199 protein-coding genes, 2 pseudogenes and 1 riboswitch (1 of these 202 cut by a window edge) are annotated in these 230686 nt (G+C 63.0%); of the genes and pseudogenes, 114 read left to right on the top strand and 87 right to left on the bottom strand.

Features of this window, described 5'->3' with window-relative positions; genetic code table 11:
• The 4 genes from ACODSR_RS02775 to ACODSR_RS02760 all read left to right on the top strand — a co-directional run.
• Nucleotides 1-709 carry the end of an AMP-binding protein gene (locus ACODSR_RS02775; RefSeq protein ID WP_489073534.1) on the top strand. 902 nt of this gene lie to the left of the window's left edge, so the window shows 709 of its 1611 coding nt (coding positions 903-1611); its start codon lies beyond the left edge, outside the window; the stop codon is at nt 707-709.
• 39 nt (nt 710-748) lie between these two features.
• The gene (locus ACODSR_RS02770) at nt 749-2266 is read left to right on the top strand and encodes a beta-ketoacyl synthase N-terminal-like domain-containing protein (RefSeq protein WP_489073532.1); all 1518 of its coding nucleotides are present in this window, start codon (nt 749-751) and stop codon (nt 2264-2266) included.
• 119 nt (nt 2267-2385) lie between these two features.
• Nucleotides 2386-2931 carry a nuclear transport factor 2 family protein gene (locus tag ACODSR_RS02765; RefSeq protein WP_489073530.1) on the top strand — a complete coding sequence of 182 codons (546 nt, stop codon included), beginning with the start codon at nt 2386-2388 and terminating at the stop codon, nt 2929-2931.
• 81 nt (nt 2932-3012) lie between these two features.
• The gene (locus tag ACODSR_RS02760) at nt 3013-3714 is read left to right on the top strand and encodes a hypothetical protein (RefSeq protein WP_489073528.1); all 702 of its coding nucleotides are present in this window, start codon (nt 3013-3015) and stop codon (nt 3712-3714) included.
• Nucleotides 3715-3805: 91 nt separating this feature from the next.
• On the opposite strand, the gene ACODSR_RS02755 is transcribed toward ACODSR_RS02760, so the two are convergent.
• From ACODSR_RS02755 to ACODSR_RS02745, 3 genes are read right to left on the bottom strand one after another with little or no spacing between them, the layout of a single operon-like run.
• On the bottom strand, nt 3806-4204 hold the full coding sequence (locus ACODSR_RS02755; protein WP_489073526.1) for a Zn-ribbon domain-containing OB-fold protein: 399 nt from the start codon (nt 4202-4204) through the stop codon (nt 3806-3808).
• Nucleotides 4201-5379: a thiolase family protein gene (locus ACODSR_RS02750; RefSeq protein WP_489073524.1), complete on the bottom strand. Its 1179-nt coding sequence runs from the start codon at nt 5377-5379 to the stop codon at nt 4201-4203. The genes ACODSR_RS02755 and ACODSR_RS02750 overlap by 4 nt, the downstream gene beginning before the upstream one ends.
• Nucleotides 5376-6506: a CaiB/BaiF CoA transferase family protein gene (locus ACODSR_RS02745; protein ID WP_489073522.1), complete on the bottom strand. Its 1131-nt coding sequence runs from the start codon at nt 6504-6506 to the stop codon at nt 5376-5378. Before ACODSR_RS02745 ends, ACODSR_RS02750 begins: the two co-directional genes overlap by 4 nt.
• Before the next feature lie 104 nt (nt 6507-6610).
• Here ACODSR_RS02745 and ACODSR_RS02740 point away from each other — a divergent pair.
• The 5 genes and pseudogenes from ACODSR_RS02740 to ACODSR_RS02720 form a co-directional block, all read left to right on the top strand.
• Nucleotides 6611-6853: pseudogene (locus ACODSR_RS02740) on the top strand (IS5/IS1182 family transposase); the annotation flags it as partial.
• Nucleotides 6854-7138: 285 nt separating this feature from the next.
• Nucleotides 7139-9634: a TonB-dependent receptor gene (locus tag ACODSR_RS02735; RefSeq protein ID WP_489073521.1), complete on the top strand. Its 2496-nt coding sequence runs from the start codon at nt 7139-7141 to the stop codon at nt 9632-9634.
• Between the two features lie 202 nt (nt 9635-9836).
• Nucleotides 9837-10640, top strand: coding sequence for a nitroreductase (locus ACODSR_RS02730; protein ID WP_224550950.1), 804 nt, complete (start codon nt 9837-9839; stop codon nt 10638-10640).
• Nucleotides 10637-11773 (top strand): 3,4-dihydroxy-2-butanone-4-phosphate synthase, encoded by a 1137-nt coding sequence (gene ribB, locus ACODSR_RS02725; RefSeq protein WP_489073518.1) that lies wholly within the window; start codon nt 10637-10639, stop codon nt 11771-11773. The genes ACODSR_RS02730 and ribB overlap by 4 nt, the downstream gene beginning before the upstream one ends.
• Before the next feature lie 57 nt (nt 11774-11830).
• On the top strand, nt 11831-12847 hold the full coding sequence (locus tag ACODSR_RS02720; protein WP_489073516.1) for an SMP-30/gluconolactonase/LRE family protein: 1017 nt from the start codon (nt 11831-11833) through the stop codon (nt 12845-12847).
• A 318-nt stretch (nt 12848-13165) separates the two neighbouring features.
• Here the strand turns inward: ACODSR_RS02720 and ACODSR_RS02715 are convergent, their stop codons facing one another.
• Entirely contained in the window at nt 13166-13969 is an 804-nt protein-coding gene (locus ACODSR_RS02715) for an enoyl-CoA hydratase/isomerase family protein (protein ID WP_489073514.1), read from the bottom strand.
• Nucleotides 13970-14737: 768 nt separating this feature from the next.
• Here ACODSR_RS02715 and ACODSR_RS02710 point away from each other — a divergent pair.
• From ACODSR_RS02710 to ACODSR_RS02700, 3 genes are all read left to right on the top strand, one after another.
• Nucleotides 14738-15109 carry an EthD domain-containing protein gene (locus ACODSR_RS02710; RefSeq protein WP_489073512.1) on the top strand — a complete coding sequence of 124 codons (372 nt, stop codon included), beginning with the start codon at nt 14738-14740 and terminating at the stop codon, nt 15107-15109.
• Nucleotides 15110-15217: 108 nt separating this feature from the next.
• Nucleotides 15218-15970 carry an SDR family NAD(P)-dependent oxidoreductase gene (locus ACODSR_RS02705; RefSeq protein WP_489073510.1) on the top strand — a complete coding sequence of 251 codons (753 nt, stop codon included), beginning with the start codon at nt 15218-15220 and terminating at the stop codon, nt 15968-15970.
• A gap of 186 nt (nt 15971-16156) precedes the next feature.
• The gene (locus tag ACODSR_RS02700) at nt 16157-17080 is read left to right on the top strand and encodes an NAD-dependent epimerase/dehydratase family protein (RefSeq protein ID WP_489073508.1); all 924 of its coding nucleotides are present in this window, start codon (nt 16157-16159) and stop codon (nt 17078-17080) included.
• Between the two features lie 68 nt (nt 17081-17148).
• Here the strand turns inward: ACODSR_RS02700 and ACODSR_RS02695 are convergent, their stop codons facing one another.
• The 6 genes and pseudogenes from ACODSR_RS02695 to ACODSR_RS02670 form a co-directional block, all read right to left on the bottom strand.
• The gene (locus tag ACODSR_RS02695) at nt 17149-17553 is read right to left on the bottom strand and encodes a transposase (protein WP_489073506.1); all 405 of its coding nucleotides are present in this window, start codon (nt 17551-17553) and stop codon (nt 17149-17151) included.
• Nucleotides 17554-18242: 689 nt separating this feature from the next.
• Complete coding sequence (locus tag ACODSR_RS02690) at nt 18243-20657, bottom strand: membrane-bound PQQ-dependent dehydrogenase, glucose/quinate/shikimate family (protein ID WP_489073504.1); 2415 nt, start codon at nt 20655-20657, stop codon at nt 18243-18245.
• Nucleotides 20658-20763: 106 nt separating this feature from the next.
• Nucleotides 20764-22002: an MFS transporter gene (locus ACODSR_RS02685; RefSeq protein ID WP_489073502.1), complete on the bottom strand. Its 1239-nt coding sequence runs from the start codon at nt 22000-22002 to the stop codon at nt 20764-20766.
• Between the two features lie 264 nt (nt 22003-22266).
• Nucleotides 22267-22606, bottom strand: a pseudogene (locus ACODSR_RS02680) (hypothetical protein); the annotation flags it as partial.
• A 231-nt stretch (nt 22607-22837) separates the two neighbouring features.
• Nucleotides 22838-25210, bottom strand: a complete 2373-nt coding sequence (locus ACODSR_RS02675; RefSeq protein WP_489073500.1) for a TonB-dependent receptor — start codon at nt 25208-25210, stop codon at nt 22838-22840.
• Nucleotides 25207-25338: a hypothetical protein gene (locus ACODSR_RS02670; RefSeq protein ID WP_263499658.1), complete on the bottom strand. Its 132-nt coding sequence runs from the start codon at nt 25336-25338 to the stop codon at nt 25207-25209. Before ACODSR_RS02670 ends, ACODSR_RS02675 begins: the two co-directional genes overlap by 4 nt.
• A gap of 171 nt (nt 25339-25509) precedes the next feature.
• Between ACODSR_RS02670 and ACODSR_RS02665 the strand changes: the two genes are divergently transcribed.
• Nucleotides 25510-26106: a LysR substrate-binding domain-containing protein gene (locus tag ACODSR_RS02665; protein WP_489073497.1), complete on the top strand. Its 597-nt coding sequence runs from the start codon at nt 25510-25512 to the stop codon at nt 26104-26106.
• A gap of 165 nt (nt 26107-26271) precedes the next feature.
• On the opposite strand, the gene egtB is transcribed toward ACODSR_RS02665, so the two are convergent.
• From egtB to ACODSR_RS02620, 9 genes are all read right to left on the bottom strand, one after another.
• Entirely contained in the window at nt 26272-27513 is a 1242-nt protein-coding gene (gene egtB, locus ACODSR_RS02660) for an ergothioneine biosynthesis protein EgtB (RefSeq protein ID WP_489073495.1), read from the bottom strand.
• Nucleotides 27513-28511, bottom strand: coding sequence for an L-histidine N(alpha)-methyltransferase (gene egtD / locus ACODSR_RS02655; protein ID WP_489073493.1), 999 nt, complete (start codon nt 28509-28511; stop codon nt 27513-27515). Before egtD ends, egtB begins: the two co-directional genes overlap by 1 nt.
• Nucleotides 28512-29210: 699 nt before the next feature.
• Entirely contained in the window at nt 29211-30635 is a 1425-nt protein-coding gene (locus ACODSR_RS02650) for an aldehyde dehydrogenase family protein (protein ID WP_489073491.1), read from the bottom strand.
• Between the two features lie 13 nt (nt 30636-30648).
• Nucleotides 30649-31749, bottom strand: a complete 1101-nt coding sequence (locus ACODSR_RS02645) for an NAD(P)-dependent alcohol dehydrogenase (protein ID WP_489073489.1) — start codon at nt 31747-31749, stop codon at nt 30649-30651.
• A 108-nt stretch (nt 31750-31857) separates the two neighbouring features.
• Nucleotides 31858-34326 carry a TonB-dependent receptor gene (locus ACODSR_RS02640; RefSeq protein WP_489073487.1) on the bottom strand — a complete coding sequence of 823 codons (2469 nt, stop codon included), beginning with the start codon at nt 34324-34326 and terminating at the stop codon, nt 31858-31860.
• 57 nt (nt 34327-34383) lie between these two features.
• The gene (locus ACODSR_RS02635; protein WP_489073485.1) at nt 34384-36477 is read right to left on the bottom strand and encodes an acetate--CoA ligase family protein; all 2094 of its coding nucleotides are present in this window, start codon (nt 36475-36477) and stop codon (nt 34384-34386) included.
• The gene (locus ACODSR_RS02630) at nt 36474-37259 is read right to left on the bottom strand and encodes an enoyl-CoA hydratase-related protein (RefSeq protein ID WP_489073483.1); all 786 of its coding nucleotides are present in this window, start codon (nt 37257-37259) and stop codon (nt 36474-36476) included. Before ACODSR_RS02630 ends, ACODSR_RS02635 begins: the two co-directional genes overlap by 4 nt.
• Before the next feature lie 290 nt (nt 37260-37549).
• Nucleotides 37550-38458: a LysR family transcriptional regulator gene (locus ACODSR_RS02625; protein WP_489073481.1), complete on the bottom strand. Its 909-nt coding sequence runs from the start codon at nt 38456-38458 to the stop codon at nt 37550-37552.
• 54 nt (nt 38459-38512) lie between these two features.
• A complete protein-coding gene (locus ACODSR_RS02620) occupies nt 38513-40015 on the bottom strand; it encodes an acetyl-CoA acetyltransferase (protein WP_489073479.1) in 1503 nt (500 codons plus the stop codon).
• A gap of 286 nt (nt 40016-40301) precedes the next feature.
• Here ACODSR_RS02620 and ACODSR_RS02615 point away from each other — a divergent pair, with 286 nt between their 5' ends.
• The 4 genes from ACODSR_RS02615 to ACODSR_RS02600 all read left to right on the top strand — a co-directional run bounded on the left by ACODSR_RS02615 (nt 40302) and on the right by ACODSR_RS02600 (nt 43362).
• Nucleotides 40302-40970, top strand: coding sequence for a TetR/AcrR family transcriptional regulator (locus ACODSR_RS02615; RefSeq protein ID WP_489073477.1), 669 nt, complete (start codon nt 40302-40304; stop codon nt 40968-40970).
• 108 nt (nt 40971-41078) lie between these two features.
• Nucleotides 41079-41894, top strand: coding sequence for a TauD/TfdA dioxygenase family protein (locus ACODSR_RS02610; RefSeq protein ID WP_489073475.1), 816 nt, complete (start codon nt 41079-41081; stop codon nt 41892-41894).
• A 21-nt stretch (nt 41895-41915) separates the two neighbouring features.
• Nucleotides 41916-42776 (top strand): SDR family NAD(P)-dependent oxidoreductase, encoded by an 861-nt coding sequence (locus ACODSR_RS02605; RefSeq protein ID WP_489073473.1) that lies wholly within the window; start codon nt 41916-41918, stop codon nt 42774-42776.
• A gap of 28 nt (nt 42777-42804) precedes the next feature.
• A complete protein-coding gene (locus ACODSR_RS02600; protein ID WP_489073471.1) occupies nt 42805-43362 on the top strand; it encodes a nuclear transport factor 2 family protein in 558 nt (185 codons plus the stop codon).
• A gap of 59 nt (nt 43363-43421) precedes the next feature.
• Here the strand turns inward: ACODSR_RS02600 and ACODSR_RS02595 are convergent, their stop codons facing one another.
• Entirely contained in the window at nt 43422-44234 is an 813-nt protein-coding gene (locus tag ACODSR_RS02595) for a hypothetical protein (RefSeq protein ID WP_489073469.1), read from the bottom strand.
• Nucleotides 44235-44365: 131 nt separating this feature from the next.
• On the opposite strand from ACODSR_RS02595, the gene ACODSR_RS02590 reads away from it, so the two are divergent.
• The 7 genes from ACODSR_RS02590 to ACODSR_RS02560 all read left to right on the top strand — a co-directional run bounded on the left by ACODSR_RS02590 (nt 44366) and on the right by ACODSR_RS02560 (nt 52165).
• The gene (locus ACODSR_RS02590; protein ID WP_489073467.1) at nt 44366-45622 is read left to right on the top strand and encodes a glycosyltransferase; all 1257 of its coding nucleotides are present in this window, start codon (nt 44366-44368) and stop codon (nt 45620-45622) included.
• The gene (locus tag ACODSR_RS02585) at nt 45619-46557 is read left to right on the top strand and encodes a hypothetical protein (protein WP_489073466.1); all 939 of its coding nucleotides are present in this window, start codon (nt 45619-45621) and stop codon (nt 46555-46557) included. The genes ACODSR_RS02590 and ACODSR_RS02585 overlap by 4 nt, the downstream gene beginning before the upstream one ends.
• Nucleotides 46554-47099: a DUF2141 domain-containing protein gene (locus ACODSR_RS02580; RefSeq protein WP_489073464.1), complete on the top strand. Its 546-nt coding sequence runs from the start codon at nt 46554-46556 to the stop codon at nt 47097-47099. Before ACODSR_RS02585 ends, ACODSR_RS02580 begins: the two co-directional genes overlap by 4 nt.
• Nucleotides 47100-47102: 3 nt before the next feature.
• On the top strand, nt 47103-48278 hold the full coding sequence (locus ACODSR_RS02575; RefSeq protein WP_489073462.1) for a glycosyltransferase: 1176 nt from the start codon (nt 47103-47105) through the stop codon (nt 48276-48278).
• 120 nt (nt 48279-48398) lie between these two features.
• The gene (locus ACODSR_RS02570; RefSeq protein WP_489073460.1) at nt 48399-49496 is read left to right on the top strand and encodes an endonuclease/exonuclease/phosphatase family protein; all 1098 of its coding nucleotides are present in this window, start codon (nt 48399-48401) and stop codon (nt 49494-49496) included.
• Entirely contained in the window at nt 49496-50668 is a 1173-nt protein-coding gene (locus tag ACODSR_RS02565) for a TonB-dependent receptor domain-containing protein (protein WP_489073458.1), read from the top strand. Before ACODSR_RS02570 ends, ACODSR_RS02565 begins: the two co-directional genes overlap by 1 nt.
• Nucleotides 50669-50683: 15 nt before the next feature.
• Entirely contained in the window at nt 50684-52165 is a 1482-nt protein-coding gene (locus tag ACODSR_RS02560) for a phospholipid carrier-dependent glycosyltransferase (protein ID WP_489073456.1), read from the top strand.
• A 13-nt stretch (nt 52166-52178) separates the two neighbouring features.
• Here the strand turns inward: ACODSR_RS02560 and ACODSR_RS02555 are convergent, their stop codons facing one another.
• Nucleotides 52179-53078, bottom strand: coding sequence for a LysR family transcriptional regulator ArgP (locus ACODSR_RS02555; protein ID WP_489073454.1), 900 nt, complete (start codon nt 53076-53078; stop codon nt 52179-52181).
• 72 nt (nt 53079-53150) lie between these two features.
• Between ACODSR_RS02555 and ACODSR_RS02550 the strand changes: the two genes are divergently transcribed.
• The 3 genes from ACODSR_RS02550 to ACODSR_RS02540 all read left to right on the top strand — a co-directional run bounded on the left by ACODSR_RS02550 (nt 53151) and on the right by ACODSR_RS02540 (nt 55859).
• Nucleotides 53151-53771 carry a LysE/ArgO family amino acid transporter gene (locus ACODSR_RS02550; protein ID WP_489073452.1) on the top strand — a complete coding sequence of 207 codons (621 nt, stop codon included), beginning with the start codon at nt 53151-53153 and terminating at the stop codon, nt 53769-53771.
• A gap of 78 nt (nt 53772-53849) precedes the next feature.
• The gene (locus ACODSR_RS02545) at nt 53850-54944 is read left to right on the top strand and encodes a prenyltransferase/squalene oxidase repeat-containing protein (protein WP_489073450.1); all 1095 of its coding nucleotides are present in this window, start codon (nt 53850-53852) and stop codon (nt 54942-54944) included.
• Between the two features lie 102 nt (nt 54945-55046).
• The gene (locus ACODSR_RS02540) at nt 55047-55859 is read left to right on the top strand and encodes an SDR family NAD(P)-dependent oxidoreductase (protein ID WP_489073448.1); all 813 of its coding nucleotides are present in this window, start codon (nt 55047-55049) and stop codon (nt 55857-55859) included.
• A 47-nt stretch (nt 55860-55906) separates the two neighbouring features.
• On the opposite strand, the gene ACODSR_RS02535 is transcribed toward ACODSR_RS02540, so the two are convergent.
• The 3 genes from ACODSR_RS02535 to ACODSR_RS02525 form a co-directional block, all read right to left on the bottom strand.
• Nucleotides 55907-56659 carry an SDR family NAD(P)-dependent oxidoreductase gene (locus ACODSR_RS02535; protein ID WP_489073446.1) on the bottom strand — a complete coding sequence of 251 codons (753 nt, stop codon included), beginning with the start codon at nt 56657-56659 and terminating at the stop codon, nt 55907-55909.
• 36 nt (nt 56660-56695) lie between these two features.
• Entirely contained in the window at nt 56696-58258 is a 1563-nt protein-coding gene (locus ACODSR_RS02530) for a cytochrome P450 (RefSeq protein ID WP_489073444.1), read from the bottom strand.
• 362 nt (nt 58259-58620) lie between these two features.
• Complete coding sequence (locus ACODSR_RS02525) at nt 58621-59172, bottom strand: TetR/AcrR family transcriptional regulator (RefSeq protein ID WP_489073442.1); 552 nt, start codon at nt 59170-59172, stop codon at nt 58621-58623.
• A gap of 232 nt (nt 59173-59404) precedes the next feature.
• Between ACODSR_RS02525 and ACODSR_RS02520 the strand changes: the two genes are divergently transcribed.
• Nucleotides 59405-59722, top strand: a complete 318-nt coding sequence (locus ACODSR_RS02520) for a 2Fe-2S iron-sulfur cluster-binding protein (RefSeq protein WP_489073440.1) — start codon at nt 59405-59407, stop codon at nt 59720-59722.
• 15 nt (nt 59723-59737) lie between these two features.
• Here ACODSR_RS02520 and ACODSR_RS02515 read toward each other — a convergent pair whose 3' ends face one another.
• The 5 genes from ACODSR_RS02515 to ACODSR_RS02495 form a co-directional block, all read right to left on the bottom strand.
• Nucleotides 59738-60187, bottom strand: coding sequence for a MarR family winged helix-turn-helix transcriptional regulator (locus ACODSR_RS02515; RefSeq protein ID WP_489073438.1), 450 nt, complete (start codon nt 60185-60187; stop codon nt 59738-59740).
• A 46-nt stretch (nt 60188-60233) separates the two neighbouring features.
• The gene (locus ACODSR_RS02510; RefSeq protein WP_489073436.1) at nt 60234-60551 is read right to left on the bottom strand and encodes a hypothetical protein; all 318 of its coding nucleotides are present in this window, start codon (nt 60549-60551) and stop codon (nt 60234-60236) included.
• Nucleotides 60552-60684: 133 nt separating this feature from the next.
• The gene (locus ACODSR_RS02505; RefSeq protein ID WP_489073434.1) at nt 60685-62223 is read right to left on the bottom strand and encodes a GH39 family glycosyl hydrolase; all 1539 of its coding nucleotides are present in this window, start codon (nt 62221-62223) and stop codon (nt 60685-60687) included.
• Nucleotides 62224-62236: 13 nt separating this feature from the next.
• Complete coding sequence (locus ACODSR_RS02500; protein WP_489073432.1) at nt 62237-64906, bottom strand: glycoside hydrolase family 2 TIM barrel-domain containing protein; 2670 nt, start codon at nt 64904-64906, stop codon at nt 62237-62239.
• A 131-nt stretch (nt 64907-65037) separates the two neighbouring features.
• Nucleotides 65038-67479, bottom strand: a complete 2442-nt coding sequence (locus tag ACODSR_RS02495) for a TonB-dependent receptor (protein WP_489073430.1) — start codon at nt 67477-67479, stop codon at nt 65038-65040.
• A gap of 296 nt (nt 67480-67775) precedes the next feature.
• Here ACODSR_RS02495 and ACODSR_RS02490 point away from each other — a divergent pair, with 296 nt between their 5' ends.
• Entirely contained in the window at nt 67776-71102 is a 3327-nt protein-coding gene (locus tag ACODSR_RS02490) for a glycosyl hydrolase (protein ID WP_489073428.1), read from the top strand.
• Nucleotides 71103-71110: 8 nt separating this feature from the next.
• Here ACODSR_RS02490 and ACODSR_RS02485 read toward each other — a convergent pair whose 3' ends face one another.
• Both ACODSR_RS02485 and ACODSR_RS02480 read right to left on the bottom strand, forming a co-directional pair.
• Complete coding sequence (locus ACODSR_RS02485; protein WP_489073426.1) at nt 71111-72553, bottom strand: alginate export family protein; 1443 nt, start codon at nt 72551-72553, stop codon at nt 71111-71113.
• Nucleotides 72554-72617: 64 nt separating this feature from the next.
• Nucleotides 72618-73964, bottom strand: coding sequence for a dicarboxylate/amino acid:cation symporter (locus ACODSR_RS02480; protein ID WP_489073424.1), 1347 nt, complete (start codon nt 73962-73964; stop codon nt 72618-72620).
• A 212-nt stretch (nt 73965-74176) separates the two neighbouring features.
• On the opposite strand from ACODSR_RS02480, the gene ACODSR_RS02475 reads away from it, so the two are divergent.
• The 21 genes from ACODSR_RS02475 to ACODSR_RS02375 all read left to right on the top strand — a co-directional run bounded on the left by ACODSR_RS02475 (nt 74177) and on the right by ACODSR_RS02375 (nt 98617).
• On the top strand, nt 74177-75946 hold the full coding sequence (locus tag ACODSR_RS02475; RefSeq protein ID WP_489073422.1) for a sensor histidine kinase: 1770 nt from the start codon (nt 74177-74179) through the stop codon (nt 75944-75946).
• Nucleotides 75943-77268 carry a sigma-54-dependent transcriptional regulator gene (locus tag ACODSR_RS02470; RefSeq protein WP_489073420.1) on the top strand — a complete coding sequence of 442 codons (1326 nt, stop codon included), beginning with the start codon at nt 75943-75945 and terminating at the stop codon, nt 77266-77268. The genes ACODSR_RS02475 and ACODSR_RS02470 overlap by 4 nt, the downstream gene beginning before the upstream one ends.
• Nucleotides 77269-77356: 88 nt before the next feature.
• Nucleotides 77357-78493, top strand: coding sequence for a bile acid:sodium symporter family protein (locus tag ACODSR_RS02465; protein ID WP_489073418.1), 1137 nt, complete (start codon nt 77357-77359; stop codon nt 78491-78493).
• Nucleotides 78490-79821 carry an AtzE family amidohydrolase gene (locus ACODSR_RS02460; RefSeq protein WP_489073416.1) on the top strand — a complete coding sequence of 444 codons (1332 nt, stop codon included), beginning with the start codon at nt 78490-78492 and terminating at the stop codon, nt 79819-79821. The genes ACODSR_RS02465 and ACODSR_RS02460 overlap by 4 nt, the downstream gene beginning before the upstream one ends.
• A complete protein-coding gene (locus ACODSR_RS02455; RefSeq protein ID WP_489073414.1) occupies nt 79818-81179 on the top strand; it encodes an NCS2 family permease in 1362 nt (453 codons plus the stop codon). The genes ACODSR_RS02460 and ACODSR_RS02455 overlap by 4 nt, the downstream gene beginning before the upstream one ends.
• Nucleotides 81176-82093, top strand: coding sequence for a 5'-methylthioadenosine/S-adenosylhomocysteine nucleosidase (locus tag ACODSR_RS02450; RefSeq protein WP_489073412.1), 918 nt, complete (start codon nt 81176-81178; stop codon nt 82091-82093). The genes ACODSR_RS02455 and ACODSR_RS02450 overlap by 4 nt, the downstream gene beginning before the upstream one ends.
• Before the next feature lie 4 nt (nt 82094-82097).
• Nucleotides 82098-83681: a gamma-glutamyltransferase family protein gene (locus tag ACODSR_RS02445; RefSeq protein ID WP_489073410.1), complete on the top strand. Its 1584-nt coding sequence runs from the start codon at nt 82098-82100 to the stop codon at nt 83679-83681.
• Nucleotides 83675-84910, top strand: a complete 1236-nt coding sequence (locus ACODSR_RS02440) for an allantoate amidohydrolase (protein ID WP_489073408.1) — start codon at nt 83675-83677, stop codon at nt 84908-84910. Before ACODSR_RS02445 ends, ACODSR_RS02440 begins: the two co-directional genes overlap by 7 nt.
• Nucleotides 84897-86135, top strand: coding sequence for a pyridoxal-phosphate-dependent aminotransferase family protein (locus ACODSR_RS02435; RefSeq protein ID WP_489073406.1), 1239 nt, complete (start codon nt 84897-84899; stop codon nt 86133-86135). The genes ACODSR_RS02440 and ACODSR_RS02435 overlap by 14 nt, the downstream gene beginning before the upstream one ends.
• A gap of 127 nt (nt 86136-86262) precedes the next feature.
• Entirely contained in the window at nt 86263-87138 is an 876-nt protein-coding gene (puuE, locus tag ACODSR_RS02430) for an allantoinase PuuE (protein WP_489073404.1), read from the top strand.
• Nucleotides 87135-87515 carry an oxalurate catabolism protein HpxZ gene (hpxZ, locus tag ACODSR_RS02425; protein ID WP_489073402.1) on the top strand — a complete coding sequence of 127 codons (381 nt, stop codon included), beginning with the start codon at nt 87135-87137 and terminating at the stop codon, nt 87513-87515. The genes puuE and hpxZ overlap by 4 nt, the downstream gene beginning before the upstream one ends.
• Entirely contained in the window at nt 87512-87952 is a 441-nt protein-coding gene (uraD, locus tag ACODSR_RS02420) for a 2-oxo-4-hydroxy-4-carboxy-5-ureidoimidazoline decarboxylase (protein WP_489073400.1), read from the top strand. The genes hpxZ and uraD overlap by 4 nt, the downstream gene beginning before the upstream one ends.
• Before the next feature lie 145 nt (nt 87953-88097).
• The gene (locus tag ACODSR_RS02415; RefSeq protein ID WP_489073398.1) at nt 88098-89519 is read left to right on the top strand and encodes an FAD/NAD(P)-binding protein; all 1422 of its coding nucleotides are present in this window, start codon (nt 88098-88100) and stop codon (nt 89517-89519) included.
• Nucleotides 89519-89848 (top strand): hydroxyisourate hydrolase, encoded by a 330-nt coding sequence (uraH, locus tag ACODSR_RS02410; protein WP_489073396.1) that lies wholly within the window; start codon nt 89519-89521, stop codon nt 89846-89848. The genes ACODSR_RS02415 and uraH overlap by 1 nt, the downstream gene beginning before the upstream one ends.
• 1 nt (nt 89849) lies before the next feature.
• Nucleotides 89850-91277 carry a xanthine dehydrogenase small subunit gene (gene xdhA / locus ACODSR_RS02405; protein ID WP_489073394.1) on the top strand — a complete coding sequence of 476 codons (1428 nt, stop codon included), beginning with the start codon at nt 89850-89852 and terminating at the stop codon, nt 91275-91277.
• Nucleotides 91270-93579, top strand: coding sequence for a xanthine dehydrogenase molybdopterin binding subunit (xdhB, locus tag ACODSR_RS02400; protein WP_489073392.1), 2310 nt, complete (start codon nt 91270-91272; stop codon nt 93577-93579). Before xdhA ends, xdhB begins: the two co-directional genes overlap by 8 nt.
• Nucleotides 93576-94496: a xanthine dehydrogenase accessory protein XdhC gene (gene xdhC / locus ACODSR_RS02395; protein WP_489073390.1), complete on the top strand. Its 921-nt coding sequence runs from the start codon at nt 93576-93578 to the stop codon at nt 94494-94496. Before xdhB ends, xdhC begins: the two co-directional genes overlap by 4 nt.
• On the top strand, nt 94493-95788 hold the full coding sequence (guaD, locus tag ACODSR_RS02390; RefSeq protein WP_489073388.1) for a guanine deaminase: 1296 nt from the start codon (nt 94493-94495) through the stop codon (nt 95786-95788). The genes xdhC and guaD overlap by 4 nt, the downstream gene beginning before the upstream one ends.
• On the top strand, nt 95785-96789 hold the full coding sequence (locus ACODSR_RS02385) for an adenosine deaminase (RefSeq protein ID WP_489073386.1): 1005 nt from the start codon (nt 95785-95787) through the stop codon (nt 96787-96789). Before guaD ends, ACODSR_RS02385 begins: the two co-directional genes overlap by 4 nt.
• Entirely contained in the window at nt 96786-97883 is a 1098-nt protein-coding gene (locus tag ACODSR_RS02380) for a nucleoside hydrolase (protein ID WP_489073384.1), read from the top strand. Before ACODSR_RS02385 ends, ACODSR_RS02380 begins: the two co-directional genes overlap by 4 nt.
• 38 nt (nt 97884-97921) lie before the next feature.
• Nucleotides 97922-98617 carry an HAD family hydrolase gene (locus tag ACODSR_RS02375; protein WP_489073382.1) on the top strand — a complete coding sequence of 232 codons (696 nt, stop codon included), beginning with the start codon at nt 97922-97924 and terminating at the stop codon, nt 98615-98617.
• On the opposite strand, the gene ACODSR_RS02370 is transcribed toward ACODSR_RS02375, so the two are convergent.
• From ACODSR_RS02370 to ACODSR_RS02360, 3 genes are all read right to left on the bottom strand, one after another.
• Nucleotides 98614-99192: an LOG family protein gene (locus tag ACODSR_RS02370; protein ID WP_489006525.1), complete on the bottom strand. Its 579-nt coding sequence runs from the start codon at nt 99190-99192 to the stop codon at nt 98614-98616. The two genes, ACODSR_RS02375 and ACODSR_RS02370, sit on opposite strands and share 4 nt — an antisense overlap.
• The gene (locus tag ACODSR_RS02365) at nt 99192-99722 is read right to left on the bottom strand and encodes a phosphoribosyltransferase (RefSeq protein WP_489073380.1); all 531 of its coding nucleotides are present in this window, start codon (nt 99720-99722) and stop codon (nt 99192-99194) included. Before ACODSR_RS02365 ends, ACODSR_RS02370 begins: the two co-directional genes overlap by 1 nt.
• A gap of 77 nt (nt 99723-99799) precedes the next feature.
• The gene (locus ACODSR_RS02360) at nt 99800-100735 is read right to left on the bottom strand and encodes a LysR family transcriptional regulator (RefSeq protein WP_489073378.1); all 936 of its coding nucleotides are present in this window, start codon (nt 100733-100735) and stop codon (nt 99800-99802) included.
• Between the two features lie 318 nt (nt 100736-101053).
• Between ACODSR_RS02360 and ACODSR_RS02355 the strand changes: the two genes are divergently transcribed.
• The 4 genes from ACODSR_RS02355 to ACODSR_RS02340 all read left to right on the top strand — a co-directional run bounded on the left by ACODSR_RS02355 (nt 101054) and on the right by ACODSR_RS02340 (nt 107409).
• Nucleotides 101054-103525, top strand: a complete 2472-nt coding sequence (locus ACODSR_RS02355; protein WP_489073376.1) for a TonB-dependent siderophore receptor — start codon at nt 101054-101056, stop codon at nt 103523-103525.
• A gap of 65 nt (nt 103526-103590) precedes the next feature.
• Nucleotides 103591-104691, top strand: coding sequence for a purine nucleoside permease (locus ACODSR_RS02350; RefSeq protein ID WP_489073374.1), 1101 nt, complete (start codon nt 103591-103593; stop codon nt 104689-104691).
• Nucleotide 104692: 1 nt separating this feature from the next.
• Nucleotides 104693-106054, top strand: coding sequence for an 8-oxoguanine deaminase (locus ACODSR_RS02345; RefSeq protein ID WP_489073372.1), 1362 nt, complete (start codon nt 104693-104695; stop codon nt 106052-106054).
• Nucleotides 106054-107409, top strand: coding sequence for a uracil-xanthine permease family protein (locus ACODSR_RS02340; protein WP_489073370.1), 1356 nt, complete (start codon nt 106054-106056; stop codon nt 107407-107409). The genes ACODSR_RS02345 and ACODSR_RS02340 overlap by 1 nt, the downstream gene beginning before the upstream one ends.
• Here ACODSR_RS02340 and ACODSR_RS02335 read toward each other — a convergent pair.
• The gene (locus tag ACODSR_RS02335; protein ID WP_489073368.1) at nt 107381-108895 is read right to left on the bottom strand and encodes an adenosine deaminase family protein; all 1515 of its coding nucleotides are present in this window, start codon (nt 108893-108895) and stop codon (nt 107381-107383) included. The genes ACODSR_RS02340 and ACODSR_RS02335 overlap by 29 nt on opposite strands.
• Before the next feature lie 296 nt (nt 108896-109191).
• Here ACODSR_RS02335 and ACODSR_RS02330 point away from each other — a divergent pair, with 296 nt between their 5' ends.
• The 5 genes from ACODSR_RS02330 to ACODSR_RS02310 are packed head-to-tail and all read left to right on the top strand — an operon-like array spanning nt 109192 to nt 115531.
• A complete protein-coding gene (locus ACODSR_RS02330) occupies nt 109192-111612 on the top strand; it encodes a DUF1592 domain-containing protein (protein WP_489073366.1) in 2421 nt (806 codons plus the stop codon).
• 10 nt (nt 111613-111622) lie between these two features.
• Nucleotides 111623-112963 carry a DUF1552 domain-containing protein gene (locus ACODSR_RS02325; protein ID WP_489073364.1) on the top strand — a complete coding sequence of 447 codons (1341 nt, stop codon included), beginning with the start codon at nt 111623-111625 and terminating at the stop codon, nt 112961-112963.
• Nucleotides 112956-114323: an ankyrin repeat domain-containing protein gene (locus tag ACODSR_RS02320; protein ID WP_489073362.1), complete on the top strand. Its 1368-nt coding sequence runs from the start codon at nt 112956-112958 to the stop codon at nt 114321-114323. The genes ACODSR_RS02325 and ACODSR_RS02320 overlap by 8 nt, the downstream gene beginning before the upstream one ends.
• Before the next feature lie 27 nt (nt 114324-114350).
• On the top strand, nt 114351-114848 hold the full coding sequence (locus ACODSR_RS02315) for a c-type cytochrome (protein ID WP_489073360.1): 498 nt from the start codon (nt 114351-114353) through the stop codon (nt 114846-114848).
• Between the two features lie 11 nt (nt 114849-114859).
• Nucleotides 114860-115531, top strand: coding sequence for a cytochrome b/b6 domain-containing protein (locus tag ACODSR_RS02310; RefSeq protein ID WP_489073358.1), 672 nt, complete (start codon nt 114860-114862; stop codon nt 115529-115531).
• 10 nt (nt 115532-115541) lie between these two features.
• On the opposite strand, the gene ACODSR_RS02305 is transcribed toward ACODSR_RS02310, so the two are convergent.
• From ACODSR_RS02305 to ACODSR_RS02295, 3 genes are all read right to left on the bottom strand, one after another.
• Nucleotides 115542-116321: a cyclase family protein gene (locus ACODSR_RS02305; RefSeq protein ID WP_489073356.1), complete on the bottom strand. Its 780-nt coding sequence runs from the start codon at nt 116319-116321 to the stop codon at nt 115542-115544.
• 165 nt (nt 116322-116486) lie between these two features.
• Nucleotides 116487-116735 (bottom strand): hypothetical protein, encoded by a 249-nt coding sequence (locus tag ACODSR_RS02300; protein ID WP_489073354.1) that lies wholly within the window; start codon nt 116733-116735, stop codon nt 116487-116489.
• A 261-nt stretch (nt 116736-116996) separates the two neighbouring features.
• A complete protein-coding gene (locus ACODSR_RS02295) occupies nt 116997-117461 on the bottom strand; it encodes an Lrp/AsnC family transcriptional regulator (protein WP_489073352.1) in 465 nt (154 codons plus the stop codon).
• Between the two features lie 117 nt (nt 117462-117578).
• Between ACODSR_RS02295 and alr the strand changes: the two genes are divergently transcribed.
• Genes alr through ACODSR_RS02280 form a run of 3 tightly spaced genes read left to right on the top strand, consistent with a single transcriptional unit; the run spans nt 117579 to nt 120329 of the window.
• Nucleotides 117579-118712, top strand: coding sequence for an alanine racemase (gene alr / locus ACODSR_RS02290; protein ID WP_489073350.1), 1134 nt, complete (start codon nt 117579-117581; stop codon nt 118710-118712).
• Nucleotides 118709-119965 (top strand): D-amino acid dehydrogenase, encoded by a 1257-nt coding sequence (locus tag ACODSR_RS02285; RefSeq protein ID WP_489073348.1) that lies wholly within the window; start codon nt 118709-118711, stop codon nt 119963-119965. The genes alr and ACODSR_RS02285 overlap by 4 nt, the downstream gene beginning before the upstream one ends.
• A 19-nt stretch (nt 119966-119984) precedes the next feature.
• Nucleotides 119985-120329, top strand: coding sequence for a RidA family protein (locus ACODSR_RS02280; RefSeq protein ID WP_489073346.1), 345 nt, complete (start codon nt 119985-119987; stop codon nt 120327-120329).
• 427 nt (nt 120330-120756) lie between these two features.
• On the opposite strand, the gene ACODSR_RS02275 is transcribed toward ACODSR_RS02280, so the two are convergent.
• Nucleotides 120757-122034, bottom strand: coding sequence for an amidohydrolase family protein (locus ACODSR_RS02275; protein ID WP_489073344.1), 1278 nt, complete (start codon nt 122032-122034; stop codon nt 120757-120759).
• Nucleotides 122027-122854: a helix-turn-helix domain-containing protein gene (locus ACODSR_RS02270; RefSeq protein ID WP_489073342.1), complete on the bottom strand. Its 828-nt coding sequence runs from the start codon at nt 122852-122854 to the stop codon at nt 122027-122029. Before ACODSR_RS02270 ends, ACODSR_RS02275 begins: the two co-directional genes overlap by 8 nt.
• 166 nt (nt 122855-123020) lie before the next feature.
• Here ACODSR_RS02270 and ACODSR_RS02265 point away from each other — a divergent pair, with 166 nt between their 5' ends.
• The gene (locus tag ACODSR_RS02265; RefSeq protein WP_489073340.1) at nt 123021-124025 is read left to right on the top strand and encodes an enoyl-CoA hydratase/isomerase family protein; all 1005 of its coding nucleotides are present in this window, start codon (nt 123021-123023) and stop codon (nt 124023-124025) included.
• Here the strand turns inward: ACODSR_RS02265 and ACODSR_RS02260 are convergent.
• Genes ACODSR_RS02260 through ACODSR_RS02240 form a run of 5 tightly spaced genes read right to left on the bottom strand, consistent with a single transcriptional unit; the run spans nt 123957 to nt 129561 of the window.
• A complete protein-coding gene (locus ACODSR_RS02260) occupies nt 123957-125369 on the bottom strand; it encodes an amidohydrolase family protein (protein ID WP_489073656.1) in 1413 nt (470 codons plus the stop codon). The two genes, ACODSR_RS02265 and ACODSR_RS02260, sit on opposite strands and share 69 nt — an antisense overlap.
• The gene (locus ACODSR_RS02255; RefSeq protein WP_489073338.1) at nt 125363-126514 is read right to left on the bottom strand and encodes a CoA transferase; all 1152 of its coding nucleotides are present in this window, start codon (nt 126512-126514) and stop codon (nt 125363-125365) included. Before ACODSR_RS02255 ends, ACODSR_RS02260 begins: the two co-directional genes overlap by 7 nt.
• A 1-nt stretch (nt 126515) precedes the next feature.
• Entirely contained in the window at nt 126516-128012 is a 1497-nt protein-coding gene (locus ACODSR_RS02250) for a class I adenylate-forming enzyme family protein (RefSeq protein WP_489073336.1), read from the bottom strand.
• Nucleotides 128013-128021: 9 nt separating this feature from the next.
• A complete protein-coding gene (locus tag ACODSR_RS02245) occupies nt 128022-128312 on the bottom strand; it encodes a hypothetical protein (protein WP_489073654.1) in 291 nt (96 codons plus the stop codon).
• Between the two features lie 22 nt (nt 128313-128334).
• On the bottom strand, nt 128335-129561 hold the full coding sequence (locus ACODSR_RS02240) for a CaiB/BaiF CoA transferase family protein (protein WP_489073334.1): 1227 nt from the start codon (nt 129559-129561) through the stop codon (nt 128335-128337).
• 231 nt (nt 129562-129792) lie between these two features.
• Here ACODSR_RS02240 and ACODSR_RS02235 point away from each other — a divergent pair, with 231 nt between their 5' ends.
• Complete coding sequence (locus tag ACODSR_RS02235; RefSeq protein ID WP_489073332.1) at nt 129793-130584, top strand: SDR family oxidoreductase; 792 nt, start codon at nt 129793-129795, stop codon at nt 130582-130584.
• Between the two features lie 169 nt (nt 130585-130753).
• Nucleotides 130754-131059, top strand: a complete 306-nt coding sequence (locus ACODSR_RS02230; RefSeq protein WP_489073330.1) for a hypothetical protein — start codon at nt 130754-130756, stop codon at nt 131057-131059.
• A gap of 60 nt (nt 131060-131119) precedes the next feature.
• On the opposite strand, the gene ACODSR_RS02225 is transcribed toward ACODSR_RS02230, so the two are convergent.
• A complete protein-coding gene (locus tag ACODSR_RS02225; protein ID WP_489073328.1) occupies nt 131120-131668 on the bottom strand; it encodes a MarR family winged helix-turn-helix transcriptional regulator in 549 nt (182 codons plus the stop codon).
• Nucleotides 131661-132917, bottom strand: a complete 1257-nt coding sequence (locus tag ACODSR_RS02220) for an acetyl-CoA C-acetyltransferase (protein ID WP_489073326.1) — start codon at nt 132915-132917, stop codon at nt 131661-131663. The genes ACODSR_RS02225 and ACODSR_RS02220 overlap by 8 nt, the downstream gene beginning before the upstream one ends.
• Before the next feature lie 157 nt (nt 132918-133074).
• Between ACODSR_RS02220 and ACODSR_RS02215 the strand changes: the two genes are divergently transcribed.
• Both ACODSR_RS02215 and ACODSR_RS02210 read left to right on the top strand, forming a co-directional pair.
• Nucleotides 133075-134739: an MFS transporter gene (locus ACODSR_RS02215; RefSeq protein ID WP_489073324.1), complete on the top strand. Its 1665-nt coding sequence runs from the start codon at nt 133075-133077 to the stop codon at nt 134737-134739.
• 18 nt (nt 134740-134757) lie between these two features.
• Nucleotides 134758-135801, top strand: coding sequence for an NAD(P)H-dependent amine dehydrogenase family protein (locus ACODSR_RS02210; protein ID WP_489073322.1), 1044 nt, complete (start codon nt 134758-134760; stop codon nt 135799-135801).
• Here the strand turns inward: ACODSR_RS02210 and ACODSR_RS02205 are convergent.
• Both ACODSR_RS02205 and ACODSR_RS02200 read right to left on the bottom strand, forming a co-directional pair.
• Entirely contained in the window at nt 135795-136655 is an 861-nt protein-coding gene (locus ACODSR_RS02205; RefSeq protein ID WP_489073652.1) for an SDR family NAD(P)-dependent oxidoreductase, read from the bottom strand. The genes ACODSR_RS02210 and ACODSR_RS02205 overlap by 7 nt on opposite strands.
• Complete coding sequence (locus tag ACODSR_RS02200; RefSeq protein WP_489073321.1) at nt 136655-137875, bottom strand: MFS transporter; 1221 nt, start codon at nt 137873-137875, stop codon at nt 136655-136657. Before ACODSR_RS02200 ends, ACODSR_RS02205 begins: the two co-directional genes overlap by 1 nt.
• 222 nt (nt 137876-138097) lie before the next feature.
• Between ACODSR_RS02200 and ACODSR_RS02195 the strand changes: the two genes are divergently transcribed.
• The 6 genes from ACODSR_RS02195 (at nt 138098) to ACODSR_RS02170 (ending at nt 143148) form a co-directional block, all read left to right on the top strand.
• Nucleotides 138098-138853 carry an SDR family oxidoreductase gene (locus ACODSR_RS02195; protein WP_489073320.1) on the top strand — a complete coding sequence of 252 codons (756 nt, stop codon included), beginning with the start codon at nt 138098-138100 and terminating at the stop codon, nt 138851-138853.
• A gap of 34 nt (nt 138854-138887) precedes the next feature.
• Complete coding sequence (locus ACODSR_RS02190; protein ID WP_489073318.1) at nt 138888-140222, top strand: MFS transporter; 1335 nt, start codon at nt 138888-138890, stop codon at nt 140220-140222.
• Nucleotide 140223: 1 nt separating this feature from the next.
• Nucleotides 140224-141060, top strand: a complete 837-nt coding sequence (locus ACODSR_RS02185; protein WP_489073316.1) for an acid phosphatase — start codon at nt 140224-140226, stop codon at nt 141058-141060.
• Nucleotides 141057-141710 carry a carboxymuconolactone decarboxylase family protein gene (locus ACODSR_RS02180; protein WP_489073314.1) on the top strand — a complete coding sequence of 218 codons (654 nt, stop codon included), beginning with the start codon at nt 141057-141059 and terminating at the stop codon, nt 141708-141710. Before ACODSR_RS02185 ends, ACODSR_RS02180 begins: the two co-directional genes overlap by 4 nt.
• Before the next feature lie 107 nt (nt 141711-141817).
• Nucleotides 141818-142048: a biotin/lipoyl-containing protein gene (locus ACODSR_RS02175; RefSeq protein ID WP_489073312.1), complete on the top strand. Its 231-nt coding sequence runs from the start codon at nt 141818-141820 to the stop codon at nt 142046-142048.
• On the top strand, nt 142045-143148 hold the full coding sequence (locus tag ACODSR_RS02170; RefSeq protein WP_489073311.1) for a Gfo/Idh/MocA family protein: 1104 nt from the start codon (nt 142045-142047) through the stop codon (nt 143146-143148). Before ACODSR_RS02175 ends, ACODSR_RS02170 begins: the two co-directional genes overlap by 4 nt.
• Before the next feature lie 89 nt (nt 143149-143237).
• Here ACODSR_RS02170 and ACODSR_RS02165 read toward each other — a convergent pair whose 3' ends face one another.
• The gene (locus ACODSR_RS02165) at nt 143238-144038 is read right to left on the bottom strand and encodes an enoyl-CoA hydratase/isomerase family protein (RefSeq protein WP_489073309.1); all 801 of its coding nucleotides are present in this window, start codon (nt 144036-144038) and stop codon (nt 143238-143240) included.
• A 146-nt stretch (nt 144039-144184) separates the two neighbouring features.
• On the opposite strand from ACODSR_RS02165, the gene ACODSR_RS02160 reads away from it, so the two are divergent.
• Together ACODSR_RS02160 and ACODSR_RS02155 are read left to right on the top strand one after the other, a co-directional pair.
• Nucleotides 144185-145876 carry an FAD-binding protein gene (locus ACODSR_RS02160; RefSeq protein WP_489073307.1) on the top strand — a complete coding sequence of 564 codons (1692 nt, stop codon included), beginning with the start codon at nt 144185-144187 and terminating at the stop codon, nt 145874-145876.
• A 168-nt stretch (nt 145877-146044) separates the two neighbouring features.
• The gene (locus ACODSR_RS02155; RefSeq protein ID WP_006950838.1) at nt 146045-146320 is read left to right on the top strand and encodes an HU family DNA-binding protein; all 276 of its coding nucleotides are present in this window, start codon (nt 146045-146047) and stop codon (nt 146318-146320) included.
• Between the two features lie 107 nt (nt 146321-146427).
• Here ACODSR_RS02155 and ACODSR_RS02150 read toward each other — a convergent pair whose 3' ends face one another.
• Nucleotides 146428-146787, bottom strand: a complete 360-nt coding sequence (locus tag ACODSR_RS02150) for a hypothetical protein (protein WP_489073305.1) — start codon at nt 146785-146787, stop codon at nt 146428-146430.
• 190 nt (nt 146788-146977) lie between these two features.
• Nucleotides 146978-147166 (bottom strand): hypothetical protein, encoded by a 189-nt coding sequence (locus ACODSR_RS02145; RefSeq protein WP_489073666.1) that lies wholly within the window; start codon nt 147164-147166, stop codon nt 146978-146980.
• Between the two features lie 93 nt (nt 147167-147259).
• Between ACODSR_RS02145 and ACODSR_RS02140 the strand changes: the two genes are divergently transcribed.
• The 10 genes from ACODSR_RS02140 (at nt 147260) to ACODSR_RS02095 (ending at nt 160003) form a co-directional block, all read left to right on the top strand.
• On the top strand, nt 147260-149122 hold the full coding sequence (locus ACODSR_RS02140) for a bifunctional sugar phosphate isomerase/epimerase/4-hydroxyphenylpyruvate dioxygenase family protein (RefSeq protein WP_489073303.1): 1863 nt from the start codon (nt 147260-147262) through the stop codon (nt 149120-149122).
• A 28-nt stretch (nt 149123-149150) separates the two neighbouring features.
• Nucleotides 149151-149810 carry a TetR/AcrR family transcriptional regulator gene (locus tag ACODSR_RS02135; RefSeq protein ID WP_489073301.1) on the top strand — a complete coding sequence of 220 codons (660 nt, stop codon included), beginning with the start codon at nt 149151-149153 and terminating at the stop codon, nt 149808-149810.
• Nucleotides 149811-149918: 108 nt separating this feature from the next.
• On the top strand, nt 149919-150929 hold the full coding sequence (locus ACODSR_RS02130) for an alpha/beta hydrolase fold domain-containing protein (protein ID WP_489073299.1): 1011 nt from the start codon (nt 149919-149921) through the stop codon (nt 150927-150929).
• Nucleotides 150929-152551 (top strand): carboxylesterase/lipase family protein, encoded by a 1623-nt coding sequence (locus ACODSR_RS02125; RefSeq protein ID WP_489073298.1) that lies wholly within the window; start codon nt 150929-150931, stop codon nt 152549-152551. Before ACODSR_RS02130 ends, ACODSR_RS02125 begins: the two co-directional genes overlap by 1 nt.
• A gap of 11 nt (nt 152552-152562) precedes the next feature.
• Complete coding sequence (locus tag ACODSR_RS02120) at nt 152563-153096, top strand: DUF3237 domain-containing protein (protein ID WP_489073296.1); 534 nt, start codon at nt 152563-152565, stop codon at nt 153094-153096.
• A complete protein-coding gene (locus tag ACODSR_RS02115) occupies nt 153093-154199 on the top strand; it encodes a hypothetical protein (RefSeq protein WP_489073294.1) in 1107 nt (368 codons plus the stop codon). The genes ACODSR_RS02120 and ACODSR_RS02115 overlap by 4 nt, the downstream gene beginning before the upstream one ends.
• Before the next feature lie 112 nt (nt 154200-154311).
• A complete protein-coding gene (locus ACODSR_RS02110; RefSeq protein ID WP_489073292.1) occupies nt 154312-154770 on the top strand; it encodes a type II 3-dehydroquinate dehydratase in 459 nt (152 codons plus the stop codon).
• Nucleotides 154767-156056, top strand: coding sequence for an MFS transporter (locus ACODSR_RS02105; RefSeq protein WP_489073290.1), 1290 nt, complete (start codon nt 154767-154769; stop codon nt 156054-156056). Before ACODSR_RS02110 ends, ACODSR_RS02105 begins: the two co-directional genes overlap by 4 nt.
• Nucleotides 156057-156138: 82 nt before the next feature.
• Nucleotides 156139-159078 carry a TonB-dependent receptor domain-containing protein gene (locus tag ACODSR_RS02100; protein WP_489073288.1) on the top strand — a complete coding sequence of 980 codons (2940 nt, stop codon included), beginning with the start codon at nt 156139-156141 and terminating at the stop codon, nt 159076-159078.
• 76 nt (nt 159079-159154) lie between these two features.
• Complete coding sequence (locus ACODSR_RS02095; RefSeq protein WP_489073286.1) at nt 159155-160003, top strand: shikimate dehydrogenase; 849 nt, start codon at nt 159155-159157, stop codon at nt 160001-160003.
• A gap of 166 nt (nt 160004-160169) precedes the next feature.
• Here ACODSR_RS02095 and ACODSR_RS02090 read toward each other — a convergent pair whose 3' ends face one another.
• A complete protein-coding gene (locus tag ACODSR_RS02090; RefSeq protein ID WP_489073284.1) occupies nt 160170-162194 on the bottom strand; it encodes a M3 family metallopeptidase in 2025 nt (674 codons plus the stop codon).
• A 552-nt stretch (nt 162195-162746) separates the two neighbouring features.
• Between ACODSR_RS02090 and ACODSR_RS02085 the strand changes: the two genes are divergently transcribed.
• Complete coding sequence (locus ACODSR_RS02085) at nt 162747-162923, top strand: SDR family NAD(P)-dependent oxidoreductase (RefSeq protein ID WP_489073282.1); 177 nt, start codon at nt 162747-162749, stop codon at nt 162921-162923.
• A 13-nt stretch (nt 162924-162936) separates the two neighbouring features.
• Here ACODSR_RS02085 and ACODSR_RS02080 read toward each other — a convergent pair whose 3' ends face one another.
• From ACODSR_RS02080 to ACODSR_RS02050, 7 genes are all read right to left on the bottom strand, one after another.
• Complete coding sequence (locus tag ACODSR_RS02080) at nt 162937-163722, bottom strand: SDR family oxidoreductase (RefSeq protein WP_489073280.1); 786 nt, start codon at nt 163720-163722, stop codon at nt 162937-162939.
• Between the two features lie 22 nt (nt 163723-163744).
• Nucleotides 163745-164551 (bottom strand): NAD(P)-dependent oxidoreductase, encoded by an 807-nt coding sequence (locus ACODSR_RS02075; RefSeq protein WP_489073278.1) that lies wholly within the window; start codon nt 164549-164551, stop codon nt 163745-163747.
• 18 nt (nt 164552-164569) lie between these two features.
• Nucleotides 164570-165328, bottom strand: coding sequence for an SDR family NAD(P)-dependent oxidoreductase (locus ACODSR_RS02070; protein ID WP_489073276.1), 759 nt, complete (start codon nt 165326-165328; stop codon nt 164570-164572).
• Nucleotides 165325-166125, bottom strand: a complete 801-nt coding sequence (locus tag ACODSR_RS02065) for a carboxymuconolactone decarboxylase family protein (RefSeq protein ID WP_489073274.1) — start codon at nt 166123-166125, stop codon at nt 165325-165327. The genes ACODSR_RS02070 and ACODSR_RS02065 overlap by 4 nt, the downstream gene beginning before the upstream one ends.
• Nucleotides 166122-167606, bottom strand: coding sequence for an aldehyde dehydrogenase family protein (locus tag ACODSR_RS02060; protein ID WP_489073272.1), 1485 nt, complete (start codon nt 167604-167606; stop codon nt 166122-166124). The genes ACODSR_RS02065 and ACODSR_RS02060 overlap by 4 nt, the downstream gene beginning before the upstream one ends.
• A 211-nt stretch (nt 167607-167817) precedes the next feature.
• On the bottom strand, nt 167818-168480 hold the full coding sequence (gene tenA, locus ACODSR_RS02055) for a thiaminase II (RefSeq protein WP_489073270.1): 663 nt from the start codon (nt 168478-168480) through the stop codon (nt 167818-167820).
• Between the two features lie 14 nt (nt 168481-168494).
• Complete coding sequence (locus ACODSR_RS02050; protein WP_489073268.1) at nt 168495-170639, bottom strand: TonB-dependent receptor; 2145 nt, start codon at nt 170637-170639, stop codon at nt 168495-168497.
• A riboswitch (TPP riboswitch) is annotated at nt 170630-170757 on the bottom strand. Its footprint overlaps the gene before it by 10 nt.
• 194 nt (nt 170758-170951) lie before the next feature.
• On the opposite strand from ACODSR_RS02050, the gene ACODSR_RS02045 reads away from it, so the two are divergent.
• Nucleotides 170952-172124 carry a carbohydrate porin gene (locus ACODSR_RS02045; protein WP_489073266.1) on the top strand — a complete coding sequence of 391 codons (1173 nt, stop codon included), beginning with the start codon at nt 170952-170954 and terminating at the stop codon, nt 172122-172124.
• 9 nt (nt 172125-172133) lie between these two features.
• Here the strand turns inward: ACODSR_RS02045 and ACODSR_RS02040 are convergent, their stop codons facing one another.
• Nucleotides 172134-173342, bottom strand: coding sequence for an MFS transporter (locus ACODSR_RS02040; protein ID WP_489073264.1), 1209 nt, complete (start codon nt 173340-173342; stop codon nt 172134-172136).
• A 193-nt stretch (nt 173343-173535) separates the two neighbouring features.
• Between ACODSR_RS02040 and ACODSR_RS02035 the strand changes: the two genes are divergently transcribed.
• The 5 genes from ACODSR_RS02035 (at nt 173536) to ACODSR_RS02015 (ending at nt 180270) form a co-directional block, all read left to right on the top strand.
• Entirely contained in the window at nt 173536-175005 is a 1470-nt protein-coding gene (locus tag ACODSR_RS02035) for an aldehyde dehydrogenase (RefSeq protein ID WP_489073262.1), read from the top strand.
• Between the two features lie 2 nt (nt 175006-175007).
• Complete coding sequence (locus tag ACODSR_RS02030; RefSeq protein ID WP_489073260.1) at nt 175008-175418, top strand: hypothetical protein; 411 nt, start codon at nt 175008-175010, stop codon at nt 175416-175418.
• A 148-nt stretch (nt 175419-175566) separates the two neighbouring features.
• Entirely contained in the window at nt 175567-176505 is a 939-nt protein-coding gene (locus ACODSR_RS02025) for an AraC family transcriptional regulator (protein ID WP_489073258.1), read from the top strand.
• Between the two features lie 97 nt (nt 176506-176602).
• On the top strand, nt 176603-179182 hold the full coding sequence (locus tag ACODSR_RS02020; RefSeq protein WP_489073256.1) for a TonB-dependent receptor: 2580 nt from the start codon (nt 176603-176605) through the stop codon (nt 179180-179182).
• A gap of 2 nt (nt 179183-179184) precedes the next feature.
• Nucleotides 179185-180270, top strand: coding sequence for an NAD(P)-dependent alcohol dehydrogenase (locus ACODSR_RS02015; RefSeq protein ID WP_489073254.1), 1086 nt, complete (start codon nt 179185-179187; stop codon nt 180268-180270).
• 3 nt (nt 180271-180273) lie between these two features.
• Here the strand turns inward: ACODSR_RS02015 and ACODSR_RS02010 are convergent, their stop codons facing one another.
• From ACODSR_RS02010 to ACODSR_RS01995, 4 genes are read right to left on the bottom strand one after another with little or no spacing between them, the layout of a single operon-like run.
• Nucleotides 180274-181185 (bottom strand): CmcJ/NvfI family oxidoreductase, encoded by a 912-nt coding sequence (locus ACODSR_RS02010; protein WP_489073252.1) that lies wholly within the window; start codon nt 181183-181185, stop codon nt 180274-180276.
• The gene (locus ACODSR_RS02005) at nt 181185-182621 is read right to left on the bottom strand and encodes an aldehyde dehydrogenase family protein (protein WP_489073250.1); all 1437 of its coding nucleotides are present in this window, start codon (nt 182619-182621) and stop codon (nt 181185-181187) included. The genes ACODSR_RS02010 and ACODSR_RS02005 overlap by 1 nt, the downstream gene beginning before the upstream one ends.
• Before the next feature lie 10 nt (nt 182622-182631).
• The gene (locus tag ACODSR_RS02000) at nt 182632-183462 is read right to left on the bottom strand and encodes a glutathione S-transferase family protein (protein WP_489073248.1); all 831 of its coding nucleotides are present in this window, start codon (nt 183460-183462) and stop codon (nt 182632-182634) included.
• The gene (locus ACODSR_RS01995) at nt 183459-184211 is read right to left on the bottom strand and encodes a glutathione S-transferase family protein (protein WP_489073246.1); all 753 of its coding nucleotides are present in this window, start codon (nt 184209-184211) and stop codon (nt 183459-183461) included. The genes ACODSR_RS02000 and ACODSR_RS01995 overlap by 4 nt, the downstream gene beginning before the upstream one ends.
• 234 nt (nt 184212-184445) lie before the next feature.
• Between ACODSR_RS01995 and ACODSR_RS01990 the strand changes: the two genes are divergently transcribed.
• Both ACODSR_RS01990 and ACODSR_RS01985 read left to right on the top strand, forming a co-directional pair.
• Nucleotides 184446-185114 carry a glutathione S-transferase family protein gene (locus tag ACODSR_RS01990; RefSeq protein ID WP_489073244.1) on the top strand — a complete coding sequence of 223 codons (669 nt, stop codon included), beginning with the start codon at nt 184446-184448 and terminating at the stop codon, nt 185112-185114.
• Nucleotides 185111-185536, top strand: coding sequence for an acyl-CoA thioesterase (locus ACODSR_RS01985; RefSeq protein ID WP_489073242.1), 426 nt, complete (start codon nt 185111-185113; stop codon nt 185534-185536). Before ACODSR_RS01990 ends, ACODSR_RS01985 begins: the two co-directional genes overlap by 4 nt.
• Here ACODSR_RS01985 and ACODSR_RS01980 read toward each other — a convergent pair whose 3' ends face one another.
• Entirely contained in the window at nt 185537-186166 is a 630-nt protein-coding gene (locus tag ACODSR_RS01980; RefSeq protein WP_489073240.1) for a TetR/AcrR family transcriptional regulator, read from the bottom strand. It abuts the gene before it with no gap.
• An 84-nt stretch (nt 186167-186250) separates the two neighbouring features.
• On the opposite strand from ACODSR_RS01980, the gene ACODSR_RS01975 reads away from it, so the two are divergent.
• Genes ACODSR_RS01975 through ACODSR_RS01950 form a run of 6 tightly spaced genes read left to right on the top strand, consistent with a single transcriptional unit; the run spans nt 186251 to nt 192297 of the window.
• A complete protein-coding gene (locus ACODSR_RS01975) occupies nt 186251-187375 on the top strand; it encodes an acyl-CoA dehydrogenase family protein (RefSeq protein WP_489073650.1) in 1125 nt (374 codons plus the stop codon).
• A gap of 10 nt (nt 187376-187385) precedes the next feature.
• Nucleotides 187386-188570, top strand: coding sequence for an acetyl-CoA C-acyltransferase (locus ACODSR_RS01970; protein WP_489073238.1), 1185 nt, complete (start codon nt 187386-187388; stop codon nt 188568-188570).
• 20 nt (nt 188571-188590) lie between these two features.
• Nucleotides 188591-189352: an SDR family NAD(P)-dependent oxidoreductase gene (locus ACODSR_RS01965; protein ID WP_489073236.1), complete on the top strand. Its 762-nt coding sequence runs from the start codon at nt 188591-188593 to the stop codon at nt 189350-189352.
• Nucleotides 189352-190134 carry an enoyl-CoA hydratase/isomerase family protein gene (locus tag ACODSR_RS01960; protein ID WP_489073234.1) on the top strand — a complete coding sequence of 261 codons (783 nt, stop codon included), beginning with the start codon at nt 189352-189354 and terminating at the stop codon, nt 190132-190134. Before ACODSR_RS01965 ends, ACODSR_RS01960 begins: the two co-directional genes overlap by 1 nt.
• A 4-nt stretch (nt 190135-190138) precedes the next feature.
• Nucleotides 190139-191302, top strand: a complete 1164-nt coding sequence (locus tag ACODSR_RS01955) for an acetyl-CoA C-acetyltransferase (protein WP_489073232.1) — start codon at nt 190139-190141, stop codon at nt 191300-191302.
• The gene (locus tag ACODSR_RS01950) at nt 191302-192297 is read left to right on the top strand and encodes an NAD(P)H-dependent flavin oxidoreductase (protein ID WP_489073230.1); all 996 of its coding nucleotides are present in this window, start codon (nt 191302-191304) and stop codon (nt 192295-192297) included. Before ACODSR_RS01955 ends, ACODSR_RS01950 begins: the two co-directional genes overlap by 1 nt.
• A 3-nt stretch (nt 192298-192300) precedes the next feature.
• Here the strand turns inward: ACODSR_RS01950 and ACODSR_RS01945 are convergent, their stop codons facing one another.
• Nucleotides 192301-193908, bottom strand: a complete 1608-nt coding sequence (locus ACODSR_RS01945; RefSeq protein ID WP_489073228.1) for an alpha-amylase family glycosyl hydrolase — start codon at nt 193906-193908, stop codon at nt 192301-192303.
• Between the two features lie 460 nt (nt 193909-194368).
• Between ACODSR_RS01945 and ACODSR_RS01940 the strand changes: the two genes are divergently transcribed.
• Nucleotides 194369-195061: a CDP-alcohol phosphatidyltransferase family protein gene (locus tag ACODSR_RS01940; protein ID WP_489073226.1), complete on the top strand. Its 693-nt coding sequence runs from the start codon at nt 194369-194371 to the stop codon at nt 195059-195061.
• Between the two features lie 272 nt (nt 195062-195333).
• On the opposite strand, the gene ACODSR_RS01935 is transcribed toward ACODSR_RS01940, so the two are convergent.
• Complete coding sequence (locus tag ACODSR_RS01935; protein WP_489073224.1) at nt 195334-196167, bottom strand: helix-turn-helix transcriptional regulator; 834 nt, start codon at nt 196165-196167, stop codon at nt 195334-195336.
• Between the two features lie 118 nt (nt 196168-196285).
• Here ACODSR_RS01935 and ACODSR_RS01930 point away from each other — a divergent pair, with 118 nt between their 5' ends.
• Both ACODSR_RS01930 and ACODSR_RS01925 read left to right on the top strand, forming a co-directional pair.
• Nucleotides 196286-197161: a beta-keto acid cleavage family enzyme gene (locus ACODSR_RS01930; RefSeq protein ID WP_489073222.1), complete on the top strand. Its 876-nt coding sequence runs from the start codon at nt 196286-196288 to the stop codon at nt 197159-197161.
• Nucleotides 197162-197172: 11 nt separating this feature from the next.
• Nucleotides 197173-198111 carry an SDR family NAD(P)-dependent oxidoreductase gene (locus ACODSR_RS01925; protein ID WP_489073220.1) on the top strand — a complete coding sequence of 313 codons (939 nt, stop codon included), beginning with the start codon at nt 197173-197175 and terminating at the stop codon, nt 198109-198111.
• Between the two features lie 225 nt (nt 198112-198336).
• On the opposite strand, the gene ACODSR_RS01920 is transcribed toward ACODSR_RS01925, so the two are convergent.
• The 8 genes from ACODSR_RS01920 to ACODSR_RS01885 all read right to left on the bottom strand — a co-directional run bounded on the left by ACODSR_RS01920 (nt 198337) and on the right by ACODSR_RS01885 (nt 209263).
• The gene (locus ACODSR_RS01920) at nt 198337-199737 is read right to left on the bottom strand and encodes a porin (protein WP_489073218.1); all 1401 of its coding nucleotides are present in this window, start codon (nt 199735-199737) and stop codon (nt 198337-198339) included.
• A gap of 125 nt (nt 199738-199862) precedes the next feature.
• Complete coding sequence (locus ACODSR_RS01915; protein ID WP_489073216.1) at nt 199863-200735, bottom strand: amidohydrolase family protein; 873 nt, start codon at nt 200733-200735, stop codon at nt 199863-199865.
• Complete coding sequence (locus ACODSR_RS01910; RefSeq protein ID WP_489073214.1) at nt 200725-202842, bottom strand: PQQ-dependent dehydrogenase, methanol/ethanol family; 2118 nt, start codon at nt 202840-202842, stop codon at nt 200725-200727. Before ACODSR_RS01910 ends, ACODSR_RS01915 begins: the two co-directional genes overlap by 11 nt.
• A gap of 35 nt (nt 202843-202877) precedes the next feature.
• Nucleotides 202878-204440 (bottom strand): class I adenylate-forming enzyme family protein, encoded by a 1563-nt coding sequence (locus ACODSR_RS01905; RefSeq protein WP_489073212.1) that lies wholly within the window; start codon nt 204438-204440, stop codon nt 202878-202880.
• Nucleotides 204441-204444: 4 nt separating this feature from the next.
• Nucleotides 204445-205194 (bottom strand): glutathione S-transferase family protein, encoded by a 750-nt coding sequence (locus tag ACODSR_RS01900; protein ID WP_489073210.1) that lies wholly within the window; start codon nt 205192-205194, stop codon nt 204445-204447.
• Nucleotides 205191-205958, bottom strand: a complete 768-nt coding sequence (locus ACODSR_RS01895) for a glutathione S-transferase family protein (RefSeq protein WP_489073208.1) — start codon at nt 205956-205958, stop codon at nt 205191-205193. Before ACODSR_RS01895 ends, ACODSR_RS01900 begins: the two co-directional genes overlap by 4 nt.
• Nucleotides 205959-206019: 61 nt before the next feature.
• Nucleotides 206020-208524, bottom strand: coding sequence for a TonB-dependent receptor (locus ACODSR_RS01890; protein ID WP_489073206.1), 2505 nt, complete (start codon nt 208522-208524; stop codon nt 206020-206022).
• Between the two features lie 271 nt (nt 208525-208795).
• Complete coding sequence (locus tag ACODSR_RS01885; protein WP_489073204.1) at nt 208796-209263, bottom strand: Saro_0803 family transcriptional regulator; 468 nt, start codon at nt 209261-209263, stop codon at nt 208796-208798.
• 103 nt (nt 209264-209366) lie between these two features.
• Between ACODSR_RS01885 and ACODSR_RS01880 the strand changes: the two genes are divergently transcribed.
• Nucleotides 209367-210836 carry a lignostilbene-alpha,beta-dioxygenase gene (locus ACODSR_RS01880; protein WP_489073202.1) on the top strand — a complete coding sequence of 490 codons (1470 nt, stop codon included), beginning with the start codon at nt 209367-209369 and terminating at the stop codon, nt 210834-210836.
• Between the two features lie 5 nt (nt 210837-210841).
• Here the strand turns inward: ACODSR_RS01880 and ACODSR_RS01875 are convergent, their stop codons facing one another.
• Genes ACODSR_RS01875 through ACODSR_RS01855 form a run of 5 tightly spaced genes read right to left on the bottom strand, consistent with a single transcriptional unit; the run spans nt 210842 to nt 217153 of the window.
• On the bottom strand, nt 210842-212434 hold the full coding sequence (locus tag ACODSR_RS01875) for an MFS transporter (RefSeq protein ID WP_489073200.1): 1593 nt from the start codon (nt 212432-212434) through the stop codon (nt 210842-210844).
• Nucleotides 212435-212442: 8 nt separating this feature from the next.
• On the bottom strand, nt 212443-213498 hold the full coding sequence (locus ACODSR_RS01870) for an amidohydrolase family protein (RefSeq protein WP_489073198.1): 1056 nt from the start codon (nt 213496-213498) through the stop codon (nt 212443-212445).
• Between the two features lie 3 nt (nt 213499-213501).
• Nucleotides 213502-214929, bottom strand: coding sequence for an NAD-dependent succinate-semialdehyde dehydrogenase (locus ACODSR_RS01865; protein ID WP_489073196.1), 1428 nt, complete (start codon nt 214927-214929; stop codon nt 213502-213504).
• A 5-nt stretch (nt 214930-214934) separates the two neighbouring features.
• Nucleotides 214935-215693, bottom strand: coding sequence for a nuclear transport factor 2 family protein (locus ACODSR_RS01860; protein ID WP_489073194.1), 759 nt, complete (start codon nt 215691-215693; stop codon nt 214935-214937).
• 44 nt (nt 215694-215737) lie between these two features.
• The gene (locus ACODSR_RS01855; RefSeq protein WP_489073192.1) at nt 215738-217153 is read right to left on the bottom strand and encodes an MFS transporter; all 1416 of its coding nucleotides are present in this window, start codon (nt 217151-217153) and stop codon (nt 215738-215740) included.
• A gap of 119 nt (nt 217154-217272) precedes the next feature.
• Here ACODSR_RS01855 and ACODSR_RS01850 point away from each other — a divergent pair, with 119 nt between their 5' ends.
• Nucleotides 217273-218190, top strand: a complete 918-nt coding sequence (locus tag ACODSR_RS01850; RefSeq protein WP_489073190.1) for an SDR family NAD(P)-dependent oxidoreductase — start codon at nt 217273-217275, stop codon at nt 218188-218190.
• Nucleotide 218191: 1 nt separating this feature from the next.
• Here ACODSR_RS01850 and ACODSR_RS01845 read toward each other — a convergent pair whose 3' ends face one another.
• A complete protein-coding gene (locus tag ACODSR_RS01845) occupies nt 218192-218767 on the bottom strand; it encodes a hypothetical protein (RefSeq protein WP_294135723.1) in 576 nt (191 codons plus the stop codon).
• Between the two features lie 133 nt (nt 218768-218900).
• Complete coding sequence (locus ACODSR_RS01840) at nt 218901-219998, bottom strand: alpha/beta hydrolase fold domain-containing protein (RefSeq protein ID WP_489073187.1); 1098 nt, start codon at nt 219996-219998, stop codon at nt 218901-218903.
• Nucleotides 219999-220077: 79 nt separating this feature from the next.
• On the opposite strand from ACODSR_RS01840, the gene ACODSR_RS01835 reads away from it, so the two are divergent.
• Nucleotides 220078-220533, top strand: coding sequence for a MarR family winged helix-turn-helix transcriptional regulator (locus ACODSR_RS01835; protein WP_489073185.1), 456 nt, complete (start codon nt 220078-220080; stop codon nt 220531-220533).
• A 119-nt stretch (nt 220534-220652) separates the two neighbouring features.
• Here the strand turns inward: ACODSR_RS01835 and ACODSR_RS01830 are convergent, their stop codons facing one another.
• Complete coding sequence (locus tag ACODSR_RS01830; protein WP_489073183.1) at nt 220653-221432, bottom strand: SDR family NAD(P)-dependent oxidoreductase; 780 nt, start codon at nt 221430-221432, stop codon at nt 220653-220655.
• A gap of 143 nt (nt 221433-221575) precedes the next feature.
• On the opposite strand from ACODSR_RS01830, the gene ACODSR_RS01825 reads away from it, so the two are divergent.
• Nucleotides 221576-222484 carry an SDR family NAD(P)-dependent oxidoreductase gene (locus ACODSR_RS01825; RefSeq protein ID WP_489073181.1) on the top strand — a complete coding sequence of 303 codons (909 nt, stop codon included), beginning with the start codon at nt 221576-221578 and terminating at the stop codon, nt 222482-222484.
• A 3-nt stretch (nt 222485-222487) separates the two neighbouring features.
• Here ACODSR_RS01825 and ACODSR_RS01820 read toward each other — a convergent pair whose 3' ends face one another.
• Together ACODSR_RS01820 and ACODSR_RS01815 are read right to left on the bottom strand one after the other, a co-directional pair.
• The gene (locus ACODSR_RS01820; RefSeq protein WP_489073648.1) at nt 222488-223762 is read right to left on the bottom strand and encodes an MFS transporter; all 1275 of its coding nucleotides are present in this window, start codon (nt 223760-223762) and stop codon (nt 222488-222490) included.
• A 37-nt stretch (nt 223763-223799) separates the two neighbouring features.
• Nucleotides 223800-224600 (bottom strand): 2-keto-4-pentenoate hydratase, encoded by an 801-nt coding sequence (locus ACODSR_RS01815; protein WP_489073646.1) that lies wholly within the window; start codon nt 224598-224600, stop codon nt 223800-223802.
• Between the two features lie 115 nt (nt 224601-224715).
• On the opposite strand from ACODSR_RS01815, the gene ACODSR_RS01810 reads away from it, so the two are divergent.
• The 7 genes from ACODSR_RS01810 to ACODSR_RS01780 all read left to right on the top strand — a co-directional run bounded on the left by ACODSR_RS01810 (nt 224716) and on the right by ACODSR_RS01780 (nt 230253).
• Nucleotides 224716-225768 carry a LacI family DNA-binding transcriptional regulator gene (locus ACODSR_RS01810; RefSeq protein WP_489006681.1) on the top strand — a complete coding sequence of 351 codons (1053 nt, stop codon included), beginning with the start codon at nt 224716-224718 and terminating at the stop codon, nt 225766-225768.
• A 68-nt stretch (nt 225769-225836) separates the two neighbouring features.
• Entirely contained in the window at nt 225837-226676 is an 840-nt protein-coding gene (gene kduI / locus ACODSR_RS01805) for a 5-dehydro-4-deoxy-D-glucuronate isomerase (protein WP_489073179.1), read from the top strand.
• A gap of 141 nt (nt 226677-226817) precedes the next feature.
• On the top strand, nt 226818-227573 hold the full coding sequence (kduD, locus tag ACODSR_RS01800) for a 2-dehydro-3-deoxy-D-gluconate 5-dehydrogenase KduD (RefSeq protein ID WP_489073177.1): 756 nt from the start codon (nt 226818-226820) through the stop codon (nt 227571-227573).
• A gap of 1 nt (nt 227574) precedes the next feature.
• Entirely contained in the window at nt 227575-229116 is a 1542-nt protein-coding gene (locus tag ACODSR_RS01795) for a carboxylesterase/lipase family protein (protein ID WP_489073175.1), read from the top strand.
• A gap of 296 nt (nt 229117-229412) precedes the next feature.
• On the top strand, nt 229413-229574 hold the full coding sequence (locus tag ACODSR_RS01790; protein WP_489073173.1) for a hypothetical protein: 162 nt from the start codon (nt 229413-229415) through the stop codon (nt 229572-229574).
• A 119-nt stretch (nt 229575-229693) separates the two neighbouring features.
• Nucleotides 229694-229972: a CopG family ribbon-helix-helix protein gene (locus tag ACODSR_RS01785; protein ID WP_489073171.1), complete on the top strand. Its 279-nt coding sequence runs from the start codon at nt 229694-229696 to the stop codon at nt 229970-229972.
• On the top strand, nt 229960-230253 hold the full coding sequence (locus ACODSR_RS01780; RefSeq protein ID WP_489073169.1) for a type II toxin-antitoxin system RelE/ParE family toxin: 294 nt from the start codon (nt 229960-229962) through the stop codon (nt 230251-230253). The genes ACODSR_RS01785 and ACODSR_RS01780 overlap by 13 nt, the downstream gene beginning before the upstream one ends.
• 33 nt (nt 230254-230286) lie before the next feature.
• On the opposite strand, the gene ACODSR_RS01775 is transcribed toward ACODSR_RS01780, so the two are convergent.
• The coding region (locus tag ACODSR_RS01775; RefSeq protein WP_489073167.1) for a hypothetical protein at nt 230287-230686 on the bottom strand (400 nt) is incomplete at its 5' end.

The raw sequence follows: 230686 nt of genomic DNA, 5'->3' as shown, positions 1-230686 counted from the left end.
CAAGCGTATCTGGATGGAGCGCTTTGGCGTCAAGAGCATGAGCACGTTCCAATATGGCCAGACCGAAGGCTGCCGCCTGTCGACCTACAATATCGGTGACCCCGAACCGCCCGAGGGTTCGGCGGGACGCATCGCCAGCCAGTTTGAAGTCATGATCTTCGACGATGAAGACAGGCCGTTGGCGGACGGCCAGATCGGCGAGATCGTGTACCGTCCGCGTGAGCCGCATGTGATGTTCGAGGGTTATTGGCGACGTCCAGAGGAAACCCTTAAAGTGTGGCGCAATATGTGGATGCACACGGGCGACCTCGGCAAGTTGGAAGGGCCCTACCTCTACTTCTGCGACCGCAAGAAGGATTATCTGCGCAGCCGAGGGGAGAACATCTCCAGTTTCGAGGTGGAAAGCACGTTCATCAGCCACCCCGATGTCCTCGAGGTTGCAGTTCATGCCGTTGGCATGAAAGCTGCCGACGACGAGGTCAAGATCACCGCGGTGATGCGCGAAAACTGCGGGACAACTGAAGAGGATCTGTGCCGCTGGTCGATTGATAATCTTCCGCATTTTGCCGTTCCGCGATATGTCGAATTCCGTTCGGAACTGCCCAAGAACCCAACCGGCAAAATCTTGAAGTACAGCCTGCGCGACGAAGGTGTCACCGCTCAGACCTGGGACCGTGAGAGTGCAGGAATCCAAGTCAGACGCCGCTGACGATGCCAGGCGCTTAATCATGACCGATGGAGTGGTGCAATGAACGGCGTTGATCCCAGAACGCCCGTCCTGGTGGGAATCGCACAGCATACTGTGAAGCGCCAGGAACTTCCCGGGCCGGAACCGCTGTCGGCGTGGGAAATCGTCTGCCGGGATGCCATGTCCGATGCAGGGCTAGATGCTCGTACCCTGTCCGAAGTCGATGCCTTGCTCCTCACCGATTGCATGAGCTGGCGGTATGATGATCCCGCGGCACGATTGGCCGAGCGGCTGGGTGCATCGGCGTCGTTCCGCCATATTGGCCCGCCCAGCGGAACTTCCGGCCAGACGTTGGTCAATCTGGCGGCAAATCGGATCAGACGCGGCGAGGCCAGCGTCGCGCTTGTATGCGGCGGCGAAGCGCTCGCTTCATTGAGGGCGTATCGCAAGCAGGGCGAGCAGCCCGCGTGGAGCTTTCCGCATCCGGAAGGACCGGAGTTCGCCTTTGATCTGGACGAGCAACAGCATCCCGGCGAGGCAGCGATCGGCCTGACCGAAGGCGTGGGCGCGGTCTATAATTTCGCGCTGCGGGATATTGCCCGGCGCGCCCATCTGGGTATTGCGCCCGAAGACTATCGGCGGCAGCTGGGTCAGGCACTGGCCGGGATGACCGAGATCGCGGCGGCCAATCCCTCCGCTTGGTTCTCCCAAGCGCGCGAGGAGGATTTCCTGATCGAATCGCGTGCGGAGAACCGCCTTGTGGCTTATCCCTATACAAAGCACATGGTAGCCATGCTCGAGGTGGACATTTCCGCTGCCGTGATGCTTTGCAGCGAAGAATGGGCCGACAGTCACGGGATCGGACAGGAGAGGCGGGTCTATCCGTGGACAAGCTGCTATGCGGAAGATCCTGTCTATCTGGCCGTGCGCCGCAAAATCTGGTGTTCGCCCGCTATGGCGGCGGCCGGCGAGGCCGCGCTTTCGGCCGCAGGCATTACAATCGCGGATGTGAAGTATATCGACCTTTACAGCTGCTTTCCTTCGGCCGTGAACTTTGCGCGTGATGCGCTGGGCATCCCGGACCGGCCCGGAAATCGCATCACTGTCACCGGCGGGCTACCCTATGCCGGTGGACCGGGAAGCAGTTACATGCTTACCTCGATAGCCCGGATGGCCGCTTGCCTGAGAGCGGACCCAGCGGAGTTCGGGATGGTGAGTGGGGTGGGCATGATGATGTCCAACCATGTGTTCGCCACCTACTCGACCACGCCGCCCGGCTCTCATGTGCGACAGCCGGATCAATCGGCGATCCAGGCGGCGGTTGATCGTGAACCGACGTGCGTGATCGATGATGCCTATTCCGGGACAGCCAGGGTCGCGGCCTATACGGTGATGTACGATCGGGATGGCGCGGCGTCGCACGGTGCCGCGATATGTGATTTGCCCAATGATGCCCGATGTCATGTCCAAATCGTCGATCAGGATCTTCTCGCTCTGTTCGAAGATGAAGAGATGGTTGGTCGGAAGGTCGACGTCGTGGCTGGTGATCGCGTCGGCTCGATAGTCCGGGCGCACTGATCCGCGCGTCGAATGACTGGAAAACCAGCATCATGCTGAAGGACGCCAGTACCCAACGCAAGATTTACGACGAGCCTTTGTTTGGTTCAGCGGACACAGGAAAATAACAGGAGAGTATTGTGAACCCGGACCCTATTAAATTGCAGCTTCTGATTGATCGCGAAGAAATACGTGATGCCACGCTGCGTTACTCGCGCGGTCTCGATCGTCACGATACGGAATTGCTCGTCTCGGCCTATCATCCCGACGCGCGAGACGATCATGGCGGCTTTATCGGCAATCGTGAGGATTTCGCGCGCGCGAACAATGCCCTGCATGCCAAGAACTGGGTCCGTCATCAGCACCATATGACGAACCAGATCATCGAAGTGGACGGTGACTCCGCCCATTGCGAGTCCTACATCATCGTCAATCTCGTCAGGGCGGACGGTACTATCGACATGGCTGGAAGCCGCTATGTCGACAGGCTGGAAAAGCGCGACGATGTTTGGGCGATTACCGACCGAGTCTGCGTCCTCGAATGGGCGGGGGAACTCGCCGCTAGCAGCAACATCCCGCCGTTCGATCTGTTCATCCTCGGTCGCTGGGACAAGGACGATATATCCTATGCCCGGCCTTTGGTCGCCGATCGCCCTGTTCGCGATCTCTTCACGCCTAAAGATTGATAGTCGCGAAGCGGATGCCGGGGCGCGCTGAATGGCGACCCCCGGTGCCCGTCATCATCGATAGGAACGGGAGAGGAAATCATGAAATTCGCAACCTTCATTGATGCTCGGGATGCGGACCCACAAGTTTCTTGCGACTGGGTGGCCCAGACGTATCTTCCTTCGCTCCAGGCCAATGCGTCGAGCCTGCGCGGCGCCGTCTATCGGTTGTCACGGCCGTCCCCTGGCACCTTTTTCGACCAGTTTGATGATAGTATCGACGCAAACTTCGGCTGCTTCGATGTGTTGATCGAAAGTTGGTTCAGCTCTGCCGAAGATTTCCGCCGGGAAGTTCTACCTCTGGAGAAGCAACTCGCGCATAAGGGGCTGCGCTATGCAAGTTACCACGTCGTTCCACGCCTGATGCTGGATCCCCGCATTGCAGAAGCAGGACCGAACGGGGCACGGCCGGAAATCACCAGCGTCTGTGCGATCCGGTGGAACCCTGCCATTCCGAAAAAGGACGTATCTCGCCGTTACGAGCGGCACGCCGCCATTGCGCTCCGAGCGCAAACTGCGGTCACGAAATATGAGCAGAACATGGTGGAGGAAGTCATGTCCTGGTCGGAAGGCGTCGTCCCGATGGACGCCTATGCGGATTTTTCCCATGCAACGGTCGAAGCCTGCCGGACGGGTCTTCGTGCGTCGCTTGAGGAGCAACAAGACACGTCCAAATATGTGAATGTCGGTCGTTTCTCCTATTGTGGCGATGCACTGCCTTTGTCGGGCAACGTAACGCGCTAAGCGCCTCCAGCCTGTAAGGATCGCCGCCACTGCTGCTGGTGGTAGCGTGTCGCGGCGATGATGCTTTGGAAATTCAAAAGTCCGTGACGGTTCAGGCAGGACGGAACTGCGGCAATCGAAGGTCGCCCCTGTCCTCGAACATGACCTCCACGGCCATTCCGTTCTTGATCGTCGCGGGGTCGCAATCCAGGATGTTGCTCATCATCGTCGGCCCTTCCTCAAGTTCGACCAGTGCGATGCTGTATGGCGTGCGCGCCGACATCGACTCATAAGGGGCAGTGTGCACGACGGTGTGCGCTCTCACCCGGCCGTGACCGGTGCATTTGATCCACGAAAGATCGGTCGACCAGCATTTGGGACACCAGTTGCTGACGAAGCGAAAACGGTGGCCGCACGGATTGCAACTGCGCAGCCGCAGTTCACCCAGAGCCGTACCGTCCCAGAACAGCTGATTTGTCGGCGAAACGTCAGGGATTGGGCCATTGGTCATAGCGATTGCCCCAGGATCATCGTTGCGTGCTCGTACATCATGCCTCCGTATACATGGACCAGCGCCGTGCGAGCCTTGTCGAGCTGGTTGTCTCCGGCTTGCCCCATGACCTGCCGCGCAGCCTCGACGATCAGCGACATTCCCGATGACTCACCGGTGTGTCCGAACGACATGAGGCCTCCGTTGGTGTTGACCGGAAGGCTGCCGCCCGGATCGATCGCTCCACTGTGCACGAATGCACCCGATCGGCCCTCGTCGCACAAGCCGAGGTTTTCCAGAAGGATCAAAGGTGTGGCCGAAAAAGCATCATAGAGCATGGCCATGTCCAGTTCGTCCCTGCCAAGTCCGGCCTGGCGAAACGCCTCGTCACCGGTCCGGGTGGCCAGCGTGTCGATCAGCCTGTCGCCAGCCGCGCTCAAGGAGTTGTGGCTGTGAGCCTCGCCATAGCCCAGCAGGTACGCCGGCTGTGTCACCATGTCTCGGGCTTTGTCCGCTGTCGTTACCAGGATCGCGCCGCCACCATCACAAGGCACGGAGCAGTCGAGATAATGAAAGGGCTCGGCGATCATGCGCGATTCCAGCACGTCCTCAATCGTGATCGCGCCCTTGGAATGCATCAGCGCGCGGGGATTGCGCAGCGCCCATTGTCGCGCGGAAACCGCAACACGCGCGAGATCCTCGGACGTCGCGCCACGTTCGGTCATGAATCGCGACGCGATAAGCGCGTAAAGTGCCGGGATGAAAGGCCCGTACCCGATCTCGAAATCCGGCTCACTGATCATGCGCGCCATGACTTCCGCTCCGCCGCTTGCGGGTTTGGTAAACTTGCCGGCACCCAGGCACAGCACGCTGTCGGTGAGCCCGGAGCGGATGGCGCTGGCGGCGCGGTTCACCATTATGGCAAAGCTGGCGCCACCGGCGTTCAATGTTTCGGAGAATGACGGCGTCAGCCCGAGTTCGGCCCCGAATTTCTCGTGCGTGTAGATGTCGATTTCACCTACGCCCTGACCCGATGGTACGGTCAGCAAGCCCCCCACATCACTGGGTTTGATGCCCCATTGCTGGATCGCACTGATTGCCAGATGCCTGTATAGATCGTTTGGACCTAGATCGGGGAAACGACCGGGCTTCAATTCGAAGCTGGCGGCAATGGCGACACCCTGATTCATGTTCATCGAGCGTCGTCCTTCAGGGCTGAGCGGCGCGCCTTGGCTTCGGGCAATCCCCACTGGATCATGGCATCGATGCCGTCGCGGTCGATGGGCGCGGGTCCCCACTGGACCGCGGCTGGCGTTGCGGAAAAGCGCGGGGCAGGCGCCGGTTGCACCACCCCGTCAACGTCGATGAAGGTCTTTCGCGCTACGTTGTGGGGATGGTTGGGTGCCTCCTCCATGGACAGCACCGGCGCAAAACAGACGTCCGTGAACTCCATGATCTCGCACCATTCGTCGCGTGACTTGGTTCGCAGCACGTCTTGCAAGGCAGACTTCATTTCGGGCCAGTCCGCTTGCGACATCTGGGGTTTGTCCATTGTTGGACCCGCTCCGGTCTTTTCAAGCAGCAGGGCGTAGAACTGCGGCTCCATCGAACCGATCGAGATCCATTTGCCATCGGCGCACTCATAGACGTCATAGAAGGGTGCCGCGCCATCTAGCAGGTTCGATGCCCGTTCATCCTTCCAGTCGCCCGTCGCGAGCATGCCGTAGAAGATGGACATGAGATATGCTGTTCCATCGGTCATGGCGACATCCACGACTTGCCCCTGTCCGCTGGATCTTGCGTGCAACAATGCGGCCAGAACCCCGCTGATGAGGAACATCGCGCCTCCGCCATAATCCGAAGCCAGATTCAATGGAGGCACGGGCCGCTCCTTGGTGCCGATGGCATGTAACCCACCGGTCAGCGCAAGATAGTTGATGTCGTGTCCGGCCACCGCGGAATAGGGGCCGAACTGCCCCCATCCGGTCATGCGACCGTAAACGAGCCGCGGGTTGCGCGCGAGCGCGACGTCTGGCCCAAGGCCCAGCCGTTCCATGACACCAGGGCGGTTGCCTTCGAAAAGGATGTCAGCATTTTCGATAAGATCGAGGCACAGAGCGATTCCATCAGGCGATTTCAGGTCAACCATGATCGCCCTGCGTCCACGGGCGTCGATCTGGGTCGCCGGGGGGTCGCCAGCGCCAATGCGTTCTATGCGCAGCACGTCGGCACCCAGATCAGACAGGAATGTCCCGGCAAGCGGACCCGGACCGAGTCCAGCAAACTCCAGAACTTTGACTCCTACCAACGGTCCTGTCGCCATAATTCCTGTCCTTGCCTCATGTCCTTTAGTTCAGGTCGCTCTATGGCAAAAGCGTGGCCCCGCCATGGTCCTCTGGTGCAGTGTCGCTTGCCCGTAAAGCTGATGCGGCTGGCGGCTATGCTGGAGACAAACTCAGGGCTGCACTCCGGCGTATCGGCAAATGGACCGTCGCGATCGTCAAGCGATCCGATGTTGCAAAGCGCTTCGTGGTGCGCCCGCGCCGCTGGGTAGTGGCGCGAACACAGGCTTGGCCAAACCGCAAACGCCGCCTTGCCAAGGACTTTGAGCAGGCCATCGCACAAGCAACCGCATCGCTGTTCATTGCCTCTCGCATCGCAAGACCATGAAATATCATCGAATAAATATGAATCAGGCACATCGTCTGACCGGGTGTGTCGAAGGCCCATCCAGTGGAACGCCGTCATGTCGCAATGCAAGGGGTGAAATCGTCAAGCTGTTTTTCGAATCCTTCACCTGCAGAGTGCAGCGGTCACATCAGTAGGCAAGTCTTACAGAAAGATCGATCCTTCTTGTCTTGAAATGATAACAGAAGAAATCCCAGTGACACTCATGGTGTATGAAGATTGACGGTCTAGCGTACAGCCGCGAAGGATCGACGGCGTCAGGTTCACTTGCATTCGATAGGGCCGACGAAGGTTAGATTATGGAAGCTCGCAACATTATCCGCGTGTTTCCTTGTGCTTCAAAAAAAATTTCAAGGGGAGTTTACCATGTCTGGCACCAAAGAACCGTTCACTTTGACGTCGGCTTTGCGTGGAACGAGCGCAATCATAACATGCGTTGGTCTCGTCTCTGTCGCGCCAGCGGCCGCGCAGGGGGGAGGTACGCATGATGCGGTATCTGCCGGAGATATTGTTGTCACCGCGCGCAAGCGCGACGAAACCTCGCTTTCTGTGCCTGTGGTGGTCTCTGCAGTAGGTGGAGCAGAGCTTCAGCAGCGCGGCATCGCGTCGCTCGATGGTCTGGCCACCATCGTGCCGGCGCTGATGATCGGTAGCACCGGCGGGTCGGTTCAGGGCGGCAATGTGGTCATTCGTGGTCTTGCAGGTGCGGACTCAAATCCATTCGCGGACCAGGCAGTTTCATTCAACGTGGATGGCGTCCAGGTTGCGCGCGCCAATATACGCCGCATGGCGGAAATGGACACAGCCCAGATTGAGGTGCTCAAGGGGCCGCAGGCTCTGTTCTTCGGTAAAAACAGCCCCGGCGGCATCATTTCGATCCGCAGCGCCGACCCCACCGCCACATTCCAGGCAAAGGCTTCGCTTGGCTATGAATTCAATGCGCACGAACTGCGGGGCGAAGGATTTGTTTCCGGTCCGCTCACCGACACCCTTGGTGCGCGCCTTGCGATCTATGCATCGGGGATGCGTGGCTGGATGGACAATGAAGCCTCTGGAGCGACCGGCATCTATGCGCCCTACGCTCCCGATAGCAAGCATCTCCCGCGGTCGCGCGATTTCGCGACGCGGGGCACGTTGAAATGGGAACCCAGCGACCGGTTCAATGCGCGATTGAAGGTGTCGTACGCGCGTGTCAACGACACGGGCCTGCTGTCGAGCCAGGAGAAGATCGATTGCCCCGGCGGCGGACCGGCACAGGGCGGCGGTCCGGAGGACTGCAGGCCTAACGGACATATGGCAAGGCTAAACCTTGGCCCGGTGCTGGGTACACTGACTCCCGAATTTGGCAATGGCGAACCCTATTTCCGCCAGCGCCAGGTCCTCGTTTCGCACGAAATGAACTATGATCTGACCGACACGCTGTCGCTGACGTCCGTGACAGGCTATTATTGGTTGAAAGCGAGATATGCCGACGATTTCAATCTGGCATATGACCGCAATGCCGCCCTTGCCGCTACCATAGGCTTTGGGACCAGCGAGTTCACTGAGGAGCTACGCCTCACCAGCGACTTTGACGGCATGGTCAATTTCATGGTCGGTGGCTTTTACCAGAAGGCCAAGACTTATGCCGGGGCCGAGACTTTCATCGGCCTCGTCACGCCGAGGCAGATCAACAATTATTTCCTGCGCCAGAACGGAGAGGCGTTTTCCGTTTTCGGCCAAGCCATGGTCAAGCCCATCGATGTAGTCGAAATCAGCATCGGCGGTCGTTATTCCCATGAGAAGAAGGCGCTGCCGGTTGTCAATTCCGGACTCGGTTTGGGCGAGCCACCTGCGGTGCCGATCAATCCGCTCTTTCCGCGCAAGGATACATGGAACAACTTCTCGCCGGAATTCACGGTCAGCTATCGGCCTACCGACAAGCTCACCGTCTTCGCCTCCTACAAGAAGGGGTTCCTGTCTGGCGGTTTCAACTCGGGCGCTACGAACTTCAACAGCGACCTGCGCTTCGATCAACAGCTGATCAAAGGCTTCGAGGGCGGTATCAAAGCGTCACTCCTCGACGGGATGCTGCGGACCAATTTGTCGGCCTATTCCTACAAGGTCGGGGGCTTGCAGATCACGACGAGCGAAACGACCGACAACGGCAATATCCAGCGCGTCACCAATGCGGGCAAGGTCAGTGTAAAGGGCTTCGAATTCGACGCTACGCTGCGGACCCGCGTGGGCCTTACATTACGGGGCGCAGTCGCCTATAATGACGGCACCTACGACCGCTTCTCGATCGGTTGCTATCGCGGCCAGACGCAGGCGCTGGGATGCAATGCCGGGGCACCGTCCGCAGCGGGCATCTATTCGACGCAGAATCTCGATGGCGCTCGTCTGGTCAAGGCGCCGAAATGGACGGGCTCGGCCGGCGTGGGATACGAAACCACGATCAACGACACGCTGCGCTTCGGCGCCAATGTCGACACCAGCTTCTCGAGCGGCTATTTCTCGGATGCCACGAACAAGCCCGCCAGCTGGCAGGACAATTATGGCATGCTGGATGCGAACATCCGGCTCGCCACCGCTGACGATCGCTACGAAATCGCGCTGATCGGTCGCAATCTGACCGACAAATATTATGTGCAGCGCACGCTCGACTCGCCCCTCGGCGGGTCGGCGCCCGGCGGCTTGACAGGCGTGCTGGCGGACACGCAAGGATCGGTCAATCGCGGTCGGCAGATCATGCTGCGGCTGACGGCTCGCTATGGCGGCTGATGTGATGGGATGGCGGGGCTGGTTGACAGCCCCGCCATCCTATAACCCGCTCTGCTATGTTCGGTGTTTCAAAGTGCAGTGCGCGGGGAGGCAAAAGCCACTTCTTGTCCGCTGATTGCGGAAGGCTGGCTCGCGCACTAACTCTGACCCAAAGAGGCGGCGTTGCGGCCCGGATCATCGAGTGCTGATCGGAGTGGGCAATATGCGGCGTAGTGGATGCAATGCCTCGCTGGACAATGACGGAGTGATTGCGATGGAAAGTGTGAGCCGGGACGTACTTGAGCAGGAAGGCCGGGCGGGGGAGTGGCCCGAAGCGTCGAATGTCCTCGGCGACCTGCTCAAGGCGCGGTTCAGCTGCCGGGGCTACAAACCGGACCAGGTTCCGCGCGTCGTCATCGAACGTATGCTCGGTCTGGCCCAACTCAGCGCCTCCTGGTGCAATTCGCAGCCCTGGCAGACGATCGTCACAGAAGGGGCGGGAACGGAACGGTTCCGCAAGGCGCTGTACGATCATGCGGTCGCCGATCACGCCTCTAACGGCGGCGTTCCCCGCATGCAGCCCGATTTCGACTTTCCCACCGCCTATCGCGGCATATACAAGGATCGCCAGCGCGAAGTTGGCTGGCAGCTTTATGAAAGCGTCGGCGTGACCTATGGCGACCGTGTCGCATCAGGCAAGCAGGCCCTTGAGAATTATCGCTTTTTCGGCGCGCCGCACGTCATGGTGATCACGTCGGAACGGGATTTGGGGCCTTATGGCGCTATCGACTGCGGCCTGTACATGGGATCGATGCTGCTGGCGGCAGAAAGCCTGGGCCTGGGCATCATCCCGCAGGCGGCCCTGGCGACTTACACACCGCTGATGCACGAATATTTCGGCATTCCCGACAGCCGGATGATCGTGATGGGCGCCTCATTCGGTTATCCTGCGCCCGACCATCCCGCCAATAATTTCCGGTCAAAGCGTTCAGCACTGTCCGATGTCGTTCAGTGGGTTGACCAATGAGCGACAAAGACGTGCAGCCAAATGGCGATGACGGGACGTTGGCGCTGTCATCGATCGAGGCGATCGTCGATGACGCTCGCAATGGACGGATGTTCATACTGGTCGATGATGAAGATCGGGAAAATGAGGGCGATCTGATCATCCCGGGGCAGATGGCGACCCCGGACGCCATCAATTTCATGGCCAGATATGGGCGGGGCCTGATCTGCCTTGCGATAACCCGGCAGCGTGCTGAGCAGTTGCAGCTAGCCCTGCAGGCCACAGTCAATGAATCCCACCACGAAACGGCTTTCACCGTTTCGATCGAGGCGCGCGACGGGGTAACCACAGGCATTTCGGCGGCAGACAGGGCGCGCACCATCGCGGTGGCCATTGATGCGGGCAACGGCCATGAGGAAATCGTCTCGCCAGGTCATGTGTTTCCACTGGTTGCGCGGGATGGCGGCGTCCTTGTGCGGGCGGGGCATACAGAGGCGGCGGTCGATATTTCGCGTCTCGCGGGTCTCAATCCCTCTGGGGTCATTTGCGAGATCATGAACGCTGACGGCACCATGGCCCGCCTGCCCGATCTGCTGGCCGTGGCACGCGAACATGGATTGAAAGTGGGCACGATCCGATCTTTGATCGAATATCGCCGTAAACATGACCATCTGGTCGAGCGCCTGGCCGAAACTATGTTCCAGAGCGATTTCGGTGGAGATTGGAAGATTATCTCCTACCGCAACAAGATCAGTGGAGACGAGATTATGGTGCTGCAGAAGGGTAGTATCGACCCTTCGCGCCCCACTCTGGTCCGGATGCATAATCTGAACGTCTTCCAGGACACGCTGGGCGAAAGCGGCAGCCGGTCCGGCCTGCTGGGGCGCTCTATGCGAATGATCGGCGATGAAGGCAGCGGCCTCGTCGTGCTTATCAACCGCTTCACCCCTAATGTACTTTCGCAGGTGCTGCGCATGCGGGGCGGTTCGGGTTCGATCGCGGATCTGGGCAATTTGCGCGATTATGGCATCGGCGCACAGATACTCGCCGAAATTGGCGTCCGCGACATGGTGCTCCTAACTAACTCACATCAGCACCCGGTCGGTATTAGTGGCTATGGCTTGGCCATCGTGGCCGAACGCCCGATCGTTTGAAGGCATCCGCAGAACGGGCAGATCTCCTTGGATGCAGGTAGCTCTGGCCATTCTGACATGCGCGCTGACCGCCTGCCACTCGCCTGCGAAACGAAAAACGCACGGGCAAGAGCCAACTCCACAACGGCCGATCACGCTCTAGTTAAGGGACAGGATGAGATGGACATTGAAATCGTTGCCGAAGGCCTTTCCTTTCCTGAAGGACCTGTCTGGATGAAGGACGGTTCGATCATTCTCGTCGAAACGGGAGCTGGAAAACTGACCCGCATTCTACCCGACGGCTCCAAGGAAACCGTGGCCGAGTGCGGCGGTGGACCTAACGGCATCGCGGTCGGGCCGGATGGCATGCTTTATGTGTGTAATAATGGCGGAATGATCACCTATCAGCAGCATGGGCTGACCCTGACCACCGGCGAATGCCCCGAAGACTATGAAGGCGGCTGGATTGACCGTGTCGATCCGGTCAGCGGCAAGGTTGAACGGCTGTACAGCAGCTGCGACGGTCAGCGCCTTGCCGGTCCCAATGACATTGTGTTCGATTATGAAGGCAATATTTGGTTCAGCGACCTTGGCAAGTATGTCGGCAACGCGACGCTCAATGGCGGCATTTTTTTCGCCAAACCGGATGGATCGTTCATCACACGTGCGGTCGACCGTATCAATGTTAACGGCATCGGGCTCTCGCCTGACCGCAAAACCGTCTATGGTGCGCTATCGTTCGAATCGCTGCTGGTCGGGTTCGACATTGTGGGCGAAGGAAAGCTGGAGCCGATCGCGGGCCTCGGTTCGGGGCATGTGGTCGCGCAATTCGCGGCACGCCAGTTGCTCGATTCCCTGGCGGTGGACGAAGCGGGCCATATCTGTGTCGCGACATGCCTGAACGGCGCCGGGATCGGATCGGTCGATCCGGCGACGGGTGTGGTGACCAATTATCCTTTTCCCGATGTATTGACGACCAACATCTGCTTTGGCGGAGAGGATATGCAGGACGCATGGGTGACGATGTCGACGACCGGAAAGCTCGCGAAGGTCCGTTGGCCCCGTGCAGGATTGAAACTCGCCAACTACGCTTGATAAGTCGGCACCGGCGCATTGCTCGGCGGCGGATCTGCGGCCAGTATGGCATGTGCGCTATTCCGCGCATTTCGAGACAGCCTCTTATGGATATTGAAGTTGGTGCCAGCCTTTCCAAACCACCCGTGGGTAGTTGGAATCTTGGCATATCTGTCAGATGACGCGCGCCATTTCGCGACCGCTGGCTTGTAAAGTGCAAATTTATCGGCAAGGATTTCGTGCGTGTCTTCACCCGTTACGACAGGTTCGCCTGTAACTATCTGTCAGCAATCATACTCGCCACCGCCGTCGCCTTCTGGCTCTGATCGATTCGGAATCCTATCTACCCTTGAAGACCGGTGGCCGCTTATCGAGGGAGGCGCGTGCAGATTCCGCTAGGTCTTCGCTGATGAGGCACGCTTCGATTGCTCTCTCGCAGGCGTCAAGGTTGCGGTCAATTGGGTCTGCTAACAGGTAGTCAATCGCGACCCGAGTTGCGTAGATCGAGAGTGGTGCATTAGCGGCGATGGATTGTGCCAGCGAGATTGTATGGTCTTGCAGTTCGATGGCGGGGACGTGCTCGTCCACAAGGCCAATAGCATAGGCTTCAGCGGCCCCAAACTTGCGACCTGTGTACAGCATCAGCCGTGTGCGCGAAGGACCTATCAACTGTACCAGTCGCTGAAGGCCGGCGACATCATGGGCCAGGCCGCGCTTGGCTATAGGTATCGACAGGCTTGATTCATTCGCTGCAATGCGCAGATTGCATGCCGTGGCGATACTCACTCCGCCCCCCACGCAATGGCCGTGTATCATCGCGATCGTCGGCTTGTGCGCACGTTGTATGCTCTCCACCGCGCGACCGAGCACCGATGCAAAATCCGTGCTGCCTGCTGCACCGCCGCTGCTCACAATCTCATCGAGATCGCCGCCTGCACAAAATGCCTTGTTACCGGCACCCGCGATAATAATGACACGCACCGCCTCATCGGCTGCCAAATGGCTCACACCGTCTGCCAGAGCAACGGCCATTGAAATCGAGAGTGCATTCATACGCTTGGGATTGTCGATCCGAAGCCATCCTATGCTTCCTTCGATAGTGCAGTGGACGGCACGACCGTCATTATCGATAATTGCGCTCATAATAGCTCGCCTTTGACATGATACAGCTACGCTCATCAGGAAATAAAACCGCATCCGCAAATCACGACTCGATGGAACTCATCCTGGTGCCGCTAAAATATTTTCAGCAACCCAAAGTTCGTAGCGAAATGCCAATCGGCGCGCACAATTTCGAGTCAGGACATGGCGGTGGGAAGGAAAGCCGTAAGGTGGTCCCGCCATCTTGGCAAGTTGGTCGACTTGACCATGGCGGTCGTCAAACCAGCTGCAGACCGCAAGTTCGCCCGTGCCGCAACGGTGAGGCGAGCACGCTTCCAATGATCACAGGCCGCTGAAGGGCGAGTGCATAGTGAGCCACGCAGCGCAATGGGCCTGATCGACCGCTTTATTGTGCTGCTGTCCAATTCGATTCAGAGTTTGTCTCGAAATGCGCCTCCGGCGCATCCGCACCGGCCCTCACCCCCACCCGACCTCCCACAGAGTGTATCCTGAATGGGAGGTCGGGTGGGGGTGAGGGCTGGTGCGGCAACCAAAATGCGCTCTTCCGCGCATTTCGAGACGGCCTCTAAGCCACCCATGGTTGACCACTGCTGCATAGCTCCTTGATCTCTTTTGAATGCGTGCTTGAAATGCATGGGAAGGGCGGAGATAATAAGTATCTTCCTCACGCAAGAGTTTGGTGGCGAATGATCGGAATAGGGTAATCCCATTTATCTTCCCATCCAACCACATGCCATGCAGAATTCGCAGGCCTCGCCCACCTAAGCTTAGCACCGAAGGACTTTTGTTATGAAAGCTATCGTTTTACTCAAGCGTCGATCAGACATTACGCATGAACAATTTCGTCATCATTACGAGACAGTTCACGCCGAGCTGGCCCACAAATATTTGGGGCATCTGTTTCTTGACTACCGACGTAACTATCCCAAACTTGTCGAATATGGTGCCCGGTCAAGCGACACTCCCACTGCCTTCCAGAGCCCCTATGACGCCATAACAGAGCTCCGCTATCGCGATCGCGCAGCCTTTGAGGAAGCGCAGCGGATTATGTCCGATCCCGTTATCGGGAAGATTTTCGAGGAAGACGAGAAGAACTTCATGGATCGCGCCGAATTCCGCGTATTCACGTGCGACGAGGTTGTTTCAACGCTTCCTAGCTAAGCCGCATCATCGCGCAGCCTTTTTCTGCCGGTGATCGCGATGTGTCGTTATCGACATCATCATGTGCTTTGGCGGTACACGTAATAAATTTGAAGTGGACGACCAATTATGGGTGCACTGGAGGGCAAGGCCGCGCTGGTGACTGGCGCTTCACGTGGTATTGGCAAGGCGATTGCGAAGCGTCTCGCGCGGGATGGTGCGTTCGTGCTTTGCCATTATAGGCAAGGCCGCGAGGGCGCAGAGGCAACCGTCGCCGAAATCGTTGAGTGCGGTGGCAAAGCGGCGGTGCTCGGTGGTGATGTTCGCGACAGCAGCGAGATCGACAAGCTGTTCGCCGAGGTCGACCATATCCTTGCCGACCGTCCTCTCGACATTCTGGTCAACAATGCCGGCGTTGGAGGAGGCGGTAGCCTCAACGAGGTAAGCGAGGCCTATCTCGACGATCTGCTCGCCACTAACGTGAAAGGAACGTTCCTCGTCACCCAGAAAGCTGTGTCGCGCATCCCTGATGGTGGACGCATCATCAACATCTCATCGATGGTAGGCCTCGCCGCCTATCCAGGTACGATCGCCTATGCGCTTACAAAAGCAGCGGTAAACAGCTTCACCCGTTCGCTCGCCGCCGATCTCGGCAAGAGGGGCGTCACTGTCAACGCTGTCGCGCCCGGTGCCACCGACACCGATTTCATTGCGAAGCTGCTGGAGGACCCCGAACTTACCCGATATTATGCCGCGCAGGCCGCACTCAACCGCATTGGCCAGCCAGACGATATCGCAGCGGTTGTAGCCTTCCTTGCGTCCGACGATGGTCGCTGGGTCACCGGTCAAGTTCTGGAGGCGAGCGGCGGCATGCATATCTGAGTTGCCAAGGATGACTTTCTTGTCGCGGTTGGTCCCGGTCTGATGGTGCATCATCTACGAAAGCAGTAAATATGGGCAATCTTCTACGCGGGTTCGCCCGCAAGATTAGATCGTCTGTTGCGATCCATCATAGTGAATATTCGGGCCGCCGATAATCTATGCGTTGCAATATATTGGAGATAATAGGTGAAGACATTCATATTTGGCGCGAATGGCTATATTGCAAGCAATGTTGCCAGAGAGCTCCAGGAGCATGGTCATGAGGTCGGCGCCTTGGCGCGCAATGCCGAATCGACCGAAGCTCTCAAACAGAAAGGGATCATGCCGATCAGCGGCACGCTGACCGATCTGGATGTGCTTCGCGAGGCTGCGGCATGGTCCGATGCGATTGTGTTTGCGCCGGTGGTTCCGTTTGAGGAGGAAGTCCCGGCGCTTGAGGCTCTGTTGGACGCCTACGAAGGAACGAATAAGGCATTGCTCTACACCTCAGGTACCGGCGTTCTTTCGATCAAGACGCGGATGGGCGAATGGCGGCAAGAGAGCTATTCGGAGGACGATGCTTATGAAGGCCAGCACTGGCTGAAGTTGCGCGTTGAAACGGAGAACATGGTTCGGTGCGCAAGTGAGCGAGGCATCCGGGCCATCGTGATGCGGCCACCGCAGATATGGGGTCGTAACGGCAGCGCTCAAATTCCCGCGATCTTCGAATCCGTCGAGAAGACCGGCAGCGCATGCTATGTTGGCGCCGGACTGAACCTCTACACACATGTGCATGTCGACGATCTGGCGCGCATGTTTAGGCTGGCCATAGATAAGGGTGTTCCCGGTGCGCTCTATCACGCGGTTGCGGGCGAAGTTGCTTGGCGAACGGTCGCCGAAGCCGTCGCAGAGGTGATGCAGTGTTCGACCCGCTCCGTGACTTTCGAAGAAGCCCGCGAAATCTGGGGTATTTATGCAGACCCGTTTTTTGGCGTGAGCAGTCGGTCGCGCGCGGTTCGCAGCCGTCGTGAACTGGGCTGGGAGCCAACTCAGTTTGATCTGATCGAAGACGTTCGTCGGGGTTCTTACAGCCAGAGAGGTCGCGCCGTTGGGATGACACCGGCTACCTAGAGCATCGAGCTTTTAATCGGACGCATATCCTGCGGCCTTGAGGAAGTTCCAGCATTCGTGGGGCGGGTTCAAGGCCCAGATATTGCCGGTGGCCTGGCAGAGGGCATCGATGGTTCTGACACCGGTGCGGCGCAGATGCGCCTTGGGGATGGACCCTTCGACATGCTCAGGACAGGCTTGGCCTTTTCGCTCTTATGGCTGGAGAGATTGTCGAGGATCACGATGTCGCCCGGATTGAGGGTGGGGGCGAGTCGGGTTTCGACATAGGTTTCGGAAGTGGCGCGAGTCATGGGAAAGTCGATGACCCATGGCGCAGCCAAGCCATCACAGCGCAGGCCGGCGATGAAGGTCTGGGTTTTCCAGTGACCGAAGGGAGCGCGCGCCTTGAGGCGCTGGTTGCGTCGAACGCGCCCTCGCAACCGCGTCATCCTGGTCGTGGTTGCCGTCTCGTCGATGAAGACCAGCCGATGCACACGCCAGGTCCGCCGCGCCTGACTGACATCATCGCGTCCGCATGCCGACGCCAGCAGCGTTTTTTGAAGCTATAGCCCGCCTTAAGAAACGCCCGCGACAGTGAGGCGTGATGCGCCTGAACGCCGGTCGTGGCTTCAAGCCTGGCCAATATTCCGGCATGGTGGTGTTCGGCTCGGCATCCACCCATCGGATCACGATCGCCATATGGGCGGGAGCTTGCTCCCGCCGGGCGGACGCCCTGGCCGGGCAGGCGCCGCTGATCCCGTCGCGGCCACGGGCTGCGTGCGCTTCACGGTGCAACTTGGGCTTACCTCAAATGGTGCGAGGCCGGACGGCGCGATTGGCCCGATGCAATGTGATTGGCAATCCGATCCCGAAGATCGGCCGAATAGGCCTTCCCCATGATCCACCTCCAAAAACGGTGAATCATATTCCCGCACCCTTGGGAATCCTCAAATTCCTATTCATGCTCAATGCTCCAGGCTTGGCCTGCGATCGTGCTCGAACGCCACTGGGCATGATTTGCCCTTTATAATTTCGCTCATTGTGCGGTCTGCTCTATCTCGCACTTGGGACTGCTTGGCATAGTATGACCTGCTCCGGAAGGTCTTGCTCCATCTTGACCGCCGCTAAGCGCGAAGAGCACTGTTGTTCTTGGGCCAGGCCGGGCCCAAGAACATTGTCAATGTCACTTCTTTTTTGGCAATGCATAAGCCATGAGATAGTCCGACTGACCGTTTTTCATCTGCGGATGCCCCGATGCGGGGATGATGATGAACTGTCGTCCGCTCCGCTTCGAATAATAGGACATAGGTCCCGAATGACCGCCGGCAGGCAGACGGTCCTGCCAGAGCAGATTGCCGTTACGCATGTCGAAGGCGCGGAACGTCCGCTCCTGCGTTGCAGCGATGAACATCAGGCCGGAGCGCGTGACCAAAGGTCCACCGAGCGCGGGAACGCCCATGCGAAGGGGCAGCATCGATGGAATACCCAATGGGCCGGTGTCGCGGCCCGTTCCAAGAGGCTGACGCCACACGGTCTTGCGCGTCTTTAGATCGACCACCGCAACCTCGCCATAGGGCGGCTGGATGCAGGGTGTGTCCAGCGGCGAAAGGAAACCGCCCGTGCGGGTCGCATAAGGCGTGCCTTCCTGCGGCCAGGCCTTCAGGTTGATCGGAACCGAGCCGGCCAGATAGGATTTCACATTGTCCTTGCGCGCCTCTTCGCGGGTTATCATCTGGTTATACATGGCGAAGTGATTGACGTTGAGCGCCATCAGCTTGCGCTCTGGATCGACCGCGACGCCGGCCCATTCCGACCCGCCCAGATAGCCCGGATATACGATGGTGGGCTTCATCCCGATGGGCGTGAAATCGCCATCATAACGGGCCTGGCGGAACTTGATGCGGCACCACAGTTGGTCGAACGGACTGATGCCCCACATATGGGCCTCGGTCAGCTTTTCGCCGCCGAAACTGGGCATGCCCACCGGGTAGGGTTGCGTGGGCGACAATTTTTCGCCTGGCACCGGGTTCTGCGGAACAGGCACCTCGACCGTTTTGACCAGCGGTTCGCCGGTGCGCCGGTCGAGTACGAAGAATACGCCACGTTTCGTCGGCTGGATCAGCGCCTGCCGCATGCCCTTGCTGGTCGGCAGGTCGATGAGGGTAGCAGGGGACGCGATGTCATAATCCCACACGTCCCGATGGGTCGTCTGATAATGCCAGCGCAACGATCCGGTATCGACATCGATCGCTACGACGGAACTGGTATATTTGTTCATGACGTCGCTACGATGCGCCGCCACATAATCGGGGGTGGCATTGCCCAGCGGCACATAGACCATCCCCAGGTCGGAGTCGCCCGTCAGCGGCGCCCAGGCGTTGGGCGTGCCGAGCGTAAAGGTTTTTCCTGGCGGTGGCAGGCCATGATCATCGGGCCGTCCCATGTCCCATGCCCAGGCAAACTTGCCCGTCACCGCGTCAAAGCCTCGGATGACGCCGGAAGGTTCGAGTGTCGACTGGCCGTCCAGGACGGAGCCGCCGACGATAACCTTGCCACGAACAATCACCGGACCTGAGGTCAGATAATAATAGCCCTTCTTCACTGCGCCCATGGCCTGGGTCATGTCGACTTCGCCGTTGCGCCCGAAGCCGGCGCAGCGCTGGCCGCTGCCGGCGTCGATGGCGAACATCCTGGCATCGCGCGAAAAGCTGATAATGCGTTCGGCGCAGGGGCCGGTGGCATCAGGCACCTTGTAATAGGCAACGCCGCGGCACACACCCATTGCGACCGTCGAGAAATCCAACTTGGGGTCGAACCGCCATTTGATCGCTCCGGTCTCGATGTCGAGCGCGATGACCTGGTTGATGACGTTGCAGGTGTAGAGCGTATCGTTGATCATCAATGGCGTCGCCTGGATAGCCCCGACGACGCCCGCCGGGGGCATGCCCAGACGCGTTTTCCATGCGACCTGCAGATGTGCCACATTGACGGGCGTGATCTGCTCCAGAGCCGAGTAACGGTCGGAACGGCTGCTCCCGTTGGTGAAGGGCCAGATGGATGCTGCGGGTGAGGGGGCCGGGCCGTCCGCGATTTCCAGCGGGCCTTCACGATCCGACAGTGCATAGGCAGCAACGGCCGCTGACAGGATGCCGAGGGCGGCAATGACAGCCCAGCGCCGCCGGCCCGACTGCATGCCGACGCTGCGCGCGCGGGGGCGACGAAGCCGATGTGCGAGCGTGACCAGCGCGCCCAGCAGGACGAAAATGCCCAGGCGGGGGAACAAGGCCCAGCCGTTCAGGCCGACTTCCCAAAGCGCCCAGGCCAGCGTTCCGGCCGCAGTGGCGGCGAAAATCCATGTCCCGGTGGCACTTCCCTTCCAGAAGAACATGCCGGCGGCGACCAGGGCGACGCCGCATAGAAGATAGTAGAAGGATCCGCCCAGCGTCGCCAGCTGAACACCCGGAATGGCGAAACCAAGTCCCGTCAGGATGAGGATGAACCCGACCAGCTTTGATACAAGTGGAGGCCATCTTCTCTTGCGGTCGGTGTGCGGCGCCATCTGCGTCTCTGCCCCGCCGTTGCTCCCACTAGCTGTCATCCATTCTCTCCATCCCGACGCCGCGTGTTATCGCGCTTCGATTGATATGCTTCGTTCGATTTTCCATGGATCGCCCTTTTGGAACGGCCCGCTGGCGGTTGCCCCGTTACGTCATAGCTGGTGTCGCTCGGTTACGCCTGCCCGCTTCGAACACGATCATGACGAACAACAAGCAAGACAATGCCAGAGCAGCTGCGCAGGATGCGAATGGCAAGGCGTAGCTCCTGCTGGTTTCAAACAATAGCGCCGCCAGCGGTGCGAACGCGAAAAGGAACGGCAGCTTGATTGCGTAGCTCAGCCCTATCGCCCGGCTAATGCTAGACACGGGTACGAGCGCACCCAAAGCTGCTCCATGCAATGTCATCATCGGAACCGCGCTCATGCCCATCAGCGCTGCCACCAGATAAAGAGAGGTGCCTTTGACCATCAGCAGCGCGCAGAACAGCAGCATCTGACACAGGCTTGTCAGCACCAGAACCTGAGGGGCGCCGATCCGGTCAGCAAGACGGCCGACTATCAGAACGCCGATAAGGCCCGATGCGGCATGCACTGACAGCAATTTTGAGGCGGTCTGGATCGTCATGCCCTGGCCGACGCCAAACGGAACGATGTGAACGACAAAAACAATGCCGCATCCCGCCATGATGCCGATCGCGATTGAAACCAACCAGAAAGGTCGGCTCCGCAATATGTCGCCGGTGGACATCGGCGCGGCAACGCCGGCGTCGGCTGGTGAGGCCGCATTGGTAACGCCGTTGCCTGTTCGCAGGGTCTGGGAGGGATAGTCGCGCAGGAACAATAGCAGCAACGGGACCAGGACCAGAAAAAACGCTGCGGCCCACATCAGAATGAGGGAACGGCCAAATTGTGGTAATAGCTCGCCCACCAAATAGGGGGTCGTCAATAGGGCCACGGGCAGATTAACGATCGATAATATGGTCGCGCGACCGGTCGTGAACCATCGACTGATCATGGTAAGCGGGCCAATCACCCCGGTAAGAGACATGCCTGTGCCGACAAGAACGAACATCACGAGGCCGATGGGATAGACGGTGATGGTGGCCAAGCCAAAATATCCCACCGCGCTCAACACTGCCCCCAACGCCATCGCATAGCGCACAGGGATACGCTGCATTAGCCCGCCCAGAAAAGGCGCAAGGCCTCCCAAGGCCAGATTGATGAGACTCATGCCCATGCTGGCGCCCGCACGGCTGACACCAAAATGCGATTCGGTGGCGGCGAGCAATGGACCGAAGGAGCCGAACGCGAAGCCAATCGACAGATTTTGCGACAGGAAGCATAGCCCCACTATCAGCCATTTTGTTACCGGCGAGTCTGCGCGCATGCGTCCGAATCCTTGTTCATCATTGTCGAAAGCCTGCGCAACAGGTCAAGGTGCCGCGTAAACATAGTGGGACGGCTGGCACGGGCTATCGCTACACCTGCAATCTTAAATGCCTGTCACGGCATGCTCAGCCGATTCAGCGCTGCGGCGGGCGAAGGCCATGAGGTCTCTATTCGGTGCGTAGCAGGCGTTGCCCGACTCTTCCGCAGCAGACGTCTTTCATGTCGTCGATTGAGATGACGACATACTATTAATCACGCGAATCTAAAGTTCTTCGGATAAAGTCTGCTCGATTTTCTGGCAGAAGCGCTTCACTGAGGCTTGGATTTGGTCCATCGATATGGCTTGGAGTTTTCGTTATGCCGGTCGATAATGGTGAGGATGTTTGCCTCCAGTTGGCCGCTTACACGATGGACGTCGAGTACATCAGGTGCCGCAAATATAGATGTCGGCCTATGCTCTACATGGCTGTGGGTCCGGCGTTAGGGGATGCCCGGCATCATTGACAGCACTGGCTGTTCGCGGTCGAGGTCTGGACCTGACCCTTCTGATCGACGCTAAAGACGATCGCGGGGGTTGATGGCGACAGGTAAAGTGCGAAGATTTATGGTAAGTCGCTCGCCGACCTCGCCAATTATCATTGTCCCTTGCTGGTCTCCTCATTCATTTGAAGGCAGGCTTCGTCGACATGAAGGCCCTTATGCGACCGCTCAATTGCCTGCAACGGAATGCCGCATTTGCCAAAATTGACGGCATCGATGTACATTCCAGTGAACCGTGCCGCTGCAAAAGCGAAGGGGGACGACGGAGCTAACTCCGCCGTCTCCGATCTTTCTCAGCTACCGAATTTGTACGTCGCGCGGATCATGACTTCCCGTCCCCGGCTGATGACAGCAAACTGATCTTCCAGGGGATTGCCCGCTGTGAAGTTACCGGTAAGGGGGACGCCCTGTGAGGTTGCCCAATAATGCTGATCGGTAAGATTGCGACCGATCAGCGCCAGTTCCCAACGATCGTCCTGTGCGCCGATCCTCAAAGTAGCGTCAAGAAGGGCGCGCCGCGGTGAGACGGCGTGGGGCGTAGACTTGGCATCGGTGATTTCACTGCTGGTATAATTCAGATCAGTGGAGAAACCGAGTTTCAGATCGCTGCCGATCGGCGCTTCATAACCCATGCCCAGGGAGCCGCTAAGCTTCGGGGCGTTACGGAGAGTGGTGCCGCCGAGATCCTGTACCGGCGCGCCTCCGCTATTGACCATATCGCATCCCAAGCCCGGCGTTTGTCCGGTATAGCAAGGCGCCAAATATTCATCATATCGACCCCGGTTATAGGCAATCGCACCACGCAGCGTGAAGCCATCGATCGGCGTGCGATAGTTGAAGTCGAATTCGGCACCCTTGACGCTGACCTTGCCGGCATTGCGGATCGTTCCGACGGTGCCGGCAAAGCTCGTGATCTGCAATCCCAGGATGTCATAGCTGTAAGCGGCGAAGTTCACACGCAGGGCTCGATCGAACAGAGCGGCTTTCAACCCCGCTTCAAATCCGCGAACCTTCTGTGGCCCATAATTTATCGGCAAGGATACATCTGCGGAGGAGCCGTTATATCCGCCTGACAGGAAGCCACGCTTGTACGACCCGAAGATGGTGAGATCATTGGTAGGACGATAGGAGAGGGTGACCTCCGGCGAGAAGTCATTGAAGCTGACTTTACCCGGATTGACGGGAATAACCGTTCCGGGGGATACAGTCGGGTTGCCAGTGACGTCAGCGATCAGGAGGGGAAGCCGCTTTTCCTCATGAGAATAGCGTCCACCGCCTGACAATTCGAGCGTCGGCAGGATATCCCAGTTCAGTTGTCCGAAAAACGAATAGGCCTTGCCCTTCTGCTTGAATAAATATTCATTGAACTCGATCGGCGTGACCGGATTGGCGAAGGTATGTGCGCCGGTAGTTGCAAGCGTGTCCTGGTAAAGACCTCCGACCGTGAAATTGACCGGGCCGTCAAAGTCGCTTTGAAGGCGCAATTCTTCCGTGATCTCCCGGTCATAATATGTGATCAGGGAAGGCAGCATCGGAAGGCCCAGCCCGTAATTGACTTCCTGGGTCGCGATTCCTGTCGTGAAATGCGATGATGTCAAATAGTTTATGCGGTAATATCCGGTGACTGATGTCAGCCTCAGTTGATCCGTCAGATCGTAGTTGAGTTCCAATCCACCCAGTTGCTGGTTCACGCGAGTATAAGGCGTTCCATCGCCAAACGCAGGTTCGAATTGGGTGAAGTTGGGCCCAATATTTGCGTGGGAAACCTTGTTGTTCGCACGACATTCATCAACAACGCCGACAAATTGTGGAACGCCACCATAGGGGCAATGAATGTACTGGAAATTATAGGAACTGTCAGCACCACGACCACGGCCATATGTGAATTTAAGCTTTGCACTAAAGCGATCGCTCGGTTCGAACAGCAGCGTCCCGCGCACGCCCCATTCGTGGTTCTTGGGTCCATATTCTCGATTGGGCGACAGCATGTTGCCCTGGGTCTGGAAGGACAGATTCTTGACCCAGCCGCGCATATCGGATGTGTAGAAGGCAATCCTCGCGCCGAGCGTGTCCGTAACCGGTCCTGCAATATACCCTTCCGTCCGCCATTCATGGGCGTTGACTTCGTACCCGACGGATAGCTTGGCCGACAGCGACGCCGTCGGATCGGCCGTCCTCATCGAGATCACGCCGCCGGGGCTGTTCTTGCCAAAGAAAAGTGTCTGCGGACCCTTGAGAACTTCTACCTGAGCGATGTCGAAATTACCGAGCCGCCGGACGGAGGCCTTGGCAACTTGAACACTGTCGATATTGAAGGAAACGGCCTGATCGCCCAGGGGATTGGTATCAGGACCCGCGATGCCGCGCAGCGTGATGGTCCCGCCCTGAACAGTCCCCCCGCCCTCCGCGATGTTCAAAGAGGGAACAAGCCGTGCGATCCCGTCCAGGTTACTGATCCCGCGACGGTTGAGTTCGCCGCCGCTGACGGCGGTGATGACGACCGGCACCGCGATGGCGTTTTCCTCGCGCTTGCGTGCGGTGACGATGATGTCGTCTTCGCCGCGCGTGGTGGCCACCGGAGCCGATTGAGCATAAACTTGGGCCGCAGGCAGCAGGGCCGAAACGGCTACACTCGCCAAGAGCGCGGCGCATGGGCGTTTGTTCATATATCCTCCCCTTTTTCTTCCAATACCGGACCGGCAATCTCGACTGCTGCCAACTCCAGAAGATACAACCTGCGCAACTCGCCGGGGCAAAGCAACAGATCGACCAATAGCTGCGGTGCAAGGCTCATATCTCTTCATGTGAAGACTTGAGTTTTGCAGTGGAGATATATCCCTGACAGGGTGCCATTGATAATTTCTAAGCGTGGGTGCTTGTCGTGGCAGCAGGCCAGACGGCCCGGTCAGTCCGGTTGACACTCGACGGGCATCTGCTGCTCGGTTCCGCCCGCAAGATCCTGCACATGAACGACGAGCTGATCGCGGAACTCACTGAGCCGGGTATCAGGGGTGCCGTTCGGCTGGGCGTGCCGGAAGATTTCGCCACCGCGCATCTGCTGGTCGAGCTGGAAGTCACATGCGACCTGACGCTGAACCTGCTCGACCGCTTCCACGCCGGAGGGTTTGACCTTGTCCTTGTCAAGCGCGAACTGGCGGCTGCGCCTCAGGGTGTGCGTGTATGGCGCGAACCACTGGTGTGGGTGGCCCGCGACCGGGAGGCAATCGATGGGAATGAAGTGGTCCCGCTGGTCGTTTCGCCCGAGCCATGCGTGTATCGCAAGCGTGCAACCGACGCCCTTGATGCAACCGGCAGGACTTGCCGGATTGCATACACCTCAACGAGCCTGGCGGGGGCGCAAGCTGCGGTACGGGCAGGTCTGGGCATTTCGGTTCTACCCAGGAAGATGGTGCCGTCGTTTCTCGTTCCTATAGCAACAGCGCAATGGTTGTCAAAACTGCCGGACACCGAAATTGCCTTGATCGAAGGGCGCGCCATCTCTGACACAGCGCATCTGCTGGCGCAGCATATCGTACAAGCTTTGGAACCAATAACCAATTAGTCAAATTGAGCAGGCGGGAAGGCAACGGTACTGATTTCCTCAGCACGATCGATCCATCCACGGCATTTAGCTGTTAGCTTAGGCTGCCTTGGAGCGAATATAGCACTTAGCTTACGTCCTCCGCCATTGCGAGGCAGCGGCAGTATCTCGATTGGCTTCGCACGATCACTCACCGTCCTCGGCCAGCCGCAATCCCATGAACTGCCAACGATGATGGGGATAGAAGAAGTTGCGATAGCTTGCTCGCATGTGGCCACGCGGAGTTGCGCAACTGCCGCCACGCAACACGCACTGGCCGCTCATGAACTTGCCATTATATTCGCCAATCGCGCCATCGGCGGCGCGAAATCCAGGATATGGCCGATAGGCACTGCCGGTCCATTCCCACACATGGCCGAAAAATGCCGGGCCATTGTCGACCGGACGCGGGCGGATGTCGCCCGGACCGTCCAACAGGTCGCCACCGGTCGGATCGTGCTGCGTGGCCGCCGCTTCCCATTCGGCTTCGGTCGGCAGGCGGGCTCCCGCCCAGGTGGCAAAGGCGTCCGCTTCATAAAAACTGACATGGCAGACTGGGGCAGCCGGATCGACAGGATGGCGACCCGACAGTGTGAAACTGGTCCAGCCATTGGCACCGTCAGCCCAGTAGAGTGGCGCGACGACGCCTTGGGCCTGTCGCCAGGCCCAGCCGTCCGACAGCCACAAGCGGGGATCATCATAGCCGCCGTCTGCCATGAAGGCGAGCCACTCGGCATTCGTGACCTTCCGATCCGCCAATCGGTGGGGATGGAGCAACGCGGTGTGGCGCGGCCCTTCGCAGTCAAATGCGAACGTCCCGCTGTCGGTGGTGCAGGCACCGATCTCGACCAGTCCCTGTTGGCTATCCAGCCAATTTACTGGCGCGGGATCGGCGAGATGTAGCGTGCTTTGACGCGGCCAGACCGCGCATTCCAGAGGGTTGAGGGAAAATGCGTGGAGTATGTCTGTCAGCAGCAATTCCTGATGCTGCTGTTCATGCTGGCAACCCAGATCGACCAGCGCCAGCAGTTCCGGCGAAAGCTGCTCGATCGCGCGATCCATCGCTGCATCCACCACCGCGCGATAGTCGAGAATATCGGCCAGTGAAGGGCGCGAGAGCATACCCCGCGCCGCCCGCGCCATGCGCGCGCCTTCGGTTTCATAATAGCTGTTGAACAGGAACGGCCATTCTGCCCGGTACGGCTGATACCCTGGCACATGGTCGCGCAGGATGAAGGTTTCGAAGAACCAGCTCGTGTGCGCCAGATGCCATTTGGCGGGCGACGCATCGGGCATGGATTGGATCGTGGCATCTGCGTCCGATAGGGGCTGTGCCAGATCCTCAGTCAGTTTGCGAACCGAGGCATAGTGCATCCTGGCAGCACGCATCAGCGCGCTACGCGCAGCAAATGGACGCTGAACAGGGCATCTTGATCAGTCCAGACGTTGACGCTGTCGAACCCGGCCTTGTTGGCCAGCAAGACAAATTCGTCGACGGCATATTTATGCGAATTTTCGACATGAATGGCCGCGCCTTGTTCGAAACCGAAGCGTCGGCCCGCTACCGTGACGATCTGATCGCGCAGGCTGACGAGCGAGATTTCGACATGGCCGGGTTCGCTGACATAGCGAGCGCGGTGCACAAAGGCGCTGGTGTCGAAATCAGCGCCCAGTTCATGGTTGGCGCGATGCAGCAAGTTGAGGCTGAACTGCGCCGTTACGCCCTGCGCATCGTCGTAGGCATCCTCCAGCAATCCTGCGTCTTTCTTGAGGTCGACGCCAATCAGCATCATGCCATCTTGCCCCAGTCGCCTGCTCCAATCACGCAAAAAGGCTTGCGCATCGTCGCGATCGAAGTTGCCGATTGTCGATCCGGGAAAGAAGCAGATGTCCCGCAAACCCCTGCGCGGCGGAAGATCAAGCTTGCCCAAATAGTTGCCGCACACGGCATCGACCGTGATATCGGGATAGCGTGTCCGTACAGATGCTGCCGCCGACGCCAGTGGAACTGGGGATATGTCGATACAGACATAAGCGCGCACCTGCTCTATCGCGTCGAGCAGGATTTCGGCCTTTCCGCCCGATCCCGCGCCCAACTCGATAAAGCGCACCTCCCCGCTGATAGCTTCCGCAATGGCTGTCGCACGGGTCTCCAATATCCACCGCTCGGTTCGCGTCGGATAATATTCCGGCAGTTCGCAAATCCGGTCGAATATCGCCGATCCCGCTGCGTCGTACAGGAACCTGCAGGGTATTGCCCGTTCGGGCTGCGATAGTCCGTCAACTACGGCCCGCAGGAATTCGCTGGTGTCAGATACCGGGGGCTGGGTGTCCGAAACGCGGACAATCCCATCATAATCCATCGCCACGCTCGCCATATCATGCATGTAGATTTCCTGTCGGCTTGAGGCTGCCGGGGTTTAAAGCTTCAGTCAGGCAGACCGATCAAGGATGAGGTCCGCCGCATGGGATCTTCTATTGTATTGCTGTTGTTATGCCACCAGGACCAGTGGACAGCTTGAAAACACAAACGATCCCGACGCTATACCGTTCCCGTTAGTTTTAATGCAAAAATGCCTGGCCCCGTGTGGCATTTTTCGACCGCTTCAAGCGTCAGACTTGCATGCACAAGTCTCGCCATGCATCGGCATGGCATCGTTTTCGAGAAGGCCAGACCCAACCAATTCCCATCCCCGCAAATGATTGGACAGGTCTTGGGCCTAGGTTTCGTGGACAACGGAATAACGGGTTCTTCACGGCGGCGAGATTGTGATTCACGGCCGCTGGGAGGGGGCGGTGCGATGTCTGATTTCTTTTGGCTTTCCGATGCGTAGCGGGAACGGATCGCGCCATTGTTGCCGACCTGATGTGCACGGCATCCACGGGTGGATGATCGTCGGGTATTGAGCAGCATTGTCCATGCGCCCCGTTGCGGCGATCCACCAACAAACCCGCATGGGTCAGCAGGAAGGCACCCGTACAGGTAAATCCGTAGCGCCGCGACTGGCGGGTCTGAACCCGGCGCCACCGTTCGCCGATTTGAAGCAGGATACGCCTTCCTTTTCCCTGCCTACGCAGCGAAACCGTCAGGCAGATGCGGTGCAACGGACGATGACTTGCGGATTGCTATATTCCAGCAGCCCTTCCCGGCCATTTTCCACCCCCAGTCCCGACTGTTTATGTCCGCCAAAGGGCTGGCCAGGCCCTAGATCCTGCACCGTATTGATCCAGACGGTCCCCGCTTCGATCCGGTCCGCGACGGCCTGTGCGGCGTCAAGGTCTGTGCCCCAGACCGATGCCGCCAGCCCATAGGGGCTGTCATTCGCCCGCGCGACCACCTCGTCGACATCGCTGAACTTGAGCAGCGGCAGCACTGGCCCAAAGGCCTCCTCGGCCACCACCCGGCTACCATCGTCGGGATTGTCGGCAATGGCGATCGGGATGAAATATCCCTGTCCTTCCGGGACGTCGCCGCCCAGCAGGAAGCGTGTTCCCGCTGATCGCGCATCGGCCAGCAGAGCGCAGACGCGGTCAAATTGCGGGCGGTTCTGGATCGGACCGATCTGGATGCCCGGTTCCGTGCCGTCGCCGACCTTCACCGTTCTGGCATAGCCGACCATGGCTGTTGCGAAGCGATCGTAGAGGCTTTCATGAATATAGATGCGCTTGGACGCGATGCAGATCTGCCCGGCATTGGCGAAGGCCGCCCAGAACAGCCGGGGAACCACCGCCTCCACGTCCGCGTCGGCCAGGACGATGGCCGGATCATTACCGCCCAGTTCCAGGGTGACGCGCTTGAGATTGCCGGCCGCACTGCGCATGACGGCCTTGCCCGTCGTGGTTGACCCGGTGAAGGCGATCTTGTCGATGCCCGGATGCTCGGTCATCCATGGCCCCAGACTATCGCCGCCGCTGACGACATTGAGGACGCCGGGCGGCAGAATGTCCCGCGCCAGCTCGCCAAGTTTCAGGCTGGTCAGCGGGGTGAAGGGTGATGGCTTGAGGAGCATCACATTGCCGGCCAGCAGGGCCGGCGCGATTTTCCAAATGGCCAGCCCCACCGGAAAATTCCACGGCGCAATGGCCGCGACCACGCCGATCGGGACATGCCGCAGTTCCACTCGCCGCTCTGGCGTGTCCGACAAAATGTCCGGCTCCAGCGCCTGCCCGCTTGTCTCCTGAAGCCAGTAAATGGCCGTGCCGATTTCCATCGCGGCATCAGCAAGCGGCTTTCCCTGTTCATGGGTCAGCAGGCGGGCGAATTCGTCGGCATGGTCGGCCAGCCGGTCACCCAGCGCGCGCAGCAGCGCCTGCCTCTTGGCCAGTCCCACCCCTTTCCAATGGCCAAAGGCCTGGCGGGCCGCAGCGACCGTTTCGTCCAACTGCTCGCGCCCAATATCGGGAACATGGGCGATCACGGCTTCGGTCGCGGGATTGAGCACGGCAAGCGTTGTGGCAGCGCGGGCTGCCCGGCCGTTGATCGTCATGGTGAAGTCGCTGGTAAAATCCATAATCATTACCCCGTTACGGCCGCAGAACCGGCTTCAAGACATGGCCCTGCGCAACAGCCTCAACCGCGCTGTTAATCTCATCCAGCCGGTAGAAGCGGATCAGGCGGTCAAAGGGAAAATGCCCCTGACGCCACAAGGCAATGAGCTGCGGAATGAAAAGATCGGGCAAACTGTCGCCCTCCACTATGCCCCTGATCGTCCGGCCAAGCACGATGCTGTTAATGTCGAGCGATGCTTCAGCGCCCATTGGCGCGGTGCCGACCAGACCGCATGTGCCGGTGACCTTCACGCACTCCACGGCCTGGCGGACGACCTTCGGCACGCCGGTACATTCGATCGCAAAGGCGACGCCCTGATCGTCGGTCAGGGCGCGGATCGCGGCAACAGGGTCGGTTTCAGCGGCGTTAATCGCATCGGTCGCGCCAAGTTCGAGCGCCAGATCGAGGCGGGACTGATTGAGATCGACCGCAATGATCCGCGCGCAGCCAGCAACGCGGGCGCCGAGCACAGCGGCCATGCCGACGGAACCTGCACCGAATATGGCGATGCTGCTGCCGGGTGGTGGCCGAAGCGCGTTGAGCACCGCACCCGCGCCGGTCTGAATGCTGCAACCCAGCGGTCCCATGATGTCGAGCGGAACGTCCGGTGCGATCTTCACCACATTGCGTTCGCTGGCAATGGCATAGCCTGCAAAAGAGGATTGACCAAAAAAGCAGCCGCACAGGTCACCGCCGTCATGCCCGCGCAAGGTGGCGCCGCCGGCAGGACGAATGCCTGCGTAATTGCGCACTGCGAACGCTTGACAATAAGCGGGCCGACCGTCCCTGCAAGCCGCGCACTGACCGCAGGATGCAAATGTCAGGACGACATGGTCCCCCGGCACTACCTTGGTCACAAGCGGCCCCGTCCGTTCCACGACGCCCGATCCTTCATGACCAAGCACGGCCGGTAAAGGATAGGGAACCGTCTGGTCGCGCGCGACCAGGTCGGTGTGACACAGGCCCACGCCGACAATGCGGACCAGCACTTCATCATCTCTGGGCTGATCGATCTGAACCGTCTCCAGCGTGAACGGTCCCCCGGCGCCGCGGACAACCGCTGCTGTTATTTCCACGCGCTCTTCCTCATATCCCTGGACTATCAACCCTGCGGCTTTCATGCCGTCCTGCGCGGTAGGGGGGAGAAGGCCAGGCCGCGGGGCTGGCCTTCTCCCTGCAATATCTCAGAACCGGCCGGTGAACTGAATCTGCACCGTGCGCGGCAGCGCTGCAAAGCCGACCACGTCTGCATGGACGCCGCCCGCCGTGCCGGAGCCGCTGCCGGTGCTGGGGCCATCGGCCATGCCCGACACATAGAAGCGGTTTGTCAGATTCTTGCCGATGACGGCGACTTCCCAGCGATCATCTTCGCTGCCGATCCGAACCCCGGCATCAAGTTGAACATAGGAGCCGATCCGCGAATAGGGATTGCCGAAACCCGATACGATATAGCTGTCGCTATAGCGCGCATCGGCGGATAGCCCGAACTTCAGGTTCGACCCGATCGGGGTTTCATACCGCGTCCCAAGCGAGGCCGTCCATTGCGGGGCGTTCGCGGTCGGCTTGCCGCTTAAATCCTGGAACGGCGCACCCCCCAGAGGATTGTTGCCAGCCGATGGCAAATTGCATCCCTCACTGCTTTTCTGGCCTGAAAAGCAGGGCGCTATGAAATTCTTGTATGTCGCCTTGTTGTAATTGACCGATCCCTGGATCGAAAGGCCATCGATTGCGCGTGGCGCATATTCAAATTCGACCTCGACGCCCTTCGATTGCGCCGCGCCGGCATTATAGGTCTGGAAGGCGAAAATCTGCGAGTTGAAGAAGTCGACCTGAAGATCGGTAAATTTGAACGAATAGAGGCCGACGTTGAAACGCAGCTGCTTGTCCAGAAGTGTCGTTTTCGCACCGACTTCGAACCCCTTGGCCTTTTCCGGCTTGAAGGTGAAATCCTCGATCGGATTGGGGGAGAAGGCGCTGTAGATGCCGCTGTTGGAAAAGCCGCCCGATTTATAGGCGGTCTTGTAGGCGGCATAGACCATCAGGCCTTGCTGCGGTTTCCAGGTCAGCGTCGCTTCGGGCGACCAGTTGTTGAAGCTCTGGTTCGCATTGGCAAAGGTGTTCGGCCTGAACACGCCGGCATAGGCAGCGTTCACATAGGGCTGGACGAAATAGCTGTCCTTGGTCTCGTGGGTGTAGCGGACGCCCCCGGTTGCCTCCAGCGTGTCCACCAGCTTCCACATCACCTGCCCGAAACCGGCCAGCGTTTCGCCCTTGGTTTCACTATTCTTCTGGAAGGTAACGTAGCGGTTTTCCGGTGCCGTCAGCGAATTTTCGACCGCGAAACCGGTCGCCCCCGCCGTCAGCACCCATTGATCGAACACGCGCTTGGTCTTTTGATACAGTCCGCCAACCATCAGGTTGACCGGCCCGTCATAGCTTGTAAGGGCGCGCAATTCGGACGAAACAGCGCGCCACTTCGCATTCTCGGTCGCCCAGGTGCCACGATTGCTCGACTGGAAATCGCAGGCGCAGGCCCAGCTATTTCTGTTTTCCTGATAGTTGGTGACGGACGAGATGGTGACGTCATCCATTTCATAGTTGATCGCGCCCGTCACCGCGAAAGAACGATACCGGTTATAGAGCGATCCATCATCCTTCGCGAAGGGCAGGTTCGCGGCGATGTCGACGGGAATCGCATTCTGGTGCGTGACGAAACCCTCCTTGCAGGGGACGGCCGGGTTGAGCGAACTGGAACCCGTGGCGCAATTAAAGGGGACATAGTTCCAGGACGAATTATTCGTCTCGCTCCGGGTGCCGGACAGTTTGAGCGTCGCGGTCAGCCGCTCGTCGGGCGTCCATTTCAGGGTGACGCGGCCAAGCAGTTCCTTTTCACCCGGCTGGTCGCGCGGGGCGGGCTGGGCGACGTGAGGCGTCAGCGTGCCGGTGGCAATGTCCAGCGTGTTGAGCGTCACCGGATCAGCGACATTCTTGAAATAGCCGCCCCACATTTTCGATCCGCGCACGGCCACGCGAATACCCAGCGTGTCGGACAGCGGACCCGATGCGATCGCTTCGACCTGCGCCTGTTCGGAACGGAATTCATAAGCTGTGCGGACCTTGAACTCCCAGTCTGGCGTCGGGTCGGCGGTCGTGATCGAAACGACGCCGGCGGTCGCGTTCTTGCCGAAAAACAGTGCCTGTGGACCTTTCAGTATCTCCAGCCGTGCGAGGTCGAAAAAGCCCTCGTTGATCACGCGGCCCTGACCATAGTAAACACCATCGACCACCACGGCGACCGACTGTTCGATGCCGATCGATGTTGCCGAGGAGCCGATGCCGCGCAGAGTAAGCGTCGCGCCCGACCCGTTGGAGGCCCGCCCGACCGAGAAGTTCGGCGTCGATGCGGCGACCTTTTCCAGGTTGGTGAGGTCCTTCTGCGCAATCTGCTCGGCCGAGAGGGCGGTCACGGCGACGGGTACGTCCTGCACGCTTTCCGATCGTTTGCGCGCGGTGACGACGATGTCCTGAAGCCCGCCCTGGGATTGATCGGCGCTGGTTGCATCGGCTTCATTCGCCGCGACCGGGCTGGCCAGCACGCAAGCGAGCGCCAATGCACTGCCTGCGAGTGTGAGATTTGAGATTATTCTGTCCATTTTTTACCCCTCCATGATGATATATTATGCAGCCCTGCGCAAAATGGTGCGGGTGCTTTACCCGTCGCTCCAGACCGCAAGGGCGTCCAGCGCCTCGACCCCATCGCTGCGCGCCAGCAGTGGATTGACCTCCAGCGTGACAAGATCAGGGCCAAGCGCCAACGCTGCGTCGCCTATCTTGCAGATTGCGTCCGCCACTGCGGCCAGGTCCGCCGCCGGTGCGCCGCGATAGCCGTCGAGGATGCGTCGGGCGCGCAGCTCGTCGAGCATCGCGCGGGCATCCGCCTGATCAATCGGTAGCAGGCGCAGGCTGGTGTCGGCGAGCAGTTCGATCCACACGCCACCCAGGCCAGCGGCAATCACCGGCCCCCAGGCGGACTGCGCGGTTCCGACGAACAGTTCGATGCCACCAGGCCGCATCGGTGCCACCAGACATCCATCGATCGCTGCATCCGGGTAGGCCGCCCGCGCGGCTGCCATGATCGCGGCAAAGGCGTCCCGAATGGCAATCTCGCTATCCAGGTTCAACCGGACGCCGCCAATATCGCTTTTGTGCTGGATGGCGGACGAAGCGATCTTGAGCACGACGGACCCCCCAATGGCCCGCCATGCCTCGACCGCCTCGTCCGCTGTCGGGGCGCGCCTGACCAGAATGACTGGCGCGCCCTTAGCTTGAAGATAGGCAAGTGTTTCATATTCCGACGCCGGTCGTGCGGCGCTGATGTCCGGTTGTCTGCAAACGTCGGTATCTCGCTTGCCTTGCCTGACGCGCCGTTCCGACCAGCGCTGCGCGGCGGCAAACGCCCGAACCGCAAGGTCAAGGCCGCCGGTGACGGCCGCTATGCCCAACTCCGCCATCAGCTTTTGCGAGAAGGCACCCACTGGCCGGATCGCCTGATTGATCATGATGCCGGGCGTTTTTGACGCTGCGAGGCCTGCCCCGATACAGGTCAGCGCCGTCCGATCGACAAAATCCCCGCCATCGCGCGGCAGGTCATAGACGCAGGCGGTCAGCCCGATCGCCGGATCGGCGGCGAGGATGGTCAATATGCGTTGGAAGAGCGCGGGATCGCGCACCGCAGCGCCCGTCACGTCGAGCGGATTGAAGATCGCGCCATAGTCGGCGATCACCGCCTGCAATGCGGCGCGCGTTTCGTCCGCAAAGGGCGGCAGGGCAAGGCCCGCTGTCTCGGCCGTATCGGCGATGATTTCGCACGCGCCGCCAGAAATGGAGATGATCGCGACGCCGCCCTCGATAGGTCCCGTGTGCACCAGCACCCCCGCCGTCACCACCAATTCCTCGATGGAGGTGACGCGGATGATATTGTCCTGCGCGCATACCGCGTCGAAGATGCGGTCATCGCCGGTGACGGAACCGGTATGCGCCTGTGCCAGCTGGCTGGCGAGTTCGGTGCGTCCGACCTTGAGGACGATCAGCGGCTTGCCCGCTGCCGCTGCCTTGCGGGCGGCAACGCGGAAGGCGGCGGGATCCTTGATCGTCTCGGCAAATACCGCGATGACCCGTGTAGCCTCGTCCCCGGCCAGATAGTCGATCACCCGCGCGGTATCGAGATCGGCCTCATTCCCGGTCGCAATCGCATAGCTGAGGCCAATGCCCTGCTGCTGCGCGAAGTTCGCGATGACATTGGTGGTCGCCCCGCTTTGCGAGACGATGGCCAGATGCCCACTCAGATAATCGTTGCCCACGGGAAAGGGCGAAACCGGAATATGATCGGCATAGTTGATGAAGCCCAGGCTGTTTGGCCCCAGCAACGTCACGCCCCTGTCGCGGGCATAGGCAATCAGCCCCGCCTGCTTCTGGATCCCGTCCGCGCCTGTTTCCGCATAGCCGGAGGACAGGATCAGTGCATGGCGGATGCCCGCTTCCGCGACATCTTCAAGCGCGTCGCGCACCGCATCGGTCGGGACGAAAATATAGGCAATATCCGGCACGGCAGGCAGGTCGCGGCAGGATGTCATCGCCGCGCACCCATGGGCGGGGGTGCCGCGCTTGTTGACCAGCCAGACCTGCCCTTCATAGCCCATCGCGCCGAAATTGCCGTGGATCAGCTGCGACCAGGCCGATTTGTCGGTCGCCCCGACCAGCACGACCGATCGCGGCCGGAAGAATGTGTGGAGATTGCCGCTCACCGGCCGATCCATTGCGGCGCGCGCTTTTCGATGAAGGCGCGGGGGCCTTCCTTGAAATCCTCCGACCGCATCAGCAGGTCCAGCGCGCCCTGCATGGCCAGGATCGACTCCGCTTCGGTCACATCCTGCGTGGCCCGCGCTATTTTCAGGCTTTCGCGCACCGACAGCGGCGCGTTGGCGGCGATCTTGCGGGCATAGTCCAGCGCGGTTCTGAGCACGTCACCGTCCGGCACGACCGCGTTGACCAGGCCCAGCGCATAGGCCCGCGCGGCATCCACCGGCTCGCCCACAGCGATCATCTCCAGGGCGATGGCGCGGGGAATCTGGCGGGGCAGGCGATAGATGCCACCCGCGCCTGCGATCAACCCGCGCTTCACTTCCGGCAGGCCAAGCACCGTATTCTCACCGACAATACGCATGTCGCAGGCCAGCGAAAATTCCAGGCCCCCACCCAGCGCGCTGCCACGTACGGCAACGATCCACGGCTTGTCGCGCCTTGATTCGACAAAGCCCCCAAAACCGCCATCGGGCGTACTCAAATCTGCCGCGCGTCCGGCCGCGACTTCGGCAAGGTCAGCACCCGCGCAAAAAGTTGGCCCCCCACTCGACGTCAGCACCACAACCCGAACCGACGGGTCCGCTTCCGTTTCCTTGACGATGGCGTCGAGCCGCCGTGCCACCGCGCCATTGACGGCGTTGCGCTTTTCGGGACGGTTCAGCGTCACGACGGCAATATGCTCATCGACGCGCTCCAGCAGGACGACGTCGGCTTCATCAAACATAAAGGCACTCCGAAGGGTCAAAGCGTGGCCAGACGCGCCGATGCATTCCCTCCCTCCCCAGTCAGGCGAGAAGGCGCTTCCAGCAAAGCAGGCCGAAATCATGTGCGGGGTCCGGGCAAGCCGCAGCTTGGCGGCAAATCAGTGCAGGGTTGCTTTCATATATGCTCTCCCAATTTCATTTAGCCGTTGCTATCCGCTATGCGGGTCGGCCTTTCTTATTATGCGACGCTAGGGCAACCGGGCCGATCCTGTCTAATATGGATAGAAAGCTTCTTGATAAGAAATCGCTATCAAGCCGCAACCCGCAGGGACTGGGCAGCGAAATTCCACAACGCCGTCACTGCGGGCCGACGGTCGCCGGTGCGACGGACAAGGTTGAGATTGAACGACAGCGAAGGCTCGTCGAGCGCAAGGACGGAGAAATTGTCGGGCATGTGCGGCACGTCGCGCTGCCATTCGCCGATCAGCACGGGTACGCCCGTGCGTTGGCCAAATTGCAGCATGGCCGTCAGGCTCGATTCCGGGAGATAGGTCAGTGATATGCCTGCGGTTTCCAAAATAGGTGCCACGGAATCGTGAAAGGCCGGATTGACGTTGCGGCGAAAGATCGCGACTTTTTCCCCCGCAAAAGCGGACAGGGTCAGGGGCTGGGGCGTCGTTCCGGCACGCTCGACCGGAACAAGCAGCCCTAGCCCATAGCGTCCGAGCACGAGCGCCTCGCTATGTGGATCGACATGCGGACCAACCGTGAAGGCCATGTCGATTTCACCCTCGCCCAGACGCTTGAGTAATTCCAGCGTCCAGGCATTATGGATCTCTATCTCATAGCGCGGATGACGGGCCAGAAAGCCGTCGATAATCGCAGTGCGTGTCGGCATGTCCGCCGAAAAGTCGGGCGCGCCAAGATTGAGATAGACCGCCGCCTGATCGCGGATACGCCGGGCCGTTGCGGTCGCACGCTCTGCCGCCACCAGATAGTCCTGCGCGACCGGCAGGAAGGACTCGGCCTCTGGCGAAACGATGACAGCACGGTTGCGGTTGCGATCGAACAACTGGAAACCCAGTTGCTCCTCCAGTCGCCGGATCTGGACCGAGAGCCATGGCTGTGCAATCCGCAGCCGTTCGGCCGCGCGCGTGAAGGAGCGTTCATTGGCAACCGCCACGAAACACCGAACCAGCCGGATGTCGAGATCGTTCATCGACTCTCTCCCCTTTTTGACCGCGCGCCGTCGGCGCATTTTATGCCGGACACTTTAGCGGCTCCAGACGATCCTGTCCTGCACTCTCACCGCCTGGCCGGATGACCCGACTGGCTGCTTGTCCTCCGCCATCAGGAAGGACAGCATCGCGCCATCGTCATGTGGGACATGCGCCAGGAACCTTGCGCCGTCGGGTGCGCGGGCAACCAGCGTGGCATGGCGCGGTTCGCCGTTGCGGTCGAATGGAATGGTGAAGGTTTCGATGACGCCTTCCCCCTCATAATCTTCCAGCAGGTCCGGCACCGCGCCCCGTCGCCGGTCAGCTTCCGCCTGGACATTATAATCCTGCGGGAACGTGCCTGCTGGCACGGGGCGCCGTGTGAATAGCAGCGAATGGCTGTGCGTGGCATAGCCGCCATTGGCAACGATCAGGCCATGTTCGCCCTCGCTCCGCAGCTTGCGCACCATTTGCGCGGCGGCGTGCATCATGCAGTTGCCGATAGGCCCGCCCCCGAACGTGAGGCCGCCATAGACGCTGGCCGGCCGGTCGAGCGGCCAATCCAGCACCCGGCGCGCCATTTTCGGGATGCAGGGAAAGCAGGAATAGAGTTCGACATGGTCGATATCGCCGGGGGTCAGCGCATTGCGTTCGAGCGCAGCCGTCACGGTTGTTTCCAGACTCGCCGAACGGGCGAAGCTGTCACGCCTCAGGAAATCCTCATCCTCATGCGCGGCAGCGCCAGCCCCCACATAGACGATCCGTTCTTCTGGAACGCCCAGATTCCGTGCCATGGCAAGGCTGGCGACGATCACCGCCGCGCCCATATTAACCGATGCGTTCGCGACCATCAGCTTGGTGTAAGGGAAGCTCACCATGCGGTTGTTCGGATTGACGTCAGCAATATCGTCAGGCGACACCGCCCCGCGCATCCAGGCGTGGGGATTGGTGGCAGCAACGCTCGAAAAGGCCGACCATATCTGCGCTGTTTCGCGCTGCCCCTCGGCCAGGCTCTGCCCCCAGGCGGCGCGTGTTGCGTTCTCGTAGAGCGGATAGACATCGATCGGCGTCAGCAGGCCATATTTGCGCGCCAGCGGCCCGGCCAGTGCCGCCGCGACCTCCGCGACAGAGCTTTTGGGCGGCGTCCGTCCCGCCGCCATATCGGCCTGCGCCCGCTTGGCGGCGGTCCGCAGCGCTTCTGCCCCGACCACGGCTGCCAGCTGGATCTCGCCCCGGCCAATCAGGTTGGCGGCATCATTGATCAATTGCAGCGGGCCGTCGCCGCTGGCCTCGAACGTCTTGACGGCGCGAAGGGGCGGGCGTGGCAGCCGGGCGGCGAGATCGTCCTGTGGGGCAGGATTGGGAAAGGATATCTGGTCCTCCACGCCCAGCCAGTCGAGCCGATCCAGAACCGGCACGCCCAATTCCGCTTCGGCTTCCCGCAACGCTGCCAGCATCAAAGCGATCGAATCCAGTCCTTCGACGTCGATTTCCGGTCGATCGCAAATCTCGCCCACTGCAATCAGCACCGGGATCCGGCGCGCGTCATCCTGTTTCACTCATCTCTCCTTGCTGGTCACTGCCGATCAAACGCGGAGGATCGGAACGTTACCTGCTCTGGTCCGGGCAGTTGGGATGATCTGCAAATTACGGCATGACGAGACGCGCGGCTCCTAGTGTTTTGGGGAGGAACGATGAAGCGTGAATCCTTTAGCGCTGATGACATATGACGGGGATGAAGGGGAGCTTGCATTTGGACCAATTCGCGCTTCAACAGCCCGATCCCGACCTCCCTGATTGGCTCGCACCCCGCCATCGCGTACAGACTTTCCGGCAACGTCAAATATGGGATCGGAATATTTTGCCTTGGCCAAGCGCGTTTCAGAAGATGCCGCTGTGAAGGCGACGCCGCAAAAGCGGCGCTTCGGCACGGATAAATCGGCCACCCGCACCCAGTTGCTCGACGCTGCGCTGGCGCTGATGGTGGAGGAAGGATATGCCGCCGTCAGTGGTCGAAAGGTGGCGGCCAGGGCGGGATTGAACGCCTCGCTCATCCACTATTATTTCCCCACGTCCGATGATCTGCTGGTGGCGGCTTACCGGCGCGGTGCCGAACAGAGCCTCGAACGCCATCAGGCGGCGGCACAGTCGGACGATCCACTGCGCGCCTTATGGACGCTCAGCATCGACCCCAGCCGCACGGCCCTCGCCATGGAGTTTATGGCGCTGGCTAATCATCGCAAGGTCATAGGCGAAGAAATTGCGCGCTATGCCGAACATATCCGCGCTGTCCAGATTGCAGCGATTGAACGCCATCTGGCCAATAGCCCTGCCAACCTTGGGCCATGCACGCCCGCCGCAGCCACTGTCTGTCTGGCCGCGATGGCACGATTGCTGGTGATGGAGGAAGGCGTCGGCATCCTGTCGGGGCATGACGACGCGCGCAAGCTGATGGACTGGCTTCTCACCAGACTCAGCCACCGCCCGGACGATGAATCGCGCGAGAGCGCGTAGCCACCCGCCATTTCTTGACCGCCACTCGTATGTGACGCTAATCATGTGCTTAGCGCCACATACGAGTGGCGGCTCTATGGCTGCCCGGACGGGAGAGATGAGATGCCGATGGCGGAACAGACCGGCTTTAAGGTCAGAAATCTGGCGCCGCGTATCGGCAGTGAAATCGTGACGGACGTGCAGACACTGCTCAGTGGCGCTTGCTCCGCGCACATTCGCGCATTGCTTGAGGAACGGGGCGTGGTGGCCATTCGCGGCCTCAACCTGACGGACGATCAGCAAATCGCCTTTACCAAAACGATCGGCACGATTGTTGAGGAAAAGGCCTTCAAGATCACGATGGACCCTAAGGAAAATCCGGTCGCCGAATATATCAAGGGTGCCTTCTACTGGCATATTGATGGGACGATGGGCGACGTCCCGATCTTCGCATCGCTGATGAGCAGCCGCAAATTATCGGACACGGGCGGCCAGACCGAGTTTTCCAACACCTATGCGGCCTATGACGATTTGCCCGAAGCGGAGAAAGTGGCGCTCGAAAAGCTCAAGGTCGTCCATATGTTCGAAGTGTCGCAGCGCTATGTGCAGCCTGAACCAAGTCATGAGCTGCTGAAAAGCTGGCAGACATTCCAGCCCAACGTCCTGCCGCTCATATGGACCCATCGCTCAGGTCGTAAATCGCTGGTGCTGGGTTCCACGGCTTCGCATGTCGAAGGGATGGACCTTCGCGAAGGCTGGGCGTTGCTGACCCGGCTACGCGATTATGCAACGCAGCCCCAGTTCGTCTATCGCCACGAATGGACGCTCGGCGATCTCGTGATCTGGGACAATACAGGGACCATGCACCGCGCGCTGCCTTACGCCATGGACAGCGGGCGAATGATGCATCGCACCACCCTGGCCGGTGAAGAATCCTTCGCCTGACATGATATCGGGGAACATCTGATGACAGCCCGTCCTGTAGCCGTGGTGACCGGCGCCAGTCGCGGCGCAGGGCGCGGCATCGCCATTGCTTTGGGCAGTCATGGCTGCACGGTCTATGTGACCGGTCGGTCCGAAAAAGCAGGCGATCATCCTCTGCCCGGCACGATCTGGGAAACAGCGGACGCCGTAACGCAAGCCGGGGGCAGGGGTATCGCCGTCCGCGTCGATCATGCCGATGACTCTCAGGTAGAAGCGCTTTTCGCACGCGTTGCTGAGGATGAAGGCCGTCTCGACATCCTCGTCAACAATGCCTGCGCCCTGCATGATGATCTGACCGCTCCCGGCAATTTCTGGGAAAAGCCGCTGGGCATTGCCGAAATGCTCAATGTGGGCCTGCGGAGCGCCTATGTCGCCAGTTTCCATGCGGCTCCTCTGATGGTGGCCCAGCGGCACGGCCTCATCATGTTCACGTCCGCATCGGGCGCTGCCCATTATTCCTTTGGCCCTGCCTATGGCGCGCACAAGGCGGGACTGGACAAGTTCGCGGCGGACATGGCCGTCGATCTCCGGCCCTTCAACGTCGCTGCCCTTTCGATATGGATGGGTGCGCTGCTGACGGATCGCTTGCGCATGGTCATCGCCTCCGACCCGATCAAATATAAGGATCTGGAAGCGGCGACCGAAACGCCCGAATTCACCGGACATGCCATCTGGGCCTTATATTCCGATCCTGCCCTGATGGACATGAGCGGCCAGGCGGTGATCGGGGCTGAGATGGCGGTGAAATATGGCTTTGCCGATCAGGGTGGCCGGCAGCCGCGTTCCTGCCGCGACACGCATCAGGTTGCGCCGCGTCAGCAATATCCGCTCATCTTGCGGTAGCGAAGAATAGCATCGAAGGAGGATCGCCATGGACGATATGCAACTGGCCCAACTGGGTCGTGACGTCGCCTATCTCAAAGACAGGCTGGCGATCCAGGACCTGATCGCACGCCATGCGCGCGGGCATGACCGGCATGACGTCGATCTGCTGACCAGCGCCTATCATGAGGATGGCGTCGATGAACATGGCCATGCCATCAACCCTGGCCCGCTCTACGCCCAGTGGTCGAACGCCGTCCACGCCGCCGGTTCGGATCAGCACCTCCACAATATCACCACCCATCTTTGCGAGATTGATGGCGATGTCGCACATTGCGAAAGCTATGTGATGGTGTCGCTGCTGGATCGTGGCGGAAAGTCCGCGCGGATCATCAATGGCCGCTATATCGATCGGGTCGAACGCCGCAATGGTGAATGGAAAATCGCGCTGCGACGCTCCACCGTCGATACGCTGATCACGGGAGACGCGTCGATCCTCCAGCATCCCAAATTTGTCGAACAGGGCTATACAAAAGGCATGCGCGACAAGAGCGACGTCTCCTATCAACGGCCGCTATCGCTCGATATGCCTGTTACTGTATGGTGATGTGGTCCGGGTTGTAGCCATGCCATCGCGCATTTTACATCGCGAAGCTACCTTGGCGCTTATTCCCGTTGGCCGCCATTCCAGCGGATTTCGCTCGCCGCGATGATCGACTGGCCGCGCATGATCGACCAGAGGCGATGGGGTGTTTTGGGGTCCCAGTCGATCGCCTGGCCTTCTGTGGCTATGGGGATGGTGGCCAGCAACTCCAGCGTCGATCCGGCGCTTGGCAGGCGCATCGCATATAGCTCCGGCCTGTCGTGGCCCGTGACATAAAGTTGCCCGTCCGCGCCCCAGCTCATGCCCGAACAGCTGAATGGCGCAAAGCGCCCCAGCACCTCGGCGGGAAACAGCCAGCCACGCAGTTGCCGGAAATCATCGTCAAGCTGCACCAGCGTCGTATAGCGATGGTCGCGGTCGGCTTCCCTGCCTTTCCCGTCATAATTGGCGAACATCGCCCACCATGTCCCGTCATGCCGATCTAGCGCGGTCAGCGATCCCGGCCCCATGCCCAGGCTGATGCTGCGGACATGGCGCAGGCTTTTGGTATTGAAGATTTCGATGGCGCTGGTCTGCGGCACGGCGGGATAGTTGGACGCAGCGCATATCAGTTCGCGGCCTACCACCGTGCAACTGTTCATATGCGGAAAAAGTCTCCGGTCGCCCTTCCACTGCGCGATGCGGACGCCGTCGCTGATCCGGTATTTGCCGATCCGGTCATTGTCGATGGCATAGATATGGACGCCATCGGACGCGACGCCCTGCCGCGCTTCCTCGGCCGCTATGCGCAAGGTAACCGGCGCGCTGTTCGCAGGCGGCGGCGCGTCGACGCCCTGAAAGGCAAGCAGGAATGGCAGGAGGAGAGGCGTAAGCATGACCGACCTATATCCCGAACTTTGTGACGGGTTCATGATGGGTGCAATCATGACATGCTATTCGTCCAGACTTCATCATTCCGTCACGAATAGTGCATCAGCCTGTTATGAATGTCCGACATGGGCGGGTTATGCAGTGCTTCCGTCAGCCGCTATCGCCAAACGATAGAGCTATCGTCGATAGCAATAGCGAAGGCAGTTCGCCGCCGCATGTCCTGGTCTTTCTTCATGCCCCCGGACCAGGCGGAGTCGAACGCATTGCGCTGCGGCTGATCGCGGGCTGGCGGCGGGCCGGGATGGACGTGCGCCTGATGCTCGGCAATCCGGCAGGGCCGATGCAGCATGACCTGCCGCCCGATTGCGCCACCCAATATCTGCCATCCTGGCCGCTGATCGGTCGCCGTCTGGCTAGCGTCCGCCTCCTGCTCGCGACATTGCGCGCCATTGATGCGGACCGTCCCGACATTCTGTTTTGCGCAGGCAATGTCTATGCGATCGTTGCGGTGCTGCTGAAATTGCGGCTGGGGGGGCGCTGTCCGCTCATTCTGGCCAAGATCAGCAACGACCTGATGCGATCCGATATGCCGGCGATCATGCCGCCCTTCTATCGTCTCTGGCTGCGCATACAGGGCAGGGCGATCGACCATTTCGCTGCTCTCTCCGATCCCATGGCGCAGGAAGTGACGGCGCGGATGCGCGTCGATCCCGCGCGCGTGCATGTCGTCCCCAATCCGGTGCTGGCCCAGGTCGATCTGGATGCTGTTGCGGCACCGCCTTCATCGTCATTGCCGCGACAGGGCAGGCAGTTCGTGGCCGTCGGTCGGCTGGAGCGGCAGAAGGATTATCCGCTCATGCTGCGCGCTTTTGCCACGGGCAGCGGGCCGGACGACAGGCTGACTATCTTCGGGGAAGGCCGCGCGCGCCTTCAGCTGGAACGCTTGGCCGACCGCCTAGGTATCGCGGCGAAAGTGCGTTTCGCCGGGTTCAGCGCAGATATTCGTCGCCAGTTGCCACACCACGATGTGCTGCTGCTCTCGTCCCGCTATGAAGGGCAGCCTGGCGTTCTGGTCGAGGCGCTGGCATGCGGCCTTCCGATCATCGCCACCCGCTGCTGCGCGAGCATGTCCCCCCTGTTGGACGATGGCGCGCTCGGCACGCTGATCGATGACGGCGATGAAGCCGCATTCGCCGATGCCATCCGCACAGCACACCGGGACAGGCAGGACCGCCCGCGCGCCCGCGAAAAGGCGGCGGCGTTCACCATCGAACGCGCCGTCCCCGCCTATCGCGCGCTCTTCCATCACATGCTGGCAACGCCCGCGCACCAGCAGCGCGCCACCCTTGCCAGGCCCCGTTCGCAATCCCCTCTGGAGGCGCAGCTATCATGAGCCATGCCGATGCCCTTTCCCCGCTGATCCATGCGCCGGGCGCAGGCGCGATGCTGGACCCGACCCCGCTCGTGCGGTCCGGCCGCAACTGGACGGCATGGTTCGGCCCGCTCATCTCCTTTGCGATACTGGCGGTCGTGTTCGTTCAGATCGGCTCGTTCGATTTTCACAAGCTCATCGCGATGCTGCCGCGCACCCCGCTTTTCTGGCTGGTGTTCGCCGTGACATACAGCCTGACGCCGCTGTGCGACTGGGTCATCTTCAACCGGCTATGGTCGATCCCGGCCGGTGGCCTGTCGGCCCTGTTCCGCAAGCGGATCAGTAACGAATTGCTGCTCGGCTATGTCGGCGACGTCTATTTCTACGCCTGGGCGCGGCGGCATGTGACGATGGCCGGATCGCCCTTTGGCGCGGTCAAGGATTCAGCGATATTGTCGGGGGTGATGGGCAATATCGTCACGCTGGCGATGCTGCTCTTCACGCTGCCGCTCCTGTCATCGCTGCGGCTGGCGATGGACGGGCGGGCGCTGGGAATATCCCTCACCATCCTTGTGGTGACCTCCTTTGGTCCCATCCTGTTCAGTCGCAAGGTGTTCAGCCTGCCCTGGCCGGAACGGCGGATGGTGGCGGGGGTGCATCTGGCGCGGATCATCGCCAATGTGCTGCTCTATGCGACATTGTGGCACCTGCTGCTGCCCGATGTCGCGTTGAGCTGGTGGTTCATGCTGTCGACGCTGCGGCTGGTCCTGTCCCGCCTGCCGATGGTGCCGAACAAGGATGTGCTGTTCGCAGGCGTGGCCGTATTTCTGGTCGGGCGTGAGCTGGAAATTGCGCAGGTTTTGGCGGTGATCGCCAGCCTGCTGCTCGCCGCGCATCTGCTGGTCGGGCTGATCCTGGGCCTGAGCGGCCTTGTGAAACAGCGGAGGCAGGCATGACTAACCTGACCCTTTGGGCAACCAGCATCATCGCCGCCGCAGCGATGCCGACCATCCCCTCGACCCCTGATCTGGGTAAGGCGGAGGCGCGCTGTCGCCCCGGCGAAAACGGTCCGTCCTTGCTGCTCGACATCGTCGGCCTCAAGGATCGCGAAGGTCGCCTGAAGGCGGAAGTCTATCCCGCCAACGATCAGGACTTTCTTCAGGACGACAATATCCTGATTTCTCAGGGCAAGATTTTCCGCCGGGTCGAGGTGCCAGTCGGACAAGGCTCCGCGCAAAACGGCTATAGCGCGCAAATATGCGTCCGTGTGCCGGGGCCGGGCCGTTATGCGGTCAGCGTGCTGCATGATCGCGACGGCAACCGGAAATTCGGGCTTTCCGTCGATGGCGTCGGTTTTGGCGGCAACCCGAAACTGGGCATGGGCAAACCCAAGGCTGCGTCGGCCACGCTGGTCGTCGGCACCGGCCCTACGCGCGGGCGGATCATCATGAATTATCGCCGGGGATTATTGTCCTTCGGCCCGGTCAAGGCGCTTTAGGCTATGCGGATCGTCGATATATGCGCTTTTTACGCGCCGCAGGGCGGGGGCGTAAAAACCTATGTCCGGCACAAGATGCTGGCAGGGCCTGTGCGCGGCCATGAAGTCATCATTCTTGCCCCCGCCGCGCAGGCGCATGTCGAATATTTCGGCGATCATGGGCGCATCGAATATGTGCCGGGTCGCCGCTTCCCGCTCGACGGGCGCTATCATTATTTCCATGACGAAGCGGCTTTGCATGCCCGGCTGGATGCCCTGCGTCCCGATCTGGTGGAGGCATCGACCCCGTGGGGCAGCGCATCGATGGTCGCCAACTGGCGCGGCGATGTGCCACGCAGCCTGATCATGCACGCCGATCCGCTGGGCAATTACGCCTATCGGTGGTTTCGCAGCCTCGCCAGTCGCGAGCAGATCGACCGCGGGTTCGACTGGTTCTGGCGACATCTGCGGCGTCTGGACGCGCGCTTCGATCATATCGTGTGCGCCAGCGACGAACTGGCGACGCGGCTGGAAAATGGCGGTTTGCGGCATGTCGTCACCAACCGCATGGGGGTGCAACCCGGCATATTCTCGCCCCGGCACCGCGACCCGGATCTGCGGCGACGGCTGCTGCAATGGTGCGACCTGGATGATGACGCGCTGTTGCTGTTCGGCGCGGGCCGTCACGCCCCGGAAAAACGGTGGCCGATGATCATCGAAGCCGTAACCGCCTGCGGCTTCGATCGTCCGGTCGGCCTCGTCATTGCGGGCGATGGGCGCGCGCGCGCCAGCGTGCAACGCGCAGCTGCCGACAACCCGCATGTCCGGCTGATGGCACCGGTCACCGACCGCCATGCCTTCGCCAGCCTGCTCGCCAGCGCCGACGCGCTGGTCCATGGCAGCGAATCCGAAACCTTCTGCATGATCGCGGCAGAGGCGCGGGCCAGCGGCATTCCGATGTTCCTGCCCGACGGCGGGGCGGCGGCGGATCATCTGGTGGCGGGTGCTGGCCATCATTACCGCGCGGCGGACGCATCCAGCCTGGCGGACGCCATTCGCCTGTTCCTGACGCAGGGGTCAGCGGAGCATCTCGCCAACGCCCGCTCAGCCGCCGCCGATACGCGCACGATGGACGCGCATTTCGCCGATCTCTTCACCCTCTATGAAGGGACCAGACGGAGCCTTCCGCTCGCTGCATGACAGTTACTGGTCGGATCAGTGACGCTGCCGCCATGGAACTTTCATCATATTGCAGTGCGGAAGAAACGCCCACGACTCATTGGCGGGCTATGACCGCGCCAGCCATTGGGGGGCATCATCATGTACAAGACTATGCGAGCCATGCTGTTTGCAGGGCTGGTCAGTTTCGTCGCGACCGGATCGACCAGCAGCAGCCTGCCATACCGTCTCGATATGGCGCAGCTATTGCCGGACGGCGGCAATACGACGCTCTCCATGATGACCTATAATATCAAGGGTTTGCCCTGGCCGCTCGCCTTTGATCGGGATGCCGCACTGGCGCGGATCGGCGGGCGTCTGCGCGCCCTGCGGCAACGGGGGCAGCAGCCCCATATCCTGTTGTTGCAGGAAGCCTTCACGCCACAGGCGGCAGAGATTGCGCGCACGTCCGGCTATCGGCACATGACCTTCGGACCGGATCGGCTGATGCGTTCGCGGATCGCGCCTGCAACGGCGGATCAGGCGTTTCTGGATGACGCCCGGTGGGATCGTGGCGAGGCGATGGGGAAGCAGACCGACAGCGGCCTCATCATCCTGTCCGATTATCCTATCGTGCGCGTCCAGCGCCTGGCCTTCCCCGATTTCGCCTGCGCCGGGTTCGATTGCCTCGCCAACAAAGGCGTGGTGATCGCCGACATACAGGTGCCCGGCGAAGAGAAGCCCGTCGCCATCGTCAATATCCACCTCAACGCGCGCAAGGCGTCGGGCGTCTCCGTGGCGCGATCGCTGGCGGCCTATGCGCGGCAGGTCGATCTGACCGCCCGCTTCATCGCCAGCGCCGTCCCGCGCGACCGCACGTTGATGATTGGCGGCGACATGAATATCGGCGGCAATGGCGATCGCACGCGCATTTTCTTCGACAGCTTTTCCCGCCATGGCCTGTCGTTCGTGGCAGCGGGGCAGGGCGGCGCGCAGATCGCCCTGCAACAGGCTGCGATCCCCGCTCCGCAGGCGCGTGACGACCTGATCCACGCGACCCAGCGTCGCAAGGACTGGATCTTCGCGCGCGCCGGGCATGGCACCGCGCTCGTCGTGAAGGGCGCGCATGTGCCGTTCGGGTCGGAGCCTGACGGTCGGCCGCTCTCCGATCATTTCGGCTATGTCATCGCCTATGACCGCCAGCGCCCGCAACTGGCGCTGGCCGATGCCAGCCCTGCGCCGAAAGGCGAGTATCGCTGATGCGCAGCTTGTATCTGCTCGGCCTGGTTGCGCTGGCGCTCCAGGGCGGCACCGCATCGGCGCAGGACATATTCGTCGACCAAAGCATCAGCTTCACATTGAAGCCTGCGATCCGGCGATCGCCCCTGCTGGAGGCGCGCAGGACCAACCCCGATTATGGCTGGATCGGCGCGATCCGCGCGCTGCCCGGTGATGAGCCAGACCATGTCGTGGCCCTGCGCCTCCAGCGCCAGAGCCGCCGGTTCATCGGGGCGCAGGCGGATATTTTACCCGCTATGGGCGCATCAGGCTACGATAACCGCCCGCGCAGTCGCACGCGGATGCTTTCGGTCGAGGATCATTTCGCTCTTTCCGATCAGGTCGCGATGACGCTGGGCTTTGCGGGGCTGAAAGTCAGCAACCGCAATGCCAATGTGACGATCGGCAGTGGTGATGATCGGCTGCGCGCGCGGGACTGGTTCCTGCCCCACGCCGTCGTCCACTACCGACCCACCCCCGCAATCACGCTGTCGATGGACTATAACGAGTCCATGCGCGCCTATGGCGATACCGGCTTTACCGGCCCGCTTGGCCTTTCGCGCCCCGATTTCGAAGCGTTGCGCCGCTCCCTCCGCCCCGAAAAACGCCGGATCGCGTCGATCGGCGGCCAATGGTCGGGCGGGGACATGACGGTCACGACCAGCCTCTATCGCGCCGACATCCGCAACGGCCTGTCCTTTGCCGATCGCGCCTATCTGCCCACCAATATCGGGTCTGCCCGCCTGTTGGGCATCAAGATGATGGCCCGGCATCAGCTGACGCCGCATCTCGACTGGTCCGTCCGCTATCAGCAGGCGGCGGTCGAAACCATGACCGGGCGATCCGTGCAGGAACGGGAAATGGCCCTCGCAGCGGCATGGGCCAGCGGGGCTTGGCGTGTCGCGGCGCAGGCATCGCGCACCGGTCGCGCGGCACTGGCCGCTCTTGGCACCCAGCAATCGCCGCTGCGCGCCGAAGGCAGTATCGAATATACGCCCGTGCAACAGGGTCGCCAGCGATTGCGCTTTGCCGCGCGCTTCATCAATCCCAGCCGCCTTGTCAGCATCGGCCTGTCCGGCCCGACAGCGATGGGCAGCCTCCATGCCGTCGATCAGACCCGCGCCGTCATGTTCAGCGCCGACATGGGCTGGTAAGCATCCGGCCCTCACATGACCAAGGCTGTCCGCATACACCCCCTGTATGTTTTCCTGCTATTGCTGGGCATTGCGGTCTTCCGACCCGTTGACCATGATGAAGGGCAATATGTCGCCGCTGTGGCATTGATGCGATCGGGCCTGCCCTATCGCGATTTCGCCTATCTCCAGACGCCGTTGCAACCCCTGCTTTTCGCCCCACTGGCCTGGCTGTGCGAGGGCTGGCTGTTCCTCGCCCTGCGCGCCGTCAACGCCCTGTGTGCGGCGGGGGCGGCGGCGCTGTTATACCAGACCGTATGTCGGGTGGGAGGGTCTCTGCGCAGCGCCGGGATTGCGGCCATGGCGCTCGTCACCAGCCACGCCTTCCTGTTCGCGGCCACGGTCGCGCGGAACGATGCCCTGCCTTTGCTCCTCCACATGGCCGGTCTAGCGCTGCTCATCGACGCGCTCGGCACGGGACGCCGCCCGCTATTCTTCATGCTCGCCGGGCTTTTGCTGGGCGCGGCGGCTTCTGCGAAGATCAGCTATGGCCTGCCCGCCGCCGCCATAGGCCTGTTCGCGCTGGTCAATATCCAACGGTTCGGCCCGATGAGCGTCCTTGCACTGGCGGCGGGCGGGGTCGCGGGTGGATTGCCGACGCTGATCCTGTGGGCGATCGCGCCGGATGCGGCCTGGTTCGGCATCATCGACTATAGCCTGAAGGCGCCGCTGGAATGGCAGATGCTGAACCAGCGCGCCTATATGGTGGAAACCCCGCTCAGCGCGCTGCGGCTGCTGCGCTTTCTGGCGCAGGGATCGGCGCTGCTTGCGCTTGTCGCGATGGGGGTGTCCATCCTGCGTCGATCCGCAAAAACCTCCATGACGACAGCTCTGCTCGACAGCGTGATCCTCGCTGGCTTGATCGCGGCGTGGCTGCCCCGGCCCATTTATGTGCAATATCTGGTGCCGCTGCTGCCTGCGCTGTTTCTTCGCTTCGGCCTGATGCTGGACGATCCCCGCTGGTCGCGCCCCGCCGCCATTGCGGCCCTGATGCTGTGCATGGCGGCAGGCATGGCCGAAACCGCCATCCGTATCGCCCCGAACATCGCGCGCGCCCACAGTCCGATCCTGTCGGCGACCCATGATGCCCATGCAATAGGGCAAAGCGTGCGCGCCACGGGCATCGCAGGCCCGATCGTCAGCCTGGCCCCGGAACGGGTCGTCGACAGCGGCCTTCCGCTCGATCCGCGCTTTGCCGCCGGTCCCTTCCTGTTCCGCACCCGCGACCTGCTCACCCCGGCGCAGCAGGCCACCTTCCATGTGCTGAACGGCGCAAGCGTCGCGAACGGCCTGACCCGCCATCCCCCAGCCGCGATCGTAACCGGGCAGGAGAGCGCACCGTCCCCCGCCAGTCCGCAGGGGCTCGATTCATCCCTGATCGCCTGGGCACGCGCGCATGACTATCGCGCCACAACGCTGCCGTCAGGGGAGGGGACGCTATATCTCCGGTCGGAATGAGATAGTCACTCGCTCACTCGCTATCCAGATAGCGCCTCGCCGCGTTCCGCACTGCCGCTGTCATGCTGTTCAACGCCTGCGCCTGCAGGCGCGACACCGTCCAATATAGGGGGACCAGCAGCGGGTGTGCCGGCGCCAGTGCGACCAGGCGGCCTGCATCGATATGCGGCTGGGCGAGCAATCGCGGCTGGAGACCCCAGGCCAGACCCGCCATGGCCAGGTCCAGAAACCCCTGTGTCGACGGAATCCAGTGGGTCGGCCCATCCAGATCGACGTCATAAACCTGTCTTAACCAGCGCCCCTGCAACATATCCCGGCGGTTGAAGCGCATCACCGGCGCCATGCTGAGGCTCTGGCCATCTATGCCCGCGCCCAGATGGCGGTCGACAAAGGCCGGACTGGCACAGGCGATATAGGCCAGCGCGCCAAGCGCAACGGTCCGGCATCCCTGCACGGGTTGCGGATCGGATGTGACGACGGCCAGCACGTCGCCCGACCGGATACGCTCCGCCGTATGCGCTTCGTCCTCCAGCGTCAGTTCGATCGACATGCCCGTCTTTTGCGCAAAGCCCGTCATCGCGGCGGGGAACCAGGTCGCCAGGCTGTCTGCATTGACGGCGATGCTGAGCGATGGCGGCACGCTGCGCAGCGTGCCGCTCGTCGGCATGGGCATGGGCGCAATATCCGCTTCCAGCAGCCGGACCTTCTCGAAATGCGCGCATAATTCCCGTCCCCGGTCAGTCGCCGTGCAGGGCTGCCCACGCACGACCAAGACCAGTCCCAGCCGCTCCTCATAACCCCGCACGCGCTGCGACACGGCCGAAGGCGTGATGCCAAGGCTGATCGCCGCCTTCTCGAAACTGCCTTCGCGCACGACAGCGGCCAGCGCCGCGAGGGAGGGGTAATCCAGCATGATGAAGTATTGCTTCATTTAGCTTAGAACAACAAGCTATACTAAATCAGGCGTTATGGCGATAGACCGATCATGACCAGTCCATTCCTCCCCTTCGCCTCAGGCTTTCTGATCTCCGCCGCGCTCATCATGGCGATTGGCGCGCAAAATCTGTTCGTGCTGCGACAGGGATTGAAGCGCGAGCATGTGGGACCGGTCGTCTTGTTCTGCGGCGCCGCCGATGCGCTGCTGATTACCGCTGGCGTTGCAGGCGTGGGCGCATTTCTGGCCGCCGTCCCGCAATTGACCCTGATATTGACGCTCGGCGGCGCGGCCTTTCTGGGCTTTTATGGTATCAAGGCGTTGCAGCGTATGGCCTCGTCCGATGCCATGGCCGTCGTGTCGGGCGACAGCGTCAGCCTGCGCGGCGCGATTGCGGCGACGGCTGGCTTCACCTTCCTCAACCCGCATGTCTATCTCGACACCGTCTTGCTGATGGGCGCGGCCGGATCGGCCCAGCCTGCGGCGTTGCGACCCATTTTCGTGGCAGGCGCGGCCAGCGCCAGCTTCGCCTGGTTCGCCGCGCTCGGCTATGGTGCGCGCCTGCTCGTACCGCTCTTCGCCCGCCCGGCGGCATGGCGCGTGCTGGACGCCATTGTTGGCGTGACGATGCTGTCGCTGGCGGCATCGCTGCTGTGGCGCGCTTTTGGCTGAGGCACCCCTACGTCATACGGCGCATGGCCTGTGCGCACGCCGTCCCTATCCTTCACCCTTGATCATCAGGAGCGTTACATGATGCGTTGGCCGCTACTTGCCTCTGCCGCCCTGCTTGCCATGACGCTGATGTCCCGCGGGGCGGCAGTGCCGACCAAAGCACCCGGCTGGAACAATGAAGCGGCCACCCACTATCTCGAAAGTCGCCTCAGCTGGTGGCGGCAATGGCCCAAGGCGGAGCGCGATCATGGCACGCGCTGCGTATCCTGCCATACATCGCTGCCGCACGTCCTGGCGATGCCCTCACTGCGTGCGCAATCGGGCAAGGCCCAGCGCAGCATTGACGAGATGGCGATGTTCGATGACGTGGTAAAGCGTGTCTATCTGTGGGACGAGGTCGAACCCTTCTATCCCGACCAGACGCGCGGCGTGCCGAAATCGGCCGAATCGCGCGGGGTGGAGGCCGTCCTCAACGCACTGATCCTCGCCACCCGCGATCGCGAGCGCGGCCATCTGGGACCGGATACACGGCAGGCCTTCACCAATATGTGGGCTGTCCAGATGAAGGCCGGGGACCAGAAGGGCGGCTTCAACTGGCTCAATTTCCGGCTCGAACCCTTCGAATCGCCGACCGCCACCTATTGGGGGGCCACGCTTGCAGCCCTCGCGGTCGCTCGCGCGCCGAACGGCTATGGCGATGATCCCGCCGTCGGGCCACAGATCGAGGCGCTGCGTGCCTATCTGCGCACCGGCACGGGCGGTTCGCTCTATTCCCGCGCCCTCATCCTGTGGGCCGACAGCCAGCTGCATGGCGTGCTGGACCCGGACCAGCGCGCCCGGATCGTCGCCGACCTGCTGGCCAGCCAGCAAGCGGATGGCGGCTGGAATCTGCCGGGCCTTGCACCATGGCAGCGGATCGACGGATCGGTCCTGCCGCAGGATAGCGACGGCTATGCCACCGCCCTGGTCGCGCTTGTCCTGCGCGAAGCGGGCGGCCCGTCAAGCGCCACGCCGCTCAAGCGCGCGCAAATCTGGCTGTCTGTGCATCAGGACAAGGATGGTGCCATCCCGGCCAAGTCGATCAACAAGGATCGCCAGCCTGGCACGGACGCCTATCTCTTCATGACCGATGAAGCGACCGGCATGGCCGCACTGGCGATGCGCGTACGCTGAGGCGATAGGCTGCGCCTGTCGCGGCCTCGCCATCTTGCCGAAAGCCTCCATTACATCTATGCGACTATGAATCGCATAACTGCAATGGAAGAGGAAGCGTGAATGGCCATCCCCGACGTGAGCGGACTTTCCCTGTCCGACCTGTATTCCCTGCGCGGCAGGAGCGCGGTCGTGACCGGCGCGGCCTGGGGATTGGGCAAAGCGACCGCGCGCCGTCTGGCCGAAGCCGGGGCGTCGGTGCTGATCGCCGATATTGACGGTGAAGCGGCCACCGCCTGCGCCCAGGAACTGGACGCACAATATGAATCCCGCATCATCGCGGTTCAGATGGACGCAGGCGATCCATCCGCGATCAAGGCGACGGTCGACCTGGCCGTCCGCGAATTTGGCCAGATCGACATCTGGGTCAATAATGCCGGCATCCCCTCCTTCGTGCCTTTGCTCGACCTGGAGGATGCCGACTTCGACCAGGTGATCGCGATCAACCTGAAGGGCGCCTTCATCGGCGCGCGGGAAGCGGCGCGATCCATGATCGGCGCTGAACGGCCCGGCGTGATCGTCAACGTCGCGTCGCTTGCCGGTGTCATGGGCATTTCGGCGGGGCAGGCGGCCTATTGCGCCTCCAAACATGGCGTCGTCGGCCTGACCCGGCAAATGTCGATCGAACTCGCGCCGCACGCTATACGCGTCCTGGGTGTTGCGCCCGGTTTTTCGGTGACCGAAAAGACGATGTTCCTCGCCGAACTGGACGAAGAAGCGCTCAGCCAGATTCCCATCCCCGGCATCGGCGGCAGTCGGCTGGGCCGGGTTGGCGTGGCCGACGACATTGCCCGCGCGATCCTGTTCTGCGCGTCGGACATGGCCTTGTTCATGACCGGCAGCACGCTGTTGCTGGACGGCGGCATCGCGGCCTAGATGTGAAGATGCAGGCGGTGAGACGGCCGCCTGCATCGCGATCCGTCTTAGCCGATGAACATGCCCCCATTCACCGCGAGAACCTGTCCCGTCACATAGCTGGCGCCATCGGACGCCAGATATTCGCAGGCTGCGGCAATATCCTCCGGCGTTCCGGCACGCGGAATCGGGATGTGCTGCGCGATCACCTCCAGCGGCGGGAAGGTGCCAGCGGCAATGCCCTGTTCGGCCATCGGCGTCGCCACGACCGAAGGGGGTATCGTGTTGACGGTAATGCCATGTGCCGCCAGCTCCCGCGCCAGCGACCGCGTCAGGCCGATGACGCCGCTTTTGGCTGCGGCATAATGGGCGCGGTCCATCGCGCCGGATTGCGCCGCCTGCGACGATATGGTGATGATCCGGCCCCATTTGGCGGCCCGCATGTCGGGCAGGGCGGCCTGCACGGTGTGGAACACGCCGGTCAGGTTGATGTCGATCATCCGCTGCCAGATATCGACCGAAATATCGTCAAAGGCGATTCCTTCGGAAATGCCCGCATTGGCGATGACGATCGCGATCGGCCCAAGCTCCGCGCGGATCGCGGCATAGGCGGCATCGATGCTGGCGCGATCGGCGACGTCCACCGTCCGGGCAAATATGGTCGCCCCTTCCTCCCGCAATGCGGTCGACTCGCGCAACAGCGCGGCGCGTTGCAGGTCGAGCATCGCGACTGGATGCCCCTTGCGCGCGAACAACTGGCAAATGCCAAGGCCGATGCCCGATGCGCCGCCGGTTACGACCACGACTTTGTTGTTGGTCATATCTCTCTCCATGTGCCTGCAAAATGCGATCCGACGTCAGATCAGCGCCAGGTCGGCATCCACCGCGTCCAGCGCGTCATCGCTAAACTGTCCGGGGGCAAATTTCTGGACGGACCGCAACGTCATCCCCTTGGCCATCGCCAGCCGCTTGTCCTGGCTCATGCCGGGGAAATGGCGGTCGAGGATGGCGAGACTCGACGGATTGGCCAGCAGGTCGCCAATCTTGGTCTTGGCGGTCGAAAAACCGCTGCGTTCGCCCTGCGGCGCGGCTGCTGGCGGGGCCGTGACCGACGCGGCCTTGTCGACCGTCAGGTCGACCCCCTGTGCAGGCGTCAGCTTGACGTGCAATTCCGACAATCCACGAATGATGAAGCTTGGCTCGAAATCGAGCGTGCGCTGCCCGCGCGGGCCGTGCTTGTCGGCGTCCAGGTCTATGTCGGACGTGTATGCCAGCATCTTTTCCAGGATGATCCGCACTTCAACCCGCGCCAGCGGCGCACCGGCGCAAACATGCTTGCCGCGACCGAATGCCAGATGTTCCTTGATCTTTGGCCGGTCGAGAACAAGATCGGTCGGATTCTCCCACCGCTGCGGATCGCGATTGGCTGCTGAGAGCGCGACCAAAATCTTGGTTCCCGCCGGCACCGCCCGGTCGCCGATCTTCGTGTCCCGGCGCGCCAGACGCGCGGTCTGCTTGGTCGATCCTTCCAGCCGCAGCACTTCTTCCAGAAATTGCGGGATCAATGACGGATCGGCGCGCAGCCGATCCTGCAGGCCCGGCTGATCGGTGATGTAGCGCATGGAATTGCCCAGCAGCTTGGCGCTGGTATCCTGCCCGGCACCGAACAGGAATGTCGCCATCTTGACCAGTTCCAGCATGTCGGGTTCGCTGCCGTCCGGGAAGGTCGAATGGGCGAACTCGGTCAGGATATCCTCCTGCGGGTTCTGGCGGCGATCCTGGATATAATTGGCGAAATAGCCGCCCATCACGACCAGCGGATGGTTGGGCGAACTGAAATCATTTTCGCCCGACTCCAGACTTCCGGGCGGCGGCGCGGCCTCGATCACATCCATGAACATCTGGCGATCGGCTGCGGGTACGCCCAGAAGATCGGCGATCACCAGCGTCACGAACGGCGTCGCGACCTCCTGGATCAGCTCACACCCGCCCTTGGCCGTGATCGTGCGGGCAATTTCGTCGGAATAGGACTGGATGAACGCCTCATTGGCTTTCAGCCGCGATGGCGTGAACAGCTTGTTGAGCAGCGAGCGCATCCTTGTGTGGAGGTCATCATCATAATTGACCAGCAGGTCGCCGCCCAGAAATTGGTCGCGATGCGCCTCCACCTGCGCGGCAATGTCGGACCCTTCAGGGGTGAAGGGCAGGGGGGCAGCCGCACCCTGCAAGCCGATGATCGCCGAGAAATCGGCATTATTCTTCAGCACTTCGAGCGTTTCGTCAAAGCCGGTGACGATCAGATAATCCTTGCCGGGCGGCTGGTAGATGGGGCCACGGGCGCGCACCGCCTCGAAAAAGGAATAGGGGTCCTTCAGGATTTCATAATCCGTGAAATAGTCGCGTTCTTCCAATGGCGTCATGTGCCCACTCCCAGTTTCGACCGTCGATGCGGCCAATCTATGCGATTTATAGTCGCATAAACCGTCGCGCTCCCATGCGTCAAGGCACGACACGAGGCGTCGCGGGGGCGATGGAGCCGGAATTAAAAGCTGTCGTCAGGAAAGCGCTTGGCATCTTGACGGCGCAGTTGTGACGATCTATGCGATACATAGTCGCTTAGATGATCCGGCCCGCGCCGTGACGCTCAGCGCAAGAGTTTTGATTGCGCGGTCCTCCCCAAGAGTACGTGCATGACTGCCGCGCGCCTTTTGATGCTTTTCATCAAAGGCGCGCGGGCCTTATCGGACCCTCGATAATCGACCTAAGCTGACGCGTTGAGCGATTAGTCGCCCGCGCGCGGACGTCGCGGCGCGATCACCGCCGATTCCACCAGTTCGTGCATGATGTCGGCAACCGCCTCGGACGAATATTCGCCCTCGTCCTGCTTGAGCCACCAGGACAGGGTTTCGACGATCAAGGTGGTGCTGCAAATCACCGACAATTCTTGCGGCAGCCAGGTCGGATAATCGCTATATTCCGCCGCCAGCGCCATCGACAGCTGCATCAATTCTTCCCGCATCGCGCCGCCAGCGCCGCCAGTCAGCAGCGCGCGCCACAATATCCTGCGGGCGGCGACATAATCGCACAGCGCCAGAAATCCCTTATGGCTGTAGCCATGGGCAAAGGATATGGCGACCAGCCGGTCTATCTCATCCTGCGCCACATGGTTCAGCAAGGCTTCCTTGTCGGCATGATGGCGGAAAAAAGTGGCGTTATGCACCCCGGCCCTCGCGCATATTTCGCGCACGGTGATCTGGTCGAACGCCTTTTCCGTCAGAAGATCGAGCAGTGCCTGTCGCAACGCCGCGGCGCTGCGCACCTGTCTGGGGTCCATGCCTCTTGACGTGCGTACCTCTGGCAATCTATGCGACTCAGTGTCGCTTAAACGGGCAGGCTTCACCACTGGCTGCGCTGACGATCCATGTTCCGTCTTTTCCTGTTTCACCACACCACTCCTGCCTCCCATTTTGAAGAAGCAGCTTGCGCCGTCCGTCAACGAAAAAATGCGTGTGGCACGATCGGCAGCAGCGTCAGCCGCCACCAGAAACATAATAGAGGAGCAAATAATGCCTGAAATCCTGGTAACCGATCGCGCCGGTCAACAGACTGTGGTGGAAGCAACGACGGACCGGACACTGATGGAGATCATCCGCGACGCCGGTTTTGATGATATGGTCGCACTATGCGGGGGATGCTGCGCCTGCGCGACCTGCCATATCCATGTCGACCCGGCTTTTGCAGATAGTCTGCCGCCGATCAGTGCCGACGAAAATGACCTGCTCGATACCTCGCCGCATCGCACCGCCGGGTCGCGTCTGGCCTGCCAGCTGTCCTTTACCGACGCCATGAATGGGCTGCGGATCGAAATCGCGGCAGAGGATTGATGATTTTTGGGCTGATCAGCCCATCCTGAAATCGCGAAGCATCTGGGCGCACAAGCGGATCTGGTCGGGTTCATACTGCGCCCAGCGCTCATGCAGCATGGCGGTCATCGCCGTGCGCACCTCATCGCAGATCGCAGCGCCAGCCGCAGTCAGCGTCAGTTCGCTCCGCCGCTGGTCCGCCGCGCTCTTGCGCGCAACCAGCAGTTGCGCTTTTTCCAGACGACCAAGCTCGGCCGTCACCAGGCTGCGTCCGATGTTCAACATCGTGGCGATATCCAGCGGGTGCAGGCAGCCATTGGATATCATCAATAATATCCATGTGCCGCGCGGCCCCAGATCATGACGCCTGTTGATATGATCCGTCATGGATCGAATGGGTCGGGATGCGAAGGCCATGCCTTCATAGATCATCCCGATCTCGTTCCAGTTCAGTTCTGCGCTTGTCCGACCCTGCGTCATGGCCATGGTCTGGCGCACAGACCCGCCAATCGCAAGGGCCGGACGGTCGGGATCACTTGGCCGCGGGCAGCTTGGCCAGATCGGTCTGGATCGCGGCGAGCGCCTTGTCCGTCACCATGTCCGGCGCATATTGCTGCACCGACTTGAGCGTCATGCCACGCGCCATGCTGATCTGGTCGTTCGCGGTAAAGCCGGGCAGATGCTTGTCGACGATCGCCTTGGCCGTTGGATCGTCCAGCAAGGTGCCGATGTCGGTCGCTTCGACATTATAGGCCGCCGCCGCTACTGGCGCGGCCGTCTGGGCGTAGCTTCCCGTCGCGGAAACCGACGCGGCCATCAGCAGCGCAGGCGCGATAAAAATGCGTTTCATAACAAGCCTTTCAGTGTTTCAGGGTGAGGCTGTTGCCTTCTGCGCGCCAGCCTAATCATCGCCGCCATTACGATCAAGATATTTAATTCAAAAGTTGAACTAATAACGACGTCCACATATGTCCGGCTCAGTGTCAGCCTTTGAGTTCCAGCAGCGCGACCCCTTCGGGCGGCAGGCGCAACTGGAGCTTGCGGTCCTTGCTCAGCCGCAGCGTTTCAGGCGGCGCGATGTCCGCCCGCTTGCGCAGCAGCGCCAGTTGATCGGGCTTGGGATATTGCGGCGATCCCATTTCGCGCCAGGCGGGCATCGGCGATCCGCGTTCCTGGTCGACATAGCGGACAGCGACGCTTTGTCCTGCCCTTGCGCCGATCATGTCGATGATCAGCGTCTTGGCCTCGCCCCGCACCGTTCGCGTATGGCTCAAACCCGGTATGCCCGACGGCTGGGCCGCCTCGGCCAGATTCCACACCAACGCAGCGATCGTCCCATTGTCCCGCCGCGACGCCAGCGCCGGACCGCTGCTCTCCAGCCGCCGCGTCCCCAATGCGCTCAGCAGCTTGTGGGTGTTGAAGGACGGCTTGGCGATCCCGGCAGAGATCATCCCCCAGCCGCTGTCGCCTTCCTTCAATATATAGTCGGCAATGCCCAGTTCCTCATATTCGCAGCTCATCACCCATGGCGACATGGCCTGGCAATAGGGCAGCGATTCCTTGATGACATGGGCGATCATCGCCGGGCTGTCCGACGACCATTCGGTGATCCACAGCGGCTTGCCCGCAAATCTGCTGGCGTCGATCTGCTCGCGCGCCTGCTTGATGGCGCGGGGGATCACGTCATTCTGCGACGTCCGCGCCGTCCCCTTGCCAAACAGCTTGTCCTGCGAGTCCCCCGCATAGACATGGGTGGTGAAGAAATCGACCGGGGTATTGGTCTGCGCGCAATAGGCGGCGAAATCGGCGATCCACTCGACCGATGCGGTCGATGGGCCACCCACCGGGATCTGCGCGTCCACCGCCTTGATCGCCAGCGCCGTCGCCCGATAAAATTCGAAATATTGCTGCTTGGTCCCGGTCCAGAACACGCTCAGATTCGGCTCGTTCCACACCTCGAACGGCCATTGCCGGACCTCGGCGATGCCATAGCGATCGACCAGATGCACGACGAACGCGGTGATGAACTGCGCCCAGGCCTCATTCGTCTTGGGCGGGGTAATGACCCCGCCGTAAAAGAAGAAACTTGTCGTCCCCGACGCCAGCCCCTTGGGCATGAAGGATAATTCGACAAAGGGCTTCACCTTGCGCGCCAGCAGCCCGTCATAGACCTGGTCGACCCGCTGGAAATTGGGCGTCGGTCGCATCCGGTTGAGGATGGTGGGCGTCATCACCGACATTTCGTCGGCGAAGATGCCATGGAAGCGCACCCGCTGCGTCCCGATCTCATCTGTCCAGCGCTTGAGATCGTTACGCCATGGCTCCCGCAGGGTGATGGCCGCCCGGTCCGATCCGACACATTCCTTCCAGATATGTGGCAAGGGGCCAGTGGATGTGCGCGTGTCGATCGTTACCGGCACGATCTCCTCATTCGCCCTCGCGGTTCCGGCATAAGCCGCGCCAATCGCCGCCAGCGATCCAGCGCCCAGCAGCGTGCGGCGGCTCAATCCATCCTGATCCATCCTGCCAATCCTTTTATCTGGGTGTAATCGCGATAGCCGCCACGACCGCGCGACCGCCTTCGCCTGCGAAATCCAGTTTCAGCACGCCATCGGTCACGCGAACATTGAACTGCTTGCGCAACCCGCGCATCGCGCCGCCGGCCTCCTTGCTGACGTCGAACGGGGCCAGCGCTACCTTGCCATTGGCGCTCACCCGCATCGTGACCGGCTCGGTCAGCACCTTGCGCGGCTCGAACGTGTCAAGCGTGACGGTCCACCGTCCATTGCCGACCGGAATGGCGTAGGAGAAACTGTCGCCTTCCCGCCAATAGTCATAGAGGGCGGGAATCGACGCATCGACTGTGCGCGGCGCCATCAGCCGCTGGCCGCCAAAGCCGCCCATGTTGAGTACGACAGGGATGCCCCCGGTCACGAAATCGTCGGAGCCGTAGCGCTGCCCGGCAATGACGCTGCTACCCAGATCACCGGCATTGACGAACATGCCCTTCGCCGGGTCTGGCCCGTTCCAGTTCGCTTCGTCACTGACCCGCGCGCCGTTGAATTCGGCGGACGCGACGATCCTGTTGTCGCCGGGGCGCAGGATCACATGCGGCCACAGGCAGATGCCGTCGGTGCAGGACGCTGTGCCGACAAGGCTGCCGTTCAGGATCAGCTCGGCTTTCGCAGCGTTGCTATAGGCCTTGATCGTGATGTCACGATAGGCACGCTCGGTATAGCGTTTCTGGGTCAGGTGCAGCGTCGGCTTCGACGACCATTGCGCCTTGTAAAAATAGAAGGCGTCCTTGCGCTCCTTCCGGTCCGCCGTCACCAGCCCTTTATTGTTGATGTCGATGGAATCGCCTTCCTTGCGCAGGTCGCTGGCAAAATCGAACATGTTCCAGACCCAGCTGGCAAAGACGAACGGACGCTGCCGGATCGCGGCCCAATTTTCCTCATGATACCAGCTTTGATACTCCTCCGGGTGCGGGGAACCGGTGAAGTTGAGGTAGCCGTCCGCGACATTGTCCGAATGCTGGCTGGTCGCACCGCCCGCCCCATATTCGGACAGCGATATTGGCAGCTTTGGGTGCTTGGCGTGCAATACGTCCAGCTGCCCGCCCAATTGCTCGCGGGCCTTGCGCGGCTGGGGATAATACCAGCCATAATAGCGATTATAGCCTATCAGGTCCGCCGTCCCCGCCAGCTTTTCGCCCGCCGTCTTGACCAGGCTCAGACCCTCGCAACAGTCGGCGAAGATCGTCGGGCGGAACGGATCCTCGGCCTTGGCGATCACGTTCAAATGTTGCAGCAGCGCCAGCGGCTTCATCGGCTCCTTGCCGACGCCAAAGCCCTTGGCGGAATCCACTTCATTGCCGATCGACCACATCATGACCGAAGGATGATTATATTTCTGGCGGATCAGTTCGCGCAATTGCTGTTCGGCATTGGCCCATAGTTCGGGCGATCCCTGGCCCCCGGTGACGCTCGGCGATGTGACATAGGGCAGTTCCGCCCACACGACCATGCCCGCACGATCGGCCTCGTCGCTCCATTCGTCGGCCTGCTGATAATGGGCCTCGCGGATCGTGTTCGCGCCCATGTCCACGGCCATCGCCATATCCTGCGCATGGTCCGCCCTAGTCAACGCCCAGCCCACATCGGGCCGGTCCTGGTGCCGGGACACGCCATGCAGCGCCACATGCTTGCCGTTCAGGAAAAAGCCCCGGTCCGGGTCGATACGGAAATCACGAATGCCCAGTGGCTGGACCACGCTGTCTATAGGCCGCCCCTTGTCGACCAGTTCGGCGCGCACGGAATAGAGATAGGGATCGGCGGTTCCGTTCCACAAATGGGGCGATGGCACCACCATGTCGACGGCTTGCTCACTCGCACCTTTGATGATCCTGACCGGCCTTTCCGAACGGGCGATCGCTTTGCCGTCGGCATCCGCGATCGTTGTCACCAACGTCAATCGCCGATTGCCAACGGCCGAACTACGCAGCCGCGCCAGCACATGAACCGTCGCCTTGTCCGCGGCGATCGCGCTGGTGCGGGCATAAAGGCCGGGGCCGCCAAAATCGAGCGGATCGAAACTGACATCGGGCAGGGTCAGCAGCGACGCCGCGCGATACATGCCGCCATGGACGAAAAAATCTCCGGCCAGAGGCAACGTCTCGGCTGTGCTGGCCCCCGCCACCGGCTTGCTGTTATCGGCGCGGACCGCGATCAGATTATCGACACCCGGCTTCCATTGCTGCGTCACGTCCAGCCGAAAGCGGGCGAACCCGCCCTTATGCGTGCCGACATGCACGCCATTCACCCAGATGTCGGCAATCTTGCTGACCGCGCCGAAGTCCAGATAATAGCGCTGCGGCCCGGTTCCCGCCGATGGCGCACGCATCGTCAGCCGATACCAGCCAATGCCCTGCCGGTTGTCCGTGCCGGGCGCGCGTTCAGTGCCATAGCTGCCCAGCCGGTTCCAGCTGTGGGGCACCGACACGCTGTCCCAGCTGCTATCGTCGAAGCCGGGCGCAGCGGGCGCATCGCCCGTCTCGCCAAACCGGAATCGCCAGCCCGATCCAAGGGTCATCGACTGGCGACCGGCGGTTTCCGTTTGCGCCATATCCGCTGGCGGCAATCCGGCTTGTGCAGCCATCGGGGCAGCCAGAGCCAGCAGGCTCGCCACGGTGAGATACAGCTTCATCGACACCCTCAATCCTATTGCAGTCCTTGCCTATAATGTGATGCAGGCAAACCGGTTTGCTGTCTTGTCGGACAAACGGCTGCCTGCACCACTATCGCTACCGCGATGCTGTCCGGGCGCGTTAAGTCCGCTTATCGCGACCCGAAGGCAAAGCGCAGATTGACGCCAAACTCCTGCGGTGCCGTCAACGACCCGCCGGTGTAGCTGCTGGTGGCCGACGCGCCCGTCGGGCCGGTCAGAACCGGTGCACCATTGGCAAACTGCCCCGCAAAGCCAAGCTGCTGGTAGGAGGTGAACAACGGGTTGGTCCGCGAAATCACCCGCGTCGTGTTAAAGACATTCTTGGCAAAGAAGGACATTTCCCACATCCCGTCATGGCCACGAACCCCGGCGTAGAGGTTCAGCAGGCCATAGGAGCTGACATTGTCGAACGGGTTGGTCGGGTCCCCCTGCGACTTGCCATTATAGGAGAATAACCCACGCAAATAGCCGTCCGTCGCGCTTGAAACCGGGATGCGATATTCCGACTGGATCGACGCGCTGAACGGCGGCAGGAAAGCCGACCGGTCGTTGGACCGGCAGGTGGACAGATTGTTCGCACCGACTGCCGCCTGTAACGCGGCCAGGCTGGGCGTGCCGGTCGTCACATCGGGAATGCCGTCGCCATTAATGTCGTTGCACGCAATCACGCCATTTTTGATCTTGCCCAGCGAATAGCTGGCCGCGACGCCGACATTCAGGCGGCTGCCGATTGCGGCCTGAAGATCGGCCTCAATGCCATTGACCTCGACTGGCACGGGGGCGACGAAATTAAACTGGCCGACCTGCTGGCTCAGCCCCGTCACCGCACCCGAAGCGTTGGTCACCGCGACTGTGTTGACATAGAAAATGCCGGTCGGCGACCTGTAGGGGAAATTTTGGAATTTCTGATGATAGGCGCTCAGGTTGAATTGCGCCCGTCCACCAAACAGGTTGCTCTTGAAACCCAGTTCATAGGATTTGGAGCTTTCCGGCGGGACATTGACGAAGGATTTTTCCAGTGCAGACGGGGCCAGATTGAAATCGCCGATCGCCGTCAGGCCAGGCCGCCAGGAACTGCCGGTGCTGGCATAGACCATGAAGTCGGGCGTGAAATTATGCTTCACTGACGCGGCATAGATCAGCTTGCCTTCGTCCCGATCCTGCGCATCGACGACGCGGCCATTGACACTGAAACCGCCAACAAATCTGTAGTCGATCCGCCTTAACCCGCCTGCAATCTCGGTATTCTTGCCGATATGGGCGGTCAGATTGCCGAAAAAGGACTGTTCATGTTCCCTGGTCGGCCGGACGATCGGGGTGTTGACGATCTGGGCAACGCCGCCGCCAAATGCCAGCGGCAGGCGGACCACCGTCGGCGTCGTCAGGTTGGTCTGCGAGCTATTCTTGTAATCAAAGGCACCAATGACATAGTCGAGGAAGCCGAACAGCCGTTCTTCATTCTGCAAACGGACTTCATGGGATGTCGATTTGGCGCGGGTGTTGGCGACCTGATCGACGATCCGGCCGGGAAAGAAGATCGCGTCGTCGACATTATCGCGCGAAAACAGGTTCTGGGTATAATGTTGGCCCTGATAGACCAGGCGTTGCCCCATTTGTGCGGCCTCGGCCTGCCAGTTGTAGATATTGAACCGCTGGCGGACCGGACGGGGCCGTTGCTGCAATGACAGGCGATCTTCGGCGGTGATCAGAACCGGGCTGGGTGGGGCGGCCGGATTGGCCTCGCTGAACGAAATCGCCTGATCATAGCTGATCGCGTTGCGCTTGATATATTGATATGTGCCTTCAAACCGCAGCCAGTCGAGCGGCGTCGCCAGCGCCGACAGACGCCCGCTGGTCGTGGTTGAACGCGGATCGGGATTGTTGGCAGCGCGCACCCGGTCGCCCTCATTCTCGTCCCACACGCCCGCCGCGCGCAGGCCCAATATGCCCTCGATCACCGGCACATTGACGGCCCCCTTCGCATTCATCGTGCCGATGTCGTTCGCGGTCAGATCGACAAAGCCGCCATATTGGAACAGGTCCGGCTTTTTCGACGTCATCGTGATCGACCCGGACGGCGCCGCGCGTCCGCGCAACGTCCCCTGTGGACCGCGCTGGACCTCGATCTGGCCGATGTCATACATTTGCTGCAAAATGACGCCTGCCGTGATCGGCGCGTCGTTGAAGTAAAATTCGACAGTCGGATTATTGCCGCTGGCATTCAGGTCGAAATTGACCCCGCGCAGCTTCGCGTTCGCGCCGATGCCATTGGCGTTGGAGGATAGTTCAAGGCCGGGAACCAGTGATTGGACATCGCTGAAGCTGCGCAGGTTGAGCTTGTCGATCTGTGCCGAGGTCACGGCGTTGACGACGGCCGGCACATCCTGCAACCCTTCGTCGCGACGACGGGCCTGAACAATGATGTCCGCCATGGATGTTTGGGCCGGGCTGCTGTTGCTGTCGTCTGTCGGGACGGTTTGCGCCCATAGTGGCGCACTGATCAGCATCGCACTCAAACTGACGCCGCGGCGCATGGCTTGCATAGCTTTCATGGAACAATCCCCTCCGATTTCGACGAGCTATTGCCGCTCGTTTCCTGTAATTTTCTGCCTCGGCCGACTCAGACAGGCTCTTGTCCAGCCCTCAATCTATGCGACTATATATCGCATAAGTCGTCGCCGTTGCGCTTGTCAAGCCGCCCGGCCCCTGCGGCCATGACTGGCTTGACCAAAGCCCAAATAACCGCCTATGCGATACATGATCGCATAAATCGCGCATGAAGCAGACTATGTCCAACTCACTGTCGGAAATGACGGCTGGGCGGTGGGACAGGCCAAGGAGAGGCTGGATGAAGCATCGGACCGGATGGATCGGCGCGCTCGCCATCGCCAGCGCATCAATGTTCGGGCTGAGCGCCCAGATCGTCGTCGCCACGCCTTCGGACGACCCCTTGCGCACCGGGTTTGAAACCCCGCCGCAGGACGCCAGGCCGCGCCTTTGGTGGCACTGGATGGGCGGCAACATATCTGCCGAAGGGGCCAGGCTGGACCTGGAATGGATGCAGCGCATCGGCATTGGCGGGGTCCATGCCTTTTCGGGCGGCAAGCTCCCGACGCCCGCCGTCGTCAAACCGCCAAAGCCCTTCATGTCCGCCGAGTGGCAAGCCATATTCCGCCAGTCGCTGGGTCAGGCGCATGACGCAGGCTTTGAATTCGGCATCGCCGCCTCGCCCGGCTGGAGCGAGACTGGCGGACCATGGGTCGCACCCGCCGATGGCATGAAGAAATATGTCTGGAGCGAGACGCTGGTCACCGGCGGCAAGCCCTTTACCGGCCAGCTTGCCCTGCCGCCGTCGGCCACCGGGCCGTTTCAGGATGTCGGCAAGGGCGCTGCCGGGCCGCGCAGCTATGGCGACACGGCGGTCATCGCCTTCCCGACACCAGCGCCCGAACGCGATGTGCCGCCGCCGGCCTGGACACGCATTCCGTCGGACGCCACATCTGGAGCCGTCCCGTTACCGGCCTCGCCAGCGGCGCTCGACCTGCCGCTCGACGCACAAATGGGCGTCACTTTGGTCGCATCCTATTCTCGTCCGGTGCAACTGGGTGCCATCTCGATCGGCATGAAGAATAATGCCCAGGCGATGATTGAGGTCGATCAGGGGGATGGCCAATGGCGCACCATCGCCCGCGCTCTGATCGAAGCGTCCAATGACCAGTTCATCCATCCAGCGCCACAGGAAACTATCGCTTTCCCGCCCGTCGTCGCCCGTCAGCTCAGGCTGCGCCTGTTGCCGGTGACGTTGCCATCGCGCGCCTCGCTGGATCGCTTCCTGCCCAAGCCCCGGCTGGATGCCGTGTCGGTCACCCGACTGGCGCTGCACAGCGGCGCGCGGATCAACGGCATCGAAGCCAAGGCCGGTTTTCAATCGACCATACCCCAGGAAGCAGCCTCACCCGCGCCGGTCGCGGCGAAGGATGCCATCCCCCGCAGTTGGGTCGTCAATCTGACCGCCCGGCTGCGGCCCGACGGATCGCTCGACTGGACGCCTCCGCCGGGCCAATGGACCGTCCTGCGAATGGGATGGTCGCTCACCGGTGCGGTCAATGCGCCCGCCGAACCCGGCGCGACCGGGCTGGAGGTCGACAAGCTCGATCCCGCAGCGGTGGGCCGTTATCTGGACCATTATCTGGGGCTTTACGATCGGGCCAGCGACGGACGGATCGGCGCGGCGGGCATAGGGTCGATGCTGACCGACAGTTGGGAGGCTGGCGTCCAGAACTGGACGCCCAAAATCCTGACCGAATTTCAGGCGCGCCGCGGCTATGATCCCGCCCCTTTCCTGCCCGTCCTGACGGGTCGGGTGGTCGGCAGCAGCGCGCTGTCGGAAGCCTTCCTGTTCGATTTCCGGCGAACGCTCAAGGATATGGTCGCCGACAATCATCATGCGGTGCTGGCGCGGACGCTCCATGCGCGCGGCATGACCTATTATTCCGAAGCGCAGGGCGATTTTCCCCGCGCCATCGTCGATGGCATGGCGCTCAAGGCGCGGGCCGATATCCCGACCGCCGAATATTGGTATCGTCCTTTCGCCACCGCGCCCGGCCAGCCGCCGCTTGCCGCCGACCTTAAGGAGAGCGCATCGGTCGCGCATCTCTATGGCAAGAAATTCGCCGCAGCCGAAGCGCTGACCGTGGCCGCCATTCAGGATCCTTGGGCTTTCTCGCCAGCAATGCTGCGCCCGGTCGCCGACCGGATATTCGCCAGCGGCATCAATCGCCTGCTGCTGCATGAATCGCATCACCAACCGCTGGTGGACGCAAAGCCGGGCCTGTCGCTCTTCATCTTCGGCCAGTTCTTCAACCGCAACGACACATGGGCGGAGCAGGCCGGACCATGGGTCACCTATCTCGCCCGCACATCCTATATGCTCCAGCAGGGGCGCCCGATCGCGGACATCGCCTATTTCTATGGCGAGGAACGCAGCCTGACCGAACAGTATCTCGATCGGCTGGAAAGCGACATTCCGGCAGGGTTCGACTTTGACTATGTCAATGCCGAAGCGCTGGTGAACCTGCTCTCTGTCCGCAATGGCCGGATCGTCACGCCCAGCGGCATGGACTATCGCCTCCTCTACATACCCGATCGCATCCAGCGCTTCACTGTGCCCACGCTCAGGAAGATCGAGCAATTGGTGGCGCAAGGCGCGACCGTCGTGGCGCGCCGCCCGATCGGCGGTCTGGGCGTGCTAAGCCCCGACAGCGCGATCGAAAAAATCGCCAATCGCCTTTGGGGACCGCGTGACCGCCCGCGATCGGCAAGGCGCGTATATGCCAGCATCGCCGAGGCAACCGCGCAGCAGTCTATCACCCCCGATGTCATGTTCGAGGATGCTCAAGCGGCGAAAGACATGCTCTGGCTGCACCGCAAAGCTGGCGACACCGACCTCCATTTCCTGAGCAATCAGAGCGACAAGCCGGTAAGCCTCTGGGCCAGCTTCCGCACTGACGGTCGCGCGCCAGAGCTTTGGAACGCCGACACCGGAACGAGCGCACCGGTCAGTTTCCGCCGGGCATCGGGTCGCACCAGCGTGCAGATCAAACTGAATGGCCATGAATCCGGCTTCCTGGTGTTCCAGCGCCCCACCGCGCAACCTGCATGGACAGCCCCCGAACCGGTCGAAACAATATTGGCGACCATGAATGACAATTGGCAATTGTCATTCGAACAGGGCCGCGGTGCGCCCGATCAAGCCCATTTCGACCGGCTGATCTCCTGGCCGGACTCAGCCGACCCCGGCATCAAATATTATTCCGGCAGCGCCATCTACCGCCGTGATTTTGATATGGCGCCCTCCTGGTTGCTGGCTGGGCGACGGGTCACGCTCGACCTGGGCCGGGTGCATGACATTGCGACCGTCATCGTCAACGGCGTTCCATTCACGCCTTCATGGCATTCCCCTTATCGCATCGACATCGGCAAGGCGCTCAAACCCGGCAACAACCGGCTGGAAGTACGTGTCGTCAATCTGTGGCCCAACCGCCTGATCGGCGACAAGCAGCCGGGCGCAAAGCCCGTCGCCTTCGCGCCGTCATCCCCCTACAAGCCGGACTCGCCATTATTGCCGTCGGGATTGCTGGGATCGGTCCGCCTGGTCGGGGTGGATGACCGGTAGGATGCGCGTCAAAATCGAAAGCTCAGCCAGGTCGCCAGGAAGGCGGAGTTGCGATAACCGGCCGCCTTCAACACTTGCTGCGCCTGCAAATATTCGGCCCGTGTCGTCAGGGTCAGCCGCGGCGAGATGGAATAGACGATCTGCGCCCGCGCGAGCTGCGCCACGGCTTTGCCCGGCACCGGTTCGGTGCCGACATAAGGTGAATAATTGGCACGATAGACGGCATCACGCGCATCGTCGCGCCAGCTGAACTGATATTCCAGGCTGGCCCGCACACCCTTGATCGGCTGGAACGAGATATTGGGCGCGACTGCGATCAAATTGGTGGCGGTCAGGAACAGGCCGTAGCTGAAATAGATATTATTGCCGAACGGCGCATAGGCGTTGCGCAACGTGCCATCATCATAACCACCCCCGCCGCTGCCATAATCGACATGGACGCCGATGCGCGGCGCGCTCTTGTCCGCGCCCAGACGGACCGTTTGCGCGGCAAAGGCCTGCCAGGCGCGGATCGGACGGTCGTTGAACTGGCCATATTGGTGGACCAGCGTCCAGTCGAGCGCGACCGGCCCGACATCGCCCCACAGCCGCGCCCCTGCATAATAGCGCACCGCTGGCGACACGACGCCGCCCCAAGTCCCCACGCGATTGCGCCGCCGCCAGAAGAAAGGGTCGAAATAGAGGCTCGATCCGCCCAGCCAATGGGTCGGCAGCACGAAGCCCGCCGACACGCCGCTGAACCGCCGGTTCTTGTCCGGCACATCGTCGCCCAGACCGCCATTGCCCAGATCCGTCGTCTCGAAATCGAACAGGGTTGCGCGCATCGTAGGGGTCCGCGCCCAGGCGCGGGTGCCGTTCAGGACGAAGCGGATGGTGTTATTGTCGCGCTGGGAGATGAGCAGGTTGGGACCGTCGGTGAACTCCTGCCTTCCATAACGTATGCCCAGATCGACGTCGCCCACGCGCCCCTTGGCCTCGGCAAAATATTGCTGGCGAACGAAGCTGTTGCGCAATGACCCGGACGGGGTGTCGATATTCTTGCCCGATAACTGGCCATGGGCAATTTCGCCATAGAAGCGCAGATGATCCCCGATATGCAGGTCCGCACCGCCGACCAGGCGCACGATGTCCTGCCGCTGTTCCGGCCCTTCGATCAGTTGGGGATTGCTGGTCAGGTTCATGCGCAATCGCGCTTCACCGCTCAGCGTCAGATAGATGTCGCCATCCTCATCGAGCGGCAGATATTTCAGGCGGTCGAGGAAATCATCGCGCTTCGCCGGGTCGCGATAGGTGCTCCAGTCCTCCGCCCAGCGAGACAGGTTATAGCCTTTGGTCGTCGCGCCATCGCCTTGCGCGGCGGCGGGATAGGTTTCAGGCGCGGCAGTCTGGGCCGCTACCGGCATCGCCCAGGCGAGCGCCAACGCGCCGCATAGCAGGCGGGTCATGGACATGATTTTGGAACCAATCTGTCAAGGGAAGGCGGCCGTCAACCGGCGCAGGCCTTCCTGAAAAACGTCAGGCGGCGGTCAGCACGGCGTGCGGGGATGCTTCGACAAGCTCCAGTGCGGGCAGCCGCCCGTCGAGCGCGGCGTTGAGCTTCTCTCGGTCCAGTCCGCCTTCCCAGCGGGCGACGACGATGGTGGCCACCGCATTGCCGATGAAGTTGGTGAGGCTGCGGCATTCGCTCATGAACCGGTCCACGCCCAGGATCAGGGCCATGCCCGCCAGCGGCACCGTCGGCACGATCGACAATGTGGCGGCCAGCGTGATGAAGCCCGCACCAGTCACGCCCGCCGCGCCCTTGGATGACAGCATCGCGACGCCCAGCAGCAGCAATTCCTGCCCCAGCGTCAGCTCAACCCCGGTCGCCTGCGCAATGAACAGGGCCGCCAGCGTCATATAAATGTTGGTGCCGTCCAGGTTGAAGCTGTAGCCGGTCGGAACGACCAGCCCGACGATGGACTTCTCGCAACCCGCCCGCTCCATCTTTTCAATGAGGTTGGGCAGCGCGGCTTCGGACGATGATGTCCCCAACACCAGCAGCAATTCGGCCTTGAGGTAACGCAGCAGCTTGAAGATGGAAAAGCCGGTCAACCGTGCGACGCTCCCCAGCACCACGACCACGAATAGCAAGGATGTGAGGTAGAAGGTTGCCACTAGCGCGCCGAGATTGGCGAGGCTGCCAACACCATATTTGCCGATGGTGAAGGCTATCGCCCCGAACGCGCCGATGGGGGCCGCGCGCATCAGGATCGACACCAGTTTGAAGACGATCAGGCTGAGCCGCTCCATGAAGCGGATCACGGGCGCTGCGGGTTCGCCGACCATGCTGATGGCGATGCCGAACAGGATCGCGATCAGCAGGATTTGCAATATGTTGCCGTCGGTGAAGGCGCTGACCAGCGTGGTGGGTATGACGCCGAGCAGGAAGCCGGTCAGCGTCGATTCATGCGCCTTGGCGGCATAGTCGGCGACCGCGCCGCCATCCAGCGTGGCGGGATCGATATTCATGCCCGCGCCCGGCTGGACGATATTGGCGACGATCAGGCCGACGACCAGCGCCAGGGTGGAGAAGGTCAGGAAATAGGCGAAGGCCTTGCCCGCCACCCGGCCGACCGACCCCAATTCCTTCATGCCCGCTATGCCGGTGACGATGGTGAGGAAGATGACCGGGGCGATGATCATTTTGACCAGCTTGATGAAGCCATCGCCCAGCGGCTTCATCGCTTCGCCATAAGCGGGCCAGACATGACCGAGCAGCGCGCCTAGGATGATCGCGACAATGACCTGGACATAGAGTTGGGAGGCGAGACCTTTGCGCACAGGGGGCGGGGAGGCTGGCGGAAAACTCTGTTTGATCATGGCACTTGCTCCATCTCCATAGCCGCCGCTGGCTCAGTCTTTGCGGCAGGGTGATGGTGCGGTGGAATTATGATGGTGCCAAATATCGACTGCATTTAATATCAACATTCTGATATAAAATGATAATCGTGCAGGATCATACCCCTGCGTCGCCTGCCTCTATGCGGATTTCCACATCGCCATGACCAGGATTGTGTGATAATCCACACAATATGAGCCGCTTCGCTTCCCTGCCGGATTGGACCCGACGCCTTGCGCCGCTGCTGGTAGCCATCGCCTTGATCGTCGCCGCGTCGGCCCTGTTTGCCGACCGCTATCATCACAGCTTGCGCGCCCAGGCGATCAGCACGGAGCGCAACGAGACCACGCAGCAGACCCGCGCCGTGCTGCGCCTGCTCGAATCGGAGTTGCAGAAGTTCCGCCTGCTGCCTGTTGTGCTCAGCGAATATCCCGATCTGCGCGCGGCGCTGCGATCGGGGCGGGTGGACATGGCGCTCAATGACAAGCTGGCCGTGCTGAAGGCCAAGACCGGCGCGGGCGCCATCTTTGCGCTGGATCGCCACGGCCGGACGATCGCGGCGTCGAATGCGCGCCTGCCCGACAGTTTCGTGGGCCAGGATTACAGCTTCCGCCCCTATTATCGCCTCGGCTGGACCAAGGGCGGCGGCGAATATTTCGCGCTCGGCACGGTCAGCCATCGTCCCGGCCTCTATCTGTCCCGCCGGATCGAGAGCGGCGACGGCCCGATCGGCGTGATCGTGATCAAGGTGGAGTTTGACGCGATCGAGCGGACCTGGCGGGACCGGCGCGCGCTCAGTTTCGTGGCCGACGCCAATGGCGTCCTGCTGCTCAGCAGCGACCCCGCGCTGCGCTTTCGCGCGTTGCGGGCGATCGATCCGGCGCGCAAGGCGCAGATCAAGCAGGCGCTGCAATTTGGCGGCGCACCGCTGACGCCGCTGGGCATCGCAATCAGTCCAGATGGGCTGACCCGGATGCGCGACGGGTCGCAGGCAATGACGGCAATCCTGCCCGTGCCGGTGGCTGGTTGGCGGCTTTATCATATCGAGCCGCTGGACAATGCGCTGCAGGCGACCCGACAGCGGGCCAATATCGCAGTATTTCTGTTCATCATGTTGCTGTCTTTGCTGCTCGCCGGACTTGGCTGGGCGATCGTGCGGCGACGGCGGGCGCATGAAGCGCGGGCCATATTGGAGCGGGAGGTGGCGTTGCGCACCGCCGATCTGGCGCGGGAAATGGATGCTCGTGCCACCGCCGACCAGCGCTATCGCCAGGCGCGCGAGGAACTGGCCCATGCCAATCGCCTGGGCACGCTGGGCACGATTTCGGCTGGCGTCGCCCATGAAATCAACCAGCCTGTCGCCACCATCCGCACCTTTGCCGAAAATGCCTCCGCCTTTCTGGATCGCGCGCAGCCGCAGCAGGCGGCCACCAATTTGCGCGAAATCGTGGCGATGACCGACCGGATCGGCAGCATCACCGCGCAATTGCGTCGCTATGCCCGGCGCGGCGTCGGCGCGATCGGCCCGGTGTCGCTGGCACGGGCGATTGATGGCGTGCGCCTGCTGGTGGGTGACCAGTATCGCAGCGCCGGGGTGACGTTGTCGCTGCCGACGCCCGATCCTGACCTGAATGTCCGGGCAGGGCGTGTCCGGCTGGAACAGGTATTGGTCAACCTGCTGACCAACGCGCTGGAGGCGGTGCGCGACCGGCCCGATCCCTGGGTCAGGGTCGATTTGACGCAATCGGACGGGCGCGTCATCCTTGACGTGCGCGACAGTGGTGCAGGAGTTGATCCCGCCGTCGCCGACCAGCTGTTCATGCCCTTTGCCACCACCAAGACGGGCGGGCTTGGCCTTGGTCTCCACATCGCCCGCGACATCATGGTGGAGTTTGGCGGCACGCTCGACCATGTGGCCAGCGACGACCACACCTTGTTCCGCATGACATTGGATGCCGTATGACCGAGATGCCGATCCTGCTGGTCGATGACGATCATGCGCTGCGGAGTGCCTTGGTGCAGTCCTTCCAGCTAGCGGACATGGCGGTCGAGGCCTTTGCCGATGGCGCGTCGGCGCTGGCGCGGATCGACGCGGGCTTTGGCGGCGCGATCATATCGGACATTCGGATGCCGCGCATGGACGGGATGGACGTATTGAAGCGGGTTGCGGCGATCGATCATGAAATCCCGGTGATCCTGATGACGGGGCATGGCGATGTGCCGATGGCGGTCGCAGCACTCAAGACCGGGGCGTTCGATTTCATCGCCAAGCCCTTTGCTACCGACCATCTGGTCGCCTCAGCCCGCCGGGCGCTGGAGATGCGGCGGCTGGTGCTGGACAATCGGCGTTTGCGCGCAGCGGCCGACGAAAGCGCGGGCGGCGAACCGCTGATCGGCGAAACCCCGGCCATGGTCCGCCTGCGTGAAAATATGCGCCAAGTCGCCGACGCTGATGTCGACATATTGATTGAGGGGGAAACCGGCACCGGCAAGGAACTGGTCGCGACCCTGCTGCATCGTTGGAGCCGCAGGCGCGGTCGTCCCTTTGTCGCGATCAACTGCGCTGCGCTGCCCGATGCGATTGCGGAGGTCGATCTGTTCGGACAGGAAAGCGGGCGCGCCGCCCACAACCGCACGAGCCAACCCGGCAGGATTGCCCGCGCCAACAAGGGGTCGCTCTTTCTGGACGAGATAGAGAGTAGCCCGGCCTGGTTGCAGGGCGCGTTGCTGCGCGTGCTGGAGGAACGGGAAATATTGCCGGTCGGGGCGGAGCAGCCCCAGGCGGTGGATCTGCGCGTGATCGCCGCGACCAAGCCGGGGATAGAGGCCAGCGTCGCCCAAGGGCGGTTTCGCGCTGATCTTCTCTATCGGCTCGACATGGTCCGCCTGCGCATTCCGCCGCTGCGCGAACGGCGCGCCGACATTTCATTACTATTTGGTTATCTATTGCATCAGGCAGCCGACCAGATGAAGCGTGACGTTCCCCGCATCGGCCCGGATATTCAGGCCTATCTGTCCGATCATGACTGGCCCGGCAATGTGCGCGAACTGACCAATTTTGCCAAGCGCACCGTATTGGGGATGCAGGCGGATGGCGCGGGGGAAGGGGGTGCGCTGTCCCTCGCCCAGCAGGTCGAACGCTTCGAGGCGGGCGTGATCCGGCAGGTGCTGGAGCGGGTCGGGGGCGACGCGCGGTCGGCCATGGCCGAACTGCATCTGCCGCGCAAAACCTTCTACGATAAGCTCAATCGCCACGGGATAGAGATTGACCGATACCGGCGGTGAGCTGTTCAAAGGAGTAAGCGCTTTTTTGCAACGATCCGTGCAAGTCATTCTATTGGATCGGTAGGGCAGGATCGGCCTAAAGGGGGCCATGGTCCGCGTTTCCAAGCCTTCCTTCCTGCCCGACCCGTTTCTGCTGTGCCTGATTGCGACGGTGGCAGCCGCGTCGTTCGTTCCGGTGCGCGGTGCGGCGATCCCTTGGGTCGAGGCGGCGACGGACTTCGCGATTGCGTTGCTTTTTTTCCTGCACGGGGCAAAATTGTCGCGCGCGGCGGTGCTTGCGGGCGCTGGCAACTGGCGGCTGCACCTTTATGTGCTGGCCTCGACCTATGTTCTCTTTCCTGCCATCGGCTTGAGCTTGGTTGCCCTGATGCGTGGCCATGGGGATGGCCTGCTGCTGACCGGCCTGCTCTATCTGAGCCTGCTGCCATCGACGGTTCAGTCCTCGATCGCCTTTACTGCGATTGCTGGGGGCAATGTCGCGGCGGCGGTGTGCAGCGCGTCCCTGTCCAATATCGTCGGGATCATCCTGACGCCGCTTCTGGTCGGCCTGTTCATGGCGGTGGACGGCGGGGGTAGCGGCTTTTCCTGGCACTCGGTGCAGTCGATCGCGCTGCAACTGCTCGTTCCCTTCCTGGCGGGCCACTTGCTGCGGCCATGGATCGGCGCGTTCATCGACCGCCACAAGAAGATATTGATGCCGGTCGATCGCGGGTCGATCCTGCTGGTCGTTTATACAGCGTTCAGCGCCGCCGTGGTGGGCGGCATCTGGTCGCAGGTCGGGATTGCCGACCTGTTGCTCCTGCTGCTGCTCAGCCTGGTGATGCTGATCATCGTGATGGGCGCGAATCTTGGCCTTGCGCGCCTTGTCGGCCTGCCGCGCGCGGACATGATCGTTTTGCTCTTCTGCGGGTCGAAGAAGAGCCTGGTGTCGGGCGTGCCGATGGCGGGCGCGCTATTCCCGGCGGCGCAAGTCGGCGTCATCATCCTGCCGCTGATGATCTTCCACCAGATTCAGCTTTTCCTCTGCGCCGCGCTGGCGAGCCGCTTCGCGCGACAGGGCACAACGCCCCAGCGCCCGCCGCTGCCGCGCACCGTGGCAGAGGTTGAAAGCGCAGCGCAGAAGCGGGGCCTGACCATAGCTGAACCCTGCATGGCGGGCGTCACCGCCAACCTGGCCCTGCTGGATCGTCATGCCGACACGCTGTTTGCGACGGAAAAATCGTGAAGCAGGCCGTCGAGATCGCCGCCGCTGTCCGGTCGGGGCAGACCAGCGCCATGGCCGTGCTGGAGCAATGCCTTGCCGGATTGGCGGCAGAGGGCGGGAGACTGGTCGCGGTGACGCGCATCTTGGCCGACCGGGCGCGTTCGGAGGCTACTGCGGTCGATGCCGCCATTCGCGCGGGGCGTGATCCGGGGCCGCTGGCGGGCGTGCCCTATGGCGTCAAGGATCTGTTCGATGTGCGCGGGCTGCCGACGACCGCAGGGTCCAGCCTCTATGCCGATGCGCCAGCCGCGCAAGGCGACGCCGACGCTATCAGCCGCCTGCACGCTGCCGGTGCGGTGCTGGTCGCGACGCTCAACATGGACGAGTTCGCCTATGGCTTTGCGACGATCAACGCCCGGCACGGCACGACGCGCAATCCCCATGATCTTGAGCGGCTGGCCGGTGGATCATCGGGCGGATCGGCGGCTGTGGTGGCGGCAGGGCTGCTGCCTTTCTCGCTTGGCTCCGATACCAATGGATCGATCCGTGTCCCCGCCAGCCTGACCGGCATTTACGGTATCAAGCCCAGCCACGGCGCGCTGCCGATGGGTGGGGTATTTCCCTTTGCCGACAGTTTCGACGATATCGGTCCCCTCACCCTGTCAGTTGCGGACATGGAGTGTATCTGGGATGTCCTGGCCGGAACGCAAACAGCCGCCAGCGATCCGATCCGCGTTGCCCGGCTGGGGGGACGCTTCCGCGACAATGTCGATCCCGACCAGATCGCCGCGATGGACGCCATCGCGCCTGACGCGCCGCTGATCGAACTGCCCGACATCGCCCGTGCGCGGTCTGCCGCCTTTCTGATCACCGCCGCAGAAGGGGGCAGGCTGCATCGTGAGGCGCTCAGTCGTGACGCGATGGCGTTTGACCCCGCGACCCGCGACCGGCTGATTGCAGGCGCTCTACTGCCCGACGCGCTCTACGATGCGGCGCAGGCGTTTCGCGCGGACTATAAGCAACGCATCGTCGCCATCATGGCCAACCATGACGTGCTGCTGGCTCCCGCGACGCCCTGCGTCGCGCCGCTGATCGCCGATCCGCGCATCATGATCGACGGCGCGCTGTCGCCCGCCCGCGCGGATCTGGGCATCCATAGCCAGCCGATCAGCTTTACCGGCCTGCCCTCGCTCAGCGTGCCGCTGCGCCGACCGGGCCGCTTGCCGCTGGGGCTGCAACTGATCGGCAGGCCGGGGGGCGAAGCAACATTATTCCGCTTCGCTGCAACACTGGAATATAAGGGGCTGACCGGCGTAACATCGCCCGTCAAACAGGGGGACGCATTATGACGGATGTGGCGGTAAAGCCGGGGCCGGGGAGAGGGGCGGGGCGGCTCGAACGCTATTTCAGCCTGTCGGAACGGGGCACGTCGGCGCAAACGGAGGTGCTGGCAGGCTTCACCACCTTCCTGACCATGGCTTATATCGTGCTGGTCAATCCCGCGATTCTGGGTCAGGCGGGGATGCCGATCGCGGCGGTGGCGGCGGCGACCTGCTTTGCTGCTGCCTTTGGCTCCATCCTGATGGGGCTGGTCGCCAATACGCCGCTGGCGCTGGCACCGGGCATGGGCCTCAACGCCTATTTCAGCTTCACCGTGGTCCAGCAGATGGGCGTCCCCTGGCCGATCGCGCTGGGATGCGTGTTCATTTCCGGCATCGCCTTCCTGATCCTGACGCTGACCGGCGTGCGCCAGATGATCGTCGCGGCCATCCCGATGCATTTGTTCGCGGCGGTGGCGGGCGGCATCGGCCTATTCATCGGCTTTATCGGCCTGAAAAACGCAGGCATCGTCGTCGCCAATCCGGCGACCTTCGTGGCGCTGGGCGACTTGAAGGCACCCGGCGCAGCGCTCGCTTTGTTCGGCCTGCTGGTCATCGGCGTGCTGAGCGTCTGGAATATACGCGGCGCAATGCTGATCGGCATCGTCGCGACCACTTTTGTAGGATGGCTGTGCGGCCAGGTTGTCATCAGCCCCGAACCCTACAGCCTCGATGCGCTGACCGGCACCGCTTTCAAGCTTGACCTGTCCGGCGTGTTCGGCCTGACCGGCAGCCATGGGCTGGGCCTCCTCGAAATCCTCTTCGTCTTTCTCTTCGTCGATTTGTTCGACAATATCGGCACGCTGGTCGCGGTCACCAAGCGCGCGGGGCTGATGGACAAGGCGGGGCGCATCCCCGGCCTCAACCGCATCCTCATCACCGATGCGGCCGCCACCATCGTCGGATCGGTGGCGGGCACCAGCACCGTCACTTCCTATGTCGAAAGCGCGGCGGGCGTGCAGGCGGGCGGGCGCACTGGGCTGACGGCGGTTGTCACCGGCATCCTGTTCCTGGCCACCATGTTCGTCGCCCCCTATGCGCAGATCGTCCCGCTGGCCGCCACCGCTCCCGCGCTCATCATCGTTGGCGGGTTGATGCTGCTGCCATTGACGGAAATAGAGTGGGAGGACCCGCTCTCGGCGATCCCTGCCTTCCTGACCGTGGCGATGATCCCGCTCACCTTCTCCATCGCCAATGGGCTGGCGTTCGGCATCACTGCCCATGCCATATTGAAGCTGCTGCGTGGCACCGCGACCAAAGCCGACTGGTTCCTGTTCCTGCTGGCCGCCCTGTTCGTCGTCCGCTTCATCTGGATGAGCGCGGCATGATGCGCACGCTCTGCCTTGCCCTGTGCGCGTTGCTGCTGCCGGTTCCGGCGCAGGCAAAGCCGCTCGACCGGACGCCGCGCACCGTGGTCATGACCGCCTTCGCGCCCGAATGGGATGCGCTGGCCCACACGATCGCCAAGCCCCGGACTTATAAGGTCAACGGCCTCACCTTCCTGACCGGCACCATGGCGGGCAAGCCCGTGCTGCTGATGCAGAGCGGCGTCAGCATGGTCAACGCCGCGATGAATACCCAATTGGTTCTGGATCGCTTTACCGTGAAGCGGATCGTCTTTTCGGGCATTGCGGGCGGGGTCGATCCGGCCCTGTCGATCGGCGACGTCATCGTCGCGGAGGATTGGGCGCAATATCTGGAAGTGTCCTTCGCGCGCCAGACGCAGCAGGGCTGGGTCGTGCCCGAACCCGTCGATGCCGATGCGCCGCCGCCTTTCGGCATGATGTTCCCGCGCGGGGTGCGGCTGGGCAATGCGACCGAAGCGCCGCGCCGCCAGTATCGGCAGTCGGTCGATCCGGCGTTGCTCGCGCTTGCCCGGAAAATCGCTCCCGGCCTGACCCTGCGTCGCTGCGTCGAGGGGCAGGCGACCGCCGCAAACTGCCTGGCCCATGAGCCAAAATTCGTGGTTGGCGGCACCGGCGTCAGCGCCGGTGTCTATGCCGACAATGCCGAATTTCGCGACTATCTGGCCAAGGCATGGCATGCGCGCGTCCTCGACATGGAAAGCGCCGCAGTGGTGCAGGTCGCCTATGCCAATCAGGTCCCTGCCATCGTGTTCCGCAGCCTGTCTGACCTCGCCGGAGGAGACGGGGGCGCGAACCAGATGACCACCTTCATGGCGCTGGCGTCGGTCAACAGCGCCGATGTCGTGCGCGCCTTTGTCGCCGCGCTGCCGGACTAGGATGATGACGCTATCCACCATCAGCGGCACGAACGGCATGGTCACCGCGCCCCATTTTCTGGCGGCGCAGGCGGGTTGCGACGTGCTGAAAGACGGCGGCAATGCGGTCGAGGCAGCCGTCGCCGTCGCCGCGACGCTGGCTGTCGTTTATCCGCACATGACCGGCATTGGCGGCGACAGTTTCTGGCTGGTGGCGGAGCCGGATGGCGCGATCCACAGCGTCCATGGCTGCGGCGGTGCGGCGGCGCGCGCCGACCTTGGCCTCTATGCCGGGCTGGACGCGGTGCCGACACGGGGACCACTTGCCGCCAACACGGTGGCAGGGACGCTGTCGGGCTGGGCGGCGATACTGGAAAGCGGCGGTGGTACCTTGCCCCTGTCCCGCCTGTTGCGCGACGCCATCCATCATGCCGAAAATGGCGTGGCCGTGACCAGCGGCGGGGCGGCCATCGCTACAGCCAAGGGAGCGGAGTTGCGCGTCCAGCCCGGCGCCTATGCCGCGATCTTCGAGCCGGAGCGCCGCCCCCTGTGCGAAGGCGATCTGCTGCGCCAGCCCGCGCTGGCCGCGACGCTGCGGATGATCGCAGACAATGGTCCCGCCGATTTCTACACCGGCGCGCTGGCCGATCTGATCGCGCAGGATCTGGCCGAACTGGGCAGCCCGGTCGGTCGCGACGATCTGGCCGCGCATCAGGCCACCCGCCCCACGCCGCTGACGACCCGCATCAAGGGCATCGACCTCTATAACAGCGCCCCGCCAACGCAGGGCTTCGCGTCCCTCATGATCCTCGCTCTGTTCGACCGGCTGCGCGCGACCCAGGCGGACAGCTTCGACCATGTCCATGGTCTGGTCGAGGCGACCAAGCAGGCCTTCCTGCTGCGCGACACCCATGTCGGCGATCCCGCCTTCCATGATTTCGATTATCAGGGATTGCTGGGCGATCCCGCTGCGCTGGACGCCATTGCCGCGTCAATCGACCCGGCGCGCGCCATGCCCTGGCCTCGCCCGTCGGCGCAGGGCGACACCTGCTGGTTCGCCGCCGCCGACCGGGAGGGCCGGGTGGTGAGCGCCATCCAGTCCACCTATCATGAGTTCGGATCGGGGCTGGTGCTGCCGCGGACCGGCATCACCTGGCAGAATCGGGGCAGCAGCTTTCGCCTCGCAGCGGACGGCTGGAACGCGCTCAAACCCGGTCGCAAACCCTTCCATACGCTCAACCCCGCGCTGGCCCGCTTCGACGATGGGCGGCTCATGGCCTATGGCACGATGGGGGGCGAAGGCCAGCCGCAGACCCAGGCCGCGCTCTTCACCCGTTACGCCCGCTTCGGCGTCGATCTCCAGCAAGCAATCAGCGCCCCGCGCTGGCTGCTCGGACGGACATGGGGCGAGGACAGCACGACATTGAAGCTGGAGGACGGGTTCGACGACACGCTCTATGCCGATCTTGCGGCGGCGGGCCATGATGTCGAGCGTGTCGGGCCACTGACCGCGATGATGGGCCATGCCGGTGTCATTGTCCGCCACGCCGATGGCCGCCTGGACGGCGCGACCGATCCGCGCAGCGACGGGCAGGTGGTGGCGTGGTGAGCGGCGGCGCAAGAGCGGTCGCGCGCTGCGACGCGCTGGGCATCGCACCCTTTAGCGATATGGAAGGCGGCCTCTATCGCGGCTATCTCACCCCGGCCTACACCGCCGCGCAGGATGCACTGGCCGGATGGATGGAGAAGGCAGGCATGACCATCCGCCGCGATGCTGCCGCCAACCTGATCGGTCGCTATGAAGGCGATTTGCCCGGCACACCGGCCTTGCTGATCGGCAGCCATCTCGACAGCGTGCGCGACGGCGGGCGCTATGACGGGCCGCTGGGTATCATGCTGGGCGTGGAGGCGGTGGCAACGCTGCACCAGAGCGGCAAGCGCCTGCCTTTCCCGATCGAAGTCATCGCCTTTGGGGATGAGGAAGGATCGCGCTTTCCCGCCGCCATGCTCACCAGCCGCGCGGTCGCCGGGACGCTCGCGCCGTCAGCGCTCGACATAGCGGACGCTGCCGGCGTGTCGCTGGCGCAGGCAGGTGTCAGCCTGCCCGACTATCTGTCCGCCGCCCGCACGCCCGGCACAACCCTCGCCTATCTCGAAGCCCATATCGAACAGGGACCAGTGCTGGAGGCAGAGGGGCTGGCGGTCGGCACCGTCACCGGGATCGCCGCGCAATTGCGCTATCAGGCGGTCGTCAAGGGCGTGGCCGGTCATGCAGGCACCAGTTCGATGCCGCTGCGCCGCGACGCATTGGCAGGCGCGGCCGAGATGATTCTGGCGATCGAAACGATCGCCCGCGCCGATGCGTCCGACCTGGTCGCGACGGTGGGACGGATTGAGGCATTGCCCGGCGCACCCAATGTCATAGCAGGCGAGGTTCGCTTCTCCATCGACATCCGATCCGGCGACGAAGCGCGCCGCGACCGCGCGGCAGAGGCGATACTGGACGCGCTGGCCACCATAGCCGATCGCCGCGATCTGGATGTCGCGATCCAGCGCGTTCACGACCTGCCCGCCAGCCCGTGCGATCCAGCGCTCATGGACCTGATGGACGCCGCCATCGCCGATGCGGGCCATCCCGTCCGCCGCCTCGTATCGGGCGCGGGGCATGACGCCATGGTGATGGCCGCGCTCTGTCCCACGGCCATGCTCTTCATCCGTTGCCGGCATGGCATCAGCCATAATCCCGCCGAGCATGTCGACCCCGCCGATGCCGATGTGGCATTACAGGTCATGCTTGGCTTTATCGACCGATTGGGAGCGACCTTTGACCCCGCTTGACCCCCTGCTTTTTGGCGAAATCGACCCGCCGCAGCGTCTGTTGATGGGACCGGGACCGGTCAACGCCCATCCCCGCGTGCTGCGCGCCATGTCGGCGGATCTGCTGGGGCAGTTCGACCCCGAAATGACCGGCTATATGAACCAGGTCATGGCGCTCTATCGCCCGATCTTCGGCACGCAAAACCAGCAAACGATGCTGATCGACGGCACCGCGCGCGCGGGGATAGAGGCGGCTTTGGTCTCGCTGGTCGCGCCGGGCGACACGGTGCTGGTGATCAATTTCGGGCGTTTCGGTCTGCTGCTCCGGGAAATCCTTACCCGCATCGGCGCAGTCATTGAAACCGTCGACGCGCCCTGGGGCGAAGTCGTGCCGTTGGAGGCGATCGCCGCCGCCATCGCACGCACCGGTCCCAAGGTCGTCGCCTGCGTCCATGGCGACACGTCAACCACGATGGCCCAGCCGCTCGAAGGCCTTGGCGATCTGTGCCGCGCGGCGCGCGCGCTTAGCTATGTCGATGCGACCGCAACCATTGGCGGCATGGAAATCGCTGCCGACCGCTGGGGCATAGATGTCGTGACCGGCGGTTTGCAGAAATGCCTGGGTGGTCCTTCCGGCTCGGCGCCGATCACTATCTCCGATAGGGCCGCCGACCACATCTTCGCCCGCCGCCATACCGAAGCGGGTATCCGCAGCGCCGACAGTATCGACGGCGCAGGGCCGCGTATCGGCTCCAACTATTTCGACCTCGCCATGATCATGGATTATTGGTCGGACAAGCGTTTGAACCACCATACCGAAGCAACCTCCATGCTCTACGCCGCACGGGAATGTGCGCGCGTGACGCTGGGGGAGGGGCTGGAGGCGCGCTATGCCCGCCACGCCGCCGCCGGTCGCGCGATGAGCGCGGGGCTGCGTGCCATGGGCCTTACCCTCTTTGGCGATGATGCCCACCGCATGACCAATGTGACCGGCGTGTTCATCCCCGACGGCGTCGATAACGACCGGGTCCGCGCCGCGATGCGCGACCATTTCGAGATCGAGATCGGCACTGCCTTCGGGCCGTTGCAAGGCCGCATCTGGCGCATCGGCGCGATGGGCTATAATGCGATGAAGCATAAGGTGTTGATAACGCTGAGCGCTCTGGAAGCCTGCCTGCTGCGCGAAGGTTTCGCCCTGCCGCCCGGCGCGGCGATCCCGGCGGCGCTGGAGGCATGGGACGCATGATGCTCCCTCCCGCCTCCGTTCGCCCTGAGCTTGTCGAAGGGTACCACCGAGCGAAGCGAGGTGCCTTCGCTACGCTCAGGGGAGGGCTTCGACTTCGCTCAGCCCGAACGGGGAAGGGTGGGCCTGCATGACGCTCTCCCGCGACCTGATCGGCTATGGCCAACATCCACCCGATCCGCGCTGGCCTGGCGGCGCGCGCATCGCTGTCCAGTTCGTCGTCAATTATGAGGAAGGCGCGGAAAATAGCGTCCTCAACGGCGACAAGGGGTCCGAAGCCTTCCTGTCCGAAATGGTCGGCGCCGCCAGCCATCCGGCGCGCGCCATGGCGATGGAAAGCCTCTACGAATATGGCAGCCGCGCGGGTTTCTGGCGCTTGCATCGTCTGTTCACCGAGCGCGGCCTGCCCGTCACCATATTCGGCGTCGCCAATGCCATGGCGATGAACCCCGCTGCGGTCGAGGCGATGCTGGCGGCCGATTGGGAAATTGCCAGCCACGGCCTGAAATGGATCGACTATCAATATGTGCCGCAAGAGGTGGAACGCGCTCATATTGCGCAGGCCGTCGCGCTGCATGAGCAACTCACCGGCACCCGCCCGCTAGGCTGGTATCAGGGCCGCACATCGCCCAACACGGCGCGGCTGGTGCGCGAAGAAGGTGGCTTCGTTTATGACGCAGACAGCTATGCCGACGACCTGCCTTATTATGCAGAAGGGCAGCTGATCGTCCCCTATACACTCGACGCCAACGACATGAAGTGCGTCGCGCTCAACGGCTTCACCGATGGCGAGCAGTTCTTCCGTTATCTGCGCGACACGTTCGACCAGCTCCGCGCGGAGGGTGGCCGGATGATGTCGGTCGGCCTGCATGGCCGCATCGCCGGGCGACCGGCCCGCGCCGCCGCGCTCGCCCGCTTCCTCGACCATGTCATCGCTTGTCGAGACGCCTGGGTCGCCCGCCGCATCGACATTGCCCGCCACTGGATGGAGGTCCACCCCGCATGACCATAGACGATCCGATCCTGCTTGCCGAAATCACCGCCGCCTTCATGGAATATGAGCGCGCGCTGATGGCGGACGACGTCCCTGCGATGGACGCCTTGTTCCACGATGCGCCCACCACCAACCGCTATGGCGTGGGCGAAGTGCTGTACGGGATCGAGGAAATTCGCGAATTTCGCAAAGGGCGCGGCGGCTCCCCGCAGCGCAAGCTGGGGAAGGTCGCGATCACCGTCTATGGCGACAGCTTCGCCACCGCCGACGCCGAATTTTTCCGCGAGAATAGCGACCGGCGCGGCCGCCAGACCCAGAGCTGGGTCAAATTTGCGGATGGCTGGAAAGTCGTGTCCGCCCATGTCAGCCTGGAGGGCAACACGCATTGACTGCGCTGTTCGAACATAGTCCCTGGGTGGAAGCGCGCGCCGACGCACGGCCATCGTCGCGCGACCGTCATGCCGACCTGATGGCGGTCGTCCATGATGCGACGCCGGAGGAGCAATTGGCGCTGATTCGGGCGCATCCCGAACTGGCCGGCAAGGCGGCGATCGACAAGACGCTGACCGATGCGTCGGCGGCGGAGCAGGCCTCGGCTGGGCTGGATCGCCTGACCGCGTCGGAATATGAGCGCTTCCACGCGCTCAACGCCGCCTATCGCGCGCGCTTCGATTTCCCCTTCATCATCTGCGTGCGGCTGACCGACAAGGCGGGTATATTGGCCGCCATGGAACAGCGGCTGAGCCATGGTCGCGACGAAGAGATCGCAACCGCGCTTGCCCAGATTGGCGAGATCGTCCGGCTGCGGCTGGAGGATATGGCATGAGCCCCGTTCGCATTCCTCCCCGGCACGGGGAGGTGGCGCCGCGAAGCGGTGACGGAGGGGGCTATCCTCCTGGCGCAGCGTGTGGGGCGATCCCCCTCCACCACCCTGTGGGCGGTCCCCCTCCCCGTACCGGGGAGGAATGGATATGAGCCTGCCCGCACTGGAGGCGGACCTCGCCCGGCAACTCGTCCTGATCGGCCATGGCGGCACCGACTGGACCCGCCCGCGCGCGCATCCAGACGGCCATGTCCATGACGTCGTCATCGTTGGCGGCGGGCAGAGTGGCCTTGCCGCCGCCTTTGGCCTGCTGCGCGAACGGGTGTCCAACATCCTGGTCATCGACGAGAACCCCGCCGGGCTGGAAGGGCCGTGGGACACCTATGCGCGGATGATCACGCTGCGCACGCCCAAGGAACTGAATCCCATTGATTTCGGTATTCCGGCGCTTACCTACCGCGCCTGGTGGGAAGCGCAGCATGGCGCGGCGGGCTGGGACGCGGTCGGCAAGATCGCGCGCGGTGACTGGATGGCCTATCTGCGCTGGTATCGCTGCGTCCTGAACCTGCCGGTGCGCAACGACACCAAGCTCACCCTGGTCGAGCCAATCAGCGATGGCCTGCACCGCCTGCACCTGGACGGCCAGCCGCCGCTTCTGGCGCGCAAGGTGGTGCTGGCGACCGGCATACAGGGTGGCGGCGAATGGTACACGCCTGCCATGATCCGCGACGCCCTCCCCCGCACCCGCTACGCCCATACCAGCGAGCCGATCGACTTCGCCGCGCTTGTAGGCAAGCGGATCGGCATATTGGGGGGAGGCGCCTCGGCCTTCGACAATGCCAATGCGGCGCTTAGCCTGGGCGTCGCAGCGGCCCATGTGTTCATTCGCCGCCCGGTGCTGCCGCGCATCAACCCGATCCGTTTCATGGAGCAGGTCGGCTTTACGGGCCGCTATCCAGCGCTGTCCGACGCGGACAAATATGCAGTGATGGCCAGCTTCCTTGGCCATAACCAGCCGCCTACCAACGACACATTCGATCGCGCCGCCGCCTGGCCGGGTTTTGACCTTCATCTGGGCGCGCCCTGGCTGTCGGTCGAACTGGTCGACGATCAGGTTCGCGTGACTACGCCGCAGGGGACGCATGATTTCGATTTCGTGATCCTCTCCACTGGCCTTGTCAGCGACCCCGGCCTGCGCGGCGAGCTGGGCGCAGTTGCGTCGCATATCGCCCGCTGGGCCGATCGCTTCACCCCGCAGCCTGGCAGCGCCAACGCGCTGATCGACGCGCATCCTTATCTCGGCGACGGTTTTGAACTACTGCCCCGGACAGAGGCTGGCGCGGCGGCGCTGCACGGCCTGTTCGCGTTCAACTATTCCGCGCTCATCAGCCTCGGCCTTTCCGCGTCTGCCCTGTCCGGCCTGCAAACCGCTTTGCCCCGGCTGCTGCGTGGTGTCACCGACCAGCTATTCCTGGATGATCGCGCCGCGCTGGTCGCTGACCTGCTGGCCTATGATGAAGCGGAATTTGTCGGGCAATGGCCAAGAACTTCAGAAGAGGAGGCGGCTTGATGGCCAGCCTGTCCACCCATGTCCTCGACACCAGCCATGGCTGCCCCGCCGCCGGGGTGGCACTGCACCTGATGGATGGCGACGGGACCGTTTTGTTCGCTGGCGTCACCGACGCGGACGGCCGCTGCTCTGGCCTACCAACGCTCGCACCGGGCCGCTACCGGCTGGAATTTGCGGTCGCACCCTATTTCGCCGGGCAGGGTGTGGTGCTTGCCGATCCGCCCTTCCTCGACATCATCGTCATCGATTTCGGCATCGCTAACGAAGCCCATTATCACGTCCCCTTGCTCGTCTCGCCCTATGGCTATTCGACCTATCGGGGCAGCTGAGATGAGCGTGCATTTCCTGCTGGACGGCGAACTGGTCGAGATCGCCAATGTTGATCCCACCGCCACCCTGCTCGACCATCTGCGCTATCGCCTGCGCCGCACTGGCACCAAGGAGGGCTGCGCCGAGGGGGATTGCGGCGCCTGCACCGTGCTGGTCGGCGATCTGGATGGCGATGCCATCGTCTGGCGCGCGGTCAATGCCTGCATTTTGTTCCTGCCGATGCTGGATGGCCGCGCGCTGTTGACGGTCGAAAGCCTGGCCCCCGACGGCGCACTTAACCCGCTTCAGGCCTGCATGGCCGCCAACGGCAGTTCGCAATGCGGCTTCTGCACGCCGGGTTTCGTCATGTCGCTCTATGGCCGATGTGTCGGGGCCAGCGGTCATGACCTGCCGGTCGCCGATGTGCTGGCGGGCAATCTGTGCCGCTGCACCGGCTATGGTCCGATCCTCGCCGCTGCCGATGCCACCGGCCCGGTGGAACGCGATGACATAGCGACCGTCGCCGCGCTCAAGGCTCTGCGCGACAGGCCCGCTGCGTCCGGCCAGCATGGCGAGCGCCGCTGGTTCTCGCCGCGCAGTGGTGCCGCACTGGCCGACCTGCTCGCCGACCATCCCGACGCGCGCATGGTCGCGGGTGCGACTGACGTTGGCCTGTGGGTGACGAAGGGGCTGCGCAGCATCGACACGCTGATTTTTCTGGGCGACATTGCCGAGCTACAGACGATAGAGGAAAGCCCCGCTGGCGTCCGCCTGGGCGCGGGCGTGCGCTATGCCGACGCCCATGCCGCCTTTGCGCGCCTTCATCCCGATCTGGGCGAACTGACCCGCCGGATTGGCGGGTTGCAGGTCCGCAATGCAGGGACGGTCGGCGGCAATATCGCCAATGGATCACCCATCGGCGACGGCCCCCCTGCCTTCATCGCCCTGGGCGCAGAACTCACCCTGCGCAGCCGCGACGGACGACGGACAATGCTGCTGGAGGACTATTTTCTCGACTATGGCAAGCAGGACCGCCGCCCCTGGGAATTTGTCGAAAGCCTGTGGATTCCCCGTCCCGGTCCCGATGCCGTCATCCATATCGCCAAACTGTCCCGCCGCTTCGACAGTGACATTTCAGCGGTGTGCGGTGCCTTTCACCTGACCGTGGATGAAGGGACCATCACCGCCGCGCGCATCGCCTTTGGTGGCATGGCGGCCACGCCGCGCCGCGCGCCGCTGTGCGAAGCCGCGCTGGTCGGCCAGCCTTTCACGCTGGCGACGATGGAGCAGGCCGCCGACGTCCTTCGCGCCGACTACGCCCCGCTCTCCGACGTGCGTGGGTCCGCTGCCTATCGTCTCGACGCCGCCACCAACCTGCTGCTGCGCCTGTGGCACCGCGAAGAGGGGCAGGCCGTGTCGGTCCTCAGTCTGGATGCCGTCCATGGCTGATCGCGATCCCGCCTGGAGCGTGCTGCCCAAACCGTCACACCCGCATGACAGCGCGCCGCTCCATGTCACAGGCGCGGCCCGCTATGCCGATGACGTGCCGGAACCCGCCGACATGCTCCATCTGGCTTTCGGCCAGAGCGCCCATGCCCATGCCCGCATCCTGTCGATGGACCTCTCCGCCGTCTGGGCCGCCGAAGGCGTTGTGCACGTCTTTACCGCCGCCGATATTCCCGGCGCGAACGATGTCAGCCCGGTCGCGGGCGATGACAAGCTGCTGGCCGATGGCGAAGTGATCTGCGTCGGGCAGGCGATCTTCCTGGTCGCCGCCACCAGCCAGCGCGTCGCGCGCAAGGCCGCGCGCCTCGCCAAGGTCGACTATGAGCCGCTCCCCGCCTGCCTGACGATCGAGGCGGCACAGGCAGCCAATTCGCTGATCGAACCGACCCAGCGCATGGCGCGCGGTGATGCGAGTGCCGCGTTGGCCACCGCTCCCCACCGGCTGATGGGCAGCTTCGACATGGGCGGGCAGGATCATTTCTATCTGGAGGGACAGGTCGCGGTCGCGACGCCGGGCGAGGATGGCCAGATCCATCTGCTCTGCTCCACCCAGCATCCCAGCGAAGTCCAGCATCTGATCGCCCATATGCTCCACCGCAATTCCGCCGACGTGACGGTGGAGGTGCGGCGCATGGGCGGGGCCTTTGGTGGCAAGGAGACGCAGGCCGCCCTGTTCGCCGCCGCCGCCGCGCTGGTGGCGGACAAGACTGGCCGCCCCGCCAAATTTCGCTGCGACCGCGACGACGATATGGTGATGACCGGCAAGCGCCACGCCTTCCGCGTCGCCTATGATGTCGGCTTCGATGCGCAAGGGCAGGTGCTGGCCCTCCAACTCCGCCTCGCATCGCGCTGCGGTGCGACGGTCGATCTGTCCCCGGCGATCAATGATCGGGCGATGTTCCATGCCGACAATTGTTACTGGTTGCCCGACGTCGAAATCCTGTCGGAACGACTGAAAACCAACACCGTCTCCGACACCGCCTTCCGCGGCTTTGGCGGGCCGCAGGGGATGCTGGCGATCGAGCGTATCATGGACGATGTTGCCGCCCATCTGGGGCATGATCCGCTGGCGGTGCGCTGTGCCAATCTTTACGGCCCCGGTCGCGATGTCGCGCCCTATGGCATGACCATCGCCGACAATATCGCGCCGCAGCTCATCGCCCGGCTGCGCGCCGACGCTCGTTACGACGCACGCAGCGCCGCGATCGTCGCCTTCAACGCCACCAGTCCGATCATCAAGCGCGGCATCGCGCTCACCCCGGTCAAGTTCGGGATCAGCTTCACCACCACCCATTTGAACCAGGCGGGCGCGCTGGTGCTGGTCTATGCCGACGGGTCGATCCAGATCAACCATGGCGGCACCGAAATGGGGCAGGGGCTGTATATCAAGGTGGCGCAGGTCGTTGCCGACGTGTTCGCCGTGCCGATCGATCGGGTGCGGATCACCGCCACCCGCACCGACAAGGTGCCCAATACATCGGCTACTGCCGCCTCATCCGGCGCGGACCTGAACGGCATGGCCGCCTATAATGCGGCAATGACGATCCGCGACCGGTTGACCGCCTTCCTCTCCCGCACTTTTAACTGCACCGACGGCGACGTGCATTTCACCCCCGAAGGCATCCTCGCCGGAACCGAACGCCTGACCTTCGCCCAACTGTGCCGCAAGGCGCATATCGGCCGCATCTCGCTTGCCGCCACCGGCTATTATGCAACCCCCGGCATCGCCTATGACCGCGCCGCGCATCAGGGCCGCCCCTTCTATTATTTCGCCTATGGCGCGGCGGTCTCGGAAGTCGCGATCGATACGCTGACCGGCGAGCATAAGGTGCTGGCCGTCGATATCCTCCACGATGTCGGCCGATCGCTCAATCGCCAGATCGACATCGGCCAGATCGAGGGCGGCTTCATTCAGGGGCAGGGCTGGCTGACCACCGAGGAGCTGATTTTCGACGATCAGGGTCACTTGCTGACCCATTCGCCCGCGACCTATAAAATCCCCACCGCGTCGGACCGGCCCGCCCATATGACGATCAGCCTGTGGGATGGCGAGAATGTCGAACCCACCATCAACCGGTCCAAGGCGGTTGGCGAACCCCCCTTCATGCTCGCCATCTCGGTCTTTTCCGCCCTGACCCGCGCCGTCGCAGCGGTCGCGCCGGACGTGCGCGCGCTCCCCCGCCTCGACGCCCCCGCCACCCCCGAACGCATCCTGCGCGCGGTGAGCGAGCATCGCGCGCGATGAGCGAGTGGCTGGGCTGGCTGCGCTGCGTTGCAGGCAAGACACCGGGTGCTCTGATCAGCATCCTGGCGAGCGAAGGCTCCGCGCCGCGCGGGGCTGGGACGCGGATGCTCGTTACGGGCGAAGCGCTTTATGGCACGATCGGCGGCGGTCAGCTGGAATATCGCGCCGTGGAACAGGCCCGCGCTATCCTTGCGCATCCGCCCGGCCATTGGCGGGTGCAGGATTATCCGCTGGGGCCATTGCTGGGCCAATGTTGCGGCGGGCGCGTGCGGCTGCTGATCGAACATTGCGATCCCACAGCCATGGACTGGCTGGCGGACGCGGCGGACGAGCGCATCCTTGTCTCGACCTTTCTGCCCGACCGGGTTGACCGGCATGTCAGCGACCATGCCCTGCCGTCCAGCCTGTCGGCGCGCGGTGATCGGCCCCGCGCGGGTGACAGTCTGGCGGAAATTATCGGCCAGCACCGCCGGCCGCTTTACTTGTTTGGCGCTGGCCATGTCGGGCAGGCGATCGCGCGCCACGCCGCAAATCTGCCCTTTCGCCTCTCCTGGTTCGATACCCGCCCGGTGTTCGAGACGATAGAGGGGGTTGCCGTCGTGCCGGAAGCCGTGATCGAGCAATGCGTCGCCGATGCGCCCGATGACGCCGCCATCCTAATCCTGACCCATGACCATGGCCTCGACTATCGCCTGACCCTCGCGGCGCTCAGCCGCCCGCCCTGCGCCTTCACCGGTCTGATCGGGTCCGCTACCAAGGGTGCGCGTTTTCATGCCCGGTTGGCGCGCGACGGCATCGACGCACAGGCGCGCGCACAGCTGACATCGCCGATCGGCGTACCCGGCGTCACCGGCAAGGAACCCGATGTCATCGCCATCGCCGTGCTGGCCCAACTGCTGCAACTGAGGACGACATGACGCTTCAGGGCTTTCGCGGCGAATTCCTGTCGGTATCGCGCGATCCGCATTATCATCCCGACGCTGTCCGCCACGAACCAGATGGGTTGCTAGTTGTGGAGGACGGCATCGTCGTCGCGCGGGGCGATTATCAGACGCTGGCGCCCCGTTATCCCGGCCTCGCGATCGATCATCTTCCCGGCCTGATCGTCCCCGGCTTCATTGATGCCCATGTCCATTATGCGCAGATGGACCATATCGCCTCGCATGGCGAACAATTGCTCGACTGGCTCGATCGCCATATCTTCCCCGCCGAAAAGGCCTTTGCCGACCGCGCCCACGCGGACCGGACGGCGAGCCTGTTTCTGGACGAACTGCTGCGCAATGGCACGACCAGCGCGCTCGTCTTTCCCACCGTCCACGCCCATTCGGTCGACGCGCTGTTCGACGCGGCACTCAGCCGGAACATGCGCATCCTGTCAGGCAAGATATTGATGGACCTTGGCCCCGATGGATTGGCCGACACGGTCGATAGCGGGCGCGACCAGAGCGAAGCCCTGATCCGCCGTTGGCGCGGGCGCGGGCGGCTGGGCTATGCGGTGACGCCACGCTTTGCCCTCACTTCATCGGACGCGCAGTTGCAGGTCGCGGGCGCCTTGCTGGCCGATCATCCCGATGTGTTGCTGCACACCCACCTCGCTGAAAACCGCCGCGAATGTGCCGCTGTTGCGGATCGTTTTCCGACGGCGCGCGACTATCTCGACGTCTATGACCGCTTCGGTCTGGTCGGCGACCGATCGGTGTTCGCCCATGGCGTTCACCTGTCCGACCACGCCTGCACCCGTTTGGCAGAGAGCGGCGCGGGCATCGCCGTCTGCCCCAGCTCCAACCTGTTCCTGGGGTCGGGCTTCTTCGATTTCGGACAGGCCGACGCCCATTCTGTCCGCATCGGCCTTGGCACCGATGTCGGCGCAGGCACCTCCTTCTCGCTGCTCCATACGGCGGGTCTGGCCTATCAGGCTGCCCTGTCGCGCCATTATCCGCTCGATCCCTTCCGCGCCCTCTATCTCGCAACGGCGGGCAGTGCGGCGCTGCTCCACATTGCCGACCGGGTCGGGGGTCTGGAGCCGGGACAGGAAGCCGACTTCGTCCTGCTCGACTGCGCAGCTACCCCGCTTCTGGCGCGCCGCACGGCCAATGCCACGCTTGCAGACCGTCTCTTCGCGCTGCAAATCCTGGGCGATGACCGCGTCATCGCGCGGACTTACACCATGGGCCAATGCGCCTGGGACCGACAAGGCACAGCATCATGACCGATCTCGACAGCTTCATCCGCGCCCTGCCCAAGGCCGAACTTCATTTGCATATCGAGGGCAGTCTAGAGCCGGAACTGATGTTCGCGCTTGCCAAACGCAACGGTGTCGCCATCCCCTATGCCAGTGTGGAGGATGTCCGCGCCGCCTATGCTTTCGGCAACTTACAGGATTTTCTCGACATTTATTATGCCGGGGCGGACGTGCTGCGGACACAGCAGGACTTTCATGATCTCGCCGCCGCTTACTTCGATCGCGCGGCGGCGGACGGCGTCGTTCATGCCGAACTCATGTTCGATCCCCAGACCCATACCGATCGCGGCATCCCTTTCGCCACGGTCATCGAAGGGTCGCTCTCCGCTTGTGGAGACGCGCAGGCGCGCCACGGCATCAGCAGTGCCCTCATCCTTTCCTTCCTGCGCCATCTGAGCGAAGAGGCGGCGTTTGCGACACTGGCCGCCGCAGATCCCTGGCTCGACCGGATTACTGCCGTCGGTCTTGATTCCTCCGAAAATGGCCATCCGCCGGAAAAATTCGCCCGCGTTTTTGCCGCCGCCGCCGCCAAAGGCCTGCGCCTGACCGCCCATGCCGGGGAGGAAGGACCGCCCGCCTATGTTTATGAGGCACTGGACCTGCTCCATGTCGACCGGATCGACCATGGCAATCGCGCGCTGGAGGATGATGCGCTGGTCGAACGGCTGGTGCGCGAAGGCATGACGCTCACCGTCTGTCCGCTCTCCAACATCAAACTCTGCGTCGTCGCCGATCTGGCCGATCATCCAATCGACCGGATGCTGGACCTTGGCCTGCGCGCCACGATCAATTCGGACGACCCCGCCTATTTCGGCGGCTATATCGCCGACAATTATCGCGCGGCAGCGACTGCGCGCGGCCTTAGCAGAGCGCAACTCGTCCAGCTTGCCCGCAACAGCTTCACGGGATCATTCCTGCCCGCCGAATCCATCGCCGCCCATCTCGAACGACTGGACGCCTATCTGTGAAGCTCCTCGCTACCCTCCTAACGCTGTTCCTGACCATCGGCATCGCCCATGCCGATACGCCCAAGCGCAAGGTCATCATCGATGATGAGGGCTTTGCGCTGATGCACCTGATGCTGCTGGAGGCGCCCGACGTCGATGTGCTGGGCATCACCACCGTCTCTGGCAACACATGGGCCAACCGCGCCACCGCCATGGCCCTGCGCGGGCTGGAGATCGCCCATCGCACTGACGTGCCGGTGGTGCAGGGCGCGACTTACCCGCTGCTCAACACGGAAGTCCTGACCGACCGCTGGGAAGCGCTCTATGGCAAGCTGACATGGAAAGGCGCGTGGATGAAGCAGTGGGTCGAACCGACCCAGCAAAGCACGCCGCCCTATTTTGGTCCCAACGATCCGGTCAACCTGCCCGAAGGCAATCCGACGACCAAGGCGCGTGACGAGATTGCCGCCAATTTCCTGATTCGCATGGTGCGCCAATATCCCGGCGAAGTGACGATCATCGCCGCCGGGCCGCTCACCAATCTCGCGCTTGCCCAGCGGCTCGACCCTGCCTTCGCCAGCCTGGCGAAGGAGCTTGTCTATATGGGCGGCTCGCTCAATCCCCGGCAAGCGCTCGACAATCGCGCTGCCGCCGATTTCGCCCGCGAATTCGTCAACACGCCCCGGCGCGAATTCAACATCCGCTTCGATCCCGAAGCCGCCAGCATCGTCGCGCGCAGCCCGTGGAAGGCGATCACCGTGGTCCCCGTCGATCCCTCGACCGGCACCCAGCGCAGCCGCTCGCTGCTCGACCGCATGGCAAAATCCGCCAGCCCCGACCTCGCCCACTTCATCGCCGCGATGGAACCCGGCTTTCCGTTGTGGGATGAGATTGCGGCAGGCGTCTGGCTCGACCCGACACTCGTGACTGATCAACAGACCCTCTATGTCGATTATAACAGCCAGTTCGGCCCCGGCTATGGCGACATGCTTTCCTGGTTCGCACCCTATCGCCCCGGCCTTGGCGAACAGCCCGCCAATGTCATCCGCACGATCGACGCTGCCCGGCTGGAGACGCTGATGGTTCGCCTGATGGCGCACAGTGCGAAAAAATGACAATCGCCAGCCCGACCGCCAAACGCTAGGATAAGCGCATGACGATCAAGCTCATCTGTCTCGATGCCGACGACACGCTCTGGCACAATATGCGGCATTTCAATGCGACCGAAGAAGCGCTGGTGGCCATGCTCCAGCCCTTTGCCGACGCCCATATCGCCCGCGACACGCTCAATGCCTGCGAAGGACGCAATCTCAAACTCTATGGCTATGGGGCCAAGGGCTTTACCCTCTCGATGATCGAAACGGCAGCGGAACTGGCTGGGGATCAAATCTCCAAAACGATGATCGAGGAGATATTGGCCGCCGGGCGTGCGCTATTGGCGCATCCGGTCGATCTGTTCGACGATGTCGCGGAGACTCTTGACGCGCTGGCCCACCGGGGGCGGCTGGTACTGGTGACCAAGGGCGACCTGCTGCACCAGGAATCGAAACTCGCAGCCTCCGGTCTGGGTGACCTGTTCAGCGGCATCGAAATCGTCAGCGACAAGACCGAAAACACCTTCCGCCGCGTGTTCAGCCAATATGGCGTCGCGCCGCACGAAGCGATCATGGCGGGCGATTCGATGCGATCCGACATCCGCCCCGCGCTGGAGGCGGGTGCTTGGGCCGCCTATATCCCGCAGGAAGGCGCCTGGGTCCATGAAATCGCGGACACCCCGTCGGACCATGTCCGCTTCCGCCAGATCGATCGTCTCGCGGAACTGCCGGACCTTATCGACACGATCGGTTAGACATCCCCGTCGCCCAGCCAATGCTCCGTTTGCGGCGGCAGATATTGTGCCATGCGGTCCAGCAATATGTCCGGGTCATCGTCGATCAGCAGCATCGCCCGGTGCCGGGGCTGGAGGAAGCCCTCCGCCACCACCGAATCGATGAAGGTCGACATCGGCGTATAGAAGCCATTGACGTTGAGCAGCCCGCACGGCTTTTCATGATAGCCCAGCTGCGACCAGCACCAGGCCTCGAATATCTCCTCCAGTGTCCCGATGCCGCCGGGCAGGCACAGGAAACCATCGGCGAACTTGGCCATCATCGCCTTGCGCTCATGCATCGTCTTGACGACATGCAGTTGCGTGATGCCCGGATGGTCATGTTCGCGCGCGCGCAGCGCTTCGGGGATGACGCCGATCACCTCGCCGCCTGCTGCGCAGACCGTATCGGCAATCACGCCCATCAGCCCGACCGTGCCGCCGCCATAAACCAGGCCAATGCCCCGTTCCGCCAGCAAAGTGCCGACCCGCTCGGCGGCTTCGCGATAGACGGGCGAGTTGCCGGGCGAGGAACCCAGATAAACGCAGATCCGCATCAGGCGAGCCGCTCCGGCACGGACAGCGCCTCTTCGACGATTGTGTTCTTCGCGCCGACCGCTTCCCAGGGAAAAACGAACCAGCGCTTGTCCTCGTCCCGGTCGATCATCTCCGCCCAATAATCCACTGTCACCCGCGACCGGCTGTTGGTGATGATGACGGCAAAGCGCAGATTGTCGCCATTGCATCCATTGTCCGCCAGCAAGCGCCGTACATAGTCGATCGTGCCGCCACTATCGTTGATATCGTCCACGAACAGCAGCCGTTGGCCCGCTACACTCTTGGCCGCAACTTTGGCCAGCAGTTCGTCGGCAAAGCCGGGAACCTTGGAACTATGGTCGATCGAGAGCATCGGCAACTCGGTCTGATGCGAAATATAGACCGCCGGCACCAGCCCGCCGCGCCCGATGCCGATGATGAAATCGGGCGTCCAGTCGCCCTGTTCAATCTGCCGCGCCAGCATTTGCACGTCGGCGACAAAGGCGTCGTTGGAGATGTAATGGAGCTGAGGCTCGGCATTGTGGCTCATGGCAGGGGTCCGTTGACGGTCAGGAAAGACTGTCCGTTATCGGGTCTGCACGCATTGGGCAATTGGCTGAAAGGCGCTCATGCGACGGCGGGACCATCGATCGATATCGGATAGCTCAATTGCGGGAAGCCATTTTCGATCTCCTGCAAGGCGATGCCCGCCGCATAGGATGGCGTGCGCGCCGATGCCGTACAAAGCGCCAGCGTCATCGGCCGCAAGATCGGGTCGGAAATCTTGGTGAAGGACAGAAGGCCGCGCCGCACTTCGGTAATGACGTCGAGCGAAGTCAGCACGCCAATGCCCACGCCTTGCATGACGAGCGACGTGATCATCTGGATATTGTCCGATGCTACCGCTCGATCGATTACCACCCCGGTCGTCCCCTCCAGCACTGAAATCTGTTCATAAACCGCCAGCGGTTCGGCCGGCACGATCAGCCTGGACCCCACGCAACTGGAAAAGCGCGCCTCCCTTTTGCTGCCCAGCGGATGGCCGGTGGGTGTGACGAAGCCCAGCACGACCTCTACGAAGGACCGCACCGCCAGGTCGCGCACGGTCTGCGGTTCGAAGAAGATGCCGAAATCCACCTCGCCGCGCACCGTCGCCAGTCGCGCGGCATCATTTTCCAGGACCCTCACGCCGATGGTGATGCCGGGATATTTGCTTTGGAGTGCCTGGATCGCGGCGGGGACATAGCCCTTGGCCAAAGCATCAATGACGGCAATATCGACATGCCCGCGTTTTAAGCCCCGCAGATCCTCTATCTGTGCGCGGACATCGGCCATATTCTTTTGCCATTTGCTGCCAGCGGCCATCATGATTTCGCCCGCCGCCGTCAGCCGCAGCCCAGTCGGTAGCCGCTCGAACAACGGCATCCCCAGATTGGCCTCTACGTTCAAAATCTGTCGATCGATCGCGGAGGCTGACACGTTCAGCTCATCGGCTGCCCGCCGGATCGACCCCAATCGGCCTACCGCTATGAAATAGCGCAAGAAACGTGAAAGCGCCGGCATACCCACCCTATTTTTTGCAACACTGCGTCGAATTCATTGCATTTGATCGCACCACGTCAAGCCCCTAGTTGCAATGCACACCACATCGTCCGCCGACGATTGGCGGGAATCATGGCTGTGCGCGCTGCAAAGCACAGTTGCAAAAGGGCGACGCCTCAGGTCCCGTCCGACTGCGGCAAAAGCCTGTCGTGACGACATATATGGCTGGAATTTCTCAATGAAATCCAGCCGCAGACCAAAAAGGGAGAGGAACAGGGAGCTTTAACAGCAGGGCGATCAATATGTGCCGCCCTGTTTCAAATGGGGGGTATCTTATTCATGGCAAACATTCATCGATTGCACGACATCGCGCCGCGCCAGGACCGTCGCGGTCGGCCTTTCGGCATGGTGGCCGCTGGCTTGCTGGCCTGCACCGCGCTGACGACCCCCGTGTGGGCGCAGGATGGCGCCCCTGTCGATGCACCTGCACCGGGGGATGAAATCATCGTGACCGGCGCGCTCAATGCACTGCCGGACAAGGATGTCGGGTCGATCTTCGGTTTCGCCAAGACGCTGGTGGAAACGCCCCGTTCGGCCTCCACCGTCAGCAGCGAACAGATTGAGCGCTTCGGCATCACCGACATTTATGATCTGGTCGCCCAGGCACCCGGCACCTTCACCAACAGCTTCTTTGGCGTCGGCGGCGCGCTCGATATTCGCGGCACGCCCGGCGAAGTCTATTTCCGCGGTGTCCGCCGCCTCGACAATCCCGGCAACTATCCCACGCCCATTGGCGCATCGGATCGGATCGACATCGTGCGCGGCCCGGCCTCACCCATCTATGGCCCGTCCAAGACCGGCGGCTATATGAACTTCGTACCCAAATCGGCGCGGGTGAAGGACGGTTCGCTGCTGACCGGGCCGGAAGGTGAGCTGAGCTACACGATCGGCAGCTGGAACCGCAATGTGCTGAAAGCCGAACTGCGCGGCCCGGCGAAGATCGGCACCGCCGAATTCGGCTACAGCCTCTATGCCGAGGTCGAGGATAGCGGTAGCTATTACGACAATATGTCGACCAACCAGACGATCCTGCAAGCCGCTTTCGACAGCCAGATCACCGACAATTTCCGCATCGAATTTGGTGGCATGTATCAGAAATATTCCGGCCAGCAAAATGGCGGCTGGAACCGTCTGACCCAGGCGCTGGTCGATAGTGGCACCTACATCACCGGATCGGCCCAGCCGGTCGATGCCAATGGCGACGGCCAGCTGTCGCAGCAGGAATTCACCGCAATCGGCGATTTCAACCCGTTCGGTTCTTTCGGCTGCGGCGGCGGCAGCATCTTCGCCAACGCGTCCAACAATGACGCCTGCTATGCGACCAACTATCCCTGGCTGGGCCTGACGGGGGTTGGCACGACAAAGCTCAGCCGCAAGAAGGTGCTGACCGGCAAGAACGACCTGCTGGTGAACAAGGCAAAGACCGCCTATTTCGACATGATCTTCAATGCCGACAACGGGTTTGAGATCAAGAACCAGTTTTTCTATGACGGCATCGATAATGATAACGAAAATAGTTACGGCTTCTCCCAGTTCCACAAAAGCTGGGTGATCGAGGACAAGATCGTCATCTCGAAAAGCTTTGACAGCAGCGCCGGAAAATTCTCGTTCCAGGTTTCGCCGTCGGTTCGCTACACCAAGTTCCTGCACGGCGATGATTTCAACTTCGAATATTTCCACCGCGTCGATCTGACCAAGGGTTATGACGCGCTGTCGGATCGTCTGCTGTCGACCGAATGCGATTGCGATTATTCCAACTACCTCAAGGGCCATTATACCGATTATGGCTTTGCGGGCCTGGCCGACCTCGACTTCAACTTCGGCCTCGGCATCATATTGGGTGCGCGCTATGACGACATCACCGTCGATTCCAGCTTCATCCCGACCAAGATGAACAATTTGCCCGCCGTCACCTCTGCCAAGGGCAGCAAGGGCGGCTGGTCCTGGACGGCGAGTGCCTCCTACAAAATGCCCTTTGGCCTGATCCCCTATGCCACCGCTTCACGCCAATCGACGGTGATTGCGGGCCAGGGTTCGGAAATCGATGCTGGCACGGTGGCCGCCAACGGCTTCATCACCGCCTCCAAAATGGTCGAAGGTGGCGTCAAGGGCAGCTGGCTTGGCGGCCAGCTCTATGCCGCCCTGTCGGTGTACAAGCAGGAGCGCACCGATCACAATATCCAGTCCTCCACGGTCAACCAGTCTGTGCAGACCAAGGGGCTGGAGGCGGAATTCCGCTGGTCGGTCGACCGGCATTTCCTGATCACCGGCGCCTATACCAAGACGAAGGTCGTCAACCTGACCTTCCTCGACAGTGGTACGGCGTTCAGCTTCCTGGGCTATGAGGATCTGAAAGGCAGCCTGACCGACCCGTCGCTGATCTTTGGTGGCCAGCCGGGCGCATTGCTGCCGATTGGCAGCAAGAATGATGCGCGTCGTGCCGGTATCCCGGAAAATCTTTACTCGCTGACCGGCACCTATTCCTTCGACAGCGGCCTGGCGCTCAGCGCCAGCGTCGTGAAGGTAGACTCGGTATTCTCCGGCCAGTCGCAGGCCGTCAAGCTGCCGGGCTATGCGCTGGTCGATCTGGGCGCGTCCTATCAGCTGGATAATTGGCTGTTCCGCCTCGTCGTCAAAAATGCGACCAACGAAAAATATTTCCGCGCCAACTTCACCGAATTGTTCGGCAGCACCATCGTGCTGCCCGAACGGCCGCGCAGTTTCCAGGCGACGGTATCGTATAAATTTTAATGTTGTTGCAGAAGGCGTCGGGCAACCGGCGCCTTCTTTTCCTGATTGGTTATAAGGGACGTTCCATGCGCCTTCTGTCTTATGTCGCGACACTGGCGAGTGCGACCCTGATTCTTGCTCTACCAGCGATGGCCACCGCCGCGACCAAATCCGGCGTCGAGGACTGCTTGCCCGGCAAAGCCTGCGCCCATCCGCTGCCGGTCCGTGTCGTCATCGTGTCGCTGTTCGAGATCGGCGAGGATAGCGGTGACAAGCCAGGCGAATTCCAGTTGTGGAAGGCGCGGCGGCATCTTGATACCCGCATCCCTTTCCCCCAATCCCATCACGACCTCTATTATAATCCCGACAGCCAGATTTTGGGCATCGTCACCGGCATGGGTAATATCAAATCGGCGACCGCGACCATGGCGCTGGGTCTCGACCCGCGGTTCGACCTGTCCCACGCCTATTGGCTGGTCGCGGGCATTGCGGGCATCGACCCGCAGGATGCCTCGATCGGCTCAGCCGCCTGGGCGCGCTATCTGGTCGATGGCGACCTGGCCCATGAAATCGACGCGCGGGAAATCCCCGCTGACTGGAAAAGCGGCTATTTTGCGCTCCACAGCAAAGGCCCCAATGATCCCAGCCCGCCGGTCGGGCAGGGCGAGATATATGAAATCAACCCCGCCCTGCGCGACTGGGCCTTCAACCTGACCAAGGACATGGTCCTGCCCGACGATCCTTCGATCCAGAAGGAAAGGGCGCGTTTCACCAACCATCCGATGGCGCAGCGTCCCCCCTTCGTCCTGAAGGGTGATCAACTGGCGGCGATGACCTTCTGGCATGGCGCGCGGATGACGGACTGGGCCAATGACTGGGTGCAATACTGGACACAAGGGAAGGGCGAATTCGTCACCTCCGCCATGGAGGAGACCGGCATCTATCAATCGATCACCTATCTCGACAGGATCGGCAAGGTGGACAAGCAGCGCTTCATGGTGCTGCGCGCGGGCAGCAATTTCACCATGCCGCCACCCGGCGACACAGCGGCCCATTATCTGCTGACCGAAAATGAAGGCTATGCCGGCATGAACGCTGCGCTCGAAAGCCTCTATCTGGTCGGATCGAAGGTTGTGGACGAATTGACCGGCCATTGGGACCGCTACGAAAAGACCGTTCCGCAATAGCATGGCGCTGACCGTCATCCGCAACGCCGACGTTCTGGTTTGCATGGACGATTCCCGGCGGGAGATTGCCGACGGGGCCGTGGCTTTTCAGTATGGCGTCATAGTCGCGGTAGGGACGACGGCGGAACTGACCTCGTGGCTGGCGAAAGCCGATGAGGTGGTGGACGCGACCGGCTGTGTTGTCACCCCCGGCCTCGTCAACACCCACCATCATCTCTACCAGTCGCTGACCCGCGCATTGCCGGGCGCAATCAACGCCTCGCTGTTCGACTGGCTCAAGCGGCTTTACCCCATCTGGGCGCAGTATCGCCCGGAGGACGTATTCGCCGCGACCCAACTGGGCCTCGCCGAACTGGCGCTGTCGGGCTGCACGCTCACCTCCGACCATCTCTACCTCTTCCCCAATGGCGTGACGCTCGATGACACGATCGCCGCCGCGCAGGGCATCGGCATCCGCTTCCACCCCACGCGCGGCGCGATGAGCGTGGGGGAAAGCGACGGTGGCCTGCCGCCCGACAGTCTGGTCGAGGATGAGCGTGCGATCCTGAATGACACGATCCGCGTGATCGACCGTTTCCATGACGCGGGGGAGGGGGCCATGGTCCGTATCGGCGTCGCCCCCTGTTCGCCTTTTTCGGTCAGTCAGGGGCTGATGCGCGACGCGGCGCTGCTCGCCCGCGACAAGGGGGTGATGCTCCACACCCATCTGGCCGAGGATGCGGACGACGTCGCCTTCTCGCTCGAACGCTTCGGCTGTCGACCCGGCGACTATGCTGAAAGTCTGGGCTGGGTCGGCCCGGACGTCTGGCACGCCCATTGTGTCCAGCTCGATGCCCGCGAAATCGCCCTATTCGCGCGCACCGGCACCGGCATCGCCCATTGCCCCTGTTCCAACTGCCGCCTTGGCTCCGGCATCGCCCCGCTCAAGGCGATGCATGAACAGGGTGTGCCGCTCGGCCTTGGCGTCGACGGCTCCGCCTCCAGCGACAGCGGCAATTTGCTGCTGGAAGCGCGCCAGGCAATGCTGCTCCAGCGCGCGATCGGTGGTCCCGCCGCCTTCGATCCGCGCGATGCGCTCTACATCGCCACCCGTGGCGGGGCGGACATGCTGGGCCGCCACGATTGCGGTCAGATCGCACCGGGCAAGCGCGCCGACATCGTCCTGTGGGACGTTGTGAACGTCGCCTCGATGGGCGCGTGGGACAAGGTTGCAGGCCTGATCCTCAGCCCGCCCACGGGCGCGCGCGATATGTTCGTCGAAGGCCGCGCGGTGGTGCGCGACGGCCAACTGGTCCAGGCCGATCGCATGATCATCCTCCACGCCGCCGACCGTTCGCTCACCCGCCTGATGAGTCTCGCCTGATGGCACCCATGACGGCGCAGCAAGCCCGCGACCCCGATCATTTCCCCGGCCTCGCCGTCGCGATTCCCCTGGGGGTCCAGCATGTGCTGGCGATGTTCGTCAGCAATCTGACCCCGGCGATCATCGTCGCGGGCGCGGCTGGCTTCGGTTTCGGATCGGCTGATCCCACGCCGATGATCTACATGATCCAGATGGCCATGCTGTTCGCGGGCATCGCCACGCTGATGCAGACGATCGGTATCGGCCCGATCGGCGCTCGCCTGCCGATCGTGCAGGGGACCAGCTTCGCCTTCCTGCCGGTGATGATCCCGATCGTCGCGGGGCAGGGGGTGGCGGCGATGGCGCAGCTCACGACCGCCGCCATTATCGGCGGCCTGTTCCACGCCTGTGTCAGCAGCTGCATCGGCCGTATCCGCTTCGCCCTGCCGCCGATGGTCACGGGGCTGGTCGTGCTGATGATCGGCCTGTCGCTGATGCGCGTCGGGGTGCAATATGCCGCCGGTGGCGTCGCGGCGCAGGGGACGCCCGCTTATGGCGCTGGGAGCAGCTGGATGCTGGCGGGCATCGTCGTGGTCGTGACTTTGGGCCTCAGCTTCTACGGGCGCGGTCTGTGGTCGACCGCCTCGGTCCTGCTGGGCCTGCTGGCTGGCTATGCGGTTGCCGCAGCGATGGGGCGGGTGTCGCTCACCCCGGTTGCGATGGCGGGCTGGGTGATGGTCCCGCAACCCTTCCACTTCGGTTTTGCCCTGTCCTTCCCGGCGATCCTGGGTTTCTGCCTTATGGGCTTCATCTCCGCGATCGAATCCATTGGGGCCGTTTCCGCCATCTGCGAAGGCAGTGCCGGACGCCCGGCCACTGACCGCGAACTGATCGGCGCGACCAGCGCGGACGGTCTTGGCACTGCGCTGGCGGGCATGTTCGGGGCTATGCCGAACACCTCCTTCAGCCAGAATGTCGGCCTGATCGCGATCACCGGCATCATGAGCCGTCATATCGTGACGATCGGCGCGCTGTTCCTGATCCTGTGCGGCTTTGCGCCCAAGATCGGCGCGCTCATCACCACCATCCCGATCGAGATTTTGGGCGGCGGCGTGATTGTGATGTTCGGCATGGTCGCCTCGGCGGCGCTCTCGATCCTGTCGGGCGTCGACTGGACCCAGCGCAACATGCTGATCTTTGGCGTCGCGCTGTCGATCGGCATCGGGCTGGAACTGGAGCCGGATGCCGTATCGCACCTGCCGCAAACGCTGCGCATCATCCTGACGTCGGGCGTCCTGCCCGCCGCGCTGGTCGCGGTGATCCTGAACCTTGTCGTCCCCGACCGGTTCAGCGCTGGATCGCTTCAAACGCCGTAAGATCGCGCTCCAGCCGCGCCTGCGCCGCAGCTTTCACATTTTTCGCCAGCCAGGCACTGCACGCCGACGCATCCATCACCATGCACGCCGTGACCCGCGCGCCGCCGGGCTTGTCCTGCCACAGGCTGTTGCCCGGCAGAAAGCTGTAATGCAGCCCGTTGCGCACAATCTGCTTCAAGTCCGCATAGCGCAGCCCCTGTTCGGTAACCGCGCGCAGATATTCGTTGGTCATGTCACTGCGCGACACGCCTTCATCGTCGGTGGACAGCACCACCGGCACACCCGCCTCACGATAGAGGGACAGTGGATGATCGCTGCCCTTCACGCCCAAGATGACCGCATTGCTGGTCAGGTTGATCTCCACCGCCACCTGATCGCGCGCCATCTGCGCCAGCAGCGCGGGCGCGTCATTTTCATAGGCGATGTCGATACCATGGCCGATCCGCTTGGCCCCTGCGACCTGCACGGCGCTACGAATGTGAAAGGTCAGGTCGCGCGATGGCACCAGCCCCAGCGTCAATTCGCCCGCATGGAGCGACAGTTGGACCGTGGGATGCCGCGCTTTTAGGAAAGCGAACATCTGCATGTGCAGCGCATAGTCGCGCACCGCGACGGGATCATGCTCCGGCGCGGCGATGTTGACGCCGACAAAGCGCGGATCGGCCTCGACCAAGGCAAAGCCGAAGGCCAGTTGCGCGAACACCTGCGCAGGTGGGCTGGTGCGGATCGCGGTGTAGAGATAGCGCATTTCGACGCCACAGGCTGGCCTGGCACTCGCCGTGCCGCACCCGTCGATCGCCGCACCCTGCGCATCATAGCCGTCATAATCGGCCTTCGCGCTGGCGATGGCATCCGGCAGCAAAGGCGCGATCTTCGCGTATAGCACGCCAAGGTCGCTGGCGTCGGCATCGGCCATCTTCATGCCCAGCATCCAGCCCGCCCGCGCACCGCTGCCCAGTTCGACATAGGACACATGGTCAGCCGCCGCCTGCTGCCGGGTCAGCGCCATCGCTTCGCCGACATGGCGGCTATAGGCCGGGCCGAATGCGTCGAAGGTCGCGAAGAAACGGTCATAGCCCGACACGTCCGGGTCACCTACGCCTGCTTCGAACCCGCGCGTGGAAAAGGCGTCGATCGCGCGCGAATAATGGGGATAGGCCTTCTCCAGCCCCGCCGCTGCTATGCGTCCCGGCGCTGCACAGGGCGGTTCGACGATATGATGATTGTCGGTCGCAATGCACAGGCCATCCGCCGCCGCCCAGCGCAGATAATCTTCGGCGAAATTGGCGCCGCCCGCATGATTATGCAGGTCGCCACCCTTGGGCATGGCTTGCAGGAAAATACGCAGCCGCGGACTGCTGCCCGCGATCCGGTTCAGATAGGCCGCCGTGCGCGCTTCATTGGATAGGGGGGCAGCGGGGGTCCGTGCCATGACCGGCCCGGTACTTGCCATCAACGCCACCAACAATGCAGCCACCCGCGTCATAAATATCCCCCGTTTCGCGGCCCTTCTGGCGGCGACTCCAGCGATGTTCAATGGCGATATTGTGGACGTCCCGTTGCGAAAATCAGAGCGCTTTGGCGCACGGGCATCGCGCCGGGGCGGCCTAATTTTGCGATTCCTCCGTCCCGTTAACGGCAATGGACGCAACGCGCAAAGCCCAATAGGGCCGCGCTCATACCCAATTTGCATGGACCGACGGCGGACGATGCGCCGCCAAGCGTTCTGCTAGATTGAAGGGGGCGGCGCGCGACCGTCTGCGGGACATGGAATCATATTAGATGCATCCGACTTTGCCCAGTTGCATATTAGCGTTCAGCGCGCTGGTCGCCACGGCATCGGTTCTGGCGCAGCCTGACGATGTGCCGCAACAACCCGCCGTTGCTACGGTGCCTGCGCCGGACGCGGCTCCGGCGATACTGGGCGACTATTGTTCGCGCTGCCATAATGACAGCGACAAGATCGCCAACCTGTCGCTCGACGACGTGCGCAATGGTGACCTGTTTCACGGCAAGAATATGGAGATTTGGGAAAAGGTGCTGCGCCGCACCCGGCAGGGCGAAATGCCACCGCTCAACAAGCCGCAGCCAACCCCCGCCGCCAGAGCCGCCTTCGTTCATTGGCTGGAAAACGGGCTGGACAGCTATGCCGCCCAACATCCCGATCCCGGCCGCGCCACCATCCGCCGGTTGAACCGGGTCGAATATGCCAACGCCGTGCGTGACCTGCTGGCGCTCAAGGTCGATGTCAGCCGCGAATTGCCGCAGGATAATTCGGGCTATGGCTTTGACAATATCGCCGATGTGCTGAGCGTATCGCCGACTTTGATGGATCGCTATATCGCGGTGGCGGGCAAGGTCGGGCGCATGGCGACCGGCCTGACGTCCCGGCGTGAATTCGTCACCTCCTATGAAGTGCCAAAGGACGGATCGGTCATGAACGCCGGTCGCCCTGCCTATAATGAACGCGCCAGCGACGACCTGCCGCTGGGTTCGCGGGGCGGCGGCGCGTTCAGCTATTTTGCCCGCTACGACGCGACTTACGAGATTAGCGGCTGGCTGAACGCCAACACCAACAATGAAACCGACCGGCAGAAAGAGGACAGGGTCAGCGTCCGTGTGCCGCTGAAAGCCGGGGCGCATGTCATCGGGCTTTCGTTCCGCCGCCAGATCGCGCCCGACGAAAGCGTCCAGACGCTGCGCAATGATCTCGACAAGGTGCCGGTGCCGACCGCCGCGCCGGTGATGCTGCCGATGGACGTTTCGGTCGACGGCGTGCGCGTCAAAACGGTCGATGTGCCGTCCTACCGCATGTCGCCGCGCTATTCGCAGCAGAATTTCCCGCGCGATGTCCTCCAGATCGACGTGGCCGGACCATTTTCGCCCAAGGGTATCGGCAGAACCCCCAGCCGCGACCGCATCTTCCTGTGCAAGCCTACTCGCGCCGCCGCCGAAACAGCCTGTGCCCGGCAGATCGTGGCATCGCTTGCCCGTCGCGCCTATCGCCGTCCGGTGACCGACAGCGACCTGACCCCGCTGATGCGCGTTTATGCTACGGAACGCGCCCAGTCCGATTTCGAACATGGGGTCGAGGCGGCGGTAGAGGCGATCCTGGTGTCGCCCCACTTCCTGTTCCTGGTCGAACAGGACCCGGCGGGCAGCAAGCCGGGCGGCGTCCGGCGGCTGACCGATCTTGAACTCGCATCCCGCCTGTCCTTCTTCCTGTGGAGCAGCATCCCCGACGAAACCCTGCTGCGCTTGGCTGAAACCGGCCAGTTGCAGAAACCGGGCGTCATAGACGCGCAGGTTACACGGATGCTGGCCGATCCGCGTGCGCAGGCGCTGACCACCAATTTCGCAGGGCAATGGCTCTATCTGCGCAACCTGGACCAACAGCGCCCCGACATCACCGTTTTCCCCACATTCGACACCCGCCTGCGCAGCGCCATGGCGCGGGAGACGGAAATGTTCTTCAGCTATGTGCTGCGCACCAACCGCAGCCTGCTCGATTTCATCGCGGCGGATTATACCTTCCTCAACCAGCGGCTGGCCGACCATTATGGCATAAGCGGCGTCACCGGCACCGCCATGCGCCGCGTCAGCCTGGACCCGGCGTCCAATCGCGGCGGCTTGCTGGGGCAGGCGAGCATCCTGACCGTCACCTCCTATGGCAATCACACGTCCGTCGTGAAACGGGGCAAGTGGATCCTCGACAATCTGCTCGCCGCGTCGCCACCCCCGCCACCGCCCGACGTGCCAGCCCTTCAGGACAAGCATGACGGCCGTCTGCTGACCGCGCGTGAACAGCTGGAACTGCATCGCAAAAGCCCGGCCTGCGCCGCCTGCCATGTGAAGATGGACCCGCTGGGCTTTAGCCTTGAAAATTTCGACGCGATCGGCGCCTTCCGCCAGAAGGATGCGGGCCAGCCCATCGACGTGTCGGCGCGGATGCCCGACGGCACCCAATTTGCCGGGCTGTCCGGGCTGAAACGGATTTTGCTGACGCAGAAGGACGAGTTCGCCAGCGCCTTTACCGAGCGGCTGCTGACCTATGCGCTGGCCCGCGGGGTGGATGCGCGCGACATGCCCGCCATCCGCACTATCGGCCGCAGCGCCGCCGCCGATGGCTATCGCATCCAGACCGTTATCAAGGGGATCGTGCACAGCACGCCCTTCACCCTGCGAAGGACAACCGGCCAATGAGGGCAAAGCGATGATCATCCTGCGCAAACCGCTCAGCCGCCGCACCCTGTTGCGCGGCGCGGGGACGACGATGGCACTGCCGTTCCTCGAAGCGATGATGCCATCGGCCAAAGCCGCCGATGTCGCGGCCCGGCCCATGCGGCTCCAGATTTTCTATTCCCCCAACGGCATGATGATGAACCAGTTTCTGCCGACAACGCAGGGACCGGGTTTCGCACTGCCGCCAACACTGGAGCCGCTGGCGCCGCACCGCGCGCAGATCAGCGTCATCACCGGCCTTGGCCACCCCAGCGCGGCGGCGATGGGGGATCGTCCCGCCGGGCATGGCCGCTCCTGTCCCGCCTTCATAACCGGCGTCCATGTCAGGCAGACCGAGGGCACCGACATACGTTGCGGCATTTCGGTCGATCAGGCCTATGCCGATCATCTGGGCGACGCGACCCAGCTCAGCTCGCTGGAACTGGGGATCGATCAGGCCAGCCTGCTCGGCAGCTGCGACATCGGCTATAGCTGCGCCTATACCAACGGCATCAGCTGGCGGAATCCCACCGTGCCGTTACCCGTCACCGCCAATCCGCGCGATGTGTTCGAGCGTTTGTTTGGCGATGGCGACGCGCTGGACGCCAAAAGCCGCCTGGCCCAATTGCGTCGCCAATCGAGCATCCTCGACTTCGTGATGGACGACAGCGCCCGGCTGACCGGCGTGCTGGGGATGGAGGATCGCCACAAGCTCGACGAATATCTGGAGGCGACCCGCGACATCGAACGGCGCATCCAGCGCGCCATCGCATCGGGCGGCGGCGCGCAGAGCGCCGATCTGGAACGGCCTGCGGGCATCCCCGACAGTTTCGACGCGCATGTGCGGCTGATGATCGACCTTCAGGTGCTGGCGATGCAGGCCGACATCACCCGCATCGGCAGTTTCATGATCGGCCGCGAACTCAGCAACCGCACCTATCCCGAAATCGGCGTGCCGGATTCGCACCATATGCTCAGCCATCATGGCAATAACCCGGAAAAAATGACAAAGCTGGCCCGGATCAACCGGCACCATATGGAATATTTCGCTTATTATCTGGACCGGATGAAGGCGGTGAAAGACGGCGAAGGATCGCTGCTGGACCGGACACTGGTGTTGCGCGGATCGGCCTTTGGCGATCCCAATGAGCATGACCATATGGACCTGCCCGTCATCGTCGCGGGCGGGCTGGTGCCGGGCGACCGGCATATCGTCGCGCAAAAGGGGACGACCATGTCCAACCTGCTGCTGAGCGCGCTGCATGTGCTGGATGTCCCCGCGACCCGCTTCGGCGACAGCGATGGCCCGTTCAAGGCGCTGACCAGTGGCTGATCGCCTGCGCGCTCTCCTCGCCTTGCTGGCGCTGCTCGCCGGTTGCGGCATGGCGCAGGCGCGCGCGCCGCAAGAGGATGATGGGCTGACGCAGGCGATCGTGGCCAATGACGTCGTGGCCGTGCAGGCCGCATTGGCGGATCGGGCAAACCCGAACCAGATACTGGCCTTCGGCGCGACGCCGCTCAGCTGGGCGGTCAACGTCCAGAATCCCGCCATCGTTGATGCGCTGCTGGCCGGTGGCGCTGGCGTCAACAGCGCCGATCAGGACGGTGTGACGCCATTGGCGCTTGCCTGCGAACTGGGCGAGCCGACAATCGTCGCGCAACTGCTCGACGCCCGCGCCGATGTGCGCGTGGCGCGGACGGACGGCACGACCCCGCTTGCCATCTGCGCCCGCTATGGCCCTGCCGACGCCGTCGCGCGGATGCTCGCCATGGGCGCGGCCCCGGACCATATCGACAGTCGCGGCCAGACGCCTTTGATGTGGGCCGCCGCCGCCGGACGGACCGAAGCCATCGCCCTGTTGCTGAAGGCTGGAGCCAACCCCAACCGCGTGTCGAAGGGCGGCTTCACGCCCCTATTCTTCGCGATCAAGAGCGGCGTGGTTGCGGCTACACAAGCGCTGCTCACTGCGGGTGCGGACAGCGCCTATCGCGGCCCGGAAAACACAAGTGCGGTCCAGCTTGCGCTTTATCAGAAAAATTACGGTGCAGCCGCCCTGCTGGTGCCGCATGGCGTTGACGTGACGGAGCGGGACCGGATCGGCGAACAATTGCTCCACGGCGCGGCGGCGGGCGGAGACACGGAACTCGTCCGCCTGTTGCTGGCCAAGGGGGCTGATCCCAATGGCCTGACCGGCCCGTCGCGCGTCACCTGGGTAACTGAGGCCAATTTCGGCGTTCCCCCGCCGCCAGTGCCACCCACGCCGCCGCTGCTGATCGCCGCCGCCAATGGCCGCAAGGATGCGATGGCGCTGCTGCTGGCCGCAGGGGCCGACCCCCGCTTCGTCGCAGCTGACGGCACCAATGTGGTGTTGGCAGCAGCGCGCGGGGGCAGCGCAGCGACGCTCGACTATGCCTTATCCCTGTCCCCCGCCGTCGATGTTGCGGGGGCTAACGGCATGACCGCGCTCCACCTGGTGCTCGCCGGTGGCGTGCAGCCGGAGCTTGAAGCGATGCTGCGCATCCTCGCGGCCCATGGCGCGCGCACCGACATCCCCAACAAGTTCGGCGCGACGGCTGCCCAGATGGCCGATGGCGGCCTCACGCAAGTGAAGCAGATTTTTCGCACCGTCTTTCCCGACAAGGCGTCGGTGAAGATGGCGGGTGCCGCGCCGCAGACCGTTCCAGACCATTGACCAGCCAAAAGCAGGGTAGAATATAGCATGACCATATTGCCGTTTTTCCGCCGCCCGATGCTCGCATTGGTGGGGCTTTGCCTGATCGGCCTGCCCATGCTGGCGGGACCACTGACAGCCGCCCCAGCCGCAGCGCCCGCGCCCAAGGCGGCAATTGCCGCGCGTCAGGCGGGCTACAAGAAAATGGGCGCAGCGATGAAGGCGCTGAACGACCAGCTCAAGAGCGAGGCCCCGGCGAAAGCCGCGATGCTCGCTGCGGCCCAGACGATCGCCGCCACCGCGCGCGATCAGTCCCGGCTGTTCCCGGCGGGCAGCGGCCCAACGGCGGGCGTCCCCACCGACGCGCTACCCAATATCTGGACCGATCGCGCGACCTTTGACGGCCAGATGGCGAAGCTGGTCGCCGAATCCGGCAAGTTGGTCGGCATCGTCAATGGCGGCAATGCCGACGCCATCCGCGCCCAGGCCAAGGCGACCGGCGGCACCTGCGCCGCCTGCCATCGCCAGTTCCGCGCCGACAGCTGAGCGATCCTGCCATGCCGACCGACGCCCCATCCCGACGCCAGCTTGTCTGGGATATCTATATCCGCCTGTTCCACTGGCTGCTGGTCGGCCTGCTGGGCTTTTCCTGGTGGAGCGGCGAACGGCATGAGATGGAATGGCACCGCCTGTCGGGCTACGCCATCCTCTTCCTGCTGATCTTCCGCCTCTATTGGGGCTTTGTGGGTAGCGGGACGGCCCGCTTCGCCCATTTCGTGCGCAGCCCGCGCACGGCCTTCGCCTATCTCCGCACCCTCAGGACGCGCCCCTATCGCGCCCCGGCCGGTCATAATCCGGTTGGCGGCTGGAGCGTATTGCTGATGCTCGTCAGCCTGATCGCGATGGTGACGGCAGGGCTGTTCGCGGTGGACGTGGATGGTCTGGAATCTGGTCCCCTCGCCGATTATGTCAGCTTCGATCAGGGGCGGATGGCCGCTGATCTGCACGGCCTGTTGTTCAACCTGCTGCTCACGCTTGTCGCGCTCCACATCGTCGCGATCCTCTATTATCTGCTGCGCCTGCGCCATAATCTGATCGGCCCGATGATCCATGGCCGTGGCACCATGCCGGTCGAGGACGCAAATGCCCTGCCTGCCGGCTCACCCTGGAAAGCGGTGATCGGCCTGCTCATCGCCGCCGCCTGCATCTGGGCCATCGGCTTCCGCTAAGCGACAGTGCTTATCGCTCGATAATGGCGACGGCGCGGGTCCAGCCTGCTGATGCACCCTTGATCTTGTGGGGAAAGCAGCTGACGGTGAAGCCGTAAGGGGGCAGCACTTCGAGATTGTGCAGCTTTTCCAGATGGCAATAACCGATGTCGCGGCCCGCCTTATGCCCTTCCCAGATCAGCGACGTGTCGCCGGTCTCCTGCACCTTTTGCGCGGTATGGGCAAAGGGCGCATCCCAGCTCCATGCGTCGGTGCCGGTCACGCGCACGCCGCGGGTGGTCAGATACATGGTCGCTTCATAGCCCATGCCGCAGCCGACATTGACGAAGTCGGGCCGCCCCAGCGCCTGGCCCGCCGCAGTGTTGACCAGCACGATGTCGAGCGGCTTGAGATCATGGCCGATCCGCGCCAGTTCCGCCTCGACATCGGCGGCACTCACGACATAGCCATCGGCAAAATGGCGGAAGTCCAACTTCACGCCCGGCCGGAAACACCAGTCGAGTGGCACCTCGTCGATCGTGATCGCGCGCTGACCGCCATCCATGGTGGGATGATAATGATAGGGCGCGTCGAGATGCGTGCCATTATGCGTGGTCAGCGTCACCCACTCGGCCGCCGCAAAACCCGCGCCATCGGGCGTCTGCTCCGCCGTCACGCCGGGGAAGAAATGCTGCAATTCCTGCACCGTATCGCCATGGGTTTGATAGGTGATGCTGGGCCGCATGAAAGGCGGGTCGGACACCACATCATTGTCGAGCGTGATCGACAGGTCGATGAATTGGCGGCTCATGCCCTGTGTCCTCCTAAAGTTTCAGCGAACCAGTCTGCGATGAGGTTGCGGCCATAGGCCATATTGTCCGCGCCGAGATGCCCGCCCATTGCCCCAAACGCGAATTCGTCGCCTGCACGCCGTCACCCGGCAGGACAATATGTCCTTTGTGCCAGGGTCTCTAGGCTAGCAGCCCTTCAAGCGGGCGTAGACCACGCCATCGTCCTCGATCGCCTCTGCTGGAACGCCCAGACTGACGATCGCTCCGCTGGCCTGCGTCCGGTCGCCAGCACTCTGTGCAGCGCAGGGCGGCCAATCCCGACATTGGCGGGCTTGCCCTCCACCAAGCGGGGCGATGGCACCTGCGCAATCATCGTTCCGTCGGGCAGGAAAATCTCCACTGCCTTGCCGCACAACCATCAGCGCCGCGCTCATCGCAGGCTGGCTCAGAGGCTGTCTCGAAATGCGCGGAAGAGCGCATTTCGGTTGCCGCACCAGCCCTCACCCCCACCCGACCTCCCATTCAGGATACACTCTGTGGGAGGTCGGGTGGGGGTGAGGGCTGGTGCGGATGCGCCGGAGGCGCATTTCGAGACAAACTCTCAGATGCATCGGCCCCTCAAACACCGCCAGCAAATCAAGGTCGAGACTGCGAAATCGCATGATCCAACCTATACGCTATCCTTGTCCAGCCTCTCACCCCTTGCTGCGGCGCGGGCGCAGCGCGTCGCGCATGGCGATGCTGGAATTGATCCTGGTTACGCCGGGCATCCGCGACAATATCTCGCTATGGATACGCTCATAGGCGTCCACGCTGTCCGCCTCGACCCGCAACCAATAATCGACCGCGCCGGTCATCAGGAAACATTCGCGGATTTCCGGGCATTGCCGCACCGCATGTTCAAAACGGGCGAGATGATCCTCGGTCTGCCGATCGAGCGTTACCTGGACCAACACATTGACCAGCCTATTGTCGTCGCGCCCGCCCGCGACCACCGTATAACCGCGAATATAGCCCTCGGCCTCCAATTGGCGGATGCGGCGGTGGCAGGCCGATGGCGACAGGCCGACCTCCGCCGCGATCTCGGCATTGGATCGCCGCGCGTTCAGCTTGAGCAGGCGCAGAATCGCGCGATCCATATTGTCGAAGGACATGGCCATATATGCAAATTCCCTGAAACAATCTGCGATATAAGCGGAAAATATCGAATAATCATCCGCTCATTGCGTGGATATTCGCACAAACGTGATTTACACTGCGGCGGTGTCGGAAAGGGAATGGCGATGCAGCATGGGACGGCGGGACATTTGCGCATCGACCTTGGCGCGCTGGTCGCTAATTATCGGCTGATCGCCCGGCATGTCGCCCCCGCCAGCGTGGCGGGCGTAGTCAAGGCGGATGCCTATGGGCTGGGCGCCGCCCCGGTATCGGCTGCCCTCTATGCCGCAGGCTGCCGCCATTTCTTCGTCGCCCATCTGTGCGAAGCGGTGACCCTGAAACCGCATCTGCCGACCGACACCACCCTCTATATCCTCAACGGCCTGCCGCCCGGTGCGGAAGCGGATTGCGCCGCGATCGGCGCGGTGCCGGTCCTCAACGCGCTGGAACAGATTGATCGCTGGGCCGCCCTTGCCCGCACGCAGGGCCGCCGCTTGCCAGGCGTGATCCAGGTCGATAGCGGCATGGCCCGCCTCGGCCTGACCCCCGACGACCTGAAAACGCTCCGCGACCAGCCGGAGCGGCTTGACGGCATAGACCTGCGGCTGGTCATGACCCATCTCGCTTGCGCCGATGATCCCGACGACGCCTTCAACCCGCACCAGCGCGCCACCTTCGACGCCATCGCCCGCCAGTTTCCCGGCATCCCCCGCTCGATCGACAATTCGGGCGGCGCGATGACACCGGGTGTGGGTCATGGCGATATCGTCCGCGCCGGGATCGCCCTCTATGGCGGTGCGCCCCATGGCCAGCCCAATCCGATGCAGCCAGTCGTCGCGCTCGACGCCACCATCGTCCAGCTCCGCACCGTCGATGCGGGGGCAGGGGTCGGTTATGGCCTGACCCACCGGTTCGACCGCCCGTCGCGCGTTGCCACCGTTTCGGTCGGCTATGCCGATGGCTGGCCGCGTCACCTGAGCAATCGGGGCAGCGCCTGGATCGGCGACGTGCGCGTGCCGATCGTCGGGCGGGTGTCGATGGACAGTATGGCGCTCGACGTCACCGACGTCCCCGATGCGCTGCTTCACGCCGGTGCGCCGGTCGAACTGATCGGCCCGCACCAGACGATCGACGATGTCGCGGCGCAGGCCGACACGATCAGCTACGAAATATTGACCCGGCTCGGCCACCGCTACGCGCGCACCTATCTGCCCGCGCCGGTCGTCACCCCCGACAGGAGCATCACGGCATGAAGGTCGTCATTCTGGGCGGCGGCGTCATCGGCGTCACCTCCGCCTGGTATCTTTCGCAGGCTGGCCATGACGTCGTCCTGATCGACCGCCAGACTGGCGTGGCGCAGGAAACCAGCTTCGCCAATGCCGGCGAAATCTCGCCCGGCTATGCGTCGCCATGGGCTGCGCCCGGCATCCCGGCCAAGGCGCTGCGCTGGCTGTTCATGCAACACGCCCCGCTGATCCTGCGCCCCAATGTCGACATGGCGATGCTGCGCTGGATGATCGCGATGCTGGGCAATTGCAACGCGGCCGACTATCGCATCAACAAAGGGCGGATGGTGCGCCTCGCCGAATATAGCCGCGACCAGCTGATTGCCCTGCGCGCCACCACTGGCATCAGCTATGACGAACGCAGCCAGGGGACGCTCCAACTGTTCCGCGAACAAAAGCAGCTCGACGGCATCGCCAAGGATATAGAGGTGCTGCGCGCCGACAATGTCCCGTTCGAGGTGTTGGACCGCGCTGGATGCCTGGCCGCCGAACCGGGCCTCGCCGCTAGCGGCTCGCCCATCGCGGGCGGCCTGCGCCTGCCCAATGACGAGACGGGCGACTGTTTCAAATTCACCAATGCGCTGGCGGACATGGCGCGCGCGCGCGGCGTCCAGTTCCTGATGGGGCGCACGATAAAGGGACTGGCGCGCGAAGCCGGGCACATCACCCATGTCGTGACTGACGATGGCCCCATCACCGGGGACGCCTATCTCGTCGCCATGGGCAGTTTCTCGCCCTTGCTCCTTGTCCCGCTCGGCTTGCGCCTGCCCGTCTATCCGGTAAAGGGCTATTCGATCACCGTCCCCATTGTGCAGCCGGATGCCGCCCCGGTCTCGACCCTGCTCGATGAAAGCTACAAGGTCGCGATCACCCGGCTGGGCGACCGCATCCGCGTGGGTGGCATGGCGGAACTGTCGGGTTATACCAACGACCTGCCGCAGGCGCGCCGCGACACGCTCGACCATAGTGTCGGCACGCTGTTCCCTGGCGCGGGGGATCTGAGCAAAGCGACATTCTGGAGTGGGCTGCGGCCGATGACGCCGGATTCCACCCCAGTGGTGGGGGCCACGCCGATCGACAATCTGTTCCTTAACACCGGCCATGGCACGCTGGGCTGGACTATGGCCTGCGGGTCCGGGCAGGTGATCGCCGACCTGATCAGCGGCCATGCCCCCGCGATCGAAACCGCCGATCTGGCGCTGGCGCGCTACTGGCGCTGATTTTCAAGGAGAAAACCCCATGACCATTACCCGCATCGAAACCGGCCCGCGCATGAGCGAAGCGGTCATTCATGGCGACACCGTCTATCTGGCCGGTCAGGTCGGCGAAGGCGATAGCGTGACCGCCCAGACCCATAGCGCTCTGGCCGAGATCGAGCGCCTGCTTGCGCTGGCGGGCAGCAGCAAGGCGCACATCCTGCGCGCGACCATCTGGCTGGCCGACATGGCTGATTTTGCGGAAATGAATGCGGTATGGGACGCCTGGATCGCTGACGTCGCGGCCCCCACACGCGCCACCGGCGAAGCGAAACTGGCAACGCCCGACTATAAGGTGGAAGTGATCATCACCGCCGCCCGCGCCTGATCCGGCACGGCACCAAAATCCTCCCCTGCAAGGGCAGGGGAATTGCATATGAAAAATCCGTTCGTCCTGAGCCTGTCGAAGGACTGTCCTTTTCTTGGCGCGGAAGCTTGGAACAAAGAAAAAACGGCCCTTCGACAGGCTCAGGGCGAACGGAAACTTTGCTAGATACTTCTCCACACCAACGGTAAATTTCATATGCGATAGCCCTGCCTGCAAGGGGAGGGGGACCGTTCGCGAAGCGAATGGTGGAGGGGTGTCACCCTCAGGATAGGGCGACACCCCTCCGTCTGGCCTTCGGCCATCCACCTCCCCTTGCAGGGGAGGATGGGCGTTATTCAAAGCGCCAATAGCAACTTTCCAAGGACATGATCGCCAAAAAACGGGGCGCTCTGGAGAGAGGGATAGAGCGCCCCGATTATGCCCTCAATCAGAAGGGCAAATTATACATGGTCGTCGCGTTGTCCTGCAACACCTTCTTCTTGACCGCATAGTCATAGCCGCCCAGCACATCGACGACATGCGCCTGCACGCCGGGATAGAGCGAAGTGGGATGCGGGAAGTCGGTTTCGAACATCACCTTGTCCACGCCGATCGTTTCCAGCAGCAGCTTGGGACCGACCTTCTCGAACCAGAAGGTGACCCAGAAATGGTCGCGGAAATATTCCCATGGCCGCTTGTTGAGTAGGCCTTTCTTGGTCGGCAGCATCTCGTTAAACTGATGCTCCAGCGCCTCGATCGCGAAGGGCAGCCAGCCCATGCCGCTTTCGATGAGGCCGATCTTGAGCTTGGGATGACGGTCCAGCCGTCCCGACACCATCCAGTTGCCCAGCGTCGCGGCATTGCCGATCGAGAACATCGTCGCCACCACCGACAGCGTTTGTTCAAAGCCAAAGCCTTCCCATGTCAGCGTATTGGGATCGACCGCTGAATTGAGGTGGAAGTTGAGCGGCATACCGGTCGCTTCGCACATCTCCAGGAACGGCGTCCAATAATCGTGCAGGAAGCTCGGCACGCCAACACGTTCGGGCGTATCGGGCAGGACAAAGCCCTTGATACCCATGTCGTAACAACGGCGCGCTTCGGTCTCCAGCGCCTTCTGGTCCCAGAAGGGTAGATGCCCCATGTTGAAAATACGGTTGCCCGACACCTGCTGATATTCGGCGGATGCGTCATTATACATCTGGACGATGGCCAGCGCGAGATCGGGATCGCCCAGCGACATCAACGACCCGGCCTGGGTCACGCCCGAATTCTGGAAGCCGATCTGGGCGTAGACGCCCATATCGTCCATCGCCTGCAACCGTTCCTTGATCAGGTGGCCACCCGGATGCGCCTGCTCCAGCTTGGGGAAAGCCAGCCGTCCCAGCAGCTTGTTATTGTCGGCGCGGATGACGTTGCCACCCATCGACCCGAAATTGCGGTCGCCAACATACCAGCGTTCCACCCCGTCATTGTCCAGCTTCACATAGGGAACCTTGGACTTTAGCGCGGCGGGCGCGCGCGACGTGAACAGGTCGGGCGCTTCGGTGATATGCGTGTCGGTATCGACGATCTTGATCCCCGCCAGCGACGGGTCCAGCCCGCCGGACTGGGACGCATAATCGACCTCACGGATGACGCCGCCCTCGGTATAGCCTTCGGCCGACCAATATTTGCGCGCGGAAGCGGCCAGGCCTTCGTCCGCTTTGTCCTTCACATCAGCCATGCTTGGCCTCCATCGTCTGGCGGCTTGCATCGAACAGTGGGGAGACAGGCGCGGGTGCCGGTTCCTCGACGCAGCGACGGACGGCCTCGTTCAGGGTGCGCAGCAGGCTATCGGCATCGATCTGGTCGGACGGCTCATAGACAAAGCCAATGGCCAGCGGCTGGCCGTCGGGCATGTTGGGCAACAGCACGGCGGTGACATCGGCAATCGACCCGAAGCCCGCCTTGCCACTGGCAAAGCCATGGTCGCGGCAGGCCTGGACCTGCGCCGCCATTTCGGCGGGCAGGAATTTGCGGTCGGCGCTTGCTTCGGCGTTCAGGCGACGGATCATGCCGTCGCGACGCGGCTGGGCGATGGTCGACAGCAACAGCCAGCCAGCGGCGCTATCGGTCAGATGATCCTGCTGGCCACCGCAGAAACCGGCGGGACCGGCAGTGCGGAAGGTCCGCTTGCCAACGCGCCAGTTGAACACCTGTGCCTTCAGGCCGACCATGCCGAACACGGCCACGCCAAGCCCGGTCTGCGCCGACAGCCGGTCGATCAGGCCCGTCAGCGCGCCATCCCGCACCAGCTTGGGCTGAACGGCAGCCCCCAGCATCGCGGCCCGCGGGGTGGGTGAATAGGAACGCGAACAGGGATCCTTGTGCAGCAGGCCAAGGTCGACAAGGCTCGACAGCAGTTCAGACGTGCTGGACTGGGGACGGTCGAACCGGCGGACAATGTCCATCACGGTAGCCTGGGGATGATCCTCATCGAAGAATTCGAGCACTTCGATGACGCGCTTGGCGATCTTAGCCTTGTTGGACTCGACTTGAGCCATGGTCCTCTCCTCCGGTTTATGAACAGTAGTGTTCACTAACGCGGCGGACCTGTCAATTAAAAATGAGATACTCTCGTTTATGTCGCGTGCGATGCCTTTCAGGGAGCGGTGGTGAAGGGATGACCTACCCGATTTTAAGACCAGTTCAGATACGCAGGGCAACGCCATGGCGATCAATCGGGCAGGGCGGTTTGCGACCGCGGCCCAGCCTTCTAGCTTGCCGGTCATGACGTCGCCCGCCGCCCCGATCGACCCGCAATTGCTCACAATTCCGTGGGACGGGGACGGCGTATCCCATGCAATTGTGGATCTGGCGACAGTGCAGGACGCCACGCTATGGCACCTGCCGCCCTGTCCGCTGATCGGCATCGGTCCCCCCGACCACCCCCGTGCCAAAGATGTCGATCTGCTGATCGAGCCGCCTGCATCGCTCACTATGATTCTTACCGCCATCACCGCCCAGCCGCAGGCCGCCACCATATTGGTCCAGTTGCTGCGCCTGATCGCGGGCATGGATGCCGCCGCTGCGTTAGTCGCCGAGTCGCTCGCTTATGGGCTGCTTCAGGGCAGCGAAGGCCACGCGCAATGGCTTGCGACTCGGACCCCAGCGCCCGTCGCTCCGCCCGGCGCAGTCCGGCTCAATCGCACCGACGACCATCTCACCATCACGCTCGACCGCGCCCACGCCCATAACGCGATCGACCGCCCCATGCGCGATGGCCTGCGCGAGGCGTTCGCTCTGGCGGCGCTGGACCGCGATATTGCCCGCATCTCCCTGCGCGGGGCAGGGCGCAGCTTCTCGGTCGGCGCAGACCTGTCCGAATTCGGCACCACCCGCGATCCCGCGACCGCCCACGCCATCCGTATGGTCACGCTCCCCGCCCATGCGATCATAGGCTGCGCCGACCGGCTCGACGTGCATGTGCAGGGTGCGTGCGTCGGCTCCGCATTGGAGATGGCGGCCTTCGCCACCCGCCTGACCGCGAGTGCCAGCGCCTGGTTCCACTTGCCCGAACTGGCGATGGGGATCATCCCCGGCGCGGGCGGCTGCGTGTCGGTATCGCGCCGGATCGGGCGGCAACGCGCGGCACTGATGATCCTGTCAGGCCGCCGGATCAGCGCCGCGACGGCACTCGATTGGGGCCTGATCGACGCCATCATGGACGATTGACCCGTCGATCATCGTCAGCCTGACATCTCCCGCGTCCAGCCGACGACGCGCCTCATTCCAGCCCCGGTCCAGCAAGCACAGATCAGCCGGAGCGCCCACTTCCACCCGACGCACTCGCGACAGATCGACCGGATCGGCCAGGAACAGGTCGCGCGCTTGCTCCGGCGTCAGCGCCTCGTTCACCCCGACCAGTGCGCCCGCCGCCGTGCGTCGCGACACAGCCGCGCGCATCGCTGCCCAGGGATCGGCGCTGCCAAAGGGCGCATCGCTCCCCCCCGCCAGCACCACGCCCGCCCGCACGAACGCGCCCAGCCGATAGAGGAAGGGCCGGTCACGCACATCGACATCGGCGAGATAGCGGTCGCCCCGTTCGGCGATGAAATGCGGCTGGCTGACGGCGTGCAATCCCATGCTTGCCATGTCCGCCAGCAGCGTGTCCGGCGTCACGCCCGCATGTTCGATCCGGTCGCCCCGCATCACCCCGACCTCTCCCAGCGCCGCCAGCGCGAACACCAGCTCGGTCTGCGTCGTGCAATGGATCGCCGCCACCCGCCCGCGATCATGCCCGCCCCGCAGGAAGGCCACACAATCGTCAAAATCGGGCAGTGCCTCCTCATGCAGATGCAGCTTGGCCGGTCCGATCGCGATGCCGGGCAGGGGCGGCGCATCTGACAGCCCCAGCGTCCCGGCCAGCACCACCCGCTGCGGCAGCCGACCGCCCTGATGCTCAGCCGCAAAATGCGCCGCCATCGCCCCGTCATTGGTGGGCGACATATCTGTCACCCCCGTCACTCCCATCGCCGCCAGCTCCGTCCCGATCGCGGCGAAATCGGGCGGCACGCTCTCCAGCCGATCGCGCAACCATGGGTCGGCATCGAACAACTGACCGCTTGCCCGGTCCAGCCCAGGCGGCACTGGCCCATCGCCCAGCAACAGCGCCATCGCCGCGCTGTTCAGGAACCACATCCGCCCCGACCGATGCTGCACCCGCACCGGCCGCGCGCCCGCCCAGCGGTCCAGCCGCGCCGCGTCCAGCATCCCGGCCACGCTCTCATGATAGCCGATGCCCCGCAGCCAGCCGTCACCGGGCCGGGCCAGCGCCGCCGCCAGACCATCCTCGTCCACTATATCGGGCGGCCCGCACGCTACCGACTCGCGCGCCACCGCCAGCGCGGCGCAATGGATATGATGGTCATGCAAGCCCGGCAGCAACGCCCCGCCCGCCGCTTCGATCACCCGCTCGCCGTCAACCGGCGCCAACTGCCCCATCGCGACGATCCGCCCGCCTGCAATCCGCACGTCCAACAGCGTCGGCCCGCCCATCTCCGCCCGCCGGATCAGCATTGCGCCAGCCAAGCGTCGTTATCCTGCCCCATCGCCGCCACGCGCCCGGCGGGACGCATATCCGTCACCGGAAAAGCCTCCCCCTGAGCCGCACCCCATGCCTGCAAATCCACCATCAGCGCCTTCTCGTCGCGCCGTCTTTCGCTGTCCAGCGCCATGGCGACGATCGCGCTCATCGACAGGATCATTCGTGCGCCTCGTCCGTCGCGCACCTGCTCCAGCGCCAGCCGCGCGGCATGGATGCCGGTCAGCGGATCGGCGCAGGCATCCCCGCCAAAGCCCACCCGCCCGCTCGCGGTAAGCAGCGCATCGCTCAACCCACCTGCCACGCTGGCATCATCGCCAAAACCGATCCAGTCGCCCGCATCGCCCGTCGCGCCATGGCCAGTGATCGTCATCCACACCAGCCCCGGCACCGCCCGCACCAGCGCATTGGCGTCGATCCCCAACTGCGGCAAGGCGCGTGGCCGTGCCGCCTCTATCACCACATCGGCCTGGGCGATCAGCGCCAGCAACGCTTCCCGATCCGCACCCTCGCGCAGGTCCAGCGCCACGTTCGCCTTGTCCTGATTGATCCGCGCAAACAGCGCCGGGTCGCCCTCGCGCATCCGGTCGGGCCGGTTGCGGCTCTCGACCTTCACCACCTGTGCGCCGGTCAGGCCGATCAGATGCGCAGCCAGCGGCCCAGCCCACAGAGCCGACAGGTCGATGACCAGCAAGGGCCTCGTCCGCGCCTTCAAGGCTCCCTCCGCTGTGACCTGACAGGGCGGCGACACCGGCACTTCCCCCAAACGCGCAATCGCCAGCCCCAGCATCCGCCCCTGCGCCACCAGCGTAGCACCATCATGCGCGCGAAAGGTCGCGACAATCTGCGCCTCATCGTCAGGATCAAGTCCGTCATCCTGAAACAGCGCAGGCAGCATCGCCCGGTCGTCATGCCGCGCCAGCGTCAGCGCAACATGCCCGTCCCGCGTCGCATATAGGCGGCATCCGCCCCCCGCCGATACCGCCCCCGGCACGACAAAGCGGTTGAGCGCCGCCCGCTCACCCATCAGCATCGTGCCGGAAAGCGCCGCAGGCATCCCCATCGCCCGCAACTCTCCTTCCGCCCATCCAGCCAGCGGCAGGGACAGCGGGCGCGGCATGTCAGGCGGCAAACAGCTTCTTGATCTCCCGCCGCAACAGCTTGCCCATTTCATTATAGGGCAGGGCGTCGGCGAACAGCACCCGTTCCGGCACGCGCGAGGATCGGAGCCGGGCGCGCACCATCTGCTTCAATTCCTCCTCGCCCGGCGCATCATGCCCCGCGCGCGGCACGACGATCAGCCCGACCGCCTCACCCCATTCGTGCGAAGGAATCGCGACCGCCGCGGCTTCTGCCACCGCCGGATGGGTCATGACGACATCCTCGATTTCGCCGGGCGAGATATTCTCGCCCCCGCGCACGATCACATCGTCGGCCCGCCCCGACAGGAACAGATAGCCGTCCGCGTCGATATAGCCCGCGTCGCGCGTCGGGAACCAGCCGTCGGCGTCCAGCGCGCTACGTTCCTTATACTCGCCCGACACCTGCTCGCCGCGCACATAGATTTCGCCTGGCTCACCCGGCGGCAGCACCGCGCCATCCTCGTCGCGAATCTCGATTTCCACGGTCGGCAGCGGTCGGCCAACCGATCCCAGCCGCGCGCGCACGATCGGATCGTCCGATCCATGCGCCGCGCGATGTTCGTCCGGTCCCAGCAGGGCGATGGTCGAACTGGTCTCGGTCAGCCCATAGGCATTGGTGAAGCCGGTCGCCGGGAACAGGTCCAGCGCCTGATGGATCAATTCGGTCGGCATCTTGCCGCCACCATAAGCGATCGCGCGCAGCGCCGACAGGTCTGGCTGATGCCCCTTCGCCATCGCCTCGATGATCCGCGCCAGCATGGTCGGCACGACAAAGGCATTGCTCGCCCTTTCGCCCGCAGCCAGATCGAGCCAGGCTTCAGGCGAGAAAGCGGGCAGCATCAATATCCGCCGCATCGCATATATGGAGCTGAGCAAGGCGGCGATGCCTGCAATATGATAGGGCGGCACGCTGACCAGCGCCGCATCCTCTTCGGGTGCGGCAGCAAATTCAACCGTCCCCAATATATAAGATACAAGGTTCGCGTGGCGCAGGATCGCCGCCTTGGGCGCAGCGGTGGTGCCGCTGGTGAATAGCTGGATCGCGATGCCCTCGCCATCCTCGCCCTCGCTCGGTGCATCGACAGCGCGCGCCTGGGCGGCCTCGACAAAAGCCGCGCGCGTCAGCACCACATTGCTGTCCGCCGGGCAAAGTCGCCTTACCCGGTCGACATCGCCCACGATCAGCGCCGGGGTGATCCGCTCCAGCAGCGCGCCAAGGTCCGCGTCCGCCAGCCGGTAATTCAACGGCACATAGGGGACACCCGCCAGCGCTGCGCCAAACAGCGCCATTGCCGCCGCCTCGCTGCTCTCGTCAAGCAAAGCGACATGGGCGCAGCCGCTGTCACGGATCAGCGCCGCCGCGCCGCGCGCGCCAGCCAGCAGATCGGCATAGGACCAGCGCTGACCGTCACAGACCAGGCCGATACGGTCGGGCGCTGTATCGGCGGCCATTTCCAGAAAAAGGGCGATGTTCATGGGGTATTGTCAGTCCGACGCGGGCAGGGGCTTGGCATCCTTGATGCTCAGCGCCACGCCATCGACCGACAGCGATCCCTTGCCCGGCTTGACGCAGAGCAGCTCGAACGTCCCCGCCGCATCGACATAGCGTTTGCCCATCAGCGTGCCGGCGGCAAAGGCCGCGTCCGGCGTGCCGATCGCATCGGGCTTCGCCTCGCCCATCGCCGCGCCGCCGCACTCTATGCCGCCTGAGCCGCAGCGGATCACCATCACTTCGGTGTGGCACACCGCGCTTTTCAGTTTCGTTCCGGGCTTCATGTCCATCCTGCCTTTCAAAGCGTTACGCAATTGCGCCGCTGGCTTTCCATTGTTCGATCTGGTCCCATTCGACGCCCAGTTCCATTAGCACGATTTCGGTATGCTCGGATGCCTGGGGCGCGCGGGTCGTTTCCAGCGGCTTGCCGTCAAACTGCACCGGGCCACGGACCAGCCGCAACGGCTTGCCACCATCGGCTCCCTCGACCTCGATGATCATGTCGTTGGCCAGCGCCTGTTCGTCGGTCAACAGGTCGGCAAAGCTCTGCACCGGCGCCCATTGGCCCTTCAACGTTTTCAGGTGCGATCGCCAATAGGCGAAGGGTTTTTGCGCGAACGCCTTGACCAATATGTCGCTTGCCGCGCCTGCATTCTCAATGAGCGACAGCACATCCTTGAAGCGCGGATCGTCCGCGGCTTCGGGTACGCCCACATGCGCGAAGGTGTCGGCGATCAGGCCGGTCGGGCTGACCATGCACAGGTTGATCGTGCCGCCATCGGACGTACGGAAATTGCCCATGAACGGGTTGCGCAGCGATCCGCCCGATACCGGCATCCCGTTGCGCGTCTCGATCCCGGTTTCCATCACCTGCGAAATCAGCGCGCCCGACGCCCACCAGGCCGCGCTCAGCAGCGACACGTCCACCTCGGTCGCCTCGCCGGTCTTTTCACGATGGAGCAGCGCGCCAGAAATGCCCCCGGCGATGAACATGCCGCCGATCGAATCGCCAAAGGCGGGGATCCCCTGCGTCAACGGACCGGGCATCTCCTCTGGCGTCATCGCATAGGCGACCCCGCTGCGCGACCAGAAGCAGGTGCCGTCAAACCCGCCGACCAGCCGCTCAGGCCCCTTGTCGCCCAGCGCGCTGCCACGGGCATAGATGATGTTCGGGTTGACCGCACGGATATGCTCGATGTCAAACCTGTTCTTCTGCCGCACCTGGGGGAGGTAGTTGGTCAGGAACACGTCGGCCGTCTTGGCCAGCTCGTACAATACCTCCTGTCCCTCAGCCGTCGACAGGTCGATGCCCACGCTGCGCTTGCCGCGATTGGGATGTTCGAACAGGGTATGGCGCAGTGGATCGAGCGTCACCCCGCCCATGTTCAGGAACCCGCGCTGCGTGTCGCCGCGCACCGGATGCTCGATCTTGATGACGTCCGCGCCCCAATCGGCCAGGATCGCCCCTGCGGCAGGTACATAGGTGAATTGCGCCACTTCCAGTACGCGCACACCCTTCATGACCTGGGTCATAAATTCTCATCCCCTCATTCGCCGCGCAACGCAGCCTTCATCCCTAAAAGTGGTAGAAGCTGTGGCGGTTGCCGCAAGAGCCGACAGGCTGTTGGGTGCGGGCTATCGCTAGCGCGATGCAAAGCCCCGCCTCAACGCCGCCACGATATGCGGCGCGGCCCTAAAAACTGGGATTGAGCGCCGGGAAATCCGGGCCGATAGCGGACGGGATAAGATACCGGAAGGATTGCCATGTTGATCGACTCTTCGCTTTCCGCCATCGTCACCGGCGGCGCATCGGGCCTGGGCCTGGCCACGGTGAAGGCGTTGCGTGCTGCGTGTGCGAAGGTGGCAATCTTCGACATTAATCAGGATCAGGGCGAAGGCATCGCGGCGCAGGTCGGCGCGACTTTCCACCGCGTCGACATCATGTCCGAAGACAGCGCGATCGCAGGCTTTAACAGCGCCCGTGCCACCCAGGGGCAGGAACGGCTGCTGGTCCATTGCGCCATGGTGTCGAAGGGCGGCAAGACCGTCTCGAAAGACAAGGAAAGCGGCGGTTTCAAACGGCTGTCGACCGAAGATTATGCGATTTCCGCGCAGGGCATATTGGTCGCCAGCTACCGCATGGCCTCCATCTCCGCCCTCGGCATGGCCGCGCTCGATCCGCTGGCCGACAATGAACGGGGCAGCATCATCCTGACCTCCAGCGCGGCGGCCGAGGATGGGCAGGTCGGCCAAATCGCCTATGGATCGCTCAAAGCCGGGGTCAACGGCATGGTCCTGCCGATGGCGCGGGATCTCATGGATCTGGGGATTCGGGTCAACGCGATCATGCCCGGCATCTTCGCGACCCCGCCGATGCTGCGGTTCAAGGAGATGAACCCGCCCATGTATGAAAATCTGGAAAAATCCGTGCCGTTTCCGCGTCGGCTGGGGCAGCCCGAAGAATTTGCGTCGCTCGCCATGGAGCTGGCCCGCAACAGCTATATCAACGCGCAGACGTTCCGCATCGACGGCGCGATTCGTTTCCCGCCGCGCTGATCAGCCGCAAATCTGACGCCGATTGCAGGGCGCGTCGCACCAGCGGCGCGCCCCTTTCTTCGCACATGCAAAAATAAAATACTAAGCTAGCTTGACATGATTTTGACGAACTACTAACCTGGCTTAGTATTAAATGAGTCACTCTCCCTTTCATGCCCAGAGGTTCACCATGATCCGTTTTGCCAAAATCGCCGCCTATGTCTCACTCGCTGTCGCCATCGTGCCGCAGGTCGCTTCTGCGGACGACGCCGTGCAGCTGACCTCGGCCTCGACCATCGCCACCGAATATAAGGGCAAGATGCTCTACACCGCGTCGGGCGATCGCCTTGCCGCCGTCTATCGCGTCGGTGCCGATGGTGCGGCGCAGATCATCCTCAACGGCAAGATGGTTGCCGTCCCCGCCGCCAGCCTGGCTGCTGCCGATGGCAAGCTGGTGACCAACCTGTCGAAGCGCGACCTGCTGACCGCGCGTTGATCGGAGGGGCCACGGCTCTACCCATTGAAAAGGCCGCTCCGTAACCCGGAGCGGCCTTTTTCACGTCTTGGCGATATTCTCGGAAATCATATCCAGCAGCGCATTGATCCGGTGTAGGTCGTCATGATCGAAGCCGGCAAACGCGACCTCCTCATTGGCGCGCGCGATTCCTGCCAGTTGCGCCGTGATCGCCTGTCCCGCCGCGGTCAGGAACACCGCATGAGCGCGGCGATCATCGTCCTTGGGCCGTCGCTCCAGCAAGCCCTCGGCGCATAGCCGGTCGATCAGTCGCCCGGCCGACGCTTCGGCAATTTCCAGCATATTGGCGATAGTGCGCTGGGTCGCGCCGGGGTGGCGCGCGACCACCGCGATCACCGTCCATTGCGACCGCGTCACGCCCAGCCGCACCACGCTTTGGTCGAAATGCGCCCGCAACTGCCGCGCAATCACCGCCAGCTTCAGCGAAGCGTTGCGCATCAGCGCCTTCGCGTCATCAGCCAGCAGATCGTCATTCGGTTCAGCCATGAAGCGCGTACCATAGCGCCATTGCGGCGAAACGAAACCGTCCTCGTTGCAGGCCGGTGCGATGGTCTGTGCTGGATCAGACACGTTCGATGATGATCGCTGGCGCCATGCCGCCCGCCGCGCACATGGTGATCAGGCCATAACGTCCGCCGGTCCGCTCCAGCTCGTCCAGCGCCGTGCCGATCAGCACCGCCCCGGTCGCGCCGATCGGATGGCCCAGCGCAATCGCGCCGCCATTGGGATTGAGCTTGGCCCGGTCGATGCCCAGATCGCGGATGAACTTCTCGGTCACGACCGCGAACGCCTCATTCACTTCAAAGATATCGATATCCTCGACCCGCAGCCCGGCCCGCGCCAGCACCTTGCGCGCGGCAGGCACCGGCCCATTCAGCATCAGCGTCGGGCAATCCCCCATATTGGCGGTCGCCACGATCCGCGCGCGGGGTTTCAGGCCGTGGCGCTGCGCATAATCCGCCGACGCCAGCAGGATCGCCGCCGCCCCATCCACCACACCCGACGATGTTCCGGCATGGTGCAGCGGCGTAATCGCCAGATCGGGATAGACCTGGTTGATCAGCTGGCGGAAAGTCGGCCCGTCGGCGCGCGATGGCATGTCCAGAAAGGCGGCAAAGGCAGGCTTCAACTGCGCCAGCTGCTCGGCCGTCGTGTCGGGCCGGGGATATTCCTCATGGTCCAATATCACCGCGCCCGCGTCGTCCACAACAGGCACGGTCGATCGCGCGAAACGCCCTTCCTTGATTGCGATTCCGGCGCGCCGCTGGCTCTCCGCGCCAAAGGCATCCAGCTGCTCGCGGCTGATCCCCTCCATCGCGGCAATCGCATCGGCGGCGACGCCCTGGTTCGACTGGGGATGCTTGGCCTGCAACCGCATATTGCCGGTGCCAAGCCCGCCGACCGATGGCACGCCCGCCTCACGCAGGGATTGGCCATAGGACATGACGTGCGACATCATCTCCGTGCCGCCCGCAATCACCAGATCTTCCATCCCGGCCATGATCTGCCCGGCGGCCAGATTGGTGGCGGTCAGCCCGCTGCCGCAGAAGCGGTCGAGCGTGACCCCGGACGCGCGCACGTCATAATCGGCGTCAAGCGCCGCCATCCGGCCCATGTCACCGCCCTGCAATCCCATCTGCGCGCTGGTCCCCCAGATGATGTCGTCCACATCTGCGGTATCGATGTCGTTGCGGTCGCGGATCGCGCGCAGCACGGTCGCAGCGACATGCTGCGGGTGCAGATGCGACAGCGCGCCCTTGCCCAATTTGCCGATGCTGCGCGGCGTGCGGACCGCGTCGATAATATAGGCCTCTGCCAAGGCTCGTCTCCTGTAGATTGCTGGCTTTGCTATCGCATGGAAGGCGCACATCCCCAATCGCATGGGCGATTGATCAGACGGGCCGGGGCGTGCAGGGTGGACGGCAGGACAGCCCGCTGCCCAAGGTGGGTCGGGATAAAAAAGCGCAGGAGGCAGGATGGCGAGTGCCGGGCATGATCGGTCATCGGGCGGCACCTTTGCGCCGCTGCGCGAACCTGTATTCCGCCGCATCTGGAGCGCGAGCCTGCTGTCCAATTTCGGCCAGCTGATTCTGGGCGTCGGTGCGGCATGGGAAATGACCCGGCTCACCCCGTCGCCCGGCATGGTCGCGCTGGTGCAGAGTGCGCTGATGCTGCCGCTGATGCTGGTGGCGCTGCCTGCAGGCGCGCTCGCCGACATGCTGGACCGGCGGCGAATCGCGATGACGGGCCTCGCTTTCTCGATGGTCTGCGCGACCATCCTCACGCTGCTGTCCTGGTCTGGTTACAGCTCGCCCTGGATGCTGCTGACCTTCTGTTCGCTCATCGGGGCAGGGGTCGCGCTTTATTCCCCGGCCTGGCAATCCTCGATCAGTGAGCAGGTCGGCGCGCATCATCTGCCCGCCGCCATCGCGCTTGGCACCATCAGCTATAATGTCGGGCGCAGCTTCGGCCCGGCGATCGGCGGCGTCATCGTGCTGGCTGCGGGCGCTCATGCCGCCTTTGCGGTCAACGCGATCGGCTATCTGCCGCTGTTCATCGCCTTTGTCCTCTGGCAGCGCCGCCATGTCTCCTCGCGCCTGCCGCCTGAACAGATTCATCGCGCGATCGTATCCGGCGCGCGCTACGCCCTCCACGCCGCGCCGATCCGCACGGTATTGGTGCGCGCTTTCCTGTTCGGCATGGCAGGGGCATCGTCCGCCGCGCTCGCACCGCTGATTGCCAAGCAACTGCTCGGTGGCGATGCCAGTATCTTTGGCCTGTTGCTGGGGGCTGGCGGACTGGGTGCGGTTGGCGGGGCGTTACTGGTGACCCCGTGCCGGGAACGGCTTGGCACTCACCGCACCGTGACGCTGATGGCGCTCGTCAATGGTGCGGCACTGGCGTTGGCTGGCTTCAGCCGCTCGGCGCCGCTCACCTGTTTCGCGCTCTTCGTGGCAGGCGGCGCGGGTATCCTGATTATCGCCTTGTTCAACGTCGCGGTTCAAATGTCCGCCCCGCGCTGGGTGACGGCGCGGGCGCTTTCGCTCTTCTCCTCGGCGCTGACCGGGGGCATCGCCATCGGCGCGGCCTTGTGGGGCTGGGTTGCGGGACAGCTATCGGTCGATGGTGCGCTCTATCTGTCGGGCCTTGCGCTCGCGGCGCTGCCGGTCATCGGCCTGTTGCTGCCCCTGCCCGACACCAACGAAGCCGATGTCGAACCCATATCGCTCCAAAATGAGCCGGAAGTCGGCATGGCGCTGACCCGCAGGTCGGGACCGATCATCATCGAAATCGACTATGATGTCGATCCGGCACGGGCGCGCGATTTCTATGGCGCGATGTTGCAGGTCCAGCGGACCCGGCTGCGCAATGGCGGCTTCAACTGGTCCATTTCGCGCGACATTGCCGATCCGGCCCACTGGACCGAGCGCTATCAATGCCCGACCTGGGGCGATTATCTGCACATGCGCGAACGCTTCACCCAGGCGGACAGAGACATACAGTCCCACGCCAGCTCCTTCCACAGCAGGCCGGGCGACCTGCGGGTGCGGCGACGGCTGGAACGGCCGTTCGGATCGGTGCGCTGGCGTCCCGATACGCCTGACCCGCAACAGGGTATGATCAACTATATCGGGCCATGACGCCCGGAAGGAGAGGCAATGACAGGCAAGCGGCGATACCGCGTCATCCAGTGGGCAACAGGCAATATCGGTTCCCGCGCGCTGCGCACGGTGATCGATCATCCCGCGCTCGATCTTGTCGGCCTGTGGGTCAGTTCTAACGACAAGCGCGGCAAGGATGCGGGCGACCTTGCCGGGCTGGCCCCCTGCGGCGTCATCGCCACAGGTTCGGTCGATGATCTGGTCGCGATGGAGGCCGACTGCGTCCTCTACATGCGGCAGGGCACCGACATGGACGAGCTGTGCCGCCTGCTCGCATCGGGCAAGAATGTCGTCACGACCCGCGGCGACTTCCACCATCCGCCCGCAATGGACCCGGCAGCGCGCGACAAGATCGAGTCAGCCTGCCGCACCGGCAATAGCTCCATCTACAGCACCGGCTCCAGCCCCGGCTTCGTGACCGAAGCCCTGCCCATCCCGCTACTCTCCCTCTCGCGTCGGCTCGATTGCCTGACGATCGACGAATATGGCGACGTGTCGAGCCGCAATTCGCCCGACCTGCTGTTCAACATCATGGGCTTTGGCCGCACCCCCAGCGCCTTCGACCCCCGCCAGATCGATCATGTGAAGGGCGACTTCGCCGGCTCGCTGGCCCAGCTGGCCGATGCTGCTGGCATCACCATCGACAGCTGGGACGCTGTCGGCGAAATGGGCGCGGCAACCCGCGATATCGTGATCGCGGCTGGCACTATCCCTGCTGGCACCGTCGCGGCCCAGCGCATCACCATATCGGGACTACGCAATGGCAAGCCGGTGCTGCGCTTCCGCGCCAACTGGTATTGCAGCCGCGAAATCGACCGGCCCGACTGGCGTCTGCGCGAATCCGGCTGGCGCATCCGGGTGGAGGGGGACACGCCGGTGGAGGTCGATATAAGCTTCCCGGTCGCCCCGGAAGATTATGCCGCCTTCACCCCCGGCCTGACCGCCCATCGCGCGGTCAACGCGATTGCGGCGGTCTGCGCCGCCCCGCCCGGCATCCGCACCACGGCGGACATGCCGCAAGTGATCGCCCGCTTTCAGTAGCCCGCCACCAGTGCCTCGCTCACCTGCCATAATCGCGCGGCGGCGGCATCATCCTGCGCCGCCGCCGAACAGGCCACGGCCTCGCGCATATGGAAATAGCCGCCGCTCGACCGGCCCGGCACCGGATCGCTGGCCAGCCACACCAGCGTGTCCGCCGCCTGCGCCGGGGTTAGCGCCCGGTCGGCGATCGATTCCATATAGGCCTGCATCGGCGCGTCGCAGTGGCTGGCGAAATTGCTCGCCACCACGCCGGGATGCATCGCATGGGCGACGATGCCCGTTCCCTCCAGCCGCCGCGCCAGTTCGCGGATGAACAGAATATTGGCAAGCTTGGCATGGCAATAGGCCGCGCCACCGACAAACCCCGCGGCAAAATTCAGATCATCCCACGCCATCCCGTTGCAATGCTCATGGCCGGTCGACGACACTGCCACCACCCGCACCGAACCGGGTGCCGATTGCGCTGCCCCCGCCAGCAAATTGGGCAGCAATTTTTGCGTCAGCAGAAACGGCGCGAGATGATTGGACGCAAAGGTCGCTTCATGCCCCTCAGGCGTGATGATCCGCTGCGCCATCACCCCGCCCGCATTGTTGAGCAGCGCGTCGATCTCCGGTGCCAGCGCTGCAATCTCGCGCGCCGCTCGCGCGGTTTCCGCCAGCAGCGCCATGTCCGCCCGGATCATGGTGAAATCCGCGCCGGGCAGGGCGGCCAGTTCCGCCGCTGCCGCTGCGCATCGCGCGGGATCACGCCCGACGCCGATCACCCGCCACCCCTGTTGCAGCAACGCGCGCGCTGCTTCCTTGCCAATGCCCGCGCTCGCGCCTGTGACGACAGCGACCTTTTTCCGGTCCATCACGCCTGCACCACCTCCATCTTGCGGGAACCATGGCCCAATGTCAGGAACAAAGCGGCTCCCACGATGGTGACGCAGGCACCGATCATCAGGAAAGGCGCATAACTGCCCCATAGGCTCAGCGTATAGCTCAGCGTCAGCGACCCCAGCGCCGCCCCGCCCGCAATTGCCGCGCCGACCAGCCCCATGACCAGGCTGAATACGCTCAACCCGAACCGCCGCGACACCAGATAGGCGGCGATATCGCCCTCGGCACCCTGCGCCAGCCCCATCATCGCGACCGACAGCGCCAGCACGATGGTGCTGTCGAACGGCGACGCCATCAGGATCATGCCTATAGCAGGCATGGACAGCGTCAACGCCGCAACCAGATGCGGCTCCATCCGGTCAAGCGACAGGCCGCAGGCAAAACGGCCGACCATCACGCCGATCGCGAAAACGGAAATCAGCCAGGTCGCGGTCTGCGACTGCGCGCCGCTATCCATCAGCACCAGCTTCAACTGCGACGACAGCAGCCCTTGCGGGATATTCACCAATATCATGCCGACGATCAGCACCCAGAAGGCCGGATTGCGGACGATCACACCATTGCCCGCCTTGACTGCGACCGGCGCGACAGCCTCTTCGGGGTGAACGCCAATATGTCGCGGCGTCATCAATACGGCGATCAGCCCGAAAAACATCGTGACCCCGCCCATCAGCAGATAGCCGTTGCGCCAGCCCTCGCTTTCGATGAAGCCGCCCAGCAGCGGCGCGATTACTGCGCCGACCAGCGGCGGCCCGGTCATGACGATGGAAAAGGCCAGCCCGCGCGCCCGCTCGAACCGCTCCGCCACGATCCTTGTATAGACGGGCGATGTGGTCAGCGTGCCGACCACGATCTGCAAGACGGCAATGGCAAAGAAGGCGCGGATGCTGCCGGGCTGCATGGCAAAGGCGATATAGGCGCTCGGCCCGGCCAGCACGCCCACGGCGGACACGGCCCGCACCCCGAACCGGTCGGTCAGTCGCCCGGTGATCGGCTGCGCGATCAGCATCAGCAGCCCGAAACTGCCCAGCAGCGCAAATTGCGATTTGGGCCAGCCAAATTCGGCGATCAGCTTGGGCGCAAACAGGCCCATCGTATAGGCGGACAGGCCTATGCCGAACCCCAGTCCCATGGTCGCGGCTAGCAAAGGGCGCCAATGCGTCCGCAATTCGCCCCAATAGGCCGATCCCATCCTCATCTCCTGTTATGATGCCATGCTTGTCGGGCTGTTCAGGCACCGACTGGCTGCCATGTCGGAGTGCGCCAGGCAAATCGCCCCCGCGCTATCATGGTCATATGGCGGGCCAGCCGGACAATCGCTGCTCGCCCGCCTGAGCGATATGTCGCCCGCTTGCCTTGTGCGGCCATGCGCCTTCGGGCGATCATCGCCGCAACGGACATAGAAGGAGCGGACATGGCAGGCAGCCTGACAGGAAAGGTCGCGCTGGTGACCGGCGCATCGTCGGGCATTGGCGAGGCGGCTGCACTGGCTCTTGCGGGTGCGGGAGCCAGCGTGGCGCTGTCGGCCCGGCGCGTCGATCGATTGAGCGCATTGGTTGATCGCATTCTTGGCGAGGGCGGCAAAGCCATCGCGCTGCCCGGCGACATGGCGGTGGAGGCGGACGCGACCCGCGCCGTCACCGATACCGTCGATCAGCTTGGCCGCATCGACATCCTCGTCAATTCCGCCGGGGTCATCCAGGCGGGTGGGGTAGAAAGCCTCTCGCTCGACGAATGGCGGCGGGTGATAGACATCAACCTGCTCGGTACGCTCTACACCTGCAAGGCGGCGATCGGCCCGATGAAGGCACAGGGCAGCGGCGACATCATCAATATCTCCTCCACCGCCGGGCGGCGCGCGGCGGGGCTGTTTGGTCCCTATTCGACCAGCAAGTTCGGCCTCACCGGCCTGACCGAAAGTCTGCGGCAGGAAGTGGGCGGGGCGGGTATTCGCGTGTCCATCGTCGAGCCGGGCGCGACCGCGACGGAAGTCGCAGGCGGCATCAGCGATCCGGCGATGCGCGCGGCGATGACCGACCATGTCGGCAAGGACACAGCGATGCAGCCCGACGACATCGCGCAAGCGATCCTTTTCATCACGTCATTGCCCGCACGGGCGAACGTGTCGCAAATCCTGATCCGCCCGACCGCCGACACGGCGGCGATGTAGGCCGACCCCGACAGAATAAGAGGCGAGGAAATATATGGCCGACATCGAACCACGCGCGCCCGCGCTGTCAGATGCGCTGCCCAGCATGGCCTACCGGTCCTGGTTCCTCTTCATCATGGTGCTGGTGTCCGCATCGGTGCAGGGCGAACGCTATCTGATGGTGGTCATGGTCGAACCGATCCGCCGCGAACTGGGCCTGTCGGACGCAGCGATCGGCATGGTCAAGGACATGATCATCGCCATCGTCTATATCCTGGCCATCATCCCGCTCGCGCGGCTGGCCGATCGCTGGTCGAAACGCAAGATCGTGGCGATCGCCGCTACCGTCTGGAGCCTCGCGATCATCGTCTGCGGCATGGCCAAGAACTTCTGGGTCTTGCTGATCGGTCGGGCTGGCATCGGCCTTGGCGAAGGGGGCTTTACCCCGCCGTCGCAGGCATGGATCGCCGACCTTTTCCCCGTTCGCCAGCGCGCGACGGCGCTCTCCATCTTTCTGCTCGGCGCGTCGCTTGGCACTTTCCTTGGCCCGGCGGTAGGCGGCTGGGCCGTGCAGGAATATGGCTGGCGCAACACGCTGATCTTCGGCAGCATCCCAGGCTTCATCCTGGCGCCCATCGTCTGGTTCACCCTGCGTGACACCCGCGCGGGACTGGCCGATGGCGCGCCGGTTGAAACAAGCCCACCGGCGTCGTTTCTCAAGACCGCGCGCGAACTGATGGCGATCAAGACATTGCCCCCGCTGATCCTTGCCGCCTCGCTCAATGCCTTGCTGACCATGGGCTTCATCAGCTGGGCGCCCGCCTTCATGGAACGGACCCACGGAATGCCCGCCAATGAAGCCGGGTTGCAAATGGGCGGTGCGCTCTTCTTCGGGTCCGCGATCGGTCACACTGTCGGTGGCCCGCTGGCGGACTTTCTGGGCCGTCGCGACATGCGCTGGTATGTCTGGATGCTGATGATCAGCGGCGCGCTCGCCACCGGCATTGGCTGGTTGATCCTGACTGGCTCGGCCGACCGGGTATTCCCGCTCTATGGCCTCAACATGCTGATCGGCGGCCTGTCTGCCGCGCCGCTGATGGCCGTGGTCGCTGGCCTTGTCCCGTCCCGCTCCCGTGCGACCGCTATCGCCGTGCTGATGGTGTCGATCCAGGTCATCGGCCTTGGCGGCGGCCCTGTGCTGGTCGGCTGGCTCAGCGATATGCTGCGCCCGATTTATGGCGAGGATTCGCTGGGCATGGCGATGCGCTGGGCGTTGCTGGTCGGTATTCCCAGCACTATCCTGGCCTGGATCGCCAGCCGGTCCTGCCGCACCGATTTTGCGGCGGCCGGTGGCTGGAACGGCGCGGCAGTCAACCATGCGATGCACTAAGATGGCAGCTATCCGTCACCTGTCGCCGATCGAAAGGCCAATCATGAAGCTGCACCTTGTCTCCATCTGCCTCATGACCATCGCGCTGCCATGCATGGCTGCCGAACCCCCGGCGACGGCACCTGGCATGTCGCGGCTCGGCACCGGCTATCTCAAGAGCGGACCGCTACCCGACAGCTTCGCCCCACCGCCACCCGCGCCCGGTTCTGCTGCGCAGGCCCGCGACGATGAAGCGGCCAAGGCGGCGCTGGCGCTAAGAGGTGGTCCGCGCTGGACATTGGCGACCGCCGACGCTGACCTGCTCAGTCCCAGGGCGACCGCGACCTTCTCCTGCGCGCTCGGTGTCGCAATCGGCCCGGACACGACGCCCCGGCTCGACCGGCTGCTGCGCCGGACCATCGCCGATTTCGGCATGTCCACCAGCGCGATCAAGCATCGCTACGCCCGCGCGCGCCCCTTCATGGTCAACGGTCAACCCACCTGCACGCCGGACTGGGAGCCGATGCTCCGCAAGGACGGCTCCTATCCGTCCGGGCACAGCGCCATCGGCTATGGCTGGGGGCTGGTGCTGGCCGAGTTGCGCCCGGACATTGCTCCGGCCCTGGTCGCGCGCGGTCGCGCCTTTGGCGACAGCCGCCGTATCTGCAACGTCCATTGGCTCAGCGATACCGAGGAAGGCCGCCTCGCCGCCACGGTGGTATTTGCGCGGCTGAACGCCGACCGGACGTTCCAGAAAGACTTTAAGGCCGCGCGTAAGGATATCGCCCGTGCCAAGGCCCGGCCCACCGGCTGCGACAGTGAAGCGGCCGCACTGACCCAAGGAGTGACCCAGCCATGACCGACATAAAACCCCGCATCCTGCCGCTGCCGCGCGAGGAGTGGACCGACGATGCGCGCGAGGTGTTTTCCTATTGGGGAGAACCCAATTCCTGGGAAGAAGGCTCTAAAACCAATGTGTTAATGGTTATGGCCAACCATCCTGGCCTGGGCAAGGTTTACAATATCTGGGGCAAGCATCTGCTTATGTCCAACTCACTGTCGACCAGGCATCTGGAACTGCTGATCCTGCGCGTCGCATGGGCTGTGAAGTCCGCCTATGAATGGCATAATCATGTCGGCTATGGCCTGAACGCCGGCCTGACGCTGGAGGATATCGCCGCCATCCGCGATTATCCCAACGGCGGCAATTGGGACGAGGCGGACGACGCAGTCCTGCGCTCGGTCGATGAACTCATCACCGACGGCACGATCAGTGACGCCAACTGGGCCGTGCTGGGCCGCCATTTCACCAAGCAGCAGCAAATGGATCTGGTATTTTCGATCGGCCATTATGTGATGACCAGCTGGGCGCTCTCCTCCTTTGGCGTCGGGATCGAGGGCGGCGCGGACCCGATCGGCTTCGACCTCAAGACCGCATCCGGCAAAACCCCCGGCAAGACCTACAAGCCCGGCGAGACAGAGGACTGGACCGACAGCCGCGGTTACTGAGGCATTCGCTGTAGCGATATCGCGGCCTCGCTCCGTCTTGCGCATTGCCGTGCCTCCATCGCAACGGGCATGACAGGGGCCAAGAGAGACAAAAGGAACACCCCATCATGGCGACCGACATTTTGCTGCCCAAGATCGGCTTTTCGATGACCGAGGCCCAGATCGCCGAATGGCTGGCGGAGGATGGCGCACAGGTCGAGGAAGGCCAGCCGCTCTATCTGCTCGAAGCCGACAAGTCGGCCAATGAGGTGGAATCGCCCGCCAGCGGAACGCTGCGCATCATCGCCCAGCCCGGCGAAACCTGTGAAGTCGGCACGGTCCTCGGCACGATCGAATGACTCTGCGCGTCGGCATCGTCAGCGCAGCCTGGGGTGCCTTCGCCCATCTGCCCGCCTGGCGCGCCCTTCCCGGCGTAGAGGTCACCGCGATCTGCACATCGCGGGAGGAAACGGCCCGCGCTGCCGCCGAACGGCTGAACCTGCCGCGCGCGTTCTGGAACGCCACCGAAATGTGCGCCGACCCGGACATCGACATCGTCGATCTGGGAACCCGGCCCAGCGTCCGTCTGCCGATGGTGCTGGCCGCGCTCGCCAATGGCAAGCATGTCTATAATGCCAGCCCCCACGCCCCAGACTGGGCCGGGGCCAAGGCGATCGATGCGGCCTGGCACGCCGGGACCAGCATCGGCGTGGTCGATGCTTTCTCCCAATGGCTGCCAGCCCATGCCCAGATGAAGGCGATGCTGGACGCGGACTATATCGGCGCGCCGCTGGGTGGCACCTGCCATTTCAACCTGTCGCTGTTCAACAGCCCGATCAAACAATTTCCCTATAACTGGTTCGCGCAAAGCGGGCAGGGGGTTTCGGCCGTCCGCAATAATGGCAGCCACGCGCTCTACATGCTGCGCCATCTGTTCGGCCCGGTCGCCGAACTGGTTGCCGACGACAGCCAGATATTGCGCGAATGGCGCTTCCCTGATGGCGATGCGATCACGCCGGAAACCACTGATTTCGCCAATGTCATCCTGCGCTTCGAAAATGGTCTGACCATGCAGATGCAGATCAGCTGGAGCATGGCGCTGCACGACGGCTGGCTGATCGATGTTTTTGGCGACAGGGGGCGACTGGTCGCCGCCTCGCCCACCTTCCCGACGCCACGCGACTGCACCCTGCGCGGTGGCCAGCTGGGCGGCGAGTTGCGAGAGATCGCTATCTCCGACCGCTACAAAAGCGCGCCGGGCATCGTCCTCGACTGGCAGAGCGAACCCCAGCCCAGCTACCCGATGGCGCTATCGATGCAGGCCATGGTCGAAGCGATCTATGGTCGCGGCGTTAGCGCTCCGGACTTTGCCGAAGCGCTAGAGGTCGAACGCCTCCAGGAAGCGATCCGCCTTTCGAGCGAAACCCGCCGCTGGGTGCGACTGGCGGACGTCAACTGACGCCATAACCGGACCTCCGTTCGTTTCGAGCGAAGTCGAGAAACTGCTAACCCGTTTCTCGAGTTCGCTCGAAATGAACGGATCATATTCTACTGCCCAGTAAACCGTGGCGGGCGCTTCTCCTTCAGCGCGGCAATCCCCTCACGATGATCGGCGCTACGGACGCTAAGCGATTCATAGGCGATCCCTGCTTCCATCACCGCGCTGGCGATCCGCTTCAACTCCATATTGGTCAGCACTTTCGTCCATCGGATCGCATTGGGCGCACCTGCCAGCAGCTTGCTGCAAAAGGCATCGACAGCCCCGTCCAGTTCCTCCGGCGCGACGCAATGGTTGATCAGACCGATCTCCGCCGCTTTGCGCGCAGTCAGCAACTCGCCGGTCAGCAGATATTCCTTGGCCTTGGCCAGCCCGATCCGCTGCGTCCACACCAGCGCGCCGCCATCTCCGGCAACCAGCCCGATGCCGACATGCGGATCACCGATCTTCGCCCCCTCGGCGGCAAAGATCACATCGCACAATAAGGCGATCGACGCCCCCAGACCCAACGCATGGCCATTCATCCGGCACACTACAGGCTTTTCGATGTCCAGCATCGCAAAGGCGATCCGCTTGGCCTGCCGCGCCTCATGGTCGAACAGATGCGGGTTGGCGGCATTATGCTCCATATGCGCAATGTCGCCACCAGCCGAAAAGGCGCGCCCCGCGCCGGTCAGCAGGATGACGTCGGACGCAGGGTCGGTCGCCGCAAAGGTCAGCGCTTCGGGCAATTCGTCATGCAGCGTCAGATTGACCGCGTTCAGCGCTTCGGGCCGATTGAGCGTCACGACCAGCAACCGTTCGCGGCGTTCGAGCAAAATCGTCTGGAACAGGGGCAGTGGCTGGCTCATGCGCGGGTCTCCTTGCCCTTCCCTTATCATGCTCCATGCCCCTGCCAACGTCGCCACAGCGATAAGCGCAGCCCGCTCGTCCACGCGGGCTGCCATTCCCTGCCATCGCACTATAGCCTGTCACTAGATACAAGGGAGAGCGGAGCATGGCCGGGTTTGACGAAACGTTCGACTGGGTGGTCGTGGGCAGCGGCGCCGGATCGATGATCTCCGCGCTGGTCATGCGCCATGCCAACAAGTCGGTCGTCATCCTCGAAAAGACGGCCTGGGCCGGTGGCACGACGGCCAAGTCGGGCGGCGTCATGTGGATTCCCGCCAACCGCTTCATGCTGGCCGACGGGGAACAGGACAGCGCCGACGCGGCGATGACCTACCTCGACGCGCTCCAGCAACTGGACGGCAACCCCGCCCCCGGCACATCCCGCGAAAAACGGCTCGCCTATGTGACGCAGGCACCCCGCGCGATCGACTTTCTGGTGAACAAGGGCGTGGCGTTGCAACGCGGCGCGACTTTCTGGCCGGATTATTATGATGAGCTGCCGGGCGGCTGCAAGACGTCACGCACGGTGGTCGCCAAACCCTTCGATCGCAAGGAACTGGGGTCATGGCGCGACAAGTTGCGCAAGGGCTTTGCCGAATTCAACGTCACCCTGGTCGAGGGGATGGAAGCCCAGGGCCATCGCCGGACCAACAAGGCGTCAGGCAAGATGCTGGCGCGTATCATCCTGCGCACCCTGCGTGATCTTGTGCTGGGCCGCAAATATACCACGGCGGGCGGCGCGTTGCAGGGACGCTTGCTCAAGGCCGGGCTGGCAGCGGGCGCAGAGCTGCGACTGAACGCACCGGTCAGCGAACTGGTGATAGAGGATGGGACAGCCACCGGCGTCGTGACGATGCGCGATGGCAAGCCGTGGCGGGTCGGCGCGCGCCTGGGTGTCCTGATCAATGCGGGCGGCTTTGCCCAGAACCAGGCGATGCGCGACACCTATATGCCCGGCACGCAGGCGCAATGGTCGCAAACCGCCGAGGGCGACACCGGAGAGATGCACCGCGAACTGGAACGGGTCGGCGGCCAGCTGGCGCAGATGGACCAGCTTGTCGGCTACCAGATGACCCTCGCGCCCGGCTGGGACAAGACTTATGTCGCGCCAGGCGCCCAGTCGATGACCGGCAAGCCCCATGCGATCCTGGTTGATCAGACCGGCCAGCGTTATATGAATGAAGGCGGCAGTTACGAACTCTATTGCGAAAATATGCGCAAACGGAATCTCGTCGCCCCGTCGGTTCCCAGCTGGGCGATCCTCGACCGCCATTATGTGGAACTCTACGCGATCGCGGGCAAATTTATCGACAAGAAGATCCCTGAAAACTGGATCGAAAGCGGCTATCTCCACACCGCTGACACGATCGAGGGACTGGCCGCCAGCATCCATGTCGATCCCGCCGCGCTGGCCGCGACCGTGGCGCGCTGGAACGGGCATGTGGCCATGGGCGTGGACGAGGATTTCCACCGGGGTGAGCGCGCCTATGACAATTGCGGCTTTGTCGGCGATCCCTTCTCGGAGCGCAGCGCCATTGGCGCGATCGACAAGGCGCCCTACTACGCTGCTCCGGTCGTGCCGGGCGATGTCAGCACCTATGGCGGCGTCATCACCGACGACAAGGGCCGTGTCGTCACCGCCGACGGCGATGTGATTGCAGGCCTCTACGCCACCGGCGTCACGACCGCATCGGTGATGGGCAATGTTTATCCCGGCGCGGGCGCAAGCATCGGCCCGTCCCTGACCTTTGGCTATATCGCCGCCCGCCATGCGGCTGGTTTGGACAACCAGCTTTAACCGATGCGTTTGGGCGATCGACCGTTCCGAAACTGGCCAAGTGCGACGAAGGACAGGAAAATCGGCCTAAACGTCCCGCTAAGCCTAAGATTGCGGCACTTGGCATATGGACCAGCGCCTCAGCCTTGGTTATGCGGACAAGGCAATAACCCCTAAGAAAGGCTTTTTATGAACAACAGCGATCTGGCCGACGGCGTAGCCTCGGCACATGGCATCACCAAGGCGGATGCCCGCAAGATTGTCGACGGTGTTTTTGCTGCCATCGCCGATGCCGCCGCCAAGGGCGAAGAAGTGTCCCTCAATGGCTTCGGCAAGTTCAAGGTGAAGGATTCGCCAGCGCGCGAAGGCCGCAACCCCTCGACCGGTGCGACCATTCAGATCGCAGCGTCCAAGAAGCTGGGCTTCACGCCGGCCAAGGCGGTCAAGGACAAGCTGAACGGCTAGTCGGACAAACCGGCGCCGCTCTCAGGAGCGACGCCGGTTGCCTATAGACCCCTGATGTTCGGGGTTGCGGTACGGTGTCTATCGTACCGGTCTAAGCGAAGCGGACATCAGGCCGCGCTTTTGCGGCTTTTACCCGCTGAGTAGCGGTTTTCCGGCACCGGCAGGCCCAGATGTTCGCGGAAAGTCGTGCCTTCATAGTCGGTGCGGAACAGGCCACGCGCCTGAAGGATCGGGATCACCCTGTCGACCAACAGATCCAGCTGTCCCGACAATGGCTCGAACACCACAAAACCGTCCGCAGCGCCGATCTCGAACCAGTCCTGCAAGCGATCCGCCACCGTTTCGGCCGATCCGACAAAGGCGCCGCGCGGGCTTGCCAGCCGCTTGGCCACCTGCGGCAGCGTCAGATTTTCCGCCCACACCTCGGTCAGAATCCGCAGCGTAGCGCTCTGCTGGCTGTTTTCCATGTCCGCGCCACGCCATGCAGGATGAAGCCGAGTTTGATATGCCGTTTCTGGGTCATGACTATGCCTTTCAGGAAAACCACGCCCGGTTTTACTGGAGGCGCCCAGCGCTAACCAACGCCAAGTCCTCGACGACATATGATTTGGGCAAATAGAGGAGCCTCACTCCCGTCGCGCCGACGTTGGCCTGGCGCTAAAGCCCTTCCGCCTCGACCCAATGTGCGCCTGTAATCTGCCGCGCCAGCGCCCACACTTGCCGCCGAATGTCAGGCACGGCGACAATCTCCCAATGCGCCGCTGAAACGGACGAGACATTGCGCCGCATCGCTACATAGGGGCAGGCCCCATCCAGCCGCGTCGCTTGCTGCGATGGCCCTGTCATGGGCTATCGCGGCAATAGCGGTCATGATTACCCCTTCTCTCTCATTGTACTAAATGGTACATGGTCCGCGAGGATGCAGAGAAGGGCCATCATATGAGGACGTCCATCGCGACCGTTTCCGTCAGCGGGACGCTCGATGCCAAGTTGCAGGCCATTGCCGCCGCAGGGTTCGACGGTGTCGAGATTTTCGAGAATGACCTGATCGGCTATGCCGGATCGCCGCGCGAGGTGGGCGCGATGATCCGCGACCATGGCCTTGTCTGCACCTTGTTTCAGCCATTTCGCGATTTTGAAGGGATGCCCGGCGATTTGCGCGCCAAGACCTTCGACCGCGCCGAACGCAAATTCGACATCATGCAGGAACTGGGGACCGACCTGGTGCTGGTCTGCTCCAACGTCTCACCCCAGGCGCTGGGCGATCGCCAACGCATCATCGACGATTTTTCAGAACTCGGTGCCCGCGCAGGCCGTCGCGGTTTGCGGGTCGGTTATGAGGCACTCGCCTGGGGTCGCCATATATTCGACCATCGCGATGCGTGGGAGATTGTCCGTTCCGTCGATCATCCCGCGATCGGCCTGATCCTCGACAGCTTCCATTCGCTGGCGCGCCGGGTGCCGATCGACAGCATTGCTGCAATTGACCCGGCCAAGCTGTTCATCGTCCAGGTCGCCGACGCGCCCGCGCTGGACATGGACTATCTCTACTGGAGCCGCCATTTCCGCAACATGCCGGGGCAGGGCGATTTGCCCATTGCCGACTATGTGCGCGCATTGCTCGACATTGGCTATGATGGCCCCTTGTCGTTGGAAATCTTCAACGACCGCTTCCGCGCCGGTTCATCCTCCGGCGTCGCGCTCGACGGCTATCGTTCGCTCCGCATGGTGGAGGATGAAGCCCGCCGCATCTCCGCCCGGCCAGCCGCCATTGCCCCGCGCGTCAAGATTGACGGGGTAGAATTTATCGAGTTCGCCGCCAGCGAAAGCGAAGCACCTGTCCTGGCCGACATGCTGTCAGCGATGGGCTTCACCCTGGTCGGACGCCATGTCCGCAAGGCCGTCACGCGATGGCGGCAGGGGGCGATCAACCTGGTCATCAATTGCGAAACCGAAGGCTTCGCCCACAGCCATGACATCGTCCACGGCGCATCGGTCTGCGCGCTGGGCCTGCGGGTAACTGATGTTGCATCGGCCCTCGATCGGGCGGGTGCGCTGCGGATTGCCCGCTTTGAACAGGCGGTGGCGTCCGACGAGATGCAGATTCCGTCGGTGCGCGGTGTGGGTGGCAGCCTGATCTATTTCATCGAAACCGGCACGCAGGACGCGGTCTGGGCGCAGGAATTTGTGCCTGTGACCGACGCGGCGCATGCCGATGCCGGTCTGGACCGGATCGACCATATCGCGCAGGCCATGGGCTATGAGGAGTTTCTATCCTGGCTGCTCTATTATTTCGCGCTGTTCGACGTGACCAAGACGCCGCAACTGGAAATCGCCGATCCGCTGGGCATCGTCCATAGCCAGGCGGTCGAGTCCCCGGATCGCGGCTTTCGCATCACCCTCAACGGATCGGCAGCGGCACAAACCTTATCGTCGCGTTTCCTGCACCATTATATGGGGGCAGGGGTTCAGCATATCGCATTCGCCTGCGCCGACATATTCGCCACCCGCGACGCGATGGTGGCGCGGGGACTGGAACTGCTCGACATCCCGGCCAACTATTATGACGATCTGGCGGCCCGCTTCAGTCTGGACCCATCACTGGTCGCGCGCATGGCGGCGTCGGGCATTCTCTATGACCGGGTGGGCGATCAGGAATATTTCCAATTCTACAGCCGCGCCTTTGCCAAGCGTTTCTTCTTCGAATTTGTCGAACGGCGTGGTTATGATGGCTATGGCGCGGGTAATGCGACAATAAGGCTGGCGGCCCAGTCGCGTTTCAGGGACGATATGCCGGTTTGATGGCGGTTTGACGAGAAGGACAGGCGGAGTGGGTAAGGCGGCCCTGACGGCAATCGAAGGTGGGGCGAGCGCGCGCACGGCGGAGGCCGAGGAGACGCGGCGCAACATATTGGACGTTGCGACGGTCGAATTTGCCGACAAGGGACTGAGCGGCGCGCGGATCGACGAAATCGCCGAACGCACCAATTCGTCAAAGCGCATGATCTATTATTATTTCGGCGGCAAGGAAGGCCTGTATCGCGCGGTTCTGGAGCGTGCCTATACCGCCGTGCGCGAAGTCGACGCTGCCGTCCGGCGCGATCATCTGGCCCCGGATGCGGCCTTGCGCGATCTCATCACCACGACCTTTGACTATCATATCCAGCATCCCGAATTTGTCCGGCTGGTCATGAACGAGAATATTCTGCGCGGCGCGCATGTCGGGGAGATACCGGGCATCCGCGAACGCAACCGCAAGGTAATCGACAATCTGCGCGACATATTGGCCCAGGGGGTCGCAAGCCGTCATTTCCGCGAGGGCATAGACCCGGTCGAACTGCATATGACCATCAGCGCGCTATGCTTCTACAATGTGTCGAACCGCTACACCTTTGCCTTTGGTTTCGACCGGGACATGACATCGCCCAAGGCGCTGGGCCGTCGCCGCATGTCGGTGATCGACATTATCGAAAGCTGGTGCCGGGCCTGATCGGCGCAAGGCCCGTTGGAAGGTTGCTCGCCCTTGCGCAGCAGCCCATCTTTGGATAGTAATGTACGAAATAGTTAGCACATAAAAATAGCAGGTGAGGAGAAGCGGATGCACAAGCCGACTTTCAACGCAGTGGCAGCAGCCCTGCTCAGCACAGTCGCAAGTGCTGCCCACGCGCAGCCGCCATCCACCCCCGCACCGCCGACAGCACCCGAACCCGCGCTGGGCGATCCTATGCCCGAACGGCGCGTGGCCTTTCCGGGCGGCGTCACCGCCAGCACCGACATCGTCTTTTCCACCATCCCCGGCTATCGCCCGATCACGCTCGACCTCTATCGCGCGGCCAGCACCAGCGGGCCACGACCGCTCGTCATCTATATCCATGGCGGCGGCTGGATGAACGGCCATACCCGCCAGTCCGGCGCGTTCACTGATTTCCCCGCCGTCCTGGCGGACCTTGCCGCGCGCGGCTATGTCGTCGCCTCGCTCGAATATCGCCTGTCGCGCGAAGCCCCGTTCCCCGCCGCGATCGACGATGTCCGCACCGCCATCCGCTTCCTGAAAGCCAATGCGGCCACCTATGGCATTGATGCTGGCCGCGTTGGTGTTTGGGGTGGTTCGGCGGGCGGACAATTGGCGGCGCTGGCCGCGCTGGACTGTGGCGCGGCGCCCACCGGCGCGGCACTCACCGGCGCGGACAAGGCCAATGCTGCTCAGTCGGACTGTGTCCAGGCCGGGGTCGGCTGGTACGGCGTCTATGACTTCGCCACCATGCCCAAGTCCAACATCCCGCAGGCGGAGAATGCCTATCTCGATTGTGAGAAAGGAAGTTGCCCGGCGGATCGTGTCGCCGCCGCCAGTCCAGCCGCCCATGTCGACCGGAAAGACCCGCCCATGCTGCTGATCCATGGCACGGAGGATCGGGTCGTGCCGGTATCGCAGTCGCAGCTACTGGCCGCCAAGCTCAAGGCCGCACAGGTTCCCGTCACGCTCGATGTCATCGCCGGGGTCGGCCATAGCTGGATCGGCGCGAACGAAGCCGCGACCCGCGCGGCATCGCTCCATGCGCTCGACCTGACCTTCCGCTTTTTCGACGCCCGGCTCAAGGATCGCCGCTAATGCGCCGCTACTGGACGGCTGCGTTGGCGCTGGCGCTGCTGATCGGCGATCAGGGCGCGCTGGCGCAGGTGGTGGAGCGGTCCGCAGGCGCGCCGGTCCAGACCGACGCTGGGCTGGTGGGCGGTATCACTCTGCCATCAGGCGTGCGGGCCTGGCTGGGCGTACCATTCGCTGCGCCGCCGGTGCGCGATCTGCGCTGGCGCGATCCCCGTCCGCATGAAGGCTGGAACGGTGTCTGGAACGCCGATCGCTTTGCCCCGGAATGTATCCAGCCCTTGCGTGGCCGTTCGATCAACCATTATTTCGGTGAAGAAGCGACCAGCGAGGATTGCCTCTATCTCAACATCTGGGCGCCATCCGAACCGGCGCCTGCGGGCAAGCCCTATCCTGTCATCGCCTGGATCTATGGCGGTGCGTTCAATGTCGGTTCGGCGTCGATGGCCAATTATTCCGGCGCGCCGCTCGCGGCCAAGGGCGTGGTCTATGTCGCGATCGCCTATCGGGTCGGTCCGCTCGGCTTTATCGCCCATCCCGATCTGACGGTCGAGGGCGCGGGTCATTCGGGCAATTATGGGCTGAAGGACCAGATTGCGGCCTTACGCTGGATTCAACGCAATATCGCCGGTTTCGGCGGCGATCCCGGCAAGGTGACGGTGGTCGGCCAGTCGGCTGGCTCCATGTCCATCTCCCTGTTGCAATCAAGCCCGGCGGCGCGCGGCCTGTTCCATCGCGTGGTCGGCATGAGCGGATCGAGCTTCGGCGACCTGATGGCGGCGGTCCCGCTGGCGCAGGCGGAACAGGAAGGACGCGCTTTGCAACAGGCGCTCGGTGCGTCGTCGATCGAGGCGATGCGCGACATTCCAGCAGACCGCCTCATCAGCGTGGCGGCAACCGTCCCGCGTCGCCCGGTCGTGCTGGACGGGCAGATCGTGCAATCCCTGCCAGCGGCCAGCTTTGCGGCTGGCCAGCAGAATGACGTGCCCGCGATGATCGGCTTCACCCGTGACGAAAGTTTCCGCGCGCTGGGACCAGTCAACAGCGTGGCCGATTATACCGCCGCCGTGCGTCAAGCCTTCCCCGAAACGGCGGCGCAAATACTGGCTCACTATCCCGCCAAAACCGACGAAGCGGCCCGCCGCGCGATCCGCGATCTGCAACGCGACGCCAGCGTCGGCACGCAAATGGCCGATTGGGCAAGGGCGCAGGCGCGCTATGGCAAGGCACCGGTCTATCCCTTCTTCTTCACACGGGTGCATCCCTATCGGCCCGGCGTCATCTTTGCGGACCATGACCCGGCGACGGTCGGTGCCTATCATACCGGTGACGTGCCCTATTGGCTGGGGACGCTTGACAGTCTCAACCGTTTTCGCGTCACCCGCGACTGGACGGCGCAGGATCACGCCCTGTCGGACGCGATGATGACGGCCTTATTATCCTTCGCCCGCACTGGCCAGCCCGGCGCAGATTGGCCGATATTTCGGGAAAAGCACCCGCAAATGCGCCTGCTGGGTGATCTAGGTGGAACGATCGACTGGCCCCACCATGCCGCCTTGCCACTGCTCAAGGCGGCAGCAGCACCCCCACCTGCAGCGCCGCTGGACCGGCCGCGCGTTCGCGATTGAGGGAGGGCGTCATGACCCACTATTCGCGTAGGCATGTGCTGGGCCTTGGCATGGCAACGCCGCTGCTGCTCCCGACTCTCGCCCATGCCGCGGTGTCAGACGCAGCCGAAGCGCCGGGACTGGCGTTCGTCTATGAAGCGATCGTGACGCTGGAGCCTGTGATGGAGGTCGGCAGAACGCCGCTAGGCACCCGTCGCCGCATCCCCATAACCGGCGGACATTTTGCCGGGCCGCGCATCCGTGGAACCGTGCTGTCCGGCGGCGCTGACTGGCAGTTGCAGCGGGCAGATGACTGGACCGTGATAGAGGCGGACTATATGATGCGGGCCGACGATGGCACGCCGATCCACGTCCGCAATGTCGGCCTGACCAACAGCCGCGTCATGGGCGCACCGGAACGCTATCTGCGCACCGTCCCCAGTTTCGAGGCACCCGATGGGCCTCATGCCTGGCTCAATCAGGCGATTTTCATCGGCACGCTGGGGCCAACCCCAGATGATGCACCCAAGCCATCGGTGCGCATTCGCGTCTATCGCGTCACATGAAGCACGCTGCCAAGGCCGCGATACTGGCGATGCTGTTGGGCAGTTGCACGACGCTGCCCGACACGCCGATCCGCATGGTTGATCCGCCGACCGCCTGCGCGGCGACGGCGCAATTCTCTTTCGTCTGCGGCGCGGACAAGCCCGAAGATCTCGCCCATATCCCCGACACGCCCTGGTTGATCGCCAGCGGCTTTGCCAAAGGGGCAGGGCTGAAACTGGTCGATACCCGCCAAAGGACCGCGCGCATCTGGTTTACCGCCCGCGCCGATCAGATCGCCCGCGATCCCGCCTTGCCCGATTGCGACCAGCCGCCTGACCCAGCCCTGTTCACCGCGCGGGGCATCAGCCTGCGTGTCGTTGCTCCCGGCAAGGCAAGGCTCCATGTGGTCAATCATGGCGGACGTGAATCGATCGAAGTCTTTTCCGTCGATTTTAACAACGCAAGGCAGATACCTGCGCTCCAATGGCAGGGCTGTCTGCTGATGCCGCCGGGCCATGCCGCCAACAGCGTCACGACCTATAGCGACGGCACAGTGCTGGCGACCGTCCTGACCCGGCCGGGAACGCGCATTACCGACTTCGTCGAAGGGCGGGTGACAGGCGGCGTTTACCAGCGCCGCCCCGGCGAAACGGCATTCCAGTTGCTGCCGGGAACGCAACTACCGGGCAATAATGGTCTTGAGGCGGCGCGCGACGATAGCGGCTTCTATGTCATTGCCTTCGGTTTGCGGCAGGTGCTGGGCTATGATCGACATGACAGCAGCGCTCCGCTCTGGCGGCTGACCGTGCCGGATTTCATGCCGGACAATATTCATTGGGATGGCGACCGCCTGATCATGGCGGGGATGATGCGGGACGAACCGGCCTGTGGTGGGGTTCGCCGGATTGTCGGCGGCGTCGCCGATGGCATGACCTGTCATCGCGGCTATGCCGTGGCGCAGGTCGATCCCGTCGCCCATCAACTGACGATGCTGGCCTATGGCCCGCCTGATCCGCAGTTCAACGGCGTTTCTGCTGCCATTCTGATCGGACAGCAGCTATGGCTTGGCTCCTATCAGGCCGATCGGATCGCAGTTCGCGCGCTGCCTTATGCCTTGCCCTGACATTGTATGTACCAGTTCGTACATTTCGCTTGCACTGATGAAAGTGTCGGCGTACGAACGGTCCATGACGATCGGGGTGCAATCCCGACGCATCGGGGAGGACAGGCCAGCCATGGGCCAGCGTTGTATTCACATCCTGAACGGACCCAATCTCAACCTGCTCGGCGTGCGGGAGCCGGAGATTTACGGGCGTGATACGCTGGTCGATGTCGAGGCGGCCTGTCGGCGCGAAGTCGAGGGCACGGGCCTCGATATATGGTTCCGCCAGAGCAATGCCGAGCATGATCTGGTTGGCTGGCTGCATGAAGCGCGGGTTGGATCGGCGGGCATCGTCATCAATCCCGCCGCCTTCTCCTATGCCGCTTATCCGATCCTCGACGCGCTCAAAATGTGTGAATGCCCGGTCGTTGAAGTGCATATCTCGAACATCCATCGCCGCGACGCGGAATGGCGCTCGCGCTCGATCATGACGCAGGTGGTGACCGGCATCGTGTCGGGCCTCGGCACGGACGGTTATGCGCTGGCTGTGCGGCATCTCGTCATGCTCGATCAGCGGCGGATGGCGGCATGACCATCGCATCGGCCCTTCGTCCGACCAGGGCGCGCTTTGGCGTTCTTGGCCTGATCAGCATCGCGACCCTGCTCAACTATATGGATCGCGCCGTGATGGGCGTTGCCGCGCCGTCGCTGACGCAGGAATTGCAGATTTCGCCCGAAATGATGGGCCTTATTTTCTCTGCCTTTTCATGGACCTATGCGGCGTCCCAGATTCCCGGCGGCCTGCTGCTTGATCGGCTGGGTACGCGGATCACCTATGCGGGATCGCTAATGCTCTGGTCCTTCTTCACGCTTCTCCACGGCCTCGCCACCAACGTCACCATGTTGTTCGGCTTTCGCCTGGCGCTCGGCATGTCCGAAGCGCCCTGCTACCCCTGCAACAGCCGCATCCTGAGCAGTTGGTTCCCGCAGCAGGAGCGCGCCCGCGCCAATGCCGTCTATGCCGTCGGCCAATATGCTGGCCTCGCCTTCTTCAGCCCCGTCCTCTTCTGGGTGGTCGGCAGCATGGGCTGGCGCGCGCTGTTCATCATCGCTGGCGGGATCGGTCTGGCCTTTGGTCTGCTGATGTATGCCTGGTATCGTGATCCCCAGCACAGCCATCGCGTCAATAGCGCTGAACTGGACCATATCCGCGCGGGCGGTGGCCTGGCAGACGCCGCCCCGGCGCAATCTGTCCGCTTTTCCTGGGCCAATGTCGGAAAATTGCTGTCGCAGCGCCAGATATTGGGCGCATCGATCGGCCAATTTTGCGGCAATTCAACGCTGGTCTTTTTCCTGACCTGGTTCCCCACCTATCTGGCGACCGAACGGGGCATGGATTGGCTCAAGTCCGGCACCTTCGCCATATTGCCCTATATCGCCGCATCGGCGGGTGTGCTGCTGGGCGGCCATGTGTCGGACATGCTGATCCGGCGCACGGGATCGGCCAATATCGGCCGCAAACTGCCGATCGTCGTCGGACTGCTGCTGGCATCGACCATCATCCTTGCCAATTTCGTGCAGAGCAACACGCTCGTCATCGCCATCATGTCGGTCGCCTTTTTCGGGCAGGGCATGGTCAATCTGGGCTGGACGCTTATTTCGGATGTCGCGCCGCGCCAATATATCGGCCTGACCGGCGGGGTGTTCAATCTGTGCGCCAATCTGGCCGGCATCGTCACGCCCATCGTGGTCGGAGTGATCGTGGGGCAGACCGGCTCCTTTTACGGCGCACTGGCCTTTATCGGCACGCTCGCGCTGGTGGGGGCCGCGGCCTATATCTTCATCGTCGGCGATGTGAAGCGGGTGGAAATGGACTGAATGACGCATTGAACGACACCATGCACGACGAGGCATGGTCTGAAATGGACTAAATAGTTCGTTATAATAAGGGAGGATGAGCATGAATATTTCTTTTCTGACGGGACTGCGGCTGAGCGGGTCGGCGACGGCCCTGATACTGGCTGCCTTTGCAGCACCCGCCATCGCCCAGGCACCGGCCGCTGACGCGACCCCGCCAGTCGCTGCGGAACCTGAACAGCCCGGCACCGCCGATATCGTCGTCACCGGATCGCTGATCGCGCGGCCGAATAATGTCGCCGTCAGCCCGATCGTGACCGTCTCCGATGAACTGGTGCAACAGAGCGGCCAGATCACGCTGGAAGATTCGCTCAACCAGCTGCCCGGCTTCACCCCGTCCGGCAATGCTGGCACTGGCGGTCAGGGGGCGGGCGGGCGCGCCACGCTCAACCTGCGTGGGCTGGGGTCGAACCGCAATCTCGTGCTGCTCGACGGTCGCCGCCTGCCGCTGTCGGACATTAACGGCAATGTCGACATCAACATCCTGCCTGAATCGATCATCGGATCGGTCGATGTCATCACCGGTGGCGCGTCCGCCATCTATGGATCGGACGCCATGTCCGGCGTCGTGAATTTCAAGACCGACCGCTATTTTGACGGCGTCCGCGCCGACATCCAGCAGGGCGACTCGTTCCGGGGCGACTATGGCAAGTTCAACGCCTCGCTCGCGCTGGGCACCAAATTTGCGGACGATCGTGGCCGTTTGATGCTCGCGCTCAGCTATGCCAAGCGTGATCCGCTGTCCGGCTCGCAGCGCCCCTTCTTCGCCGACCGCGTCCCTTCCTCCTTCATCGGCACCGGCACGTTCGTTCCCGACGCGCTCAACCTGCCCAGCCAGGCGGCACTGGCGGGCGTGTTCGCCCAATATGGCGTGACCAGCCCGATCAACCGCACGCTCAACCTTGGCTTCAACAATAATGGCTCGCTGTTTACCCAGACCGGGGCGATCAACTATCAGGGGCCAACCACGGGCGCCTATGCCGTAATCGGCGGCAATGTCCGTATGCCGGTGGGACCTCAGCTTCAGATCCTCAACGCCTTCGAGCGCAAGTCCGCCTTTGCCAAGGGCGAATTCGACATCACCGACGCGCTGACCGCCTATGGCCAGTTCCTCTATGTCGATTCCACCGTGACGACCGAAAGCGGCGGCAGCCTCACCCAGTTCGCGCCCTTCACGACGATCCCGGTCACCAATCCCTTCATCCCGTCCGACCTGCGCACGCTGCTGGCCTCGCGCACCAATGCGGCTGCGCCCTTCCGCTGGAGCGCGCGCTATGTCGGCATCGGCGACAAGGGGTGGGATGAAAATTATCGCGTCCAGCAATATCTGGGCGGCCTGAAAGGCACGCTGGCCGGATCATGGAAGTTCGACGCCTTCGCCTCCTATGATGAGACTGTCCACAACCAGTCGATGTTCAACGCGGTGCTGAAATCGCGGGTCCAGACCTTGCTCAATGCGCCCGATGGCGGCGCGTCGATCTGCGCTGGCGGGTTCAACCCCTTCGGCATCACCAATGCGACCAGCCTGTCGCAGGCGTGCCAGGATTATATGACCAGCACGATCAACAGCACCGAACGGCTGACCCAGACGCAGGTGCAGGGTCAGGTGAACGGCCCGCTGTTCAACCTGCCTGCCGGGCCAGTCCAGCTCGCGCTGCTGGCGGGCTATCGCAAGAACAGCTACGCCTTCAATCCCAGCGCGGATCTTGTGTCCAACAATGTCGAGGCCGTCGTCGGTTCGGCTGCCGCCCGTGGCCAGATCAGCGTCAAGGAGTTTGCGGCGCAGATCGACATTCCCTTGCTGTCGGAAACCCCGTTCTTCCACGAACTGGGCGTTGGCGCAGCCTTCCGCTATTCCGATTATAACCCGACCGGCAGCGTCAAGAGCTTTGAATTTGACGGACGCTGGCAGCCGGTGGAATCGCTGCTGATCCGTGGCAGCTATCAGCGCGCGGTCCGCGCGCCCAATATCGGTGAACTGTTCTCGCCGGTTACCGGGTCACAACTCGCCATCGGCACCCCGCCGGTCGCGATCGGCGATCCCTGCGATACCCGCTCGACCGCACGCACCGGTGCCAATGGCGCGCAGGTTCGGGGGCTTTGTCTGGCCCAGGGCATCCCGCTGGCCGCGATCGACGCCTATCAGTTCGCCACGACCGCAACCGGCGGCAATATCCAGGGCAATAGCGGCCTGACCCCGGAAAAGGCCAATACCTTCAACGTCGGCTTCGTCTATAATCCCAAATTCTCGTCGCCCTGGCTGTCGGGCTTCTCCTTCTCGGTCGATTATTACAACATCAAGATCCGCAACGTCATTTCGACCATCAACGGCCTGACGGTGCTGGCGAAATGCTATAATCTCGATGGATCGAACAGCAGCTATTCCAACAGCAATGAATTCTGCCAGCTGATCCAGCGCGATCCGACCGGCCAGCTGGTTGCCATCGCCCAGCCCTATCTGAACCTGGGCGCGCTCGATACCGATGGTGTCGATGTGCAGGTCAACTGGTCGCTCAAGCTTGCCGATGCGGGCATCGGCAACGGCTCCGGCAAAATCTACGCCTCGTCGGCGATCGGCTGGCTCAACCATTACAAGGTCCAGACCCTGCCGGGTTCGGCGGTGCAGGATTTCGTCGGCACCAGCACGCCGGGCCGCCCGCTGCCCAAATGGAAAGCGCTCACGACGGTGGGCTACAGCTCGGACGTGTTCGGGGTCGGCCTGCGCTGGCGTTATCAGGGCAAGCTGCGCGACATCAGCGCCATCACCACACCGGCGGCCGAACAGGTCGGGGTCAAGCCCTATAACCTGTTCGACATCTTCTCCACCGTCGACATTACGGAGAATTTCCAGCTGCGGGGCGGCATCACCAACCTGTTCGACAAGGCTATTCCCTTCGTCGCCAGTTCGCAGAGTGGCACGGATGCAGGCACCTACGACATGGTCGGTCGCTCCTTCTATGTCGGCGCGAAGTTCAACTTCTAACTCTCCCCCTCCCGCTCTCCGCCATCCGGCGGGGAGCGGATTTTCTTCACGGGATATTTCAGCCTTGGCTCATCAAATGGCATCCTTTCTGACAGGTTTGATCGGTCGCGATATCGGGCGGTCGCTCTCGCCCTGGCTGCATGAACAGGAAGCCGCGGCGCAGGGGGTGAACCTCATCTATCGCCTGTTCGATTTCGCCGCCGATGGGCTGGGGGAGGCGGATCTCGACAGGATGCTGGCGGCGTTGCAACTATGCGGTTTTGCCGGCGTCAACGTCACCCACCCCTATAAGCAGGCGGTCATCGCCCATCTGGACGAACTGTCGGAACAGGCGGCGCAGATCGGCGCGGTCAATACCGTCGCCTTCCGCAATGGCCGCCGCTACGGATATAATAGCGATATTTTCGGCTTTGCGGAAAATCTGCGCACTGGCCTGCCGGGTGCCGCCCTGGATCAGGTTGTGCAGATGGGGTCCGGCGGGGCAGGGGCCGCGACGGCGCACGCCTTGATGGGCATGGGTACGGGAAAGCTGGTGCTGTTTGATCCCAACAGGGATCGCGCGCAGACGCTGTGCGCCTCGCTCAACGCGATTTACGGCACGGGTCGGGCGATGGTGGGCGATGATCTGGCGCAGGCGATCGGCAGCGCCGACGGCATCGTCAACGCGACGCCGCTCGGCATGGTCGGCTATCCCGGCAGCGCCGTGCCACAGGCCTGTCTCGATCCCCGCCTGTGGGTAACCGACATCGTCTATTTCCCGCTCGAAACCCAGTTGCTGGCCGAAGCCCGCGCCGCCGGTTGCCGCGTCCTTGACGGCAGCGGCATGACGATCTTCCAGGCAGCCGGAGCCTTCGAGCATTTTACCGGTCGAAAGGCCGATCCCGCGCGGATGCGGGCCAGCTTTCAGGCGGTATCCGCCCGCTAGTGGATTGATTTTGACATTTGCATCCCCTGGCGGCTGGGATGGGTCTGCAAATGTCAAAATCGTAAAATCCACTAGAATCAAATATTTGCTAGTGACCCTTATGAATCTGAAGTTCGTTCAACGCCTGCCAAATAAGGTGACGAACTTCAGATTCGGGTCACTAGAATCAGGCCGCCAGCCCTAGCGCGCGCAGCAGCGCGGCGGAATCCGGCTGACGCCCCCGGAAAGCGATGAAATTGTCGATCGCCGGGCGCGATCCGCCCCGCGCCAGCACATGGTCGCGGAACCGCCCGCCCAATGCCGCACGATCCGCCTTCTCCTCGGCAAAGGCTTCGAATGCATCGGCGGACAGGCGCTCGGCCCACAAATAGCTATAATAGCCCGCCGCATAGCCGCCTGCGAAAATATGGCTGAAACTGTGCGAAAAACGATGCCATGCCGGGGGTTGGATCACGGCCACATCCTGCCGCACCGCCGCAACAATCTGCTGCACCGAAGGACCATCCTTCTGTGCCGCCGACTGGTGCAGGCGCAGGTCGAACAGCGCAAATTCCACCTGACGCAGCAGCGCCACAGCGCCCATGAACCGTCGCGCGGCCAGCATCCGCCCGATCATCGCCTCATCCAGCGGCTGCCCGCTCTCCTCATGCGCGGACACGCGCCGCAACATGGCAGGTTCCCAGGCGAAATTTTCCATGAACTGGCTGGGCAATTCCACCGCATCCCATTCGACGCCCGATATGCCGCCAACCGATGGCACATCCACCTGCGTCAGCAGATGATGCAGGCAATGCCCCATTTCATGGAACAGCGTCACCATTTCCTGATGGGTCAGGTGCGCGGGACGACCCGCGCTGCCGCCGGCGAAATTGCACACCAGATAGGCGATCGGTATTTGCACGGCGTCAGCCTCGCGCAGGCGTGGGCGGCACACATCCATCCACGCCCCGCCACGTTTGCCCGCACGGGCGAACAGATCGCAATAGAGCGCAGCCACCGGCGCCCCATCAGCGTCATGCACGGTAAAATAGCGCACATCCTCATGCCATACCGGCGCGCCGTCGGCGGGGCGAATATCCACCCCGTAAAGCTCGGTCACCAGCGCGAACAGGCCTTCCAATATGCGCGTCAGCGGCAGATGCGCGCGGATTTCCGCCTCGTCCAGGGCATGGACCGCGCGCCGCATCCGCTCGGTCGCATGGGCGATATCCCATGGCTCCAGCGTATCGATACCCAGCTGCGCTTGCGCAAATTCGGCCAGCTCGGCCAGCTCCCGCTCGGCGTGCGGGCGCGCCCGCCGGGCCAGATCGACCAGAAACGTATCGACCTCCTCGCCATCGCGCGCCATTTTGGTGGACAGCGACAAAGCGACGGGATCGGCATAGCCCAACAGCCCGGCCGCCGCCTGCCGCAGCGCCAGCAATTGGGTGATCCGGTCGCTATTGTCGAACTGACCGGCATGAGGCCCCTGGTCCGACGCGCGCGTGCCATAGGCTTCATAAACCGTGCGCCGCAGATCGCGATCGTCGGCAAAGCCGGTAATCGCCCGCACCGACGGTGCATGTAGATCGATCAGCCAGCCATCCAGACCCTTCGCCTCTGCCGCGCGGGCCATGGCACCCCGGTCACTCTCAGGCACACCTGCCAGCCTTGCGGGGTCGGTCACATGCAGCGTCCAGGCTTCGGTCGCGTCCATGACGGCATTGGCAAATTCGGTCGCCAGCCGCCCCTGGGCAACACTGTTGGCGGCAAAGGCTTCCCGCTCCGCGCCATCCAGCCCGACGCCCGACAGCTCAAACCCCTGCAAGGTCAGCGCCAGCGCGCGCGCCTCCGCCTCGCCCAGCCCGTCGCGCGGAATGGCGACCAGCGCATCGTAGAGCGCGCGATCCTGCCCGACTTCGGCAAAATAGCTGTCGATCATCGGCTGGACCTCGCCATGCGCCGCGCGCAATTCCGGCGTATTGGCAACCCCGACCAGATGCGAAACGGTCTGCCACACCCGCGAAAGTTCGGCGTCGGCGCGGTCCTTCGCAAGAAAGATGGCGTCATATCCCTGCGCCTCGGCACAGCGGCGCATCGCCGTGCGATGCTGCGCAATGGCCGTCTCAACGGCGGGCAGGATATGGTCGGGCCGGATGTCGCCAAAGCGCGGGTGAAGGCCGGAATCGAGCAGCGGGTTCGTCTGTGTCATGGCGCTTCCTTACACAGCGCAATATCCCCTGTCTGCCCGCATCCCTTCGCAGAATTGCGGGCAGTTGCATCTTTTGGGGCGGCGGAATAGCCATCATATCCCTCATCCTGTCCTACACGCCCCGATTCTGCTAGGCTCGGCAATGGCTCCTTCCCATCGTCCGCTCACTATCCCCGGCAGCACATTGCGCGGCTGCTGTTGGTCCCATCACGCCAGAATTCACCATCGACGATGTGGGCGAACTTAGCAAAGTTTCGCGACACAAAATGTCTCTGCGACGCACCATAATGTCGCATTTACCGGGAAATATGCGAAGTTAAGCGCCCGAAATCCTATTTTTCAGGCGGCCTCTTCCTCGACAAATTCGATCGGATTGCCCGCGCAATCGCGCAGGAAACATCCCTTGCCGAACGCCTCGCGCACGACAAAGGCGATGTCGGCGCCCTTGCGCACCATCGCCGCATGGGACCGCATCGCCTTCATCCTGATCGAGGCACCCGCCTATCTCCATAATGGCCAGCCGCTGCCGGAGGATAAGCCAGAGGACAAGCATTGAGCCTGTTCGACCTCACCGGCAAAGTCGCGCTGGCCACCGGATCGACGCGGGGCATCGGCCTGGCCATCGCCCGCGCACTTCAGTCGCAGGGCGCGAACGTAGAGATTGCCAGCGAGGGCGCCGATGATTGCGCGCGGGTTGGCCGCGATCCTGGTACATTGGCGGTACGCTGATGACCGGCGGCAGTTAGGGGCGCAGCACCCAGCCGCCATCGACATGCAGCGTCTGCCCGGTGATCCAGGCACCGGCCTGCGAACAGAGCAATAGCAACGCGCCGACCAGTTCGTCCGGCGCGCCACTGGCGCGAGTGCAGACGCTCATCGCCAGATATTGTGCGAAAGGGGAGCCTTCGGGCACCAGCTTCGCGCCCGCTTCGCTGGTGACATTGCCCGGCGCGATCGCGTTGGCGGTGATGCCGTCCCGGCCCAACTGCTTGGCCATGGTGGTGGTGAGGCCAGTCAGCGCCAGCTTGCTGACGCCATAGATGGACACGGCGGGGAAGGCGCCGCCCGACACCTGATTGATGATCCGCCCGCCGCCGCGCGCCCGCATGGACGGGATGACCGCCTGCGCACAACGCAGCGCGCCGGTTACGTTGACGGCCATGATCTTGTCCCATTGATCGAACGGCACGTCGGCGAGGTTCAACTGCCCCAGTTCCAGCATCAGCGCGGCGTTGTTGACCAATATATCGACGCCGCCAAAGGCATCCTGCGCAGCCGCCGCCATGGCTGCAACCTGATCGTCCTGGGTGATATCGACCCCGACGGCAATGGCCCGGCCACCCGCCGCAATGATTTCGTCAGCGACAGTCTGTGCGCCTGCCAGATTGATGTCGGCGACAACGACGGCGGCACCCGCGGTGGCGAGGCCTGTCGCATAGGCGCGACCGATGCTGTTACCGCGTCCGCCCGCGCCGGTGACGATGGCGACTTTGCCGTCCAGACGGAACTGGTCGATGGAAAAGGACATAAAGGCTCCTGCGAATAAAGGGTCAGGCGGCGGCGCTGTGCGCGACCAGATCGAGATAGGGGCGGGCGGTGTCGCGCAGCACGGCAAAGGACGGCGCGTCGCCCATCACCTCGCCGAGCAGCCCGACATCCTTGGCGAGCAATTTGGCGCCATGAGCGAAGCCACCAACGCTCGGCTGGCGGGCATAGACGTCAAAGCCGAAGCTTCGTCCGCTGCTGACCTTCACCAGTTCGGCGAGCGCCGCGCGATCGACGCCGATGGCGTCTGCCGCCGCCAGCGCATTGTGGGCCAGCGCCATATGGGCAGCCATCAGCGCATTGTTGATGAGCTTGGCATTTTGTCCGGCACCGACATCGCCCAGATGAACGATCGTCCCGGCAAAGGCGCGCAACAGGGGCGTGACCTTCGACACGACATCGGCATCGCCGCCCAGCATCACGGTCAGCGTTCCGGCTGCCGCGCCGCCGCCGCCACCGCTGACGGGTGCATCGACCAGACTGATCCCGCGCGCAGCGGCCTGATCGGCAAGGCCAGTGCAGGTGCGGGGATGGATGGTCGAATGGATGATGATAATTCCGCCGGACGCCATGGCCGGGATCAGATCGGCACAGATCGCCTCTACCCCGGCATCATCCACCACGCAGACCGCGACGATGGTGCACGCCGCGCCCAGCGCGGTTACGCTGTCGGCAAAGGTTGCACCGCTATCGCGATAGGGGGCCAGGCTGTCGGGGCGACGCGCCCATAGCATCACCGGATGGTCCGCCTCGATCAGGCGCTGCGCCATCGGGCCGCCCTGACTGCCCAGACCAATGAAACCGATCGTCATTCCGCTATCCTCCCCGTTTCACCCTGCGGTGATGCCACGGTCGATGTTGATGCAGGCACCATGGAAGCCCTGCGCCGCGGGCGAGGCGAGCCAGGCGATCGTCTGGGCGACCTCGTCCACCTCGACCAGGCCGCGCAGGCCGGAAAAACGGGCGATCAGCGATGGGTCGATATTGTCCGGCATGGTCAAGCCGGTGACGATGCCGGTCATCATGCCGCCCGGCGCGACCGCGTTGATGCGGATCGGCTGGTGCATATATTCCATCGCCAGCGCCTTGGTCATATGGGTCAGCCCCGCCTTGCTGGCGCAGTAGGCGGCAAGATAGGCTTCGCCGACGAAGGCGGCCGACGACGTCACGTTGACGATCGCGCCATCCTGTTCCAGCAGGTGCGGGATGGCCGCCTGGCACAGGTAGAAGGGGGCGTGAAGGTTGACCGCCATCGTCAGCATATAGTCGCGCGCGGCCATGTCCGGCGTGTGCGCGAACTTGATGACACCCGCGACATTGCACAACGCATCGAGCCGACCGAAGGCGCTCAGCGTCGCGGCGACGGTCGCGGCGCAATTGTCGGGCTGCGACAGGTCGGTCGCATGGATATGGGCCACCCCGCCGTTCGCCGCCATCTCTCCGGCGGTGTCGGCCAGCCCCTGCGCATTGACGTCGACGATGCAGACGCTGGCACCGACGCGGGCCAGCGCGATCGCTGTTGCCCGGCCGAGGCCGGAAGCTGCACCGGTGACCAGCGCCACCTTGTCCACCATGGATGCTGGGGTCATGCGTCTGTCTCCTTTGCGCCAAAGGCCAGCCCCTTGGCGACCTGCGCGCCTTGTTCAATCACCGCGCCCTGCGCGACCGATGCCTTGGGCCAGCCAGCATGGATCGCATATTGCAGGACGAATTCGAACATCTCGCTTTGGGTCGTATTGCCGCTCTTCATTGCGGCGTAGATATGGGTGTGGATCGGCGTATAGGCAGCTGAATCGCAGACCCCGACCAATGTGATCCAGCGACGCGCGCGCTGGTCCAGGCCAGGCCGGTTCCATATTTCGCCAAAGACATAGCCATTGATCCCGGCCTCGAAATAGGCGGTTTTCGCAGGTGGACCGCCAAAGGTCATGACGTCGATAAAGGCAGCCATGCCGTCAGCCATCCGCGCATCATGCCGCCATGGTTCGGCCCGGATTGGCGGCACGTCGGCGGGGGGCAGGCCCAGTGCGTCGGCAGCGATGCTGACCGCTTCATCAAACAGTGCCCCCGCGCTCCAGCCGCAATAGATGGCGGCATGGGTTGCGGCCTCGCGCAGTTCGGCCAGTGTCAGATCGCCATTTTTGAGCGCCCCGCGCGCATAAGCTGTCGCCATAACGCGATGGCCGGTATTGGCGGCGCTCGCCAGCGCGATCAGATAGCGTGAGCGGCGGTCGAGGGCGTCGCGCGACCAGACTTCGGCAAAGACGAAATCGCGCCATGACTGGTCGTAGAGCGTCGCCGCTTCCGGCGCTCGCAAATCAAGTATCTGTGCCTGCAAGGCCAGGCCGCGTGCCGTGCGCTGCTGCGGATCGAGCAGCGTCATCATGCCACCGCCGGGGGCGTCAGATTGACGTAAACATTCTTGATCCGCAGAAATTCATGCAGACCCGCTTCTCCGCCCAGACGGCCATAGCCGCTTTGCTTCATCCCGCCGAACGGGACGCAGGGGGTCATGGCTTCGCCGGACGCATTGACCTGAATCTGGCCGGCGTCCAGCTGGCTTGCGACATGATGGGCGCGGCGCAGATTTTGCGTGTGAATATAGCCACCCAGCCCGAAATCGCTGTCATTGGCGATCGCGATCGCCTCCTCCTCGCTATCGAAGGGCGTGACCGTCAGAACCGGACCGAATATCTCTTCGCGGGCGACAGGGTCGTTCGGGTTGATATCGGCCAGGATCGTTAGAGGCAGGAAATAGCCATCGGCATGATCACCCTCCAGCCGCGCCCCCCCGGCAACGACACGCGCGCCTTCGGCCTTGGCCGCGTCCACGATTCCCGTGATGCGATGCAGGGCAGGCTGGGAGATGACCGGACCGAGCGCCACTGTTTTGTCGAACGGGTCGCCGACGGGGACATGCGCCGCCATTGCACCCAGCATCTGGAGATATTGTTCGTAGATCGGCCGCTGGACCAGCAGGCGCGTGCCATTGACGCAGCCCTGACCGTTGGCGCTTACCCCGCCGGACAGGCCACGCCGGGCCGCTTCCTGAAGATCAGCGTCGGCAAAGACGATCACCGCCGACTTGCCGCCCAGTTCGAGGCCGCAGGGCTTGAGCGTTTCAGCCGCGTTGCGTAGCACGGTCTTGGCGGTAGCGCCGCTGCCGACGAACTGGATTTTGTCGATGCCGGGATGGGCGACCATCGCCGCGCCGACATCCGCGCCACCGGCGACGACATTGATGACTCCAGCGGGAAAGCCCGCCTCCAGCAGCAATTCACCCAGCCGCATGACCGCCCAGGGGGCAAGTTCGGGTGCCTTGAGGACGATGCAATTGCCCGCCGCCAGTGCCGGGGCCAGCACCATCGTGGCGGCGAAGAGCGGCCCATTCCACGGCACGATCGCGCCGACCACGCCATAGGGTTCATAGGCGACATAATCATGGGCAGGGCCGCCCCAGGTCGGGACGGTGCGCCCCTGAATCTTGTCGGCCCAGCCGCCAAAATAGCGGAACTTCTGTGCCGCATCCATCGCGACGAAGGGCGCTGCGCGGATGATCGAACCATTTTCGATGACGCTGAGCGTCGCCAGTTCCATCATCGCCTGTTCGAAGAGGGACGCTGCCTTGAACATCAGGTCGCGCCGTTTGTCCCCTGCCAGCGCGCGCCAGCCCGGCTGCGCCGCTCTGGCTGCCTTTACCGCCGCATCGACATCATCCGCATTGCCCAGTTGCAGGCTGCGCGTGACCTGGCCGGTGGCGGGATAGATATGGTCGTGGATCGCGCCGCCGCCAGCTTCGGCCCGGCGATCGCCAATCAATATGGGATGGCACGGCAGCAGATCGAGCGCGGGTTGGGTAAAAGCCATTCATCCCTCCTGTTGCGCCATCCATCGGATTAGGCGTCTCTGGAACGGAAGATAGCATAATATATGCGTATTACTACAGGTTCATGGCGGTTTACAGCCATATCGCAGTGGCGTTGCGGCTATTATGTGCGTATAAATATATCGATGCTATCGGGACGTCGGCGTCTCCCCATCCGCCGTAGTTGCAAGGATAGCCGCCGATTTGCGCGCATCAGACCGGCCAGCGTTCAAGCCGCCAGGCGGAGTCCCAGAACATCCATTCATAACGGGTTGCGTTGCGGAAGGCGCGGATCATGGCTTCGCGCAAGGCCGGGGTCGTGGCGGCGGCGGCTTCGTCCACCAGCGCGCGGACGCGATCGGTCGCTTCGCCAAAGCCGGGATCGGCATAGGTGTCGATCCATGGCGCATAGGGGTTAGGGCTGGTGGCGCGCGGCTTGATGGCGCAGCCGACCTCCCAATAGACCCAGAAGCAGGGCAGGATGCCTGCGATCAGTTCCTCATAGCTGCGGGTCGCCGCGAGACTGGCCAGATAGCTGGTATAGCCAAGGCAGGCCGGGGTCGGTTCGGCGGCCTGTGCCATGGCCGCTGTGACGCCGAACTGTGCGAAGAAGGCCTGATGCAGACCTTCCTCCACCTGCACCGCGACCTTGGCCCCATCGGAAAATTCCAGCCGCCCGGCAGGGCTGGGCGCACGGGCTGCGGCGATCGCCAGCACGCGGGCATATTCGGCGAGGTAGAGGCTGTCCTGTACGATATAATGCTGGAAACTGTCGCGCGGCAGTGTGCCGTCCGCCAGCGCGGTCAGGAAGGGATGGACCAGGATCGCCTGTCGCAGCGGGGCGACGTCCGCCCAGATCTCATCGCAAAAGCCCATCGCTATGTCCTTTGTCAGAAGCGCACCGATGCGCTGGCGCCGAACTGGCGGCCTGTATTGATGGTGAAACTGTCGAACGGGCCATTGGGACCAAGGCCGAGCAACAGCGGCAATTGCTGCTGTCCGAACGCCGAGATTGCCCAACGTTTATCGAGCAGATTCTTCGCCCAAAGGTCGAAGGTCCATGCGCCATGGCTGACGCCGATCCGCCCGTCGACTGAGGTGTAGCCGGGCGAATGGAGGATATTGTCGATCTCAAAATCGACGCGGGACACATAGGCGACACTGAGCCGGACATCTACCGTTGCCGGACCAGCCGCGCCGTGCCAGCCTAGGCCGCCATTGACGGTCCAGTCCGGCGCGTTGGGGGTCCGCTGGCCGCTCATGTCGAGGATGGCGGGTTCGCCGGGTTCTGGTGTGGGGTTGGGGGTGAAATAGGTGCCGGTGCGGCTGTGGGTCCAGGCCAGTCCGCCATCCAGGCTGAAGCCCGCGCCCAGCGCCGCCTGCGCTGATGCCTCGATGCCGTGGACATCGACCTGCGGCACCGAGAGTACGACCGAATTGCCCAGGAATACGGTGTTCTGGAAATTGTCATAGTCAGTGACGAACCCGGCCAGCGACAGGCGGATGCGACCATCCGTGCTCTCGCCCTTGACCCCCGCCTCGATCGACCGGGTGGTTTCTGCCGGGAACACCGCCTGCCATACGTCGGCCGGGCCGGGCAGGGGGTTGAAGCCGCCCGCCTTGAAGCCGATCGCGCCGGTGACATAGGCGGTCAGATGATCGGTCGGGCGCCAGGCGAGGGACAATTTGGGTTGCCATTTCTCGAACGTCCGGGCGCGCTGGGCTATGGTCGTGCCGCTGGCGGTGCCGACCGTATCTTCCTTGCGCTGGTCGCGATCATAGCGCAGCGCGAGGGTCGCTTCGACCTGGGGCGTCAGGTCGTAGCTGGCCTGCCCGAAAATCCCGATCTGGCTGGATCGGGTTTCGGCGCGGAACGCTTCGCCACCGAACAGCAGCGGGCCGAAATCATCGGTGCGGTCGCGCTCCAGCCGCTGGTAGAACAGGCCGACATGCCAGCGCAGCGGCCCGTCGCCGCGCGACGTCAGCCGGGTTTCGCTGGTCCATGCCTTGATATCAACGGGTTGTGCGATGGGTTGAATACCATCTGGAAAGGCAGGCACGCCAAAGAAGATCAGCGGCTTGTCGTTGCGGAAATCCAGTTCCTCAACGAAATCCTTGTGATAATCGTCATAGCCGCCAGTCCATGTGAAGAGCAGCGCGTCGCCCGCTTCCTGCTCATAGCTGGCCTGCGCGCCCCACCAGGTCCGCGATGCCCGGCCTTCAAAGTCGCCGAACGGGTTGGTCAGTGCCGCGCCCGACAGTCGCCCGCCATAAAGGCCCGTGACGTTGCCCGACGAGATATAGGCCGCGCCGCCTTCCTCATTGGCCCAGCCCAGTCGGAAGCGGAAGGTGGCGGTTTCATTGAGCGCGACCTTGGCCTTCAGGCGCAGATTGCGGCTGATGCTGCCATCGACCTTCTTGTCGAGGAAGCTGTTGCGGATGAAGCCGTCGCTGTTGCGGTAGGAACCGGACAGGCGAAGCTGCACCTGATCCGACACCGGGGCATTGACCACGCCATCGGCGGTCCAGGTCAGGCCATTGCCGATGCCGACCGCTGCCTCACCGCCCCAGTCCGGGCCGGGATCGTTGGTCGTCATGGCGATCGCACCGCCCGACGCTGAACGGCCGAACAATGCGCCCTGCGGTCCCTTCAAAATCTCGACCCGCGCCAGATCATAGGGGCGCAGGGTGAAGAATTCCGAATCGGCCAACGCCAGCCCATCGACGATATAGGCGATGGAAGGCGACTGGCTGCGGTTGGTGGATATGCCACGGACGGAAATAAGGTTGGTGCCAGGGTCCTGATCATTGATGATGAAGATGCCCGGCGTCGCGGCGATGAAATCATCGATCGTGGCCAGGCGGCGCGCAGCGATGGCGGCGGGACCATAGACGGCGATCGTGTCCGGCACCCGGATTTCGGCCTCCTCGCGACCACGTGCGGTAACGACGATGCTGTCATCGGCATGGGCGATGCCGGTCCCCAGCAGCAGCGCAATCGAAATGGCAGGCGATGTAATGGCGTAAAAACGCATATCCCTATTCCTCCGCCGGTGTGAGCCGGATCAGGTTCGCGGGTTTGCCGACTGGACGCCCCCTGCGCCCGATCCGCCTCTCAGCCCTGACAGCGCCAGGACACCCCGTGGGTTGAAACTGGTGGTCGCCTATGGCGTCGAAGCGCGCGCGTCAAATGATCGCTGAGGGGACAGCGCATATTCCTGCCGAAACCGGGGTGATATTCAGTCAGCTATGGCGTGCGCGACGATGGATCGGCTTTCGATGATGTCGCGCTGGGCTAATGTGGCCATTATCATGTCTCCCCCACACTTCCAGTCCGTGCCATGGTGATGATCGCCCCCTTTCTGCTGCTGGCCGCTGCGGCGGGCGAGGCGATGCCGTCGCGCCCGCATTCGCATATCCATGCGGCGGGGGAGATTGACGAGGAACAGGGACCGCTGTTGCTGGAGATCACTTACACCGGAGAAGTGATGGGCAATGTGGCGGGCGGGGTGAAGCGGCGCGCACGCTATCTCGACAATCTCGACATTGTGCTAGAGGCCGATCTGGAGGCGACGCTGGGCTGGCGCGGGGCGCAAGCCCATGTCTATGGCATCTACAATAATGGCGCGTCGATCTCCAATGCGGTGGGTGACGCCCATGCCGTCAGCAATATCGAGACGGGGACGCGGGCGTTCAAACTCTATGAAGCGTGGATCGACCAGATGGTCGCGCCCGGCCTGTCGCTGCGCGCGGGCCTGTATGATCTCAATTCGGAATTTGATTCGCTCGACGCTGCTGGTGTGTTCGTCGGCAGCGCCCATGGCATTGGTAGCGATATTTCGCTGACCGGTCGCAATGGTCCGTCGATCTTCCCTTCGACATCGCTGGCGGCGCGGGTCGAATGGCGACCGGCCAAGGGCTGGGCCGTGCGCGCCGCCGTGCTGGACGGGGTGCCGGGCGATCCCGATCATCCCGCCCGCACCGCGATCAAGCTGGGCAAGGGCGACGGCGCGCTGCTGATCGGTGAACTGGAAGCGCCTGTCGCTGGCGCGCGGCTGCTGCTGGGTCACTGGCATTATACCGCGACCTTCGATGCGTGGGACGGAAGCCGGGGCCAGGGCAATGCCGGAGTCTATCTGCGCGGCGAGATGCCGCTGATGACCGATGGCGACAGGCGGATCGATGGCTTCTTCCGCCTTGGCACGTCGAGCGGGCGGTTCAACATATTCGACCGGTTCGCCAGCTTGGGCGTGAAATGGAAAGGCGCTTTGGCCGGGCGACCGGAGGATGAACTAGGTCTGGCGGGCATTACCGCCACGACATCGGTCGACTATCGCCGCGCCAGTGGTGCAGGCCGTTCCGAATCCGTTGCCGAAGTCACCTATCGCGCACCACTTTCCCATTGGCTCACCGTGCAGCCCAATATGCAATATGTCCGCAATCCCGCCGCCGACCCGTCCATCCGCGACGCCTGGGTGGTCGGGCTGCGTTTTGCCGTCGGGTTCCGGCTGATCGATTGACCGCCCGTCTCAAGGCTGGCCAGCGCGGCGCGCGGCGGGCAGGGCCAATGTGATGAGCAGGCAAAGCGCCATGGGCAGGATGGCGAACAGGAAAAATTGGCTCGGCCCTGCGCCGTGGCCTATCAGCCAACCACCGGCCAGTGGGCCGCCGATCGCGCCGATCCGAGCCACGGCAACGCCAAAGCCGATGGCGGTCGCCAGGCAATCGGGCGGAAAATTGCCGGTGACGACTGCCATGATGCACAGATGCACCCCGACAATGCCGCCGCCAGCGACCAGCAGCAGCATGTTCCACGACAAAGGGTCAGCGGGCAGGATCGCCAATAGGGTGAAGGCGACAATGATCGTGACATAGGCACCCGCCAGCGCCAGCACGGCATGATTGCGATCGATCAGCCAAGCGAGCGCGAGAGCAACGACCAAGCCGCCGGACTGGATGATGGTGATCGAGCGCGCCGCCTGATCCAGTGTAAAGCCAGCCTGGGGCAATATGGTTGGTGCCCAACTGGTGATAAGATAGAGGCCGAAGGCATTGATACCATAGAGCAATGCAAAGATGACGGTCGGGAACCGTAACGGTTTGCGCAATATACGGGCAAGCGGGCGGACGGCCCGGTTGCCAGCCGATGGCGCCATTTTCTGTTCCGCCGGAAACAGCAGAAAAAGGGCCACGGCAAGCACTAATGTCGCGGCACCCGGCAACAGGAACAGCGCGCGCCAACCGCCCAGCGCGACCAGCGGCGGCGCGATCAAACCCGCGGCGATCGCGCCAAAGGAAATGCCGAGCGATACGATCGTCAACGTGCTTGCGCGTCGCCCTGGTGGTGCCCAGATCGCGGCCAATGCGGTGACATTGGGCAGACATGCACCCAGCGCCAGTCCGGTCAGCAAGCGCCAGACGATGAAGCCGCCTATGCTCGTTCCGGTAGCGGTTGCCATGGTCAGCAGGCCGATACAGACGACGGAGAGGATGATGGTCCGGCGGCGGCCGAAGCGGTCGCCCAGCGGTGCCAGCAGGACCGCGCCGACTCCCAGCCCCAGCAATACCGCCGACAGGGCAAAACCAAAGCGGGCGGGCGGAATGTCGAGCGCCGTTGCGATGTGAGGGAGCGCCAGCGGCAGCGCAGCCAGATCATAGCCGTCGATGAACAGCACCAGACCGCACAGGAACAGCGATAGGATCAGGCGTGGCGTAAAACCCATCGCGTCGCTGGTCACTCGGCCTGCTCCAGCGGGCGGGTCATGGATCGGCATTCCTCTCATTTTATCGTAACGAATGATATAATAGAGTTGGCCCGACCTGGACTGTCAAGCGCTAAAAAAGCCTATGGAACGGCTTGCGGCAATCATAACGTTCGTTATAGTATGTCGCTGACAAGGCGTGCAGCGCCGGCCAGGAAGAGGATAGACCATGGTTCCCGACAACATCCATATCGCCCATCCCGACAAGCTGTTCATCGGCGGCGCTTGGGTCGAATCGACGGGCGACCGGATGATCGAGATCGTCTCGCCCAATAGCGAGGAGGTCATCGCCCGCGTCGTCGATGGCACGGAAGCGGATATGGACCGGGCAGTCGCTGCCGCGCGCAATGCATTCGATGACGGGCCATGGTCGATCATGGCACCCGCCGATCGTGGGGCGATCGTGCGGCGGATGGGGGAGGAGCTGGGCAAGCGCGCGCCTGAACTCGCCGCCGCCTGGACCGCGCAGGTCGGTGGTCTCGCCAGTTTCGCGCCGATCATGACCGGCGGCGCGACCATGACGATGATGGCGATCGCGGGCTATGCCGACAGCTTTCCCTTCGTCGAAAAGCGCCCATCAAGCCAGGTTCACACCGCCATCGTGGCGCAGGAACCCGCAGGCGTCGTTGCAGCGATCGCGCCGTGGAACGCGCCCTATGGCATCATGTCGGCCAAAGTCGCCTATGCCATGGTTGCAGGCTGCACCGTCATCATGAAACCATCGCCCGAAACCCCGCTGGAGGCCTATATCATGGCCGAAGCGGCCGAGGCTGCGGGCGTGCCTGCGGGCGTCGTCAATCTGGTGGCGGCTGGGCGCGATGCGTCCGACCATCTGGTCCGCAACCCCGGTATCGACAAGGTGACCTTCACCGGATCGACGCTGGCGGGCAAGCGGATCGGCGAAGTGTGCGCGTCGCGGGTCGCGCGCTGCACGCTGGAACTGGGTGGCAAGTCGGCGGCGATCGTCCGTGACGATTTTCCCATCGAAGTTGCCGCCGCGATCCTGGGCAACACCATCACCATCATGAGCGGGCAGGTGTGCGCCATGCTGAGCCGCGCCATCGTGCCGCGTCACCGCCATGACGAACTGGCCGACGCCATTGCCAAAGTGATGCAGGGTATCCGCATCGGCCATAGCTATGCGCCCGATACCCAGCTTGGCCCGGTGGCGATGAAGCGCCAGCTGGAGCGGGTGGAGGAGTATGTCGCGCTGGGCCGGACAAGTGCCGATCTGGTCACCGGCGGCAATCGCCCCGCCCATATGAACAAGGGCTTTTTCATCGAGCCGACCCTGTTTGCCAATGTCGATAATAGGAGCCGTATTGCGCAGGAGGAGATTTTCGGACCCGTCCTCTGCCTGATCCCGGCGGATGATGAGGAAGATGCGATCCGTATCGCCAATGACAGCGCCTTTGGCCTCAACGGATCGGTGCTGACCAATGATGTAGACGCCGCCTATCGCATCGGTCGCCGCATCCGCGCGGGCGGGTTCGGGCAGAATGGCATGAAGCTGGAATTCGGCTTGCCCTTTGGTGGCTTCAAGCAATCGGGCATTGGCCGTGAGGGCGGTGTGGAAGGGCTGCACCCTTATCTGGAAAGCAAGACCATCCTGCTCGACGCGACACCCGCCGGCTTCTGACCATGATCGCGCTGGACGCACAGGGGCGTGGGCAGGGGGCCGCCTTTACCGCCGCGCGTATCATTTATGGGGGCTGGTTCCTGTTTTCGGGGTTGGAATATTTCACCCCTTTCGACCTCCAGCCGCTGGGCAACACGCCGCTGGCGCAGGAATTCACCCTGGCGCTGATCCACAGCGGATTGTTCGCCTGGATCAAGGTGATGGAAGTGGTCGTGGCGCTGCTGGTGCTGACGAACCGGGCGGTATTGCCTGCCGCGCTGGCCAGCGTGCCGCTCAATGTGGTGATCGGTTACTGGAATTTCGTGCTGGATCCGGGCGTGGTCGAATATGCTTTCGGTATCGTCACGCTCATGCTGAATGCCATCCTGCTATGGCCCTGGCGCAGGGCGTTGATCGGGCTGTTGCGCTGGTAGGCTGTGATATATCCGCCATATTGCCAGTTTCGTATGCCTGGGATACTTTCTCTACCTGTGGAATGACTCGTTGACCGGCAGCAATAGCCGCGCGACGGGCAGCTAGAGGGTATTCGGGCATGGCATATTATGGTTTCGATCGTGCGGAGTGGGTCCGCTGAGCGCGGTCGAACGCTTTTCCACCCGGCTGGTGCCGCCACCGCGCCGCCAGCGTTTCTGGCGTGAGGTTGTCGCCGAGGCCTTCCCCGGCATGACCGCTCATGCGCCAGAAGGCATCAAGGCGGAACTGGCGCGCTGGTCGCTGGGCGGCGTCGGACTGGCACGGGCGCGCAGCGAACGGGCCCAGGTCAGCCGGGTCGCGACGGATGGCGAGGAACGGCATCTGCTGCTCCACCTGCTCCATCGCGGGTCGATGACCATGCTCCATGGCGACCGCAGCAGCACCGCACGGGTCGGTGACATCGTGATCGCCGATGATCGCCACCCCTATGCCATCGACATTTCACAGTTTAACGACTGCCTGATCCTCCAGGTGCCCATCGCCATGATGGGCGATGATATTGCCGAGCGCGACTGGCATGGCTGCCTGATGCCATCGACCAATCCCAATGTACTGTTCCTGGCCCATGTCCTGCATGGCCTATGGTCGCAGCGGGACCATTTTGCCGATCTGGATGGCGATGCCGGGGTGCTTCTGGCAGACGCAGCGCGGATGCTGTGCCGGCGCAGCACGCTGGAGCGGCCAGCGATCCAGCTGCCGCGTTCCCCGGTCGACTATGTCATGGAGCATCTGGGTAATCCAGATCTTGGTACGGCATTGATCGGCCAGGCGCTCGACCTCTCGCCCCGTGCCGTACAGAAAAATTTTGTTCGCCATGTCGGGTTGACCCCCACTGCGTTCATCACCGCGCGGCGGCTGGAGCGGGCGGCGGCGTTGCTGGCGTGCAACGACGGGCGCACGATAACCGATGTCGCCTTTGAGGTCGGGTTTAACGATTCCGCCTTCTTCACCCGTTGCTTCAAGCGGCATTTTGGTTACGCGCCGAGCCAATGGCGCAATGCTGCGGCAAGTTCGCATCCGTCCTGATTGCCGGTTCGCCTGTATCCAAGACCCATGCTTCTCTTTAACCTATTGAGGGCCATCAAGTCGCCGACACAGGCGAGGTGTTTTTGGGGAGGTAAAGATGGGTAAGTCCGTGATTTCCATGCTGCTGGCATCAAGCGCGCTGGTCGCAGCGCCGGCATTGGCGCAGGATGCCGAACAGAGCGGCGGCATCGCCGAAATCGTCGTGACCGCGCAGAAGCGCGCCGAAAATGTGCAGGATGTGCCGATCGCGATTTCGGCCTTCACCTCTGAATCTTTGCAGGAGCGCGCGGTCGGCAGTGTGGCGCAACTCTCCGCCATTGCCCCCAACGTCAATCTGGACGCAGGCACGCCCTTCTCCGGCTCCACCGCCGTTCTGTCCGCCTATATTCGCGGCATCGGGTCGGACGATTTCGCCTTCAACATCGATCCGGGCGTGGGCATCTATCTGGACGGCGTCTATCTGGCCCGCACGGTCGGCGCGAACCAGGATCTTCTGGACGTCGCACGGGTGGAAATCCTGAAAGGTCCGCAGGGGACATTGTTTGGCCGCAACACGATTGGCGGCGCGATCTCTATCGTCACCGCCGATCCGGGCAACGAGTTCAAGGCGAAGGGCGATGTGACGCTGGGCAGCTACAAGCTGTTCCAGGCGCGGGGCTCCGTGACGGTGCCGATCACCGATGGCCTCAGTTCTGCCTTCACCTTCGGCATCAAGTCGCGCGACGGGTTCCTCAAGCGCCTTCCTTATCCCGACCAGCGTGCCAACAACACCCCGTCCTTCACCGCCTTTTCCTCCGCTGGCTATGACAGTGCCAGCAGGGAAGGCGAGAATGACAATTGGAACCTGCGCGGCAAGCTGCGCTGGGACAATGGTGGCGCAGTGCGGGCGACCTTCTCTGGCGATTACAGCAAGGACAAGGGTACGTCGGCCAACAAGCTGGTCGGCACGGCGGAGTTTGTCCCCGGCAATTTCGCGGGTACGACGAACCTGCCAGGCACGGCTTTCGATCCGACCGGCACCACCGGCTTCCTGTTCGCGGGCCTCTATAATTTCTGCATCGGCAGCACCGGCGCGGAAATCGCAGCCCGCAATGCGCAGGCACTGTGCGGCGTCTCCGGCACCCAGTTCAACCCGCAATTCCAGGTGCCCAGCTACGCCAGCGTCAATGTCGACGGCAATCCGGCCAATGATCGCCTGCCCTGGGACGGTCGCTATCTCCTTGCGAACAAGGACCGCAGCTATGCCAGCGGCAACAGCTATTCCAATCTGGAAAGCTGGGGGATGAGCGGCATCGTCGATTTCGACCTGGCCGATAACGTCGCGCTCAAATCGATCACCGCCTATCGTGAGCTGCACTGGAACGCCGGCCTTGATGCGGACGGTTCACCGCTCAACTTCGGCCAGCTCAGCTTTACGATGAACCAGTGGCAGTTCAGCCAGGAACTCCAGTTGCTGGGCAATGCGTTTGACGAAAAGCTGCGTTATGTGCTGGGCGCCTATTATTTCAAGGAAGCGGGCGACCTGCATGACTTTGTGACCTTTGGTGAAGGGCTGGTGCAGGTCGATGGTCCCAACCAGCTTGGCACCAAGAATTACGCCTTTTTCGGACAACTCGACTATCGCCCGATCGACCTGATCGGCATCACCATCGGCGGGCGCTACACCAATGAACGCAAGCGGTTCGAGGGCGGGCAGCAGGAGCTGAACGGGTTTAACTACAAGCTGTTCGGCTGCGCCGACGCCAATGGCAATATCTTCCCCGGCGGTGCATTCCCGCTGGCACCGGTGCCTTGCCAGCCGGCCCTGAGCTATCCCGACCCGACCAATCCCGTGCGGGTCTATACGCCAGGCGTCAATCGCAAGAAGTTCAACGACTTCTCGCCCAAGGTCGGCGTGCAGATCCATCCGTCCGAAGATGTCATGCTCTATGGCAGCTGGTCGAAGGGCTATAAGACCGGCGGCTGGACCACGCGCCTGACCAATCCGCAGGGCAATGTCGCGCCGGACTTTAATGAGGAAAAGGCGACGACCTGGGAAGCGGGTATCAAATCGACCCTGCTCGATCGCCATCTGCAACTCAACGCGGCGGTTTTCTCGACCAAATATCGTGACATCCAGCTTAATATCCAGGTCGGCACATCGCCAACTATCGCCAATGCGGGCGATGCGCGCATTCGCGGTTTCGAGTTGGAAATGGTCGCGGCTCCCATCGATGGCCTGACCATCAACGGGGCGATCGGCTATATCGACGCACAATATACGTCGGTGTCGGCGGGCGCAGCGGCGGTCGGCGGGGCTAATCCGTTCCAGGCGGGAACGCTGGTGGGCGAAGATCTGCCCAAGACCCCCAAATGGAAGGTCAATCTCAGCCCGCGCTATGAAGCGAAGCTGGGCAATGGCGGATCGGTCGTGCTGCTGGCCGACTGGACCTACACGTCGAGCGCCTGGAACGATACGCAGCGCACATTGCTGCTCAAGCGCGTATCGACCGACATCGTCAACGCCTCGATCAGCTATCGTGAGCCGGACGGCCATTGGTCGCTGACGGCGGGCGGCACCAACCTGACCGACAAGCGCTTCCTGACATCGGGCGGGTCGAACATTGCGGCAGGTGCGATCTTTGGCACCTATAACCGCCCGCGCGAATGGTATGTCCGCTTCGGCTTCGACTTCTGATCATGAACAGTATCGCGATCGACGCGGCGGTGGTGGAGGGGGCTGGCAGCCCCTTCCGCTTCGAAACGCTGGCGATGGACGCGCCCGGCCCTGACCAGATCCGCGTGCGGCTTCATGCCTGCGGCATCTGCCACACTGACATGGTTATGCGCGACGGCGCGCTGCCCATCCCCTTCCCGGTGATATTGGGCCATGAAGGGGCGGGCGTGGTCGATGCGGTGGGACCGGGCGTTACCGGGGTCGTGCCGGGCGACCATGTACTGCTCAGCTTCCACAGTTGCGGCGCCTGCGGCGCCTGTCACGATAATCAGCCCGGCTATTGCGTGGAATTTGTGCCGCGCAACTTTCTGGGTGTGACGCAGGCTGGACAGGGCGGCATCTGGCGCGGGGACGAGCGGATAGGCAGCAACATCTTCGGCCAGTCGGCCTTTGCCACCCATGCGTTTGCCCATAGTGACAATGTGGTGCGGATCGACCCGGACCTGCCGCTCGACATACTAGCACCGCTCGGCTGCGGGGTGCAGACCGGCGCGGGCACCGTGCTGGAAACATTGAAGGTGCAGCCGGGCCAGTCGATCGCGATATTGGGTGCGGGCGCTGTCGGTCTGTCGGCGCTGATGGCGGCGGTGATTGCGGGTGCGGGGCGGATCGTGGTGATCGACCGCCATGCCAGCCGGCTCGCGCTCGCGCGCGAACTCGGTGCGACCGAAACGGGCGATGATCTGGCTGCGCTCGGTGGGCTGTTCAACCATATCGTCGACACAACTGGCGTTCCCACACTGCTGGACCTTGCGGTCGAGCGGCTGGCGCAGCGTGGCACGCTGGCGCTGGTCGGTGCCTATCCGCCCGGCAGCATCAGCATCGATCCTTCATCCGTCATGAGCATGGGGCGGCGGATCGTCGGCGTGGTGGAAGGTGGCATCGACCCGCAGACATTCATCCCACAGCTGATCACTTACTATCGCGAAGGCCGCCTGCCGCTCGAAAAACTGATCCAGCGCTATGACTTCGCCGATCTGGAAGCAGCCTTCGCAGCCTCCGAAAGTGGCGCGGTGGTCAAGCCGGTGGTGGTGATGCCTTCAAATTGAGGGTCAATCGAAGAAGGCGACCGCCCGCACCTCGATGCTGGCCCGCGTCCTTGTGCCGGGCAGGCTGCTGTCATAGAAGGCGGTATGCGGGCAGCGCCATGTAACGTCATGGTCGCTGTCCTGAAATTTGAACAGCAGCACATCGTCGGCCGCCATGTTGGAGAAATACCACCAGCGGTGACGGTCGTGATGGCGGAAGATCGATGCGGCAATCATCTGGTCCTCGCCCGCTACCGGCGCGGTCAGCGCATCGCCGGCGGGAAATTCGTCGACCACAAACAGCGTGTTGGACGTTGCTTCCTCGTCCGACACGGTGCGCCCGTCGCATACCGCCAGCGGCCAGTCCTGCGGGCCGGGCGAAAAGCTGCGCCAGAAACTGACGCAGACATAACGTTTATAGCCCGGCCCGTTGGGAAAGGCCGTGGCATAGGCACGCTCGGCAGCGCGTCGCCCGGTGATTTCATTATAATCGACATGCGCCTCACCCGCCGGTGGCTGGACACCGCCTTCATGGCGATAATTTGCGACTTTCGCCCGCGCCCGTGCGGTGAGGTCGGCTGAGGTGCGGATCATCCAGCCGCCTGCCGCCACGCAGCTTGCACCGGAGAGGCTTTGGATCGCCGCTTCACATTCGCGCAGATAGAGGCGGTCGACCTCCGCCTTGTCCCAGAAATCGCTGATCGCGGTGCTGTGCCTGCCCAATATGAAGCCATGGGTGTCGAAGGAGAAATGATCGCGGATCGGCATACCGTCGCGCACGACCATCGGATAGTCGCGGTAGCAGCCGGTGTTGATCTCCACCCCCTGCGACACATAGCGACGAGTGACGAAATCGCCTTCGTCGAGATAGCGGATCAGCGCGGGCGCCTGCCGCGCGCTGTCTTCGATCGCGTCTGCATCCAGCAGCGTCGCCATCAGTCCACCTCTTCTGGCAGCGCGCCGATGACGGACTTGACCTCCAGAAACTCCTCCAGCCCGAAGCGGCCGAATTCGCGGCCATTGCCCGATTGCTTATAGCCGCCAAAAGGCATGTCGAAGGCAAGACCACCGGCATTGACGAACACCGCGCCCGCGCGCAGACGGCTGACGAATTTGCGCGCATGGACGGGGTCGCCCGCGACATAGGCGCCCAGCCCATAAGGCGTGTCGTTAGCGATGCGGATCGCCGCCTCATCATCATCATAGGGCATCAGCACCAGCACTGGCCCGAAAATCTCCTCCCGCGCGATCGTCATGGCCGGCGTCACATTGGCGAACACGGTCGGGCGGACATAGCTGCCATGCTCCATCCCGTCGGGACGACCCAGCCCGCCAGTCACGAGCGTCGCGCCCTCGTCAATCCCGGTCTGGATCAACGACTGGATACGCTCCCATTGGCGCTGGCTGACGACCGGGCCGATATGGTCGCCCTCAACCTGCGGATCGCCGACCTTCTTGGCCGCGAACAGCGCGCCGACCTTTTGCGCGGCCTCGTCATGCTGCGAGCGATGCACCAGCATCCGCGTCGGCGCGACGCAGCTCTGGCCGCTGTTGAGCAGCACGCCGCCGACCCCGCCGGGCAGCGCGATGTCGAGTGGCGTGCCTTCGAGGATGATGTTGGGCGACTTGCCGCCCAGTTCCTGCGCGACGCGCTTGACCGTATCGGCGGCATTTTTGGCGACCATGATGCCCGCGCGGGTCGATCCGGTGAAGCTCACCATATCGATGTCGGGATGTTTGGCGAGCGCGGTGCCGACGCCTTCGCCATCGCCCTGCACCAGGTTGAACACGCCCGGCGGCACGCCCGCGGCATCCATAATCTCGGCAAAGATCGCGGCGCAGCTTGGCGCTTCTTCGGAGGGTTTGAGGATCATGGTGCAGCCAGCGGCGAGCGCCGGGCCAACCTTGGCGAGGATCTGGTTCATCGGCCAGTTCCATGGCGTAATCAGCGCCACTACGCCGATCGCTTCACGCACCACCCGGTTATTGCCGATCTTCTCGCTGAACGCATAATCCTTGAGCGCTGCGAGCGCCTGTCCCAGATGGCCAAGGCCGGACCCCGCCTGCGCTGTCTGCGCGATCGAGATGGGGCAGCCCATTTCGGTGGCGATGGCGCGGGCGATATCGGGGATGCGCTTTTGATATTCAGCGATGATGCGTTCGAGCAACGCGATCCGTTCCTCCCGACTGGTGAGTGAGAAACGCTCGAACGCGCGGCGGGCGGCGATCACCGCCGCGTCGACATCGACCGCCGTGCCAAGGATCAGGTCGGCCGCGCTGGCGTCGGTCGCCGGGTTGATCACCGCGATGACGCGGCCACCCTGGCTGTCGACCCACTGGCCATCGATATAATGCTGGAGCGTATTGGGCATGGGTAAGTCCTTATGCGGAAATCAGGCCGAGTTCGGCGTCGGTGGCGGGCCTGCCCCATTTGTCGCGCGGCGGCATGGGGCGGCTGTCCCAGGGTGGGTCGAGGGTGAAGCTGGAGACGGTGCGCCCTTCTGGCAGGCGACCATTGCCGCCGCCCTGGGCATAATCATAATAGAGCGTCATCAACTCGGCATGGCCATGATGGCGCTGGGCGACTGGGTGCAACAGGCACGCCTCGCGCCAGCGCAGCAACCGGGTCAGATGCTGCGGGATCTGATAGGTCTCATAATAGTCGAGAAACCAGAGCCGCTTGAACATGGGTGTGAAGGCGACCTCCGCCCAACCGAACCGGTCGAACAGATAATCGCCGTCCGGCGCATAATGGCGCAGATAGTCGTCCAGCCGCGCATATTGGGCATCGACTTCGGCTTTAAGCTCGTCGCGCTTCGCCGGGTCGCGGTTCAGGATCATGCGATAGCCAGCGCCGGTAAACTGCCCGTCAGTGGCGCACAACATCGCCTCGACGGCATGTTCATAGGGATCGCGCCGCGCCACCGGGGGATCGGGAAAGCGATCCTCCACATAGCGCATGATGACCATGCTCTCTTTAAGCGTTTCGCCATTTTCCAGCTCCAGCGCTGGCAGCGACGTCGTGCCGCGCGTCTTGGCGAGCAACCAGTCGGGACGCGGCTGCGATATGTCGATCTCATGATCGGCCATGATGCCGTGCAGCCCTTTCAGGTCGAGCAGCAACTCGATCCGTTCGGAAAAGGGGCAGCCGGGAATATGATACATGCGCAGCTGGCCGCCCGCCGGTTCGTCATGCCAGGCCATGGGCGTCATGCCGCCGACATGGCCGGGCGCGGCGGCATTTCGCTCTGCGATCTGGCGAACATCGCCTGCGTGGCGGGGCGGGCGTTGATCCGGTCGATCCAGGCCAGCAGGTGCGGCGTTGCCTGCGCATTGACGATGTCGGCATACCCGAACTGCATCCCGTTCACGATCGCGAAATTACAGATATCGGCCAGCGTATAATCCTCACCCGCCAGCCAGGGGCTTTGCGACAGGCGTTTCTCCAGCCGGTCGATCGACACGCGGATCTTGCGCATTTCCTCGTCCAGCACCGCCTGCGGGAAACCGGCGCGCGCGCTGCGCCATTTGGCTTGCTGTTCGGGGATGGGGATGTGCTTGAGCTTCTCCTCAAATTCCTCGTCGCTCAGCTTGCGCGCTGCCGGGCCGATCATCCGTTCCCAGCCAATGGTGGACACGCACCAGCAGAAATATTCGTCGACCCATTTGGTCCAGACCCGCATTTCCGCGATCGTCACGGGATCGGTCGGGCGCAGGCTGGGCGCATCGGGGAAGGCATCCTCCAGATATTCGCAGATCACCGTTGATTCGGTGATGATGTGCCCGTCATGGTCGAGCGCCGGCACCTGACCGCGCGGGTTTATCGCCTTGAACCAGTCCTCATGATGTTCGAACCGGGTCGGATCGACGAAACGGGGGGTGAATTCCAGCCCCTTTTCATAAAGCGCCAGCAGCGGCTTCATTGAATTGGCGGCCGGACCGAAGCTGTAGAGCGTCAACATGGCAGGCTTCCTCACCTTATGATGTGCAGCATCTGTGCGCCTTCGCCGACGGTGGTGCAGGGCCGGGCCGTCGCCCACAAGTCGTCTGTCTATACTATCAGTGGCGCTACCCGGCGGCCGGTCGCGCAACCTGTCACTGCCAATGATAGCGCCGCCACTCGCCTTGCCGGAAGGGGCACACTTTGCTTTGGGTGACACAAGAGCGGGCCTTGACCCCGCCATGGAGAGATGCGGATGCTCGAATTGCTGACGTCGGAGACGCCCAATGGCTGGAAGGTCTCGATCCTGCTTGAGGAACTGGGCGTTCCCTACAAGGTGACACCGATTGCGCTGACCGACCGCGTGCAGAAACAGGACTGGTACGTCGCGCTCAACCCCAATGGCCGCATCCCGACGCTGATCGATCATGAGGCAGGGGATTTTGCGGTTTTCGAATCAGGGGCGATCCTGCTCTATCTGGCGGAAAAATATGGCCGCTTCATTCCCACCGATACGCAGGATCGCAGCCGGGTGATCCAGTGGGTGATGTGGCAGATGTCGGGGCTTGGCCCGATGATGGGGCAGGCGACGGTGTTTACCCGCTATTTCGACGAGAAACTGCCATCCGTGATCGACCGTTACGTCCGCGAAAGCCAGCGACTGTTCGGCGTGCTGGACGCGCAACTGGCTGTCCGCGACTATCTCGTTGGCGATTATTCGATCGCAGACATTGCCTGCTTCCCTTGGATACGCGGCCATGACTGGGCCGGGGTGGACATCAGTGCCTTTTCGAACATCTTGTGCTGGTATGACCGGATCGCCGAACGTCCTGCCGTGCAGCGCGGCCTGCTCGTGCCACCACCTCCTGCGGCCGAAGACATGGCGGAAAAGACCATTTTGCAAGGAAAGACCATCATCGCGTGACAGTATTTCTCCAGCGGATCGTCCGCATCGAATGGGGCCATTGCGACCCCGCCGGTATCGTTCACGCCCCCCGCTATTTCGACATTTTCGGCCAAAGCACGATGTTGCTGTTCGAACAGGCGGGCCTGCCCAAGAAGCGCGAGATGCTGGCGACCATGCCCTTTGCCGGCTTTCCGATGGTGGACGTGTCGGCGCGCTTCTTCGTGCCGACCGCTTATGGCGACGATGTGCTGGTGGAGGCGGACGCACCGATATTCGGCAACAGCAGCTTCACAGTTGCGCACCGTCTGTCGCTCGATGGACGGCTATGCGTCGAATGCACCGAAAAGCGCGTATGGACCACGCCCGATGCGACCCGGCCCGGCGGTTTGCGGGCGGAGCGAGTGCCGGACGCCGTGCGTGCGCTATTCGCGACTGGCTGATCAAACGCGCGGCGCGAGGCCGCTGATCAATATATCGACCATCGAGTCGGCGATCTGTTCTGCCCTCAGCGGTCCGTCCGGCTCATGCCAGCGCCCCGGCCAGTTGAGCGCACCCGCCAGGGCAAAAGCGGTCATGCGCACGTCGAGCGGCGCGATCGAACCGTCGGCGATGCCATCCTCTATCAATGCACGGATCGACAGGTCGATCGCCCGCTTGCGCGCGCGGAACAGGGCAGCCCCTTCGGCGGAGAGAAATTCGTCGCCGGTGCGCACCACGCAGCGCCCGAAATCGTCCATCATCACCTGCGCATAGCGGCGCAGCACGCTGCGCAGCCGGGCAAGACCATCGCCGGGTTGCGCGCGCGCCGTGTCGGCAGCCGCACTCAGCAATTCCAGCCCGCGCGTCACGCACTCGATCAGCACCTGCTCCTTATTGCCCAGATAATGATAGATGGTCGGCTTGCTGATCCCCAGGCTCGCGGCGACATCGTCCAGCGAAGTCGCGTGAAATCCGCGCGCGTTGAACATCCGCACCGCCGCTCGCAACACGGCTTCGCGCTTCTCCTCACGGTCACGTTCTCGCTCCTCGCGCGATCGGAAGGGGGATGGGGCGGCGTTCGGTTGGGGCAAGCTGGTCTCCTTACCTGTTCCTCTTGACAAGAAACCCGCTGATAATCAATATACCCGTGAGTATAGAGGAGACTAATGGGTTTTATGCTGACCGAAATCCAGACGGCCATCCGCGATACGGTGCGCAGCTTCGCGCAGGAGACGATCCGCCCGCACAGTGCGCGTTTTGAATCGGAAGGCGGCTATCCGCCTGCTTTGTTCGAGGAGATGGCAGGTCTCGGCCTGTGGGGCATGACCGCGCCGGACAGGTTTGGCGGAGCGGAAACCGATGCGGTCTCCTATGCGCTGGCGCTCATTGAACTGGCGGCGGCGGACGGGGCGCTTTCTACCATCGTGTCGATCCAGAACAGTATCCTGGTATCAGGCCTGCTCAAGGATGGCAGCGAGACGCAGAAGGCGCGCTTCCTGCCAGACCTGATCGGCGGGCGGACCATCGGCGCCTTTGCCCTGACCGAAGCGGATGCCGGGTCGGACGCATCGGCAGTGCGGACCCGTGCTATCAAGGTCGATGGCGGCTGGCGCATCACCGGTGCCAAGCAATTCATCACGTCAGGCAAGATTGCGGGCGTCGTCATGGTCGTCGCCGTGACGGACCCGGACGCAGGCAAGAAAGGCCTGTCGGTGTTCATCGTGCCGACCGACCGGCCCGGCTATAGCGTCGATAAGGTCGAGCATAAAATGGGGCAGGGCGCATCGGACACCTGCGCGCTACGCTTCGACGATATGTTTGTCGAGGATGACCTGCTGATCGGCCAGCCGGGTCAGGGCTATCGCATTGCCCTCGCCAATCTGGAAACCGGCCGCATCGGCATCGCCGCCCAATGCGTCGGCATGGCGCAGGCCGCGCTGGACATTGCGGTCGCCTATGCCAAGGATCGCAAGAGCTTTGGCAAGCCCATCATGGAGCATCAGGCGGTGGGCTTCCGCCTGGCCGACCTCGCCACCCGGCTGGAGGCGGCGCGGCAGCTGGTGCTGAACGCGGCGCGGGTCAAGGATGCGGGTCTGCCCTGCCTGACCGAAGCGTCGATGGCCAAGCTGTTCGCGTCCGAAGCCGCCGAACAGATCGTATCAGGCGCGCTCCAGACGCTGGGTGGCTATGGCTATCTGGAAGAATATGGCGTCGCCAAAATCTATCGCGATGTGCGGGTATGCCAGATTTACGAAGGCACGTCGGACATCCAGCGCATGGTCATTGCGCGCAGTCTTTAAGGAGAAGAATATGCAGGACGATCCGGTAGTCATCGCCAGCTATGCCCGCACGCCGATGGGCGGGTTTCAGGGTGCCTTGTCCGCGCTCAAGGCCACGGAACTGGGCGCCGCGGCGGTCAAGGCAGCGGTCGAGCGCGCGGGCGTTTCGGTCGATGCGGTCGATCGCATCTATATGGGCTGCGTCCTGCCTGCGGGTCTGGGCCAGGCGCCTGCGCGGCAGGCGGCGCTGGGCGCTGGGCTTGGCCTCAACACCGAAGCGACCACCGTCAACAAAATGTGTGGCTCCGGTATGCAGGCCGCGATCATGGCGCATGAGGCGCTGGCGTCCGGCGCGGTCGATGTCGTCATTGCAGGCGGGATGGAGAGCATGACCAATGCGCCCTACGCCCTGCCCAAGCATCGTAGCGGTGCGCGGATCGGCCATGACCGGATCATCGACACGATGATGATGGACGGGCTGGAAGATGCCTATGAACCCGGCAAGGCGATGGGCGTGTTCGCCGAGGAAGCGGTGCGCGACTATCAGTTCACCCGCGCCGATCAGGATGATTATGCCATCCGTTCGCTCGAACGCGCCAATGCCGCGATCGGCAGTGGTGCCTTCGTGCGGGAGATTACGCCGGTGACGGTCAAGGGCCGGGGTGGCGACACGATCGTCGATACCGACGAGCAGCCGGGCAAGGCGCGGCCGGACAAGATCCCCGGCCTCAAGCCCGCCTTCGTCAAGGATGGCACGATCACGGCGGCGAATGCCTCGTCCATTTCCGATGGCGCAGCCGCGCTGGTGATGACGCGGCAGAGCGTGGCGGACAAGCAGGGGATGAAGGTCGTCGCCCGTGTGGTCGCGACTGCTGGGCACGCCCATGAGCCATCGAAATTCACTACGGCGCCGGTTCCGGCGATGCGCAAGCTGCTGGAAAAGGCAGGCTGGTCGGTCGACGATGTCGATCTATTCGAGGTCAACGAAGCCTTTGCCGTCGTCGCGATGATCGCCGCCAAGGAATTGGGCATTCCGGCGGAGAAGCTGAACGTCAATGGCGGCGCGACGGCACTTGGCCATCCGATCGGCGCGTCGGGCGCGCGCATCGTCGCGACGCTGATCGGCGCGCTGGAAGCGCGCGGGCTGAAGCGCGGTGTCGCCAGCCTGTGCATCGGCGGTGGCGAAGCGACGGCGATGGCGATCGAACTGGTCTGATCGAATAGGGGCGAGTATTTATGGATATCAAGGGTTTGGCCGCCATTGTTACGGGCGGTGCTTCGGGTCTGGGCAAGGCGACGGCCACGATGCTGGCGGCGCAGGGTGCCAAGGTTGCGATCTTCGACCTGAATGAGGAAGCGGGCAAGGCGATCGCCGCCGAACTGGGCGGCGTCTATGTCGGGGTCAATGTCGCCGACGACGCCAGCGTGGCCGTGGGACTGGACGCGGCAGAAGCGGCACACGGCGTTGCCCGTATCCTGGTCAACTGCGCGGGGATCGCGCCTGCTGTCAAAACCGTGGGCAAGGAAAATGCGCCCCATCCGCTCGACACCTTCGCCAAGACGGTGACCGTCAACCTGATCGGCACGTTCAACGTCATTTCCAAATTTTCCGCCCGGCTCGCCGCGGCGGAGGAGATTGATGGGGAGCGCGGCGTCATCGTCAACACCGCATCGGTCGCGGCTTATGACGGGCAGATCGGGCAGGCCGCCTATAGCGCGTCCAAGGGCGGCGTGGTCGGCATGACCCTGCCGATCGCGCGCGATCTGGCGCAGCACAAGATCCGCGTGATGACCATCGCGCCGGGCATTTTCCTTACCCCCATGTTGGAATCCTTCCCGCAAAATGTGCAGGATGCGCTGGGCGCGCAGGTGCCGCACCCCAGTCGTCTGGGCAAGCCGGCAGAATATGCGCAGCTGGTCGAATCCATCGTCCGCAATCCGATGCTGAATGGCGATGTCATCCGCCTGGACGGCGCTATCCGCATGGCGCCGCGCTGATGGACGGGATCGCCTTTACGGTCGAGGACGGGATCGGGCGGATTACGCTCGACCGGCCCGAAGCAGGCAATGCCATCACCCTGCCGCTGGCCCGCGCGCTGCTGGCAGCCGCGATCCATTGCCAGACGGACGAGGCGATCCGCTGTATCCTGCTGACCGGAAACGGGCGGCTCTTTTGTGCTGGCGGCGACGTGCAGTTGCTGGCCGGTGCAGGCGACAAGCGGTCGGAAGTGCTAAGCGAGTTGATCGCGACCTTCCACGCCGCCGTCGCCCGGCTGGCGCGCGCCCGCAAGCCGCTGGTCACATTGGTCAATGGCCCGGCAGCTGGCGCGGGCTTCAGTCTAGCCATGCTGGGCGATGTCGTGATCGGTGCGCGGTCGGCCCATTTTACCGCCGCTTATGGCGCGATCGGGCTGACCCCGGATGGCGGCCTCAGTTGGCTGCTGCCGCGTCTGGTCGGGCTGCGCAAAGCGCAGGAGATCATCCTGACCAATCGCCGGATCAAGGCGGACGAGGCCGAGTCGATCGGGCTGGTCACGCGCATCGTGGACGATGAGGCGCTGGCTGCCGAAGGGTTGAAGGTCGCCACGGCGCTGGCCGATGCACCAGTGGCAGCGCTGGCAGCATCCCGTGCGCTGCTGGCCGACAGTTTCGAGACCGGGCTGGAGACGCAGCTGGACCGCGAATTGCGCAGCATGGCGACGGCGGGTTCGGGACGGGAAAGCGAAGAGGGGCTGAGCGCATTGCTGGCAAAACGCCCTGCCAATTTTAGGGGAGTTTGAGAGCATGGCAGAAGCCTATATTGTTGAAGCCGTCCGCACCGCCGGGGGCCGCGCGCGCAAGGGCGGGCTGATTGATGTGCATCCCGCCGATCTGGGCGCGACGATCCTCAATGCGCTGGTCGATCGCACTGGTGTCGATACCGCCGCTATCGAGGATGTGATCGTGGGCTGTGTCAGCCAGGCGGGCGAACAGAGCTTTGCCTTCGGTCGTAATCTGGTGCTGGCGTCCAAACTGCCCGACAGCGTGCCTGCCGTGACGATCGACCGCCAGTGCGGATCGTCGCAACAGGCGCTGCATTTCGCGGCGCAGGCGATCATGTCCGGCACGCAGGATCTGGTGATCGCGGCGGGCGCGGAAAGCATGACGCGGGTGCCGATGGGGTCCAACTATCAGCTCCACGCCGCCGCAGGTCTGGGCGTCGGGCCATGGCCCAAGAGCATCCAGAAACGCTATGGCGTCGCTGAATTCAGCCAGTTCCACGGCGCGCAGGCGATCGCCAACAAATATGGCTTCACCCGCGAAGATATGGACGCCTTTGCGCTTGCCAGCCATGCCAAGGCAGCAGCAGCGATCGACAGCGGCGCATTCAAGGCCGAAATCGTCGGCGTAGAGACCCCCGAAGGCCTCTTCGATATGGATGACGGCGTCCGGCGCGGCGGGACGATGGACGCGATGGCCAGCGTCAAGACGCTGGAGGAAGGCGGCACGATCACCGCCGCCAATGCCAGCCAGATGACTGATGGCGCGTCGGGCGTGCTGGTGGCCAGCGAAGCGGCGATCAAGCGCTTCAACCTGAAACCCATTGCCCGCATCGTTAACCTGACCGTGACGGCGGGTGACCCGGTCATCATGCTGGAAGAGCCGATCCCGGCGACCCGCCGCGCGTTCGAACGGTCGGGTCTCAGCCTGAACGACATCGACCTGTTCGAGGTGAATGAAGCCTTTGCCGCGATCCCGATGGCGTGGCTGAAAGCGATCGGTGCCGACCCGGCCAAGCTCAATGTCAATGGCGGCGCGATTGCATTGGGTCATCCGCTGGGGGCCAGCGGCACCAAGCTGATGACCACGCTGATCCATGCCCTGCGCGCTAAGGGCAAGCGCTATGGCTTGCAGACGATGTGCGAAGGCGGCGGCGTTGCGAATGTGACGATCGTGGAGGCGCTATAATGGGGATCAGGACACGCTTCACCGACCTATGCGGGATCGAGCATCCGATCGTCCAGGGCGGGATGATGTGGGTCGGCCGGGCGGAACTGGCCGCCGCCGTGTCCAACGCGGGTGGCCTTGGCATATTGACGGCCCTCACTCAGCCGACCCCTGACGATTTGCGCCGGGAAATCGAGCGGTGCCGGACGATGACCGACAAGCCGTTCGGCGTGAACCTCACCATCCTGCCATCGGTCAATCCGCCGCCTTACGCCGAATATCGCAAGGCGATCATCGACAGCGGCGTGAAGCTCGTCGAGACCGCCGGGCACAAGCCGCAGGAGCATGTCGACGATTTCAAGGCGCATGGCGTCATCGTCGTCCATAAATGCACAGCGGTCCGTCACGCCTTGTCGGCGCAGCGTATGGGCGTGGACGCGATCTCGATCGACGGGTTCGAGTGCGCGGGGCATCCGGGCGAGGATGATATTCCGGGGCTGATCCTGATCCCTGCCGCTGCCGACAAGCTGACCATCCCGATGATCGCCAGCGGTGGTTTTGGCGACGGGCGCGGGTTGGCCGCCGCGCTGGCGCTGGGGGCGGACGGCATCAATATGGGCACCCGTTTCTGCGCGACCGTCGAAGCGCCGATCCATGACAATGTGAAGCAGTTTCTGGTCGATAATGACGAGCGGGGGACGAACCTTATTTTCCGCAAATTCCACAATACCGGACGTGTCGCCAAGAATAGCGTGTCGGATCAGGTAGTCGAAATTTCGCTGCGCGAGGGCGCCGTGTTTCAGGACATCCAGCCGCTGGTGTCGGGCGCCAAGGGCCGGGTCGCGCTGGAGACGGGCGATCTGGACGCGGGCCTCGTCTGGGCCGGGCAGGTGCAGGGGTTGATCCACGACATCCCGACCTGCGACGCGCTGATCAAGCGGATCGTCGGCGATGCCGAAGCGATCATCCGCGGTCGGCTGAGCGATATGGTGAGCGGGGAATTGGTCGCCGCCTGAGCCTTATTGTTCGATCAACAAGGCAGCATAAGGGGGCAGGTCGCCCGGCGCTGCCCCGTTGATGGCGTTCAGGACGCGGCCAGACCCGTCAACGCCTGCGGGCCAGCCTATGGCCTCTCCCGACAGGTTGAAGACGCAAAGCAAAGACTGGACGCCGCTGATCCGGCGGAAGGCCAGGCAGGTGTCATCGGCCATAAGGATGTCGAGCGCACCATGCCGTAACGCCGGGTTCGCCTTGCGCAGCGCCAGCATCGCGCGGGTGAAGTGGAGCAGCGAACAGGGATCGCCCTCCTGTGCGTCCACGGCCAGCGGGAGATGATCCTCGCCATGGGGCAGCCAGGGTTCGACGCTGGAAAAGCCCGCCTGTTTGGCATCGGCGGACCAAGGCAGCGGCGTGCGCGCACCGTCACGCGACAGCGTCAGCGGCCAGTTGGCGATGGCTTCGGGATCCTGCAACCGCTCGAACGGGATATCGACCTGGGTGATCCCCAATTCCTCCCCCTGATAGAGAATGGCATTGCCGCGCAGCGCCATCAGCAGCGCCATCTTCATCCGGGCGAAGGCAGGGCGGTCTTCGGGCGCGCACCATCGCGACAGGGCGCGGGGCGCGTCATGATTCTCGAACGCCCAGCTTGGCCAGCCCATGCCCGGTTCGTCGGGCCAGCGGTTGATCGTGTCGGCCACTAGCGTAGGGGTAAGGTCAGGCGCGTAGAGGAAGGTGAAGCCGTAAGCGCTGTTGAGGCGTTCGTCCCCGGCGGTATAGGCTTTCATCTCCTCCTCGGCGAGCGCCCCGCCGACTTCGGCGACCGTGAAGATCGCGCCATATTCGTCGCACAGCGCCCGGATGCGCTCGACAAAGGGGACGACACCGGGGTGCGACTGGCTGTAGCGCTTGATCTGATAATCGAACGGGCGCGTGCGGGGACTGCCATCGTCGGGGGCAGGGGGATTGTCGCGGAAATCGGGGTCGTGCATCGCATGGTTCAAAGCGTCGAGGCGGAATCCGTCCACGCCCCGATCCAGCCAGAATCGCATGACATCCAGCAACGCATCCTGCACTTGCGGGTTGTGGACATTGAGTTGCGGCTGGCTGGCCAGGAACTGGTGCATATAATATTGGCCGCGCCGCGCATCCCAGGTCCAGGCCGGGCCACCAAATACCGATTGCCAGTTGTTGGGCGGCGTACCGTCCGCTTTGGGGTCGGCCCAGACATACCAGTCCGCCTTCTCGCCGCTGCGACTCGCCCGGCTTTGTGCGAACCAGTCATGCTGGTCGGAACTATGGGCATAAACCTGGTCGATCGTGACCTTGAGGCCCAAAGCATGGGCGTGCGCGACCAGCGCATCGAAATCGGCAAGCGTGCCAAAGATCGGATCGACATCGCAATAATCGGCAATGTCGTAACCGAAGTCGCGCATGGGCGAAGTGAAGAAGGGCGAAATCCAGATCGCATCCGCCCCTAGCCGGGCGATATGATCGAGCCGTTGCGTGATCCCGTTCAGATCGCCAATGCCGTCATCATTGCTGTCCTGAAAGCTGCGCGGATAGATTTGGTATATGACCGCGCCCTTCCACCAGGGCTGGTCAGCTATGTCGGTGGCATGGGGCATCGCTGGTTCGCTCCGATCAGGATAGGCGGCAAGGTTGCGCAGTCGCAACCGGTGCAATCTACACATCGACAGCGGCGGGTGAAGCCCTGGTCGGCACGAGTCGGTGCAATATGATGCGTCCGCCAATCCATGATTCTCTGGATATTGCTACTCTACCGCGGATGGACGTCCTTTACTTTCCGTTACGGAATGCAACGTAATTGCGACAGGTGCATATTTTGCAACCGCGAACAAGGATTTCGCACTTGCAGCAAAGCCTGATTTGTCGGACATAGGAGGTGCCTTTCAGGCATCCTCTCCTAAACTTTCATGGGCTGGTCTTCGGATCGGCCCTTTTTTTGTGCGCTTCAGCGATGCCATCGCCATTCGTCCGGCAGCAGCATGTAATATAATAGTCATTTTCGACGACACGAAAGGTCGGGGTGATTGTCACACCGTCATGTGTTCGTCATAAGGCGCCATGACATTGCCCTCTGGCCCATCCTCTCCTCCGATCGATCGTATCCAGCAAAATGTGCTGGCAGCATCCGAACGCCGCCTCCTCAACTGGCTCTGCGCGCGTATGCCACTATGGGTCACGCCCGACCTGTTGACCGTACTTGGCATGATCGGGGCATTTGCCATTTTTGCTGGCTATGCCGCCAGCAGCGCGCATGTCGACTGGTTGTGGCTCGCCATTGGCGGCTACGTGCTGCAATGGTTCGGCGATTCGATGGACGGCAGCCTGGCGCGGTTCCGCCGGATCGAGCGGCCATCCTATGGTTATTTTATCGACCATAGTTGCGATGGTCTTGCCACTTTGCTGATATTGGCGGGCATGGGGGCCAGCCCCTATATTCGCATGGATGTCGCGCTGGTGGCGCTGGCCGGTTATCTTCTGCTGTCGATCCATGCCTATCTGGCGGCGCGGGTGATGGGGGAGTTCAAGCTTTCATACCTGTCCGCTGGCCCGACGGAGTTGCGGCTGATGCTGATCGGCCTGACGCTGGCCATGATGGCGCTCGGCTATGCGCCCGGCCTGTTCGGCGCGATTTCCGGTTTTGACCTGTTTGTCGGCGTTGTCTCGGTGATCCTGATCCTGCTGTTCGTTATCCAGACGCTCACGACCGCGAAGCGTCTGGCGATCAGCGACGCGAAGGATGCAGGCCGCTAACCGGCTTTACCGATCGGCCCTCAACATCTCGACAGGGTTCAGCGATGCGGAAGCGATTGTGCGGTTGCGTCATGCGCCGCGGTCGATCGCTGGGTCGCACCCAAGATCAACTCGTTCAGGCGCATTTCGTCCTGAACGCCCGATGCAAAAGCAAGGCAAAGCCAGTCCAGGCACCGTGCCAATAGCAGCATGGTTCCCTCTCCATTATCTTATGACGCCGATCATAGCATGAATGCGCGGCGGGAGAAGAGAGATATTGAAACGCGATTGGCTCAGGCGACGACCGGATCGGCCTCCGCCACCAGCCGGGCCAGACGCGCCGCGCTGACGTCGTCCAATGGCGCAAACAGCAACAGCCTTTGCCCCGGCGCTTCCTCGATCGCATAGCTGGTGTGGCGGAACATGATTTCGCCCACGCCTGGCATATCGGCGATGTTGGTATCCTCAAAATGCGCCATGATTTCCGACTCCTGCCAATATTGGCGGAAAAATTCGGACTGCTCCAGCATGTCGGCAATGATGCCTTCAAACACATCGGGCTGGCTGGTGCGGCTATAGTCCCATTTGAAGCGCGCGATCAGGCGGCGGCACATATCCTGAAACTTGTCCGGGTCGGCACGATAGCGCGGGTTGAGCATCAGGATGCGGAACAGGTTGCGCTGTTCGCGCGGCAACTGGCTGTAATCGCGAAAGGCACGGGCAACCAGCCGGTTCCAGCCGATGACCGTCCAATCCTCTATGATGACCAGCGCCGGAATGGACAGCGCATCCATCAGATGCTGGGTGCCGGCATGGATGGTTTCGTCCGGTCGGGTGGCCAGAGGCGGCGGGCGGTGCTGGGCCAGCGCGAACAGGAATTCGCGTTCATTGGGTGAGAGGCGCAGAGTACGGCTCAGCCGCTCCAGCATCGGCGCGGATAGCTGGACCTCGCGCCCCTGCTCGAACCATGTGTACCAGGTGACGCTCATCCCCGCGAGGGTCGCAACCTCCTCGCGTCGCAGGCCGCGTGTCCGGCGACGCTCGCCCGCAGGCAGGCCGACATCGGACGGCGCCAGCTTGGCGCGGGCGGCTTTCAGGAAACGCGACAATTCTTCCCGCTGTGCCATGCCTTATCCAGTTACTCTCTATAATGGGACATCCACCGGCCTTCTTGCGGGCCGCTTCCTCTGCAAGACCCCGGTTCAGGGGCCGGCAACATAGCCGACACAAGACAGGAGAGTGCGGTTGGCTGGCAAGCTATTTCTGACCTGCGCGGTGACGGGAAGTTCGCCGATGCCCGATCATCCCAATTTCCCGTTCCGGCCAGATCATGTCGCGGCCGAAGCGCTGGCTGCGGCAGAAGCGGGTGCCTCGATAATCCACCTGCATGTCCGCGACCGGGAGACCGGCGATCCATCGCAGGCGCTGGAGGATTATCGCGAAGTAGTGGGCCTTATCCGTGCGAAAAATGAAGAGCTGATCCTCAACGTCACCACCGGGCCGGGCTGCACCTGGATGCAGAGTGCGGACGATCCGGCGGTCTGCGGTCCCGGCACATTGATGTTCACGGCGCAGCGGCGGCTGGAGCATATTCTCGACCTCAAGCCCGACATGTGTACACTCGACATCTGTACGATGCAGCTCTGGGGCGGGGTAGCGATCAATCTTGATCCGATGATCACCACCATGGGGCATATGATCCAGGATGCGGGCGTCCTGCCGGAGATTGAATGTTTCGAGGCAGGCGATTTTGTCTTTGCCGACGATTTGATGGCCAAGGGTGCTATTCCCAAAAACGCGCCCTTCACCTTCGTGCTGGGGACCAAATATGGCCTGCCCGCCACGACCGAAGCGATGCTCTACGCCAGGAACCAGATACCGCGCGGCACGCCCTTCACCGGCTTTGGCGTCAGCCGCCACAGTTTTCCGATGGCGGCGCAATCGGTGCTGCTGGGTGGCAATGTCCGGGTTGGTTTTGAGGACACTATCTATTTGCGGCGCGGGCGCATGGCCGCCGACAATGCCGATCTGGTCCGCTGGGGCGTCGAGATGGTCGAGCGGATGGGCGGCGACATCGCCAGCGCCGGGGAAGCGCGCGCGATGCTTGGCCTGAAACAGTAAGGGAGGGAGATATGACGCAGGCAATCACAGCGCCTATGGCCGATGTCCGGGGGCGGACGGCCTTTATCACCGGCGGCGCGAATGGCATTGGCCTGGGCATAGCACGCGCGCTGGTGCGGGCCGGGGCCAATGTCGTGATCGCCGACATTCGGCAGGACGCTCTGGCAGCCGCCAAGGCCGATCTGGCCGCCGATGCGCAGGTGGAGACGGTGCAGCTGGACGTCACGGACCGGGCCGCTTTCGCCCGTGCGGCCGATGCAGCAGAGGCGCGGTTCGGGAAAATCCATATGCTGGTTGGCAATGCCGGGGTCGGCGCGATGGGTCCGGTGCTGGACGCGCGGTTTGATGACTGGGACTGGGGCATGGGGGTCAATCTGGGTGGGGTCATCAACGGCATCGTCACCATCCTTCCCCGGATCAAGGCACATGGCGAGGGCGGGCAGATCGTCACCACATCGTCCCAGTCGGCACTGATCCCGATCAGCTATTCGGCCATCTATACCGCGGCCAAGGCGGCGGTGCTGGGGATTTCCGAAGCGATAAGGGGGGAATTGGCGGCGGAAAATATTGGCGTCTCAGCCTTCATGCCGGGACCGGTGCAGAGCAATATCGCCCATAGCGGCGAGCTACGGCCAGCCGAATATCGCGAAGATAGCGGCTATCGCCAGCGCGAGGAGGAGTTGGAGAAGCGCCCTGTCTCGCCGCTCTGGATGAGCGCCGACGAAGTGGGTGAGCGGGTTCTGGCAGGGATATGCGCCAACGACCTTTATATATTGACCCACCCAGAATTTGCACAGGGAATGCGGACGCGGTTCGATGCGATATTGGCGTCGATGCCGGATGAGACGGTCAATCAGGACCGGGCCAAGGAGATTGGCTTCCTGCTGTCCAACCCGGTGTTCGACGCACAATTGGCGCAGCGGAGCGCCAGGGAAACAGTCGACAGCTGACTTTTTACGTCCCTCTGGCCGGGCGAAAAGGGGTTAGCCCGGCCAGCTTTTTTCGGAACGTCAAAATCCTACGGGCATACGCTTAACTTCGCATATTTCCCGGCAAATGCGACATTTTATATCCAGTTTGCGACATTATATGTCTTTTCCTGCCCGCGATCCCGACAGGCTTTTTAGCATGGTCGGCTGATGTAGGACAGCGCCCGCCAAGCAGGCGATGACCGATCAATAATTCCACTGCACCTGGGTGCGGATCAGATCGCCTTCCGCGCGGCCGGTGCGGCGTTCGTCCGCTTCGGCGCGCTTCATCCGGGCATAGGCGAAGGTGAATTCCAGCGCCTTCCATGGCTGCCATTCGACGCCCAGTTCAAATTCGTCGGTTTCCAAACGCGGGGCGTTGGTCCCCGCCTTCCAGCCGCCGCGATAATGCTGCCAGCGGCCATAGGGCATCAGCGGTCCCAGATTCTCGGTCGGCAGCCGCATCATCGCCTGGACATAGCCGCCCTGCAAATTCTTGGTCTGGATCGACTGGGTTGCGACATCAAATTCCGGCCCCTTGCCCCAGTTCCATTCGGCCTGGATGCCGAACGGCTTGGGATAGAGCATGGCGTGGAGGCCTACTCGCTTTTCCTTGAAGGTCACCGGACTTACGCCGCCGCTGCGCAGTTCGGGCTGGACGTCGTTCAGCATCGCCGATCCGCCAAATTCGACGACCTGATCGCCAATTTCGAACGGCCATGTCGCCAGCGCCACCTTCATCAGACCGCGATTCTGCTCGGTCTTGTTGATGCCCTGACCGTTGAACACGCCGAAGCCGAATGCCCCGTAATTGCCGAACAATTTTTGCCCGTCATGCGCCAGATCGTCCCAGATTTTCTGGACCGACGGCGGGGTATAATAGGCAATAATGCCAAGGTCCCGCTCGCTCGGCACCGCGCTGTTGATCGCATCGCTGCGGTCCAGCGTCAGCCGGTTGGAGGACGACTGCATATTTTCCCAGCCATAGGGAACCTTGGACTGGCCAAAGCGCATACGGACGGTCTTGGCCTTGTCCAGGAACACATCGGCATAGGCGTCGCGCAACTGCACGAAGCCCTCGCGCCGCTCCGTACCGGCCTGATTATTGACCGCCGTAGCGAAATCGGGCTGGAGATAGAGCGAGACGCGGTCGGAAATATCGCCCTGCACGATCAGGCGGACACGACGGAGCGAGAAGCTGCCCCGGTCCGAAATGCTGCTGTCATGCACGGACCGCAGGCGCGAAACACCCGCAGGCGCGGTGTCGTCACCCGACAGGAAGGCGTTGTAGCGCAACTGGGTATAGCCGCGCAGGGTCAGGCGATCATACCAGGCCTTGGACTTGGCCGGTGCAGTGGCAGGTACTGGTGCGGGAGCTGTTGCCAGCACGGTGGGGGCTGCGGTCGATGTCGTGGCAGGCGTTGCCGACTGAGGCGGCACCTGCGCAACGACGGGCGCGGTCTGACTCTTGCTGGCAGCGAGCGCCGAGACGAGCGACTGGACCTGTGCTTTCAGCTCGTCAATCTGCGTTTGCAGTTGCTCTACCGTCTGCGCCTGCGCGGCCTGCGGCATCAGCGCCAACAGGCTGACGGCCAGACCAATCTGCATATGTCTCGATCGCATCTTCACTTGCCCTTCGTCTTGTCGAGCGGGCATTTATGTCGATTAGATGACATATATATGACTGCAACAGACTTGAATCTGTAACAATCCAACCATCGGGGATTTGCAGTTCAGCCGAGCCCAAGCAGCCTGACCGCATTATCCTTCATGATCAGCGGCAGCACCTCTTCCCGAAAACCCGCCTCACGCGCGGCATCGATCCATTTTTCCGGGCGAATGAGCGGCCAGTCCGACCCGAACAGCATCTTGGTTTTAAGTTGCGTATTTGCGTATTGGATCACCTGTTTGGGAAAATATTTGGGCGACCAGCCCGAAAGGTCCATGAACACATTATCCTTGTGCAGCGCCATCGACAGGCTTTCGTCGGTCCAGGGCCAGCTGGGATGGGCCAGGATGATTTTCATGTCGGGGAAATCGACCGCGACATCATCCACCAATATGGGCTGGCCATATTTCAGACGCACGCCGCCGCCGCCCTTCATCCCCGTCCCCATGCCCGAATGGCCGGTGTGGAAGATGGCGGGCAATCCATGTTCGGCGATGACTTCATAGATAGGATAGGCGACCCGGTCGGCCGGGTGGCAATCCTGCATGATGCCATGGAATTTGAAGCCCTTGACCCCGTGATTTTCAACCAGATCGCGGGCTTCGCGCGCGCCGAACTTGCCCTTGCGCGGGTCGATCGAGGCGAAGGGGATGACGATGTCGTCATGTTCGGCGGCGATGTCCGCCACTTCGTAATTGCTGATCCGCTTCGCGCCGATGCCGCTCTCGCAATCAACCGTGAACAGGCAGAAGGCGATGTTCTGCGCGCGATAATAAGCGATGGTTTCGGGGATGGTCGGGCGCTTGCGATCCGCCTTGAAATAGGCCGACGCCGCGTCGAAATATTTGGCCATCACCGGGTCTTCGGGATCGTGGCAAGACACCTCAGCATGGACATGGACGTCGATGGCCAGGATTTTGGACGGATCAATCGGCATTGTCGGTTTCCAGTGCTTTATCTTCATTGGCGCGGTGGATGACATAGGCGCGAATGTCGTCAATTTCTGCTGCTGAGAAGATCGACGCGAAGCTGACCATGCCATTGTCCTTCAGCGCGCCGTCATGGACGATCTGCTTCCATATGTCAGGATCGTTCAGCGTGCCGCTGTGGCGCAGGTCGGGGACGAGGCTGCCACCGATCGCCGCATCGCCGTGGCATGTGCTGCAATAGCGGCCAAAGCGCGTCGCGCCTGCCGCGATCGTTGCGGGGCTGGCAGTGGACGGCGGAGGATCGAGCGGCATTGTCGCCAGTGGCGGGGCAGGGGGCAGGACCGCCTTGCCATCCAGTTTGAACACCAGCAGGCGGGAGATATTGCGGCTTGGCCCGCTCTTGTCGGACAGGATGCCAGGGGCCAGCGCCCAGACCCCGCCCCAGCCGGCCATCACCGCGACATATTGCTGGCCATCCAGTTCGTAGCTGATGGGCGCGGCGACGATGCCGGTTTGCGCCGGGAAGGACCAGAGCTTGCGCCCGTCCTTGGTCGCATAGGCGTTGAAGTCGCCAGTCGCCGTCCCCTGAAACACCAGATCGCCGCCGGTCGCCAGCAGCCCGCCATTCCATGGTCCCTTATAGGATACGCGCCAGCGTTCCTTCTGCGCGATCGGGTCCCAGGCGATGAGTGCGCCGGTGGTCGCCTTCATTGCGGCATCGCGCACCGCCTTGTCGGCTGGCATCGCGGCGGCGGCGATGTCGACGCCGACATTGAAACCCAAGCTGTTCGCTTTCCAGCCTTTTTCAGGAATATAGGGGAAGGCGGCAAGATTGGCGGGGATGAACACCAGCGATGATTTGGGATCGAACGCCATTGGGTGCCAGCTATGCGCGCCAGTCGCGCCGGGGGAGCCGATAAAGGGTTTGCCGGTTTTGTAATAGCGCGCCTCAGGGTTTTCGATCGGCCGCCCGGTCGTCATGTCGATGCCGCTGGCCCAATTGACCGGCACGAAATTTTTGGCCGACAACAGCTTCCCGTTGGTCCGGTCGAGCATGTAGAAAAAGCCGTTCTTGGGTGCCTGCATCAGCACCTTGCGCTTGGCACCGCCTATGTCGAGATCGGCCAGCATGATATGCTGGGTGGCGGTAAAGTCCCAGCTGTCGCCGGGCGTCGTCTGATAGTGCCAGGCATAGGCACCGGTTTTCGCATGAACCGCGACGATGGACGACAGATAGAGATTGTCGCCCTTCCCCTCCGATCGATAGGCCTGGTTCCTCTCCGATCCATTGCCAACGCCGATATAGAGCAGGTCGAGGTCCGGGTCATAGGCCATTGCGTCCCACACCGTGCCGCCGCCGCCCTGCTTCCACCATTCGCCATGCCAGGTGGCCGCCGCTTTCTTCAGATAGTCCGGCTCCTGTTCCGTGCCGGGCTGGGCCGGGACGGTGTAGAAACGCCAGCTTTCCTTGCCCGTGTCCACATCATAGGCGGCGACATAGCCGCGCGCGCCGAACTCCGCGCCGCCATTGCCGATGATGACCATGCCGTTCACGACCCGCGGGGCGCCGGTGATGGTGTAATTCTTGCTCTGGTCGAGGGTGACGACGCTCCATGCCGCCTTGCCCGTCTTGCGGTCTATGGCGATCAGCCGCCCGTCGAGTGTACCAACGAAAATCTTGTCGCCCCATGCCGCCACCCCGCGATTGACCGCGTCGCAGCAGGCCTTGACCAATGTTTGGCGCGGCACCGCCGGGTCGAACGACCAGAGCAGCTTGCCGGTGCGCGCGTCATAGGCCTTCACCATGCTCCAGGCGGTCGAGACATAGAGGACATCGTCGATGAACAAGGGCGTCGCCTCCTGCCCGCGATTGGTGTCGAGATCGGCGAACCAGTCGAGGCCCAGCCTGCCGATCGTATCCTGATTGATCGTAGTCAGCGGGCTGAAACGCTGCTCGTCATAGGTGCGCCCGGTCGAGAGCCATTGCGCGGGTGCGGCGGCGATGATCCGCGCTGCATCGACGCCGCTGACACCCGTTGCGCCATTGCCCTGGCTACAGGCGGCCAGCGCCAGACTGCCTATCGTCATTGCCCAGACTGCAACCCGCATCGTCATCCCGTCCTTCATTCTCGCGGATGTTTTCATCCTGATTAGTTGACCATCCGCTCGCCCGACCAATGGGCCGCGCGCAGGACTTTCTTGTCCATCTTGCCCGCCGCTGTCCGGGGGATGGCGGGGACGAAGGCGACGCTTTTGGGTGCCTTCACCCCGCCCAGCCGGGCCTTGGCATGGGCGATGATGGCAGCTTCATCGATTTCGTCGGCCACGACAATGGCATGAACGGCCTCGCCCCATTTGGCGTCGGGGATGCCGATGACGGCACATTCGCGCACCGCGCCCAGTTCGGTGATCGCGGCCTCCACCTCGGCAGTGAACACATTGAAGCCGCCGGACACGACCATGTCTTTCTTGCGATCGACAATATAGAGAAAACCGTCGGCGTCGCGGCGGGCGATGTCGCCCGTATGATGCCAGCCGAAGGTACGGATGTCCGCCGTTTCCTGCGGCAGCGCATGATATTCGCGCGACACCAGCGCGCCGCGCACTACCAGTTCGCCTGCCTCGCCATCGGGCAGCAAATGGCCATCATCATCCATGATGGCGACGATGACCGATCGGGTCGGCAGGCCGCAGCTGGCCAGCCGTTCGGGCCGGTCGCCCGCCGCTGCTGCTGCCACGACTTCGGGTGAAAGCCAGGTGACGATCATCGGCGCTTCCACCTGCCCATAGGCCTGGCAGAGGCACGGGCCGAACAGCTCCACCGCGCGGCGCAGTTTTTCCGGGGAAACGGGGGAGCCGACGAGCAGGAAGATTTTGAGCGACGATGTGTCGGCCTGCGCCAGTTGCGGCGCGTCGAGCAGGCCATAAAGCGCAGTCGGCGGCATATAGACATGGGTGACGCGGTAGGTGGCGATCGCATCCAGCACGGCGGCAGCGTCGAAGCCGGGCAGGATGATCTGGGTCGCGCCCAGCGAGAGCGTCGCCAGCGCGACCGGTCCGGCAGCATGGGTGATCGGCGCGACCACCAGCGACACCGGCGCGTCCGTCCGACCATCGACCGCCTGCGCCACCGTCTCGATCATCGTGCCCCAACCGCTATTGGTGACGACCACGCCCTTGGACGGGCCAGTCGTGCCGCCAGTGGGGAAAAGACCAACGACATCGTCGGGCCGCCCGAACGGGTCGGACAGGTCGGGCAGGGCGTCACCATCGGCCCCGGCAATGAACTGGTCGAGCGAGGGGTCGCCATCCTGCGCCCGGTCGAGGCAGATGAAGCGGGTCAGGCCAGGCACACGGGCCTTGAGCTGCATCACGTCGCCTGACTGGCTGCTGTGATAGAAGAGCCAGCTACAGCCGACATAGTCGAGATAGGCGGCGTTCGCGTCGATCGCGTTGCGGGTGTTGACCGGCACCCATTGGCCATTGGCGCGCCATATGGCGAGCAGGGCGACCATCATGGCCGCGCTGTTGGGACCATAGAGCGCGACCGGTTCCTGATTACGAAAACCCGCCGCATAGAGTGCAACGGCGATCCGCCGGGTCAGTGCGCTGACCTGCGCGAAGTTCAACTTTGTGCCGCTGGCCGCGTCGATCAGGCAGATATGGTCGGGGGCGATGTCATGGCCCCGGTCGAAATAGTCGATCGCACGCATTGTCTCAGCCCCAGCGGTTAATCTCCGGGCCGGGCGCCCAGATCGCTTCGGGATGAGGCACGGTGGCCAGACCGAGCGCCCGTGCCACCGCCGGGCGGGCGCGCAAACGGGCTTCCCAGGCGTCGGTCAACGGCGAGGCGGCAAAGGCTTCGGCCACGATGGCGCGCATCCCCGCCAGCCAGGCGTAGCTTTCCAGATCAGCGATCGAGAAATCCCCCATCAGCCAGTCGCGCCCGTCGACCAGTTGCGTTTCGATCTTCTCGACCGCCTGCCCGATCTTCGCGCGGCTGTCGGCCAGTTGCGCCTCGTCGGCGCGGCCCTCCACTGCGTCACGCCAGCGTTCCTCCAGGTCTGCGCTCGCAATCCCGGCGGGGACGGCAGCGGGCGGGGCGGAGGCCACGCCCAGGCAAGCGGCAGCGGGCGCAACACGTTCGATGACATAGCGGCACCAGGCCATCATCTGCCAACGGGCATAGGGATCGGACGAACGCAATGCCGGGCCGCTGCCGACTTCATCGAGATAGCAGGCCAAAAACACGCTGTCGGTCATCGCGACGCCATCGACCACCAACACCGGGCCTTCGCCCTCGATCGACTGGTCGACTTCAAGCGGGTGGGGCAGGGCGGTCGAATGACGCTCGCCTGCAACCAGATCAATCGTGCGCAACTCAAGCGCGACATCCTTCTCGAACGCCGCGGCCAGCACAGTGAAGGACGGGCCATTGGGCTGGCCATGGTAAAGGATGGTCGTCATGCCGGTTCGCTTTCGAGCAGGGAAATGCGGCGGGCAAGGTCGGTGCGGCCCAGCGCCCAGCAGGCGCGGGTCGCAGGGCGCGCATAGATGGCGCGCAGCCAGCGCATGATGTTGGGGGTCAGCCTGTCATTGCACAGCTGCGGCTGCGACAGAGGCATGGCATAGGCGAGGTTGAAGCCGTTTATGTCGGCAAGTCCATAACTGTCCGACGCCAGCCATTCGCGCTGGCCCAGCGCCTGTTCGAGATAACCGATGCCAAGCGCCACGCGACGCTGGGATTCGGCCATCTCCTCGACCGAAAAAGCGCCATTGATCGCCTTGCGCCAGGCAACGCGCCGTTCGGGCATCGGGATGCGGTCGATCGCGGCTTCCAGTTCCGCAGGGTCCTTTTGCCGCACCGAAGGGCCGACGAACACGCTCCAGCCGATCATCGAGAAGCTGGGGGCGAGCCACTGGTCGAGAAACTTCATCCACCAGCGGGTGCGCCACTGGTCGATCGGGTCGGCGGGCATCAGGCGGGGGCCATCGAATGCTTCGTCGACATATTCCATGATCGCGGTGGATTCGGTCAGCACCTTGTCCCCGTGCATCATGGCGGGAATGGTGCCGAGCGGGTTGACCGCCAGATAATCGGGCTTGTGCTGATCGAAATTCAACAGGTCGAGATAATGGCTGTCGAACGCCACCCCCTTCTCAAACAGCGCCAGCATGGGCTTGCCCGAATTGGCGTTGGGCTCCCAATGATAGAGGGTAACGTCGGTCATGCCGATACTGCTCCATGATCCATAAGACCGGGCGGCGCAGGGCCGCCCGGTCAGGCGGGGATTAGAATTTCTTTTTGACCGAAATCGCCCATTCGCGCGGGTTGCCGGGACGCCCCTTGTTTACGCCAGCACCTGCGCCACGCACGTCGAACACCGACAGGAAATAATATTTGTCGAACAGGTTGGTGACTTCGAGCGATATGTCGAGATCATTGTCGGCATTCGACCAGGTCAGCCGCGCATTGGCGAGTGTATAGGCAGGCACGAAATTGAGGATGCGGGTCGTGCCGATCACGGATGATCCGGCATATTTCTTGTCTTCATAAGTGACGTCGAACCGGGGCGTCAGGCTGCCTGCGCTGTCGAGGTCGATCTTATATTGCGCGCCCAGGCTGAATTTCCAGGGCGGCGACACGGGCGGATCGTCGGCCGACACGCCACCCGGATTGGTCGGATAGGCCGCCGCCGGGTTGAGGCTGCCCGCCTTATATTTGAAGTCCAGATAGCTGATCGACGCGTCGATCGCGAGGCCATCCACCGGATAGGCAGTCAGTTCTGCCTCGAACCCCTTGACCTGCGCGTCGCCTGCATTGAAGCGGGCGGCACAGGGCGCATCGGGGCAGGTTAACACCGGGATCTGGATGCCGGTATAGTCATTGATGAAGGCGGCGGCATTGAAGCGCATGCGCCGGTCGAGCAGGTCGCTCTTGAAGCCGATTTCATAGGCCTGGAGCTTTTCCGGCTTGAACGGGATCACCTGACCCGAATTGAACGGGCGCGGGTTGCTACCGCCACCCTTGAAGCCAGTCGAGATGGATGCATAGACCAGCAGCGAGTCCGACAGGCGATAGTCGGCCGCAATCCGGTAATCGATCCGCTTGGCGCGATATTTGGCGGTCAGGCCCGACAGGGCAGTGACGGTTTCGGTGGTGTTGCCGTTGAAATTAGAGTCGAGCGTGTCCGGCCCGGCATAGCCAATGCCATAAACGGTGCCGACGGGATCAAGAAAGCGATTGACGGTTCCGTCGAAGTTCAGGCGATAATAGGTCTGGTCCTTCGATTCATCAGTATAGCGCAGACCGCCGCTGAGCGTCATACGCTCTATCGGCTTCCAAGAGAGATGGGCAAACACCGCCTTGGCGTCGGCCTTGGTCGGGTCAGGCTGGCGGAATTGCAGCGGGAATACCGGCACGTAGCGAATATCCTGCAGCGAGTCATAGGTCGATTTCTGCTTGAAATAATAGCCGCCGATTGTTGCATTGATCGTTTCGCCGAGCGATGCGTTCAGCCGGACTTCCTGGCTGAAACTCCAATTTTCCAGATAGTTGCGGCCAAATCCGAGACTGGCGGGCGATAGGTCCTCGTCGGAGTCAAACCGGGTTTCAAAGGCGCGATAGCCGGTGATTGACGATAGGGAGAAATTGTCGCTGAGCTTGTAGTTGATTTGGCCCGATACGCCCCAGCCCTTGTAGAGGCTGCGGTCGGAACCGCTGGTCGAGGACAGCGGCGTGCCAGCGGCCCCCAATGGATCGACCGGGATCGGGGGCACCCAAACGCCTGCCGGCTGGCCGGTGCCGATATAGTTGCAATAGCGACCGCAGATGAAGCGATTGTCATACGGCACGCCGGGCGCAGCATTGGTATTGGGGGAATTGACCGGGCTGGTCTCCAATATCACTTCGCCCGCAATCGTATGTTCGTCTCGTGTATAATCGCCGATCACCGTAACATCGAACCTGTCGCTGGGTTCCCAGAACACAATGCCACGGATCGCCTGATAGCCTACGCCGCCCAGCTTGCTGATGGTGCATTTGCCCGCAGGCTGGGTTGCCGCGATGCCGCTGCCCGGATTGGCACAGCCATAATCGACGCGATCGACAAAGCCATCCTGCTGCCGCGCGACACCCGAAATGCGCGCAGAGAGAGTATCGGCGATCTTGAAGTCGGCGGCGGCGCGAATGCCGATGCGATCGCGAATACCATAGCTCAGTTCGACAAAGCCGCCATTCTCACCCGATGGCCGCTTGGAATAGAGCTTGATCGCGCCACCTTCGGCATTGCGTCCCGCCAGCGTACCCTGCGGCCCGCGCAAGATTTCAACCCGGTCGAGATCGAGCAGTTCAAACACCGCACCGGTCAGCTGCGGATAATAGACGTCATCGATATAGATGCCGACGCCCGGTTCATAGGCGGGGTTGAAGTCATTCTGGCCGACACCCCGGATCGAGGCTGAAATGGACGGGCCAAAGGATGCGCCCATCGGCTTGAGCGAGACGTTGGGGGCCGCATCGGCGACCTGCGCCAGATTGACCTGGCTCTTGGCCTCCAGCTCTGCCGCGCTGACCGCAGTGATGGAAATGGGCGTGTCCTGAAGCCGCTGTTCGCGGAACTGGGCGGTGACGACAATATCGGCGACCATGCCCGGCGACAGCGTCTCCTGCCCGGCGGCCTGTGGTGCCGTTTGCGGCGGTGCCGACGACTGCGCCGATGCTGGCGTGGTGATTGCGAGGATGGACGCCGACGCCAACAGGGCGTGCGTCATCGTGGTACGAAGCGCGTACTGCATGGGAAATCCCCTCTCCTAAACCGGCTTGAGATCCGTCCTGCCCGGACGTGACCCGCCAATGACACTGCTGTGCGTCGATTGTTAGTAAGGCATACAATTTTCTGCGTTGCAAGAGCCTCTGTGACCCCGCAACGACTATTGACGCAATATTTGGCAATATTACGAGAGAGCAAATAATGCTGTTATCTATGTTGGTGGTATTGGCAGTAACAGGTTCAAAACAGGTCAATCGACAACTGGTTGAAAAGCCCTGCTTCTGCCGCTTTAACGGTCAGACATAAACGCGGCGAAGCAACTCCACCAACATCGCCGTTTCGGCCGGACTGAACCGGGCCTTGAGCCAGTTTTCATGCTCGGCAATGCAAGTGCGCGCCGCCGCCAGCGACTCGCGCCCCGCGTCGGTGAGGCTGAGCGTCTGGCGACGGCGATCCTGCGTGGATTCGCCGCGTTTCAGGAAGCCGCGATCCTGCATCCGGTTGACGATCGCCATCACGCTGGCCCGATCCATCTTCAACCGACGGCCAATGTCCGCCTGCGCAATAGCGGGCTGATCCTCGATCAGCCACAGCACCGCGACCTGCTTCTGGGTCAGGCCAAGGTCGCTGAATGTCTCGGTAAAATGCTGATAGACCGCCGCACTCGCCAGCCGGATGTGGAAACCGACCAGCCCGTCAATGCCGCTGAGGCGCGGGTCGGGGAACAGGGTGAGCGGATCGAGATCCTTGTCCATGGTATTCATAGTAACAGTCTGGAGACTAAAGGGCTGAGCGTCAATCCTACCGCTTGAAAATATGTGTGGGTTACATACAATATGACCAACAATCATAGGCAGAGGATCAACCGTGGCGCATTTCCCCGAAACGCCGTCCTTCACCGGATTCAACACGCCGTCGCGGATCGAGGCGGACATTGCCGATTTGGACATTGTCGGCGCAGTGCCGCCCGAACTGGATGGCGCATTCTATCGCGTCCAGCCCGACCCCCAATTTCCGCCACGGCTGGGCGACGACATCGCTTTCAATGGCGACGGCATGATCACCATGTTCCGCTTCCATGACGGCCGGGTCGATTTCCGCCAGCGCTGGGCGAAAACCGACAAATGGAAGCTGGAACATGAAGCAGGACGCGGGCTGTTCGGCGCCTATCGCAACCCGCTGACCGATGACCCGGCGGTCCAGGGCCAGATACGCGGCACCGCCAACACCACCGCCTTCATCCATGGCGGCAAACTCTATGCGCTGAAGGAGGACAGCCCGGCGCTGGCGATGAACCCGGCGACGCTGGAGACGGACGGCTATACCCGCTTTGGCGGCGCGATGACCGGCCAGACCTTTACCGCCCACCCCAAGATCGACCCGGCGACCGGGGACATGATCGCCTTTGGCTATGCGGCCAAGGGGGTGCTGACGCGCGACATGACCTATTATGTCGTGTCACCCGACGGGACGCTGAAACAGGAGCTTTGGTTCGAGCTGCCCTATTATGCGATGATGCATGATTTCGCGATCACGCCAGATTATGCGCTATTCCATGTCGTCCCCAGCACGTCCAGTTGGGAACGGCTGGAACAGGGCTTGCCCCATTTCGGCTTTGACACGACGCTACCCGTTTACCTGGGCGTCCTGCCGCGCCGGACCGACGCGACCGCCGCCGACATACGCTGGTTCAAGCGCGACAATTGCTTTGCCAGCCATGTCATGAACGCCTTTCAGGAGGGCACGAAAATCCATTTCGACACGCCCGAAGCGAAGAATAATATGTTCCCCTTCTTCCCCGACATCCACGGCGCGCCGTTCAATCCGCAGGAAGCGGCGAGTTTCCTGACCCGCTGGACGGTGGACATGGCGTCCAATGGCGATGATTTTGCAGGCACGCAGCGGCTGACCGGCATGATGGGCGAATTTCCGCGCATCGACGATCGCTTTACCGGACTGCCCTATCGCTATGGCTGGATGTTGGTCATCGACCCAGCCCAGCCGGTCGAACTGAAGGGCGGCAGCGCGGGTGGCATGATCATGAACACACTGGGCATGGTCGATCATGCGACGGGCCTGGAGCAAAAATGGTGGTGCGGGCCGGTTTCGTCGCTGCAGGAACCCTGCTTCATTCCGCGATCGACCGACGCGCCGGAGGGGGACGGCTGGATCGTCATGGTGTGCAACCGGCTGGCCGAGCATCGGTCCGACCTGTTGCTGTTCGATGCGACTGACATCGCCAACGGGCCGATCGCGCAGGTTCGCGTGCCGATCCGCCTGCGCTTTGGCCTGCACGGCAATTGGGCCAATGCCGACCAGATCGGACTGGCGGCGTAAGGGGGTTAGACCGGTTCCCCCGCCGCACGGGCGCGGGGGAGCAGGCTGGCATGGTCGCGCTCAACCCGGAACAGGATGATCAGCAGCAGGATGACGATCACCGGCGCGACCCAGTTGATCGCCAGGATCGCCCCGCCCAGATCGCCGCCGCGCGCGTCGCTGATCATGCCCACGACATAGGGACCAGTCCCCAGGCCGAAGATGGTCGAAACGACGACATAAAGGCTGACGGTCAGCCCCCGCATCCGCGGCAACACCTGTTCGAACATCAGCGCATAGATGGGCGGCATCCACATCGTCAGGATCAGGCTGTACAGAGTGAAGCGCAGGTAGAAATCGCCCGCATCCGGGGCGCGATAGACCCACAGCGCAACGAATGGCGACACCCCCATGGCGAACAGCGCCACCCACACCCGACGCGACAGGCGATGCGCGCCGATGCGGTCGGACAGCGGACCGGCGATCATCGGGCCGATAACGCCCAGCCCCGCCGAAAGCAGACCGAACTGCATCCCCGTCACCGCTGGCGACAGGCCATAGGCCTTCATCAGGAAGGATGGGGTAAAGCCCATCACGCCATAGTTGATCACACATTGCAGCGCGCCCGCCGCGATGCAGAGCAGCAGCGAGGGCTTGCCGCTGATGACGGCGAAGGCGACCGGATCGCGCCGTTTGAGATTTTGCAGCAGGTTGGCGATGACGAAAGCACCAAAGCCAATGACGCTCCACTGGACGACATGGGGGCTGACCGAAAATCCGCCGAGCAGCAAGGGCGGGCGCGGCGACATTATCTGCGCGCCATGCATGGCACCGAGCGACGCCAGCACGATCACAGCGAGCAGACCGACATTGAGCGTCCATTCGCGTCCGCTGGCGCGTGCCTGTCTTAGACTTAACCAATGGACGCCCGGCGTCACCGCTGCCAGCACAGCGAAGCTGGCGCGGAAGGGGTGGGGATCGGGCGGGGTGGTGATGCCGTCGATCGCGCCGCGCTGCGGTTCCTTCAGCCGCGCCATCAGGACGGCGATGATGAAGCCGGGCGCTGCGGCGACGGCGAAAGCGAATTGCCAGCCCGCCAGCCCCAGCGGTGCGCCGCCACCGACATAGCGCGCACTCCACCATTGCGCCGCAACCCCGCCGATGATCAGCGATCCGCCAAGCCCCATGGCGATGGCCGCCGCAATGACCGCCATGACGAGGCCGCGCCGCTGCTGCGGGAAATAATCATAGGCCAGGCTCGTACCAGCCGGTTGGGCTGCCGCCTCACCAATGCCCACGCACAGGCGCGAAAGCATCAGCGTGAAGAAGCCGCCGGCAAAGGCGGCCCCGGCGGTGGCGATCGACCAGAAACTGATGCTGGTCGCCAGCAGCCGCGTGCGTATCCAGCCATCGGCCAGCCGCCCCAAAGGCAGCGAGAAAAGCGCATAGAAGAGCGCGAACACCGTACCGTAGAGCAGCCCCATCTCCGCATCGCCGATATGCAGGTCCGCCTTGATCGCGGGGGCCAATATGGCGAGGATATTGCGGTCGAGCAGGCTGACCATGTTGGTCGCCGCCACCAGCGCCAGCGCATAATAGGCCGTCCTACGCGGTGGCACGATGATGCTCACAGGGCGAACAGGCGCTGGGCGTTGGTCTGCATCAGCTTGCGCTTGGCCGTGTCGGATATGTCGAGCAGGTCATGCGCGCGCACCTCGTCCGGCACATATTGATAGGGATAGTCCATCGCGTACAGCACCCGATCCTCCCCAAGCACCTTTTGCGCAAACTGGATCGCAGGTTCCCATGCCATGCCGCTGGTGGTGACGCTGACATTGCTGCGCATATAGTCGTGGATCGTTTTTTTGAGCGGTTTCATCCGTTCATAACGCTGCGACCGCACGCCCGCCTGATGCATATAATCCAGCCGATAGAGCCAATAGGGCAGCGCCTCCCCCATATGACCGACGACGATCTGGAGATCGGGATAGCGGTCGAAAATGCCGATGGTGATGAGGCGCAGCAGGTGCATCCCCGTCTCCACGCCAAAGCCGAAGATCGCGCCATCCAGCCCCGCGTCCAGCATCGGCCCGATCATCGCGTCGGGCGGGGTCGAAGGATGGATATAAAGCGGCTGGCCCGTGTCCGCGAGCGCGCGGAAAATCGGATCGAACTTGGGATCGTCGAGATATTCGCCCTGCGTATGGCTGTTGACCATCACGCCCCTGAAACCAAGATCGCGCGCGCCGCGCCGGATTTCGGCGGCGGACCAGTCGGGGTCTTGCGGCGCGATGGAGGTCATGCCGACGAAGCGCGTCGGGTGCGCGGCGCAGCGGTCTGCCAGATGATCATTGGCGCGCGTTACGATCGCCTTGGCCTCTGCCATGTCCAGCAGCGGCTGCACGCCCGGCGACGTCAGCGAGAGGATGGCGACGTCGATGCCGGTCGCGTCCATGTCCGCCAGCCGCCGCTCACCAAGGTCCAGCAGCCGGTCGATAATCTGCGTCGCGCGGGGCGATGGCGACTGACCGTAGAAACCCCAGAGCGACACCATGCCCCGGTCGGCGCTGCCATCGCGCACCATGCGCAGATAGGCGTCGATCTGCTCTCGCGTCGCAAAGGCTTCCTCGGTCGCGATGCGGAGATAGCCGCGATCGCCGCCAATATTCATTGTATGTGTCATGGCTTATCCTTCATGGATGGCTTTGGTGACGAGGCAGGCATCGATCCCTTCCGGCCCGTCCTCCGCGCCATGGCCCGACCATTTGACCCCGCCAAAGGGCGAGTCCGATGCGCCGATCATCGCGGTGTTGATCCCCACCATCCCCGCCTCGATCGCACGCGCGACGCGGCGCTGGCGCGCGGCATCGCTGGTCCAGGCATAGGCGGCCAGGCCATAAGGCAGGCGATTGGCCTCAGTAATCATCGCAGCTTCGTCGGCAAAGCTGTTGATAAGCGCTACCGGTCCAAACGGTTCTTCGTTCAGGATCGCCGCAGTCAGAGGTGTGCCGGACAGGACAGTCGGCGCGTAGAAATAGCCCGCATTGCCGATCCGCGCGCCGCCGGTTTCGAGGCGGGCGCCCTTGTCCACCGCGTCACCGATCAGCCGGTCCATCGCGTCGAGCCGCCGGGCGTTCGCCATCGGTCCCATGACGCTGCCATCGGCCAGACCATCGCCGACGACAATCTTCTCCGCCCGCTCGACAAAGCCTGAGAGGAATCGATCGTAAACGCCTGATTCCACGATGAAACGGGTCGGCGACACGCAGACCTGTCCGGCATTGCGATATTTGCCCGCCACCACCGTATCGAGCGCACGGGTTAAATCGGCATCGTTGAAGATCAGCACCGGACCATGACCGCCCAGCTCCATGGTCGTGCGCTTGCAATCCTCCGCCGCCAGCTTGGCCAGATGCTTGCCGACGCTGGTGGAGCCGGTGAAGCTCATCTTGCGGATAATGGGCGAGGAGAGGAGATGCCGCGACACTTCGTCCGGCACGCCGAACACCGCCTGCGCGACATCGCCTGGCAGGCCAGCGTCAAGCAGGCATTGCAATATGCCCAGCGCCGATGCCGGGGTCTCTTCCGCCGCCTTCAGGATCACCGAGCATCCTGCCGCGATCGGCGCGCCCAGTTTCCGCCCCGGATTGCCGAGCGGAAAATTCCATGGCGCAAAGGCAGCCACCGGCCCGACCGGCTCCTTCGTCACCGTCGATCGCTGCCCCGCCGGGCGCACCAATGCGCGGCCATAGAGGCGGAACGTCTCGCCCGCATAGAAATTGAACAGGCCGACATTCATCATCACTTCGATGCGCGCTTCGGCCAGCGTCTTGCCCTGTTCCAGCGTGGCGATGCGGGCAAGCTGCTCCTGCCGCTCGATCATCAGCCGCGCCGCACCCTGCAACACCGCCGCGCGCTCCTGCGGCGTGGACTCGCGCCAACGCAGGAAGCCACGCTGCGCCGCCGCCAGTGCGGCGTCCAGATCCGCCGCGTCGGCCAGCGGCAATGCGGCCAGCGTCTCGCCCGTGGCGGGGTTCATGACGCTGTGCGTGCGCCGTCCCCCGCCAGCAACACGCTGGCCATCGATCATCAGATAGAGGTCTGGATAGGTCATGGGGGTCAGACGCTCACAGCTTCGCGGGCGGCGCGCTCACGGTCGATATCGCCCTGCCAGCGTTCTGCGATAATCTCCTGTCCCGTCACCGGATGCTTCATGTGGAAGGGGACGACCTTGTGCGTCGGCCACAACCAGGCATCCTCGATCAGCGCGTCGGGACCGGTCGGGTCGGCGGGATAGATGTCCTTGGGGAAGGGGACATATTCCGGCCTGGTATTGGCCCAGCCGGTGTCAAAATCGGCATGCCATTGCGGCAGATAGTTCAGGATCGCTATGCGCCAGATACCGTCCACCTTCCTGTAGGTGTTTTCATAAATGCCGCCTTCCCACCATTGGCGCGGCCCCAGCATCGGGTTGGAGGGGTCGCAATGATCCTTGTGCCGCCCCGCCTGCATCATCGACCGGGCGCGGGCATGGGCGGTGACGCCATCATCGCCAATATCGACAATGTCCTGCAACTGCGGATGATCGAGCAGGAAGCCGTCGATCGGCCCGTTGGTGCCATGGGTAAAGCGCTTCTGGAACCGCTCGACATAGAGGCGGCGTATCCCCTCCGTGCCGCGCCAGATACCGCCGAAGAAGCGCACCTCGCCATCGTCGGTGAACAGGTCGACCGTTTCATTATAGAGGCATTTGTCGATCAGATAGCCGTAGAGATATTGCAGCTTGCGCACGTCCAGTTCGTCCTCGCGCCGTTGCAGGCGGCTGGACAGGCTGGCGACGCTCTGTTCGAGTTTGGCGATACGATCTGTGTCAGACATTCCACTCTCCATATTGTATATTATACTTACATAAATTATACCCGTCACATGGCTTGGGCGGCGATCCGTTCCACCTCTTCGCGATAGGGGCGGATGGCGCGGACCATGCACAGCGTGGCGATGGGCAGCAGTACGCTGGCGGTCATCACCAGCGCCTTCCACAACTGGGTCGGATCGCCGACCAGATAGTCCTGCACCAGCCCGACCAGGAAACTGCCCATCGCGCCGAAGAAGGTGAACATGAACAGATAGATCGCCGTCACTTGCCCCCGCATGGCATTGGGGGCGACGCGCTGGATGGCGGCATTTTGCGGCACGGCGCCGGCCATGCCGAACATCGCGCCGACGCTCGACACCGCCAGCGATGCATAGCCATTGGGCATGAGTGGCGCGAGGATGGCGCAGATGGTGACGCAGCCAAAGAAGATCGCCGCGGCTCGCACATTGGCGTCGGCATGGCGCTTGGCCAGCCATTCGACGAACACCCCGCCCAGCAACAGGCCGAGCAGCGAGGCAATCAACGTCATCGATCCCATGACCGCGCCAATCTGCGCCTCATTCCAGCCATAGGTGCGGATCATGAATGGCACGCGCCAGAATTGCAGGCCGAATACCTCGATCGCGCTCAATGCCAGTCCCGCAAACAGCGGATAATAGACCCGCCGCTTGGCGTGAATCGCCCTGGCGGCGTCCAGCCCGGTGAAAGTCAGGATACGGCGGCCCAGCGGCGCACGGTCGGGCGGCGTGATGCTATCGGGTGACACCGCCTGACGCGGCGGTTCCCTGACGGTCAGGAACAGCAAAGCGACCAGCAGCGCGGGCAGGCCCAGCCAGATCATCAGCCATTGCCAGCCCAATATGGTCAGGCCGCCATGGACGCTCGGCGCCCATCCCGCCGCCACGCCGATCAGCATACCCCCGATGATAGGCCCCAACGTCGTGCCGCCGATGAAGCCGAATTGCAGCAGCGCAAATGCGCGGGTCAGGATGCGCGGCGGAAAAGCGTCGGCCAACAAAGAATAAGATGCAGGCGCATGGGCCGATCCGCCCGCCGCCAGGAACACCCGCGTACCGACAAATTGGGTGAAGCTCTGCGCGATGCCGCCCAGCGCGGTCACGACCCCGATCGCCGCGACCCCGCCCGCCAGCACGAATTTGCGCGGGAAAATATCGGCCAGCCGCGCCAGCGGGATGCCTATGAACAGGTAGCAGATGATGCTCGCCGGTCCCGCCAGAAAGCCAAGCTGCGAATCGGAAAGGCCGAAATCCGCCTTGATCCGTTCCGCCAGCATCGCGAACACGACCTGTTCGAAAAAGGTCACGAAGGTCGCCAGGATGATGACGAACAAGGCCCAATAGGCCGCCGCCATGGCGTAAGAGGGCGCATCGACATCCGTGGCCACCCGCGCATGGTCCACCCACCGACTTTCGGTCGCGATCGGCGCTGGTGCCAGGGCCACAAGCCTTCTCCTCATCCTCGCCTGCCCCTGTTGCCTGGGCGATATTTAGGCTTGGCGAATTTGTAAGTGAACTATACGAATATGGCGAGGGCAAAAATTCACGACTGTTAGAAAAATGGATGAGGGATAGGCTGATGCTGGAATTTGAAGGGCGAACCGCCTTTGTGACCGGGGGTGCCAATGGCATCGGCCTGGGGCTGGCCCGCGCGTTGCTGGCGCATGGTGCGAAGGTGGTGATCGCCGATATCCGCGAGGATGCGATTGAGGCGGCGCTCAGGACGCTCGATAATCAGCATGTCGTCGGTATCCCGCTGGACGTTGCGTCGCGGAGCGGCTTTGCCGATGCGGCGGAGGAGGCGGAGCGGGCGCTTGGTCCTGTCAGCCTGTTATTCAACAATGCCGGGATCAACCTGTTCCAGACGATCGATGAGTCGAGTTATGACGATTGGGACTGGGTGATGGGGGTCAATCTCCACGGCGTGATCAACGGCGTCATGACCTTTGCCCCGCGCATGAAGGCGACCGGGCTGGGCGGCTATATCGTCAACACGGCATCAATGGCCAGCTTCCTGTGCGGCGGTGCGCCGGGCATCTACAACACCACCAAATTCGCGGTCCGGGGCATGAGCGAGTCACTGCGCTACAGCCTGGCCCCGCACAATATTGGCGTGTCGGTGCTATGCCCCGGTCTGGTCAAAAGCCACATCTACGCCAGCGACGAAGTGCGCCCGGCGACATTGAGCGATAAGGCAAAGCCCGTGGACAGCAATGCCGTGGCGCGGCTGGCGCAGATCCACGAATTTGGCATGGAGCCGGACGTCATCGCCGCGCGCACATTGGATGCGATGCAGGAAAACCGCTTCCACATTTTCCCGCACCCCGAATTTGAGGATGAGTTGCGGACCGTGTTAGACGAGATCCTTGCCGATTTCCGCCCCTATCCGGCCGATGCAGGCCACGACCAGCGCGTCGGGTTCGAAAAGATGCGGCGGGAGAGTTACGCCAAGGCGCGACAGGCCGCGCGCGAACGGGCGTAGTTCAAGCCGCGAACAGATCGCCCTGTCGCGGTCGGGCTGGCGGCGTCGCAGTCTGGCGCGGCGCGCCGACCAGCACGCGCGCCCGCCCGGTCAGCGTATAGACCGCCTGCCGCTGCGCGCCGCGATTGAGGTGATCGACGCGATAGCCCTGATAATGGCGCTTGAGCAGCCCGGCCTTCACCAGTTCGGACGCTGCCCGGCTGAGGTTGGTCTTGCCCGACGCGCGCACCCGCGTCCGCACCTCATCCTGCACCAGCGCCTCATCCACCGCCGCGTCCCCGGTCAGCCGCTCCTCCTTGCGCAATTCCTCGCGCACCCGTTCGACCAGCGCCATGCGCCGGGGATCGCGATGCCCCATCGGCGTCAGCGCGTCGCACAGCCAGTCGCGCAAGGGGACCAGCGCCTTGCCCACCCGCACCATCGGCCCCGCGCTGCCGTCAGGCCTGGCGACGTCCGCGATCAGGGTCAGCAGCATGAAGGCGTAGCGGGGGCGGGAACAGCAATGCGACAACTGGTCGAGCAGCAGGGATAAATCGCTGCCGCCAGGAATGCGGGAGGAAACGGGCGCATGAAACATAAGGTGAATCAAGCATAGTCGGCCCGCCTTGTGAATCCCCTATTTCCGCCGAGTCGCACTTTGTCGTCCGTGACACTTTGCCTACCGGTAAAGTGTCACGGGGGAGCCTTTACCGGCGTGGCGCCGCGGCGAATCAGCGCTTCACCTTCAGATGCTGCGAGAAGAATCGCGTCATTACGTCAAAGGCCTCTCGCGATTCCGGCAAGGCGGGATCGTAGAAAAAGGCGTGGCCCAGCCCGTCCCAGATATGCAGGTCGGCATCGACCCCGGCCTTGACCAGTTCCTTATGCGTATTGACCGCCGCGCTCATCTCGAAGGCGCGAGTGCCGGTAATCACCAGCGTCGGCGGGAACAGCGCCAGCGTCGCGGGCGATGTGATGGGGGAGACGAGCGGGTCGGCCAGGTCGATGTCCTTGAAATAGCCGCGACTATCCTCCCGCTGCGCCAGTGCCTGGAACGGTCGCCCGAACGCCCGGCTATCCCCGCCCCAGCGCGCATCCGCCGACGCGCAGAAAATGCCGATCGCGGCGGGCAGCGGCAGCTTGTCGCGGATAAGCGCTGCCATGGTTTCGGCAGTCAGCAACCCGCCCGCCGAGCAGCCGAACATGGCAATATCCTGCGGCTTGTGGGTCTTGAGCAGCTCGCGATAGACCGTCAGCACATCTTGCGTGGCGGCGGGGTAAGTGAACTCCGGCGCCTGTCTGTAGGTGATGCTGACAATCTCTATCCCGGCAAGGCCCGCCAGCGGTATGGATTCGAGCATCCCGGTGCCCGTCGCCGCCCCCATGATGAAGCCGCCGCCCGGCAGGTTGAGCAGGATCTTGCCGCGATTGGCCTTCGCCACGCCGCCCGCCGGGGTTGCGCGGACGGCGGGGATGCCCGCGATCACCTCGTCGCGGGTCGTCACCTTGTACATATGCTTCAGGGCGTCGAGGCGGGGGGCCATGATCTGCGGCATCCGCGCCCGCAGCGCCCCGGCCTGACCCGCCGCGACAGCCCGCATCATCGGTTCTTCAGGATCGGTTGGGCTGCGCGGCAAGGCCTTCTTGGCGGCATCGCTCAGATAGACGGACGGCGGCAGGCGGAAAGAGGGGACGACCACGGTGCCGTCCGGTTCGATCGTGCCGGGACCAGCCAGCGGCGGCGGTGTTTGCGCGATAGCGAGGGCGGGCAGCGCGCAAACCGCTGCGCTCAGGGCCAAATGGCGCAACCTGGACAGTGAGCCGTACATATGAATCTCCTCTACAACTTATGTTATGAAATATAATATGCAGGGTTGAGGGCCGGACGCAAGCGCGTTATCGCGGCATATGTCCAACTCATTGTCGCCTTTGTCCGAACTGGTCGATCCGCTCGACCCGCTGATCGGCTATCATCTGCGCCGCACCACCGTCGCGGTGACAGCGGCGCTGGCCGATTTGCTCCAGCCTTTGGGCGTCAATGTTGGGGAGGCGACTCTGCTCTTGTTCCTGGGCGAGAACCAGGGCTGCACCCAGAGCGACATCGGTCGCGCCCTGCGCGCCCAGCCCGCCAACCTCGTGCCGCTGATCAACAAGCTGGCGCTGCTCGGCGTGCTCGACAAGCAGCCGGGCAAGGGGCGGGCGATCACCCTGTCGCTGACCCCCGATGGCGAACAGCTCCACGCCAAGGTGAGCGAAGCGTTCGAGCGCCACGAGAGCCGGATCGGCCGGTCGATCCCGCCCGAACGACGCGACGAAGTGCTGGCGCTGCTGCGCCTGCTCTGCCGCGACGCCTGCCACCCTTAGAGGCTGACGGCTTTGGATTGAAGTCCCAGCCTCCGTTCGTTTCGAGCGAAGTCGAGAAACGTCGAGCACCGGTTTCTCGACGTCGCTCGAAACGAACGGATCAAGGCAAAATCTCCGGTTCAGGCGTCAGGCTCGACCCATGTCGTCGTCAGCGCGCGGGGGGAGAGATATTTGGTGGTGCTCCAGCCGCCATCGACTACGATCGTCTGCCCATTGATGAAGCCTGCGCCAGGCGAACAGAGGAAGGCGATGGTGCTGGCAATATCCTCCACCTCGCCCAGCCGGGGAAAGGGGGTGGTTTCGACATTCACCCGCTTGAACATCTCATCGTCAAACCGGTGCCGCACCATGTCGGTCATGGTAACGCCGGGCGCGACGCAATTGGCGCGAATACCGCGCGGGCCATAGTCGCAGGCGATATGCTGGGTCAACGCGCCCAGCCCGCCCTTGGCCGCCGAATAGGCGCCGCCCCGGCGCCCGCCGATCATCGCATAGGTGGAACTCACATTCACGATGCCGCAACCCTCGCCCATATGGCCGATGACTTCGCGGCACAGCCGGAACGGCGCGCGCAGCATCAGCCCCAGAAAATAGTCGAGCGTCTCATCGTCCGTCTCGTGCAGCGGCTTGGGGCTGCCCGCGCCCGCATTATTGACCAGAAAGTCGATACGACCAAAACGCGCCAGCGCCAGCGCCACGATCTGCGCCGGAGCGTCGTCGGCTGTGATGTCCACCGACAGCGTTGCGATCCGCGCCGGATCGCCGATCACCTGCTCCAGCGTGGTCAGCTTATCCGCGTCCCGGCCCACGCCGACGATCGCCATGCCTGCTTCGGCCAGCATCTTGGCGGTGGCGAGGCCAATGCCGCTGCCCGCCCCGGTGATGATCGCAACCTGCATCGTTTTATTCCCTTTATCCTGTCTTGCCCTTTCATATCCGCCTTCCGCGCCCGCCGCGAACCGCTGGAGCGATGCCTTGCCGGGGCGGCTTGAACCTGTGCGAGTGACGGTTCACCCACGGGGCCATATCAAGGAGCATCGCCATGGCAGACTATCGTTTTGACGATCGCGTTGCGGTCATCACTGGCGCGGGCCGAGGGCTGGGCCGCGCTTATGCGCTGCTGCTGGCGGCGCGCGGCGCGAAGATCATCGTCAACGATCCGGGCGGCGCGATACGGGGCGAGGGCGGCGACGATGGCCCGGCGGCGGACGTGGTCGCGGAGATCAAGGCACTGGGGGGCGAAGCGGTTGCCTGCACCGAATCGGTCGCCACGCCCGAAGGCGGTCGTGCCATCATTGACTGCGCGCTCGACCATTATGGCCGCATCGACACGCTGATCCATAATGCGGGCAATGTCCGTTACGGGTCGATGAAGGAATTGAGCCAGGAGGATTTCGACGCTGTCCTCGACGTCCATCTGCGCGGCGCCTTCCATGTCGCCCGGCCCGCTTTTCCGGTCATGTGCAAGGCAGGCTATGGTCGGATCGTGCTGACCTCCTCGATCGGCGGGATCTACGGCAACGAAAATTGCGTCAATTACGGCATGTCCAAATCGGGGATGATCGGCCTCAACAATATATTGGCGCTGGAGGGAGAGGCCGAGGGTATCCGTTCCAACATCATCGTACCCGGTGCCGTGACCCGCATGGCGGAGGGGATCGACGTATCGGCTTATCCGCCGATGGGACCGGAATTGGTCGCGCCCGTCGTCGGCTGGCTGGCGCATGAAAGCTGCTCGATCACCGGGCAGATGCTGGCGTCCATCGCCGGGCGGGTCGCGCGGCTGTTCATCGCCGAAAGCCAAGGCGTTTATCAGCCCGACTGGTCGATCGAAGATGTCGGCAACCGGATCGACGCGATCATGGACAGCGCCGATCCGGTGACGTTTGGCCTCCACGGCCATGTCGATCATATCCGCTACAGCTTCGAACGCGCCGTCGCGGGGAAATAAGGGTCAACTAATGGAGTTGACCCGTTCCAGCCGTGGCGACAGCAGATGGACAGCACCAAGCGCGACGAAATAGGCGCTGCCCGCCACCGCGAAGAGCGGCGTATAGCTACCAATGCCATCGAGGATGTAACCGGCATATTTGGCCATCACCATGCCACCGATTGCGCCCACCGTGCCGCCGATCCCGACGACCGAACCCACCGCGCCGCGCGGGAATAGGTCCGACGGCAGGGTATAGAGATTGGCAGAGAAGGCCTGATGCGCGGCGGTGGCGATGCCGATCACCAGCACGGCTAGCCAGAGGTTATCGATCGACTGGGCAAAGAAGATCGGCAACACGGCGCAGGCGCAGAGCAGCATGGTCAGTTTGCGCGCGGCGTTAACGCTCTTGCCCGCCTTCATTAGCCGTCCCGACATCCAGCCGCCAAAAATGCTGCCGCCATCGGACAACAGATAGATCGCCACCAGCGGCGGGCCGAAGCTGATGAGGTCGAGGCCATAGCGGGTGCCAAGATAACCGGGCAGCCAGAAGAGGAAGAACCACCAGATGGGATCAATACAGAATTTGCCGATCGCATAGGCCCAGGTTTCCTTGACGGTGATCAGCTTCGCCCAGCCGATCGGTTCGACCGGGTCGGCCGGGTCCTGACGGATATAGGCCAATTCTTCGGCGCTGACCTTGGGATGCTGGTCGGGGCTGCGGTAAAAGACCAGCCAGGCGATCAGCCAGAGGATGCCGAAAATGCCGGTGGCGTAGAATGCAACGCGCCAGCCATAGGCGACCGTCAGCCATGGCACCAGCAACGGGGTGATGATCGCGCCGATATTGGCCCCGGCGTTGAACAGGCCGATGGCGAAGGCACGTTCCTTTTGCGGGAACCATTCGGTCACCGCCTTGATGCCGGCGGGGAAATTACCCGATTCGCCGACACCCAGGCCAAAGCGCGCCATGGCGAACTGGGTCACGCCATGCACGCCGCCATGGGCCATATGGGCGATGGTCCAGATGGTGACGGCGATGGCATAGCCAAAGCGCGCGCCGATGACATCGACCACCCGGCCAAAGCCCAGATAGCCGACCGCATAGGCCGCCTGGAACCAGAAAACGATATTGGCATAGTCGGTTTCCGACCATTGCATTTCCGCCGACAAAGTAGGCTTCAACACGCCGATCATCTGCCGGTCGACATAGTTGATCGCCGTCGCCGCGAACAACAGCGCCACCACTACCCAGCGATAGCGCCCGACCGGCGGACCCTGCACCCCTGCTTCGTTCATCATCCTGGCTCCTATCTGGCTTGGTCGGCCGCTTGTTTCAGCGCGGCTCTTGTGCGGCAATCGTGCAGTGAAGGACACCCAGCGGGCCGAAATCGGCGTCCACCTTCTGTCCCGGCGTCACCCGATGGACACCCGATACCGCGCCGGTCGATATCCACCAGCCTGCCTTTATAGCGATACCGCGGGCAATCAGATTTTCGAGCAGGAACCGCACCGATCCGATTGCCCCCAACGCGAAGGCGGCGGCGGTGCCGCTGCCGACCGGTTCGCCGTCGATCCGGGTCGTCACCAGTTGATCAGCATAAGCGCCGCTGCGCCAGTCGGGTACGGCGGGGCCGATCAGCAGGCCGTTATTATTGCCAAAGTCGGAGACGGTGACAGCCGGACCGTGGCCGTTGATCCCGGCAAAGGGCGAACTGGCAATCTCAATGCCGATATGAACCGCATCGATATGGTCGGCGGCTTCCTCCAGGGTGAAATGCGTCTTTCCGGCGGCCGGTATAGCGCCGATGCGGAAGAGAAATTCCGCTTCGACCGCGCCGAAGCCTTCGGCAAAGACCAATCCCTGCGATTGCTCGTCGGCAGTCGATACGGTGGAGGCGAAGATCGGCCCTGCCAGGCGGTCGCAGCCATAGCGATCCGCGAGATCGCCCAAGATCCGGCCGACTTTCCAGCCTGCGATCGCTTCTGTCATCCGTGCCAGGGCGGCGTCCTGAACGACATAGGCGTCATCCAGCGTCGCAGGCATTGGGCCGGGATAGTCGGCAAGTCCTTGTGCGGACTGTCGCGCCGCCAGAAACCGCTCTGCGATTACTTCGGCCGGGCTGCTGGCGCTCACTGCGAAATCCTTTCCATCCTCGTTGATCCTGTCGGTAATGGAAACCGGTGTCATTGACAAGCCGGATCGCGGATGGTTGCGCTAGCGGGGCGCGTAAACTGCGTTATAAGGCGCTATGGCAAAGCAGAACCAGGATGAGGGACAGGCGCCCAAGCTGACGATCAACGACATTGCCCGCATGGCGGACGTGTCGAAAAAGACGGTCAGCCGGGTCATCAATCGATCGCCGCTGCTGAACCGCGAGACGCGCGACAAGGTGGAAGCCATCATCCGGGAAACCGGTTATGTCCCCAATCCGCAGGCGCGGGCGCTGGCATTGGGGCGTAACTTCCTGATCGGACTGGTGTATGACAATCCCAACGCCCAGATGATCCTGTCGATGCAGCGCGGCATATTGGAGGCGCTGCACGGGACGGAGTTCGAACTGGTGATTCGCCCGGTTGATCGGGGATCGAACCTGGTGATGGACGATATTCGCGGCTTCGTGACGCGCCAGCGGCTGTTCGGCGTGGTGCTGCTACCGCCCATGTCAGAGAATGACGCACTGGCGCGGATGCTGGACGAGCAAGGCTGTCGCTATGTGCGGATGGGGTCGGCGGTGCTGGACGATCCTGAACATATGGTGGCGTCCAACGACAAGGAAGCGGTGGCCGACGCGGTGCGCTATCTGATTGCGCAGGGGCATCGGCGTATCGGTTTGATTGCAGGGCCACATGGGTTCCGGTCGGCGCAGGAGCGACGTGAAGGCTTTGAGCAGGCACTGGCGGAAGCGGGGATCAGTCTGCCGCGCAGCCTGATCGCCGATGGCCAATATACGTTCGAATCGGGCCTGTCCGCGTCGGAAAGCCTGTTCGACCTCACCCCGCGCCCGACCGCGATCTTCGCCAGCAATGACGAAATGGCAGCGGGTGTGCTCTATGCCGCCAGAATGCGCGGGATTGCGGTGCCGGAGGAACTGTCGATCATCGGCTTCGATGACACGCCGCTCACCACCCGCGTGTGGCCGCCGCTTAGCACGGTGCGCTGGCCGATCGTCGCCATGGGACGGGCGGCGGCGCTCAAGCTGATCGGCACGGCGATTGGCGAGGGGTCGGAGGTCAACGAGCCGTCGATGTTCAGTTCGACATTGATCCGTCGCGCATCGGTTGCACCGCCCGCCATATCCTGATAGGCGATGCTTCATGACACCGGTGTCCAATAGGGCGCCCATATTGGATGAAGGACGAGGGGCCAAGCATGTTCGACAAGACCTATTACGCGACGCACCCGGACATGATGGAGTGCGTGAGCAATGACGAATTGCGCGATCGCTATCTGATCGGCGGGCTGTTCCGCGATGGGGAATGCGTGCTGAACTATACCCATGCCGAACGCTTCGTCATCGGCGGGGTTGCGGTGGCCGATGTACCGGTGGTGCTGCCAGCCCAGACCGAACCGGCCTCTGCCGCTGGCCACCCCTTCCTGGAGCGGCGCGAGCTGGCGATCGTCAATGTGTCGGGCGTCACCGGCTCCGTGACCGTCGATGGCGAAAGCTTCACGCTCGGCAACAAGGACTGCCTCTATGTCACCATGGGCGCGAAGGACGTGGTCTTTTCCGGCGCAGGCGCGCGCTACTATCTCGCCTCCTGCCCGGCGCATAAGGCCTTCACGACGCGTCTGATCTCGCTGGCCGATGCCACCACGCTGGAACGTGGCAGCCTCGAAGAATCCAACGAACGCACCATCTATCAGCTGGTCATCCCCGGCATTTGCGAGAGCGCGCAGCTGGTCATGGGTCTCACCGTGCTGAAGCCCGGCTCGGTGTGGAACACCATGCCCCCGCATATCCATGAACGCCGCAGCGAGATTTACTTCTATTTCGAGCTGGATGGCCCTGCGGACCGCGTATTCCATTATATGGGCGAGGGCGATGCGATGCGGCACATCGTCATGGCGAACGAGGAAGCGGTGATCTCGCCCCCCTGGTCGATCCATATGGGGTCCGGCACCAAAGCCTATGCCTTCATCTGGGCGATGGCGGGCGAAAATCAGGATTATACCGACATGAACGTGCTGGACATCTGCCAGCTGGCATAACCTCTTGCCCCCTCCCTTTCAGGGAGGGGCTGGGGGTGGGTGCGGCGCAGCCGCCCGCGCCTCCGCCAGCGTTGATCGCCCCGCTACGCGCGGCGCACCCACCCCCGACCCCTCCCTGAAAGGGAGGGGGGAGAGTAGCTGATGACCAACCCCTTCGATCTTACCGGCCAAGTCGCCATCGTCACCGGCGCGAATACCGGCATTGGCCAGGCCATCGCCCTGTCGCTGGCCGCAGCAGGCGCGGACATCGCCGCCGTTGGCCGCACGCCTGCGCTGGAGACGGTGCAGAAGGTCCGCGCGCTGGGCCGCCGGGCGGAGATCGTTTCGGCGGATCTCTCGACCATCGAGCCGGTCCAGCGCGTCATCGACGAAACCCGCGCCACGCTGGGCGGCCTGCATATCCTGGTCAACAATGCTGGGATCATCCGCCGCGCCGACAGCGTGGACTTTACCGAGGCCGATTGGGACGCGGTGATCGACACCAATCTCAAAGTCCTCTTCTTCCTCAGCCAGGCCGCAGGACGCCACATGATCGGTCAGGGCGCAGGCAAGATCATCAACATCGCCTCGCTGCTCTCCTTCCAGGGCGGCATCCGCGTGCCGAGCTACACCGCATCCAAGAGCGGCGTCGCGGGCCTCACCAAGCTGCTGGCGAACGAATGGGCGGCCAAGGGCGTCAACGTCAACGCCATCGCGCCCGGCTATATCGCCACCAACAACACCGCCGCGCTGCAAGCCGACGAACAGCGCAACCGCCAGATCCAGGAACGCATCCCCGCAGGCCGCTGGGGCGACGCCAGCGACATAGGCGGAGCCGCCGTGTTCCTCGCGTCCAGCGCCGCAGGCTACATCCACGGCCACACCCTCGCCGTCGATGGCGGATGGCTGGCGCGGTAACATGGCTGGCGTCGACCGCCGCCACTTTGTTGCGGGCGCCATTGGCCTGAGCGCCACGCCCGTTTTCGCCGCGCGGCCTGATCCGGTTATCGCGACGACAAACGGGCGGATCAGGGGCAGGCGGGAGGCGGGGCTGCATGTGTTTCGCGGCGTGCGCTATGGGCAGGACACGGCGCAGCGCCGCTTCCAGCCGCCACTGCCGCCTGAACCTTGGCGCGGGATCGTTGACGCCGCCGCCTTTGCGCCATCCTGCCCGCAGCGGGCAATGCAGGCGGGGACCAGCGAGGATTGCCTGTTCCTCAACATCTGGACGCCTGGGGCAGAGGCTGCTGCGAAGCGTCCGGTGATGCTCTATATCCATGGCGGCGCCTATGCCAATGGGAGCGTGGTCGATCCGCTGAATGACGGGCGGCATCTGGCGGCGGCGGGCGACGTCGTCGTGGTGACGGTCAATCATCGGCTCAATGCGCTGGGCTATCTCTATCTGGCACGGCTCGATCCGCGCTTTGCCGATAGCGGTAATGTCGGGCAGCTGGACCTGATTTTGGCGCTGCGCTGGGTGCGGGACAATATTGCCGCCTTCGGGGGCGATCCGGCCAATGTGAGCGTGTTCGGCCAGTCGGGCGGCGGGGCGAAGATTGCGACGATGATGGCGATGCCCGCCGCCAAAGGACTGTTCCACCGCGCGATCACGATGAGCGGGCAGCAGGTGACGGCCAGCGGGCCGATCAATGCGTCGCGGCGGACGGCGGCCTATCTCGATCAGCTGGGGGTGACGCCCGATGCGCTGGCACAATTGTTGACGATGCCGGTGGCACGGCTGATCGAGGGGCTGGAGGCGGCCGATCCGATCCTGGGCGGGGGCGTCTATATGGGGCCGGTGCTGGATATGCGGTCGCTGGACCGGCATCCCTTCTGGCCCGACGCCGCGCCGCAGGGCAATGCGATCCCGATGATGCTGGGCAATACGCTGGATGAAACGCGGGCCTTTATCGACCCCGACGGGCCGCTGCTGCGGGGGCTGGACTGGAGCAATCTGGCGGCGCGGATGGCGGGGGAATTGCGGATCGACCTGTCGCCTGAGTGGATCGTGGCGCAGTATCGCGCGCGCTTTCCCGACTGGTCGGCGGAGCGGATCTTCTATGCTGCGACCACGGCGGGGCGAAGCTGGCCGGGGCAGGTGATCGAGGCGGAGGCGCGGGCGCGGGCCGCTGCGCCGACCTGGGTGTATCAGGTCGATTTCCAGTCGCCGACCCAGCCCAAGCGGGGGGCGCCGCATACCATGGACATCGCGCTGGCGTTCGGGACGCTGGACGCGCCGGGGTCTTTCACCGGGACGGGCGCGGGCGCGCGGGCGGCATCGGCGGCGATGATGACGCGCTTTGTCGCTTTCGCGCGGGAAGGACGGGCGGATTGGCCGCAATATCGACTGGATCGGCGGGCGACGATGATCTTTGATGTCCAAAGCCGGGTGGAAGATGATCCGCGTGGCTGGGAGCGGGCACTGTTTGCGCGGGCGCCCTATATTCAGCCGGGGAGTTGATTAAACAAGCGCTTAGGGTCATACGGAGGCGCGGGAACGCGGAGGGATCGGGCGCGGAACTTCGCTAACTTCGCCCATGTCGCTTATGGAGATTTGGGGCGAAGTTTTGTGTTGGCGCGCGCGGGGTGCGTGGCCAGGGGAGGGGTGTGGACGATGGGAAGGAGCCGGGCTGCGGTATAGCAGAGGGGTGGGGGTGTAGGACATCCCCGTCGGCTATAACCGCCCCTGCCATTCAATCGTGCATAGGCCGCTATCCCAAGCTGAAGGCCATCCTGCCAAACCACCGCATTGGTGCGATGATCAACAATCTCGACCGCGCCATCGTACTGGCCAGCGATGCCGATTTTCTGGTGACCGGAGACCGACGCGCCGGCCTGCTGCAACGCGGCAGCTTTCAGCGCGCCCGGATTGTCAATCCGGAGCATTTTGCGAGGGACCGGGCTTTGAGCGGCCAGTAGGCGTCTGGTGTCGACAATCGCATCGATTTCGCCATGGCCGTTGGCGTTAGGGATGGACGGCGCACCCCAAGCGGGCTATCTTAGCGCAAGGTAATACCTTTTGCTATGGAGGTCGCGCTATGGCAGCGGCAACATCAATCAAGCTCGACGATGTCCTTAAGGGGCGCGTACAGCACCTTGCCGAAGTGCGGCGGCGCAGCTCGCATTGGATCATGCGCGAAGCCATTACACAGTATGTCGAACGCGAAGAAAAGCGCGAGACGTTCCGGCAGGACGCCATACGGGCATGGGACGAATATCAACAGACGGGCTTGCATCTGACGCTTGAGGAAGCCGACGCCTGGTTGGCAAAGCTCGAAGCGGGCGGGGATGCGGAGCCGCCTAAGTGCCACGTCTAATCTGGACGCCGCATGCGCTTGCCGATGTTCAGCGGCTCTATCGCTGGCTCTTGCCCAGGGATGCTGAAGCCGCGATCCGCGCGGTTGCGACTATCCGGGCCGGGGTTAGGATTCTGGCCGCATCACCGCGCATCGGCCGTCCGGTGGAGGATATGGACCCCGATTATCGGGAGAAGCTGATCGACTTCGGCAACAGTGGCTATGTCGCCCTCTATCGCCTTGATGGCGAGACATTGGCGATCCTGGCTGTCCGCCACCAAAAGGAGGCGGGCTATCCATAGCCGTCGACATGGCGGCTATGGCCTGATTCCCGATCAACCGCCTCGCCTTTTTTCGTATCGCGCGAGCAGATCGCTTATTTCCTTTTCCGGAACCTGTCCTGACAAGAGCCGCGCCTGAAAAGCCCGAAACTCCCGTTCCCCACGTGCACGGCGCGCTTCCCTGATTTTGGCGAAGAAGCCCCGCGCCCTGTCATCCGTTTCGGTCGATAGCCGGGGCCATGACCGCAATCTGGTAGATGGTAGTCCTACACTCATTGGAGCGTCGCTAATTTCTCCAAGAGAAGGGCCGAAATGCTTGGGTTGATCGTGTTTGATCGACCGCATTTCGGGAAACTGTTCAAGCGGTGTCCCGAACGACAAGGCATACGCTTCGGCACCTGTAGCGCGACGATTACGGTGTCCGGTCGGCGTCAATTTTGATGGCCGATAGGTG

It is taken from the genome of Sphingobium sp. FG125 (assembly GCF_057809795.1).
This window is presented reverse-complemented; position numbering and strand designations above follow the sequence as displayed.

Excerpts from the sequence above, each read along its gene's own strand:
- ACODSR_RS02335 (WP_489073368.1), bottom strand. The coding sequence starts at position 108,895 with ATGACGCGGGTGGCTGCATTGTTGGTGGCGTTGATGGCAAGTACCGGG.
- ACODSR_RS01820 (WP_489073648.1), bottom strand. The coding sequence starts at position 223,762 with ATGAACGAAGCAGGGGTGCAGGGTCCGCCGGTCGGGCGCTATCGCTGG.
- ACODSR_RS02255 (WP_489073338.1), bottom strand. The coding sequence starts at position 126,514 with ATGCCGCGCCCGCTGTCCCTGCCGCTGGCTGGATGGGCGGAAGGAGAG.
- ACODSR_RS02385 (WP_489073386.1), top strand. The coding sequence starts at position 95,785 with ATGACCGATCTCGACAGCTTCATCCGCGCCCTGCCCAAGGCCGAACTT.
- ACODSR_RS02495 (WP_489073430.1), bottom strand. The coding sequence starts at position 67,479 with ATGAAAGCTATGCAAGCCATGCGCCGCGGCGTCAGTTTGAGTGCGATG.
- ACODSR_RS02000 (WP_489073248.1), bottom strand. The coding sequence starts at position 183,462 with ATGACGCCCATGGCCTGGCATGACGAACCGGCGGGCGGCCAGCTGCGC.
- xdhA (WP_489073394.1), top strand. The coding sequence starts at position 89,850 with ATGAGCGTGCATTTCCTGCTGGACGGCGAACTGGTCGAGATCGCCAAT.
- ACODSR_RS02315 (WP_489073360.1), top strand. The coding sequence starts at position 114,351 with ATGACCATATTGCCGTTTTTCCGCCGCCCGATGCTCGCATTGGTGGGG.
- ACODSR_RS01790 (WP_489073173.1), top strand. The coding sequence starts at position 229,413 with ATGATCAACAATCTCGACCGCGCCATCGTACTGGCCAGCGATGCCGAT.
- ACODSR_RS02005 (WP_489073250.1), bottom strand. The coding sequence starts at position 182,621 with ATGCCCAATACGCTCCAGCATTATATCGATGGCCAGTGGGTCGACAGC.
- ACODSR_RS02090 (WP_489073284.1), bottom strand. The coding sequence starts at position 162,194 with ATGACACAGACGAACCCGCTGCTCGATTCCGGCCTTCACCCGCGCTTT.
- ACODSR_RS02485 (WP_489073426.1), bottom strand. The coding sequence starts at position 72,553 with ATGTCCATGACCCGCCTGCTATGCGGCGCGTTGGCGCTCGCCTGGGCG.
- ACODSR_RS02685 (WP_489073502.1), bottom strand. The coding sequence starts at position 22,002 with ATGCGCGCAGACTCGCCGGTAACAAAATGGCTGATAGTGGGGCTATGC.
- ACODSR_RS01965 (WP_489073236.1), top strand. The coding sequence starts at position 188,591 with ATGGATATCAAGGGTTTGGCCGCCATTGTTACGGGCGGTGCTTCGGGT.
- ACODSR_RS01990 (WP_489073244.1), top strand. The coding sequence starts at position 184,446 with ATGCTCGAATTGCTGACGTCGGAGACGCCCAATGGCTGGAAGGTCTCG.
- ACODSR_RS02270 (WP_489073342.1), bottom strand. The coding sequence starts at position 122,854 with ATGGCTCAAGTCGAGTCCAACAAGGCTAAGATCGCCAAGCGCGTCATC.
- ACODSR_RS02450 (WP_489073412.1), top strand. The coding sequence starts at position 81,176 with ATGATGCGCACGCTCTGCCTTGCCCTGTGCGCGTTGCTGCTGCCGGTT.
- ACODSR_RS02600 (WP_489073471.1), top strand. The coding sequence starts at position 42,805 with ATGGACGATATGCAACTGGCCCAACTGGGTCGTGACGTCGCCTATCTC.
- ACODSR_RS02350 (WP_489073374.1), top strand. The coding sequence starts at position 103,591 with ATGCGCCTTCTGTCTTATGTCGCGACACTGGCGAGTGCGACCCTGATT.
- uraH (WP_489073396.1), top strand. The coding sequence starts at position 89,519 with ATGGCCAGCCTGTCCACCCATGTCCTCGACACCAGCCATGGCTGCCCC.
- ACODSR_RS02475 (WP_489073422.1), top strand. The coding sequence starts at position 74,177 with ATGAGCCGCTTCGCTTCCCTGCCGGATTGGACCCGACGCCTTGCGCCG.
- ACODSR_RS02445 (WP_489073410.1), top strand. The coding sequence starts at position 82,098 with ATGACGCTATCCACCATCAGCGGCACGAACGGCATGGTCACCGCGCCC.
- tenA (WP_489073270.1), bottom strand. The coding sequence starts at position 168,480 with ATGGGCTTTTGCGATGAGATCTGGGCGGACGTCGCCCCGCTGCGACAG.
- ACODSR_RS02610 (WP_489073475.1), top strand. The coding sequence starts at position 41,079 with ATGGCGGAACAGACCGGCTTTAAGGTCAGAAATCTGGCGCCGCGTATC.
- ACODSR_RS02470 (WP_489073420.1), top strand. The coding sequence starts at position 75,943 with ATGACCGAGATGCCGATCCTGCTGGTCGATGACGATCATGCGCTGCGG.
- ACODSR_RS02520 (WP_489073440.1), top strand. The coding sequence starts at position 59,405 with ATGCCTGAAATCCTGGTAACCGATCGCGCCGGTCAACAGACTGTGGTG.
- ACODSR_RS01935 (WP_489073224.1), bottom strand. The coding sequence starts at position 196,167 with ATGGCACAGCGGGAAGAATTGTCGCGTTTCCTGAAAGCCGCCCGCGCC.
- ACODSR_RS02095 (WP_489073286.1), top strand. The coding sequence starts at position 159,155 with ATGGCATCCTTTCTGACAGGTTTGATCGGTCGCGATATCGGGCGGTCG.
- ACODSR_RS01925 (WP_489073220.1), top strand. The coding sequence starts at position 197,173 with ATGACGCAGGCAATCACAGCGCCTATGGCCGATGTCCGGGGGCGGACG.
- ACODSR_RS02150 (WP_489073305.1), bottom strand. The coding sequence starts at position 146,787 with ATGGAAAACAGCCAGCAGAGCGCTACGCTGCGGATTCTGACCGAGGTG.
- ACODSR_RS01835 (WP_489073185.1), top strand. The coding sequence starts at position 220,078 with ATGTCCAACTCATTGTCGCCTTTGTCCGAACTGGTCGATCCGCTCGAC.
- ACODSR_RS02060 (WP_489073272.1), bottom strand. The coding sequence starts at position 167,606 with ATGGCTTTTACCCAACCCGCGCTCGATCTGCTGCCGTGCCATCCCATA.
- guaD (WP_489073388.1), top strand. The coding sequence starts at position 94,493 with ATGACGCTTCAGGGCTTTCGCGGCGAATTCCTGTCGGTATCGCGCGAT.
- ACODSR_RS02525 (WP_489073442.1), bottom strand. The coding sequence starts at position 59,172 with ATGGACCCCAGACAGGTGCGCAGCGCCGCGGCGTTGCGACAGGCACTG.
- alr (WP_489073350.1), top strand. The coding sequence starts at position 117,579 with ATGGCGATGCAGCATGGGACGGCGGGACATTTGCGCATCGACCTTGGC.
- ACODSR_RS02670 (WP_263499658.1), bottom strand. The coding sequence starts at position 25,338 with ATGAGCCTTGCACCGCAGCTATTGGTCGATCTGTTGCTTTGCCCCGGC.
- ACODSR_RS02265 (WP_489073340.1), top strand. The coding sequence starts at position 123,021 with ATGGCGATCAATCGGGCAGGGCGGTTTGCGACCGCGGCCCAGCCTTCT.
- ACODSR_RS01915 (WP_489073216.1), bottom strand. The coding sequence starts at position 200,735 with ATGCCGATTGATCCGTCCAAAATCCTGGCCATCGACGTCCATGTCCAT.
- ACODSR_RS02300 (WP_489073354.1), bottom strand. The coding sequence starts at position 116,735 with ATGAGCGCGGCGCTGATGGTTGTGCGGCAAGGCAGTGGAGATTTTCCT.
- ACODSR_RS02250 (WP_489073336.1), bottom strand. The coding sequence starts at position 128,012 with ATGAACATCGCCCTTTTTCTGGAAATGGCCGCCGATACAGCGCCCGAC.
- ACODSR_RS02215 (WP_489073324.1), top strand. The coding sequence starts at position 133,075 with ATGGCGAGTGCCGGGCATGATCGGTCATCGGGCGGCACCTTTGCGCCG.
- ribB (WP_489073518.1), top strand. The coding sequence starts at position 10,637 with ATGAGCGACAAAGACGTGCAGCCAAATGGCGATGACGGGACGTTGGCG.
- xdhB (WP_489073392.1), top strand. The coding sequence starts at position 91,270 with ATGGCTGATCGCGATCCCGCCTGGAGCGTGCTGCCCAAACCGTCACAC.
- ACODSR_RS02145 (WP_489073666.1), bottom strand. The coding sequence starts at position 147,166 with ATGACAGGGCCATCGCAGCAAGCGACGCGGCTGGATGGGGCCTGCCCC.
- ACODSR_RS02030 (WP_489073260.1), top strand. The coding sequence starts at position 175,008 with ATGATCGCGCTGGACGCACAGGGGCGTGGGCAGGGGGCCGCCTTTACC.
- ACODSR_RS02065 (WP_489073274.1), bottom strand. The coding sequence starts at position 166,125 with ATGATGACGCTGCTCGATCCGCAGCAGCGCACGGCACGCGGCCTGGCC.
- ACODSR_RS02355 (WP_489073376.1), top strand. The coding sequence starts at position 101,054 with ATGGCAAACATTCATCGATTGCACGACATCGCGCCGCGCCAGGACCGT.
- hpxZ (WP_489073402.1), top strand. The coding sequence starts at position 87,135 with ATGACCATAGACGATCCGATCCTGCTTGCCGAAATCACCGCCGCCTTC.
- ACODSR_RS01860 (WP_489073194.1), bottom strand. The coding sequence starts at position 215,693 with ATGTCTGACACAGATCGTATCGCCAAACTCGAACAGAGCGTCGCCAGC.
- ACODSR_RS02650 (WP_489073491.1), bottom strand. The coding sequence starts at position 30,635 with ATGGATTTTACCAGCGACTTCACCATGACGATCAACGGCCGGGCAGCC.
- kduI (WP_489073179.1), top strand. The coding sequence starts at position 225,837 with ATGTTCGACAAGACCTATTACGCGACGCACCCGGACATGATGGAGTGC.
- ACODSR_RS02750 (WP_489073524.1), bottom strand. The coding sequence starts at position 5,379 with ATGAACATGAATCAGGGTGTCGCCATTGCCGCCAGCTTCGAATTGAAG.
- ACODSR_RS02240 (WP_489073334.1), bottom strand. The coding sequence starts at position 129,561 with ATGACCCAGGTCATGAAGGGTGTGCGCGTACTGGAAGTGGCGCAATTC.
- ACODSR_RS02760 (WP_489073528.1), top strand. The coding sequence starts at position 3,013 with ATGAAATTCGCAACCTTCATTGATGCTCGGGATGCGGACCCACAAGTT.
- ACODSR_RS01955 (WP_489073232.1), top strand. The coding sequence starts at position 190,139 with ATGGCAGAAGCCTATATTGTTGAAGCCGTCCGCACCGCCGGGGGCCGC.
- ACODSR_RS02455 (WP_489073414.1), top strand. The coding sequence starts at position 79,818 with ATGACGGATGTGGCGGTAAAGCCGGGGCCGGGGAGAGGGGCGGGGCGG.
- ACODSR_RS02615 (WP_489073477.1), top strand. The coding sequence starts at position 40,302 with ATGGGATCGGAATATTTTGCCTTGGCCAAGCGCGTTTCAGAAGATGCC.
- ACODSR_RS02170 (WP_489073311.1), top strand. The coding sequence starts at position 142,045 with ATGACTCTGCGCGTCGGCATCGTCAGCGCAGCCTGGGGTGCCTTCGCC.
- ACODSR_RS02755 (WP_489073526.1), bottom strand. The coding sequence starts at position 4,204 with ATGACCAATGGCCCAATCCCTGACGTTTCGCCGACAAATCAGCTGTTC.
- ACODSR_RS01905 (WP_489073212.1), bottom strand. The coding sequence starts at position 204,440 with ATGCGTGCGATCGACTATTTCGACCGGGGCCATGACATCGCCCCCGAC.
- ACODSR_RS02115 (WP_489073294.1), top strand. The coding sequence starts at position 153,093 with ATGAAGCACGCTGCCAAGGCCGCGATACTGGCGATGCTGTTGGGCAGT.
- ACODSR_RS01975 (WP_489073650.1), top strand. The coding sequence starts at position 186,251 with ATGCTGACCGAAATCCAGACGGCCATCCGCGATACGGTGCGCAGCTTC.
- ACODSR_RS01850 (WP_489073190.1), top strand. The coding sequence starts at position 217,273 with ATGAGGGATAGGCTGATGCTGGAATTTGAAGGGCGAACCGCCTTTGTG.
- ACODSR_RS02015 (WP_489073254.1), top strand. The coding sequence starts at position 179,185 with ATGAACAGTATCGCGATCGACGCGGCGGTGGTGGAGGGGGCTGGCAGC.
- ACODSR_RS01840 (WP_489073187.1), bottom strand. The coding sequence starts at position 219,998 with ATGTACGGCTCACTGTCCAGGTTGCGCCATTTGGCCCTGAGCGCAGCG.
- ACODSR_RS02110 (WP_489073292.1), top strand. The coding sequence starts at position 154,312 with ATGGGCCAGCGTTGTATTCACATCCTGAACGGACCCAATCTCAACCTG.
- ACODSR_RS02505 (WP_489073434.1), bottom strand. The coding sequence starts at position 62,223 with ATGGATCAGGATGGATTGAGCCGCCGCACGCTGCTGGGCGCTGGATCG.
- ACODSR_RS02370 (WP_489006525.1), bottom strand. The coding sequence starts at position 99,192 with ATGCGGATCTGCGTTTATCTGGGTTCCTCGCCCGGCAACTCGCCCGTC.
- ACODSR_RS01810 (WP_489006681.1), top strand. The coding sequence starts at position 224,716 with ATGGCAAAGCAGAACCAGGATGAGGGACAGGCGCCCAAGCTGACGATC.
- ACODSR_RS02075 (WP_489073278.1), bottom strand. The coding sequence starts at position 164,551 with ATGACGATCGGTTTCATTGGTCTGGGCAGTCAGGGCGGCCCGATGGCG.
- ACODSR_RS02195 (WP_489073320.1), top strand. The coding sequence starts at position 138,098 with ATGGCAGGCAGCCTGACAGGAAAGGTCGCGCTGGTGACCGGCGCATCG.
- ACODSR_RS01945 (WP_489073228.1), bottom strand. The coding sequence starts at position 193,908 with ATGCCCCATGCCACCGACATAGCTGACCAGCCCTGGTGGAAGGGCGCG.
- kduD (WP_489073177.1), top strand. The coding sequence starts at position 226,818 with ATGACCAACCCCTTCGATCTTACCGGCCAAGTCGCCATCGTCACCGGC.
- ACODSR_RS02100 (WP_489073288.1), top strand. The coding sequence starts at position 156,139 with ATGAATATTTCTTTTCTGACGGGACTGCGGCTGAGCGGGTCGGCGACG.
- ACODSR_RS02580 (WP_489073464.1), top strand. The coding sequence starts at position 46,554 with ATGACTAACCTGACCCTTTGGGCAACCAGCATCATCGCCGCCGCAGCG.
- ACODSR_RS02375 (WP_489073382.1), top strand. The coding sequence starts at position 97,922 with ATGACGATCAAGCTCATCTGTCTCGATGCCGACGACACGCTCTGGCAC.
- ACODSR_RS02180 (WP_489073314.1), top strand. The coding sequence starts at position 141,057 with ATGACCGACATAAAACCCCGCATCCTGCCGCTGCCGCGCGAGGAGTGG.
- ACODSR_RS02560 (WP_489073456.1), top strand. The coding sequence starts at position 50,684 with ATGACCAAGGCTGTCCGCATACACCCCCTGTATGTTTTCCTGCTATTG.
- ACODSR_RS02325 (WP_489073364.1), top strand. The coding sequence starts at position 111,623 with ATGATCATCCTGCGCAAACCGCTCAGCCGCCGCACCCTGTTGCGCGGC.
- ACODSR_RS02245 (WP_489073654.1), bottom strand. The coding sequence starts at position 128,312 with ATGAAGCCCGGAACGAAACTGAAAAGCGCGGTGTGCCACACCGAAGTG.
- ACODSR_RS02550 (WP_489073452.1), top strand. The coding sequence starts at position 53,151 with ATGACCAGTCCATTCCTCCCCTTCGCCTCAGGCTTTCTGATCTCCGCC.
- ACODSR_RS02535 (WP_489073446.1), bottom strand. The coding sequence starts at position 56,659 with ATGACCAACAACAAAGTCGTGGTCGTAACCGGCGGCGCATCGGGCATC.
- ACODSR_RS02340 (WP_489073370.1), top strand. The coding sequence starts at position 106,054 with ATGGCACCCATGACGGCGCAGCAAGCCCGCGACCCCGATCATTTCCCC.
- ACODSR_RS02585 (WP_489073466.1), top strand. The coding sequence starts at position 45,619 with ATGAGCCATGCCGATGCCCTTTCCCCGCTGATCCATGCGCCGGGCGCA.
- ACODSR_RS02235 (WP_489073332.1), top strand. The coding sequence starts at position 129,793 with ATGTTGATCGACTCTTCGCTTTCCGCCATCGTCACCGGCGGCGCATCG.
- ACODSR_RS02105 (WP_489073290.1), top strand. The coding sequence starts at position 154,767 with ATGACCATCGCATCGGCCCTTCGTCCGACCAGGGCGCGCTTTGGCGTT.
- ACODSR_RS01795 (WP_489073175.1), top strand. The coding sequence starts at position 227,575 with ATGGCTGGCGTCGACCGCCGCCACTTTGTTGCGGGCGCCATTGGCCTG.
- ACODSR_RS02050 (WP_489073268.1), bottom strand. The coding sequence starts at position 170,639 with ATGCGTTTTTACGCCATTACATCGCCTGCCATTTCGATTGCGCTGCTG.
- ACODSR_RS02770 (WP_489073532.1), top strand. The coding sequence starts at position 749 with ATGAACGGCGTTGATCCCAGAACGCCCGTCCTGGTGGGAATCGCACAG.
- ACODSR_RS02295 (WP_489073352.1), bottom strand. The coding sequence starts at position 117,461 with ATGGCCATGTCCTTCGACAATATGGATCGCGCGATTCTGCGCCTGCTC.
- ACODSR_RS02190 (WP_489073318.1), top strand. The coding sequence starts at position 138,888 with ATGGCCGACATCGAACCACGCGCGCCCGCGCTGTCAGATGCGCTGCCC.
- ACODSR_RS02080 (WP_489073280.1), bottom strand. The coding sequence starts at position 163,722 with ATGTCCTTTTCCATCGACCAGTTCCGTCTGGACGGCAAAGTCGCCATC.
- ACODSR_RS02210 (WP_489073322.1), top strand. The coding sequence starts at position 134,758 with ATGACAGGCAAGCGGCGATACCGCGTCATCCAGTGGGCAACAGGCAAT.
- ACODSR_RS02595 (WP_489073469.1), bottom strand. The coding sequence starts at position 44,234 with ATGCTTACGCCTCTCCTCCTGCCATTCCTGCTTGCCTTTCAGGGCGTC.
- ACODSR_RS01890 (WP_489073206.1), bottom strand. The coding sequence starts at position 208,524 with ATGCAGTACGCGCTTCGTACCACGATGACGCACGCCCTGTTGGCGTCG.
- ACODSR_RS02690 (WP_489073504.1), bottom strand. The coding sequence starts at position 20,657 with ATGACAGCTAGTGGGAGCAACGGCGGGGCAGAGACGCAGATGGCGCCG.
- ACODSR_RS02185 (WP_489073316.1), top strand. The coding sequence starts at position 140,224 with ATGGCAGCTATCCGTCACCTGTCGCCGATCGAAAGGCCAATCATGAAG.
- ACODSR_RS02715 (WP_489073514.1), bottom strand. The coding sequence starts at position 13,969 with ATGAGCGCAATTATCGATAATGACGGTCGTGCCGTCCACTGCACTATC.
- ACODSR_RS02490 (WP_489073428.1), top strand. The coding sequence starts at position 67,776 with ATGAAGCATCGGACCGGATGGATCGGCGCGCTCGCCATCGCCAGCGCA.
- ACODSR_RS02590 (WP_489073467.1), top strand. The coding sequence starts at position 44,366 with ATGCAGTGCTTCCGTCAGCCGCTATCGCCAAACGATAGAGCTATCGTC.
- ACODSR_RS02260 (WP_489073656.1), bottom strand. The coding sequence starts at position 125,369 with ATGCTGATCCGGCGGGCGGAGATGGGCGGGCCGACGCTGTTGGACGTG.
- ACODSR_RS02155 (WP_006950838.1), top strand. The coding sequence starts at position 146,045 with ATGAACAACAGCGATCTGGCCGACGGCGTAGCCTCGGCACATGGCATC.
- ACODSR_RS01885 (WP_489073204.1), bottom strand. The coding sequence starts at position 209,263 with ATGAATACCATGGACAAGGATCTCGATCCGCTCACCCTGTTCCCCGAC.
- ACODSR_RS02045 (WP_489073266.1), top strand. The coding sequence starts at position 170,952 with ATGATCGCCCCCTTTCTGCTGCTGGCCGCTGCGGCGGGCGAGGCGATG.
- ACODSR_RS02365 (WP_489073380.1), bottom strand. The coding sequence starts at position 99,722 with ATGAGCCACAATGCCGAGCCTCAGCTCCATTACATCTCCAACGACGCC.
- ACODSR_RS02285 (WP_489073348.1), top strand. The coding sequence starts at position 118,709 with ATGAAGGTCGTCATTCTGGGCGGCGGCGTCATCGGCGTCACCTCCGCC.
- ACODSR_RS02500 (WP_489073432.1), bottom strand. The coding sequence starts at position 64,906 with ATGAAGCTGTATCTCACCGTGGCGAGCCTGCTGGCTCTGGCTGCCCCG.
- ACODSR_RS01825 (WP_489073181.1), top strand. The coding sequence starts at position 221,576 with ATGGCAGACTATCGTTTTGACGATCGCGTTGCGGTCATCACTGGCGCG.
- ACODSR_RS02665 (WP_489073497.1), top strand. The coding sequence starts at position 25,510 with ATGAACGACGAGCTGATCGCGGAACTCACTGAGCCGGGTATCAGGGGT.
- ACODSR_RS02275 (WP_489073344.1), bottom strand. The coding sequence starts at position 122,034 with ATGGCTGATGTGAAGGACAAAGCGGACGAAGGCCTGGCCGCTTCCGCG.
- ACODSR_RS02280 (WP_489073346.1), top strand. The coding sequence starts at position 119,985 with ATGACCATTACCCGCATCGAAACCGGCCCGCGCATGAGCGAAGCGGTC.
- ACODSR_RS02545 (WP_489073450.1), top strand. The coding sequence starts at position 53,850 with ATGATGCGTTGGCCGCTACTTGCCTCTGCCGCCCTGCTTGCCATGACG.
- ACODSR_RS02310 (WP_489073358.1), top strand. The coding sequence starts at position 114,860 with ATGCCGACCGACGCCCCATCCCGACGCCAGCTTGTCTGGGATATCTAT.
- ACODSR_RS02200 (WP_489073321.1), bottom strand. The coding sequence starts at position 137,875 with ATGGGATCGGCCTATTGGGGCGAATTGCGGACGCATTGGCGCCCTTTG.
- ACODSR_RS02360 (WP_489073378.1), bottom strand. The coding sequence starts at position 100,735 with ATGCCGGCGCTTTCACGTTTCTTGCGCTATTTCATAGCGGTAGGCCGA.
- ACODSR_RS02570 (WP_489073460.1), top strand. The coding sequence starts at position 48,399 with ATGTACAAGACTATGCGAGCCATGCTGTTTGCAGGGCTGGTCAGTTTC.
- ACODSR_RS02130 (WP_489073299.1), top strand. The coding sequence starts at position 149,919 with ATGCACAAGCCGACTTTCAACGCAGTGGCAGCAGCCCTGCTCAGCACA.
- ACODSR_RS02745 (WP_489073522.1), bottom strand. The coding sequence starts at position 6,506 with ATGGCGACAGGACCGTTGGTAGGAGTCAAAGTTCTGGAGTTTGCTGGA.
- ACODSR_RS01920 (WP_489073218.1), bottom strand. The coding sequence starts at position 199,737 with ATGCAGATTGGTCTGGCCGTCAGCCTGTTGGCGCTGATGCCGCAGGCC.
- ACODSR_RS02140 (WP_489073303.1), top strand. The coding sequence starts at position 147,260 with ATGAGGACGTCCATCGCGACCGTTTCCGTCAGCGGGACGCTCGATGCC.
- ACODSR_RS02160 (WP_489073307.1), top strand. The coding sequence starts at position 144,185 with ATGGCCGGGTTTGACGAAACGTTCGACTGGGTGGTCGTGGGCAGCGGC.
- ACODSR_RS02415 (WP_489073398.1), top strand. The coding sequence starts at position 88,098 with ATGAGCCTGCCCGCACTGGAGGCGGACCTCGCCCGGCAACTCGTCCTG.
- ACODSR_RS01950 (WP_489073230.1), top strand. The coding sequence starts at position 191,302 with ATGGGGATCAGGACACGCTTCACCGACCTATGCGGGATCGAGCATCCG.
- ACODSR_RS02575 (WP_489073462.1), top strand. The coding sequence starts at position 47,103 with ATGCGGATCGTCGATATATGCGCTTTTTACGCGCCGCAGGGCGGGGGC.
- ACODSR_RS02330 (WP_489073366.1), top strand. The coding sequence starts at position 109,192 with ATGCATCCGACTTTGCCCAGTTGCATATTAGCGTTCAGCGCGCTGGTC.
- ACODSR_RS02165 (WP_489073309.1), bottom strand. The coding sequence starts at position 144,038 with ATGAGCCAGCCACTGCCCCTGTTCCAGACGATTTTGCTCGAACGCCGC.
- ACODSR_RS02480 (WP_489073424.1), bottom strand. The coding sequence starts at position 73,964 with ATGATCAAACAGAGTTTTCCGCCAGCCTCCCCGCCCCCTGTGCGCAAA.
- ACODSR_RS02120 (WP_489073296.1), top strand. The coding sequence starts at position 152,563 with ATGACCCACTATTCGCGTAGGCATGTGCTGGGCCTTGGCATGGCAACG.
- ACODSR_RS02305 (WP_489073356.1), bottom strand. The coding sequence starts at position 116,321 with ATGAGCCGCCAATTCATCGACCTGTCGATCACGCTCGACAATGATGTG.
- ACODSR_RS01830 (WP_489073183.1), bottom strand. The coding sequence starts at position 221,432 with ATGCAGGTTGCGATCATCACCGGGGCGGGCAGCGGCATTGGCCTCGCC.
- ACODSR_RS02345 (WP_489073372.1), top strand. The coding sequence starts at position 104,693 with ATGGCGCTGACCGTCATCCGCAACGCCGACGTTCTGGTTTGCATGGAC.
- ACODSR_RS01940 (WP_489073226.1), top strand. The coding sequence starts at position 194,369 with ATGACATTGCCCTCTGGCCCATCCTCTCCTCCGATCGATCGTATCCAG.
- ACODSR_RS02530 (WP_489073444.1), bottom strand. The coding sequence starts at position 58,258 with ATGACGCCATTGGAAGAACGCGACTATTTCACGGATTATGAAATCCTG.
- ACODSR_RS02720 (WP_489073516.1), top strand. The coding sequence starts at position 11,831 with ATGCGCGCTGACCGCCTGCCACTCGCCTGCGAAACGAAAAACGCACGG.
- ACODSR_RS01865 (WP_489073196.1), bottom strand. The coding sequence starts at position 214,929 with ATGACCTATCCAGACCTCTATCTGATGATCGATGGCCAGCGTGTTGCT.
- ACODSR_RS02565 (WP_489073458.1), top strand. The coding sequence starts at position 49,496 with ATGCGCAGCTTGTATCTGCTCGGCCTGGTTGCGCTGGCGCTCCAGGGC.
- ACODSR_RS02510 (WP_489073436.1), bottom strand. The coding sequence starts at position 60,551 with ATGAAACGCATTTTTATCGCGCCTGCGCTGCTGATGGCCGCGTCGGTT.
- ACODSR_RS02010 (WP_489073252.1), bottom strand. The coding sequence starts at position 181,185 with ATGGCGACGCTGCTGGATGCAGACGCGATCGAAGACAGCGCGCGGCAG.
- ACODSR_RS02630 (WP_489073483.1), bottom strand. The coding sequence starts at position 37,259 with ATGTTTGATGAAGCCGACGTCGTCCTGCTGGAGCGCGTCGATGAGCAT.
- ACODSR_RS02625 (WP_489073481.1), bottom strand. The coding sequence starts at position 38,458 with ATGAACGATCTCGACATCCGGCTGGTTCGGTGTTTCGTGGCGGTTGCC.
- ACODSR_RS02125 (WP_489073298.1), top strand. The coding sequence starts at position 150,929 with ATGCGCCGCTACTGGACGGCTGCGTTGGCGCTGGCGCTGCTGATCGGC.
- ACODSR_RS02230 (WP_489073330.1), top strand. The coding sequence starts at position 130,754 with ATGATCCGTTTTGCCAAAATCGCCGCCTATGTCTCACTCGCTGTCGCC.
- xdhC (WP_489073390.1), top strand. The coding sequence starts at position 93,576 with ATGAGCGAGTGGCTGGGCTGGCTGCGCTGCGTTGCAGGCAAGACACCG.
- puuE (WP_489073404.1), top strand. The coding sequence starts at position 86,263 with ATGACGCTCTCCCGCGACCTGATCGGCTATGGCCAACATCCACCCGAT.
- ACODSR_RS02705 (WP_489073510.1), top strand. The coding sequence starts at position 15,218 with ATGGGTGCACTGGAGGGCAAGGCCGCGCTGGTGACTGGCGCTTCACGT.
- ACODSR_RS02515 (WP_489073438.1), bottom strand. The coding sequence starts at position 60,187 with ATGGCCATGACGCAGGGTCGGACAAGCGCAGAACTGAACTGGAACGAG.
- ACODSR_RS01870 (WP_489073198.1), bottom strand. The coding sequence starts at position 213,498 with ATGACACATACAATGAATATTGGCGGCGATCGCGGCTATCTCCGCATC.
- ACODSR_RS02465 (WP_489073418.1), top strand. The coding sequence starts at position 77,357 with ATGGTCCGCGTTTCCAAGCCTTCCTTCCTGCCCGACCCGTTTCTGCTG.
- egtB (WP_489073495.1), bottom strand. The coding sequence starts at position 27,513 with ATGCGTGCTGCCAGGATGCACTATGCCTCGGTTCGCAAACTGACTGAG.
- ACODSR_RS02020 (WP_489073256.1), top strand. The coding sequence starts at position 176,603 with ATGGGTAAGTCCGTGATTTCCATGCTGCTGGCATCAAGCGCGCTGGTC.
- ACODSR_RS01910 (WP_489073214.1), bottom strand. The coding sequence starts at position 202,842 with ATGACGATGCGGGTTGCAGTCTGGGCAATGACGATAGGCAGTCTGGCG.
- ACODSR_RS02605 (WP_489073473.1), top strand. The coding sequence starts at position 41,916 with ATGACAGCCCGTCCTGTAGCCGTGGTGACCGGCGCCAGTCGCGGCGCA.
- ACODSR_RS01785 (WP_489073171.1), top strand. The coding sequence starts at position 229,694 with ATGGCAGCGGCAACATCAATCAAGCTCGACGATGTCCTTAAGGGGCGC.
- ACODSR_RS02175 (WP_489073312.1), top strand. The coding sequence starts at position 141,818 with ATGGCGACCGACATTTTGCTGCCCAAGATCGGCTTTTCGATGACCGAG.
- ACODSR_RS01970 (WP_489073238.1), top strand. The coding sequence starts at position 187,386 with ATGCAGGACGATCCGGTAGTCATCGCCAGCTATGCCCGCACGCCGATG.
- ACODSR_RS02540 (WP_489073448.1), top strand. The coding sequence starts at position 55,047 with ATGGCCATCCCCGACGTGAGCGGACTTTCCCTGTCCGACCTGTATTCC.
- ACODSR_RS02675 (WP_489073500.1), bottom strand. The coding sequence starts at position 25,210 with ATGAACAAACGCCCATGCGCCGCGCTCTTGGCGAGTGTAGCCGTTTCG.
- ACODSR_RS01900 (WP_489073210.1), bottom strand. The coding sequence starts at position 205,194 with ATGACGACCATCCTTTACCATGGCCAGCCCAATGGCCCGTCCTTCACT.
- egtD (WP_489073493.1), bottom strand. The coding sequence starts at position 28,511 with ATGCATGATATGGCGAGCGTGGCGATGGATTATGATGGGATTGTCCGC.
- ACODSR_RS01895 (WP_489073208.1), bottom strand. The coding sequence starts at position 205,958 with ATGACCGACGTTACCCTCTATCATTGGGAGCCCAACGCCAATTCGGGC.
- ACODSR_RS01960 (WP_489073234.1), top strand. The coding sequence starts at position 189,352 with ATGGACGGGATCGCCTTTACGGTCGAGGACGGGATCGGGCGGATTACG.
- ACODSR_RS02555 (WP_489073454.1), bottom strand. The coding sequence starts at position 53,078 with ATGCTGGATTACCCCTCCCTCGCGGCGCTGGCCGCTGTCGTGCGCGAA.
- ACODSR_RS02035 (WP_489073262.1), top strand. The coding sequence starts at position 173,536 with ATGGTTCCCGACAACATCCATATCGCCCATCCCGACAAGCTGTTCATC.
- ACODSR_RS01845 (WP_294135723.1), bottom strand. The coding sequence starts at position 218,767 with ATGTTTCATGCGCCCGTTTCCTCCCGCATTCCTGGCGGCAGCGATTTA.
- ACODSR_RS02070 (WP_489073276.1), bottom strand. The coding sequence starts at position 165,328 with ATGACCCCAGCATCCATGGTGGACAAGGTGGCGCTGGTCACCGGTGCA.
- ACODSR_RS02640 (WP_489073487.1), bottom strand. The coding sequence starts at position 34,326 with ATGGACAGAATAATCTCAAATCTCACACTCGCAGGCAGTGCATTGGCG.
- ACODSR_RS02730 (WP_224550950.1), top strand. The coding sequence starts at position 9,837 with ATGCGGCGTAGTGGATGCAATGCCTCGCTGGACAATGACGGAGTGATT.
- ACODSR_RS02710 (WP_489073512.1), top strand. The coding sequence starts at position 14,738 with ATGAAAGCTATCGTTTTACTCAAGCGTCGATCAGACATTACGCATGAA.
- ACODSR_RS02205 (WP_489073652.1), bottom strand. The coding sequence starts at position 136,655 with ATGGACCGGAAAAAGGTCGCTGTCGTCACAGGCGCGAGCGCGGGCATT.
- ACODSR_RS01995 (WP_489073246.1), bottom strand. The coding sequence starts at position 184,211 with ATGTTGACGCTCTACAGCTTCGGTCCGGCCGCCAATTCAATGAAGCCG.